This window comes from Aliikangiella aequoris (assembly GCF_053709105.1).
This window is the reverse complement of the sequence record NZ_CM132298.1, coordinates 2908375-3139060: the sequence shown is the minus strand read 5'-3', so window position 1 is coordinate 3139060 and position 230686 is coordinate 2908375. Positions and strand designations below refer to the sequence as shown.

Genomic DNA, 230686 nt, shown 5'->3' with positions numbered 1-230686 from the left:
AAAACGGCAGTGGATATCCAGTGCGATGGCCGTTTCTTTATGTGCGCAAATAATCAGAATTTTTTTTCCATGATGCGCCTTAAAGAATTCTTTTAACCAACTCACTCTAGGGTCAAATTGAGTCCAAGAGTCGTCAGTGTATTGCGTTTCAGGGTGTAATAAAAATTCTACCGTTTCTTGTTCGCTTTCACCTATATCACTAAAATACTGATCGCAGTTGTTAAGTGGATGGGCGGTAACTATGCGCTTTGGGAAGCCTTTAATGTTTTTACGTGTGTTGCGATAAAGCACTCTGCCAGTACCGTTTCGATCAAGTAGCTCTTTGAGAATAGCTTGTTGATTCGACTCGACAATTTCAATATCGTCAATATAGGTGGCGGCTTGGGCTTTTAACTCAGCACTCCAAACCGGCTCATCTATCAAAGCCGTTACCAAATTGGCTATGGGAAGAAAGTCTGCTTGCTCTTGCTTAAACGCTTCTAAACTATGAAAGCGATCAGGATCGAGTAGTCTTAAACGAGCAAAGTGACTTTCTTGGCCGAGCTGTTCTGGGGTTGCAGAAAGCAATAATAACCCTGCCGTATTTTGGGCAATTTGTTCAACTCGTTGGTATAAATTACTCGGTTTTTCTGGCTGCCATTCTAGGTGATGAGCTTCATCAACTACCATAAGGTCCCACTCGCCGTTAACTAATGGCTCAATCGGCGTTTGTGCTAAAAACTCTGTACTACACAAAATAAGTTGTTCAGAAAGAAATGGGTTTTCCATTTCTATTTGGCTTAAATCAATGGCTTCATCAATTGCTAGGTCGTCAACGCTGGTTAAAGAGTCAACGCGCTCTTGATCGAAAATACTAAAGTGTAAATTAAAGCGTCTTACCATCTCTATAAACCATTGATTAACTAATGGTTGAGGCACAACAATTAATACTCGATTAGCGCGGTGATTAAACAGCTGTTGGTGAATGATCATACCAGCTTCAATAGTCTTCCCTAATCCAACCTCGTCGGCTAATAATACGCGTGGTGCGTGGCGATTACCTACTTGTGAAGCGATATGTAGTTGGTGTCCGATTAAATCCACTCTAGGACCTTGTAGGCCATTGACTTGGCAGCGCTGCTGCTCTGCTTTGGCTTGCATTGCGGCATGGCGCAGTTCAAACCATCGTAATGAGTCAATTTGGCCAGAAAACAAACGATCGGAAGCCTTATTAAGTTGTAAGTGATGGCTTATTTGAGTTTCTGGCAATGGTGTTAACTGTTGGTCTTGCGCGGAAGTCTTTACCATATAGACAAGAATATCGTTTAAGGGTTCTATCTTTTCAACCAGCAAAATATCACCGTTAACGGTTTCTATTGGTTCGCCAGGTTGAAATGTCATACGCGTTAATGGCGCGTTGTTTTTAGCGTAAGTTCTTACTTCTTCGGTCGCCGGAAAATACACGCTAACGAGCCGGTAATCGACTTCTTGGATTATGCCTAAGCCTAGTTCAGTTTCGTTCTCGCTAAGCCAGCGCTGGCCAATTGCAAATTCTGTGGTCATAAATTTGGTAGATATTCTGAGTTGGTATACTTTATATTTATTGGCAAACCCGTATTAATTAACTTGCTTTTAGCTAAACTGAAGCCTTGCTAATCTTTGATATTTGCAGACAAATAATAAAGTAGTGGTGAATTTTGAAAGGCGCGGATTATAGCACCTCGTTTGGTGTTAAATAAGTCTAAACTCACCCAAAAAGCATAAAACTAGCGAAAATATTGAGCCAGGTTAATATGCCTAGCAAACGAGCAAGGTAATTTTTGTAGCGATTAATCAATTTATGGATTATTTATGATGCAACATGAAAAGGTTGCCTGTTCAAAGCGACTAAAAATTAGCAAGTTAAACCTTGCCTATGCTCAGTTTATTTATACCTTGGTTAATCAGCCAGAATGGCTTCAATATATTGGCGATAAAGGCGTCTTAAGCATTCAGGATGCTCACAACTATCTGCAAAACGGTCCTATTCAAAGTTACTATGAGCATGGCTTTGGACTATATAAAGTGACAGCGGTTGGTTCTGATTTGCCAGTTGGTGTTTGCGGACTTATTAAGCGTAACGGTCTAGCCTACCCTGATCTTGGATTTGCATTAATAACGCAATACACTGGTCAAGGCATTACCACAGAAGCTGCTCAATTAGTGATAACCCATGTGCGAGAAAATCTGCATTTAACAAAACTAATGGCAATCACGAGTCTTGATAATTTAGCGTCGCAGCGAGTTTTAGCTAAATTAAAATTTAATTACCTTGAACAGCGGGTATTGCCTGGAGTCGATGATTTGGTAAAACTGTATGTGCGTAAACTTTAATTGGTTAGCGTCAAGCAAAAGCAGGGTAACAAATGGTTAGTTGATTTAAAATGATTCGTTGGTATTGCTGGCTAGGCCTTGTGGTTTAGTTGTTAGCGGTAGTAGTAAGCCAGGCAAGTGATTACCACTAGGATTAAGCTAATAGTCAGCCACACTAAAAAGCGGCTTTTTCTTGGTGCTGGTTGCTGGTTGGGATCGTCTTCGCTCAATTGGGCTCCGCAGCCGCCGCAAAATTGAGTTTGCCGGCTAATAAACTGGCATTCGGGGCACTCGATTAGCTCGCCGCTGGCAAATTTTTGTTGCAGTTCTGCATAAGAGGTTTTTTCTTCACCTTCGGGAACCAGTTGGAAGTTTTTCTCGGGCTCAACTTGCTTTATTCGCTCGATACTCGCTTCTATTCCAATATTTAGAAGCTTTTCTTGGTATGCATAAGCTTTGGCGTGCGGAATGTCGCGTTTTAAGTATTGCTTGTGCCCGTTTAGCATGGCATCTATATTGGCTTCGCCACTACCAAATAGCGCTTGAGCTGCTTGTTTTACCTGGGTTAGCTCAAACCCGCGGACTATATTGCCGCTAATAATAAGGTTGTAATGATCAAACTCAGAAGAATTCATTGCTTTGCCTAAATCTACTTGCCTACCTATGTTCAATAACTTAGAGTAGAGATAAAGTTTTGTTTATAGACGAATTTACACTAATGCTTCAATTTTATCCCTTAATCAAGCCTTTTCAACTCACTAGTGTTGATTTATAACAGTCTACAACTAAACTTAAAGATAGCAAATGAGTTTATAGGAGAGTTTGATGAGAGCTTTATTAGTGCTTAAAAGTTGTTTAGCTGGATTAAGCATAGCTGTGCTATTTTCTTGTAGCAGTACTCCTAAAGTCAGCACCCCTTTGACCCAGGAAAAAACGGCGCCAATCGTTTTTTTAACGGAATTTGGTGAGCGCCAAGTTGAATTGACGGCAGATGACATCTTCCAATTATCTGAACCGCAAATTACCGCATTTTATAAATACCTAAAGAGCCCTCAAAATAAGAATGTTCCTCGTAACAAATTAGTTTCTAATTACCTACAACAACGTATTAAAGGATTTAATTACTATAGCGAGACTTATACCGCTAAGTTAGCCGCACAAAATAACGCTGGAAACTGCATGTCATTAGCGGTACTCACCACGGCTTATGCTAAGTTGGCTGGCGTTCCTGTTGGTTATCAATTAATGCGTACCCCACCGGTTTTCCAAAAGAAAGGGAGCATCATTTTTAACTCCCAGCATGTGAGAAGCCTGTTATTTGAAGATAAAACCAGTAATCAAGACGGTGTTATGTCGTTTTTTAGGGCGGTAATTAAAATTGACTATTTTCCAACTGATGGCGCGACCGTAAAAAAGACAGTTTCAGAAAGCGAATTTATTTCGATGTTTTATCGTAATTTGGCAGCTGAAGCAATGGTGACTGAAAACTACACCAAGGCATTTTGGTTATTAAATGAGTCGTTAATCTATGCCAAAAACCACTCTCATGCTATTAATATGTTGGCATTGATTTATGAAAACCTCGGCTATTCTAATATTGCAGATAATCTATATCAGTTTGGTACTGAGCAAAATAGCAAAGATGCGGAGCTACTAAGCAATTACTTAGTGTTTTTAAAAAAGCAGGGCCGGATAGCGGAAGCTAATGATATTGAAAAGCGGCTTCTATCGCTAGACATTAAAAATCCGTTTGAAAGGATTGATTTGGGTAATGAAGCTTTGGCGAAGCAAAACTTAAAACTTGCAGCAGTGCACTTTAAAAAAGCCATTGAAATTGCACCTTATTTAGACGAAGGCTATTTAGGCTTGGCGAAAGTTCATTTTCAGCTTGGCAATATGACCAAGGCTGAGCGCGCTTTTAAGCAGGCCAAAGAAAAGGCCTTAGGTAAAAAGCGTAAAGCTTTAGTTGAAGCTAAGTTATTTGCTTTGCAAAGCTATGATAATTAGCTTTGTTAGCTCTAGCTTGGTGAGCTGCCCACCTAAAGGTTTTTTATAAGGCGTTGTAGGGCAGCCTTTTATTCGTTTCCTCGCACATTTAAACCCTTGTAATTTCAAAGACTTAGTTTCGCCACATGAGCCCGTTGCCTGGTGATTGAAATTTAATCAGTATTAAAGTTGTAATCTAAGACGCTTTTCTTTATAATCGCGCTCCCAATTTGGATAAGACCAAACGGGTACTTGTTATTAGGTAATTAATTACTCGGTAGCATATATCAATAGTTTCTATTTTATTGATATGACAACCGGCCAGATTTTGGTCGAAAAGAATTTATACCGCACTCCAGCGAAATGGCAGGAGGGGCGGATTTTATATGTTTAATTTTTAACTTTGGAGATTCTTTGCATGGCTAAGCAGCGAATCCGAATACGCTTAAAGTCGTTTGATCACAAGTTGATAGATTTATCAACTGCTGAGATCGTAAATACTGCTAAGCGCACCGGTGCACAAGTTCGTGGTCCAATTCCATTACCGACACGCAAAGAGCGTTATACGGTTTTGGTCTCTCCGCATGTCAATAAAGATGCGCGAGATCAATATGAAATTAGAACTCACAAGCGAATGGTTGATATTGAAGAGCCGACAGAAAAGACAGTTGACGCATTAATGAAACTGGATTTGGCTGCAGGTGTAGACGTTCAAATTAGCCTTTCTTAAGGTTTTTTGAAGTTCAATTTTAGGTTAGTTTTTGAGGTTAACTCGAAAGCAACAAAGGTTTGTTACATAACTTTGTTAAGTAACGTATTTAGAGGGTTTTAATAATGGCAATCGGAATCGTTGGTCGCAAATGCGGCATGACCCGAGTGTTCGACGAAAACGGTGTTTCTACACCTGTTACCGTGATTGAAGTGTCACCGAATCGGATCACTCAGGTTAAAACTCAAGAAAACGATGGATACCAAGCTGTTCAGGTTACTGCTGGTGAGCGTAAAGCAAATCGAGTTAACGCACCTGCAGCTGGTCATTTCAAAAAAGCCGCTGTTGAAGCTGGTCGAGGACTCTGGGAGTTTACGACAGATTCATTAGAAGGTTTTGAAGCTGGTGGTGAAATCAAGGTTGATATCTTCGAAGAAGGTCAAATCGTTGATGTCACTGGTACATCTAAAGGTAAAGGTTTTGCTGGCGCAATTAAGCGTTGGAATTTCCATATGCAAGATGCTACCCACGGTAACTCTGTATCTCACAGAGCGCCGGGTTCGATTGGTCAAAACCAATCGCCAGGTAAAGTTTTCAAAGGCAAAAAAATGTCTGGTCACATGGGTGCTGAGCGCGTTACTACACAGAACTTATCAGTCGTTCGTGTAGACGCTGAGCGCAATATTCTTCTAATTAAAGGCGCCGTACCTGGGGCTACTGGTGGCGACGTAATCGTCCGTCCAGCAGTTAAGGTTTAGGGGAGATTAGAGAATGGAAATTAATTTAGCAGTAACTGGCGACGCAAAAGCGTCAGCTTTGCAAGTTTCTGAAGTGACCTTTGGTCGTGAATTTAACGAAGCATTAGTACACCAGGTAGTTGTTGCATATATGGCTGGCTCTAGAGCTGGTACACGTTCACAAAAAACTCGCAGTGATGTGAGTGGTGGCGGTGCAAAACCTTGGCGTCAAAAAGGAACTGGCCGTGCACGTGCTGGTACTATTAGAAGCCCAATCTGGCGTACTGGTGGGGTAACATTTGCGGCGCGTCCTCAAGACCACTCGCAAAAAGTTAACCGCAAAATGTACCGTGGTGCTATGCAGTGCATTTTATCAGAGCTTATTCGTCAAGAGCGTTTAATCGTTGTTGAGTCTTTCTCTGTTGAAACGCCTAAAACTAAAGGTTTGTTGGCTAAACTTGCAGAGTTTGGTACATCAGAAGCTTTGATTGTTTCAAACAACATTGATGAAAACCTTTACTTAGCAGCTCGCAACTTACATAAAGTTGATGTCCGCGACGTTCACGCGAGTGACCCAGTTAGCTTAATAGCTTTTGACAAAGTCATTATGACTGTTGACGCGGTTAAGAAATTTGAGGAGATGTGGGGATGAACCAAGAAAGAATCATGAGCATCTTGTTGGCTCCACATGTATCTGAAAAAGCAAGTGTTGCTGCAGAGCGCGGTGAGTTTGTTTTTAAAGTGGCGATCAACGCAACTAAGTTAGAAATCAAAAAAGCAGTAGAGCTTTTATTTGAAGTAAAAGTTGAAAATGTAAGAACTACTGTAATGAAGGGTAAGACGAAACGTACTGGTGCTGTATCAGGTCGTCGTTCTAATTGGAAAAAAGCCTACGTGTCTCTACAAGAAGGTCAGGACATCGACTTTGTAGGCGCCGAGTAAGCGAAGGGGTAATAAGATGGCTCTAATGAAAGCTAAACCAACATCGCCAGGTCGTCGCTTTGTAGTCAAAGTGGTAAATCCAGACCTGCATAAAGGTGCTCCACATGCGCCTTTGTTGGATAAAAAATCGAAAAGCGGTGGTCGTAACAACAATGGTCGAATTACAGTTCGTCACATTGGTGGTGGTCACAAGCAGCATTATCGTATAGTCGACTTTAAACGTAACAAAGATAGCATTCCTGCTACCGTTGAGCGTTTAGAATACGATCCAAATCGAAGTGCAAACATTGCCTTAGTCTTGTACGCAGACGGCGAGCGCCGATATATCATCGCGCCTAAGTCTTTACAAGCTGGCGATCAAATTCAATCTGGTGAAGATGCAGCTATTAAAGTTGGAAACACTTTACCAATGAGAAATATTCCAGTAGGTACAACGGTACACTGTGTTGAATTGAAGCCTGGTAAAGGCGCTCAAATCGCACGTAGTGCTGGTGCTTACGTCCAATTAGTTGCACGTGATGGTGCTTACGTTACGCTACGTTTACGTAGTGGTGAAATGCGTAAAGTATTGTCTGAATGTCGCGCAACTATTGGGGAAGTTGGTAACGCTGAACATATGCTACGTTCACTCGGTAAAGCGGGTGCAACAAGATGGCGTGGTGTACGACCTACTGTTCGAGGCGTTGCTATGAACCCAGTCGACCATCCACATGGTGGTGGTGAGGGACGTACCTCAGGTGGTAGACACCCAGTAACTCCATGGGGTGTACCAACTAAGGGCAAGAAGACTCGTAGTAACAAGCGCACTGACAAACTAATTGTCCGTCGCCGTAATCGTAAATAGAGGAATCAATCGTGCCACGTTCACTTAAAAAAGGCCCATTTATTGACCTTCATTTATTGAAGAAGGTTGAAGATGCTGTAGCCTCAAACAACAGAAAGCCGATTAAAACCTGGTCGCGTCGTTCAACTGTCTATCCTGAGATGGTCGGTTTAACGATTGCTGTTCATAATGGTCGTCAACATGTACCTGTCCTCGTAAACGAAGACATGGTAGGTCACAAGTTAGGAGAATTTGCTCCAACTCGTACTTACAAAGGTCATGTTGCTGACAAGAAAGCTAAACGATAGGAGATAATGATGGAAACTCAAGCTGTTTTACGTCACGCCCGTATCTCTCCGCAAAAAGCGCGTTTAGTTGCAGATCAGGTTCGCGGTATGCCGGTAGAGAAAGCTTTAAATGTGCTGAAATTTAGCAATAAAAAAGCTGCCGACATGATTAAAAAAGTTCTAGATTCTGCAATCGCTAATGCTGAGCATAACGATGGCGCAGATATCGACGAATTAAAAGTATCTACAATTTTTGTAGATGAAGGCCCTACTTTAAAGCGTATTAAAACACGTGCAAAGGGTCGAGCGGATCGCATCTTTAAGCGTTCTTGTCATATCACCGTTAAAGTTTCGGATAACTAGGAGATAGATCCATGGGTCAAAAAGTACATCCAAATGGTATCCGTCTTGGCATCGTAAAAAAGCATAGCTCTATTTGGTATGCAGAGCGCGGTGATTATGCGGATTTCTTATCAAGCGACATTAAAATTCGTGAATGGTTAATGAAAGAACTATCTCGCGCATCTGTTTCTCGCATTGATATCGAGCGTCCGACTAAGGCGTTACGCGTTACTATTCACACTGCACGTCCAGGTATTGTGATTGGTAAAAAAGGCGAAGACATTGAGAAGTTACGTAAGAAAGTAACTCAAATGACAGGCGTACAAACTCAAATCAATATTGAGCAAGTTCGTAAGCCTGAATTAGATGCACAACTGGTTGCTGATGGAATTGCACAGCAATTAGAGCGTCGTGTTATGTTCCGTCGTGCAATGAAGCGCGCTGTTCAAAACACCATGCGAGTTGGTGCTGAAGGTATCAAGGTTCAAGTAGGTGGTCGTTTAGGCGGAGCGGATATCGCTCGTGCTGAATGGTATCGTGAAGGTCGTGTGCCTCTACATACTTTACGCGCGGATATCGATTACGCAACGGCAGAAGCTAGCACTACTTACGGAATTATTGGTGTTAAGGTCTGGATTTTTAAAGGTGAGGTATTTGGTGACCAGCCACAAGCTGTGGTTGAAGAAAAGCCAAAAAAGAAGCCTACCCGAGCTAAGAAAAAGTAGGGGAATAGACCATGTTACAACCAAAAAGAACGAAGTTTCGTAAACAACACACGGGTCGTAACCGTGGCGTTGTTCATCATAGCGTAAGCTTTGGTGAGTATGGTTTGAAAGCAGCGGCTCGTGGCCGATTAACTGCTCGTCAAATCGAAGCGGCTCGACGTGCAATGACTCGTCATATGCGTCGACAAGGTAAAGTCTATATAAGAGTATTTCCTGACAAGCCTATTACTAAAAAGCCTTTAGAAGTACGTATGGGTAAAGGTAAAGGTAGTGTGGAATACTGGGTGGCGCAAATTCAACCAGGACGTATGTTGTTCGAAGTTGAAGGTGTAGCTGAAGATTTAGCCCGTGCAGCATTTGCATTAGCTGCCGCTAAACTTCCTTTTAAAACAACTTTTGTTAAGCGGACGGTACTGTAATGAATGCTTCAGAGTTGAAAGACAAAAGTGTAGAAGAGCTACAGAGCGAGTTAATCGAGCTACGTAAAGAGCAATTTAATTTACGTATGCAAAGAGCAACTGGTCAGTCTGAGCAATCTCACACTCTCAAGAATGTACGCCGCAACATTGCACGCGTAAAAACTGTATTAAATCAGAAGGCGAGTTCTTCTACCGGAGAGCAAAACTAATGAGTGAGCAGAAAGAAACAAAGCGTACTCTGACAGGTAAAGTCATCAGCGACAAAATGGACAAGTCCATTACTGTCAAAGTTGAGCGTCAAGTTAAGCATCCTATCTACGGTAAGTTCATCAAACGTTCTACCAAGGTACATGCTCACGACGAAACTAATGAGTGCAAAATAGGCGATACTGTCACTGTTGTTGAGAGCCGACCGCTTTCAAAAACTAAGTCATGGCAGTTAGTTGAGGTAGTTGAAAAAGCTAAATAATAAACTTTTGTAGATTTACTTAAGTTTTAATTAGCTGAATCAATTGAATAATGGTATACTCCCGCTCCTTTTTCGCGGCACGTGTCTGTATGTGTCTTAAAAATAGAGCGGGAATGATTGGAGAAAACCAATGATCCAGATGCAAACTACGCTTGATGTTGCTGACAATAGCGGAGCACGTCGAGTTCAATGTATTAAGGTTCTTGGAGGCTCACACCGCCGCTACGCAAGGATCGGTGATGTGATAAAAGTCAGTGTTAAAGAAGCTATTCCTCGTGGTAAAGCGAAGAAAGGTGACGTACTTAACGCTGTCGTCGTAAGAACTAGAAAAGGCGTTCGTCGCCCAGATGGGTCTTTGATCCGTTTTGACGGTAACGCAGCGGTTCTTTTGAACACAAACTTACAGCCTATTGGTACACGTATTTTTGGACCTGTAACTCGCGAGCTTCGCGGTGACAAGTTTATGAAAATTGTATCTTTGGCCCCAGAAGTACTGTAGGAGAAGCTGACATGCAAAAGCTAAAAACTGGCGATGAAGTTATCGTTCTTACAGGTAAGAGCAATGGACAACGCGGTAAGATCAGTAAAATTATTACTGAAAAAAACCGAGTTGTAGTGGAAGGACTGAATATGATGAAAAAACATGTTCGCCCTAATCCACAAGCGGGTATTCAAGGTGGCATCGTAGAAAAAGAAGCGCCTATGGATATCTCCAATGTTGCTATTTTCAATTCTAAAACTGGAAAGGCCGACAAAGTTGGTGTTCGAGTTGAAGAAGACGGCAAACGTGTTCGATTTTATAAATCGAATAACGAATTGATCGATTAATTTTTTTTTAATTGGTGTTAAAAATGGCGAAACTGCAAGACCACTATAAAGAAAATGTAGTCAATGCTTTAACTGAGAAGTTTGGCTACAAGTCAGTCATGCAAGTCCCTAAACTTACCAAGATCACTCTTAATATGGGTCTGGGTGAAGCGGTTGGGGATAAAAAAGTTCTAGAGAACGCTTGTAATGACCTGGCAGCAATCTCGGGCCAAAAGCCTGTTATCACAAAAGCTCGCAAATCTATTGCTGGTTTTAAAATCCGTGATGACTACCCTATTGGCGCTAAAGTCACTTTACGCGGCGAGCGTATGTGGGAATTCCTTGAGCGTTTAGTCGCTATTGCAATTCCACGTATTCGTGATTTCCGTGGTTTAAACCCTAAGTCTTTTGACGGACGTGGTAATTATTCAATGGGTGTGAAAGAACAAATCATATTCCCAGAAATTGATTACGATAAAGTTGATAAGATCCGTGGTTTAGATATCACAATCACTACGACTGCGACAACCGATGAAGAAGGACGTGAATTATTAAATGCGTTCAACTTCCCGATTAAGAGCTAAGGGGTAAGTCATGGCTAAAGTATCTATGGTACAACGAGAAGCAAAACGTGCTCGTATGGTTGCCAAGTATGCTGCAAAGCGTGCTGAGCTAAAGGCAATTATTGCTGACCTCAACAAAAGCGACGAAGAACGTTGGGAAGCACAGGTGGCATTTCAAAAATTGCCGCGTGATGCAAGCCCTACTAGACAGCGTAACCGTTGTCGCGTCACTGGTCGTCCGCACGCTTATTTACGTAAATTCGGCCTTAGCCGTATTAAATTACGTGAGCAAGCGATGAAAGGTAATGTTCCTGGCCTAGTTAAAGCTAGCTGGTAATTGTTGGGAGAATCATAATGAGCATGCAAGATCCTATTGCTGATATGCTGACTCGAATCCGTAATGGACAATCAGCAGGCAAGAAAGTTGTTTCCATGCCTTCTTCAAAATTGAAAATTTCAATTGCCGAAGTGCTAAAACAAGAAGGTTACATCAGCAGTCACAACAAGACTGAAGATGGTGGAAAAACAGAATTATCTATCGAATTAAAATACCATCAAGGTCGTCCCGTTATTGATCATATCAAGCGCGTGAGTCGTCCTGGATTACGTATTTATAAAAAGTCTACTGAGCTACCTCGTGTACTAGACGGTTTAGGTGTTGCTATCGTGTCTACCTCTAAAGGTGTTATGACAGATCGCGCTGCACGTAAATCTGGTCACGGCGGCGAAGTTCTCTGCATCGTATCTTAAGGGAGAGCTGAAAATGTCTAGAGTAGCAAAGAATCCAATAGTTATCCCATCAGGTGTAACTGTAGACCTTAAAGGCCAAACTTTGGCGGTTAAAGGCTCCAAAGGTGAATTGACACAAGATATTCATCCTGCGGTAGATATTAACGTTGAAGATAACCAGCTTGTATTTAAAGCGCGTGAAGGCGTTGCAGGTTCAAATGCATTGTCTGGAACCATGCGTTCTATTGCAAACAACATGGTTATTGGCGTATCACAAGGTTTTGAAAAAAAGCTGTTATTGGTTGGTGTTGGTTACCGTGCTAAAGCGCAAGGTAAAGTATTAGACCTAACCCTTGGTTTTTCGCATCCAGTAAATTACGAATTACCAGAAGGAATCACTGTAGAGACTCCTTCTAACACTGAAATCGTGGTCAAGGGGATCGACAAGCAAACTGTCGGTCAGGTTGCAGCTAACATCAGAGCTTATCGTCCACCAGAGCCTTATAAAGGTAAAGGTGTGAAATACGCGGACGAAGTTATCCGTCGTAAAGAAGCTAAGAAAAAGTAGGGCAGCGTCATGAATAAGAAACAAGCTAGAATTCGTCGTTCGACTAAAAGTCGAATGAAAATGAAAGAGCTAGGTGCCAATCGTTTAGTCGTTAATCGTACACCTCGCCATATTTATGCTCAGGTTATTTCTGCCGATGGCGGAAAAGTTCTGGCATCTGCTTCAAGTGTTGAAAAAGACATGAAAGCAGCCGGAAAAGCGACTGGTAATGTTGACACTGCTAAGGCAGTTGGCGCATTAGTCGCTCAAAGAGCAACTGAGGCTGGCGTATCGAATGTTGCATTCGATCGCTCTGGGTTTAAATACCATGGTCGTGTGAAAGCATTAGCAGATGCTGCACGCGAAAATGGTCTCCAGTTTTAAGGGTTGAAAAATGGCTAGACAAGAAGCAAATAACACCGAAGGGTTAGTGGAAAAGTTAGTCAACGTTAACCGTGTATCTAAAGTGGTTAAGGGTGGACGAATCTTTTCATTCACTGCTTTAACGGTAGTTGGCGACGGCAACGGCAAAGTTGGTTTTGGACGCGGTAAAGCACGTGAAGTGCCTGCAGCAATCCAAAAAGCAATGGAGCAAGCGCGTCGAAACATGATCCAGATTGATCTAAAAGACGGTCACACATTGCAGCATCCTATTACTGCAAACCATGGTGCATCTAAAGTTTATATGCAACCAGCATCTCCTGGTACAGGAATTATCGCTGGTGGCGCAATGCGCTCTGTGTTTGAAGTAGTTGGCGTTGAAAATGTTTTGGCTAAAAGCATTGGTTCGACTAATCCAATCAATATCGTTCGCGCGACTATCCGCGGTTTAGGCGACATGTTCTCTCCAGAGTCTGTTGCGTCAAAACGTGGTTTGTCTGTTGCAGAGATTATGGAGTAAACCATGGCTGCTAAAAAAATGATGAAAGTAACACAGGTTAAATCTTCAAACGGTCGCTTAAAGAATCATAAAGCATGTTTGATGGGCCTAGGGTTGCGTCGAATTGGCCATACTGTTGAAGTTGAAGACACACCTTCAACTCGCGGAATGGTGAATACTGTTAACTATATGATCCGAGTGGAGGACTAATCATGCGTTTAAATACTCTTAGTCCAGCTGAAGGTTCGAGAAAGCCTGCGAAGCGTGTTGGTCGTGGTATTGGCTCAACTTTAGGCAAAACTTGTGGCCGTGGCCACAAGGGTTTGAAATCTCGTTCAGGTGGTAAAGTTAAGCCTGGTTTTGAAGGTGGTCAAATGCCTTTGAAACAGCGTTTACCGAAGTTTGGTTTTACTTCAAGAAAATCTTTGGTTTCTGCTGAAGTTCGTCTTGGTGAACTAAATAAAGTTGAAGGTGATGCGGTTGATTTATTATCGCTGCGCGCTGCAGGACTTATCAATAAAAACATTCAGCAAGTTAAAGTTATGTTGTCTGGTTCTATTGACCGTGCTGTCAACGTTGGTGACGGTGTTCGAGTAACCAAAGGTGCACAAGCGGCTATCGAAGCAGCTGGTGGAAAGGTTCAAGCGTAACAAGGTTTGTATAAATAATGGCTAAAGCTCCAGTAGAAAAGAAATCAAGCGGTGGTTTATCAGAGCTCAAACAGCGTTTGCTGTTTGTGCTTACTGCAATTGTTATTTTTCGTTTAGGCTCTTTTGTGCCTGTTCCTGGTATCGACCCCGCTATTTTAGCGCAGTTGATGGACCAGCAATCGGGTACGATTTTAGCGCTTTTTAACGTTTTTTCTGGTGGAGCACTAGAGCGAGCCAGTGTGTTCGCTTTAGGTATTATGCCTTATATTACTGCATCTATTATTTTGCAAGTAATGAGCTTTGTAGAGCCTAAGTTACAAGAAATTAAAAAAGAAGGTGAAGCAGGTAGACGCAAAATAAACCAATACACTCGTTACTTAACGTTTGTTCTTGCTTGTTTACAAGCAGTAGGTATTGCGACTAATTTTCCAAACTTGATGCCAAATTTGGTGCCAAACCCTGACTTCTCTTTTTACTTTGGTGCAATTGTCAGCTTAGTGACCGGTACAATGTTCTTAATGTGGCTTGGTGAGCAAATTAATGAACGTGGTATAGGTAACGGAATTTCAGTACTAATATTTATTGGTATTGTTGCAGGGTTACCTACAGCAATTGGACAAACTTTTGAGCAAGCTAAAACTGGGGATATCCAATTCTTAGCATTATTGCTTATTTTCGCTGTTGTCCTTTTGGTTACCGCTTTCGTTGTGTTTATGGAGCGCGGTCAAAGACGTATCGTTGTTAATTATGCACAAAAGCAACAAGGTCGAAGAATGTATCAAGCGCAGTCTTCGCATTTGCCGCTAAAAGTAAACATGGCGGGGGTTATTCCTGCGATATTTGCTTCTAGTATCATTCTGTTCCCTGGCACTATTGCTCAATGGGTAGGCGCAAGTGCTGGCGATGACATGCTGTGGTTACAAAATGTTGCTCAACAAATGCAACCAGGTAATCCGCTATATATCTTAGTTTATGGCGCTGGCATTATGTTCTTCTGTTTTTTCTATACTGCATTAGTTTACAATCCTCGCGATACAGCTGATCAGTTAAAGAAATCTGGTGCGTTTATTCCTGGGATTCGTCCTGGAGAGCAAACCTCCAAATATATTGATAAAGTTATGACTCGTTTAACTTTGGTCGGTGCGGTTTATATTACTGCAGTGTGTCTATTACCTGAGTTTATGATTTTATTTTGGCAAGTGCCTTTCTACTTCGGTGGAACTTCGTTACTGATTATTGTGGTTGTAATTATGGACTTTATGTCTCAAGTACAAGCGCACTTAATTTCTAGAAATTATGAGTCAGTATTGAAAAAGGCCAATTTTAAAAACTACGGAACATCAGGTGTTAAGTAGCCGCAAGGCCTTAGTTCTGAGCGTTCTCTAGAATTTGGAGTACGACAATGAAAGTTCGAGCTTCTGTTAAAAAAATCTGCCGTGAATGTAAAGTTATTCGCAGAAACGGTAGTGTAAGAGTGATTTGTACTGACCCTCGCCATAAACAGCGTCAGGGTTAATTAAAGGACTTCCTTAGCATATCTTTTAGTTAGAGATTACAAATTACGTTAACAGGTTGATTTTTAATCGTTTCAAGGCTATTATGTCGCGCCTTTTTGCAAGGTAATGTAATTTTACTAGGCAAAAGTTTTTGAAACTGAAATTTGGGAGTTAGTTAGATGGCCCGTATCGCTGGTATTAACATTCCAGTTAATAAGCATTCGGTGATTGCTTTAACTGCAATTTACGGCATCGGACGTACACGCGCACAACAAATTTGTGCAAACGCGGGTATTGAAGAAAGCCGCAAGGTCAAAGACCTTGCTGAATCGGAAATAGAGTCACTTCGTACAGAAGTCGCTAAATTCACTGTTGAAGGTGATTTACGTCGTGAAGTGTCAATGAATATTAAACGCTTAATGGACTTAGGTTGCTTCCGTGGGATCCGCCACAGAAGAAGTCTACCAGTTCGTGGGCAGCGCACCAAAACCAATGCACGGACCCGTAAAGGCCCGCGTAAACCAATTAAGAGATAGTAACTATGGCAAAAACACCTCGTTCTCGTAAAAAGGTCAAAAAGCACGTAGTTGATGGAATGGCTCATATCCATGCGTCATTCAATAACACTATCGTGACCGTTACTGACCGTCAAGGTAACGCGCTTGCTTGGGCTACTGCTGGTGGTTCTGGTTTTAGAGGTTCGCGTAAAAGTACTCCATTTGCAGCCCAGGTTGCTGCTGACCGCGTTGCGGAAATGGTTAAAGAGATGGGCATGAAGAATATGGAAGTATTCGTGAAGGGCCCTGGACCTGGTCGTGAATCAGCAGTACGTGCATTAAATGCAGCTGGCTTCAAGATCACTAACATCACTGATGTTACGCCGATCCCACACAATGGTTGTCGTCCGCCTAAAAAGCGACGCGTGTAACTTTAGGCATTGCTGGAGAATTAACAGATGGCAAGATATATTGGACCTAAACTCAAGTTAGCACGTCGCGAAGGCGTAGATTTAATGCTGAAAAGCGGCGTTCGTGCTATTGAGGATAAATGTAAAATTGATCAACCTCCGGGGTTTCATGGCGCGCGTAGAACTCGCCTCTCGGACTATGGTCTTCAATTACGTGAAAAGCAAAAAGTAAGACGTATTTATGGCGTTTTAGAGAAGCAATTCCGTAACTATTATAAAGAAGCTGCGCGCCTTAAAGGTGCTACAGGTGAAAACTTGCTTCAGCTTTTAGAATCACGTTTGGATAATGTTGTATACCGTATGGGTTTTGCTTCGACACGTTCTGAAGCTCGCCAACTTGTAAGCCATAAAGCTATTTTAGTTAATGGTCAAACGGTAAATATTCCTTCTTACAAGGTTGCTGCAACAGACGTTATTTCAATTCGAGAAAAGTCTAAGACTCAAGCTCGTATTGTAGCTGCGTTAGAATTAGCTTCACAGAAAGAGCGTCCAGTATGGGTCGAAGTTGATGAGAAGAAGATGGAAGGGACTTTTAAGAATGCGCCTGAGCGTTCTGATTTACCATCTGATATCAATGAAAATCTAATAGTGGAATTATACTCCAAGTAACACTTGAAGAGGATTATTTATGGGCAATGTCACTGAGCTTCTGACGCCGCGTCAGATCAAAGTGGAAAATCTGGGTGAGCGTAAAGCTAAAGTTGTTTTAGAGCCTTTCGAAAGAGGCTTTGGGCATACTTTAGGTAACTCACTACGTAGAATTTTACTTTCATCAATGCCAGGTTGTGCAGTTGTTGAAGTGGAAATCGACGGCGTACTTCACGAATACACTACGATTGAGAGTGTTAAAGAAGACGTTATTGATATATTGCTAAACCTTAAAGGTTTAGCAATAAAGTTAGAAGACAAAGACGAGGCAACATTGATTCTTCAGAAAACTGGCGAAGGTCCTGTGACCGCAGCGGATATTGAAGAGCAAGCAGGCGTTGAAATTGTTAATCCACAACACCACATTGCGACATTGACTAAGAAAGGTTCTCTGAGCATGCGCCTTATCGTTAAGAAAGGCCGTGGTTATGAGCCAGCAGCATTACGTAAGAAGAATGAAGACGAAGATATGAGCATTGGAAGACTGCAATTAGATGCATCTTTCAGTCCTATTCAACGAGTTTCTTACGTAGTTGACTCTGCTCGAGTAGAACAACGCACTAATTTAGATAAATTAGTTATCGACTTAGAGACTAATGGCACTATTGAGCCAGAAGAAGCGATTCGTCGATGTGCGACTATCTTGCAGCAGCAGTTAGCAGCATTTGTTGACTTAAAAGATGAAAAACAAGCAGAGCCAGAGAAGGAAGAGCCAGAGGTTGATCCTATCTTATTACGTCCAGTTGACGATTTAGAGTTAACCGTACGTAGTGCTAACTGCTTAAAAACTGAAAATATTCACTATATCGGTGACTTAATCCAACGTACCGAAGTTGAGTTATTGAAAACGCCTAATCTTGGTAAGAAATCACTTACTGAAATTAAAGACGTTTTGGCTTCACGCGGATTGTCTCTAGGTATGCGTTTAGAAAACTGGCCTCCGTCAAGCATTTTAGACGAAGCTTAAGTTTCAGTTTTGTAAAGTATCAGCATGGCCCTGTTCTTTAAAGAACGGGGTTTTGTTGTTTTAAATAGCGGTTAAACCGCCAATAACATAAACCAAAGAATACCAGTACTATTGCAGGCTGGTAATAAAGAAAGGTAATTTACCATGCGTCATCGTCAAAGTGGTCGTCAATTAAATAGAAATTCTAGTCATCGTCAGGCAATGTTTCGCAACATGTCTGTTTCTCTTATTGAGCATGAGCTTATCAAAACAACTGTAGCTAAAGCTAAAGAGCTACGTCGTGTTGTTGAGCCACTAATTACGTTAGCAAAGGAAGATTCTGTTGCTAACCGTCGTTTAGCTTTCTCACGTACTCGCAGCAAAGCTGCTGTAGGAAAGTTATTTGATGAGCTTGGTCCGCGTTTCCAAGAGCGTCCAGGTGGTTATGTGCGTATCATTAAAGCTGGCTTTAGAGCTGGTGATAAAGCGCCGGTAGCTTATGTAGAGTTAGTCGATAGACCAGTAATTGACGAAGAAGATGAAGTAGAAGCAGTTGAAGAATAAGCTTCAAAGAGTTTAAAAATTTTTAGCCGGATTTTATCCGGCTTTTTTTTGCCTGTTATTTATCGATGGCAAGCCTTGTTTGAAAAAATAGATTAGCGCGGCTATTAACATCAAACAGGCGCCAAGCTGTGAGCCTGTCATTCCCCATAGCTTGACTGGGTTGCTACTAACAAATTCGACCAAAAAGCGACATAACCCCCATAGCCCTAACAAGCTAAAAAACACCGAGTATGGCGGCGTTGATTTAGTCTCAATAACATTAAGTATTTTTAAAATGCCAATAGAATAAATAAATTCGTAAAGAGGAACTGGGTGAACGGGATGGTAAGTCGGTTCAATACCTTGGCTAAAAGCCATGCCCCATATTAAGTCGGTTTGTTTGCCAAAACAGTCGTCGCCTGCCAAAAAGCATCCAACTCGGGCAATGGCGTAAGCTGCAATTGCTGGTACCGAAGCACTGTCTAAAAGTTTGGCAAAAGAAATTTTGTTAATGGTGGCAAACACAAATGTTACGATAAGTGCAGCAATCAAAGCGCCTTGGCTAGAAAAACCGGTACTGCTAAATAGATTTATTAAGTCGCTACTATCAACACGATCAGGATTTTTTAAAATAAATAATAGTTTAGCGCCTAATACGCCAAACACTAACAAACCTATGATATACAACTCTGTATTCAGTGACTGGCTAAAGTTCTTTTGTATTCTGTTTAAAAATAGTGCTCGACCAACCAAGTAAGCAATTGCCAACATTAACCCATAACTACCTAGAGTAAAACTGTTGGTTTGAATAATATATGGATACATTGTGATAGGGCTCGTTGGTTTGTAAAAAATCATTCGACTAGTTTAACTTTAACCTAATTTAAAGTTGCTTTGTACTTAAGCGTTAGCCAAGTCACAAATTTTAACGCGTTATAGGACTATAATTAACCGTATCATTAGTTTTTAGTGGTTATAATACAGACGTAGTATAGAATTTTATTACATATAGGAACTTTGGACGTCATTTGTTAACTATTCAATTTATACTAGATAAGCGTAAACGCTAATTGTTATAAAGAGTGGTAAAACCAAAGGCCAAAACACAATCTACTGAGTTTTAATAAGAAGGAATTTAAATGCAAGTTGTTGCAATGAACAAAGTTAGAGATGCACAAGAAAAATACCCCAGTGCCGACGGTCATCTTAACGGTTGGCTACAAATTCTTTCTAATGGAGAGTTTTTTAACGAGTCATCGTTAAAAGAGACCTTTGGGAATATTCAAAACTATAAAAACGAATATCGATTTCCATTGCCCGAAACCACTCTGATGGTCCACACTTTAATTAACTTTGAAGCACAAGTCGCACTAATTAAATCTATTCAACCAGGGAAGAGCTAGGAGAGTACTATGCATGAAGCATTACAAAAAGCCGTTCAGCATTGGAGTGCCGTAGCGCCAGTGGTGGAAACTCCGACTAATCCAAATGATTATGAAACCTTATTGAAAAATCTCGAAGATGCCATTCGGCTAGTCGAGAATCGCCCTAAAAGTCCTTTGGCTTCACTGATAAAGGCAATGGGGACCGCGGCTAAAGAATACGAAGATCGTTATATTATAACCCGTCAAGAAAATGCATTATACGCGTTACGGTATTTGATTAAGCTCCATGGATTGAAGCAGTCGGAATTAAAAGAAGTAGGAAGCCAAGGCGTTGTATCGGAAATTTTAAATGGGAAGCGTTCGTTGACCATTAGGCACGTTAAAGAGCTAGCAAGGCGCTTTAAAGTATCTCCAAACGTATTTATTGATGCGTGACATTAAAAACTCCAGCTTAAAAGTAATTCAATTAAAAGTTAATCCTTATTAATTTCAGTGTTAATATTCTTTTTTGTTGCCAAAAATAAGAAAGTTAATTGGATACTCTGCTTAATTTCATTCAAGAAAATGCTGCGTGGGCACCGTTTATTATATTTTTAATAGCGTTTTTAGAGTCTGTCGCAGTGATAGGTGTATTAGTTCCAGGTTGGGCATTGTTAGTTGGAGTTGGCGCATTAATCGGAGCCGATGTGATAAGTTTCCAACCCATCGTTATTGCTGCTTATCTTGGTGCTGTTATCGGAGAGTGGGGCAGCTTTCTGCTTGGCCGGAATTATCAGGCGCAAATATTGTCTACAAAGTGGTTTCAGTCTCATAAAATTTGGGTTGAGCGTTCTACTCGATTTTTTGATCGTTATGGCATTTATGGCGTATTTTTAGGGCGTTTTTTTGGCCCTACTCGAGCGGTTATTCCTTTAGTCGCGGGCATTGCTAAAATGAATAGCCAGCAATTCTTTTGGGTCAATGTGATCTCTGGTTTATTTTGGGCGCCTTTATATCTTGTGCCGGGAATGCTGGTGGGTGCTGCAGTGACTATTGAAAGTGAGGTTGTGGCGGTTTTAGGACTGTTTATCATAGCAATTGCAGGCTTTGGTGTTGCTGCAATTAGGTGTTTAATAAAAGCTTTTGCTCAGCCTAATATAGATAAGACCAAACTGCTCAATGCGTTTCTGTCAATGAGTGTCGCTTTAACGGTATCAATTATTCTAGTCCGATCATCTTATTTAGAGACCTTAAACCAAGTACTCACACTCGTTTGGAGTAAAATTATCGCTTAAAGTACAGAGCGCTTTTTAGTTGAATTAGTGCTTTTCGTTTGCCAAGAGTCAATATTCTGTTCAGCGATACTTTGCATAAGAGACACGGGGTTGGCCCCTAGAATAGTATTTAAAGGGCTCTTTAAGCCGGCGCGTTTTTCCATAAAATGTTTAATACTATGCTCTAAAAAGCGGCTCATCATGGCCTGCATAGAGTCACCATAAAAACGCACAAATTCTTGCAGAATCTCGGTTGTTAACAAAGGTTGCCCATTAGATTCTGACTCGGCAATAATCTGCATGAGAGTGCAACGGGTTAAGTCTTCACCAGTTTTAGCGTCTACAACTTTAAATTCGCTATATGACATAACCAGTTTTTTAATATCAGTTAGAGTTATATAGCTGCTTTTAGTGGTGTCGTACAAGCGGCGGTTGGGGTACTTCTTGATAACTCTAATATCTGACATACTGATTAGATCCTTTATTTTAGGCCCGATTTAGTCCGCTTGGCATGCTCCCCAGCGTTAGGCATTATAGTTATTTGAAATCTGCTGCAATCGAGTGTACCAAGATATCGTGTTAAAAAACAACCAAAAGCGTATCCATATTTAAGATTATTTGATGCTTTTTTGACCAGGATAGTTAACTTAAATCTTATTGTTGTCGAGTATAATAAGTGAGTATTTACTTTAATAGCTTAGGAATAAGTAACTTAATGCTGTCTAAAGTTCAGCACTAGAAACTAATCATGAGGTTTGTGTATGGGGTTTCGAATAACGCTGATGGATCAATTGAACGCTTTTTATCGCTGTGTATTGAATCTTTAAATTGCAAGAATTGCGATTGAGTTCACGCTATTACAGTTTTATTGAGCGGGTGATTAAGATAACATTCGCTGCATATTTAATGCGACAACCAATGTGTCACCAGTCTGAAAAACGAGATATTCAGTGCTTTAAATAGCTAAATCAGGGATTTTTTTGAAATAGGATTTTCACTATGCCAACCAAGCCAGCTTACATTCCAAACTTGATTTTTTTTATTTTTACTTGTGCCATTACTCTCGCGAGTACACCTGTCATTGCATTTAACGCTGAAAGTATTGCCGAAATGCAAAAAAAGCTCAATGCAGAAGTTATGGAGAAAGTTTTCTCTGTAGAAGATGAAAAGAAAATAAAAGCTTATATTCAAGAATCGCTTAAAAAGCAACAACAGCCGCAAACAAAACCACCCAAGTATTGGCGCAAAGGATATACCTGTGCCGATATCTATCAATACGGCTGGAACCAGTATCAGTCTTGTCGTTACCATCGTCATTATTACGGACGCTATTGGTAGTTAGTATTTACCCATTTAAATTATTTTGAAATTCGCACTCATTAAACGGTGCACTAAGGAGAGTTACATGAAGCAGAACCTTTTAATTTTAGTAAAAACCACCCTAGTGGCTATTATATTTAGCGTGCTTGCTGGATGTGCGGCTACACATACAATGTTATCTAAAAAAGATCTGGACGTTCAAACCAAAACAAGCACTGCGGTATTTGTTGATCCTGTCGCGAGAGATAAAAGGACTATATACGTTGATATTAGAAGTGGTGTGATGGAGTTTGATAGAAATAAGTTTAAACAATTTGTAGTTAACCAGTTTACTCAATCTAATGGCTCAGGCTATCGGATCACCGACGACCCAGAGCAAGCTCAGTTTCAAATGTTAGTGTATGTTTTAAATTTAGAAAAAGCTTCACCTTCAGCTGCGCAAAGAGCGTTAGGTAGAGGTTACGTTGGTTCAGTTGCCGCGGGTGCAGCAGTAGGTGCAGTAGCAAATGATAGTAACCGATTTAACGGTGCGGTTGCCGGAGGTCTCGTTGGCGGTGCCGCAGACTTAATTTCTGGCGCGTTAGTTAAAGATGTAACCTATATGCTAGTTGCCGATGTTCAAATTAAAGAAAAAGCAGCCAATGGCGTTATTGTAAGAACTGACAGTCAAGTTGATAGCCAAATTTCTGATAATGGCACAAGCCGACAAACTTATTCTGAAGCCGGCAATAAGAAAGAATACAGAACTCGCATTGTGACTACGGCAAACCAAGCAAATCTTGACTTAGTTGACGCGGTAGACTTAATGTTTAAGAAAACCGCTTACGCTATGGCAGGTTTTTTCTAGTTTATTCGGGTTATCAGTCGCTAAGCGAACCGATGCTTAAAGGAATGTTTGATTGATTAATAAATCACTTCAAGCTAAAAAATGCTCAACCTAGTTGGGCATTTTTTATTGAGACAATAGTCATATTTTTTGATGACAAGTTTAGGATAAAGAGACTTCAATATTATCAATAAGTCGAGGCGTTCCTAACCAAGCCGCTGCTGCAATCAGTAATTGTTTATCATCATTACTCGCCGGTTCGAAATTGTCACGACAAACTACTTCGAAGTAGTCTATTTTAAAACCCGCTTGGCTTAACTGCTCACAAGATATTGCCACCACCTCATGGATACCTTTGCCTCTCATTAATTCTTGTTTTGCAGTTAATAAGGTTTTTCTAAGTAACGGGGCAACTTTTCTTTGGCTTTCACTTAAAAATGAATTACGTGAACTTAATGCTAAGCCATCTGCTTCTCTACTAATTTCTGCCCCAAGGATTTTTATGGGAATCAGTAAATCTTGGCACATCGCCTCTATGACTTTCAGTTGTTGGTAATCTTTTTTTCCAAAAATGGCGACATCTGGCTGAACAATATTAAATAAAATGTTAACAATTGTAGTTACGCCCTCAAAATGAGTAGGGCGGCTTGCACCGCATAAATGCTGTGTCAGTCGAGGGGTGGTGACGCGAGTATGTGCTTGTTCACCAAGTGGGTAGATGGCTTGAATACTTGGAGTGAATAAAATGTCGCAGCCTTGCTTAGTTAACAATTCAATGTCGCGTTCTAAAGTACGCGGATAACTATCGAAGTCTTCATTGGGGCCAAATTGTTTGGGGTTAACAAAAATACTTGAGACCACAATATCTGCATGGCTTTTAGCTATTTCAATTAAAGATAAATGGCCCGCATGCAAGTTACCCATAGTCGGCGCAAAAGCGATAGTTTTGCCTTGTTTTTTAAGAGAAATAAGCGTCGCTTGTAACTCGCGTGGCGATTGGTAAATTTTCATCGTTAGTTAAAACTATGTTGGGTAGTTGGAAATTGTCGCGACTTCACTTCTTGAACGTACCTTTTTATGGCATCTTCAACTGACTGAATATCTGGCTCTAGCATAAAGTTTTTAACAAATTTGGGCTGAAAACTCGGGTTAAGTCCTAACATATCCTGCAAAACTAAAACCTGACCGTCGGTTTGGTTTCCTGCACCTATGCCAATGGTTGGAATCGTTAATTTTTGAGTAATTTTACTCGCAAGCTCCTGCGGCACACATTCTAACACTAGCATACTAGCTCCCGCGTTTTCTAAGGCTAAGGCGTCTTTCAATATTTGCTTGGCTTGTGCACTATTACGACCCTGGACTTTATATCCGCCTAGCGCATCAACTGACTGTGGCGTAAGTCCTAGGTGAGCGCAAACAGGAATTCCCCGTTGAGAAAGCTGGGTTACACTAGACAAGAGCCATTCGCCTCCCTCTAACTTAACCATATTAGCTCCGGCTTGCATTAGCGCTGCAGCATTACTTAAAGTCGTATCGACATTTGCGTAGCTCATATAAGGTAAGTCACTGACAATCAGCGCATTTTTATTGCCGCGTGCGACCGCTTGAGTATGATAAACCATATCTTGCATGGTGACTGGAACCGTCGAAGCGTGGCCTTGAATTACCATGCCGAGTGAGTCACCGACCAAAATAACTTCGATTCCTGCATTATCGATTAACTGGGCAAAGGTTGCGTCATAGGCGGTGAGTACCGCGATGGGGTCTTGGCTTTTTTTTAGCTCAAATAAACTGTGTAAAGTTTGTTTTGACATAGCATTGGCCGTCCTGAGTAAATAAAAAGTTAGCTAACTTTCTGGCTAAATAGCGCTAGGGTTAAAGTAATGTCTGCCGCTGGTGGTATTTTCAATGCGTTCGAGAAGCTGGTTATAGTGTTGCTCATTATTAACCAGATCAATGCCGCTTGCATTCACTATTAAAAGCGGTGAACTGTCATAATAATGGAAAAAGTCAGTATAAGCCTCGCTTAATTTATCTAAATATTCCTGGGAAATAGAAAACTCCATATTGACACCGCGCTGCCGAATACGCTTGAGCAAAACATCGACTGGAGCTTGTAAATAAATAACCAAGTCAGGTTTTGGTGCATCGATAGTTAAGTTTTGATAAACCTGCTCGTAAAGGTTTAACTCATCTTGATTTAAAGTTACTCGTGCAAAGAGTCGATCTTTTTCCATTAAGTAGTCGGCGACTCTGTGTTGGATAAACATATCCGTTTGAATCAGCTCTTTTAGCTGCTGAGTTCTTTGAAATAGAAAAAACAGTTGCGCGGGAAGGGCGCCTGCTTTGGGATCTTGATAAAACTTTTCTAAAAAAGGGTTTTCGGTCGCGCTTTCTAAAACCAGCTCACCTTGCAGCGACTGAGCCAGTTTATTAGCCAAAGTTGTTTTGCCAACACCTATAGGGCCTTCTATAGCGATAAATGATTTGTTACTCGATTCGGTACTCAAAGTTTTTGTAACCCCTGCTTGTCAATTTGGTTTACTCGATCGCTTAGGCTTTGCTGATTAGGTAATATAAGCAATGGTTCAATCTCATGCAATGGTATTAGTACAAATGGTCGTTCGTATAAGCCGTAATGCGGTACGGTTAAACGCTCAGTGTTTATGTCGAGCTGTTCAAATATTAATATATCTAAATCTAAAGTGCGCGGCCCCCAGCGATCTTTTTTACGAACGCGACCTTGAGTCTGCTCAATAGACTGTAAACTGTCTAACAAGTCTAATGGTGTTAGTTGCGTTTCTATTAAAGCGACAGCATTGACAAAGTCGGGCTGGTTTTGTGGCCCCATGGGGTCGCTTTGAAAAAAGCTTGAGGTTTTAATTAGGCGAGTTTTAGGGATGGCTTGTATCGCTATTAGCGCCTGCTGGAGCTGTTTTTTTGGGTGATTTAGATTTGCGCCAAGGCCAATATAAGCGCGCTTCCAATGCTCATCTTTTGAACTAGTTGATGCTAAATCTTGAAGGCTCATTAGGCGACTATTGATCACTTTGGTTGGTTTTTTTTCTAGGGCGATACGCCTTTTTGCGTTTATTTTTTTTGCTGCTTTTGGGCTGTGCTGATTGTAACTGTTTTATCATTTTATGTTTTTTTTCTGGTGACGCAGTTTGAATTTCTGTCCACCAATCAGCCATTGCTTTTAAATGCGCTTCGTCGCCGGCTCGCAAGCACAAGAAGTCGTAAGCGGCTCTAAACCTTGGGTTTTGTAAAATACCTTCTACTGCGCGTTTTTTGGGAAATTCTAAGCGATTCTGCATGGCCCAAATTTCTTTGGCAACAAGCGAAAACCGTTTTGGGATCGCTATCGATTGTCGCTGAATATCGACTACTCTAACGGCGGCTTTTTGGGCAGCTTCGTAAGGTAATAAGCCTTTGTGAATTAATTGTTTGGTAAGGTTTTGTAACGGTTGCCATAAAAATACGGCGAATAAAAATGCCGGAGTAACTGGCTTAGATTGAGCGATTCTATTATCGGTGCTGTTTAACGCTGCATCGATAAAGTGCTTAAAACTCGTCGCTGCTAATTGCGATTGTGGTGACTTATTCGCTGTGTCATTCAGGGCAGAAATAGTTTGCGCAAATAAATGTTTCGCAATACCAAGCTTGACTAGTTGTGTCCAAGTTGACTGAGCATATCCAGCTAATAAAAGTTTAGAAGACTCATCCCAAAGTCTTGCCGGTGATACGTGACCGAGCATTTCGGCAAGATCTTTAATTGGCGCTAGAGTCGTTTTTTCAATGGTTAACCCTAGCTTACACGACAGCCTTATGGCGCGTAAAATTCTTACCGGATCTTCTTGATAACGCTTGATTGGATCGCCAATAAGTCGTAGTTGACGCTTTTCAAGATCAGCTAACCCACCAGTAAAATCGTGAATGGTAAAATCTTTAGCGCAATAATACAGCGCGTTTACAGTAAAGTCGCGTCGGTAGGCATCTTGCTCTAGGTTGCCATAAACGTTGTCTCTTACTAACATACCTTGCGCGCTAGTTTTGGCATGAATACTAGAAGACTCTTCATGCGAAGCTCTAAAGGTCGCAACTTCAATTACTTCTCTTCCAAAAAGTATGTGTGCCAACTTAAAGCGTCGCCCTATTAAGCGACTGTTACGGAATATTTTTGCAACTTGTTCTGGGGTTGCGTCGGTTGCAATATCAAAGTCTTTAGGTGAAAGACCTAATAATAAATCTCTCACTCCTCCGCCAACTAAATAGGCTTGAAAGCCTTCGCCATTTAATCGGTGTAGTACTTTTAGGGCGTTCCGACTAATGTTCTTACGAGAAACACAGTGCTGCTCTCGGCTGAGCACTTTAGGTGGAGTTGAACTCACCGAATGTTTCGGTGAGTTAAAGACTTTGTTCCATATTTTTTTTATCATTATTATTTGGCTTGTTTTTATAGTTGCTTTAATAGCTCTGCAATACTGCGAACGCCACGTCCAGTTGCACCAGCAGACCACATTGAATCTTCTGAGTCGCGATAGCAAGCGGCTAAGTCAAGGTGTAGCCAACCACTTTCAGGGTTGCTTAAAAAGCGAGACAAAAAGCCTGCCGCATTAGATGCGCCACCCGCGCCTCCACCAGGAACAGGTTTACTGTTTGCTGTATCAGCGTAGGCTGAAGGGCAATTATCTTTGTGCTGAAGCGTTAGCGGTAAGCGCCATGCAGGATCTAGCTCTGTTTCGGCAGTGGCTATGTACTTATCGGCTAAAGCGTTATCTAAACTAAATACGGCGTTGTAGGATTGACCAACAGCGACCACGGCTGCTCCAGTCAGTGTTGCCGCGTCAATGATGTATTCTGCACCACTTTGCGAAGCATCAATTAATCCGTCAGCAAGTACGAGTCGACCTTCAGCGTCGGTATTAACTACCTCAACACTAGTACCGTTGCGGTATTTTAAAATATCTGAGAGCTTGTACGCATGTCCGCTGACTAAATTTTCAGCACAACACAAGTAAAGTTTTACCCGCTTATTTAGTCCGCCTAAAATCGCGAGTCCTAAAGCGCCCGCAACAGTCGCTGCACCGCCCATGTCAGACTTCATGTTGAGCATGCCAAGACTCGATTTCATGCTATAGCCACCGCTGTCAAAAGTTATTCCTTTACCGACTAAAGCAGCTATTGGCGCATTTTCTGAGCAATTTTGTGGGCAAAAATCTAGCTCAAGTAGTGCGGGTGGGCGAACACTGCCTCTACCGACTTCATAAATGCCCACATAACCTAATTCGTTTAACTCTTCTCCGCTAATTATTTTATAGCTAATTTCGTCTGCGGCTAATTGGCTTAAAAACTCACCCGTTTGGGTGGCTAAGTTAAGCGGCGAAAGAACTTCTGGGGTTTGGTTAATCAGATTTTTTACCCAAGTATAAATTTTGATACGGTCTTTTAATTGTTTTTCTTGTTCTGCGGGCAGTGGCGCAAATTGAATTTCTGGCATTGATTTTGGCGAAGATAGACCTTGCCAAAAATGCCACTGGGCTTCTAAAGGCCAATCGCCCGTTAGGTCAATCGCTGGTACTTTTAGTTTGGCTATTTTTCTAGCACTTTGCTGAACTTTATCTAAGCAAGGAGCAGAGTCGGTTAAGCTAGTGACATGTATTGTGGCGCCTGTCTCATTAAAGGACAATGCAGAACTTTCTCCCCACAGCTCATTCACTTTTGCGGTAGATAGCAATACTTGAAAGGCATTATTCATTCTGTCGGTTCCTTATTATTCTTAATTAAAAATTATTATCAGCAAACTCATTAAATTGGCCGCTGAGATAAATTAGTCAAGCAAATGACCGAGTTTGCCATGCTTAGTTGAAAGGTAGTCTTCATTATGTGGGTTTCGCCCAAATTTTAAAGGGACTCTTTCAATTACATTAATATTAGCTGCTTGCAGCGCGGCAACTTTGCGTGGATTATTCGTCATTAATTTAACTTGATTGATATTTAATGCACTTAAAATGTCAGCTGCTGCTTCAAAAGTCCTTTGGTCTGCTTTAAAGCCTAAGTTTAAATTCGCTTCAACAGTATCTTGGCCTTGGTCTTGTAAAGCATAGGCTTTTATTTTATTGACCAGCCCAATTCCGCGGCCTTCTTGGCGTAAGTAAATGATTAGCCCGCGCCCATGTTCGGCTATTTTTTGCATGGCCGCCTCTAATTGAGGTCCGCAATCACAGCGTAAAGAGGCAAAAGCATCACCGGTTAAACATTCGGAGTGAACCCGCATTAGAATAGGTTCTGCGGTGCTAATGTCGCCCATAGAAAAAGCGGCATGTTCTTTATTGTCAGCGGTTTCTTCAAGCACATGGATAGTAAAATTTCCCCATTTAGTGGGTAGCTTGGCTTGAATAATATTTGTTTTGGGCATAGCTTACTACTTTAATAGTGAGGTTAAGTATTGATGAAGTTGAGTCTAATCGCCTAAATTTAAAGCCATTTTAGCTTAACTTTGGTTTGATTAACATGGATTAATTCAGCCAGTTAAGTAACAAAAAACTATTTTTGCTTGTCACTTTACGGGTTTTTCTCCTTTTGGATAGCAAGATTTACAGAAAACAGCGTTTAAATTACTTTCTTTTCCACTCGTGACAAGTAAAATGGATGGTTAAAATAGGCTTTTGTTACAAGTATTTATGCAAATTATTCGGGTTATTGGGGGGCTTTTATTTATCGCACTTAGCGGCTGTAGTTTAATGCCAGAAAAAACCACACCTGAAGATTCATCGAACCAAACCCAAGCTATCCCCATTAGTGCTGACACTTTAGTTAGTCATCACTTACTACAAGAAGAGCTAAAGTTAATTAAAGAGTCTATCCAGCAAATCCACCCAGAGCCTTTTGTTAGAGTTGACCGAGCTAAATTTGAAACTGATTACGTTCAGGTGCTGCAAGGCATTAATCGACCGATGAAAAGGGCTGAATTTTATCGCCGAGTAGCGCCTTTAATTGCCAGTTTAAAAGATGTGCATAGCTACTTATCAATTAGTCGAGACCAGTTTGGCTATGTTTCACATCGTCAGGAAAGGCTTTTTCCATTGGCGGTGGTTTTATTGCAAGAAGGTGTTTTTGTGACTGCCGACTTGTCGCCTAACCCTTTGATTCCTCCGGGGGCGCGCTTACTTAAAATCAACCAGGTTGCAACTGAGTCGTTAGTTCAGCAAATGCGAAACATGACCCCGAAAGAGACTGAAACGGGTCAAACTCGGCAGGTGCAGTTGAACTTTGCTTGGTTGCTGGCCACTTTGGGTTACTCGCAACCGGTGTACTCAGTAGAGTATGAATACGAAGATCAAACTTATACTCGGGCGTTAAGCGGCTTAGTTCAGGCGAAAAAAACACAGCCCAAAACGATTCAGTCTTATTATGGGTACACCGAGCTTACGCCTTCAACATCCTTGATATGGCTTAATGATTTTAACGAAGAACCGGAAGTATTTGATCGTTTTTTAGACAAACATTTTGCCCAAATGCACGCTCAAGGCACTAAAAGTTTGATCATTGACTTACGTTATAACCATGGCGGGTTGTCTCATAACCTCACTAATTTATTGTCCCGTATGACGGATAAACCCATCGACTGGGCTTCTCATGGTTCATTGAAGGTAAGTGAGTACTTGCGATCAATGCATCGAACTGCGACCAAGCAGCGTCGAATGAGTAAATACAGCTGGGGGCTGCAATGGTTGCCGCTAGAGTGGACTGATCAATTGCAACACGCCATCCATTGGTCGCAGCAAGGCAGTTTAATCAACCTCGATTTAGAGCCGGTGGTGCCTAGATATCAACAGAAAAGTTTAAATTTCTGGGTATTAACCAACGGATTTTGTTATTCCGCATGTAGTTTCTTAGTTGCCAATGTCAATCGATATGGTTTAGCTCACACTATTGGAGAGCAAGCAGGTAGTGATAGTCGAGTGCAGTTTGCCTATCCGGTGGAGCAAACCTTGCCCCACACACAATTAAAATTAACCCTTCCGACTACCCGCTTTGTGCTAGAAGATGATAGTGAAGCATTTTCGAGCATGAAATTTAATATTCCCAAGCAAATCATAGCAAGAAGTCCACAAGATATAGCCAAGCGTAGCGATCCGTTAATTGCAGCGGCGTTACTCCAAGCAGAATTACAGTAAAATAATAATTGTTGGTTAAAATTAGAACTATTTCTGGAAATAGGTTTATACTATCAATAAGATAGAAGCTAATTTTAATCTAACTTATAACTTTGAGCCGGTTGCGACTGTAGGTAAAAGCTGAATGAAGCATTTATTCCAGCTTTTGACTGAAGTGATTAGTCGGTTTAATAGTAAAGCCTGTTGCGTCGGGAGGGCAAAACAATGAAAGCCAATTGGGTCAGTGCGCAGCTGAGAGAGCTGCTGCTTGAGATTAATGAAGTGCCTTTTACCGATGACAGAGAAAAAAAACAGCTAGCTATTCTTATTAAAGGCTTTTCTGAGTTAAATAGCCGCGCTTTAGATAAAGCCGCTACTAAAACCCGCAAACAGTTGAAAACCTGGAATTTAGAAGAGGCCGCAACGAGAGCGCAATCTAAATCCTCTGATGATGATGACGATGGCTTAACTCGTCTGCGTCCTGTTTAATCCTAGCGGTTAGTAAGCATTTGCCTGCTTGCAGGCCAACGCATTCAATTAAAAATTTCTAAATAATTACCCTTCTTACCGTATTTTTCGGGAATTAAGTAAAACTCGCATTGCTAGCGCATATTAATAGGCTTTATTCTGCCAAAATCTGGTGTTTACCTTTTAACCGGTGGTATAATTCGCGCCCTAAATTTATCGCCTATTTAGAGTGTTGCTGCCTCTCTGTGTAAACCGGGTTATTTGGATTGCTTAGTGAAGTTGTCAATTAAACCAAACACTTATAATACAGGTGAAATTGCTCGTTTTAATATAGAAGTAAATTTATGACCAAAAAGCTATTTATAAAAACCTGGGGATGCCAAATGAACGAGTATGACTCGTCTCGCATGGCGGACTTGTTGAATAAAACTCATGACTTGGAAATGACTACAGAAGCTACGGAAGCTGATGTTTTAGTCCTAAATACATGTTCTATTCGTGAAAAAGCACAAGAGAAAGTTTTTTCTCAACTTGGTCAGTGGAAAAATTTTAAAAAAGATAAGCCGGATCTTTTAATTGCGGTTGGCGGTTGTGTCGCGAGCCAAGAAGGTAAAGAAATCAGGCGCCGAGCACCCTATGTCGATATGGTTTTTGGTCCTCAAACTTTGCATCGCTTACCAGCAATGATTAATGAGGTTCGTGCAGATAAGTCTCCTGTTGTCGATATTTCTTTTCCAGAGATTGAAAAGTTTGACGTATTACCAGAACAACAAGTTGAAGGCGTGACTGCTTTTGTTTCTATTATGGAAGGCTGCAGCAAGTACTGCTCTTTTTGCGTTGTACCTTATACTCGCGGCGAAGAAGTCAGCCGGCCCTTTGACGATGTAATCGCTGAAATTGTTGGGCTAGCAGAAAAAGGCGTAAGAGAAGTCAACCTTTTAGGTCAAAACGTAAACGCTTATCGAGGTCAAACTCATGATGGGCGAGAAGCTGACTTGGCCGAGCTTATTGAGTTGGTTGCAGCGATTGAAGGGATCGACAGAATTCGATTTACAACATCGCACCCAGTTGAGTTTTCACAGAGTTTGATTGATGTTTATGCAAGAGTTCCCGAGTTAGTTAGTCACTTGCATTTACCTGTTCAAAGTGGGGCCGACCGAATATTAAATATGATGAAGCGTGGACATACCGTTTTAGAATATAAGTCGAAAATTAGAAAGTTAAAAAAGATTCGTCCAAATTTAAGTATGTCGTCTGATTTTATCATTGGGTTTCCTGGTGAGACGGATAAAGACTTTCAAGACACAATGGACCTAATTGCTGAAATTGATTTTGATATGAGCTTTAGCTTTATATATAGCGCTAGGCCCGGCACGCCAGCGTCAGATATTGTCGATGATACGCCAATGCCGGTTAAAAAAGAGCGCCTTGCATTACTTCAGCAGCGTCTTAATCAGCAGGCGCAAAATCATGCACGCAGAATGTTACATACTAAACAGCGCATTTTAGTTGAAGGCCCATCGAAAAAAGATCCGATGCAATTGTCAGGTAGAACTGAAAACAACCGAATCGTTAACTTCGACGGTCAGCCACAAATGATTGGTCAGTTTGTTGATGTGATGATTACAGAAGTGTTGCCTAATTCTATGCGAGCAACTTTAGTCAACTAATGTCAGTAGGCCAGACTGAGTTTCTGGCCTATTGGTTTTGTTATCCGCTTAAAAATATTGATACTCGCCTTTGCTAAAGAGATCCTATGGCTGCTATAGAAATAATCCTCGAGCTAGAAAATAATCAAGAACTTGCGTTAATCAACGGCCATTTAGATGAGAATTTGCGTTTAATAGAAAAGCGTTTTGGGGTCGAAATTAATAATCGAGCAAACGTTTACAAAATTATTGGTGAACCAGAACACTTATCGGCCGTCTCTGATGTTATGGAAGCCATGCACAGAGAAGTTGCTGAAAATCATCAATTAACCAATGAACTATTGCATGTGATTGTTCAATCTGGCTGCCAAGCTTTAGCACAAGAAAATAAACAGCGTAATAAAGACGATATTGTCATCTCTACCAAGCGTGGCCAAATTAGACCGCGAGGTTTAAATCAAAAACGATATGTAGAAAACATTATTGCTAGCGATGTCACTTTTGGAATTGGCCCAGCCGGTACAGGTAAAACTTACCTGGCGGTTGCCGCGGCGGTAGATGCGTTAGAACGCCAAGAGGTTCGGCGCATTTTGCTTACAAGGCCGGCTGTTGAGGCGGGAGAGAAGTTAGGCTTTTTGCCCGGAGATCTTAACCAGAAAGTAGATCCTTATTTACGACCTTTATACGACGCATTATATGAAATGTTAGGCTTTGAAAAGGTGGCTAAGTTAATTGAAAAAAATGTCATTGAAATTGCCCCTTTGGCTTATATGCGCGGACGCACTTTAAATGAGGCGTTTATTATTATGGATGAAAGCCAAAACACGACGGTTGAACAAATGAAAATGTTTTTGACCCGAATTGGCTTTAACTCTAGAGCGGTTATTACTGGCGATATTACTCAGGTTGATTTGCCACGTGGCAAAACTTCGGGATTAAGACAAGCGATTGATATTTTAGATAATGTTGCCGGTGTTAAGTTTTCATTTTTTCAGGCCGCAGATGTGGTGCGCCATCCTGTTGTGCAGCGCATAGTTAAAGCGTATGAAAAAATTGAAAATAATGATGGCAGTGACCGAGAAAATCGAGCTGCGCCTCCGCTTGCTAAAAAAGAATTAGACTAACCGGTAACGCTTGTTGTATGAAAGTCATATTAGATTTACAAAACGCATTGCAAAATCATTCGGATGATATTGTGCTACCCAGTGCTTCTCAAGTAGAGATGTGGATTCAGCGAGCACTATTACTAGCCGGCTACCAACAGCAAACCGCAGAGCTCACGGTTCGGTTTGTCGATCCCCAAGAAATGATTCAGCTCAATCACGAGTATCGAGGAAAAAATAAAACCACTAACGTTCTAACTTTCCCTTTTGAGGTGCCAGAGCCGATTGAAAGTGATTTGCTTGGCGATATTGTCATTTGCCCCACAGTGATAGCGGCGGAAGCTTTAGCGCAACAAAAAACTGTTATTCACCACTGGGCGCACATGGTCGTTCATGGCTGTTTACACTTGCTTGGCTTTGATCACTTAGATGATGCCGAAGCAGAAGAAATGGAAGCGCTTGAAGCTTCTATTCTTAAAGAGTTTGCTATTTCCAATCCTTATTTTTCATAAAAAAATTCCGTCAATTTAATTTTGATGCGGCGCAGCAGGGATTTTTCGGCGTGCTTTGCGCCGCATTTCTGCCTACTCGCTCGTAATTAATTTTTATATCAGTGTTTACATTTTAAGGCATTCTGTTTATAACAGGGTATCTCGCGAATTTTGAAGTATCCGAGAAAATAAAATTTATTATTAATAATAAAGGATAAAAAATATGGCTAACAACTTCAAAAAATCTAGCTTGTGTCTTGCAATGGGCCTAGTTCTTGGCTCGCAAGCGCTCTACGCAGAAGAGGCGGCATCGGAAGAAGAGGCAACTTCTCAAGTCGTTGTCATTGTAGGTTCGCGTGCGGCACCTCGCTCTGTAGGTGACTCTCCTGTTCCTGTTGATGTAATTTCTGCAGAAGAAATATCTAAAACCGGTTCTATTGATACTTTAGATATGCTTGCAAGTTCAGTACCTTCTTTCAATGTTCGCGCTCAACCAATTAGTGATGCGGCTACTCTGATTCGCCCGGTTAATTTGCGTGGCTTGCCTTCTGATAGTACGTTAATTTTAGTTAATGGTAAGCGTCGCCATAGAGCCGCAGTAATTGCTTTCCAAGGTGGCGGTGTTAATGACGGCGCGCAAGGTCCCGATATTTCAGTTATCCCGAGTGTAGCGTTAAAACAAGTAGAAGTACTTCGTGACGGCGCAGCAGCCCAATATGGTTCGGATGCCATCGCAGGGGTAATGAACTTTGTGTTAAAAGATAATGCCGATGGTGGTTCGCTTTCGGTTAAACAAGGCCAATACTACGAGGGAGACGGCACTTCAACAATAGTTGACGGTAATATTGGTTTACCTTTAACTGATAGAGGCTTCGCCAACTTCAGTTTTCAATTGAAAAATGCAGATGCCACTAGCCGCAGTGTTCAGCGTCCAGATGCACAAGCTTTGTTTGATGCCGGAAACACTGAAATTAAAAACCCTGCTCAAATTTGGGGTAATCCTGAAATAAAAGATGATATTACTCTGTTTGCTAATATTGGCTTAGACTTAGGCAATAATAGTGAAGCCTATCTTTTTGGTAACTACTCAGAAAGAGATGTAACCGGTGGCTTTTACTACAGAAACCCGCATAACCGTGGAAATGTTTACTCTATTGATGATGGCGCAACACTCCTTGTAGGTGATGTTGGTCTTGCTACTACTGGCACTGCAAGCTGTTCATGGTCAAATGGTGCTGGTCAGCCTTCAAACGTGCCTGCTAATGTTGATAATGTGTTGCTAACACCTGAATACCAAGCGATGGCCGCAGATCCTAACTGTTTTTCTATGAATATGGTACCTGGCTACGCCGGTGGTTATACACCTCAGTTTGGTGGAAACGTAACTGATGCCTCTATGACTATGGGTGTTAAGGGCGATATCGAGTCTGGGTTCTTGAAAGATTGGGGCTACGACTTAAGCGGTTCTGTAGGGCGCAATGAAGCAAGATTTAATCTTAAAAACACTTTAAATCCTTCGTTGGGATTAGACACGCCGTCTGACTTTGATACGGGTGCTTATATCCAGTTAGAGAAAACGTTTAACTTTGATATTGTGAGAGAGTTTGATGTTTCTTGGGCAGATATGATTAATGTTGCTACTGGTATCGAGTGGCGTGAAGAAAGCTTTGAGATTGTGTCGGGTGAAGAAGCATCTTGGAAAGCTGGTCCATACGCTGACCAAGGATTTAATATTGGCTCGCATGGCTTCAAAGGTTTTGGTCCTGAGTCGCAAGGTGTAAGTACTCGTCGCAATATCGGCGCATACTTAGATTTAGAAGCTTACATGACTGAAGATTTACTTATGGGAGCGGCTTTGCGTTATGAAGATTTCTCTTCTTTTGGTGATACTTTAGATTATAAGTTAACCGCGCAATATACATTGACAGATAGCGTTTCACTCCGTGCATCTCATAGTACTGGTTTTAGAGCGCCAACAGTTGGTCAGGCGAACGTGGTGAACACTCAAACCTCAATTGTTAATGGTAATCTAATCCAAACATTTATCGCGCCACCGACTAATCCATTAGCTTCGTTCTATGGTGGTCAAGAGTTAACTCCTGAAGAGTCAGTTAGTTTTGCAACCGGTATTGTTTATGAAGATGGTGACTTCTTTATGACGGCAGATTACTACACGATTGAAGTAAGTGATCGGATTGCACAATCTAGCCAAATCTCTGTAGATCCTGCTGACTACGCTGAACTAGAGGCGCGTGGGGTTTCAAATCCTGAGCTGATATCTGCGGTGACTTATTACGCTAATGACTTTGATACAACTACTCAAGGTATTGATATAGTTGCAAACTATTCAATGAATCTGTTTGAGGGAGATACTAAGTTAAGTATGGCGTACAACTGGAATGAAACGACAGTTGACAGTTTCAACCCAGACACCACTAATGAAGGTAAAGTAAGACGCTTAGAAGAAGGTATGCCTCAGCATAGAGCGACTTTTACTATGGCTCAGTCTTGGGATAAGTTGAACATGTTTGCTCGCTTAAATTATTTTGGTGAGTATTATGCGACTCATGCGGATGACACCAGTGACTGGGGATCTGAAATGGCAGACTCGGCATTTACCATAGATTTAGATGTTAGTTATGTGATAAATGATTCGTTCACTGTTTCTGGCGGTGCAAATAACTTGTTTGACCAAGAGGCGCAAAAACTAAAACCTGGCACATTAGGTGTTTTAGGTGCTATCTACTATGAAAGTGGACCGTTTGATTATAACGGCGGCTACTATTATGTGAAAGCCACCTACAACTTCTAACCTTACTAGCGTTAGTTGTAGATAATGCCATTCAGTGTTAACTGGATGGCATTTTTTTTACTGGCAGTAAAAAGCGATAATAAGTATATTTATATTTTGTGATTTCTGGCGCATTTGTTAGACTGAGCAGTGTCCTTTAAATGAGAGTAAAATTACAGGTATGAGTGACGATAAACCTCCCTCGAAAAACTGGTTCGAGAAACTAACCCAGATTTTTCAAGATACACCCCAAGATAGAACCGAGCTTGTAGAAATCCTAAAAACAGCGGAAGAAAACACGCTGATTAATCCAGAGCTACTTTCCATGATGGTTGGCGTAATGCATATATCCGAGTTGCAGGCGCGCGATATTATGATCCCTCGACCTGAAATGACGGTAATCGATGAGAGTATGGATTTTGCAACCATGTTACCGACAATTGTTGACTCTAGGCATTCACGTTTTCCGGTTATAGGCGATAATCGTGACGATATTGAAGGAATTATTTTAGCCAAAGATCTTTTACACTTCATTTGTGAACGCGAAGCCGATCCTGATTGTAAATTTACCCTGAAAGATTATTTGCGACCGGCGGTGATTATTCCAGAAAGCAAGCGTTTAGATGTACTTTTAAAAGAGTTTAGAGCCAATCGCAACCACATGGCGATTGTGGTTGATGAGTACGGTGGTGTTGCTGGTTTAATTACCATTGAAGATGTGTTGGAGCAAATTGTTGGTGAAATAGAAGATGAATTTGATATTGATGAAGATGACGATAACATCCACCAAATTTCAGAAAAAATCTTTAATGTAAAATCACGCACTCCGATAGAAGAGTTTAATCAATGTTTTGAAACCCAAATGAGAAATGATGAATACGACACTATTGGCGGTATTCTCATGCAAGCATTTGGCCATATGCCTGCACGAGGCGAATCAATTAAAATTGATGACTTAAAGTTTGATATTGTGTCTGCAGACACGCGCCGAATAAAACTGCTAAGAGTGACCCGACTTGCTACTTCACGACTAGAAGAAAGCTAGTGAGCCAAACATAACACCGCTAAGGAAATTTATCGTGTTTGAACATTTGTGTTTGGGATGCCAACGGCTACTTCAAGTCGGTTGGCAGGCGCGAATTAGTATGGCTTTAATTGGGGCGCTTTATCCCTTGGGATTTGCACCGTTTGAAGCTTGGCCAGCGGCGTTAGCATCTATCACTTTATTATTGCTTGCATTACAAGTTAAGTCCGTTTTAAGCGCTTATAAAATAGCTTTTTATTGGGGCGTCGGCATGTTTAGTGTGGGTGCTAGCTGGGTGTACGTTAGCATACATGAATTTGGACATGTGCCGGTAATTGGTGCTATCGCACTAACGATTGTGTTTGTTTTATATCTTGCTTGTTTTAAAGGCCTTTTCGGTTATTTATTGGCACGCTTCACAGCAACCCAGCCAGCTTATCTATGGATAATTTTAGCGCCAATGTTGTGGGTGGTTTGCGAATATTTACAAGCTATTTTCTTTAATGGTTTTCCGTGGTTGCTATTAGGATATAGCTTAATTGATAGTCCGCTAAGCTCTGCAGCCACTATAGGTGGTGTGTATTTCGTTAGTTGGTTAGGTGTTGCAATAGGTAGTCTAGTTGTGTGGATTATTAGGTTTGGTCTCACTCGACAAAGACTGCAGCTATTCATTGGCCTGTGTGCTCTTATTTTAGCTAGCAACTTAATTGAACGCTTTGCTTCATCGCCAGAGTTTACACAAGAGTCTCTCGACGTTGGGCTTGTGCAGCCTAATGTTGCTCAGCAAATAAAGTGGGACAGACGGCACTTCACGCAAATTGTAAATGATTTATACCAAGAAACTGAATCGCTTTGGGGGGCTGATCTGATTGTGTGGCCTGAAGGCGCAATACCTGCATACGCCCACCAAGTTACCGATATCTTGCAAGATTTAGAAGCTAAAGCGAAACAGCATAAAAGCCAAATTATTTTAGGCATTCCCGAATATCACGGGGCAACTGAGAAAAGTTTTGTAAGCTTGCTAGCACTAGGAAACCAGAACAAAAACTATCATAAACAAGTGTTAGTTCCCTTTGGTGAATATGTTCCCTTAGAAGATTGGTTGCGTGGTGCGATTCGCTTTTTAAATTTACCTATGTCGAGGTTTTCACCGGCGGTTGAAAAACAGTCTCCCATGCAGTTTGACTCTTTTACTGCTATTCCGGCTATTTGTTATGAAATTGTCTATCCGTGGATAGTGCATGATTTATTTTCTCAAGTTGAGCTTAATAAACCTCAATTAATCGTCACGGTAAGCAACGATGCTTGGTTTGGTGATTCATTGGGACCATATCAACATATGCAAATGGCACGCATGCGAGCCTTAGAACTAGGTATTCCGCTGGTAAGAGCAACTAATGACGGTGTTACAGGATTTGTTAACGCTAGCGGTGAGCTGCATCGTTATTTGCCTAGGTATCAACAAAATAGTTTACGCAAAACGATAAGCTTGGCATCGCGGGATACGCTTTATCGCAAATTAGGATATTGGCCGATTCTTATTGTGCTGATATTTAGCGCTATTTTTTTCAGCATTGCGCGAGTTCGCAGTGATTTAAAATCTTGATCTTGCAGTGCAATATAAATCAAATTAAGCGGCTAAACATGGCATCATGGTGACCATGAGCACGCGGACTATGTGGGGCCTTCAAAGTTTTGGCTAAACACTATGTCACTAGCGTTTTACCTTTTAAAAATCAGTCACTTCCGTAAAAAATTAAAGCAAAATACTGGGTTAACCAATGGAATCGCACCTATACTTTGGTTAAAAGTGTTACTTGGCTTGCTATTTTGAATAAAGTCTTTTAAAAAGAGTAAGTGAGTCAATCATTCTAGGATAGGGGTATGCTAGAGAATTATCTACCTATATTGGTCTTTGTAGTGGTCGGATTGGGTTTTGGGGTTATCCTTGAGCTTGTCGGTTATTTTGCAGCACCAAGAAAAGAAGTGAAAGACAAGCTTTTGCCGTTTGAGTGTGGCTTTGATGCATTTGACGACGCTCGCCATAAATTTGATGTCCGTTTCTACCTAGTCGCTATTCTATTTATTATTTTTGACCTTGAAGTTGCCTTTTTATTTCCTTGGGCGGTAGTGTTTCAAGAACTCAGCTGGTTCGCTATTGGTGCAATGGGTGTTTTCCTGGGGTTACTGGTAGTCGGTTTTATTTACGAATGGAAAAAAGGAGCGCTGGAATGGGAGTAAATCGAGTAACACTTCCTAACGAGCCTCGCCCGGAAATAAAGCAAGAAGGCAAAGGCTATATGGTTACAGGTATTGACACCCTAGTGAATTGGGCTCGTACTGGATCTATGTGGCCAATGACTTTTGGACTTGCGTGCTGTGCGGTAGAAATGATGCAAGCAGGCGCAGCACGTTATGATTTTGATCGCTTTGGGGTTGTGTTTAGGCCCAGCCCTAGACAGTCTGACGTAATGATTGTTGCCGGCACCTTAACCAATAAAATGGCACCAGCACTGCGCCGTGTTTACGACCAGATGCCAGAGCCTAAATGGGTTATTTCAATGGGATCTTGTGCTAATGGTGGCGGTTATTATCATTACTCCTATGCGGTTGTGCGAGGGTGTGATCGAATTGTTCCGGTTGATATTTATGTTCCTGGTTGTCCGCCAACAGCTGAAGCTTTAATTTATGGTGTGATTCAGCTCCAGAAAAAAATCAAGCGAACGAATGTTATTTCGCGAAAGGTGTAAGGCTTAATTATGTCACAACAGTTAATGCAGCTGCTTGAATCTCACTTACAAGATAAACTCGAATCAACCGAACGACGTTTAGACGAAATTTCAATCACTTTAAGCAAAGACAATTTACTCGATGTAAGCAAAATATTAAGAGATCACGACGATTTTCAGTTTGAACAATTAATCGACTTATGCGGTGTAGATTATTTAACTTATGGCGAAGATGAGTGGGTTACTCATGAAGCAACAAGTTCTGGCTTTGAGCGAGGTCGACACACTCAGCCGATACCGCGTGACGATAACAAACCGCGTTTTGCGGTGGTTTACCATTTGTTATCAGTGACTTTAAATCAACGCTTAAGAGTCAAAGTGTTTGTTGATAACGATACCTTAAAAATACCAAGCGTTACTGATATTTGGAATTCTGCAAACTGGTATGAAAGAGAAGCATTTGATTTATACGGGCTACTTTTTGAAGGCCACCCAGACTTACGTCGCATCTTAACCGATTACGGTTTTATTGGGCATCCGTTTCGCAAAGATTTTCCAGTTATTGGCAATTTAGAAATGCGTTTTGATGAAGAAAAAGCCCAATGTGTTTATGAAAAAGTTTCAATTGAAGAAAGAATATTGGTACCTAAAGTAATTAGAAAAGAGAAAAGCATTTAATCAAGCTAAAACATTGTCATCATCAATTGTAAAAAAGGCGGCTGCTAAGAGTCTGTCATAAAGGATAATAGTAAACAATAATTATGGCTGAAATTGAACACTACACTTTAAATTTTGGACCCCAGCATCCGGCTGCGCATGGCGTTTTGCGAATGATTTTGGAAATGGATGGCGAGATTATTGAGCGCGCCGATCCGCATATTGGTTTACTGCATAGAGCAACCGAAAAACTAGCCGAAATTAAGCCTTATAATCAAAGCATTGGCTATATGGATCGGCTCGACTATGTTTCTATGATGTGTAATGAGCATGCTTATGTGCTAGCAATCGAAAAATTACTTGGCCTAGAAGTGCCGCTACGTGCCCAATATATTCGAGTGATGTTTGCAGAGGTTACACGCATACTTAATCATCTGATGTGGTTAGGGGCTCACGGGCTAGACGTTGGCGCAATGACTATGTTTTTATATTGTTTTAGAGATCGTGAGCCATTAATGGATGCCTACGAAGCGGTTTCTGGAACTCGAATGCATGCAACTTACTTTAGGCCGGGTGGTGTATACCGTGACTTACCCGACAGCATGCCTCAATACGAACCTTCTAAATGGCGAAACGCTAAAACCCTAACTGAGCTAAACGCTAACCGGCAAGGCTCATTACTTGATTTTTTGGCAGACTATTGTGAAAAATTTGATGCCAATGTTGATGAGTATGAATCTTTATTAACCGAGAATAGAATTTGGAAGCAACGCTTAGTTGGAATTGGCGTGGTGTCTCCCGAGCGAGCTTTTCAACTTGGTTTTACAGGACCTATGTTGCGGGGCTCTGGCGTTGCATGGGATCTACGTAAAATGCAACCTTATGATGTCTATGCCGATTTAGATTTTGATATTCCTGTGGGGCGTAATGGTGATAGTTACGACCGTTATTTAGTTCGAGTTGAAGAAATGCGCCAGTCGAATCGCATTATTAAACAGTGTATTGAATGGTTAAGGCAAAACCCAGGACCTGTGATTTGTGATAACCACAAAGTTGTTCCGCCCAAGCGGGCCGAAGCAAAAAATGATATGGAATCGTTAATTCATCATTTTAAGTTGTTTACTGAGGGCTACTGCGTTCCTGCGGGTGAAGCCTATGCTGCGGTAGAGCACCCGAAAGGAGAGTTTGGTATTTATATGATATCTGATGGTGCCAACAAACCTTACAGAGTAAAAATACGCGCGCCCGGTTTTGCTCACATTGCTGCGATGGATGAATTAACTAAGGGCCATATGCTGGCCGATGTAGTCGCAATTATTGGCACCATGGATATTGTGTTTGGGGAGATAGATCGCTAATGACCGATTTAAATTATGATCAAACCCAACACTTAAAAGCTTTACTACCAGCAACGGCCATTGCAGAAATAAATCATTGGATTGCCAAATACCCCGCTGATCGAAAAAGGCCGCCTATAATTGCGGCGCTAAAAGTCGTTCAAGAACATAATGGTAATTATTTAACAGAAGAATTAATGCAAGCGGTAGCGGAGTATTTAGATGTGCCGCATGTTGCGGTTTACGAAGTCGCAACTTTTTATACGATGTTTCATATAAACCCTGTTGGGAAATATGTTTTATCGGTTTGTAATAATATTTCTTGTTCATTACGAGGCGCTAATCAAGTGCTAGCTCACCTTCAAAATCGGCTTAACATAAAAGCAGGGGAAACCACCGAAGATGGTTTATATACTATCAAAACGGTGGAATGTATGGCCGCTTGTGGCGGCGCTCCAATGCTTGAAGTGAATAAAACTTATTTTGAAAACTTAACCGAAGAAAAAGTTGATCAAATTCTTTCTGATTTAGCAGCACTTGAATTAAGTCAAGATTCTAATGGGGAGGCTTCAGAGTAAATTATGGCGAATGAAGTCTGTTTTAGAACCTTACATTTAGAAACTCCATGGTCACTAGAGGCCTACGAAAGTGTCGGCGGGTATCGCTCACTAAAACGTATTGCTGCAGGCGAGCTGTGTTACGACACAATCATTGATGAATTAAAATTATCCGCACTACGAGGGCGCGGAGGTGCGGGCTTTCCTACCGGCTTAAAATGGAGCTTTATGCCGCGGAATATGCCTGGTCAAAAATATGTGGTGTGTAACTCCGATGAAGGTGAGCCTGGAACGTTTAAAGACAGAGATATTCTTCGCTATAACCCACATCAACTTATCGAAGGAATGATAATTGCCGGCTATGTAATGAATGCAACCGTGGGTTACAACTATATGCGGGGGGAGTTTTATGAACCTTTTGAACGTATGGAAGCGGCATTAGCGGAAGCGCGCGCAAAAAATTATTTAGGCGATAATATTTTAGGCTCTGATCTTTGTTTTGAACTTCACAATCACATGGGGGCGGGGGCTTATATTTGTGGCGAAGAAACCGCATTAATAGAGTCTTTAGAAGGCAAGAAAGGGCAGCCAAGGTTTAAGCCGCCGTTTCCTGCTAACTACGGAGTATTTGGTCGCCCAACTAACGTAAATAATACAGAAAGCTATGCATCAGTACCGGTGATTTTAGAAAATAGCGGGCAGTGGTTTCTTGACTTGGGTAAACCCAATAATGGCGGCACTAAAATTTTCTCAGTGTCTGGACATGTTGTTAACCCGGGTAATTTTGAAATTGGCCTTGGCACATCGTTTAACGACTTGCTTGCAATGGCCGGTGGAATGCTTGGCGGGAGAGCCTTAAAAGCGGTGATACCTGGCGGTTCGTCATCGCCTATTTTACCGGCTGAAGTAATGCAAAAAATAACCATGGATTATGATGCTATAGGCAAAGCGGGTTCTATGTTGGGATCGGGTGCGGTTATTGTTTTAGATGAAACCACCTGCATGGTGAATTTAGCCGCGATAACAGCCCACTTTTATTATGAAGAGTCTTGCGGGCAGTGTACGCCTTGCCGTGAAGGTACCGGGTGGATGTCGCGAGTTATTCATCGAATTCTTAAGGGCGAAGGGAGAGCGGAAGATATAGAAAACTTAGAGCGTGTTGCCAGCAATATAATGGGGCGAACTATTTGTGCTTTAGGTGATGCCGCTGCCATGCCAATTAAGGGATTTTTACAACACTATCGGCATGAGTTTGAATATATGATTGAACATAAACGCAGTTTAGTTTCGGAATAGAAGCAGAATTATGGGTAAAGTGCACTTAGATATCGATGGCAAAGCATTAGAGGCGGAAGTCGGCTCTATGATTATTGAAGTTGCAGATGCAGCTGGCATTTATATACCTCGCTTTTGTTATCATAAAAAACTTTCTGTTGCTGCTAATTGTCGGATGTGTATGGTCGATGTTGGGAACTTACCTAAAGCAGTGCCTGCCTGTGCCACCCCGGTTGCTGAAGGTATGTCGATTAAAACCCAAAGTGAAAAAGCGGTTGCAGCACAAAAGTCGGTCATGGAATTTTTATTAATAAACCACCCATTAGATTGCCCTATTTGCGACCAAGGTGGTGAGTGCGAATTGCAAGACTTATCACTGGAGTATGGCGAAGATATTAGCCGTTTTACAGAAGGTAAGCGCGTCGTTAAAGATAAAGATCTCGGGCCGCTAATTGAAACAGATATGACTCGCTGTATTCATTGCACCCGGTGTGTCAGGTTTGGGCAAGAAGTGGTTGGTATTCGAGAACTTGGCGCCACAGGCAGAGGCGAGCATGTAGAAATTGGCACTTATATTGAAGCCTCAATTGAGTCAGAAGTCTCTGCCAATATTATCGATTTATGCCCAGTAGGCGCTCTTACCGCAAAGCCATCAAAATACAAAGCAAGAGCTTGGGAGTTACGTCAGTCGCCCAGTATTGCTGCTCACGACTGTTTGGGTTCGAACGTTTGGGTTCATCATCGACGAGGTGAAATTATTCGCGTTGTGCCACGAGAAAATGAAGCGATTAATGAGGTTTGGCTGTCGGATCGAGATCGCTTTTCTTATCAAGCTTTAACCGAAGGTGAGCGCCTTTTAAAACCAAGAATAAAGAAAAATGGAGAGTGGCAAGATACTGACTGGCAAACTGCACTGGAACGGGTTGCGAATGAAATGAAGCGTATAATTGGTGCTTCTAATGGGGATAACTTCGGCTGTTTGGTAGGCAACTCTGTGACGACCGAAGAGGCCTATTTAGCCCAAAAATTATTACGTGGTATAGGTTGTAATAATATTGATTTTAGAACTAGACGTCGCGATTTTAGTGGCGACGGACGGGGCAGTTTTAGAAGTGGCTTAAACTTTCCTATGGCAGATTTAGAGCAAATGGACTCTACATTGTTGGTTGCAGCTGATTTACGTCATGAACAACCGTTAACGGCATTAAGAGTTCGTAAGTCAACGGGTTATGGGCAAGTGATGGCTATTAATCCTTTTGACGGAGAGTATAACTTTAGGCTGCAACATGAAATTCAACCACAGCCTCATATGCTTGCGCAGGAGTTTGCTCAAGTTATCGTGGCGGCCGATCGACTTAATCCTGACGTGTTACACGCTGAAGCAAAAGAGTGGCTTGAAGGGATTGAGCCAGCTGAAAAACATCAACAAATTGCCAAACAGTTATTAAATTCTGAACGTTCGTGTATTTTGTTAGGCGTTTATGTTCAAGAGCACCCACAGGCTCAAACCATTAACTGGTTAGCCGAATCATTAGCCAGTATTACCAGTAGCCAATGGGGTTATATGACTCAAGGCTGTAACGCAGCAGGCAATAAAATAGCCGGCGCCGTCCCTATGCAAGCCGCTGTAGGAGGTAAGTCGGAAGCAGGTAAAAATGCCAAACAGATGCTAGAACAAAAATTAAAAGGGTATTTGCTTTTAAATTGTGAGCCTGATGTAGAAAGTGTATGGCCAGAAGCCGCGTTAGAGAGCTTACAGCAAGCAGAGTGTGTCATAGTGGCAACACCTTTTAAAGATGGTCGAGCCGCCGAGTATGCAAATATTATGTTACCCATTGCAGGGTGTTATGAAACCTCAGGTACATACATTAATGTTGAGGGATTATGGCAGTCTTTCGCTGCTGCAGTTAAAGCGCCAGGAGAGGCAAAGCCAGGCTGGAAGGTGTTACGTGTATTAGCCAACTTATTTGAACTAGCTGGGTTTGACTTTGATTCTTCGCAAGCGGTGATTAACGAGCTTAAAGAAAAGTTTGAGACGGTTGGTGAGTCTAAAGTTGCGCGAAAAATACCACCTCCACTTATGCAGGTGAGTGAAACTGAAGTGACTCGAGAATCCTTAGGGCTTTATATGGTTGACCCCATGGTTCGTCGCGCTAAAGCATTACAGCAAACACCCAAAGCTTCAACTCATCCTATTAGTATATCGAGGGTGAAAACATGAACCAAATTGATCTTTTAGCTTGGGGCGAGACGCTGTTTTTCATTCTTTTAAAAATCGTCGCTATCATTTTACCTTTGGTACTAGCGGTCGCTTACACGACTTATGCAGAACGCAAAGTGATTGGTTATATGCAATTACGGCTTGGGCCAAACCGAGTAGGGCCGAAAGGTTGGTTACAGCCAATTGCCGATGTTATTAAGTTAATAATGAAAGAAATCATTGTGCCAACGGGTGCGAGTAAAACACTGTTCGTTATTGCGCCAATTTTATTTATTGGACCGTCCTTTGCGGCATGGGCGGTGATTCCTTTTGATGCTGGGGTTGTGCTAGCAGATATTAATGCTGGACTGCTGTATGTGTTAGCAATGACCTCGATTGGTGTGTACGGAGTGATTATTGCAGGATGGGCCTCTAACTCTAAATACGCTTTTCTAGGCGCAATGCGATCGGCTGCACAAATTGTGTCTTATGAGCTCGCTATGGGCTTTGCGCTGGTTGGGGTGCTTATGTGCGCTCAAAGTATGAACTTGGGCGAGATCGTTGTCGCGCAAAGCGGTGGTTTTTTTCAGTGGTATTGGTTGCCGTTATTTCCCTTGCTTGTGGTTTATTGGATTTCTGGTGTGGCAGAAACGAATCGAGCGCCGTTTGATATGGCTGAAGGTGAGTCTGAAATTGTAGCGGGATTTCACGTGGAATATGCTGGAATGGCATTTTCATTATTTTTCTTGGCTGAATATGCCAATATGATTTTAATTTCAGTATTAACCGCACTGCTATTTTTTGGCGGTTGGTTATCTCCCTTTGAAAGTTACCCCTGGATAGATCAAGCAACCCAGTGGATTCCAGGTACCGTTTGGCTGTTGTTAAAGGCCGGATTTTTCTTATTTGGTTTAATTTGGATCCGCGCCACTTTCCCACGTTTCCGTTACGACCAAATTATGCGCTTAGGCTGGAAAATTTTTATCCCAGTTACTTTAGTTTGGATTGTGGTAGTGGCAATTTGGATAAAATCTAGTGTTTGGCCGTTTAACTAATCGATAATAGGCGATGTCATTATGAGTCAGTTAAAGAAAAACATTGATAGCTTCTTACTAAAAGAACTGCTCAAGGGGTTGAGCGTTACTTGGAAGAATATGTTTCGCAAAAAAGTAACGGTGCAATATCCAGAAGAAAAAACCCCTCAATCACCACGCTTTAGAGGACTGCACGCGCTGCGAACTTACCCTAATGGAGAAGAGCGTTGTATTGCATGTAAATTGTGCGAAGCGGTGTGCCCTGCTGCGGCTATTACGATTGAAGCAGGTCCACGCGAAAGTGATGGAACGAGACGCACGACTAAATATGAAATCGATTTATTTAAGTGTATTTATTGTGGCTTTTGTGAAGAGTCTTGTCCGGTTGACTCGATTGTAGAAACGCGAGTGTTTGATTATCACTTTGAAAACCGAGGCGAGAATATTATGACCAAAGAAATGTTATTAGAGATGGGCAGCAAATACGAAGATGAAATTGCTGCAGACAGGGCGATAGATGCTAAATATCGCTAATAGTAAAAATTTGCTTTCAATAGAATAATGAATAGAGAACATTAAATGAGTTTTCAAGTATTGGTTTTTTATGGTTTTGCCGCGCTGCTAATCTTTTCTGCGCTTATGGTAATCACCAGTAAGCACTCTGTTAAAGCGGCGCTTTTTTTAGTGCTAACTTTTGTTGCCGCTTCCGGCATTTGGTTGCTTTTAGAAGCTGAGTTTTTGGCGATAAGTTTAATTGTGGTTTACGTTGGCGCCGTCATGGTTTTATTACTGTTTGTGGTGATGATGCTAGATGTTGATTACGCGGCACTTCGACAGGGTTTTGTGCGCAAGTTGCCGCTCGCCCTTGTTGTTGCGATAGCTTTTCTAGGTTTAATGTATGCATTTATTACTCAAGGCCTAGTTTCTTCTGAGCTAGCCAAAGCTCCGCCGCCAAAACCAGCCGATTATTCAAATATTAAAGAGTTAGGCAGAATACTTTATACAGAATATGTGATTGCATTTGAGTTGGCTGCGGTAATTTTACTGGTGGCAATTATTGCTGCGATTGCTTTAACTTTTAGAGGAAGAAGAAATCGTAAAACACAGAATATTCAAAAGCAGCTTGCTGCGAATAAACAAAATAGGCTTAAGTTAGTTAGCGTAAAAGCGGTGACTAAAGAGTCAAAGTCTGAAACGGCAGCAGAGGATAAAGCATGATAGGGTTAAGTGATTATCTATTATTAAGTGCCATCCTTTTTGCAATTAGTGTTGCTGGAATAATAATTAATCGCAAAAATGTGATTACATTATTAATGTGCATTGAGCTTATGCTTTTAGCGGTAAATACTAACTTCATTGCATTCTCGCACTTTTTAGAAAACACTACTGGGCAAATATTTGTGTTTTTTATCCTGACCGTAGCGGCTGCCGAAGCTGCCATTGGCTTGGCGATTATTGTCGTATTGTTTAGAAATAGAGCCACCATAGACGTTGAACAACTCAACCAATTAAAAGGGTAGCGGGGCGCTAGTTTATGATTAATCAACTACTGATAATTCTATTAGCACCATTGCTTAGTGCACTTATAACCGGTTTTTTTGGTGGCTTAATAGGCAGAGTTTGGTCGCATCGGATGGCTATTTTGGGCGTGGCATTCGCTTTTGCTTTATCGGCAAACTTAGCATTAGGCTTTGCTGCAGGTCAGCTCTCTGCACAAGAGTACACGCTTTACCATTGGGCGCAGCTTGGAGACTTAACTTTACAAGTTGGTCTACTGGTTGATAGCTTAACTGTCACCATGATGGTCGTAGTAACATTTGTCTCTTTAATGGTCCACATTTATACCATAGGGTATATGAAAGACGATCAAGGTTATCAGCGATTTTTTTCCTATATCTCTTTATTCACTTTCGCCATGCTTACCTTGGTGATGTCAAATAATTTTTTACAGCTATTTTTTGGTTGGGAAGCCGTAGGGCTGGTGAGTTATTTATTGATCGGCTTTTGGTATAAAAAGCCAACGGCTATTGCGGCTAATTTAAAAGCGTTTTTGGTCAACCGTGTCGGCGATTTAGGTTTTTTGTTAGGGATTGCTGGCGTCTATTTAGTGTTTGGCAGTTTAGATTATCGAGAGGTTTTTGAACAAATCAATAATGGATTCACCGATGTTTCGATTAATGTCACAGAAAATATTGTGTGGTCGGCAACGACCTTTATTGGCATTGGTTTATTTATTGGCGCAATGGGTAAGTCAGCCCAAGTGCCTTTGCATGTATGGTTACCAGACTCTATGGAAGGGCCTACGCCCATCTCTGCGTTAATTCACGCAGCCACTATGGTAACAGCAGGCGTCTTTATGGTCGCAAGAATGTCGCCACTATTTGAGCTTTCTGATTTGGTACTTAATTTTGTATTGGTTATTGGTGCGACAACTGCGCTTTTTATGGGCTTTATAGGAGTTGTTCAAAACGATATAAAAAGAGTGGTAGCATACTCTACTTTGTCGCAACTAGGCTATATGGTAGTGGCTTTAGGAGCTTCTGCTTATTCGGTGGCCATTTTTCATTTGCTCACCCACGCATTTTTTAAAGCCCTGTTATTTTTAGCAGCGGGCTCAGTGATTATTGCGATGCATCACGAGCAAGATATTCGCAAAATGGGCAACCTGAAAAAATATATGCCAATTACCTATATTACATGCTTACTTGGTTCACTTGCCTTAATAGGCACTCCATTTTTCTCGGGATTCTATTCTAAAGAAGCAATTATTCTAGCAGTCAGCCATTCTACTTTAAGCGCAGCGAGTTACGCTTATTGGTGTGTACTGATTGGGGTGTTTGTTACTGCGCTCTATTCTTTTCGAATGTTCTTTTTAGTTTTTCATACGGAAGAGCGTATGGACGAAACAACTCGCTCGCATTTAAAAGAAAATGGATTGGTTATATGGGGGCCACTGGTCGCCTTAGCTATCCCGTCGGTGATGGTCGCTTGGTTTATTGCGCCGGCTATTTTATCCGGTGAGTTCTTTGGCAGCGCAATTCAAGTATTAGAGTCGCACAATAATTTGGCTGCTTTTGCGCATGATTATCAAAAACCATTTGCATTAGGATTACATGGTTTTATGACGCTTCCTTTTTGGCTAGCTTTTGGCGGGGTATTAGTTGCTTACTTATTTACAGTTTTGAAACCCAGTTGGCGAAAAGAGCTAAACTTGCGCCTCAATTATGTTAATGCCATTTTGAGAAATAATTACTTTTTCGACAAACTATATATTGACGGTTTTTCTCGAGGAGGGGTATCGCTTGGAAATGCTTTTTGGCGTTGGATAGACCGAGGTTTAATTGATGGCGTTATGGTTAATGGCAGTGGAAAGTTAGTGAGTTTTATTTCTTCACAATTAAGAAAGGTCCAAAGTGGTTATCTTTATCATTATGTGTTGGTGATGGTTTTAGGTTTGTTGATCTTTTTAGCATGGATATATTGGAAAACATTGCAGTTTTAAAAAGCGTGCAAGCGCACATTTGAATTGAATATTATAGCGAATAAAAAATAATGATTGAAAAGCTACCGTTATTAAGTTTATTAATTTGGCTGCCAGTTATCGCCGGCGTAATGCTGGCGATATTCTCTAGCGAACGCCACCAAAAAGTGGTCCAAATCGCTGCGCTGGGTATTGCTTCAGTAACTTTTATTTTGAGTTTGTTCGCATTGAACCAATTCGACTCACAAAGTTATTACCTACAGTTAGTTGAAGAGTCAGTTTGGATAAAAAGTTTAGATATTCACTATGCCTTAGGCGTTGATGGCTTTTCACTTCCGTTGATTGTTTTAACTTCTCTTATGACACTTATCGTGATAATCACAAGCATTAATAATATCGAATACCGCCGCGCGCATTATTTAGCAGGATTTTTAGTCATGTGCGGATTAATGAATGGTGTCTTTGCGGCAACTGACGCGATCTTGTTTTATGTTTTTTGGGAAGCCATGTTGGTTCCTATGTTTTTGATTATTGGAATTTGGGGGGGCGCTAACCGGGTTTACGCAACTTTAAAGTTTTTCATTTATACATTTTTCGGCTCGGTATTTTTGCTTATAGCGCTCATTTACTTAGGTAAATCAGCGAACAGTTTTGATATTCTTAATATTCAAAAGATTGTTATTCCTTTAGACGTACAAAAGTATTTGTTTTTTGCTTTTCTTATTGCTTTTGCGGTCAAGGTACCTATGTGGCCCGTACATACTTGGCTACCCGATGCTCATGTTGAAGCGCCTACTGGTGGCTCGGTTATTTTAGCTGCCATTATGTTAAAAATGGGAACTTACGGAATTATTCGCTTTTTAATTCCTATTGTTCCAGACGCTTCAATGTTGTACGCAGACTTAATGATTACACTTTCATTAATTGCTATTGCTTATATTGGACTAGTCGCGCTGGCGCAAACAGATATGAAAAAGCTAGTCGCTTATTCCTCTATTGCTCATATGGGATTTGTTACGTTAGGACTTTTCATAAGCTTTCAATTGCTCGCTGCGGGTAGTAAAGATGCGGCGATTATGGGAATTCAGGGGGCTCTGGTACAAACTGTTTCTCATGGTTTTATTTCTGGAGCACTTTTTCTTTGTATTGGCGTTTTATACGACCGAGTGCATAGCCGAGAAATCGCTGCTTACGGTGGAGTGGTAAACACGATGCCTCGGCTAGCGATGTTTTTTATGTTGTTTGCTATGGCCAATGCGGGTCTGCCAGGAACTTCAGGTTTTGTTGGCGAGTTTTTGGTTATTATTGCAAGCTTCCAAGTCAGTGGTTGGATCGCTTTAATTGCAGGGCTTACCTTGCTGTTAGCTGCAGGCTATTCTTTATGGATGTACAAGCGAGTCATCTTTGGTGACGTAGCTAATGAGCAAGTGGCTTCATTGCAAGACTTAAACTTTAGAGAGTACATAAGCTTGTTAGTATTAGCCATTCTTGTGCTTGCTTTTGGGCTTTACCCAGCACCGTTACTTGAAATAATGCAACCTACCGTAGAACACTTTATAGATTGTAATTTGGTCTCAAAAATTTCGCCAGAAGGGATGTGCTCCTAATGAATGCGTCGATTAACTTTGAATTAATGATTTCGGAAATATTCCTATTAACAGCCATCTGCTGCATTATGCTGGTTGACTTATTTCAGCGTGATAAAGAGCGAAAGCTCACTTTTACCTTAACGCAATCAAGCCTAGTTGTTTTAGTTATTATTGGTTTTAACCAAATCGGTCAAGCGGCTCAAACGGGATTTTATGATCACTGGATTAGTGACGGATTGAGCCACGTGCTTAAAATTGCTATTTATATTATTAGCTTTATTGCCTTGCTTTACGCTAGGCCTTTTATTAGCCACCGAAACTTAATGCGAGGCGAATACTACTTACTCACTTTGTTTTCTATTTTGGGTATGATGGTCATGCTATCCGCGAATAGTTTTTTATTGATATACATGGGGCTTGAACTGTTATCGTTATCTTTATATGCCCTAGTGGCACTGCAAAGAGATTCTAAGCTTGCAGCAGAGTCTGCGGTAAAGTACTTCGTAATGGGGGGGCTTGCTTCAGGGTTCTTGTTGTATGGAATTTCGCTTATTTATGGCGCAACCGGCAGTATCGTGATACCAGAAGTGGCTAGTTATTATCAAACTACGCCGATTAATCTTTTATCGCAGTTTGGCATTGTCTTTATTGTTATCGGTATTGCCTTTAAATTTGGTGCCGTACCGTTTCATATGTGGCTTCCCGATATTTATCATGGTTCGCCTAGCTCGATTACCGCATATATCGCGAGCGTTCCTAAAATTGCCGCCTTTGGAATCTCTGTTAGAATTTTTATGGAAGCTTTTGCCGGTGCAACACCAGACTGGAGTAGTTTACTGCTTATTTTAGCGATTGGCTCAATTATTGTTGGAAACCTAGTTGCTGTCGTACAAGAGAACTTAAAGCGACTACTGGCTTACTCAGCGATAGCGCATATCGGTTATTTTTTATTGGGTTTGGTGCCTGCTACCCCTGCAAGTTTTAGTGCTTCTATGTTTTACATTATTGTCTATGCATTAATGACCCTTACTGGATTTGGTATAGTCATTTTTATGAGTTTCCAAGAAAAGGATTATCAAAACCTATCAGACCTGCGAGGTTTAGGACGTTTCCACCCGTGGTATGGTTTTATGTTTACCATTGTGATGGTTTCTATGGCAGGTATTCCACCATTTATTGGCTTTTGGCCCAAACTAGAAATATTTCGTCAGCTAATTTTAACGGGATATCTTTACGAAGCGATCATTGCAATTGTGTTTTCTGTAGTTGGACTGTTTTATTACTTAAAGGTAGTCAAAGAAATATTTTTCACCGATACTGCCGAGGCACCTCAAATTACGACTAGCCGCTCGATGAAAGTAGCTATGAGTATTAACTGCTTATTGTTAATTGTGTTTGGAATTTTACCTGATGCGATTTATGATTATTGCTTACAGGCATTTAATTTAAACACTTAAACTTCCAACAACATTCGCTTGTTCAGTTGTTAATAAAAATTATTTTAAGGAATTCTATATGGATTGGGTACGAGACCAAATTCTAATCTATTTGCCGTTGTTTTCTGATAATAGAGCCGTTCAAGCCTCTTTGATCTTTTTGGTTGCTGCTATTGCTTCTAAACTAGCACGCTGGTTAATACAAAAAATGCAAGTTCACGCGGCTGGAAGAACATCTAGTCCATTAGACGATTACATGGTCGGTATTTTGCTTAAGCCGGTAAGCGTAAGTATTTTGCTTATTGGTGTGTTTCTTTCATTAACTCACTCTCAATACTTTGAAAAACAAATGCCGTTTATTGAGTCAGTATTATTGACCATCGGCGTGTTCTTTTGGTTGCGGTGTATTATCAACGGTGCAAAATTTACTTTACGTCATTTTAGTGGTGATAGTTCTAGAGTGAAAGTTGTGCAACAGCATACTTTACCGTTATTTGAAAACCTAGCAGTTATACTATTTTATGGCGCTGCCATTTACTTTATTTTTATTGCTTGGGATATTGACGTTTCAGCTTGGATTGCATCGGCAGGTATATTAGGTTTGGCGCTAAGTTTTGCGGCCAAAGATACCTTGGCTAATTTATTTGCTGGAGTATTTATTTTAGCCGATACACCTTATAAAATAGGTGACTTTATCGTTTTAGATAGTGGCGAGCGCGGCAAGGTTACCCATATTGGGATTCGTAGTACTCGAATTTTAACTCGCGCTGACGTTGAAATTACTGTCCCTAATGCCATCATGGGAAACACGAAAATAATAAATGAAACCGCTGGACCGTCAAGCAAGTACCGTATTCGTATTCCTATTGGTGTTGCCTATGGCAGTGATGTACCAAAAGTAAGAGAAGCACTCTTGCAAGCTGTAAGTAAGGTCGAGAATATAGAAGCCGATCCAGAACCTCGGGTTAGGTTTAGAACCTTTGCTGATTCAAGTTTAAACTTTGAACTTTTGTGCTGGGTTGCTGAACCAGTATTGAGAGGTTCGGTTAGCGATAAGTTAAATGAGTCGGTTTATAATGAATTGAACCATGCTGAGATTGAAATTCCATTTCCGCAGCGAGTAGTCACACTTAAAAACCAGCCTGAAAGCAGTGCATGATCGAGCCTGACTATTATAAAAACAAACAATGGATGAATGGTCTTTGCAATTCCACTTAGAATAAGCAATAACTAATCACTCAGGCTTTTCATTTCGCTAAATGCTTTTAGATTTAGCTAGGCCGATTAACGAGCCTAGCTAATTTTTTACGATAGTAAGAAAATCTCGCTTTAAAAATTTAACCGCCAATTTAAACTTTATTATTCAGCGCTAGGTGTAAAGCTTTTTCTTCGCTCAGTGGATCTGAAAAGTAATAGCCTTGACCAAACTGACAACCATATTGCTTTAAAAAGCTCAATTGAGACTCGTATTCAATCCCTTTGGCCGCCGTTGACTTGCCCAAATCATTCATTAATTGAAGGATAGATTTTAATAAAAGATCATTGTTAACATCTTTACCAATATTTCTTATAAAGTTTCGCTCTAATTTAATGCTGCTCACATTAATTTGTTTTAAATGGTTTAAAGGCGTATTGCCGGTGCCAAAGTCATCGAGGGTGACATTCAGGCCACCATTTTTCAAGCGTTGGATTAACTCTAAATTTTGCGTTAAGTCTTGTGAAAACTCTTTCTCATTCAGCTCTATTTGTAAGCATAACGGAGCGATGTTATGTTTTTTTAGTTTGCTTAAAATTAGCTCAGAAAATTCCGGCTTGTGACAATATTTTGGATTAACGTTTATCGAGAAAGTCGAAGTCACGCCTTGAGCTTTCCAGTTAGCTAAAGTTTTAATCGCGCTTTCAATAAGCCATTCGGTTAGTCTGTCGATAATGCCAATTTCTTCAGCAAGCTTTATAAATTGTGAAGGGTAAACAATATTGCCTTGCTCGGTTTTCCAGCGAACGAAGACTTCGAATCCACCGAGTAGCTGGTTATTTAATTCAAACTTTGGTTGAAAAACTAAATAAAGCTGTTGTCCATCTAATGCTCTTTCCAGCGAATCTCTCATGGCTAAACGGTCAAGCGCTCTTTGATTAATTTCTCTATGGAAAAAATTAATTCGATTAGTGCCGCCAGCCCGAGCGGTTTTCATTGCCTCATAGGCGCATTTAACAAGCTTGGTTGAATTTTTTGCATCGTGTGGGTAGTAGGCTATACCAACGCTTGCAGTAAGATTAACGTTAGTATTGGCTACTTTTTGTGTTCTAGATATCTCACTTAAAATTTGACTCGCCTGATAAGCAAGCTGCTCTATTTGTTCGACATTTTCAAAAATAATATGAAATTTATCGCCTTCGATTCTGGCTAAGGTATCGTCTTTATTGAGTGTGCTTCTTATCCGCTTGCTTGTGGTCACTAATATTTCTCTTGCTGCGCTTTTACCTAAAGTTTGATTAAGAAAATTAAACTTATCTAAATCTAAGTAGAGTAAGCCCACTTGAGTTTGATGCAGCCTGGCGTGCGCTATAGCATGAGAGAGTCGGTCACTAGCCAATACTTGGTTAGGTAGTCCTGTTACATCGTCATAGTAGGAATTTTGAACCTCGCTTTCGAACCGCTTGTTTAACGAGCTAATGTCAGTGATTAAAACAATATACTTGGCATTATAAGTTGCGTTTTCAATGGCATCTATTCTTATATCAGCCGCATAGCTTGCACCACCGCTAATTGGCATGCTAGCCTCATCTTGCCACTGTTTTTTATAAACCAGCTGTTCTTCTAGCTCTGCTAGCTGGGTGCTGTTGAGGCGGCGATTAGCGAGCTCGATAAAGCTTCTATTTATTATTTTTTCGGCCGGGTAGCCGGTAAGTTTTTGGTATGCTTCATTAACCGATACGATAGTGAACTTTTCATCTAATATAAAAACAATATCTCTTGTTGAATTTATTGCTTGCTGATAAATACTTAGTTGGTTAAGTACTTCTTTGTCGGCAGAATTATCAAACCAAGTGCCAGAAACTCGACAAGGCTTACCGGTATTTAGGCGTTCAGAAATTTTTCCAAAAACTTTGCACCAACGCCACTGTTCAAATAAATAAATTTTAAACTCAAGATTAAATTCGCTCTCCTTTCCTTTCAATAGCGCTTCCCAAGCAGCTTTAACTTTGGCGCGGTCGTTTTCAAAAATATAAGCTTTAAATTGAGATAAGGTTAACACTAAACTTTCATTATTTGGCCGCAATAAAGTGATTGTTGAATTGTCTATTGAATGACTTTGCAGTTGCCACTCCCAAACGCCTCTAAAGTTGTCTATCGAGGCTGTTTTTATGCGTTGTTCGCTTAAGCTTAACTTTTTGTTTTCTTTCGCTAAGCGCTGGTTGAATTTTATTCGTTGAATAAGATAAAAACTTAAGATAAGTATAATGATCGCAAAACCTAAATACAGCAAAGGTTGTTTGGATACTTTATTATTTACCACTTCAATATTAACCTGAGTCACAGATGGGTAGACTTTATAGTTTGGAATAATGGGCCTAATATTGAGTTGATATTGTCCTACAGGAATATTAGCGATGGTTATTTTGTTGCTTTTTTGGGTGCGTGGGTCAGTCTGTCGATCTCCGCTTAACCAGTATTCATAATGCCACCTTTCGGGTGTCATATAGTCTAGTACCGAAACATTCACAAAGAGTAGATCTGAATCTGACTTCATTTTTACGTTACTTAAATGCCAGTCTTCTAAATTTTGTTCGCTTCTTTCATTGCCGACAATTAAACTATTAATGATGACTTTAGGTGACTCTAATGAGAGCTTGAGATGTTGCGGATTAAATTCAATAAATCCGTTTGCCAAACCAAAAAGCAGCTCGCCATTGTTTCCTTTTAAGCTTGCGCCTTCATTAAATTCGTTGGAAGGTAACCCGTCGAATAATCCAAACTGGACCCATTGATGAGTTGTAGTATTTAGTTCGATTAATCCCACATGCGTACTTACTAATAACCGGTCTGGAAAACTTGTATGGGGTTGGATTGCATGCACTACATTGTCTGGGAAGCCACTTTTACGATTAAAGTGTTTAACAACTTTGCTACCCGAGGCGCCATTTTGAAGTAAATATAGGCCTTGCGAATTGTGTGAGACCCAAATGAAGTTGTCCTGTAAGTAGATATCTGTAAGTGCAGATTCTTCATCAATATTAGGGTGATCGAATTTTGCAATGGTTTCGATAGTATTGGTTGCAAAGTCATATCTTTCAAGCTTATCTGGGTGGCCAATCCAAAGTTTGCCTTGTAGAAATTTTACTAAGGTAATTGTTTCTGAGCGGTTTTTGTTAATGCCGTGAATCGGTTGACTAAACTTCTTAGTCGTGGGGTTAAATCGGTAAAGCCCTAAGTCACTAGCAATCCAAAGATTACCTTGAGGTCCTTTTGCCATTGAGTAAATAAAAAACACTTGCTCGCTATTGGGTTTAAAAAGCTCGCTTTTTTCGGTTGATTTATTAAATTGAATAATCCCGTTTTCGCTACCTATCCAAAGGTTGTTAAGGTCATTAAGAATAAAAAGTAATCGAGAAGGAAGTTGACTACCTTCAACTTGCTTTGCGGTTAAAAAGTGCTCTACTGTACCCTGAGCGCGATTGATTTTATTGAGCCCATTGTCACTTGCAAGCCAAAGTACATTGGGCGGATCTTCAGCAAAATTCCAAACCGTGTTGTTACTTAATTTAGTGTAAATATTTTGAGTTAAATTAATAAGGGATTTAAAGTGGAGGCTTTGGGGATTCCATAAAAACGCCCCAAAGCTATCGGTTCCTATCCAAAGCAGCCCCTGATTATCGACAAATAAGGATTCAATTTTGTAATTAGTATACCTAGGTAGAATTTCAGATAGCGCGAATAGTAGTACGATTTTTTTGGTGGTCAAGTTATACCAAAATACTTTATCTCCACTGCTAATATAAATATGCTTAGTGTTAAAGCTGACGGTATTAATTGAGTCATCGGAAAGTAAGGTTTGCTTTAGCGTTAAACGACCCGCTAAATCATCACTGACTTGGTAAAAGCCGCTGTTAGTCGTTAGGTACATCTCTTGGCGAGAAATCTCAATTACATCGTAAAGCGTATCTTGGGTTAGCTCTTGTGGCAGGGAAATTTTGCTTATTGTGGCACGCTGCTTATTAAACTGATACAACCCAAGGTTGGTTCCTAGCCAAATATGTTGGTTAGCGTTGGCTGCAAACCTAATTTTTAGTCCTTTTTTAAGTAAACTATTCAGTGTATCAAAGCGCGTTACTTCTTTATTCTCACCATCCAGTTTATAAATTCCGAGTTTCTCGATAATCCAAATGTTGCCTTGGTTGTCGGGAAGCAGTTTCACTATATAGTTTGCTTGGTTAGCACTGAACCGCGGGGTTGGAAGTGAAAATCTTTCTACATTTTGTAAGTTAGGAGAAACTTTAAAGACTTCTTTAAAAGTTGAAAACCACAGTTGGTTTTGCTTATCCGAGGTTATCTGGCTGATGCTGACGCTACTTATACTATTTTCAGGCCCCTGAAAAAGTGTCACTTGCCGCCCGGTTATTTTATTTAGCCCAGAGTCTGTGCCTACCCACATGACGCCTTGATGATCTTGATAAAAACTATTAACGGTATCTTGGCTAAGCCCGTTTAAGGTTGAAAAATGGCGTAGTCCGGTTTGTGAAAGAATACCACTGCCGTAATTTTCATTAATTAAAGGTGGGCTACTAGCAACCTTAAAGGATAAGCAGGAAAGCAAAACAAAAACGAAGGTAAGATTGATTAAAGTGTTATTTCGCTGCATAGTTTTTAATTTGACGGCAGTTAGCATGAATGGATTAAAGCATACTGTCATAAAGGTTGCCAGAATAGCTGATTTTTCCTCTAGATCGTTCATAAACTAGGCAATAAAGCCGAAAGTACTGTTTATTTCAAAATGAATTGATAATAGTACTTGTTATTGTGAAAAGCTTCCGATAGAATGCCGTCCACATTGATGCGGGGTGGAGCAGTCTGGTAGCTCGTCGGGCTCATAACCCGAAGGTCGTTGGTTCAAATCCGGCCCCCGCTACCAATTTTATATTAAAAAGCCCCTTTATGGGGCTTTTTAATAGGTTGTTAAAAAGTACTAAAACTGGTACAAAGTAGCTTGTTTTAGGTAAAACTTATGATAACCCTAATTAATAAGGTGTCTTTCTGGTTATTGGCTTGTAATTTGATCATCCAAACATTGCATGTTTTGGGCGTTTTAACCTAAGGTTTAAACTTGATCAAGCTGTAAACAAGTGATTAGATAGTCTCGTGCAGTATTCAAGAATGGGCCTTATGTGCCCATTTTTTGTTTGTGGAATTTGAAAAACACCCAATGAAAGTTAAGTTTAGGTAGATTAAATATGGCAAAAGTAGATAAATTGGCTGAAATGTTAAGGCCCGCTGCCGAAGCTTTAGGTTATGAGTTTATTGGTGTTGAATATATTGGGCAAGGTAAGCACTCAATTTTAAGAGTTTATATTGATCATGTTAACGGCATCAATGTTGATGATTGTGCTAGTGTAAGCCACCAAGCGAGCGGCATTTTGGAAGTTGAAGATCCAATTGCAAGCCAATATACGTTAGAGGTATCTTCTCCTGGTATGGAAAGGCCTTTATTCACTATGGCTCACTTTGAGCAGTTTGTTGGACATCAAATTCAGGTACGTTGTCACGTAGGCGTTAATGGCAGACGAAAATTTAAAGGTCCATTAATTTCTGCAAAAGACGAGCAACTAGTCATAAGTGTAGACAACGAAGAATACACTTTAGAGTTTGGTGATGTCGATAAAGCTAACGTGGTTCCTGATTTTAGTTAGTACTAGAAGAGTTATTTTTAAAACAAGCGCTTAATTCTTTTATTTATAGATAATATTAGTAGTGCTTCAGTTACCGAAAGTTTCGGTTGTGAAGTCCATTAAGTTGAAAGTTTTCGGTTTTTATTGAGGCTGATAGAGTTATGAACAATAAAGAGATTTTGTTAGTTGTAGATGCGGTGTCGAATGAAAAAGACGTCGACAGAGAAATTATATTTCAGGCTATTGAGGCTGCAATTGCGACCGCAACTAAAAAGAAGCATGGTACTGATATTGATGTTCGTGTCGAAATTGACCGTGCCACAGGTCATTATGATACCTATCGCCGTTGGCTCGTGATTGAACCTGAGTCTGGTATTTTAGAAAATCCGCTAGCGGAAATAACATTAGATGCTGCGCAATACGAAGATGCGACGGTTCAAGCGGGCGATTACGTTGAAGAGCAAATTGAATCTATCGCTTTTGGCCGTATTGCGGCACAAACTGCAAAACAGGTTATTGTTCAGAAAGTACGCGAAGCTGAGCGCGCAAAAGTGATTGAAGCTTTTGAGTCGAGAGTTGGTGAGCTAGTCACTGGAGTCATTAAAAAGACGAACCGAGATTCTATTATTTTAGACTTAGGTAGTAATGCTGAAGCCATTATTCCAAAAGAAGAAATGATGCCGAGAGAGGCAGTAAGAGCGGGTGATCGTTTACGCGGCCTGTTGTATGCAATTAACTCAGAAGTTCGTGGGCCTCAGCTATTTATTAGCCGAGCAAAGCCTGAAATGTTGATTGAGTTATTTCGTATCGAAGTGCCAGAAATCGCAGAAGAAGTCATTGAACTTAAAGGGGCTGCTCGCGATCCGGGGTCACGTGCTAAAATAGCAGTTAAAACGAATGACAAACGAATAGACCCAGTTGGGGCGTGCGTTGGTATGCGTGGCTCTAGAGTACAGGCAGTGTCTGGCGAACTTGCTGGTGAGCGAATCGATATCGTTTTATATGACGATAATCCCGCTCAGTATGTTATTAACGCTATGGCGCCAGCAGAAGTTGCTTCTATTATTGTTGATGAAGATAAACATACTATGGATATCGCTGTAGCTGAAGATCAACTGGCCCAAGCTATTGGGAGAAGCGGTCAAAATGTACGTTTAGCAAGTCAGCTAACAGGTTGGACATTAAACGTAATGACCATTGAAGAAGCGAGCAATAAAACCAAAGAAGAAAGCCAAGGCATTATCGAGTTGTTCGTTAAAGAGCTTGATGTTGATGAAGAGCTTTCAGAAGTCCTTGTTCAAGAAGGATTTACTACGGTCGAAGAAGTGGCTTACGTACCACATTCTGAAATGCTAGATATTGAAGGCTTTGATGATGATTTAATTGATGCACTTAAAGCGAGAGCAAAAGATGCATTGTTAACCAAAGCTATTGCATCAGAAGAAAAACTAGAAGATAACGAGCCTGCGGAAGACTTGTTATCAATGGAAGGCATGGACCGACATTTAGCGTTCGTGTTAGCAAGTAAAGGCATTATTACCATGGAAGATTTAGCTGAGCAATCGGTGGATGATTTAGTGGATATTAAAGAATTGGATGAAACTCGTGCTGCGGAGCTAATTATGACCGCTAGAGCACCTTGGTTTGCCGAATAATCGTCATGGTTCTGGGGGGATTTTATGTCACAAGTGACAGTTGAAAAATTGGCAGGAATCGTCGGTACGCCGGTCGATAAACTGCTAGAACAAATGAAAAGTGCCGGTGTTGATTTGACCGGTCCAGACGATGTCGTATCTGAAGAGCAAAAGAAACTTTTGCTCTCGCATCTTAAAAAGAGCCACGGTGAAACTGATGGCTCGCAATCTGCACCCAGTAAAATTACTTTAAAGCGTACCACCAAAAGCTCGCTTAAAATGTCGGGCGCAGGCGGAAAGTCAAAAACAGTTAATGTTGAAGTTCGTAAAAAGCGCACTTATGTTAAACGTCCAGATTCAGATGAACCTGTGGTTGAGCCAGAAGTTGTTGCTACAGCACCGCAAGCTCCAGTAGAGCCGGCTGAAAAGCCAGTAGTGGAAGCTGCGCCAGAGCCTAAAGCTGAAAAAGTAACTAAAGATGAAGCGCCAGTTGAAGAAGTTTCTAAAGAAGAAGCAGAATTAGCAGCTAAACAAGCGGCTCAAGAAGAAGCTGCACGAGTTGCGATTGCTGCCGCTGAAGCAGAAGCTAAAGCCGCTGCCGAGGCGCATTTAAAAGCGGCTATGGAAGAAGCTGAAGCGAAAGTTCGACGTGAAGCACAAGAACAATTTGTCATTGAAGAAAAGGCAGAACCTAAAGCTGATACCACCGAGAAAAAAGTTCATCGCAAGCCTGGGTATACAGCAGCGCCGCCTGTTGACGCTCCTCTGCCAGAAAAAGAACGACGTAAAAAGCGCAAAAAGAAGAAAAAGTCACGTGACTCAGATTCGGCCGGCGCAGATATGTTGTCAGAATTTAAACGACCCACTCATCGTCAGTTCCAAGAGGATAAACGCCTCGCTGATGAAAGGAGACCAATGGTAGCCCCAAAATCTATGAAACACGGCTTTAAAAAGCCAACCTCAGCAGTAGCTAAGCAAACTGTCATCATTCCCGAAGCAATTAGCGTAGGCGAATTAGCACAGCGAATGTCAATTAAAGCGACTGAAATTATTAAAACGATGATGGGGATGGGGACTATGGCCACCATCAATCAAACCATCGATCAAGAGACTGCTCAATTGATAGCTGAAGAGATGGGTTATCAGGTAGAGTTGCTGGCTGATAACGCAGCAGAAATTGAGTTGTTAGAGTCTAGTGTTCAAGAAGGTACTGCAGTAGCTCGCGCACCGGTTGTAACTATTATGGGTCATGTTGATCATGGTAAAACATCGTTACTTGACTATATTCGTAAGTCAACGGTAGCCGACGGAGAAGCTGGTGGTATTACTCAGCACATCGGTGCTTACCATGTTGATACAGACCGTGGAATGATTACCTTTTTAGATACTCCTGGTCATGCCGCGTTTACCGCAATGCGTGCCCGCGGTGCTAATGCAACTGATATTGTTGTATTAGTTGTGGCTGCAGATGATGGCGTTATGCCTCAGACAGTTGAAGCCATTAAGCATGCGAAAGCGGCTGGTGTGCAATTAATTGTTGCGGTCAATAAAATTGATAAAGAAAACGCCGATCCTGATCGTGTGAAAAATGAGTTGTCTCAACACGACGTTCTTCCAGAAGACTGGGGTGGCGAAGTACCGTTTATGCATGTTTCTGCTAAAACTGGTGAAGGCGTGCCTGACTTATTGGAAAATATTTCTATTGTGGCAGAGCTGCAAGAGCTTAAGTCGATTGCAACGGGGCCTGCTAAAGGTATTGTTATTGAAGCGCGCTTAGACAAAGGACGCGGTACGGTTGCATCAGTATTAGTTCAGTCAGGTAGCTTAAAAGTTGGTGATATTTTATTAGCCGGTTTCCATTATGGACGAGTAAGAGCGTTATATGATGAAAATGGCAAGTCGGTAAAATCCGCTGGACCTTCTATTCCGGTCGAAGTACTCGGTTTATCTGGGGTACCAGAAGCAGGTGATGAAATATCAGTTGTGCCAGATGAAAGAAAAGCCCGTGAAGTTGCTAACTTCCGCCAAGGTAAGTACAAAGATATTCAAATGGCTAAGCAACAAAAAGCGAAGCTTGAAAATATGTTTGCTAATATGGGTAGCGAAGACACCTTATCAATCAACGTTGTTGTTAAAGCTGATGTACAAGGTTCAGCGGAAGCGATTCAAAACTCTTTACTTGAGTTAGCTACGGAAGAAGTACAAGTTAATGTGTTGACTGCTGCGGTCGGAGCTATTACTGAAACTGATGTTTCATTAGCTGCGGCTTCAAACGCGATAGTGATTGGCTTTAATGTTCGAGCCGATGCGAGTGCACGAAAAGCGGTTGAAAAGGACGGGGTCGATTTACGTTATTACAGCGTTATTTATGATTTAATCGACGAAGTTAGAGCGGCAATGTCTGGTATGCTTTCGCCAGAGAAGAAACAACAAATTATCGGTTTAGCAGAAGTTCGCGATGTATTTAAGTCGCCTAAATTAGGAGCCATAGCGGGTTGTATGGTAACTGAAGGTGTCGTAAAACGAAGTAATCCAATCCGCGTACTTCGTGATAATGTGGTTATCTATGAAGGTGAATTAGAGTCACTAAGAAGATTTAAAGAAGATGCCAACGAAGTCAGAAATGGCATGGAGTGTGGTATTGGAGTTAAAAACTACAATGATGTTAAGGTCGGCGATCAAATCGAAGTCTTTGAAATTATTGAAGTTGCTAGAACGCTTTAAGCAAATTTTTTAACTTTCCAAAATAAGGGGTGGTTATTCATAGCCACGCCAACTTCAAAGACAGGCATTTTGCCTGTCTTTGCCGTTATAGCTTTTAAATTAGGTAAGTATCATTATGGCTAGAGAATTCAAACGTACTGATCGAGTTGCAGAGCAACTTCAACGCGAAGTGGCGCAAATTGTTCAACTTGAGGTCAAAGATCCAAGAGTTGGCATGGTAACTGTGTCTGGGGTAGAGATTTCGAGAGATTTATATTACGCCACGGCATTTGTGACCTTTTTAGGTATAGAAGAGTCGCCAAAGTCAATTGAGCAAGCGCTAGAAATATTGAACCAAGCAGCTGGCTTTGTTCGAGCGCAAATTGGCAAGCGAATGAAAATGCGAGTAGTACCCAATATCAAATTTGAGTTTGATGCGTCTATTGCACGAGGAAGCGAGCTCTCAGCTTTGATTAAACAGGCTCGAGATAAAGACGAAACCGAAAATAGTGAAGGCTCGTAGCCGTTTGATAAGCAAGTTTAGCCCTATCCACTAAGCGCTATTTAATAAGTATTTAGAGAGAATTTATGCCTCGTCGTAAGAAAGGTCGCAGTATTCACGGTGTTTTATTGTTGGATAAGCCGAAAGATATCAGTTCGAATAAGGCGCTACAAAAAGTAAAACACTTATTTTTCGCACAAAAAGCGGGGCATACTGGAGCACTCGATCCTCTTGCAACAGGCATGCTGCCAATTTGTTTAGGCGAAGCAACCAAATTTTCGCAGTTTTTGTTAGATTCAGATAAAGGATACCGAGTTGTTGGTAAGCTGGGAGAAAGAACCGACACGAGTGATTCAACCGGTGAAATTGTTGAAACTCATCCTGTCAATGTCACTAAAAAGCAGCTATTAAAAGCCATAGAAACTTTTCGCGGCGACATTAAACAAGTTCCGTCGATGTTTTCTGCACTTAAATTTCAAGGCCAACCGCTATATAAATATGCCCGGCAAGGGATAGAAATTGAGCGCGAAGCGCGAGATATTACGGTCTATGAAATTGACCTACTTCGGTTTGAAAACGACGAGGTTGAACTACAAATTGAGTGCAGTAAAGGTACTTATATAAGAACCATTATTGATGATTTGGGCCAGCTTCTTGGTTGTGGTGCTCACGTAACATTGTTACATCGTAGTTTTGTTGCTGACTACCCAGTAGAGGCAATGGTCTCGTTACAGCAATTAGAGCAAGAAAGAGAGCAAGGTCTTTCGCTCGACAGTCACTTACTGCCTATGGATAGTCCAGTCTCTCATTTACCCTCAGCTATTCTTGATGCCGATAGTACGCATTACTTTTGCCATGGTCACTCTGTGGTTTATCCAGACTTAGAGCAAGGTGATTATATTCGAGTGTACGATGAGGATGAGCAATTTTTAGGTTTAGCAGAAGTCGATACCGAGTTAATGCTTGCGCCTAAGCGGTTAGTGGTAAGGTAATTATTTTAACCAACCAAGGGCAAAGTGATGCGAGCAGTATTTTTAGACAGAGCAACCATAGATTCAAGTATTAGTCTGCAAAGTTTAGCCGACGAAGTCAGAGAGCTCACTTGCTATCCAACAACCGCCCCAGCAGATGTAGTCGAAAGAGCACTAGATGCAGAGATAATTATCACTAACAAGGTGCAACTTAATCAAGCTACTTTAGCTGCACTACCGAAGCTCAAACTCATTTGCATAACCGCGACTGGTACTAATAATGTTGACCTAGACTCCGCTAAGCGTTTAGGAATCCGCGTTATGAATGTGGTTGGTTATTCTACTGCATCAGTGGCTCAATATATTTTTGCTTTTTTACTTAATCATTTACATCGGGTCGATAGTTACCTAGAAAACGCACAACAAAAGCCTTGGGAGCAAAGCTCAACTTTTTGCCAAATTGACTTTCCTATTCATGAGCTTGCAGGCAAAACACTAGGCATTTATGGCTACGGCACACTAGGCAAAGCGGTAGCAAAAATCGGGCTCGCTTTTGGCATGACAGTGATTGTTGCAGAGCGCGCTAACTGCTTAACCTTGCGCTGTGGAAGAGTCAGTTTGGACGACTGCTTAGCTCAGTCTGATATTTTTACTATTCATTGCCCACTGACAGAAGAGACGAATAATTTATTTGATCGCGACCGCTTATTAAGTTTACCCAAAGGCGCTATTTTAATTAATACAGCGAGGGGACCTATCGTAAATTCAAGTGATCTTGCTGAAGTGTTGAAATCTGGACATTTACAGCATGCGATTGTCGATGTGTTAGAACAAGAGCCACCAGAAAAGTCACACCCCTTGTTGCAGCCACTAGAAAACTTAACCCTTACACACCACATTGCATGGGGCAGTATTCAAGCCCAGCAGCGATTGATTCAAGCCGTTGCAGAAAATATCCAGCACTTGAAGCATGCCACATAGAATCTGGCAGGCAACAAAGCATTAAATTTGAGTTATTTGGCGCTAACTTCTACACTTAATTGTGTTGTAACTAAACAAAATAATAAAAGCCTATGATAACTTTAGTTGTTGGAAGTCTATGATTTTTAAAAAAATATTACTGATGCTTATGTGCTGGGGGGTCGCTAGCTGTTATGCATTAGATGCAGATAAACCATTTAATCAATACGTTTTAGATGCTTGGTCTATTGAGCAAGGGCTTCCGCAAATTAGTGTACATAGTTTAGCGCAGGACGATCAAGGCTATATTTGGGTTGGTACCCAGGCAGGATTAGCCAAGTTTGACGGCGTTAATTTTAAAACTTACAGCATCGAAGACACGCCTGAGCTCACCGGAAACTTCATTCAGTCGCTTTACAATGACTCCCAATCTCGACTATGGATAGGTACTTATAAAGGCTTAGTCAAATACGCAAAAGGGCAGTTTAAAGCCATTCAATATTTTCCGGGCCCTAATCAAGAGCCTATGTCTTTGAATATTTATCAAGTAATTGAAAATAATCGAGGTGATGTTTGGGTTGCTGCTGTTCAAGGGTTGTTTCGATTTGACGCGCGCAACCAAGTACTAATTCGAGAAAATACTCAGCCAACATATAGTCTTTTCGCTGCTAACCAATCGCTATTGTTAGGTGAGGTGGGGCAATTTAGTTTTTTAGAAAAAAAGCGAACCACAACTGTCAAGCTACCCGAAGTTTTTAGTGACGCGCGAATTACTCGAATGATAAAAGTTGGTGAAGTTATATTGGCTGGTACTACTCAGGGGTTGTTAGAAATTGATATTAATCAATTATCGGTAAAAGTAGTGTTTAAGAACACGCCGATTTATAAACACCCGGTAGACTCCCTATATCAGGATTCTGATAAAAACGTTTGGGTCGGCACAATTAAAGGATTGTTCCGAATACGAGAAGGTCAAGTTGTTGAGCATGTCGGCAATGACAATAATCACAACTTTCAGCAAATTCAAACCATTATTGAAGACCATGAGAAAAATCTTTGGGTTGGAAGTTATCGCGATGGCGTGGCAAGAATTTGGAGTGGCCGTATTAGCCGCTATAGTGTTGATGTTGGCTTAAACGAACCGCTCGTTTGGTCTATTTTACCCGATACTAATAATGATAATATTTTTGTTGGCACAAATCAGGGACTATCTATCTTTAATGGACAAGCCATTATCCCCATTGCTTCATCAGATGAACTAACTCACCCTACGGCTTATACCCTTTTTCAAGAAGGTGAATATTTATGGGTAGGTAGTAGAGCGGGCGTTTCGCTTTTAAAACAAGGAAAAGTTGTCCCAGTAAAGTTTTCTGAAACTCTGTCAACGCTACAAGTGAATAGTATTTATCGAATTAAGCAGTCTGGCCGATTGTTAATGGGTACTACAAATGGACTATACGAATATAACGAGGCTGAGCTTAAGCCACTATTAACAACTAAAGGCCAAAAGTTATTTGTTCGACCTATTGCAGAATTAATGGATGGTAAGGTTTTAGTCGGCACTCAAAATGGTCTTTATCAATTAATAGCGGATGAGTTGATTCCCTATGGTCTATCTACAGGGCTTCCGGCAGGTATTGATGTGACCGGTATTCTAGAATTAAATGATAACCAAATAGTGATTTCAACCATCGCGAATGGCCTTTTTATATTGGTTAACCAGCGATGGGTCAACATTACAGAGCGAGACGGCCTGCCGGTAAATGAAAGTTTTACTGTGCTTAGAGATGACTTAGGTTATCTATGGGTGAGTGGATTTAAAGGGCTTTATCGCATTAGTATAAAAAATATGCTCAGCTACATTAATGGAAATTCAGATACCATTTCAAGCTATATGTTTTTAAGTGAAAGTGGAGGCTTACTGGGCAGTCAAAAGGCTTATTGTTGTAACGGTGCTGGCAACGCAAAAGGGTTTATAAAAAATGGTATGCTTTGGTATCCAACCCGAGATGGCATTGTTAAGCTAAATACGAATCAAATTAAACTCAACTCGGTATTACCTAATGTTATTATTGAAAGAGTGAAAAAGTATAACCGGTGGGTTAGTGTTGATGAAAATTTTAATTCAACATTTTCGCCAGATGAGCGTGACTTGAGTTTTGATTTTACCGCGTTAAGCTTTAGAGATCCTAAAAGCGTACTGTTTAAATACCGTTTGCTTGGGTACCATGATGATTGGCGTACCCCGGAAGACAGACTCCAACGTCGGGTTAATTATACTAACTTATCACCGGGTAAATATGTGCTGCAAGTGATGGCAGCCAATAACGCAGGAAAGTGGAATCCGCAAATTGCTGAATTGAACTTTGAAATCTTGCCTAATTTTTATGAAACTTATTGGTTTTATAGTTCTGCATTTATTCTTATGATCTTTATGGTTTACGCTTGGCATCAACAACGTACCAGAAGTTTAAAACTAAAAAAAATAGAGCTTGAAAATGAAATCAAACGTCATACTCAGCAGCTTGAAGTTTCAAATCAAAAATTGCACCAGGCTGTTCAAGCTTTAGAAGAAATTAGCCAAACCGATCAACTTACTGGACTTAAAAACCGTCGTTATTTAGCAAGTCAAATGCCAGCTGACTTAGCCCACTTTCAACGTCAGCTAACAGCAGAACAGCCCGGTGAAAAAATGGTTTTTGCGATTGCAGATATCGATCACTTTAAAAACATTAACGATACCTACGGACATAAAGCGGGTGATGATGTACTGCATAAATTCGCAGCGGTTATAAAAGGCCAAATTAGAGAAGGCGACTATGCCGTACGCTGGGGTGGCGAAGAATTTATTATCGTGTTTAGGCCAATGCCAAGTAAAATGACGACAGTTATTATTGAGCGAATACGAGCGGCTATCGAAGCAACAGAGTTTGCAATTGATGGAGGCAAAGTTATTTCTTTAACTTGCTCAATTGGTTTTGTGTCTTACCCCTTCTTTAGCGATGATATCAGCAAACTAAGCTGGGAGCATACGGTTGAACTTGCTGATCACGCACTTTATTTAACTAAAGAAAACGGCCGTAATGGATGGGCGTGTTTTAGAGCTACAGAGACAACGCCGCATAGCAAAGATTTACTGTTTAAAGTGAAGGATAATCTTGCCGACGAATTAGCCCATGGGCGGCTACAACAAATTACCAGCTGGGGCGAGTCAAACTAGTTAAAGCCAAATGCTTTAACTAGCGGTGATTAAGGTAAGGTGAAATGAGTAAGGTATTGGAATAGAATTTGTTAAGCCTAAACTACCCCAACGCGCTCGAAAAACCAAAAAAGCCCAATGCCAAGAGTTAATGTCGCACACGCATTAACGGCATAGTTACGTAATATCGAAACCTTTCGAGCTACAATAAACACTGGCATTAATGCAAGTATAAATAATATTTGCCCGGTTTCTACGCCCAGATTAAACAAGAGTATGCTGATTAGTTGTTGCTCTTGATTAATACCTAAATTGCCAAGTGCACTGGCGAATCCTAAGCCGTGTAATAAACCAAAGACGAAGGTAATCCAAAAAATATTTTTAACCCAGTTAAAAACCACATTTAATGCCGTTAGTACAACGGAAAACGCAATGCCCGCTTCGACCCAATTAATAGGTAAACTACTCCAGCCAAATGCACTGATACATAAGGTGATAGAATGTGCGACCGTGAAGCCTGTGATTAGCTTTAGGCTAGGTATTAAAAGCGGCAGGAGCGCTCTAGGTGAATCAACCATTGGCTTGAGTGTGAAAAGAGTTTTAGCCAATGGAAGCATCAACAGCAATACAAAAATCAAATGGTCAAACCCGAGCCAGATATGCAAAATTCCTTGCCAAAAATAAAATTTGGCGGTAGATAACGCAGAGTCATTGTTTAGCTTTAATTTAAATGAATGACTATTTTTATCTAGTAATGCTTGTTGTTGATTGGTTGCTTTCCAGGAAAGCAATAATTTATGATGATTTAAAGTGTCAATAAATGCGTAGTAGTCTAATTGAATCGCTGACGCTTTAGCATGGCTCGCAGGGCACACTACGTTTAACGGAATAGATAGTAATGTTTCGGTGTACTTTTGAGTAAGACTAAACGCGTGATTAAAACTAATGCTGCACAGTTTGGCGGCACCTTGCGCGACAATGATTTGAACTTTAGTATTTGACTCAATATAGGAAATAATTTTTTGCCGGGCTGCATTGGTTTCTTCCCAAGTCACTTTGCCATCAAAGTTATTATCTATGCCAATAAACTTTTCTAAATCTGCGAAAGAAACGCTGAGTCTACCCGAGTGTTGTCCTGCTGAGTTTTGAACTAAGTCTAAATGAGCAGTACTTAACTGGTGTGCATAACTAAGCGGTGACAGCAATAGGAGTAGTAATATTGCTCCTATAGATATAAATTTATTGTTATCCATTAGACGCTGCTCCTTGAATCATTTGTGCAATATCTAACAGCTGTTTATCCATAGGCTCTTTAGCTGACGCCCAATTTAACTCTGCCCACATTAATGCTTTAACTGGGTTTGGGTTTAAATAGATGTAAAAATAAGCTAAATCAGCCGCGTGGTCTTTGTCTTTTCGCTTCTCCCTTAGCAGCATCTTTTGAGTAATTTTATTTTGCCAAAATACGGCATTATTTTTAGTGTATTTTTCGGCTCTTGCCAGTCGTAATAATAGGCTGTCCTCTAATTGAGGTTTACTCTCGGCTAAATTTTCAAGCTTATTGTATATATTAATAAAGTCTTGGTTTGCTTCAGCTTGGTTAGTCCAAAGTAGCCACTGGCTCACCGGAGCACTCCCTAGTTCAAATGCATAATAATCTTGAGACTGCTGACTTTTATTAAGCAAGGCGCTAGCGTCCCCAAGCAAAGTGTGAACCCAGCGTTGGGTATTAATATTCCAGTTAGTTGATTGTTGCTTTATTTTTACAAGACCTTGATAGCTCTGCGTTACTTCGCCTTTGATTAATTTTGCCTCAAGCATACAAATATGCGCGAAACTGAGTTGGCTGATACCAATTAACTCTTTGCAGGCATTTAATGCTGCTTCAGGCTCTCCTTGGATGAGCTTTATGCGCGAGTAAATAAGTTGAGACTGAGGGTAGCTTGGTGAGCTTTTTGAAATTTTTGCTAACCAGTTGAGCGCAGAGTCAAACTGATGCTTCTGTTGCAGTAGGTTAGCGTAACTAAGATTTAATCGCTCGACCTGCTGGGCACTGATTAACTCAGGCTGAAGTTTAAGCTTTTTGATAAGTGGCAATAAAATGGACTCAGCATAGTCGTAAAAAATGCTATTGCCAGGCAGTTGTGCAAAATCAAAATAGGACTCTACCAAATTTAATCCGGAGACTATATTTTCAGCGCCTTTGCTATTTGCTGTTTGATGATAATGTTGTAGTTGCATCTGTAGCTCCTTGGGCAATTCGCGTTGGCTTGAGACTGAGGCAACAACGGCGCTATTAGAAGAGGGGCTCCAGTATTTGCCGCTTTCTTCAGCGAGCAGCAAACTCGAGTGGCCCAAGCAAGCTAGCAGCGCAAATTGCGCGACTAGCTTTGAGATTGTAAAATTTAAAATATTATTGTTCGCCATTGTCGACTAAGTCCTGAAATTCGTCTGTTGAAATGACATCTTGAGTAAAGTCACGTCCGTTGACTCCGCTAGGCTGACTATTAGAAGCTTGTTGAAAGCTTGCCCGGCTATAAGCGCTGAACACTTCTTGTTTGCGTTCAATAGTGACATTAATCGTCGCGTTTTTTGAGTAGGTTGTGCCGTCAAATGCGCGAAAAGTAAATTGATCTTCACCAGTAAATTCTTGCTTGGGCGTATAGGTGTAGTTGCCTTGCTCAGTTACCACCAAAAACCCGTTGATAGGCTGTGTTGCAACAATAAAGGTTAGCGCATCACCGTCTGCATCTTCAGCAACAAATTGACTAGAAACTGCGGTATCGGTAAACGTTAAAATATTATCGCTTTGTGCTACCGGTTGAGTGTTGATTTTTATGTCGGGCGTTTTACTGTTATTACAGCCTACCAAAAATAGACTGACCAAAGTGAGGGACGTTAAAGCTTGCGTTTTCATTAGTGGCTCCAAATTGTTTATCCAAAAAGTAAGTTTGACGTAGCCAATGCACGGCTACGCCTTTTTGACCCGAAAGTTAGTTGGGTGAACCCGCAAGCGGCGTTAACAAGTAAGGGAACTCACTATCGATTTGAGCTGCAGATAAAGGTGCACCGTCGGTGAATGGGGCATTACCAACATTTGCATCGGATGGTTCACAGTAACCTAAATTAGTAGCTGTACCGGCAACTGGAATATCGTGGCAAAGTCTTCCCATGACTACTCTAAGAGCAATATCGACAACATCATCTCCAGGTCTTCTGCCATTGGGAAAGCCTGCTAAATCGTCGCCAATAACCCCTAAAGGCGATTGAGCTGCACTCGGCGTTGCGGCAATAGCAGTATTTAAGCGCAACATTTCAGCCGCAGTTACCGTCGCTTGTTGATTAACACCAGGAAAGCCAGTTAAAAAAGCCGCGACTAGGTCAGTTCGCGGAAAATTGGTTGGTGCGATTGTTTCAAAGCTAGTACCTAAAGTGGCATTGACTGCATCTTTAAACAATATATTAAGTAATTCAGGTAAGCTTGGGTGAGTAACATAATCGGCAAATTGTCCATCCATTACTGGCTTTGAAGTTGAGAACTTATCTTTGTCTGGTAAACCAATAACTAACTCATTAACTAAGGGATTACTCAGCCGAGAAATTTGCACCATTGCACCACCGTTAACCTCTGGCTTAGCAAAAGTTGCATTCGGGTTTTGAATGCGCGCTTGTGGAATACTCGCGGTTGTCCATGCGCCAATCACTCCGTTGCCATCTCCGATAACGCAGCTCGTTGGTAGTTCTAGCGCGAGTGTGGTGACATTTTTACCGCGTAAGTCGTCATTTTGTTCATCTTGAGTGATGCCGCCAGGAAACCCATTGCCATCTCCAGCACCTGGAGCGCTATCGCCTTCTACCGGTACATAGTTAACTAAATCAAACGTTTCCCCTAAATTGACGCTAAATGGGTCTTTTCTTTGTCCCACAAAAACTTTGGCTGCTGAATTACACCCAGGGATACTAAGTGCATATTCATACTGATCGGCATAGGCTTGATAGGCTGTGGCAGAACTAAAAGTCTTGCTACCAATGAAGTCCCAAGGTTTGGTAAAACGGGTCGCACCCTCTGTTGACGACAGTGGCGTTGCATTCCCACTAGCGCTAGGGCCTTCTACTAAAGTTAATGTGTAGCTTTCGTGAAAGTTAAGTAAGCTTGTATTGGTTGCACTTAAACCGCCAGCATTTTTAAGTGGAATAGCAATATCTCGCTGATTTCCTGCTGAACCAACGGTTAGTTTAATCCCTTTTCCATTGTCTGCTAGCGCTTGTGAAAACTTAAATTGAAAGGATAGATCTTCGATAGCATCTCCGTCGTTATCAATATGAATAGCATAAATTGCGGCAGGGTCCATCGCAAAATAGTTAGGGCCGCCTTGCGGATCTTGAAGCGGAATATAGTTTGCAAGCAAAGTGACATAGCCGGTTCGACCTTCTTCATAGCTATTAAATAAGTAAAAGTCACTTGAGTCTAAAGTTGGGTAGCGCGTGATATTTGGCGCTTCACGATGGCTCGATGCTTGTGTATTATTAACAGTCAATCCGCTTAAAAAGGATGCCAATACGGCACCTGCGAGTAGGGAAGTTTTCATTTTTGTTCCTTGCTATTGGGTGAATGTATAAGAGATACGCTTAACTCTGTAACTTGGATGCAATTTAATTTAATAAATTGCCCTGCGCCTTTTCATTGGCAACTTGGGTATAATGCCAACCGGCTTATCAACAATTAGGACTAAACATAATGGCTACTCTTGGAACTCCATTTTCTGCGTCAGCAACGCGCGTACTTTTGTGCGGTGCCGGTGAACTAGGCAAAGAAGTTATTATTGAATTACAGCGACTTGGGGGAGAAGTCATTGCAATTGACCGTTACGCCAATGCACCTGGAATGCAGGTTGCTGATCGCTCGCATGTTGTTGATATGCTTAATGGGGATGAGTTAAGGCGGGTTATTGAACTTGAAAAGCCAGACTATGTAGTTCCTGAAATTGAAGCGATAGCGACTCAAACCCTTGCTGAGTTAGAAGCTGAGGGCGTAAATGTTGTCCCTACCGCACGCGCGACGCAATTAACTATGAATAGAGAAGGCATTCGCACACTAGCTGCAGAAACACTCGGAATTCCAACTTCGCCCTACGCATTTGCACAAACCAAACAAGAATTTATGAGCGCGCTAGAAAAAATTGGCTTGCCTTGCGTGGTTAAACCCATAATGAGTTCTTCTGGAAAAGGGCAAAGTCTTGTGAGAGAGGCGAATGATATTGAGCAAGCTTGGCAGTATGCCCAAGAAGGTGGCCGCGCGGGTAAGGGAAAAGTTATTATTGAAGGCTTTGTCGACTTTGATTATGAAATTACACTTTTAACAATCAAGCATATTGATGGAATTAGTTTTTGTGATCCAATTGGGCATGTCCAAAAAGATGGTGACTATCGCCAATCTTGGCAACCCTGTGCGATGAGCGAGCAAGCTTTAGCTAAATCTAAGTCGATAGCAGAACAAATTACCCGATCCTTATGCGGTGAGAATGGGCGCGGATTATTTGGGGTAGAGCTTTTTATAAAGGGTGATCAAGTCTACTTTAGTGAAGTGTCACCTAGACCACATGACACCGGGATGGTGACATTAATCTCGCAAGATTTGTCGCAGTTTGCATTACACGTGCGTGCAATATTGGGTTTGCCTATTCCAAACATAAAGCAGCATGGTGCATCGGCGTCTAGCGTAATTTTACCTAGCGGAAAATCAACTCAAACCCGTTTTAGCCAATTAGATAAGGCGCTCAGAGAGCCTGATACGCAAATTCGACTGTTTGGAAAACCAGAAATTGATGGTCGCCGTAGAATGGGAGTCGCAATAGCGCGCGATGAGTCGATTGAAAAAGCCATTGAAAAAGCTAAACGTGTTTCTGCGGCAATTAAAGTCGAGTTTTAAACATTGCTATGCGCTTTAATTTAGGGCCATCATTTATTCGTTAAAATTGAGTAAGTGATGCTCAATTGAGAAAACATGCGCATCGTAAAAGTTTAAGCTTCGTAATGCGCTGGCCAATTGAGTCACATATTCTCTATTTGGGCCACTAGGGCCGTGGCTAGTTTGGATTTGTGCGGCAATTTCTATTTCTGGTGCGTAGCCTAAGTAAGCTTCATTGTCTGGTGACGCAATATACACAATGCCCTGTTTTTGCTTCCCGGTATGAAAGTTGAGTTCAATAGAGTGGCGCAAATAGCCATTTTTTTCGCGATGATCAAGGTGCTCAAAAACATCATGAGAAACTTGAAAAGCCATGCCATCGCACTTTGTGTTAGCTGACTTAACTAGCGTAAGCACTCTACCTGGCTGTTGAGGCGTGCCTCTATGGTCATGGCTGCCTTGCCAAAAGCGTCGCTCCCAATTGACAATGTATGCGGGCTTTTTTTGGATATATGGAAAGTCAATTTTATGGATTAACGAGCCATAACCAAATAACCAAATTTCTTCGCCGGGTAAAAATGTTTGGCGATTTTTATTTAAACTAACCGTGTTATGGCTCATCAGTGGGGTCGTTAAAAATAATGGTTAAAAGAGTTAATTTGAATGGTTCACTTTGACTAGCCTCTTACTTTTCTAAAGTTAGTTGCTGTTAGGGCTTTGTCAATGAGTTCGGCACAATGGGTGAGGTATTTTAGCTCTTCAGAGGTGGCTTTGCTAGACTGAATGATTTGCTGGATGTAGCCACTGACTTGGTCGACTTGCCACGACATTTCGTCAAACATAGAGCCGATTAACTCCATTTCGGTATAAGATTCTACTAACTCTTCGTTGGCAACATGCTCAATCCAACTGGCATACTCACGACTAGGGACGCCAGCTTTTATGCGCATGTCGGTTAACCTGGCGATAAAATTTTTAAGTATCGACTTAGACTTGTCTTTACTGGCGTCTTTAAGGTTTGCTTCTAGTTTTTCTAAACTTGAACATACGGTGAAAAATATTTTATTGGTTTGCAATAGGCGCTGATTAAACTGCTTGAATTCACTTTCTGGTCGAGTCAGTTTAGCTTCACTCGCGGAACGCTTCACTAGCTGAAGAAAGCCGTTATAAGCTTCTTTACCGAATGTTGTGGTGTTTAGGGTTAAAAAGCCTTCTAGGTGCGCCATTCCTTTTCCCTGCTTTTTATAACGATTAACGATTTCCTGCATGGTATCTGACATGGCTAAAATTTGCCCTTGCAAACAAAGCTGTGAACCCTGTTTGCCATGAGGATAGCCGGCTCCATCGTCTCTTTCATGGTGCTCTAAAATTGCTTTTGTAATTAATCGAGGTAGCTGTGGAACATCGTTTAAAACCAGTTCACTAATTAAGACATGACTCTTAATGATTTTCTGCATAATGGATTTGTTTTGTTTAGCCGATTCAAAAAGATCGGGTGCAATGTGCATCATGCCCACATCTCTTACTAATGCCGCTATTACAATATTAATCACTTCACGTAAATCTAACTCTAACTGATCGGCAATAGCCAATGAAAACCAAGCCCCAGCAACCGCCTTTTGGAATAATTCAGGCATATTGCTTTTCATTACTGTGAGTTTTTGACGGAGGATTGAGTGTTGGTTAAGCGTGCTACAGCACTCGTCCAAACGCCCATTGAGGCGTAGCACTTTATGCAGGTACTTTAGCTCTGGAAACTCGGTGAGAAAAACAATAAAGGCTTTGTTTAGTTCGAGCTTATCAATCATTTTCTCAAGTGAGACTGAAGTTGGTAAAGCTTGCTTTAACTTGTGCTTTACTAACCTTTCAGCTGCGGAGCGGTTGATTTCAGCCCCTTTTTTTATCAGCAAGACGCCTTGCTCATTAAATAGGTCGTCTGCCGCTATCACCTTATTGCTATCATTGAGCTTAGCGAGGTGTTCCGCATAAACGTTGTGATTTGAGTCACTTTCCAAAAAACTAGGCCTAAATGATTGATTTAGCTTAAGTGTAGCTAATTTAAGCGGTCTAATGCAAAAAATCATCGCCTTGTCGATTGGACGTTAGTTTACCGGAGGGGTAAAAGTAAATCGGAAGGGTAAAATTAAGATAGCGCAGTTGGAGCTTAACCAAGCTGCGCTTTGTAGATTAAATTATGACCCACTGCGCAGTAAGAATAACTGGACCTGTTGGCTGGCCTGTCGGTGAACCACCTAGCGGCTCTTGGCTAACCGCTAAGCCAGATTCCAGTAAGCTCGCAATGCGTTTTAAATCTACCAGTCGTTTTTCACCTTGCTTAGGAAGCAAACCTAATGAAATTGGTGCTGTACCGTCTTTAGGTAGCATCCAAAGTTCAAAATCAATTTCTGTTTCAGTCTTAGGCGGGTTTTGAGCAATGACGAGAATTGCTTCGTTCTGGCGTTTTGCAACCCATGCGACTTTGGGGGCTTCAATTTGTAGGCTTGCTATCGCTGTTACAGCTGTCGCCTGATTAAACTGAAATAGCACCAGCCATGCAAATAATATACTGGCAAACGCTGGCACACCCAAGCCAAAAAAGCGCTTGAGTGAGAAGCGAGTTGGTTCTTTAGTCCAGCCCAGTTGAGCGGTGATTTTTAACCACATTTGAGACGGCAGTTGCGCGGGTGGAAGCTGCTGGCTCAATGGGTTCAATAGTTGCTCCCAATGCCAAACTGCTTGTTGCAAGCTATTATATTTCATCATTAGTTGGCTGAAACGAGTTCTTGCTCGACCACTCATGATGCCTAGAACATATCGTTTTGCGAGCTGTTCGGCGAGCTCTGTATTATGGTAGTTCATGCTGAAAGACAACTTTTAAGTGATTGTAAACCGCGCTTAATCCAGCTTTTAATGGTTCCTAGTGGGGCTTCTATATGTTTTGTTATTTCTTGTTGAGTCAGCCCGTAAAAATAGGCTAGCTGGATTGATTGGCGTTGGCCGCTGTCTAATTGTTCAACGCAATGTTTTAATTTCACGTTGTCGGATAGCGTGCTTTGGCTCTCCATATTTGGGTTAATATCGGTGGGAAGTGGTAAACGGGCTTGATGTTTTTGGTTAACCTTATTATGCCGTAGTTCATCAATACAGCGGTTTCGCACCATGCTGACTAACCAAGTCATGACACTACCTCGGTTTGCATGATAGTTGTCAGCGTTATGCCATATTTTAACAAAGGTTTCTTGAATTACTTCTTCCGCGAGATCTTTGCGGCCCAGCAAGTTGATAGCCACAGCGAGTAGTTGTCCTCCGCAGTTTAAGTACAGCTGCTCAAAGGCGCTGCGATTACCCTGGGTAATCGCATAAAGCCACTGAAGTTGGCGCTGATTGGCCTCGATTTTTGTTGTTGACATAAATACCCCCTAATTTAGCTCGTAATATCTAGTTACGTGTAAAGTTCAGTTTTGGATTATAAAAACTAAATTAAACTGATTGTTTTAGGGGAATATGATTAATCTACCTTAGGTAACACCACTAATTTTACTAAGCTATGTGCCACCGCAATATAAATGAGCAACCCGGTACAAAGCGATTCTACACTGACATTTTGATCAAATAGCCAACCAAATAAGACTGGCGAAATAGCGGTGGATACAACCATGATTGCAGTGACCATAGAGCGAATCGCGGCGATATGTTTCTTACCGTAAACTTCGACCCACAATGAGCCAACAATAGGGCCACCTGCGCCAATGGTAATACCAAATAAAAACATAAATAACATGGCAACCCAAGGGCTAAATAAAGGCTGAGCAAGCAACACTAAGCCTAAAAACATAGGAACTAAATAAAATTGAATTAGAGTTTTGCCGCTATATTTATCAACCAGCGAGCCAACAATTAATGCAGACTTTAAGTGAGAAATAGCATAAACCACAAAGCTTGTCGCGAACCAAGCGACACTCCATTGTTTACTTTGCAGTAAGATGTTTTGCTGAATAAAAATGCCGGTGACAATAAAGGCCGGTGCCATTACCATAGGAATTAATACCCAAAAGCGGATATCAGCAAGAACCTGTTTTCTATTCCATTGTAAACTTGTTGACTCTGGTTGTGCTATGAGGTCTTTATCAACTTGATTGATTCTATCCTGCGAGCGATTGAGTAGGTAAAGCATGTAAGGTATAAATAAAGCTAATAAACTAAACCCCAGTATGAGCCAGGTTGTGCGCCAACCTAAAGCTGCAATCAGGCTAACTGCAAGTAAGGGTAATATCGCTTCGCCAATAGGCATACCAAAACCAACTAAGCCAATCGCTTTGCCTCTATTCGCGTCAAAGTAGCGAGACATTGAGGTGTAGGCAATATGAAACATTAAACCTTGCCCACAAAACCTTAACAGTAATAATGCGACAACTAGGTGCCAAAGCTGCACTGAAAAGTAAAGTAAAAAGCAGGCGAAGGCCAATCCTAAAGTGGTAAAAAAAGTAAATGTTTTGAGTGCTGTTTTATCTAATAAACCGCCCACATAAATAATGATAAAACCGGAAACTAATGTGGCGCTAGAATAAACTAGTCCGTACTCTGCATTGGTCAAACTAAAGGCGGACTGAAACTCGTTACCAAACCAGGCAATAAAAAAAGTTTGTCCATAGTTACCAAAAAAAGCGGTTAGAAGACCAAATAATAAAAAGTGAAAATTACTTTTTGCGAATAAGAAGTAGTCTTTAAGCATACATGAGCCATTAAAAAGAAATAAAAAAGCCGCTGCAAAGAGCGGCCTCTATAAAAAATATAAATTGCGAGTTAGTTTTTACCCGAATGGCCAAAACCGCCTTCGCCACGTTGAGTTTGTTCAAACTCAGAAACCAAGTTAAATTCCACTTGAACGACAGGTAGTATCACCAATTGAGCAATGCGATCGCCTGGCTCTATTTTAAAGGAGGTTTGGCCTCTATTCCAGCAAGAAATAAACAGTTGTCCTTGATAGTCTGAGTCAATTAGTCCAACTAAATTACCTAAGACTATGCCATGCTTATGCCCTAAGCCAGAGCGCGGTAAAATGGTGGCGGCTAAACTGGGATCGGCTATATGAATGGCAATGCCGGTTGGAATCAGTTGGGTTTGGCCTGGCTCTAAGGTTAAGCTGCTGTCTAAACATGCACGCAAGTCAACCCCAGCAGAACCTTCGGTTGCGTAACTCGGCAGGGGAATTTGATTGCCGATTTTTGAATCTAGTATTTTTATTTCAATATTCTTCATTTGAAACTTTCCTGTAGCAGTTTTTACTATTATTAAAAGCGATAATGCCAGTCTAAAGTGAGCGTGTCCAAACCGTAGTTTGGGCGCTTTAAGTAGGCGTTTGAATAGTGGTTGTAACGTAAAGTTAACCGATGTTTTTGCTGTTTGTCTAAGGTTGTTCCCAGCCCTACAACCGTCGCAAATTGAGGCTTACTCGAAAGTTCTATAGGGTGTAAGTGGCGTTGATTAAAATAACTTAAACCAACCCCAAGTTGCCAATACCAAGCTTGAGACTTTTCAGGGCTTTGCCAAAAACTTAATACTGGCCGTACTGCAATCACTTGCATAGACTCATCTTGTTTTTCAATTTTTGACCAGTAACTTTCTATTTCTAGTTCCGAATAGCCAAACAATGCGTGTTGAAAAGTGGTTTCAGTTTCCCAAAACATGCCTAAGCTAAATTGTTTAGCGCTTTGAATATTTTTATACTGAATAAGGCTATCATTCATTCCGCTACCAATATTAAGAAGAAAGCCGTCAATCGCATTTGAGTTAGCATTGATCGCTATGACGCCTAAAATAACCGCAATAAAGTTTTTAAAAATAAACGCACGCACAGTTTAAAATCCTTTTTGATTTTTAATCATGTCGTATGCGGCTTGAATCTCTTGCGATTTTTCGGTCGCCACTTTCACCATTTCTTGCGGCATGCCTTTAGCAACCAGCTTGTCTGGATGATGTTGCGACATTAATTTGCGGTAGGCTTTTTTTATGCTCGCTTTATCTGCGTCTGCGCTAATACCTAAAACAGCATAGGCTTGCTCAATAGAGGGGCGGTGACTATTTTTGGTTTGTCCTTGGCCTTGATTTTGTTGATGAAATGACTGTTGTGCAATCACCATGTTAATTAGTCGATTAATATGTGCATTCGGCAAATTAAAAGCACTGCCTATTTGGTAGAGGATTTGCCGTTCAGCATCAGAAATTTCTCCATCTGCTGCCGCACTAACAATCTGAATTTCGAGAAACATTTGAATTAGCGAGGGCTTTCTAAAGCAATTCGTTATGAGGCCCTTTAATTGCTCATCTAAATTGAACGTACTGGATTTTCCGCGGTTAAAGGCGTCGATCGCTTGCTGGCGCTTTTCATTAACGAGACCCAAAGTTCGCATCACTTGTTCTGCGGCGGCTATTTCTATGGGAGAAACGACTCCGTCAGCTTTTGCAATATGACCCATGACCGCAAAAGTTGAGTCAAAAAATGCTTGTTGAGTTTGAAACGCATTGGCAGAGCTAGTGTAACTACCGAATTCTTGGTTGAGACCTTTGTCAAAAGAGTGTCCAAGCCATACACCTATCACCAGTCCTATGGGGCCGCCAAGTAGTGCGCCTAAAATGCCGCAAATTAGTTTTCCGTATATTTTCATAGTTTGCTTGAGTGCGTAAGCGGTTGGTTTCGCTCGAGCTACTCCTTTTAATTTATAGTTGCTGTTTGAGCTCTTCGAGCCTGTGTGGCGTACCGATATCATGCCACATTCCGTGGTAAATTTCTCCAGAGAGCATGTTTTTATCTGCCGCAGCTCGTAAAAATGGCGCTAAGCTTTGCGCTTGATTAGGCGGGCATTGTGAAAGTAGCGCAGGGTGATAAAGGGCTATGCCAGAAAATGTCCAAGTAGATGCTTGGGTAGAGTTACTCACGAGATCGTTTTCTAAACCAAAGTCCCCTTTAAGGTTGTGCGCTGGGTTTTTCACCAACACTAAATGGGCGTGACAACTCGACTCGCTTAAGGGCTTGGTTTGTTGATGTTTGATTAAGTGTTCGAGCGGTAAATCGCACCAGATATCACTGTTAATTGAAATAAAGGCTTCATCGCCTAAATAAGCTAATGCTTGTTTTATCCCGCCAGCGGTTTCCAGTGCTTGAGTTTCTCTAGACCAAGTGATATTGACTCCCCAATTGCTACCGTCGCCAAAATAGTTTTCAATTTGTTCGCCTAAATAGCAATGATTAATCACGATATCTTGAATGCCTGCTTGGGCTAATTTAATGATTTGGTGCTCTAATAAAGGCTTGCCCGCAACGGCCAACATGGGCTTGGGGGTATCTTTAGTTAATGGCATCATACGTTGTCCGCGTCCTGCGGCTAATATCATCGCTTTCATTTTAGTTGGTCCATCGCAGGCTTTATGGTTTGGTTTAAAAATAAACTAAACTTTTCAAACTCGGGGTAAACTGCCGCCGTTTCTAATAGGTAATTGAGGGTTAATGGCAAATCATTAAGATAATTAGGCTTGTTGTCGCGATAGTTTAGGCGACTAAATATGCCTAGAACTTTTAAATGCCGCTGCATCCCCATCCAGTCAAAATATTTTACCAGTTGAGGCCAGCTTATTTGGTATTGCTTTATGATTACTGAGTTTTGATAAAAGCTTTTCAGCCAGTCGAGTTGTTGCTGTCTTGGCCACGCAATGTAGCAGTCTTTTAGTAGTGATACAGGATCGTAGCTAACGGGTCCCAATACCGCATCTTGAAAGTCAATTAGGGCGATTTTTCCTGTCTTTGTTAACATTAAATTACGCGAGTGAAAGTCTCTATGAACTAAACATTGGGGTTGAGCAAGTGCGCTGGCAATTAACCGCGACTTAACCTGAACGATTAGACTGATTTCGGTTTGACTGAGGCTTAACCCTAAGTGTTGTTGAACAAACCAGTGGTCAAACAAATCGAGCTCAGTTTGTAGTAGCTCTCGATCGTAGTGAGGGATATCATCAATGGTATTTGTTGGTATTGACTGAAATTTTGCTAATGTTTGCAGCGCCGCGGCATAAAGTTGCGGGGCCGAGTCAAGGTTTAACTGATTAGAGAAAAGCTGGTCGCCCAAGTCTTCAATAATCAAAAAGCCTTGTTCATAGTCTACCGCATGGCAGCTTGGAGCAATTAATTGGTTGGCCGCTAGCAGCTCGCACATGTTAACAAAAGCGTGGTTTTTTTCTGTTGCTGGGGGGGCATCAACTGCTATCAATGACAAATCTTGGTGTCTGAACCTAAAGTAGCGTCTAAAGCTTGCGTCACCTGCCACATTAATTAATGTAGGAGGAGCTATGTTTAGTTGCGTACCTACCCAAGTGGATAGCTGTTGGGTGCGACTTTGTGACATAAGTTAAGTTATCTTAGGGTTGGAAATTACGTATTTTCGATTGGCATAATGCCTGCAATCATTCTTCAGTACAAGCCAACAAGGCTTATGGGGTAAACCGAGCCTCTTTTTGGTTTCAGCATAAGCGCTTTTAGCGTATGATAACGGCTCTTCAATTACCCCTTGGTTAATTTTAAGCTAAATTACGTTAGCCCTTAAGAACTTTATGAATTTTGTTCGTGCCTTTAAATTTAACGCTCAATTAACAACGTATTTGGTTTTGCTACTGGCTTTGGCGGTTTTGGCGCTAGTCCCCGCTGTGGCCCAAGAATCTAACCTCGAACCCGCGCAACAAGCTGCATCACCTTACTATTCAGCACAAATTAAAGCAGATCAGTCGGCAACTGATTATATTAATCAACTTTCACAGTGCGGCCAAAATAAATCCTGGCAGTCAGACATTAACCCCTTAATGCCCAAGGCTCAAGCTTATACATTAGAGCGCAGCTTATCGGCCGATGCTATGCCGGTCAACAATGAGACTCGTATACAATTGACCGGTAATGTAGAGGCTAAAGATTCCGAGTCGTGGTTGCGCGCAGATAAACTTACCCTAGAGAAAGCGACTCAAGTATCTCAAGTTTCTGGAAACGTGCGCTATGAATCTGCAGAACTCTTTTTCAGTAGCCAACAAATTATTATGGACGAAGCGCAAGATACTTTGACCGTCGACTCGGCATTGTTCTACCTTTTTCAAAGCCAAGCCAATGGCACCGCGCAACAATTAAAAGTTACTAATCGCGATCATCTTGCATTACGCGAGTTATCTTTTTCTACTTGCCCTGTAGAAGAACCTGCTTGGCAATTGACAGCCGAGCGCATGGAGATAGACCAACAAAATGGTGTAGGCGAAGCCTGGGGTAGCGTTTTAAGGGTCAAAGATGTTCCTGTTATTTATTTACCTTATATTAGTTTTCCAACCGATGATAGGCGTAAAACTGGTTTACTAACTCCCTCTTTTAACTCTGACGATAGAGACGGTGTCGATTTTAGTTTACCTTTTTATTGGAACTTAGCACCCCATGCCGATCTGACAATAGCGCCTCGCTATATTGAGAAACGTGGCAGTGGGTTAGAAGCTGAATTGCGCTACATGACGACAAATAGTTACACCGAATATGAACTCGCAGCGCTAGCATCAGACAGGCGCTATTTAAACCAGCTTCAACAAAATAGCACCGCGCAAGTTGCTAAAAGTGAGGCGAATCGTTGGTTTAGCCACTTTAGTAATAAAACCAATCTAGGTGAACACTGGTCTTTAAACATTGATACTCAGCGAGTAAGTGATATTGACTATTTTAGAGATTTCTCTAGTGGTATTGAAAGCGCCAACGAAACTCAGTTAGCCAGTGAACTGCGCTTAAATTATCAGGATGACATTTGGCAATTAGATTTTTTCACTTTGAGCCACCAATCATTAATCGGAAGAAACTCGTATCAATATTTACCGAGCTTTAGAGGCGTGGGGCAAGTGCAAACTAAGCAAGGGCTTGAGTTTCACTTAAGTTCAGAGGCAACACGTTTTCATCACCGCGATCCTGCTAAAACGGTTGGACAAAGGTATCATATAGCGCCTAGCGTGAGCTTACCAAAGCGCCAAAGTTGGGGCTTCATTATTCCAAAACTAAGCTATTGGGCCACCCAGTATCAACAAGAAGTTTCAGCAACAAGCACAACATCTAGCGCTCAACGCAGCTTGCCTTTATTAAGCGTAGATAGCGGGTTATATTTTGAGCGAGGCCTCAAGTGGGGGGCAGAGCAGTTTACTCAGACTCTAGAACCGCGGTTATTTTATGCTTATGTGCCTTATCGAGAACAGACTGACATTAATGTGTTTGATACCACACTTAATGAGTTTAGTTTTGCCCGCTTATGGCAAGTAAACCGTTTTAATGGAATTGATCGGGTCGGCGACACCAATCAAATTAGCTTATCAGTGACTAATCGAATTTTAAGTGACCGCTCAGGTGATGAACTCGCTAGCTTTACAATTGGAAGGCAATATCAATTAAATGAGCCCAGAGTGCAGCTAAGTAATGAGGAAAACCTAGCTCGCCAATCACCCTGGCTCGCGCAAGCGAAAGTGAATGTTGCTAATGGATTATCGGTAGCGGGCTTAATTGACTGGGATCCGGACCTTAACCAAACCAATCGAGCGCAAATTCAGTTAAATTTTGAACCCAAGACCAATCATATTGTCAATCTATCTCACAGATATCGTGATCTAGCGGGTCAAATGCATGAAGAGTTAGACTTTGCCTTTGCTTTACCTGTAAATGAAAGGTGGCGCTTGCTCGGAAGATGGTATAATGATTTAAACCGAGGCCAACTCATAGAAGCCCTTGCAGGGGTAGAATATGAGTCTTGCTGTTGGGTGGTGCGAATAGTGGCACAAAAGTTTTTAAACTCTCAACTTGATGGGCTGGGTCTGCCGCTGGAGTTTGGCGATGACCGCTATCAAAATGGAGTTAGCCTTCAGTTTATATTTAAGGGCTTAGGCAGTGCGGGTAAATCGGGCTTAAAAAATGTTTTACAATCTAGCATTGTTGGATATCAAGACATCTTTAAAGAAGAAAAGCGAAATAATTAATTAATTGCCAGTGATCTTGTTGGCAGAAATAGGTAAATGAAAAAACTATGAAAACATTGGTTAAAATAAGTTGTGTCACTCTCCTGTGTCTTTATCAAACTGTTAGTGCGGCAAATACTGAAATACTCGATCGAGTGGTTGCTTTGGTAGATAGCGATGTCATTTTAGCAAGTGAATTAGTTCGCCGAACAAACACCGTGGTAGAACAAATTAAACAGCGTAAGCAAACAGTGCCACCAATCAATAAGTTAAAAGATCAAGTACTTGAGCGCTTAATTTCTGAGTCGCTTCAAATGCAAATGGCTAAACGAGCTGGAGTAAGAATTGGTGATGCGGAGCTAGACGCTACGCTTCAAAAAATAGCTGAAGACAGCCAGCTAAGCTTAGCAAGTTTTAAGCAAAAAGTAGAAAGTGAAGGCACACCTTGGGGCATTTTTAGAGAAGATATTCGTGCTGAAATTATGATTTCAAGAGCCAGAACCGGGTTTGTTTCGCGAAGAATTAAAGTGAGCGACAAAGAAGTCGAGAACCTCGTTGAGCAAATTAATAAACAGGGTGAAAGTCAAACGCAATACTCTATTGGACATATACTATTGCCAATTGCTGAGAATGCAACGCAGCCAACTATCGACAAAACGCGAGAGAATGCGCAAAAGCTTGTTAATGAGCTTCGTAATGGCGCAAGCTTTGAAGAGTTAGCCGTAACTTATTCTAGTGGGCAAAATGCGCTTTCGGGTGGAGACCTAGGTTGGAGAACGCTGACTCAGTTACCTAGTTTGTTTGCTGATAGTATAAAGAATTTAAATAAAGGCGATATTTCTGAGCCCTTAAGAAGTGGAAGTGGTTTACATATATTAAAGTTAAAAGAGATAAAAGGTGGCTTCGGTTCTCACGAAGTTTTACAAACTAAAGCGCGCCATATTTTGGTGACACCTAATGCGATTTTATCTGATCAAGCCGCTAAAGAAAAAGCCGAATTAATTCGCCAAAGAGTGCTCAGTGGTGAAGACTTTGCCGAGTTAGCGATTGAGTTGTCTGACGATAAAGGCTCTGGATCTTTAGGTGGTGATTTAGGTTGGGCAGTACCCAGTGATTTTGTACCTGAATTTGGTGAAGCAATGAATAAACTTGCCGTTGACGAAATAAGTGAAGTGGTAAAGTCAGAGTATGGTTATCATGTAATTCAGGTGTTAGGGCGCAGAAACCAAGATCAAACCCAAGAAAAGAAGCGTGAAAGAGCCTATCAAATTTTGCATCAGCGTAAATTCGAAGAAGAATCTCAGCTTTGGTTGAGAGAGCTTCGCGACCAAGCTTATATAAAGATTGTTGATGAGTCTTAAAGCAAATAAAATTCCGCGGCTCGCTATTACCCTAGGCGAGCCCGCTGGAATTGGCCCCGAGCTAGTTGTAAAAATTGCCCAGTTAAGTTTTAGTGCAGAGCTTACCGTTATTGGTGACGCTGAAGTGTTGATCGCAACCGCAAAGCAATTAGGTTTGCCCCTTGCTTTAACCGCACAAACTTGGCAGGATAATTATTCAGTTCATACGCCAGGGCACTTAAAGCTGATTGAGGTAAAGTGTCCTGTAAAGCCAATTGCGGGTGAGTTGAACTCCCAAAATGCCGCCGCTACTTTACGCACATTAACGCTAGCCAGTGAACTAGGCTTGCAGGGACAAGTCGACGCGATAGTAACTGCACCAGTTCATAAAGCGGTTTTAAATCAAGTTGATCGAGCGTTTTTAGGACATACAGAGTTTTTCGCACAACATGCTCAAGTAGAAAAAGTTGTAATGATGCTAGCCACAAATCAACTGAGAGTGACGCTGGCAACAACCCATATTCCACTCAGTCAAGTTCCGTCTCATATTACTCGCGAATCGCTAACTGAAAGTCTCGAAGTTATTTGCACCGCGTTTGAAGGTTTTGGCATAGATAAAGTACGCATCGCAGTGTGTGGGTTAAACCCTCATGCAGGAGAAGATGGCTTGTTGGGCAACGAAGACATTAAAGTTATTGCACCAGTTATAAAAGACTTCCAAAGCAAAGGGAAGTCTGTCTTTGGACCGTTTCCTGCCGATACCCTTTTTACACCATCTAAACGAGCCGCTTTTGATGTTTTCTTAGCCATGTACCACGATCAAGGTTTACCGGTGATAAAAGCGTCTGGCTTTGGCGAATGCGCCAATATAACTTTGGGCTTGCCTTACATTCGAACGTCAGTTGATCATGGTACTGCACTTGATATTGCCGCTAAATATCAAGCCAATGCTGACAGTCTCGCTTATGCTATAAATTACGCTATAGAACTTTACTCTGGGAAGTTACCGTCATGAAAGTTTTTAACCCTAATCAACATCAGGCGAAAAAGCGCTTTGGTCAAAATTTTTTACAAGATGCCGGTATTATCGAACGTATTGTAAAAAGTATGCGGCCGCAAAGGTCGCAAAATATCATCGAAATAGGCCCTGGCTTAGGAGCACTTACAAGACAGATTTTAGCCGAAACTAAATCAATATCCGTGATTGAGTTAGATAGAGATGTCATTCCAAAATTAAAATTTAATTGTGATGGTTTAGGCGAGTTAAACATTTTTGAACAAGATGCGTTGAAAACTGATTTTGCGTTATTTGCGGAAAATGGGCCGCTAAGGGTCGTAGGTAACCTACCTTATAATATTTCGACCCCAATTATGTTTCACCTGTATGACTACCTAAGCAATATTCAAGACATGCACTTTATGTTGCAAAAAGAAGTCGTTCAAAGAATGGTAGCGCAACCGGGTAGTAAAGCCTATGGTCGGTTGAGTGTAATGACGCAATACGCTTGTGATGCTCAAATGTTGTTTATAGTACCGCCAGAAGCATTTACGCCAGCGCCAAAAGTAGATTCAGCTATTGTCCGGCTTACGCCAAAGCAACAAACCTTAACGTTAACTGATAAGTCAATTTTTGCCAGTGTCGTTGCCGAAGCTTTTAACCAGCGAAGAAAAACCGTGCGTAATGTGTGGAAAAAATATTTAGCCGTTGGTGACTTTGCCGAGCTTAAGATAGACCCTCAGTTAAGGCCTGAAAATTTGACATTGGCAGACTTTGTTAATGCTGCTAACTATATTGCTAAGCTGCCTTCTAAGCCAGAATAATTAAGTTGAGTTAGGCCTATTCAGTTTAGGTTAATAATCTTTTGTTATTTTAGATGACACGATTGAAATCGGTTTGAATAAATTGGCTGAGGTTATGATGAAACGAAATTATTCTTTACTGCTACTTCCAGTACTACTTTTGCTGACTGCATGCTCTAGTCACTATAGGGCGTCTTCTCATCACCATCATCGACATCACAGCCACCTTTCAGTGGGAGTTCATGGGCATTCTAATGCTGGTAAAGTGTTAGGGGCATTACTTATTGGCGGTTTAATTGGGCATGCAATTAGTGAAGCGGGGCATGAGCACGATGAACCCGATCCAGTTAAAAGCATTACTCAAAAGGTTACCACAACTACAACGACGACTAGCGAAGATGAGCTAACTAACGGTTACACTCTGCCTAGCCGATCACAAAGTACTAAATTATCACCAGAGCAAAAAAAATGGTATCAACAGGGTGACGATGGAAATTGTTATTTAATGCAAACCGATACCAATTCTCGCGCTGACGCTCAGGTAGTCTCTGCGGTTCCTAAATCAATGTGTTAAAGCTTTGGTTTTTTCCAGGTAATAAAAAAGAGCCGAAAGGCTCTTTTTTATTTAATAGCTTGAGCGCTAACTCATCGCTTACTCGTCTAAAAAGCTACGTAGTTGATCAGAACGAGTCGGATGGCGAAGCTTACGTAGTGCTTTAGCTTCAATTTGACGAATTCGTTCACGAGTAACATCAAATTGCTTACCAACCTCTTCTAGTGTGTGATCGGTGTTCATATCGATACCAAACCGCATTCTAAGAACTTTTGCTTCTCTTGCCGTAAGCCCTGACAGTACCGTTTTGGTTGCTTCTCTTAGACTTTCTGATGTGGCAGAATCAATCGGTGAGTCTTGGTTGCCATCTTCAATAAAGTCGCCTAAGTGCGAATCTTCATCATCGCCAATTGGAGTCTCCATTGAAATAGGCTCTTTAGCAATTTTAAGTACTTTGCGAATTTTATCTTCTGGCATTTCCATACGCTCTGCTAATTCTTCAGGCTGCGGTTCGCGTCCCATTTCTTGAAGCATTTGGCGAGAAATACGGTTTAGTTTATTAATTGTTTCAATCATATGAACCGGGATTCTAATAGTTCTAGCTTGGTCTGCGATAGAACGCGTTATTGCCTGGCGAATCCACCAAGTTGCATAGGTTGAAAATTTGTAACCGCGACGATATTCAAATTTGTCTACAGCTTTCATCAGGCCAATATTGCCTTCTTGGATTAAGTCGAGGAACTGAAGGCCGCGATTGGTATACTTTTTAGCGATCGAAATAACTAATCGTAAGTTAGCTTCTACCATTTCTTTTTTGGCTCTACGGGCTTTAGCTTCGCCAATAGACATTCGACGGTTGGTTTCTTTAACTTCTGAAATAGTTAAATTACTGTCGACTTCCACTTTAAGCATTTTGTTTTGGGCGCGAATGATATCTTCGGCAACTTCTTCTAAACGCTCTTTATAATCACTGTCTTTGGCTAAAATTGAGTCAACCCATTTGGTATTGGTTTCATTGCCTGGAAAGCTGCGAATAAACTCTTTACGTGGCATTTTTGCGGTTTCAGTAGCCAACTTCATGATGAGTCTTTCTTGAGTTCTTAAAGTTGCCATACGTGAACGCATGCGCTCAGATAAGCGATCAAACATTTTGGGTAATAGTCTGAACTTTAAGAAAGACTCACGCATTGATTCAATATGTTTTACAGCGGTTTTATGTTTGCGACCATATTTAGCAATGGCTGCAATTGATTTCTCGAAATGTTGACGTAACTCGCCAAAAAACTCTGCGGCTATCTCTGGATCTGGGCCTTGAGCTGCTTCGTCATCATCGCTATCGTCATCGATATCATCGTCTTCATCGTCGATTTCATCCTGCGGGACCTCAGAACCAACGTGAGTTGCAGCACTTGCAGCATCTTCTTCGCCATCGGCATATCCGGTGATGATATCGGTTAAGCGAATTTCACCTGCTTGATAACGATCATATTCGTCCAATAAAGTTGAAATGGTTTCTGGGTATTCTGCAATTGAAGCGAGAACTTGGCGGATGCCGTCTTCTATGCGACGCGCAATTTCAATTTCGCCTTCACGGGTCAATAGTTCAACTGTGCCCATTTCACGCATATACATGCGCACTGGGTCGGTTGTTCTTCCAAATTCACTGTCAACACTCGCGAGTGCCGCCGCAGCTTCTTCTGCTGCGTCTTCATCGGTTGCAGAAGTTTCATTCATCAGTAAAGCGTCGGCCTCTGGCGCTGCTTCGTAAACCTGAATACCCATGTCATTTATCATACTGATAATGTCTTCTACCTGATCCGGATCAACAATATCCGGTGGCAGGTGATCATTAACTTCAGCATAAGTGAGGTAACCTTGTTCTTTACCACGGGTAATCAATAACTTCAGCTGAGACTGCTGTGATTTGATGTTATCTGCCATTCAAATTTAACCTTAGATCGGGTGTAATAAAATTATACAATCATCGAATTTACTGAAATCAACTCAGTGAACACGAAACCGCCAATTATACACAGTCTAGTAGTTAATCAGCAAGATTACTAACCACCAAGAGAGTATAAATGACAAAATAAGTGTCGATTTGGACTGAAATTATCTCAATATGTGAGCTAAAGCATAGAATCCGCCGTTAATGCGATTTCATTGCTTGTTGTAATTGCTTTAATAGGGTCTTTTCTTCGTCATTTAAAGGCTCTTCGCGAGATTTAGCAATTAAATTATCCCACTGTTCAATCACGTAAGTTTTTTCTAAGCGTTTAAAGATTTCGCAAAGCTCTATTGGTGCTCTTTCTGAGTCGCTAAACAAAGGCATTGTTGCGAGTTTTTGCAAGTGCTTCATTTCTGGGCGATCACGCCAGTTTTCCACTAACATTGCCGTGGTCATGCTCTCATTGTCACGCAGCAACTGGATTATCTCACATAGAATAGAAGCGCCGGGCTCTTGAATATCTTTTAACCAAGCTAGCTCGGCTGCCGGAATAGCCTCTGGAAACTGGAGTAACAGTGCAATCGCGCGTCTAAAAGGAGGTGCTTTAGGCGCTTGCGAGCGATTAGTTTGCGCGCTTGAAGGCGTTTTTGGGCTCGTTTTGTCATGACTTTCTGACGTTGATTGTGTTGCTTGGTGCGTGCTACTTGGCGGCTGCGAATCTTGCTTAAGTACTTGTTCGAGTTGCTCATTATTTAAACCAGAAAGCTCGCACAAGCGTTGGCTAAAACGAGCACTTAAAATCGGATCGACAATTGATGAAAAGTAGGGCTTCGCAATATGGATTAAGCGGGCGGGACCTTCAAAAGTGTTCATATCAACTTGAGATTTTAAGTAGTCGATTAAGTGATCGAAGAGTGTCATTGATTCTTCAACACGTTGTTGAAAAGCATTGGTACCAATTTTTCTTACTAGGCTATCAGGATCTTCGCCGTCGGGTAAAAACATTAAGCGGATTTCACGAGTATTGCGAACCAGTGGTAAGGCATGTTTTAGCGCCCGCAACGCTGCCGCTTTACCTGCGTTATCTCCGTCGAAACAAAATACCACTTTAGGACAAATTCTAAATAAAGATTGTAAGTGCTCACTAGATGTCGCAGTGCCTAGAGTAGCTGCCGCATTATAAATTCCAAATTGAGCAAGCGCTACCACGTCCATATAGCCTTCTACAATGATAATACTTTCAATATTACGTAACTGGCGACGCATTTCGAATAAACCGTACAGCTCTTGGCCTTTATGAAACAAGACGGTTTCGGGAGAGTTAAGGTATTTGGGCTCGCCCTTATCAATAACTCGGCCACCAAAGCCTAAAACTTGGCCTCGTCGATTGCGAATGGGAAACATGATTCTGTCTCGAAACCTATCGTATGCATGACCGTTTTCTTTTTCTATCATCATGCCTGTTTCAACTAGGTTTTCTTGAAGCTTTTTAGCTTCCTTATCCAAATGACTTAAGTTCTGCCATTCTGGCGGTGCATAACCGATACCGTATTGCTTGGCTATTTCACCGCTTAAGCCGCGGTTTTTAAGGTATTCAACCGCTTTCTTAGCCTCTGGGTGAGACTTTAGCTGTTGTTGATAATATTGAGCGACTTTTTCCATTAATGGAAACAGTTCACTGTGTTGATTGTTTTGCTCGCCGGAATAGGCTTCTCGCGGGACTTCCATTGCTAAACTACTGGCTAAATCTTCAATCGCAGTAACAAACTCTTGGCCTTCATATTCCATTATAAAGGTCAGCGCATTACCGCTCGCACCGCACCCAAAGCAGTAGTAAAACTGTTTATCTGGATTGACTGAAAAAGAGGGGGTTTTTTCATTATGAAATGGACAACAGGCTGAATAGTTACGCCCAGTCTTTTTTAAACTAACACGCCGATCAATTACTTCAACAAGATCAACTCTTGCTAGTAGTTCGTTTATAAAAGATTGAGGAATTCGGCCGGCCATAGTGAAAACTAATACTTACCTTTCTTAAAATACGTGCTGGTTACTAAAATAATTAGCAGAGATATTACCTGATGGATCTGTGTTGTGCCATTAATGATTGAGTGATATTTGAAACTAAAACTATTTTAAAACAACAATATTGAACGTAAATATACGGTTTAAGAGTTAAATATAAAATACCTTTAACTCATTGATATAAAAAGATTTACTGAATTGAAAAGAGCTTTGGCGCTAGTTTATGCAGCACTCAGGCATTGTGGCTCTCTGGATGCGAAAAGCGGCTTAGCCAAGTTGCTTTTTTACTTGTCCACTGACGGCACCAGCATCGGCTCGGCCTTGAATCTGTGGTTTGAGAATCGCCATGACTTTGCCCATATCGCGCATTGACTCAGCGCCACTTTCTGCGATAGCAGATTCTATCATTTGCGCGATTTCATCTTCGCTTAAAGCTTGCGGTAAAAATGTTTGCAGCGCTTCTATTTCAAGTTTTTCAATATCTGCGAGTTCTTGTCGACCCGCAGACTCAAATTGACTGATAGAGTCTTTGCGCTGCTTAATCATTTTATCGAGAATGGCGAGTATGTCCGCATCGGTAACTTCTTTTCGTTCGTCTACTTCGACTTGCTTAACCTGAGCAAGTAGCATTCTGATCGCAGTAAGGCGCTCTTTTTGTTTAGCGCGCATTGCGTCTTTCATACCGTCTTTAATTTGCGATAGCAAAGCTGACATAGGAAGTGCCTACTAAAAAGTTAAAGTATGGATAACTTCTAATTCTCGAAGAGCTTTCGCTCTTAGTATAAACGCTTACGCTTTAATTGGTCGCGAGAAGCTTTTTTAAGTGCACGTTTTACCGCTGCAGCTTTTTTGCGTTTACGTACAGAAGTTGGCTTTTCATAGTGCTCACGACGACGTACTTCAGAAAGGATTCCTGCTTTTTCACAAGAGCGCTTGAAGCGACGTAAAGCAATATCAAAAGGTTCGTTCTCTTTCAGTTTAACTGCTGGCATTTAAATAATCCTGGCATTTTGCTAATGGGCCTAGCCATTAAGCGATTAGTTACTGTTAAAAATAAAATTCGGTTAAAATTTCGTCAAAAACAACGAGGGCGCAGATTCTACTGCTTTTTTTACCTGAATGCAAAGCTAAACGAATATTTTTTGGTAGTATTCGAATTGATCTGTATGATCGATGGCTCTAAGGCTGCGCAGACTTTAGCATTTTCATTGTTAAAGCGTTAGTTTAAAATAAAGGTATTCAACTTACATAGGCAATATTTGTGGATTCAGTCCGTATTTTAGGTATCGAAAGCTCCTGTGACGAAACCGGGATAGCTATCTATGATAGCGAGCAAGGTGTTATTGCTCATCAGCTCTACTCGCAGATTAAGTTACACCAAGAATTTGGTGGAGTAGTACCTGAGTTGGCGTCACGAGATCATGTGAGAAAAACCATTCCGTTAATTCGCTCAGCATTGGCGCAAGCTAATTGTGCGCCAGGTGACATAGCGGCAATTGCTTATACTCAGGGGCCCGGGTTGATTGGCGCATTATTAGTTGGTGCGAGTATTGGTAAGAGTTTGGCTTACGCATGGAAAAAGCCTGCCATTGGAGTTCATCATTTAGAAGGTCATTTATTGGCACCCATGCTAGAAGATAATCCTCCTGAGTTTCCATTTTTGGCGCTTTTAGTTTCTGGCGGACACACCATGCTTGTTGACGTAAAAGGGTTAGGAGACTATGCCATTATTGGAGAGTCTATTGACGATGCCGCCGGCGAAGCATTTGATAAAACCGCAAAAATTATGGGGCTAGATTACCCAGGCGGGCCGCTACTTGCCAAACTGGCAGAGCAAGGGCAAGGCACTGAAGTGCGTTTTCCGCGCCCAATGACCGACAGGCCTGGGCTCGATTTTAGTTTTAGTGGGCTAAAAACATTTGCAGCGAATCGAATTGCCGCTTCGGATGGCTGTGAGCAATCTAAAGCAAACATAGCAGAGGCTTTTCAGGCCGCTGTAGTGGACACTTTAGTGATCAAATGTAAACGCGCTTTAAAGCAAACTGGGCGAAACAAATTAGTGGTTGCCGGGGGGGTAAGCGCTAACTTATTTTTGCGTGAGCAGTTACAATCTGTAATGCAAAGCCTTAATGGTGAAGTTTATTATCCACGACATGAATACTGTACAGACAACGGGGCAATGATTGCTTACGCTGGGTATTGTCACTATTTAAAGCGTCAAGATCCAGACTGGGGAATTCAAGTCATGCCGCGTTGGCCAATGGGCCAAGCCGGGTAAAGCGGGCCAAACTTAGGCTGCTTTACCGGCAGTTTATTTAAGACTGATTTGTCGGTTATCCACGAGCGCATTGGCGCGCTGCGAGTTGTTTAGACTATAGCTGGGTGACTTGAAAGCCTTGGTTTTTTAGCATGGCTAATATGCTGTCTTCGCCAGCAAGATGCGCCGCTCCGACTAAAATAAATTCAACTTCTGGTGTCGTAAAAAAGGCTTTCAGCTTTGGCATCCAGTTTTTATTTCGCTTGACCAAAAGGTCTTGGTACATTTGTGGGAATGTACTTTTCATCAACTGGTTCATTTCTTTGTCTAGTGCAGTGATATCGCCCGCGCGCCAATAGGCAATAATGGCTTTAATTTGTTCTTGCATGTTATCCAGATCAAGCAATAGCTTTTGGTAAAAATCTTCTTCATGTCCCTTTCCAAGCCCTGCTAGAAAGGCTAATTGTTCTTCGATAGTTTCTAACTGTAGGCGTTCTTTGTGGTCGTTTTGGGCTAAATTAGTAAAGTGTAAGTCAACACCTGGCGAGGTGAATCCCGCACGTTGCATTTCCATCACAACTAAAGTTGACATTACCATGCCAGGTTTGGCTTTGCGTAAATAATTGATTGGAAATCCGATACTCTCAGTATAATTAACTAATTTTTGATAAGTTTCATTTGAAATAGTCGACTGCAGCGTGGTTTGGTCTGCATAACTTAGTGCTTTCACCATAGTGACCGCTAGCTGAGGATCTTGCATCTTTAGCATATCGGTTTCAAAAACAAGTTTGTCGGCTGCTTTATAAGCTTGATTAAACTCAGCTGGCAGCGGGTAATCTTGCGCTCTTAAAATATGTACCGTACCGCCAATATATACGCTATTGTTGCCTTTAGTGACTTTCCAAACACTGGATTTCGCCAGTATGAGGCTGCTCCAATTGCAACAAATGACAAGAAGACTCAGGCTGATCAATCGTTTTTTCAAAATAATTTCCTTATTTATCGAGTTAAAAATAGTTTTTGCCGCTATAAGCATGGCGAGTTTAATGAGAGCGGTTATGTAACTCCTCTGTCGAGCTTTGGCTCAAACTGTCGCCAATTAAAGGCTCTTTTCTCAAAATTAAATTCTTTATATTACTCAAATGGCGAAGTAGCACAATCAATGTTAAGCAAAGCACCTCCCAAAATACATCGGCTTGAAAGTGGTAGCTAAAAGTTGCCAAGGTACAACATGCAATTAATGAAGCTAAAGAAGAGCGTTTAAAAGTGAGTGCGGTAATAAACCAAGCGCCCAGTGAGATAACGCCGAGTTGGGGTAGCAATAATAGGGTAATTGCGAAAATACTAGCGACTCCTTTGCCGCCTTTAAATTGATAAAATAGGGGAAAACAGTGACCTAAAAGCGCACTCGCACCTATCCAAATAAGTTGATTGAGCTGCAAGTTAAAGTTAAGTGCAATTAACAGTGGCAAACCGGTTTTCAAAATGTCGCCAATTAATGTTGCAATCGCCGCTTTTTTACCACCAATTCGTAACACGTTGGTCGCGCCGGGGTTGTGAGAGCCAATGATTCTTGGATCGGGAAGGGTTAATATTTTGCACACTAATATCGCAGTGGAAATTGAGCCACTGAGATAGGCAAAAACCAAGAATCCAGCAAAAGTAAAGTCCATTATTTTAAAATCAGATTATTTTAAACAGTTAAGAGCTTTGATTGTAAATGAAACCATATCCAAATAGAATCGCATAAAATGACCAATTTACTGAAAAGAGACCTAATGGACATCGTATTTATTCGAGATTTAGAAGTAAGAACCGTGATCGGCGTGTTTGACTGGGAAAGAGAAATTAAGCAAAAGCTGGTATTTAACTTTGAACTAGGGACTGATATTGCGAAAGCAGCCGCTAGTGACGCACTTGTAGATACTTTAGATTATAAAGCGATTTCGCACGCGGTTCATGACATGGTAGAAGCAAGCGAGTATCAACTTGTAGAAACTGTCGCTGAAAAAGTAGCAACAATGATCCTAGAGAAGTTTCCTGTAAAATGGTTGTCGCTGACTTTAGATAAACCGGGGGCGGTAAGCGTCGCAAAAAGTGTGGGCGTTAAAATTCAGCGAGGCTCTCCAGATTGAAAGCTTTTTTAGGATTAGGTAGTAACATTAGTCCACAGCAGCATATTGCTTTGGCGAAGCAAGCCTTAACTAACCAATACTCGCAAGTGCGTTTCTCCAGAAGCTTTAAAAGCAAAGCCGTTGGCTTTGAGGGTGATGATTTTATTAATTTAGTGGCCGAGATTGAGACAAAGTCGACTTTAGTCGAGTTAATTGAAGAAATTAAATTACTCGAAGATCAGTTAGGCAGAGTACGTGAAGGTGACAAGTTTTCTTCGCGCCATATCGATATTGATATTTTATTGTACGCCGATCATGTTTGCCAGCAACCAATTGTGTTACCGCGTCCTGAAATCCGCGAAAGCGCTTATGTTCTGTGGCCCTTAGCAGAGTTAGCTCCAGACTTAGTTGAACCCGGTGGAAGCAAAAACTATGCTCAATTATGGCAAGCTTTTGATGCCGCATCACAACCGATTGTGCCACTTGATTAGCTGTGATTTAGTGGTAAAAATCAAGCCCTTCTTTTAGCCTCAATATCAAGCCATTAATAACAAACCATTGGCTAGCATTAATCGTATCGATTAAATATAGTCTTTGCGTCCACCATCGACGCTAATGGTTTGCCCGGTAATGTAATGACCTTGCAGTAATAAAAATTCGATGGTGGCGGCTATGTGTTGTGGCGTGCCTAATTGCTTTACGGCGGAATGAGCCAAAATTTGGTTTTGCTGGGTTTGTTCAATCTGGCTGGTGGAATTTTGTTCTGGCCATAAGATAGCACCAGGAGCAACCCCGTTAACTCTTATTTTAGGTGCTAGCTGCAAAGCCAAGCTACGCGTACTCGCTTTTAGTGCGGCTTTAGATGCGACGTAAATGGTATGTTGGGTTAAACCAGCTTGCGCATAAATATCGACCAAATTAACGATGGCTCCCGTCTCTTGAGTGATGCTTTGGCTGGTTAAATAGGCCAAATTAGTTGGTGCGCGCCAGTTTAAGCGAAGCTGTTGCAATAAGTCTGCGGGTTCTGGGACCACCTCTGCTTGCTCATGGTTGAGATTAACTAAAGGCGTAGGGTAAAACAGCGATGCATTGTTGACCAATCCGTCTAATCGCCCAAAATGCTGCAAGGCGCATTGAATTATTTCTGGATGGGTTGCGAAATCGTTAAGATCGGCTTTGATTAGCGCGCAGCTATTAGCAGAAATAAGATTGAGTTGTTCTTTTACTTCAACCGCAGCCTGTGCAGAGTGGTGGTAGTGAAGCACAATATTACAGCCAGCTTTAACTAGTTGAATTGCGGTGGCTTTACCAATTCGCTTGGCAGCTCCACTAATGATAAAACAAGGTCTCATCTTAATGGTGCAGTTGATTTTGCTTGGCTGGCGTTAAATGATATTGGCATAGGCTAGTCTTTTATAGTTATACACTTTAGTATTGGTGAATCGCACTAACATCTTAATCGAGCTCACTTAGCGAATGCAATTAAACTCTGGGTTAAATCAAGTGGAACTCTCAGCTCAAGCAGAAGAGGTACATCTAGGATTAAAACAGTTGATCCTAGATAAAATTAGGCGTCGAAATGGCCGCATAAGTTTTGCAGAGTTTATGCAAATGTCTTTGTATGCGCCAGAGCTAGGTTATTATCAAAACGCCTTACATAAGCTTGGAGAGCAAGGTGATTTTGTTACTGCCCCAGAAATTAGCCAACTGTTTGGGCAAGCAATTGCGGGTAGCTTGCAAGACTTTTTTGATGTATTTGCGCAGCAATACCCACAACGTTCGAGCGCCATTTTAGAGCTTGGTGCAGGAAACGGCAGCATGGCCGCGGCTATCATTAAGGCTTTAGCAAACGAGAGCGCGCTGCCTAGCAAATATTTTATTTTAGAGCCGTCAGCGAGTTTGCAAAGCCAACAGTTTCAATTGTTAACCAAAGAAGTGCCCGAACTTATTGATCGTGTCGAGTGGCTAGCCTCGCTTCCAACGGATTTTAACGGCGTTATTTTAGCTAATGAAGTAGTTGATGCCATTCCATGCGAAAGAATTATTAGAACCTCGCAAGGGTGGCAACAAATGGATGTTGTTGAGCTGGAGGATGAAGCGCTAGGCTTGGCTAAAGGCGCGGTTATATTAGCGCAAAATTTACCGCCATTACTCAATCAATTAGAGCTGTTTACGCTAGGCTACCAAACAGAGTTTCGTCCTCAGGTAAGCCCTTGGTTAGATGCAATATACGAATCTATGCAAGCTGGTAGTGTCTTGTTATTTGATTATGGTTACCCACAGCGTGAGTATTATCATCCGCAGCGTGACGTGGGAACGTTAAAATGCTTTAGTCGTCATCAAGCTAATCATGAGCCTTTGCAACGAGTAGGGCTACAAGATATTAGCGCGCATGTTGACTTTACCGAACTGGCAGAGTCTGCTAGTTGTGCCGGGTTCGATGTTATGGGGTTTACCACTCAAGCAGGGTTTCTCTTAGAAAACGATATCCTTAACTTGGCTGCAATTAAAGCGGCAGAAAAGGCAGACACCCAGTCTAATTACGCTTTAAGTCAGCAATTGCAAAAACTAATGACTCCAGGACAAATGGGCGAGCTAGTGAAGGCAATTAGTTTAAACAAGGCCTGTGCAGCTTGTCTTAAAGGATTTCAAATGCAAGATCATTTATATCGATTGTAGTTTAGAATTTCTATACAATAGCGCCAGTTTTATGCGTTGAATCAAGTTTACCTCACGTATAAATGCAAATAATTGACAAATAGATGATAGAGAGACTCAATGTCATACAATCCTTTCTCATTAATTAAACCCTATCTGCAGTCGCTTATTTTTATGCTGGCGCTTTGGGGATTTAGTCCGTTTGCCGCAGCGGCAAATGAACTTCCGTGGAAGCTTTATTTACTTACCGTTATGGGTATTTCGGTGATGTGCGCCACTTTTTTAAGTATTCGCAATAAAAGAGCTGAAGGCTTTATACCTAAACTGCTATTAGCCGGTTTATATTTTTGGGTATTCACTTTTGCACAATTGATGGTTTTATCACTAATTTACTATTTAAATAAATAACACTAGCCGTTGCTGCAATAGGCAAGCGCAATAGGTAATAAAGGTTTCATACAAGGAAAATTAAATGGATTGGCTACAAGCGGTTTTACTGGCTATTTTGCAAGGGCTCACAGAGTTTTTGCCTATTTCGAGTTCGGCGCATCTTATTTTGCCTTCTCAGCTACTTGGCTGGGCTGAGCAAGGACTCGCTTTTGATGTGGCAGTGCATGTCGGCTCACTCACTGCAGTGCTTATTTATTTTAGGCAAGAAGTAGTTAATATGACTTCGGCTTGGTTTAGTTGGGTGTTTAAAGGCCACAAATCGGCTGATGGCCGGTTAGCTTGGGCGGTTATTTGGGGAACATTTCCAGTAGGAATTGTGGGGGTTATTTTTAGTTTATTCGATATTGTTGACAATTACTTAAGGGCAACCCAAGTGATAGCAGCAACAACCATTATTTTTGCTTTAGTATTGTGGTGGGCTGACGCCAAAGCACGTGAAAACAGAGATGAGTACAGCTTATCGGCAAAAGATATTTTATTTGTTGGCTGTGCTCAAGCTATTGCGTTAATTCCTGGAACATCACGTTCTGGTATTACCATGACTGCGGCGCTAATGTTAGGTTTAACCCGACAAGCGGCGGCTCGCTTTTCGTTTCTATTATCAATCCCCGCCATTATTCTGCCGGGCGGATTAAAATCATACGAACTAGTGAGTGCAAGCGAGCCAGTTAACTGGGAACTTATTGGGTTAGGTGCGGTGGTATCGGCGCTTGCTGCATTAGCCTGCATTCATTATTTTCTTATTTTATTAGATAAAATTGGCTTTAAGCCGTTTATATTTTATCGCTTAGCGCTAGGTCTTGTGCTGGTCACAATGATGATTTAAACTTTTAATATTAAATTTAGAATAAATCGACGAGATTAAACTTAGCTTGAATTAATTTATTGCCTTTTTATTTTATTTTGAATACTAAAACCTAATGGTTAGTTCTAATCATGTTGCAGCGTGTAGCCATTGCTTTATTTTATTGACCCTTTCAGAGTGCATTGCTTGGCCAATTTGAGGTCCCTCCAAGCCTTTTTCAATAAAAGGTTTGGCGGTTACTTGAGCGCAAAGCGCTAAAGCTTGTCGCATTTTATTCGCTTGTGGATAGGGTCTATTTTCAAAGCCTGTGCGGCCTTTAAAGTCAGCTTCACAAACTTGTAAAAAAGCTTCAAATCGCTCTTTTTTTCTAAGCGCGTCTGTCTGCTCAATTACTTTGACAATGGTTTGCGGTTTTAACTCGTCTAGCTTATGTAAGTGCAAATGAAATTCGCTCGCTATTTGGGCTAGCTGTTTAAACTCATTCGGCGCTTTTAAACGTTGACATAATTTAGCGATTAACGGAATGCCACTTTTCTCATGACCATAGTGGCTCGGAAGCTTATCACTTGGGGTAATGCCTTTACCTAAATCGTGGCATACCGCGGCAAATCGCGTTGTTGCAGAACTTGATAGCAGGGCAGCTTGCTCTAATACCATCATGGTGTGAACGCCGGTATCAATTTCAGGGTGCCATTTAGGCGGATTGGGAACGCCCCACAAAACGTCCAACTCCGTAAACCAGTATGTAAGCGCATGACTCGCTCTTAGGGTAGTAAAAAAGACTTGCGGGTTGCGCTCAGTAAGCGCTCTACTGGTTTCTTTCCAAACTCGCTCTGCTGCTAGATGGTTAAGCTCACCACTTTCACCAAGCTGTCGCATGAGAGCAAGGGTTTCTGGTGCTAAAGTAAAGCCTAAGTGGTGATAGCGAGCTGCGAACCTAGCGACTCGTAAAACTCTTAGTGGATCTTCACTAAAGGCAGGAGAAATATGCCTGAGTACTCTATTTTTAATATCTGACAAACCATTATAAGGGTCAATAATTTGCCCGTCAGAGTCCATCGCAATGGCATTAATGGTAAGGTCACGGCGAATTAAATCTTGCTCTAAAGTAATTTCTGGTGATGTGTGTATTTCGAAGCCATGGTAGCCCATACCGCTTTTTCTTTCTGTTCTAGCTAGAGCGTACTCTTCATGGGTTTGTGGGTGTAAAAATACAGGAAAGTCTTTGCCAACTTGCTGATAGCCTTGGTCAAGCATTTGTTGCGGTGTTGCGCCCACTACGACCCAGTCCTGCTCTATAACAGGATAATCAAGGAGCTTGTCTCTTACCGCACCACCAACTAAATATATTTGCATAACGACTATAAACTTAACGACTATGAACTTAACAATGAATTAGACCCAGATTATTTTTTGCAAATAAAACTAAGTCACTATAAGGTTTAAAAATTGCTGCTTATCATACCAATAAAAGGCTAAAAGTATCTAGCAAAGAACCGCTTCTGCGGCATCTCTAGCTTGTTTGTCCTTGACTTGCTGTAGGGTTGTCACTCATCATGTTTTGCTAAATATTGCGATCTGCTCGTTCTTTGTTACTGCGCATTGGTAATATAATCGATTTTAGCTTTTATACTGACTTTACTAACTAGAAGGAAACATTATCTAATTAATTCTGCAGCACATAACAGACAGTGAGTTTGTTTTGATTGTAGCTGGTTTTAAAAAGATTTGGCGACTATGTATTTAGATTATTTTTCATTGAAGGAAAAGCCATTTTCCATTTCACCTGATCCCCGATTTCTGTTTATGAGCAATCGGTATCGCGAGGCTTTGTCACATTTAACTTACGGCGTGAATGAAGGTGGCGGCTTTGTTTTGCTCACCGGAGAGGTAGGCACCGGCAAAACCACAGTTTGTCGCTGTTTGCTTCAACAATTGCCAGATAGTACTCGGTTGGCTTTTGTACTAAACCCCAAGTTGAATAGTTTAGAGTTATTGGCAACCATTTGCGATGAGCTAAAAATTGATTATCCAGATAACTGCCAAAGCTTAAAAATACTAACGGACCGACTTAGCGAATACTTATTGCTCTGCTATCAACAAGACTTAAATGTGGTTGTGATGATAGATGAAGCACAAAATTTACAAACCGAAGTGCTCGAACAAATTCGTTTATTAACTAACTTAGAAACCAATCAAGAAAAGCTATTACAAATTATTCTTGTAGGACAGCCTGAATTGCAAGAAAAGCTCGCGCAACGAGACTTAAGGCAGTTAGCGCAACGTATTACCGCGCGTTATCATTTAAGACCGCTACAACTAAAAGAAACCGTCGCCTATATTTTGCATAGAACGCGTATTGCTGGGAGTTCGAAAGCTTTATTCTCTCGCCAAGCAATCGAATACTTACATTTGAAAACTCAGGGGATTCCTCGGTTAATTAATACTATTTGCGATCGCGCTTTATACGCCGCAGCTGCAAGGCATCAGGACAGAGTGGGTAAATCGGTAATGGTAGAAGCAGTTAAAGAGGTTATGGGAGAGCCATTATCTCGCGAAGTGTTAACTGAGCCGAAAAACTTAAGTGCCTTGTTAAAGCCCTCGTTAATTGCTGCCGGTGTCGTGGTTTTAGTTCTGCTCGCATTTTGGTTTGGGCAAAGTAAACAGCAGTTGGTGGTTGCTGACACCCAAGCGAGCTCGAGTCAATCGCAGCAAAGCAACACACCAGTAAATTCAAAACTTAAGCAGGCCAAATTAGAACCAATTAATAGCGGCGTTATTCAATATAAAAAAGTTAGCCAAGAGGATATGTTAAGTAAAATATTGGGCGATCAACGGTGGGATAGTAACGGCACTTTTTCAATGATCAATTTGTTGGCACTTTGGCAATTGGACTATCGACCTTTACGCGACGGAGAAGCCTGCAACTTTGCTGCCGAGTACGGGCTGCGTTGTTATCAATCGAAGGGTCAGTGGCAAATATTAAGGGAGCTCAATAGACCTAGTCTGTTAAAGTTTTCGGCCGGATTACAAGGAGAGTTTTGGGGAGTACTAAAAAACTTAAACGGATTAGAGGCAACGCTTTTATTTGGTGAACGTGAAAGTCAAATGCGCATTGAAGAACTTTCTGCAATTTGGACCGGTGAATTTGTTACTTTGTGGCAAGCACCTCAGGGATTTAATGAAGATTTAAAGCAGGGCGATAAAGGTGAAGCAGTAACCTGGTTGTCGCAAAGATTAAACTTAATTTTAAATAGTCAGCAGCCCATCACTAATTTATTTAATGCTGATTTACGGTTTTTGCTAGTTGAGTATCAGGCTATGCGTGAACTCAATACCGACGGTATTGCGGGAATGCAAACAATATTGAAAATTAATCAGGAAACCCTAAGTGGGATCCCTTTATTAGTTACTGATTGAGGTGAAGTCAATGTCCATCTTATTAGAGTCGTTAAGTGGCAAAAATAATAGTGAACCAGCGCGCCAGCAAGATTTAGAAGTGCCTGATATTTCGGTGACTCATTATGATGATGAGCTGCTTGGCGATGAGTGGCTAATTCGCAAAGTACAATTTTGGCAACGAGCGTGTATTTTTTTAGTGGTTATTACATTGCTTAGTTGGGGATATTTAGGATTTTATATGGCAACAAATGATGCAACGCCTGTTAGCTCTCAATTGGCTCAGCCAGATCTACAAAAGGCGACAGTGCAAGCTGAGTCAAAAGTGAATTTAACGGCCACTACAGTGCCGTCAAATGGGTCCCAAACGTTTTCCAGTAAGCCTCAAGTAGAAGTGAAAAGTAATCTGCAATCGCCATTGAAAGTTGCCAATGAAGAGCCTAGCAAACTGTCATATACGCCTCAAAAACAAGTTGTTAGTAAGCCACAAAAGACGAGCGACGCTACTACTCCAGTAAAAAAACTAGCAGCTAAGCCAAGCCGCAATAACGCCGCTGATGTTGCGTTATCTATTCAGGCATTGCCCGCAGAACTGCAAGCGCAATTGCCGGATTTGAAAGTTGACTCTTTTGTTGTTGCAGACAATCAAAAAGATAGCTTTGTGATTCTTGATGGTGCTTTTTATACCGTTAATCAAGTTATCGCTCCGGAATTAATTTTAAGAGAAATAAAAGCGCAGCATTTAATTGTTGAGTTTAAGTCGCAACGCGTCAAAATCCCCTACCAGTAATGAGTAACTTAACCTGTTTTTAAAAGTCGAACTAAAAATTTTATGAGTGATATAACTGCATGGCAAAAGTGTAAGCGTTTTGTTTGGCGTTTAACTTTAATTGGATTAGTCTTTTTTATTTTTTTAGTGATTTACTTAGACTCGGTTGTAAGAGACGAGTTTAAACAGCAAGCGTGGAGTATTCCTGCCAAAGTTTATGCGCGGCCGCTTGCTTTCGCTTTGGGCCAAAAACTTGCGCTTAATGACTTATTGCGAGAATTACGTCTGCTTGGTTATCGGCAAAAAATTAAAGCGGTTAATCAAGGTGAGTTTGAGCAGTATGATAATACTTTAGTTATTCATACTAGACGCTTCGAGTTTTGGGATGGCGTGCAGCCTGCACAAGTATTGGAAGTCACTATCGCCAATAGTCAGGTTACTCAATTAAAAGATTTCGAGTCTGGTAAAAAAGTTGATTTTTTAAGACTCGATCCTTTAAGTCTAGGCAGTATTCAAGCAGGCAATCACGAAGATCGCCAATTGATTACTTTAAAGCAGCTACCAGAAAGTTTTATTGCCGCTTTACTCACGGTAGAAGATCGCGAGTTTTACCAACATTGGGGACTGTCGATAAAAGGCATTGCTCGAGCCTTGTGGAGTAATATTGCACAAGGCGGAATACGCCAAGGTGGCAGTACCCTGACCCAGCAATTAATGAAGAATCACTTTTTAACGAATGAAAGAACCTTGTGGCGAAAAATGCGCGAAGCCATAATGGCTGTTCTCACTGAAGTGCACTACGATAAAGACGTTATTTTAGAAGCTTATATCAACGAAGTTTATCTTGGCCAAGCGCATGCCTCTGGAATATATGGTTTTGCTCGTGCGAGTGAATTCTATTTTGATAAACCAATTCATCAGCTGCATTTAAGTCAAATTGCATTATTAGTCGGCTTAGTTAAAGGTCCGTCTTATTATAATCCAAGAAAAAATCCACAAGCAGCAAAGCAACGCAGAGATTTGGTATTAAGCTTAATGCATACGCAAGGGCTAATTACTGATGAAGCCTACAATGACGCTAAGTCTCGCGCATTGATGGTGGTTGAAAAAGCGCAAGAGCGAACGAGTAAAGTTCCTGCTTTTATGGACTTTATTAAGCGTGAGCTGCAGCAAGAGTACAGCTTAACTCAACTTCATCAAGCCGGATTAAAACTTTTTACAAGCCTTGACCCATTGATTCAAGCGAAAGCCGAAAGAGCTCTCAAGCAAAGGTTAGCCGCGCTCGATTCGGGCCAAGCAGATTTGCAAGGAGCAGTTATCGTTAGTGATATAAAAAGCGGAGATATATTAGCCATGGTTGGCGACAAAAATCCCAATTATGTCGGATTTAATCGTGCGCTAGACGCTTATCGCCAAACTGGCTCGGTGATTAAACCTTTTGTGTATTTAACTGCGCTGCAGCGAGCAGAAGCGTTTAATTTATTATCGCCACTAGAAGACACGTCATTTACTTTAAAAGGCAGCGATGAGTCTCTATGGACGCCAGAGAATTACGATAAGCAAGAGTACGGGACAATCCCACTAAAGGATGGATTAGTTCACTCGCTTAATATTGCGACCGCGCGCTTAGCTTTAAGTGTGGGAGTTGAGCAGGTAGTTGATACGCTTTATGAGGCGGGCTTTAATCGAGAGCTGCCTGCGTACCCTTCGATTGCATTGGGAGCCAAAGAGATGTCTCCACTTGAAGTGCTAAGGTTATATCAGGTGATTGCTAATAACGGTAAAGGCATAAAAAGTGGCGGTCTTTTAGCAGTTCAAGATCATCAAAGTCAGTTATTGCAGCGATATCCTCGCAAAGTAGACGCACAGTTAGATGCTGATAGTGTTTTTATACTTAAGTATTTGCTTACTCAAGTGGTGCAAGAAGGGACCGCGAAAGCCATAGGGCAGGCGTTTCCACGACTTAAATTAGCCGGAAAAACGGGCACAACCAATGACCTTAGAGATAGTTGGTATGCCGGTTTTGGTGGCACAAAATTAGCCGTAGTGTGGGTTGGCCGAGATGATAATCAAAGCACCAAACTAACCGGCGCGAGCGGCGCTTTAACGGTATGGCGAGATCTGTTTCAACACTTATCTGAAAGCTCGGTTAGCCTTAACTTACCCGAAGGTATGGTGTGGGGCTTTAAAGATGAAGGTTTTTTTAGTAATTTAGGGGCATGCAAAAAGAAACCGCTCATGCCGTTTTATAAAGACCAAGTGCCCGAAGGAATAAAAATTTGTGATTGATAATAACTTCCAGCTTCATTTTCAGCTTAAAGCCGATAGTCATATTCTCGGGCATTTTCCTTTATCATTACTGCTATTAATGAATGATAAGCAGTTTCCTTGGTTTGTACTTGTGCCTCAAGTGAATCAAGTTAAAGAAATTTACCAATTAACAGCAAAGCAGCAACAGCAATTTTTGCAAGAGTCGAATCAGTTGTCGAGTGTTATCATGCAACAATGGCAAGGTGACAAATTAAATTTAGCGGCATTAGGTAATATGGTATCTCAATTACATATTCATCATATTGTGAGATTTAAGGGAGATTTAGCCTGGCCAGCACCGGTTTGGGGAAAGGCTAAAATGGTTCCTTATGAACCCTCTCAGGTAGTCAATATCCAAGCTAAAATAAGCCCATTATTGAGCGAATTTACCCCTAACCAACTATAATTAATTGTTTAAAATAAGAAAATTTAATTGTTCTAGCCTAGGGGATGTGATATATATCCGCGCCTGAATAAAAAGTTGCCTACCTAAATAAACAGTAGAATGCTTTTTAATAAGTTTGAGTTTTGGGAAAACTCTAAGGTTTTCAAGTAGTTAATCTTCGGAGAAGCGAATGCCAACGAAAAAATCGGCAAGTACAGCAACTGCAACCACTCTTGGTGCACTCGGAATAGCTCCCTATAAGGAGAAACGAGGCGAAGAGTACATGAATGAAAATCAAGTCGCGCATTTTAAAGCGATTTTGGCCGCATGGAAAAAGCAACTGATGGAAGAAGTTGACCGAACCGTGTCACATATGAAAGATGAAGCCGCTAACTTTCCAGATCCGGTTGATCGCGCTAGCCAAGAAGAAGAGTTTAGTCTTGAGCTACGTACTCGCGATAGAGAGCGTAAACTGCTTAAGAAAATCACTAAGTCGATTAACTCAATTGACGAAGAAGATTATGGTTATTGCGAATCTTGCGGTGTAGAAATTGGTATTCGCCGTTTAGAAGCTAGACCTACGGCAACACTTTGCATTGACTGCAAAACACTTGATGAGATTAAAGAGAAGCATCTTAACCGTTAGTTCCTGTCGGTTAGCTAAGCTCAGTGCGCAAGTGCTATTAAGTGCTTGTGCCTTTCTCGATCTGCAACGCACTCCATGAATAATAGACCTAATTCTGAGAGAACTCCTTGGATTGGTCGGTTTGCGCCTTCGCCTTCTGGACCACTTCACTTTGGGTCTTTAGTGGCGGCGTTGGGTAGTTATTTAATAGCCAAACAAAAAGCAGGGCTTTGGTTACTCAGAATTGAAGATATTGATCCTCCTCGCGTTGTTCAAGGCGCTACTCATTCGATTTTAACCACCCTAGAAAAGTTCGCTCTATATTGGGATGGAGAAGTCTTTTATCAAAGCCAGCGGCAGCATGCTTATCAACAAGCGCTAGAACAACTCAAGCAAGCGCACTTTATTTATCCCTGTCAATGTAGTCGACGCCAAATCCAACAGCGAAGTGCGGGTGTATACGATGGAAAGTGTCGCCAAAATCCTCCTCTCAATAAGACAAGTGTCGCTTGGCGAGTTAAATTTGAGCAAAGTAAAAACCACTTTGACGATAAAGTGCTCGGCAAGTGCTTGCTAGATTCTGCTGCTGATCGGCAAGACTTCATTGTCAAGCGACGTGATAATATCTATGCATACCAACTTGCGGTAGTGGTAGATGATATTGAGCAAAAAGTTAATCATGTTGTAAGAGGGGCTGATATTTTAGACTCGACACCGCGCCAAATATTTTTATATGACTGTTTGCAGCAGCCCATTCCTGAATATTACCACCTGCCGTTAGCGCTCGATGAAAAATTGAATAAGTTAAGTAAAAGTCAGTTTTCAGCAGCCTTGTCTGCACAAGATGCGAGTGCCAACCTATTATTGGCTTTACACTTTTTAGGGGTTCCTTTAGCTCAACTTAAACCATTAGCGGGGTGTGGTTGCGAAGAAATATTAAAGTTCGCGCTGCAGCAATGGAAACCTGCTTTAATACCTAATAAAAATCAAGTTTATACAGCAGCCCAATTAGCCACTTTTATTAAGCCTTAATAATAAAAGCGAGTGAGATGGCGTAGTTTTAAATTCTAGTTAGTGTAAGATAAAGTCAATATTTTACCTAAAGCCGCTGAGTTAAAAGTATGACAAACATTAAATTTTGCGTTTTTATCGCTTGTTCGCTAGACGGTTATATCGCACGCCAAAATGGCAAACTAGATTGGTTAGAAAAAGCGGCGCTACAAGGAGATAGCGAAGATTACGGCTATCAAAATTTTTTACGCTCTGTTGAGTGCATCACAATGGGGCGAAATACATTTGAGAAAGTCGCAGCTTTTAGTCAATGGCCTTACCTCAAGCAGCGAGTCATTGTTGTTAGCCGCAGTATGCAAAAAGTGCCACCGGCATTCGAAGATAAAATAGAGCTTTTCGGCGGTAAAATAGAGATTCTAGCAGTGGACTTACAGCACCAAGGAGTGAAGCAAGTTTATGTTGATGGCGGTACTCTCATTCAGTCTATGTTAAAAGCACACTTAATTAACGAATTAACCATTACTCAAGTTCCTGTACTACTCGGTAAAGGCATTCCATTGTTTGGGCTGCTTAACCAAGACCAACCACTTAAACTAGTTCACAGTAAAACATTTCCGAGCGGGTTTGTGCAGTCTCATTATTTAGTTGATTGAGCAGACAAAGCCGTGTCAGCAAATAGCACGCTTTGAATGATACTATCCACCGCCGCGCTAAAAAATTCAGGGTCTATATTGGCAAAAGTATCGTTTGGTTTATGGTAGTGGCGATGAGTATCTACGCCAAAGTAAATATAGGGAATGCCAGCTTCCCAGAAAGCTTTATGATCACTGGCTTGGTTCCAGTTAATGCGAGTATTATTTTTTCTGCTAACACCAGAGATCCCTTCATGTCCTCTCACTAAACAGACTTTTGCTTGGCTCAGTGACTGCTTAAATATGCTAGCTAACTGTGGAGATTTTTTTAGCCCAGCCATATAAAGTCTATTGCGTTTACCCGGCTGAGCGAGCATATCGAGGTTCACATTAAGTTGTATTTTCTGCAATGGCACTGGTGCATTGTCAATAAAAGCTTTAGCGCCATGTAGCCCCGCTTCCTCAGCGTCTGTTGCGACAAATATGAGTGAGTGTTGAGTTGGAAATTGTTTAAAATAGTTAGCAATCGATAGCATGGCTGCTACGCCAGAGGCATTATCGTCGGCACCATTGTAAATTTGCTGTCCTTTTTTACCTAAGTGATCATAATGCGCGGTGACAACAATATATTTTTGTGGAAAGCGACGTCCTGACTGGTAGCCAATAAGGTTTACCGCTGGCGTTTGTGCCGCGCCAAAATTAAACGACTGCCGGTAGTTAGGCAAAAACGACTTTAGCTGCAATTGTTGGAATCGTTGCTGAATAAAGTTTTGTGCTCGCTGGCTTCCTTGAGTGTTCACTTTGCGACCCTGCATGTGATCACTAGAAAGCTGTTTAAGATCGGCGAGTAATAGGGGCTTATTAACGTAATCAAGAGCTTGTGTTTGCGTGGCACAATACTGGGAACTGACACAGGCGCTTAGTAATAAGACTAAAGCTGCCAAGAGTAATATTTTTAGTTCACCAATCCTTCGCATTGTATAAGCTCTTTAATGCTTGTTGTTATTATTTTTGCCGAGCAGTTGTTGCTTGACGCTCAAACTTCCTAGCCGCCAAGATTGCACTGACTGGTAACGGTTGGCGGGTTGCTGCGGGTTAGACAGCATAAGATCGACTTCATTGATTTGAACGCTGGTAGCCAACTCGTTAAACAATTGAGGCTCACTGCTAAGTTGTCTAAATAAGGTAATATGAGGAATAAATGGTTTTTTATCAAATTGATAAATTCCGCAGCAAGTCAGCGTTTTTTCTATTTGCGCTTTTAACTGGCTTAATAAGCCAGCGTGATCCTCTATTGAGAGATATATCAGCTTCGAACTTGCCCAATAGCACACTGTGTTAGCAGCAATTGCTGAAGGCATAACGTCAAAGGTTGGGTTGCAATCGAGTAATAATTCAAGTTCGGAGTCGCTAATCTTGCCAACAAAACACAATGTAATATGCAAATTTTCAGTGGCAACTTTAGAAAATTGAATTCCTTGAGCGGCAAGGCTTTCGCTGACTTGATTTTGCAGCTCAAGTAATTTGATTTTTTCTTGCGGAGAAAGGTCAATGGCGAAAAAAGCTCGGTTTAAAGAGCTATTAGTGTGTTTCGTTGATTTCTTACTGAGTTTCTTGCCCATAACAACCTGCTCGTTAGTTTATGATTAAAACGTATTTTTCATAACTATTTGGGGTTATTTACTCCAGTAGGGGTTAGATTTAAATGCCGTTTTTCGAATAGCATGTATGTTGTCTAATATTGGCTGGTTGCGTTTTTCTAGCCAAGCCAAAGTTTCTGCTTCGTCGTGCGTTTCTAGTTGCAGCTCATAAATATAAGCATTCATTTGTAATTCTCGAATGCCATCTAATATTTCTACCCAAGGTTTGCGAAAATCAAGACGCTTTTTAGTTTCAAACAAACCGCCAAAGAAAAGTCCGGTATCAAGTGCTCGTCTTATGCGAGCGATCAATTTAAAGTACTCATCAGCGTTTAAATTAACTTTGGGACCTAAGTCTCGCTTTAGCTCTTTTAGCATATGGTCTAATTGACTGCGCGCAAAATCAATTATTGGCGTGCTTAACGAAGATTTTTCTTTTTCTGGAATGTAGTTTCGCCACTCTTTAAAATACAACCACTGCGACATATTTAACATCATTAAGTTGTATCTTTGGGTGGCAAGTAGTTGTTTAAAGTCTTCAATTACCGCTCGAGCTTCTTGGCGAATCTTCTTTTGTTGAGTTTCAACTAAATCCCAATCGGCTTTTTGTTGTAAATAACGCACTAAATAACGCTGATGTTTTGCCGCGTCTACAATAGGGCGCATGGCTTCTGCTAGCCAATTCCAATTATTGCGTAAGTCGTTGGTCGCCTTTCGAGGAATTAGGCCGCCAAAAACCATATACATATGGTGTAAATAAATAAGCGCGCGGTACATTTCTAGCACGGCAGAATGTGCATTCTTTTTATTTAAATAAAGTTCGTAAAACTGCCAGTGCTTAAGTCCGGTATAACAAATTTTTTCAAATGCATGCTCTGCTTCAATACCTTGGCTTAACTCAACAGCCTGCATTTTAAATTTTTCGGTAGTAAAGTTTTTACATAAGCTATAGCCACGACGAGCTTTGCTAGCATTATATAAAGTGAGCTCATGATCTTTAATTAAATAGCGACCCAGCGCAAATATATACTCGGCGCTACCCTGGACTAGTTCAAGCTCTACTTCACAAATGGTTTGTTCTCCACCATCGGCAATTATTTTACCTTGGTCAAGCGCAACTTCTATTTTGGTGTCGTCGGAAAATGTCAAAATGCAGCTAGTGCGGCTGAAGTTAGTTGTGAAGCAGGGAACAAATGCGCCATCTTCCTCTTGGGCTTCTTCAACTAATATTTGTAAGTAAGGATCGGTAATTTGGCTAATGTCGAGACTGTCATTTTTAAGCGTAACTTCATCTTCATTGCGTTGATGTAGCCCTCCAACAGATTTGCCAGCTGACTTTACCGTTTGAATATGCTGCTCACCGTCGTGACGTACTCGCATGCCAATAGACATTTCTCGAAGCTTAAAGTGTTGCGTATCAAAATAAGTATTGTCTAATTGAGTCGTCTTCCAAGGGCTTTGGTTTGCCACCCCAGGGAACTCTAACTTACTGATTTTTATTATTTTTTCTGGGTCGGCAGCTAGTTTTAACTCAAGTTCGTTAGCCATAAATAAAGCCTTTAATGTTTTGATGTTGCTATTTAACCATTCCTTTATAGCTTTGTCATTAGCCCTTTCTAGGCAATTTTACGCTTAATTCTAAAAGCAATTTGTGAAAACGTGAGATTAGTTGGTTTTATTGATGTTAAGTATTCCGTACAATAGGCGGGTTGTATGCAAATTTTGCGTGTTTTTATTCGAGGTGGTGAGGACAGTAAAACGCTACTTTTACAATCGATAAGGCCCGATTTATGGATTAAGTCCGGCTATTAAAATCAAAAACAAAGAACTGAGCCATGAAAAAAATTCTATTAAGCTTATTTATTGCTTGTTTCCTACCCATGGGCGCCGCTGCGGAGTCTGCTTATATTTCCGACCAAATTGAAATTATTTGGACTCGTACCGGCCCAACCAAAGAATACCGCTTTAGCTTTCAGCTAGCTCCAGGAGCGAAGTTTGAAATTTTGCAAGAAAATCAAGACACGGGTTATGTCGAGATTAAAGATGAGCGCGGCCGTGTTGGTTGGCTAGAGAGTAAATACATAACCAAAAAGCCTACCGCAAATCGATTACTGTCGGCGGCAAAGAACGAAATTGTTGAATTAAAAAAGAACTACCAAGAAAGCTTAAGCTCGCTAGAAAAGCGGATTAAAGTTTTAGAGCCTTTAGAGCAAACCAATGATGCTCTGCAAAACGAATTAGCCAAGTTAGAAACTAACTATGAGGTGATTTCACAAGAAAACCAAGCTCATAAAAACCGCTTTTTGCGTGAAGTGTTTTTTGCTGGAGCGGTGGTATTTTTTGCTGGGTTTATCTTCGGTTGGATTGTTAGCCGAGTGAGCGGCAACAAGCGTGGCAGCGGTTGGAGTTAGTTGTTCTATTATGTCAACTCCTGCTGTGAAAATTGCGCCTGAGTTTATTCAACATGCGCGGTCTAGTTTTTTAAATGAAAGCGAGCTTTGTGCTTTTATCAAAGCTTGCCAAACGCCATTAAGAACTAGTGTAAGAGTCAATACGCTAAAGATGTCGATACAAGATTTTAGTCGTTTTGCCGAGTCTCAAGCATGGCAGTTAACGCCTATTCCTTGGTGTCAGCAAGGATTTTGGCTGAGTTCTGATAATCCTGAGAATTTGGCGAATCTGGGCAATAGTTTGGCTCATCTACAAGGTTTGTTCTACATTCAAGAAGCAAGCTCAATGTTACCTCCCATCGCGCTATGTAGCGAGTTAACACTTGATAGTACAGTTCATAGTGAGCCTTTTGTGTTAGATATGGCCGCCGCGCCAGGCTCTAAAACAACTCAAATAGCAGCCCAGCTTAATAATCAAGGTTTAATTGTAGCCAATGAGCTGTCTGCCAGCCGCTTAAAAAGCCTCAATGCGAATTTGGTTCGTTGTGGTGTCAGTAATACGATTTTAACCCATTTGGATGGACGTAAGCTGGGGCAATGGCTACCCAATCAGTTTGATTTTGTATTGCTCGACGCACCTTGTGGTGGAGAAGGTACGGTTCGCAAAGATATTAAAGCGTTGGCGCAATGGGAGTTAGCTAAAGTTAAAGAAATCGCAAAGTTACAATATCAAATGTTGGAATCTGCCTATCAGGCGCTTAAACCTGGCGGAAAGTTAGTGTATTCCACTTGTACACTTTCTAAAGAAGAAAACCATGACGTGGTTAATCAGTTAGTCGCAGATTCTGATGCAGAAATTTTCCATCTTGGTAGTCTTTTCCCCGGAGCCGAGCGAGTTGTGAGCGAAGAAGGTTACCTCCATGTACTCCCGCATTGTTTTGATAGTGAAGGCTTCTTTGTCGCAAGTGTTACCAAGCCGCCGCAGGCTAAAATATTTGCTAGTCCCGTCGCCCAATATGACACGCCATTTAGTGCGGTAAATAAAAAAATAATGCAACAAGCACGTCAATACTTTGAGCAACATTTTGGATTCGAGTTAGCATCAATGAACATGGATTTTGCGCAACGCGATAAAGAGCTCTGGTGTTTTCCGAAACGCTTAGGAGAGTTAAATCGCTTTATTAAAGTGAATCGCGCGGGCATGCCTGTGGCGCAAATTTTCCCAAATAAAATAAGAGCCAGTCATCAATGGGCGCAGTGCTTTGGTGACCGAGCCCAATATCAAAGTGTCGAATTAACCTCGCAACAAGCATCAGATTTTATCCAAGGTAAAAATCTAAGCATAAATAGTCTAACCTTAAATAACGGAGAAGTGATATTAAAAGCACAAGGCCGAGTTATAGGGCTAGGGCTTAATCAAAAAGGCAAAATTAAAAACGCATTGCCCCGCGACTTAGTAAAAGACAATTTGAATTTTAGTTTTTAGGTTAACGTATGGCCTAATCACTTACTAAGCCATACATTAAGTGGATTTTGAGAGTCACTCATCCGCAACCACCAAATTGTATCTATTACTGTATTAGATTAATGTGGCGCTGAGGCCGAACCTTGGTTAGGCAACATTTCTGGGTATCGCTCAACCACTCTACTTGAAGTAGATTGACTTAGCACCATGTTTTCTAACGTTAACTGGTAAGGCTCGTCGGCTGTTTTTAGATGAACTGATAATTCAATTAAGAGCTGTGAAGCTAGGTCTTTATCTATAGGTTGACATGCCCGCTCTGTGCCATGCAGAGCATGGTGAATAATCAACATAAGATCGTTGACGCTAGTTGTTACTAATACTGGGTTGAATGAACTTTTGCTCTGAATTTTTTTACGTGGTTTAAACTCTAGTATTGTCGCCATTAGTCTCTCTCCATAGTAAATAACAAATCTAACAATTTATTAGTGTCTTACTGAACTGTTTGGATAACTAAAAAATACTGAATGTAAAATAATGTTGGAACTTTTGATGCTAATATTCTAGCTGTCGTATAGCTGGTCTTAATATTGGTCTTTATTTTGGTCTTAAAATTGAGAGAGTTAACACAAGAACCGCTTGTTGAAGCTGTGTATCTCTCAAAGAGTTGAATTTAAAGCTTATACCCAATATTGCTGTAGTGCAATAATTTTTTTATGCAGCAGTGTTAAGCGCCTGTGATTCTCGTTGTTGTGACTTAGCATCGTACTTTTATTGTTTGCAAATAGGCTAGTGTACTTTAGCCAAAGAATAGCTCGGGTTAAGGAAGGTTTTAGTCAAACTAGGCAATTATTTCTCCATAAGTGAGGTGTTTGGCTATACTTGTGATCAAGTTTGTTTATCACCGGGGTGAGCGTTTGATTAGCCGCATTCTAAAATTTAAGCTTTTTGCGGTATACCTTTTGATTATACTTGCCGGCAGTAGTGTCTCATATTCCGTATGGCGCAGTAGCGACTCGATTGATCGTGTAAGCCAGCAGTTAATTGATTCACAGCTACCTGCATTATACCAACTTTCTGATCTACAACATCAAGTCACTGAATATGAGCGTTTGTTATATGAGTTTTATGCGACTTTTGACCGGCCTGTATTGAATCCGAAAATTGACGCTGCTAAAAGTAAAATTACGTCGCTGTTAAATGAGTTAACAATTCATTTTGAACATAGTAGCCAATTAACAAAAGTTGCCCAAAGTTTAGCTATTGTTAATCAACAGCAAGTGTTGCTGGATCAAGTTCTACCACCTAAAGGCAATGACTGGGACGCAGCTAGAGGTTCGCTAGTTGAAATCTCACGCCAAGGCCGAAATGTTACTCCTGCATTAACAGCTTTGCGGGTATCCATAGATAATCAGTTAACGCAAACTAAAGTAGAAACACAAAGGTCGTTAACTCAAATGTCATTTTGGGTTTTTTCATTTAGTTTGCTGATGCTAATACTGGCCATAATTGTTGGCTATTATATGTACACTAATGTGCGCCAAGCATTAGAAAATAAGCGCTTAGCTAAATTTATAGAAAATAACCCTAACCCCGTTGCATGCATTGATTCGTCGGGGCTTTTTGAATTTGAAAATAATGCTTGGAGAAACGCCTTTGACAAAGCTGCTAGTGAGCAACTCATTGAATTAGCGCTAGCCGACATGCAAAGCGCTGCGAATCAAGCACACTTTAAAGTTGTGCAGTGTAACTTGAACAATAAAATCTATGAGCTATCCGTCCAGCAGTTGAATCAACTCAACCAGTTAATGCTGTATGTTGAAAATATTTCGGAGCGCGAGCAAGCTCGAAAAGAGCTGGAGTTTTTGGCGTTTTTTGATCCTCTAACACAACTACCTAATATTAAACAGTTACAGCGAGATCTAGCTCAGTTAGAACCATCGAATGTCGATGTGTTTTTAGTTGCTGTCGGCGCGAAACAGCTAGCGTCGATTGCGACAACTATGGGAATGAATACGAGCGACAATATTAAGGCGGTACTTGGCAATCGAATTGTATCAACTTTAAAGTCGGTCGACTTAGCGTGTGAATCTAAAAGTTTATATCGAATCGCAGATGAGCAGTTTGCGGTGTTAATAGTACAGCAAACATCTGCTGGCCTAACGCGGGAAAACATAGAGCGATTTTTTAAACAGCTGAGAGATTGTTGCAAACAGCCGGTAAGTATTGAGCAAGGTCAATATTTTATCGATCTGCAGGCGGGATGTGCTATTTATCCTGAGCACGCTGATAGTTTTACTCACTTGATCAAAAATGCCAGTGCAGCGCTTAAGGAAGCGCAGTTAAAAGGATCCAGACGAGTGGGCTTTTTTAATCTACAACAGCAAGAGCGCGAGCAAGCTTGGTTAAAAATGGAAAACGAGCTAACCAAAGCCGATTATAATCGCGAGTTTTATTTAACCTATCAGCCTAAAGTAGACGTAAGAGATGGTAAAGTTGTCGGCATGGAAGCTTTAATTCGCTGGCAACACCCCAAGCAAGGACTGATTTCGCCGCAAGATTTTATTCCCGTGGCAGAGCGTAGCGGGGCGATTAATGCACTCGGCGATTGGGTGATGAACAAGGCGATGAGTTTCGCTAGAGAAGTGGCATTAAGCGGTAGCGATAATTGTCAAGTGGCAGTTAATGTGTCTCCTACACAGCTACTAACCGATGGCTTTTTAGAGCGAGTGATGAACGCACTTAAACGACATCATTTAGCCCCTCGATTGTTAGAAATAGAAATTACTGAAGAAGTGTTGGTAGAAGATGCGAGCCGCTGTTTAGAGGTTATTGAAGGTCTCCAGAAAAATGGTGTTTCTGTAGCCATTGATGACTTTGGCACTGGTTATTCTTCTTTAGCTTACTTAAACCTTTTGCCCATTTCCAAAATTAAAATTGATAGAGCGTTTATCACCGACATTGACTCTAATCCAAATAACTATGCAATAGTCAATGCCATAATTGCAATGTCTAAAAAGTTAGACTTAAAAGTCGTTGCAGAGGGAATTGAGACTCAGCAAGAGCTAGCTGTTTTAAAAGAGCTTAATTGTGATCAAGCGCAAGGCTACTTTTTTTCAAAGCCACTAACGGAAAAGCAGTTTAGCGAAAAATACTTAGGCTCAAGCCATGGTAACTAAGCGCTTGCCAACAAGCACAATACCAGCACCTATAAAAAACATGAGTTAATCAATTAGGTCAGCTCAACTTGTGTAATGCATATGGGCACAGGACATCCAAGAAAAAGCCCAATAATACGCAGCAGTTCAAACTCTTCAATGTTTATTTGGTTATCTTTTTCTATAACATCAATGCAAACTTCAAAAAGTACTTTTTTAAGCAGATTGTTAAGTTCACTTAGACGACTTAGGCTAAGTGCGAGCTGCTTTAAATTATGGCTATTGCTTTCAATTGGTGAGCTATTGTTTATGCCTAGGCGTTTTAAATAGTGCTTTAATTGATTTTTTTGCTCAACTGGTGGAATTGAGCAGTGTGACAATAGCAGGCTTAAAAGCAGCGTTATTTCGGTTTTGACAGAACTAAATTTAGCTAAGGTTTTTATATTGCTGCGTTGTTGTTTTTGGCTGCTTTTAAATTGTTCGGTTTTGGTGATTAATGCATAAACTAAAAAACTTTTAATTGTTAACTGCTGAGTTTGGCTAGCGAGTGCAGTAATATTGTCATAACAATTTACTTTTAGCGGTCGCGCCTGACGACTAAAACTAGCTAGCGCTACGTCTAATAAGCAATGAAAGTGTCTAAAGCTTAACTGTTTAAGCTGGCTAGTTAACTGTTCAATTTCAACGCTAAAAGCTTGATAGCGTTGAGGCAAAGTGTTTTTTTTGAATCCAGAAATATCTACCGAATAAAAAAAGGCAATTAATAACTTCTCTAGTGAAGATATGCTTTGTTTGTTTGAATGCTTCTCTCCGCGCGCAATAGCAAGCAGAGGCTGAGGTATAGACTGTAGGATTGATTGCGCTAGTAAAATTTGATCTTGGTGGAGCTGGCCTATGGAGTTTACTATTGAATTAGTTTCAATATTAAGTGGGCGTTTTGAGTTTTCTTCATCTTTAATATCCGTAGCCGAAGGGGGCGCGTCGCTTTGCATTGTAAACTGAGAGGTTGCTTGTGTTATTGCTGAGTCTAAGTTTAGTGATTCGCTGCTAGGCTTAGTTTTAGCGCGCTTTATTGTTAAAGCTAAACCAACGTCGATGGCTTTAATTCGCTCTTCAATTGGAGGGTGAGTTGCAAACCAAGCATTGAAGTTGTAGTGAATGGCTTTAGCAAAACACATATGGCTCATTTCTTCAGCTTTGTCGTTAATTAAAATGGAGCTTGTTTTGTGTTGTGAAATTTTCGCTAAGGCGCTACTTAAGGCGCGGTTGTTTCTGGTGTATTGAACGGCTGAGGCGTCGGCTAAAAACTCTCTTTGTCGAGAAATAGCTGCTTTAATTAAGCGTCCAAAAAACAGTCCTATATAGCCAATAATAAACAGGCCTAGTCCAAACAGCATGACCGCGCCTGCATTGCCATTAGACTTTGCTCGACTTGAACCTCTATTACGGCTTCTCAGTAAGACTTGACCAATTTCGCCAATAACTAGAATTCCGGCAAGTATGCCAATGAGTCTTACGTTAAACTGCATATCGCCATGAAATATATGGCTATATTCATGAGCAATCACAGCCTGAATTTGCTCGCGGTTAAGATTATCTAATAATCCTTGGGTGACAACTAAAGTTACTGCATCGAGACGCGTTCCTGCGACAAACGCGTTTATCCCTTGCTCTTGTGACATTACGTAGACTTTAGGGATCGCAGTGCCTGAAGCGATTGACATTTCTTCGACAATATTTTTCAGTTGAGTATGCTGGACATTTTGGGAGTCATATTCAAGCGGGGTAGCTTTTACTAAACGAGCGATTGCATCTGGGGATTGATTTAACTGCCAGCTACGCCACATAGATGTTATTAAAATAATCGCAACGACACTAATGCTTAAGTAAATCCAATAAGGCTGTTGGAGCCAAAGAGTTAGCGCTTGAGCTTGTAGTTCTTTTCCAATCGCCACATAAAAAATACCATTAATGGCCAATAAAATTAATATTACCGCAATGCAAAATAGAGCGACTAAAGCCCGAGTTTGTCGCTTAGCTTTATCTTGCAGAGTGAAAAAGTCTACCATTGTAATCTGCTAGTTAAAGTTAACCTTAACTGCTTGGCGAGCTGCAGGATCTGGCATTTCAAGTAGCTTAGCCGCTTGAAAGTTAAATAGGTTAGCTACAAGGTTGCTGGGAAATTGCTCTCTTAGTGTGTTGTATTGCATCACACTGTCGTTAAACGCTTGGCGTGCAAAAGCGACTTTGTTTTCGGTAGATGTGAGTTCTTCCATTAAACTGCTCATAGTTTGGTTTGCTTTAAGGTCGGGGTAGTTTTCAGATAACGCAAAAAATCGGCCTAATGTCCCTGTAAGCATTTCTTCAGCTGCAGCGAGCTGCTGAATATTATCTGGGTTGGATGGATTATTAGCAGCATTTTTAGTCGCCTGTTGAGCGCTATTGCGAGCATTAATAACCGCTTGAAGCGTCTCTTTTTCGTGTGACATATAGGTTTTGGCGGTTTCAACTAAATTGGGGATTAGTTCGTAGCGGCGAGTTAGCTGAACGTCGATTTGAGCAAAGGCGTTTTTAAATCGGTTACGCTGGCTAATGAGTCGATTAAATAAGCTGATAAGGTATAGCGCAGCTAATACTAATAATATGACGGTTATCCAAAATTCCATTGCCATTGCTCCTATTGGTTTAATTAAAGTGCTTTACACTAAAGTCAATACTTTATTAAAGGTTATCTATTTTTGATTTTAAGTCGTAGCCTTTGTCGGTTACAATGGCCTCTAAAGTTTCAACTCTTTTTTGTAGTTTTTCCAGTTTATCAAGGCGAGCTTCAACCCCGCTTAAATCTGTTGGTTTTACTTCTCTCGCGCGAATCCAGTCTTTAATTAAGTTGGCGATAATTCCTGCAATAGCGATTACTGCTATCCACTTAAAAAGTTCCATAAATACTCCTTAATTTAAAATCATTGCGTGTATTGCTTATTATTACGATTGACTGCGGCTCAGTTGTCAGTATGATTTCAACTATACTATATGTGCTTAAATACACAATGTGTTTAAATAGCCAATTTGTTTAAATGGTCATGTGTTTGAATGCTCATGTGTTTGAATGCTCATATGTTCAAATAAGTATCATGTTGACATACCTAACAATTAGCAATTGAATTATACGCAAGTTGTTGAGAAACTAACTATAGCTAAACCTGCCTAGCGACAACCACCTTGCTAGTTCGCTGCGTTAGCTTGATTAAAATTTCTTTCACCCAAATAGATGCCAAACCTATATGTCGCAATCAAATAAAGGCCCACAATTAACCGGAAATCAGGTGCTTAATGAGTGGTCACTTGTGCGCCCTAAGTTAGCAACGATACTGCCAGAGGATTTATTCCTTTTAAGTGTTAAAGCGGTAGAGTTAAGCCCGTTTGTAAAGAGCGTGGTGTGTAAGGAATATGCTGCTTTTGCTCAAACTTTAGTTTGGCACGTTAATCAATCATCGCGAAATATTGAGTTGCAATTAAAAGGTCATTTAGCAACTGAGTTCAAAGCATTTACCCATGCTCCAGATCAGCTGGCCAGTGAGCCAATATTAATGCAAAAGCTTCGTCAAGTGCGACGCTTGCACTCTGCGGCAATCGCGACGTTAGAGTTAACTCAAGCCATTCATGTAGAGTCTTCGAGCTTAAGAATTTCGGTACTCGCAGACAGCCTTGTGAGCATTGCCTATCAATGGTGTTATACAAGTCTCTCGCAGCTCTATGGTGTTCCCTGCTCAAGCGTTACTAATGCAAGCCAAGCATCAAGTTCTCGCGAATTAGAATTGCTGATTTTAGCCATGGGAAAGCTAGGTGGAAAAGAGCTTAATTTCTCTTCGGATATTGATTTAATCTTTTTTTACCCCGATGACGGCAATACCCAAGGGGGAAAGCGCTCAATTGATAATGCGCGCTTTTTCCGCAGGCTAAGCACGCAGCTGATAAAAGTATTAGACGAACCAACTGCTGACGGATTTGTTTTTCGAGTCGATATGCGACTGCGACCTTATGGCGACTCGGGTGCACTGGTGATGTCCTTAGGCCAAGCGGAAGAGTACTATCAAGAACAAGGAAGAGAGTGGGAGCGATTCGCCATGCTAAGAGCTCGTGCTATTACCGGTTGCAAGCAAGACATAAAAACACTAGAAACCATTATTCAACCTTTTTCATTTAGGCGCTATATTGATTATGGTGTAATCGATTCAATCCGCAATATGAAGCAAATGATTCAACGCGAAGTTAAGCGTAAGGGGTTGGTTGATAATATTAAACTAGGCGCTGGCGGAATACGAGAAGTTGAGTTTATCATTCAGTCATTACAGTTAATTCAAGGTGGCCGAGATATTCGGTTGCGCGAGCCGAATACATTTAAAGTGGTACCTTATTTAGTCGATGCCAAATTATTACCCCAACAAACCGCTGACGAGCTGTTACAAGCCTATCGCTTTTTACGTCGCTTAGAGCATTGGATTCAATCGCTTTATGAAAAACAAACTCAACAGCTTCCGCAAGATAGCCAGTCTCAAGCAGCATTGGTAGAGGCATTGCAATGCGGCAGTTGGGAAAATCTAATCGAGCAATTAGCTGCGCATCAAAAAAAAGTAAACTTACATTTTAGTGAGCTACTTGGCGAAGAGCGACAGCAAGGTTTGGCTCGCGATGACTTTTATCAATCATTGGCTGATGGCCATATTGAAGCAGAGCAATTAGTTGAAAAACTAAAAGACTCTCAAGCTGAACCACTTTCATTAGATGATTGTCAGTTATTTATTAATACGGTAGACAAGTTTCTTAGTGACAGCAATGTAAATAATTTGTCTTCGCGCGGAGCTAAACGACTTAAAAAGTTTTTTCCAGCATTGCTGTCAACTTGTCTTTCCAGTGATGCACCTAATCAAACCTTAACTCGTTTGTTAAAGCTGATTTATTCAATTTTAAAACGGACAGCTTATTTAGAGCTGCTTAGTGAAAACCCGCCGATTCTGCAACATCTTGTTGATCTTGCTGGGCAAAGCGATTGGGTGGTTAAACGTTTATCCGAGTTTCCGGTACTCATCGACGAGCTTTTATATCCCAATAGTTTATACGAGCCATTGCAAGGCACTGACTTAAAAGCTGAGCTGCGTCAGGCCTTGCTAAGAATTGACAGCCAAGATGAAGAATTACTCCTTGATACTTTAAGAAGCTTTAAACAAATTAATGAGTTAAGGGTTGCCGCAGCTTTACTTTCTCAGCGTTTAAGTATTTCTCAAGTTAGTCGATATTTAACTCAGCTTGCAGAGGTGATTTTACAAGTTTCTGTAGAGCAGTGCTGGCGACTTCTAAGTGAACAGTACGGAGTGCCAGAAGGTTTAAATGATGATGCTGGCGGTATGGGGTTTGCGGTTATTGGTTATGGCAAATTAGGTGGGGTTGAGCTGGGCTTTGGTTCAGATTTAGATTTGGTTTTTTTGTTTGACCAGCCTGTAGAAGAAAAAACAAGTGGTAAAAGGTCGATTCAAAATAGCCGCTTTTATACTCGGCTCGCGCAAAAATTAATCCACTTTTTGTCTATTACTACAAATCAAGGGCAGCTGTATGAAGTCGATATGCGGTTACGTCCTTCGGGGGCTTCTGGTTTGTTGGTTAGTCATATAGAGGCTTATTGTGACTATCAAAAGGAGTCAGCTTGGACATGGGAGCATCAGGCGCTAGTGAGGGCAAGGTATGTTGCAGGTGATCCTAAAATTATTGATGCTTTTGCAAAAATTCGTCAGCAAACTTTGGCTACTAAACGAGACACTAAAACTTTGGCCGCCGATGTTGCCAAAATGCGCGATAAAATGCGGTCTCAGCTTGAGCGTAAGAAAACAGGTTTTATCGATTTAAAGCAAAGTGTTGGGGGGCTAGTTGATATTGAGTTTCTTGCGCAATATTTTGTGCTTAGTTTATATTCGCAAAGCGCCATTGCGCAAAAAGATCAAGTTGCAATTCCTTATAACATGGTTGACTGCCTGCAAGTTTCACAAGCTTACGATTTGCTGAGTCTTGAAGATGCCAGCTTTTTAGTAAAAACTTATCGTCAGTTTAGGAATCGGCTTAATGAAAATGCCTTGTTAGATAAAGGTAGTTTAGTAGCTAACGAAAAATACGCAACAACTGCTAAAAAAGTTGAGCTAATTTGGAAGACGTATTTATCAAATTAGCTCACAATTTTTCATTTAATTATTGTCAGCCACTCACCGAATAAGGACAGCGCTAATTAACGATTAAACTGCATTATTAGTAGTTGGACTGCTTAAAAATTCTGGGTAGGCTTCTAAGCCGCACTCTGCAATATCTGCACCTATGTTTTCTGATTCTTCATTAATTCTTATACCCATTAATTTTTTTAACGTAAACCATGCGACACTACTGGTAAAGAAACACCAACCAAAAATTACTGAGGCACCAACTAATTGAGTGATTAATGTGACGTCTTTGGTTAGCGGCACAAGCATTAATCCTACTAAGCCTGCAGTGCCGTGAACAGAAATTGCGCCGACAGGATCATCAATTCGAATTTTGTCTAAATATTTAATTGAGAAAAAAGCTGCACTTGCGCCCACACAGCCGAAAAATACTGCCTGTAATGGCGTGGGAGAGTCTGGCGCTGCGGTAATGGTGACAAGACCTGCAAGTGCGCCATTGACGATTAAAGTAAAGTCGGCTTTAGCATAAATAACCAAGCTTAATAAGTAGGTCATTAATGCGCCAGCGGCGGCAGCTGCATTAGTATTAACAAAAATATCGGCGACCGTATTGGCATCGCTAAAACTACTAAAGCTAAGCTGTGAGCCTGCATTAAAGCCTAACCAGCCAAACCATAAAATAAAGGTTCCTAAAGCGACTAGCGGCATATTACCGCCGGGGATAGGTTTAATGCCTTTATCGCTGTAACGACCTAAGCGCGGCCCTAAAAAAATGACCCCAGATAACGCCGCACTGGCACCAGCCATATGGACAATGCCAGAACCGGCAAAGTCGCTAAAGCCCAGCCCTCCCTCACTTGTTGGCGCACCTAAAAAGCCACCGCCCCAAGTCCAATAGCCTTCTATAGGGTAAATTAAAGCGGTAAGCACTATAGTAAACAGTAAAAATGCTGAAAGCTTCATGCGCTCTGCCACTGCGCCCGAGACGATTGACATTGCGGTGGCCACAAAAACAACTTGAAAGAAAAAGTCTACTTTTCGAGACTGAGTTGCATCTGCTGTGGTCGCTTCTATGCCAAAGCCTAAAGTAGGAAGCCAGCTTGCAGCAGGATTGTTTTGATACATTAAGTCATACCCTACTGTTTGAAATGCAATGCAAGCAATAGAATAAAGTAAAAGGTTTTTAGTTAAAATCTCAGTCGTATTTTTGCGACGAACAAGACCGGCTTCTAGCATGGCAAAACCAGCTGCCATCCACATAACTAGAGCACCGGAAAAAAGCAAGAAAAGGGTATTAAATAAGTAGTCAGTTTGACTAATCAAGGAAGCTTGCATGATAGTTATCTCTCTAAAGTTTGTCTAATTGTTTTATAATGTGAGGCTTTCTATAAACCACCACTAGATTGCTTTTAAATCGATTTCACGAGTTCTAATGCGGAGCGAATGGGCTAGCTCCCAAACAAAAATCTTACCGTCACCTGGGCTTCCCGTGTGACTGACATCGACAATACTTTGTATTACTCTGTTTAAGTCTGCTTTAGTCACTGCCATTTCTATTTTTACTTTAGGCACAAAGCGGCTGGTGAAAGTATTACCTCTATATATTTCTGGAACAGCTTTGTGGTTACCAAAGCCTTTAACTTCAGTAATTGTCATACCATTAATTCCATCTTGGATGAGCTTGTCGTATACATCGCTTAGTTTGAAAGGGCGTATGATAGTGGTCAGCCAATACATAAAGTTCTCCTAAAGTTAGTTGTTGTAATCTGCTTAGTTAATAAAAATAATCCTTAGTCCTAAATTGATTTTTGCTGGTACTAAGCTTTAGGTATTTCAATTGTCGTGCCAGAAATTCATTGGGTTTTTATGGAAAAATGACTAGAATTGAATTGCCTTAGTTTACTTTTGGTGCAAACAAGCCCATTGGCTAAGTCAGAGTGTTCTATTTTGGGGCGTTTGGTTGGTGTTATCTTTTAAAAAATGGCCAACTACAACTAGGTATAAGCTATAAAAATCTATCAGCTAAATAAGCTATCAATTATAGGGCGAGTAAAAACTACTCGAGGAGTCGCGCATGGAAAACGATACGAAAAAAACGGCGAGCAATACAATTCAAGTAAAACCCAGCGAGCTGCCAGTATGCTGCCCCCCTAAAAGCCAAGCATTATGGAACCAGCATCCACGAGTCTATATTGAACTTAATAGTCAGCAGCAAGGTGAGTGCCCATATTGTGGTAACGAGTTTGTCCTTAAAGCAGAGTAAATTGAGATGCAGCAATTTTCCATCAAAGGATAACAGGGTTAAATGTTTCAAGAAGCTGCATAATTTTACATTAATCAAGATTAGTTACATTTATTTGCGCTTCGAAGCGCTCTTATTCTGGCAAAATAGCGTTAACTATAGTGCCTTTCGATTGACGTTGTTTAGCAAATTAGCATCACTGGCGTTTGTCAAAGTAACGAGCAATTTCAAATAAAGATAAAAATTGGGGAAAATATGAGTTTAGCTAAGTCCATTTTGCTAGGTTGTGGCATATTTATATTAGCCATAGTTGGCTTTGTGATTATGCTTGCCAACAAGCCTTTACCACCTAAAAAGCCAGAAAAACCAACCGCGCCTTTAGTGCAAGTTTATGCGCCTCAACCCGAAACCGTTGACTTTACAGTCGAAGCTCACGGAGTGGTAACTCCGCGTACCTCCACAATGATTATTTCGGAAGTTTCTGGCGTGGTCCAAACCGTTGCCGATAAGTTTGTTGCCGGCGGTTATTTTGAAGCAGGTGAAGTCATGCTGCAAATCGACCCTACAGATTATCAAGTAAGTTATGAGCAAGCAAAAGCCAAACTAGCTGGGCAGCAAGCCAAGTATCAACAAGAGGTCGCCTTAGCAGAGCAAGCAAAAAAAGAATGGGACCTCACCGGGCGCGCACGAAATAATGCACCAGTATTAGCTTTAAGAGAGCCCTTTTTGAAAGAAGCAAAAGCTAATGTTGATTCAGCACTAGCTGATTTAAAACGCGCTGAGCAAAAACTTGCACGAACTACCATCATCGCGCCTTATACCGGAATGATTAAAAGCAAGCATGTAGATGTAGGTCAATATGTTAGTGTTGGGTCACAATTGGCAGAAACCTTCGCCATTGATTATGCTGAAATTCGATTACCCTTAACCGATCAAGAACTCGCCTTTATTAATGTCCCTAACTGGAATGATATAGACTCTAAAGAGGTGCAAGTAGCGCTTCAAGCTCAATATCAAGGTAAGCTAAATACTTGGCATGCAAGCTTAGTCCGTATGGAAGGCGTAGTAGATGAGCAAAGCCGAGTGCATTATGCGGTAGCTAAAATTAACGACCCTTATGGAGTACTGAGTAGTGCCAATAAAAGTAATAAGCTGCCTCCTTTAAAGATTGGAACTTTCGTCACCGCGGTTATTGCCGGTAAAACTCAAGCAGGCTTAATATCAGTACCCCGTGAAGCGTTTCGAAATTTAAATACAGTATTAGTGGTTGATAAAGACAATAAGCTGCATCTAAGAACTGTCAATGTGGTTCGCACCGAAAGCAGCGTAACCTATATTGATGAAGGGCTAAAAGAGTTTGATCGGATTGTAATGACGCCTTTAGAGTCGCCTGTTGAAGGCAGCAGCGTACGTGTTGACGGTGATGCAACACCACCAAATGTCACTAAAGAAACCGACATAGTCGCTCAAGATTAAGTTGCGGTTTACAAGACCGCCGTGGCCTTGCTTTTTTAAACGCTAAACACGAATTTTAAATGGATAACCCATGACCCCAACATCAAAAAACGCAAGTGGATTAATTGCATGGTTTGCTAATAACGCCGTTGCAGCAAATTTGCTCATGATCTTTATTATTCTTGGCGGCTTAGTTTCTTATCAAATGATGACTAAGCGAATGATGCCTGATATTCAACCAAATTTGGTGCGTATTAGCGTACCTTATTTAGGTGCTGCCCCTGAAGAAGTAGAACAAGGTGTGGTAATTAAAATTGAAGAAGCAGTGCAAGATGTTAAAGGCATTAAAACGATTTCTTCTACGGCAAGTGAGGGGGCCGGTACTGTGGTTGTTGAATTAACCAACAGCACTGACTTAGACGATGCCGTAAACGAAATTAAAATGAAAGTCGACTCTATTGCAACTTTTCCTGGTGAAACAGAAAAGCCCGTCATTTCGAAAGTAGAGTTTACCGCCGAAGTGATGTGGTTAAGTGTTTACGGCAATATGGATCGTCGAACTCGGCAAAATATTGCGCAAGAAGTGCGTGACGAAATTATGGCATTACCGGATGTGAATAAGGCGGAAATTTTAGGTAATCGCCCCTACGAAATTGCAATAGAAATTCCGGAAGCGGTATTACGATCTTACGACCTTTCACTGTCTGAAGTTGCGGCAAATATTCGCAAGTTTTCTATTGATCTTCCCGGTGGTTCTATAAAAACCGATGGTGGTGATATCCGCTTGCGTACTATAGGGCAAGCCTATACAGGAGCCGAATACTCGCAACTGGTTTTACGCACTAATGCCGACGGCACACGGCTGCTGTTGGGCGACATTGCGAACATTAATGACGGTTTTGTAGAGTCTGACGGATACGCGAGATTTAATGGAGAAAAAGCAACTGTCATTCGAGTTAAATCAGTAGGCGAACAGAACGATTTAGAAATTGCCGCTGCAGTTAAAAACTATGTTGCCAACAAAATGAATACCTTACCACAAGGTGCAAAGATAGAGGTGTGGGCTGACGGCTCTTATTACCTACAGCAACGCCTTGATATGATGTTTGACAATATGCTGATGGGGATCATATTGGTGTTTATTTTGTTAACCCTATTCTTGCGTCCTAAAGTGGCATTTTGGGTATTAGTCGGTATTCCAATTTGCTTTTTTGGTGCGTTTTTATTTATGGATAAAGTGGGCGTTGTATCGACTAATATTAACTTTCTATCATTGTTTGGTTTGATCTTAGTTTTAGGTATTGTCGTTGATGATGCGATTATAATTGGAGAAAGCATTTATAGTGAAATTAAAGAAAGAGGCCACTCGGTTGAAAATGTGATTAGCGGCGCCAAGCGAGTTGCGGTACCTGCTACTTTTGGGGTACTCACTACCATCGCAGCGTTTTTACCAATGCTTACTTTAGACGTTATGGTGGCGCCTTTTTTTGAAGCTATTGCTGTGGTAGTCATACTTTGTTTAATTTTTTCTTTAGTTGAATCCAAGCTCATTTTGCCGTCGCATTTAGCTCATATGAAATTTGAGCCTTATGATGAAAAAACTGCGTCACGGTTTAGCAAACTGCAACACGCAATTCGTGAAGGCATGGAAAATTTTGCTAAATATAAATATCAACCAGTGTTAAAGCGACTTATTCAGCATCGCTACCTTACCATGGTAACTTTTCTGGCAGTATTTATATTATCGATCGGCGCAGTCGCTAGTGGCATTTTAAAGTGGGAAATATTTCCTTCAATTCCAAATGATATTATTCAAGCTCGGTTTACTTTGAATGAAGGCGCACCCATAACTGCAAGAGACAAGCTAATTGATAAAATGGAAAACGCCATCCGCCAAGTCGATCAACGTTTAGCGGAACAAGAAAATATGGGTGAGCGAAGTGTTCAACATGTTTTAGCCTGGACCTCGGGTGACTACGGCGGCGGAATGCTGGTAGAGCTTACTAAAGGAGAAAACCGGCTAGTTGACTCTTGGACAATTGAGAGAGAATGGCGTAAACAAGTTGGTGAAGTAGCAGGAGTGAAAGAGTTACGCTTTATTTCCTCTGCGGGTGTTGGGGGTGATTCAGGGATTAGCTTTAGGCTGGTTGGTAGCAACTATCAAAACTTAGAAAAAGCATCTAACGAACTCCAAGCTTGGTTAGCTGAGTTTGACGGCGTGTACGATATTCGCACTTCCTATAGTACTGGCAGCCAAGAAATAAAATTAAGTTTAAAGCCTGGGGCTGAAGCTTTGGGCATTAGCTTGACAGATTTGGGTAGGCAAGTCCGGCAGGCATTTTATGGTGAAGAAGCACAAAGAATTCAACGTGGCAAAGATGAAATAAAAGTAATGGTACGCTTTCCAAAAGATGAGCGGCGTTCAATTGCAAATTTAGAGAATATGCGCATTCGCACGCCACAGGGGCAGTGGGTACCATTTTCTGCAGTTGCTAACTTTGATTTAGGATCAAGCTATTCGACAATTCAACGAGAAGATCGTAAACGCGCGGTCTCGGTCATGGCAGATATTAACCCAGATAAAATTCAGTCCAATCAAGTTGTGAGTGATGCGAATAAAGTTTTTATTCCTAAACTCGTTTCTAAGTACCCAGGGGTAAGAAGTGAATTAAGCGGTCAAAGCAAAGAGAATCAAGCTTTTATGACCGAGCTTGCGATTTCATTTATTGCTGCTATTGGATTAATTTATGTATTAATTGCTGTGCCGTTAAAATCTTATTCACAACCATTGATAGTCATGGCGGTGATTCCGTTTGGTTTTATTGGCGCGGTAATAGGGCACTTACTGTTCGATAAAAGTATTTCGATGATGTCATTATTTGGATTAGTCGCATTAGCCGGGGTAGTGGTCAATGACAGTCTGTTAATGGTTGAGTTTGTGAATAGAGCGAGGCGTGAAGGGTTGCGCCTATATGACGCAGTTGCGCAAGCGGGGGTACAACGTTTTAGGGCAATTATGCTAACTTCTTTAACAACATTCTTTGGGCTTTTTCCAATTATGTTTGAAAAAAGTTTACAGGCGCAAATCATTATTCCTATGGCTATATCGTTAGCGTTTGGAATTATGTTTGCTACTTTTATCACTTTAATTTTGATCCCGTCGCTGTATCTGGTATTAGAAGATATAAAACGGTTAGGCTCACGATTTAAGCAGTTCGTTTATAAAACAGTGACAAGTTAAAGGTATGTTTGCGAAACAAGCTTAGCTATTTTTTAGAAAGTGAAGCTTGTTTTTGCTTGAGTAAATTAATCTGTTTTAACCCTTTATTAAAGGTTGCTAACAACTTGCGTGTATATACTTGACGGTTATCGTCAAACAGGCGCTGCAATGGTGAATCTAAATATATAATGGCGCGCACTTTTTTTCCCGGCTGAAGAGAGCATAAGATAAATTGGGTAACTCGTTGCTGCTGTACTGCAGTTGGTAATTGGTGCCAAACTTTTTCATGTTTAACCATATCAAATTTCATATAGGTTGCTTTTTCTTTAAATGCTGACAAGGTCAGCGCTTGGTTAAAATTAAGCTCGGGTCTAATTTTTTTCACATCTTTAGCAGCTAAAGCGATTTTAGTTTCGGCAATACCTGTTTGATGGTTTAACATTAAAAAGCTTGCTCTTGAGTAGCCAATGGTTAGGATAAACTGTTGCATACATTGTTGGATAAACGCGCCAGATTCAGTTGCTTTGCTACTCATCTCGAGTAACCGTTTAAGTAAAAGCTTAAAGTTTTCAGGGTTTAGTTGCTGCATTTCCTGGGATTTTTGTTGAACAATTTTAGCTTGTTTAACGGTTTGTTGGCGTTTAAGCTTTTTAGGATCAATCACTGGATGTACTAACCAACCGGGAAAATGAGGACGACTCCGTTTAAGTAGAAGGGTATAGCCTGGGTTAGGTAGTTGCGAATAAAATAAGTTTTCGCTAACGGTTCGTATAGCAGTGTAAACCTCGTGTTTTATTTTCTTTTCATCTAAATTGGCTATTTGAGTTAGCAAATTTATAGCGTGCTGCATGGCTCGAGGGTGCCATGGCACAATCACCGATCGAGCTAAACGGTTACTGGCGACGAGCAAGCCACCTTCGTAACCATGCCATGACTTTAGCGAAGGTGTTTTATCGCTTAAACCATTTTTAGAGTATTCAAAAATTTCTTTTTTACTCGCCGGAAGCTGGGTCTTGTAGAGCCTTTGCAAAGCATCGCAAACTAAATGTTTTGCCGACACTTGTTGACGCCACTGGGCAAGATTAAAACCAAGCTGGGCTTCTTCAAAGGTTTTCGTTCGTTTAGGGATTGTGAGGTGACGGTAATAAATTCGCCACATTTGTTTAGGTTTTAAATGCCATAACATAATATCTGGCAATTGATACTGTAAACTAGTCCAATATATTTGTGGACCGGCGCCTATGTGCTGACCGATTCGTTTAGCAATTTCCGCTGCCAGCAAGCTGCTAGAGAGTAAGCTTTTTACTTCATCACTGAGCGGAGCTGGGGTAAGCTTAGTTAGAGGCAAAAATACCTTTTTAGCCTGATTTAAACCGATGGTACTCATGGCATGATCTGCCGCGATTGGATGATTAGCTTTATCTTTAGTCGCGCGCCAACCTGCTTGAATTAAATACCAACAAAATGCAGGATCACGTTGGTAAATGCGTTTAAATGAGTCGTTTGAACTACTAGAGTCGCGTAACTTCCTCGCAATGGCAGATAGTTCTAGCGGTAATATCGGCATGCTACTGTAGTCTTTAAGTGCTTTGTCGATGATTACTTTAGAATTACCCATTATACTCTTTGCTACCTCGCTGAAATCTTGTAACAATTATAGTAGATATTTATTGTTGGATTGATTTATCTTGGAAACTTGCCCACTTTGTTTGTCTCAAGAAACGCAGTTGTATGCCAAAGATCGCAGGCGCTTATACCTGCAGTGTCAGCAATGTCAATTGGTCTATGTGCCTGCGCAATATAGACTAACTGCGCAGGCTGAAAAAGCCGAATATGACAAGCATCAAAATAATGAACAGGATAATGGCTATAGGCGCTTTTTAGCGCGAACCACCACACCGCTGTTTGCACAGCTTGCCGCGAAACCCCATGATAATCGCCGGCCACAAGGCTTAGACTTTGGTTGTGGTCCTGGCCCTGCCATTAAATCTATGGCTGCAGAAGCCGGTTATTTAGTAGAAAACTATGACCTTTATTATTATAACCAGCCAGAACTGCTTCAAAAGCGCTACGACTTTATTACCATGACAGAAGTCATTGAACATATCGCAAAACCGGCTATTTTATTGAAACAATTAAATGGTTTACTTCACCATCAGGGAATTTTAGCGGTAATGACCAAGCGGCGGACTGATTTACCAGCGTTTAAAAATTGGCATTATAAGAATGACCCAACCCATATTTGCTTCTATTCTATTGCCTGCTTGGAGTGGGTTGCACGCAAAATGGGCTGGCGATTAGAAGTAATTGACAAAGATGTAGTGTTTTTTCACAAGGAATAGCTATTTGCTATTGATTGGTAAGGGTAATTTACGTAGAATCCGACTCCGTTTAAATGATTCGGTCCGCAAGCGAAACATTTAAGCAAAAAAAATGAAGGGCCCTTAGCTCAGTTGGTTAGAGCATCCGACTCATAATCGGCAGGTCCCCCGTTCAAGTCGGGGAGGGCCCACCATTTTAACTATTTTATATCAATAAGTTATCACTCGATAGCAACTAAAAAACATTCAAAAATATACTGTAGGGCACCTATAGGGCACTTTTACTCCTAAGCAACTAAAAACTCCATAAACAATTCAAAACTAAAGCATCTAAATCTAATAGGATAACTTTTGAGTTGATTTTGTTTGCGTATAAGGCGCAATAGCGGATGTAAGTTTTTGAGATTGTTTGTTATTATAATTCTAAAAAAAGGGAGTTTATAAAGTGGCATTAATAAAATGTAAAGAGTGTGGGGAAGAAGTTAGCTCTAAAGCAAAAGCCTTTACTTAATGTGGGGTAGCGGTACCTAAAGGAACGTCTTTATTTACTTGGTTTGTTGTAATAGTGATGGCTTATTCTGTTAATTTAATATCTCAAAAAAGTGATGTTGATTCAGTTATTGTTAACCAAGAAAGTATTTCAGCCAGCAGCATACCAGAAAAGTAACTAGAGAAAAAAGCGAAGCCTCCGAAACATTCTTGGGGAATCTCTTCTTCGAAAGATGAAATGACTGGAAAAGTTTCTTCGTATGCCTGCTCCCCAATTACAGTGCCAACAAAAAAAATGGGTTTTCCATATAGCGATGTTAGTGCGTGGCTCGGCATTGGCTGTAACTCTGAAAGCGAGTTTGTATATATTGGCTTTAATAAAGCCCCCAATTTAGCTAACACTGAAACTAAGGACGGTTATAATCCCATTAACAAGAATAAAGTGGAATGACTCTGTAGATGATGTTCGGCAAACTCAAAAATGGGCGGGAAAATTTTTATATTTTCAAGATGATTTATCAGCAATGTCAAATATATCAGCATCAACTACAGCATTGCTAGAGCTTCAGTGGCATGGTCAACAGTCTGTCTATTTCCAATTTTCACTAAATGGTTCCTCAAAAGCCCTTAGTGAGATCAGGGCAAAATGTAAGCAGTAAATATAGTTTTCTGAGCCACAATTTGATTAAAAGTTGTTGGCGCAGCATTGTCTTTTATGACATTACTGATTAAATATCGGGAAAAAACTTAATGCTAAAATTCTTTGCGTTTTTCCTAATACTACTTTTTTCATCAACCACCTCTGCTTTTAAAAATATTTGCCCTTCCAAAGAATGTAATGGAATTTATATAGCCCTAGCAGTACTTAATAAAAAACCTAAGATTAGAAAAGGATTATCAAAAAGCTAGTTGTATAGGTCAAATTGAATCTACTTTACCAGATAAAACTCGCGTGGATCGCTTAACCAACACCACGCTATTGAATATGACTTTGCCAGTAAATGGGCTGAAGCGGCTGGTCAGTCACTCTAGTATGCTTTTCAGACTAATAAGAAAGCGGGTATGGTCCTTATCTTTAAAAAGCCAGAAGATGTTAGATACTACCATCGTATAGTGTCGGCTATTGAGCATAACAAGCTTTATATTGATGTTTGGGTAATAAACAGCTTCTTAGAGTGATTGTGTTGAAAGTCCGCTTGTTATTTCACCCTAAAAAGCTTGGTATTGAGGATTCGGATATAGCAAGTTTTCAGTGGTTGTAGTCTTTTACCGCACATGTTCGTTTTATCAATGTTAAAAATATAGCTAATTAATACATAAATGAAAGTCTGCGGCCCAGATACTACCTTTTTCATCAAAGTCAGCATACGAGACACTTTGAATCTTAAGTCTTTTACTGCCGATAATAAAAAGGGTCATTCTTCTAGTTAAATAGTCATTGGACATAACCATTCTATATTTAAATTCGGCATTTAAAAGTGTAAAGAATTCTAATTCTCTTTTTGATGTAACTTTCAACTCCCAATTCTTTCTGAGGCCGCCACCCTCATCTTTAAATAGGATTTTGTCACCATTTAGTACAGCTGTTTTGGCATATTTGCCTGTTTCAATTGTACAAACTGACACTAGCCTATTAATATTGGCACTAAGCCCTAGACTAATGCTAAATAAAATCATTGCGATTGACAAAAGAATGACTCTTTTTAGGTGGGGCATTTAATTCTCCTAATATTAAAATCTATAATATCCATTATTGTAATACCCGAAAAGAAACTTGTTTCTTTAAGTTAGGGAAATTAATATAGCAAAGTATTTACTAAATTGTAAGAGGCCGTTTATTTGAAGCGCGACTTGTTAACGTGTACTTATTTAGAATATAGAATCACTTTCCCCACTATAAAGAAAACAAGTCAACTAAAAAACTATCATTCTTAGTTTCTTGTTGTTTAAGGTCCGGCAGATATTTATTAAGTATTCTAAATCTTTGATCATTAGCCGCTTTAAATTTAGCTAGATTAAAAGGGGACGATTCTGAGTGCTCCAGCCCTTCCATTTTCTCAATGTTTTCAATGATTAACTGAACATGCCTCTGAGCTGACAATTGATCTCTTTGTGCGTTCTGTCTTATAGTTCGATTTTCCTGGGCTCTTGTTTTTGCCATTATTTAACACGCCTTTTTATAATGTAAGAAAACGACTCTTGAAGTTAATTGCTTTCAGACCGAATTCATCTTCTTTATATTGAGTAAACCTTTATCGAAATTAATTTCACCATCTGGATAGCTTATTTTACTAGATGAAAAGCTTTTAACATAATCGGCACAATAACTCTTTGTTCTGGTCTTAGCTAAATAGCTTAAATGCTCAATAGCTATCTGTTGTTTTTCGTGGGATTTCCTAGAAACATTATGATAACCCCCTTTATGAGTTGTGCCGTTTAATTCATTCCATACCTTTTCAACAATATCGTTTATAGGAAACCCAGACCTTACTTTTTTACCGTCAACCATTAGCGCCCAGTGATAATGCTGACCTTTGCCTTTTTCGTATTCACGACACCAAAAATAGGCAATGTCATTAAGTGAATATTTTGCCTTGATACGTTTAAATAATCTGCGTTTAAATATCACCATTAATTTATTGTCATCGGTATAAGCTGGCATGTGTAAATCAAAACGGACGATTAATAGCTTTGAATAAATCGTCAACATAACATCGGTTTGACTGAATATTCTTTCAAGGTGTCTTTTGTTTATTCCGCCATGTGACGATTGAATAGGCCACTTCAACCCATTAAAAATGAAATGGCGCTTTTTTATTGTATGTTGTTTTACCCATTCTCTTGGCTTTTTGGACATGCTGGGATTCCAAGTTAATAGGGGAGTTATTATTAACACCACCTAATTGCGCTAAGCTAGAAACCTGACCAAGCCGCTAGCTATAAGGGCCAAGCAAAATCAGGTTAAACCAAAACGGGGGTAATAATGTGTTTTAAGTCTACCGGTTAATTAATAACCATCACTAGGAAAATCAAATAGTTACTTGTAGAAGGTAGGTAAACCTAAGCGTATTGTTACCCCTAAAAATGATAGAAAAGGGCGCGATACGCCCTTTAAATATCATTATTAATTGCTAGTCGTCATTAGCGGCCCGCCTGCGGTATATTTCTTTGATTTTTATTTCCATGGTGGACTGATTACAATAGTCGCACATACGCTCAAGATTTTTGTTAAGCTTTGCCCGCAGCTTTGCTATCCGTTTGCTTTGCTGGTCGCGCTTTATTTTCTCTCTCTCGCTTTTCCCTGACAGAAAGGCTTTAATTACATCAGGCTCAATGTAGTATCGCTTTATAGGCCTCAAGTAATGCTTTTTAGGGTGTGGCCTTTTTATATCTAATCGCCCAACTGGAATGGACTTTTCTATGCTGGAAATAATACTGTGTAAGTGCTTTATTCCGTATTTTTCATAGGCTAAATCACAATCAATTGGACTTTTTTTCATTAGATGGTTAAATACTAAGGATTGTTCCATTTGAGCTAATTGTGTATGATTGGCCTTGCGAGTGGCTGGTGCTCTTTTGGGGGTGCTGGCTATTTTTTTATCTTTCATTCTTTCACCCTTACCCTATAGTATTTTTATTAATAAAAGCTTCGATGTCTGCTAGTTTGTATCTAACGGCTTTGCCTAGCTTGACATAAGGGATGCGCATATCTCCACGCCATCGCATTTGGGATAAAGTTGCTGGTCTTAGCTTCAGAATTTTTGCAGCCTCATCACTACTTACAAGTATTGTGTTCGTTATAGTGCTTAATTCACTCATTTTGACTTACCTCTATGTATTTTGTTTAAACCAACCTCACTATAATCTACACATATTCGTAAGTAATGCTGAAAAGGCTAGCTTTTTTAAGAAGGCTGGCCTTTTAGTGGAGCTATTTTAGTTTCTTAAGTGATTCACTTACTTTTGCTCTGATAGTTGTTTGCGGAAAGCTAATCGGTTCTCCTTTGTCATTTTTAATTTGCCCTAAATGTTCCGCCTCCAAACACTTTTGAGTCACTCTTTTTGTTAAGCTCGTTTCATCCAGATTTGGGAATTTTGACATTTCTTCGTTTACGCACTTATCTATGAATTCTTGCCAGATTTGCTTCTTTCTCTGTTGAGCTTTCCCTCCTGCTTTCGGAATCTCTAGTTTCTCTTTCTCTAATTGCTCAATGCGGGCAGACTTTTCTTTATGGGCTTTTTTAAAGTGCTCCATCACACCTACACTTTCATTGTAAATACCCCATTCTTAGCACAACTCACTCATAGAATTTAAATAGCTAATTTATATTCCACAGGCGTCATATCATTCAATGAATCATGAGGCCTTTCTGTATTATAAAGCGTTATCCAGTTTTCGGTTATATCCATCACTTCTTGTAAATTCGTAAAAATATACAAATCTAAAACTTCATGTCGATAGGTACGATTAAACCGTTCGATATAAGCATTTTGATAAGGGCAACCTGGCTTGATGTAATCAATCGTGATCTTGTGCCGCTTTGCCCATTGCATAAACTCAAACGAGGTAAACTCTGGACCATTATCAACTCGTACTTTTTTAGGGTAACCATGCCAAGCTGCCAATCTATCAAGATAACGAGTAACCTTTGACGCTGGCATGCCTGTACCAATATCAATGCCTAACACTTCACGGTTATAATCATCGATGACATTAAACGTTCTAAAACGCACTTTATTGTGTAAAGTGTCACTCATAAAATCCATCGACCAAACTTGGCCAAGTTTGTTAGGAACGGCTAATGGCTCAGGTTGACGAGGTGGAAGTCGTTTCTTATTTTTTCTCCTTAGGTTTAACTTCATTGCCGTGTAAATACGGTAAACACGTTTGTGATTCCAACGATACCCTTTAGCTCTGAGGCGCTTATAACATTTAGGAAAGCCCCAGCGTTGATGCTTTTCAACCAGCTGATTGAGTGCGTCAATAATCTCACCATCGTTTGATAATTGGGGTTTGTAATAATAAGCGGTACGACTCATGCCTGTTATTTGACAGCTGAGGGCAATACTAATGGTGTAAGTGGATTGCAACTCTTTTGCCCAAACTTTGCGCTCAACAACAGGCACTACAGCTTTTTTATAATTTCTTCCTGTAACTGTGACTTCAAGCTAAGGTCGGCATACATTTGTTTTAGACGACGATTTTCTTCTTCTAACTCTTTTAAACGCCTTACATCCGACGCTTCCATGCCACCATATTTTTCACGCCATTTATAAAAGGTTGAATTGCCGATGTTGTACTTTCGGCAAATATCTTTTACTAACATGCCTGCTTCTGCTTCTTTTAAAATCGCCACAATTTGGCTTTCATTCATTCGTTTGCTCATGTGTAAAACCTCTTAGGTTAGTTTAAAGAAAATTCTACGGTTAAGCTGTATTATTTTAAGGGATAGTTACATCATGAATTAACGTTTCCAATTGCTCAATTTCTTCTAAAGCAGTTATATCTTTAACATTCACTTGATGTAAATGTTTAGAAGTGAGCTGAAAGTATCTTTTAAGCAACTCGCCATGCTCAATATGCGTTGTTTGAAGGCTTAATAGTTCATGATTAGTAAGCTGTAGAGTGTCAAAAATGTCGAGATAAGCCCTACGTAACTCTTTAAATAAATGATGGCCTCTAATGGTTAATTCTAATAGGCATTCTTTTATCCTTAATAACTCTAACTCACTAACTTTACTTTCTGTGCTCTTTACAATATCGGATGCTAATTCTGTTTGATCATAATAGCTGTCTATTATTTCTTCTATTTTCATTTTGTTTGCTCCATGCTCTGGGACAACTGAAAGATTAAAGCGCGCTTCTCCGCTTCACTAGCATTTTCTAGCAAGCTTCGAAGTTTAGCGTCAACTCCTTGGCTCCTTTTACTAAGACCTGCGTGTTCAAGTATCGTCTGCTCAATCAGTTTGGCTGGCTCTTTTAATTCATCAGCTGAAAGCACGATGTAACCTGCGGTAACGTCATTTGAGCGGCCAGTACGATGATTTAAAAGCCGCTTAAGTGTATAGCCACCAATGCCAATCGACTCGGCTATAGTTGCGTAGGTACGCCTTAAATCGTGCCAGTGGCTAACTAAAGTCGATTGACCTTCATCTTGAATAGTTGCTTTATTGATTTTCTCTAACACATACTTGGGCTCTTTTATTGCTTGGCCCTTGCTTTTCCCCACAAATACATACTTTTCAGACTGATCACGGTCCGCCCAACTTCTTAATAAAAGCTTCCTTAAAGTGTCTGTAATGGGCAGCTCAAGTGGGTCGCCATTCTTAGTCTCAGCAATCCAAAAGTAACCGTCTTTTAAATTGACTCTATCCCACTCAAGACCTAAAACTTCACCTTTTCTAAGGCCTGTAAAGAGAGCGAACTCAACTGCGCCACAAACGGATCGAGTAAACTGGTCATACTTTGGGTTAGTCCTTACAATCTCTATCGCTGATAAGTATCGTTTTAATTCATTAGGGCGAATTCGGGTGTTTTTTCTGGGTACGTTATTCCATTGCCTTTTATGTGAGAGAATTTTTACCGGATTTTCAGAAAAAATAAACGTTCCATTTTTGCCTTTAAACTCATATTTAGCAAAATTGAAAATAGCTCTTAGCACTCTGGCCATTAGGTCTGCTTGGGCTCTACTCCTTGCTGAAACTTGCTTATGGATATTTGTTATTTCATCTTCATTTAAGCTTTTCAGCGGTCTTTCTTTCCATTCTGGAAGGTAGCAGTTAACTGCCTGCGTGTAGCCTAATATCGTTTTATCTTTTAGTTGCTTCTCTGATAGGTAAGCTTCAAAAGCTTTTTGTAAGGTTACGCTTTCACTTTCGTGTTCTTTGCGCTGTTCATTTGGATTAATACCATTTTCAATATCTCTAAGGGCTTTTAAAGCAAGTGCTTTAGCTTGCTTGTAGTTCATTTTTGAGTAATCCCCAATTTTCACTCGAATATGTTTTCCTTTTCTATTACGCCTAACATAAAAAACTTTTTTAGTTTTTGTTACTCGAATAATAAGTCCTGATAACGAGGAGTCGCTGAAGTCTACTTGGCCGGTATCCACGGAAAGGGCTTTTAAGCGCTGCTCATTAAACGAAAATGAATTGGAAGCTTTCATATTACTCTCTAATTAAACCCATAATGAGGGTGATTCTAGGGCGCTTATAGGGCACACTCTATTCTATAGGGCACTCATAGGGCACCGGTTCTATAGATGCTGTTATCGTCAGGTCGATTAGTTTAGCCCTTTAAATACGGAGGGTGTATGCTTGGATAGATGATAATAGGTTTTGATAGGAAAGGCAAAAAAAGAACTCATAATCGGCAGGTCCCCCGTTCAAGTCGGGGAGGGCCCACCATTTTCACTAAACACGCGGCTTCTAGCGATGTCGAAGTTCTAGTTGACAGCGTTTTACCGAAAAAGTCTCCTGTTCGAACCATGGTCACCTAGGACCACATGATTTTCTCCAGTTTTCGAAAGAGCAAAGCCTCACTAGTTATAGCGGATATGACCTCGTAACGAATTTCGTGTAAAAAGCATTAAGATTGATACTGTTTAAACCTTGCTGTCATACTCAATCACGCCTTTCAGAGTAGTTAACATCAAACGTATTGTGCCTTCTGATACGCCATCCAGACGACGCAATGAAACCAACCGTGTCAAATGACCGCCATTTAGTCCATGTAAATCGTTATGTACCGGATATACCCGACATACCTGAGTATTTAACACTCTTATTTGTGCATCAAGATTGCGTTGATTTACTGAGCCTTGTTTTGTTTTCGAGTATTCAAGTATGGCATCAGCGATTTTTATTGTTGGTTTCTCACCCAATACTTGCTGGCGATACAGGGTTTCACGTAATTGGCTTTCAAATCGTAAGGCTAAAGATTTCTTGGTAGTTTTAGTGCTACGAATAACTGTATTACCGTTGATAGTGATTTCACAGTAGTAAAACTTGGAATTCTTACGCTTGTAGACTGACATCGAAAAGACCTTTACCAACCATAGAGGGCTACTATCCGGTCAAATAGTGAGCTAGACAACAAAGTATGGTCGTTTATAATTCTGATTAACACCTTTTAACCTATTGATACATATTGCATTCATGCAAACAAATGGAATTGAGAAATGACAAGATATGAAAAAGTAGATAAAGCTTACGAGTTTTTAACAGAAAATGAACAGTCTGGTGATTCATTTACAATCGCAGAGCTAGCAATTGCAACTGAATGGTCGCAAGGAAGCTGTCGCACATACGTGTCTAAACGATGGCATCAGTATATTCATAGAGATAAATCTGAATACACACCGTCTGGAATAATATTTCTAAGTAAAGAAGAATTTCGAGCAGTTCACAGTCAGAAACTCCAGCAAGTAAAAGATTTATCTGAAAAAGGACGGTTAGTTAAAAAAGCTAAAGAGTTTGCACTATTAGCGGTCTCTACATATAACAATCCTTTTACTGAGTTTAAAACACATGGCTACATTGTAAATATAGTAATTGCTTATACTGCGCTATTTCATGCGATATTTGAAAAACGTGGAATTGATTATTTTTACAAAGATAGAGATGGTAGTCCTAAATTAATTGATGGAGAGCCGAAAGCTTGGGAGCTATCAACTTGTTGCAAAAAGTATTGGATCGGAACCAATCACCCTGAAAAGTACAATATAGATTTTCTGATTGGACTTAGAAATAGAATCGAGCATCGGAGTCTTCCGCTTATAGATATGGCTGTTTCTGGGTACTGCCAGTCAGCGCTTACAAATTTTGAATCTATGTTGATTGATGAATTTGGTGAAGAGCACACTTTAATGGCAAGTTTAGCTGTATCAATGCAATTAACGCGAACTTCAACTCAACAGCAAGCTGACGCACTGAAAGAATTCCAGAAGGAAAATTACAAAGTCGTACGAGAGTTTATGGAAACTTTCAATAATGATTTATCTGATGAAATTGCTGATAGTCATCGTTATAGGCTAAGAGCATTCTTAATCCCTAAAATTGGCGGCAGCAAGAGCTCGGCGGATTTGGCTATTGAGTTTATTAACGCAACATCGCTTAATGATGAGCAAAAAGAGAACTATGAACATGCTATTGCACTGATAAAGGGGGTGGATTCGCCTTATAAATTAAGGCCCGGCCAAGTAGAAAAGCTAGTAAAAGAAAAAATATCTGACTTCAATATGTCACTACATACAAAATGTTGGAAACGCTATGAAGCTCGGCCACAAGATATCCAATTAAACTTCAAAGGTGAATATTCTGGGTATGTAGAAGGGTTTGATGGTTACTTGTATTCTAAAAAATGGGCTGATTTTCTCATTTCAGAGTTAAAGAACTCGGCTAAAAAACGAGCAGCTAGAAACTATAGAGGATAAGCAAAGATAAGCGGTTTTCGAGGAATACTTATCTTTTATAAGTATGCCATCTCTCTGAAGGCTACGAATTCTGCTTGCTGCACCATATAAAATCTCGAGCTGTTAGGGATAATGACAGGTGGTAAGCGATTTTTGGTCTACTAGTCTGATATTAAATCCAGTGGTTAGGGATTTTTAAGTCATAATTATTCACAACAAAACGAAGAGTTGAAATTATTTCCTTATGCTTTTCTTCATCATATTTTTGGTTATTTTTCTTTAACTCAATAATTTCTTGGAGGGCAGGTAAATTAAACATTCCGAGCTTGTAGAAGTTTTTCCAGTTAGCGTCGCCGAAGAGGTTGTATATTGTTTCTGTTCCATCACGCTCACTTGCAAGTCGTCTCTTTCCATCAATTAATTGTTCGGCTTTTTCCGCTTTGTCGCGGTCATCATATGAGTTAAGTAGTTGCATTGAATCACTAAAGTTGATGTTTATGAGTTAATTAACAAGATTGTACTGTACTCAATGACTATTCCCCAAATGTTATATGACGAGTTGAGAGGTTTAGCTGCATAAAGTGCTTAATATTTGAACAATGCGTTCAGTTCGAACACAAAATACCACTGAATACATATTGACGTACGATGTAATATAGGTAACATATGTTACATTGTGAACGGTGAGGATTAAACTGTATGAGCATTGGTAAAAGTGGTCGTATCGTGATTGAAATAGACCCAGATTTAAAGAAACAGCTATATAGCGAATTGACTTCAAAAGGGTTATCGCTTAAAGACTGGTTCGTAGAGTCAGCATGTCAATATCTGGAAATTAAACCCACTAACCTAGTACCAGAAACAATTCGAGAAGAATCAAACAATGACTAAAATTAAATCAGATTCTGGCAAGCCTAAAAAGACAGCTGTAAAGAAAGCAAGTACCGAAAAGGCTGCAACAACCGTCAAAGCCAAGAAAACAATAGCTAAGAAAACAACAGCCAAAAAAAAAGCAGTAACTGCCAAAGAAAAAAAGCCCAGCAAGAAAGTTAAAGAAAAGACAGAAGCGACTGTCGAAGCTGAAACAAAAGTTAGTAAGAAAGGAAAATATGATCCAAGAAATAAACTTAATGATCTAATTTCTACGGAATGGATTCCCGAAACTATTTCTGTTTGGAATCAGAAAGGACTTGGTGCTAAGCATCCTGATGTGAAGATTGAGAAACAACATCCAGCTCCATTTTCGTTCACGGATGTTGCTCGCTTAATTCGATTTTTTACCAAAAAGAAGCAGACTGTTTTAGATCCTTTCGTTGGAATTGGTTCAACATTAAAAGCCTGTGCACTGGAAAAAAGAAAGGGAATTGGGATCGAACTAAATCCTAAATATGCAGATTTAGCGCTAGAACGAATAGAAAGCGAAGTCTCAGAGATTAAAGAGGAAATTGAAGAGCAGCTGATTCTTGAAGGAGACTCAAGAGAAGTATTAGATACTCTTGACGAAAATAGTGTAGATTTTGTAGTAACTAGCCCACCCTATTGGAATATTCTCCATAAAAAAGATCATAAGGTAAAACAAGAAAGAGAGAAGCACTCGCTAGATACGAAATACAGTGATCATGAATCGGATTTGGGAAATATACACGATTATCCAGAATTCTTGGATGATCTAACTGGTATATTAGGAAAGTGTGCGAGAATATTAAAACCAGAAAAATATATGGCTGTAATTGTTAGTGATTTTAGAGATAAGTCCAAGTACATTATGTTTCACGCCGATCTAGCAAGAAGTTTAGAGCCTTTTGGCTTAGAAATGAGAGGATTGAAAGTTCTTTATCAAAGACATAAAAGAATTTTTCCATATGGCTATCCATATGCTTACGTACCTAATATTCATAATCAATACATACTGATACTACAAAATGCTAAAAAATAAATTAAATACTATTGTCAATCTCGATTGTATTGAAGGGATGAAACAAATTTCTGACGAATCAGTAGATTTAATCGTTGCAGACCCACCTTATAATCTAAATAAAAATTTTGGAAAGTGGGATGAGAGTAAGAAAAAAGACATATGGCTTCCTTGGTCAAAAGAATGGCTAGATGAATGTAAAAGAATACTTAAAGATGATGGTAGTATCTTTGTTTACGGTATTCATCATCATTTATGCTGGTTACAGTGCTATATGATTGATATTGGCCTTGAGTATCGTAGGCAAATAATTTGGTATTATGAAAACGGATTTTCTGGTTATAAAAATACATTACAAGCACACTATGAACCGCTTCTTTGGTTTTCAAAAAGCGATAAATACACTTACCACATAATTAGAGAACCCTATAAAAGCACTGAGCGACTTAAGAATAAGATAACAAAAAATGGTAAAGTTTGGACGCCGCATCCGGATGGTCGAATGGCTGGTGATGTCTGGAGCTTTCCCACGTTAGCGGGCAAACGCTTTAAAGATGAGAAGGTTGATCACCCAACGCAAAAGCCGCTATCTATCTCCGAAAGAATAATAAGACATTTTTCTAACGAGAATGATATTGTGGTAATTCCTTTTTCGGGTAGTGGTTCGGAGTGTGTAGCTGCGAAAAAATTGAATCGCAATTTTATTGGTTTCGAGTTAAATCAAGAGTATATAGAAATTGCAAATCGTAGACTGAATGATGTCAAACAGATCGAAGCGGCTCTTATTTAGCTGCTTCGATTAAGTTGCTAGGTTCGCTTATGTTTGGTTTACGCCCTATAACCTTTGTCAGCTTTTCACGTGCAGACATCAGATTCTTATCCAGATAGAAGTCATTCAATGCTAGCTTTTTCCTATTCCAAACTATCATCAATAAAACGGACAGGGGGATAACTGAAATATTAACATCAACTACGCTTTTAATATCGGTTAGCAGTTCCCAAAATTCAGTTCTTTTATTAGGAAGTTCTGGTAAAACGATAGCTCCAATTGTATTTTCTTTTTTAATATTATAGCGCGAACAAAAAACAGCTACATCATCCAAAATATCTCTAGGTGAGTCTAGATTGGCAGTAAGTTCAGCTTCAATAAGAACAAATTTTTTGTCAACTAGTCCAATACCGTCCATACGAATATTTATGTCACCTTGTCTCGTAAAATAAGTTTCTACTCCTGCTAATTGCAATGACTTACAGACTAATCGATTAATAGTATTTGTTTTGGATATTAATGATGAGATAGAAGATATAATATTTGAGAAAATTTTGTCGTTTTCAATAATAGCTGGATTTTTGTACGTGAAGATATCTTCCGTTAAAGTAACTGCTGATTTAGTAATTGAAATATTCGAGAGATTATAATTTACTACCGCCTTGAATTTTGAATCTAGATATATAGCACCAATGGGACATGCGGAAATACAGAGACCACATCCAATACAAAGTTCACGGTCAACTCTCACTTCACCCGAGTCGGTCATTCCAATAGCGTCTGTGGGGCATATCTTATCTGACTGACTGCTTTGCAACTCTTCAAATACGATTACAGTATTCTCTCGTTTTATACAATTCATATCTTTACAGTTCAAGCATGAACTTTCAATTTCACTGCTATCCGACATTGTGAGTTTAGCTACTGACTTGTCGTTATATGTTACAACAACCGGTATTAGACCATTAGGGTATTCATAGTGAGCGATATTTAACTTACTTTGTTTGAGAATATTAACCATTGATAATTCCCCGTTTATTCGATAGTTCCTTAAACTCTAGAGCCTGATTTTCACGAATAGCTCTAATTGATATTTTTAGCAAGTAATCTATGCCTAGCACCGCTATATCAATATCGTAAATGTTCTTAATATCTCTTATTAGGCTAGCTACGTCTGCTCTTTCTTTTGGTAGTTCAAAGCCAATAGCTAGAGATGTAGTTTTCTTTAAGTTTTTTTCTGCTTGTCTTGCTTGAAGGATTATCTTATTTTCAAGTGCTTGCCTGATCGCTTTAACCGAAATGTGTAACTCTTCTGTTGGAGATTTGATCTCTATCGGAATTGAATCCTCATCATTTAATATTATTGCATCCCATCTTCGAGAGTTAACTCCGTGAGGTGGAATATCACAACGTAATCCTATAGTTTGAAAAATATCACCAATTAAGGGATAAAATTGGTCCTTCGTATGTGCAATATATTCTTTTTTTAGAATTGTTGATATTTCTAGGTCTGTGTGCTGATCGATAAGATTTTCAACCGATTTTCTAAATGCATTGCTCTTGGTATCTAAGTTTGAAGTATTCTCGATTATTGTGGTTTTTAGTTCTGATTGCAGATCTTGAATTTGGCCGCTATTAACTTCTTCCAGCCGCTTCGGTGAATATATAGATTCTCTTTTATCTGTGGGCAATTCTATATTAAATATTGAAGCCAATTTGGCTCTATCAAGAACTTGAAATGGTGAAAATATTACATTTTTAGGAATCCCATTGTTAGTCAGTTCTTGTTCTGCATTGTTCTTTATTATTTGAACAGGTGAAATATCAAATCCTGACTCTTCCAGCATAGAATAGAAGCTAGATTCGGCAAGTGATTTAATTGGATAGTCTTTATTTCTTGTTGCAGATAATCTTATATCAGGCTTTTTGATTATAGAGTCAACTAACTGAATACCATGAGCGGTGATTTTGTAAGTTCTCTGAGCTCTAGAGTAGTTTATCTTGTCTCTGATTGGGTGCGCCCAATCCAACCACTTTAATGCACCCAATGGGAATCGCGTGTAATTTCGCGCTGTCACTTGGGTGATCCCTCTGACCTTTAAGCGTTTTTGCAGCTCGGCATCAAACTCTTTTGGATTAGTTCGATAATATATCAATTCTTTATTCATCGCATCGAGGGTGGAACTATCTGTGTCATTATCAAGTGAAAGTGGGCCGAAAATAATTTCATCTCTTGATAAAACGCCACCGAGCGCTCTCATCGTTTTCAAAATTGTTACAAAAGGGCGAATTACATAGTTTCCATTAACATCTATTACATCATTTGGAAACTCCATTCCAATGAAGCATTGTTCGACCAAGGAAAGTCGTTCTACGGAAGCTGTTGCAATATGGTCGCCTAGCAAGGTGAAATTATACCAAAGAGCTTTCTCTCCGCTCTGAATCCATCCTAATACTCTGTATAATTCAGCATACATCTTGCATTGGTTGTAAGATTTATCCCTAGAAAGATCTTTACTCGCCCCCTTTAATAAAGCTTCAACACCCATAGTTCCTGAAGAGCTAATCAACCCATTCGAAACAAGTAACTCCTGCATATCGTGGAGATCGAATACCTGCTCTCTACTAATATTTTGATAGAGAAATGTGAAGCAGTTTATGAGATTGTCTAATGCCGAACCAGGATTTGGAAAACGATGCATAAAAAATCCATTTAATATTAATTTTTTTAATATTAACAAGCTGGAAGTGAATGCGATAGTACAAACTGGTCACGGTTTAATGTTTCATGTCAAAGAATCATGTTTAAATCAACTAAAGGCTCGAATTTGGATGGTATTTGTACTAATCAAGCACTCATTGGTAACGAAATCGGTAAGGTTTTGGTCGTGGCTACCTTAGAGAGTGCAAATTAAGTGGAAGTTAGTGCTTGCTAACCGGGTCTCATAATCGGCAGGTCCCCCGTTCAAGTCGGGGAGGGCCCACCATTTTTCTTCAAGGCATAATCTGTTCTTCAAGGCATCGTTGTAGCAGTCAAAATTATTAACTTCCCAAACGAAAATCGCGTGAGTGTTATCTATAACAGTATTGCGACTTTGTTATTGGCTAGCGCCAACAAATTTTTGCTTTATCTTAGTGTCTTTTCCCATTCCTCGGCCCAGTTTCTTAAAGGGTTTAGTGTATCCATTAAGGAGTAGCCTAGTTCGGTTAGTTTATAGCCTTCAGTTGAGGTATAAATTAATTTAGCCTCGGTAAGTTGTTTAATTCTGGTATTAAGAACTGAAGGTGACATATTGTCACAATGCTCTTGCAGCGCTCTAAAACTGAGGGCCGTTGAGCTGAGTTCCCACATAATTCTCATGTTCCATTTTCGTCCTAGAAGATCAAAAACAGCCATAATAGCTATGCCTGAACTTGAACCTCTTACAGGTTTATTGGGTAAAGGTGTTGTCATTACTCTTGCGCTTCTAAAATAGTAGCGGTATTATTCGCTACGAAATAAGTAGCGATTTTATATTAATTTAACAGAAAAGCGAGAGAATTATGTTTCTAGTTGATATGAGCTTTACCAATATGGAAAAAATCACACCTGAATTAACTAATCTGCATAAGCGTTATTTAGAGCAAGAATATTCATCGAACAAACTAATGTTTGGTGGCAGGAAAGTGCCAAGAACAGGAGGCATACTAATCTCAATGCACGCCAATAAGAATGAGTTAGTTGAAGTATTAGATTCAGCCCCATTTATCAAAAATGGGGCTGCCAGTTATTCTATCACTGAATTTACGCCTATTATGGCTTGCAAAGACTATATCCATATTGTGGCCTAAATAGCCACTTCAAAGGGGCTTCATTGGTTTCCGAGGTTGGTTTTGCTCCATATGTGAGAAAACCATTAAGCGCCATTTAATAGGATGTTGAATGGCTGCTTTTAGAAAAAGTTAGCGATAGAATTTTAACTTTGCGATCTAAACTTTAAGTCTAATTTCGCAATGTTAGTGCTGCATCATTGGATGACTAGTCGACATAGACCATAAAATACAATATAAGCAGCCTTACTAGTCGCTCTCGGTTTTAAACTACTTTACCCACCGCTTAATCTTTTAGATAATAGGCGCCACAAACCATTTAAAAATCGAGTGCTAGTTAAAAGTGCTAGTTAAAAGTAGTATATTTATCAGTTGGTTAAGCCTGTTTGCGGTTATTAACGCGAGTTTTCGCTTTGCCAAGTCTATGTCAACTAACTAAAGATAAACAAAATTATGATGAAAAATGTAGCAATTATTGGGTCTGGCACCATGGGTAATGGCATTGCACATGTTTTTGCACAAAGCGGGTTTCAAGTTAATTTAATTGATATATCTCAGCCGGCATTAGACAAAGGCTTGGCAACGATAACCAAAAACTTAGATCGACAATTAGCCAAAGAAAAAATATCGGCAGCAGACAAACAAGCCACACTAGACAAGATTACTACTTTTACCGATTTAGAAAAAGGCGTAAATAATGTTGATTTAGTCGTAGAAGCGGCAACAGAGAACGAAGCGATTAAATTAGATATTTTTAAAAAGTTAAGTGAATTTTGCGATGCCAATACGATTTTAGCTTCAAACACCTCATCTATATCCATTACCAAAATTGCTAGCGTAACCAGCACGCCAGAGAAAGTTATTGGTATGCACTTTATGAACCCCGTACCCGTCATGAAACTTGTAGAAGTTATTAATGGTTACTTAACTTCAAGTGAGACCACTCAACAAATTTTAGATGCCTGTCAACGCTTAAATAAAATTGCGGTGCCAGCAAATGATTACCCTGGCTTTGTGGCTAACCGAATTTTAATGCCAATGATTAATGAAGCCATTTTATCGTTGCAAAATGGTGTGGCTGGCGTGAGCGAAATTGACCAAATAATGAAGCTTGGAATGGCTCATCCAATGGGGCCGTTACAATTAGCTGACTTTATTGGACTCGATGTTTGCTTGTCTATTATGCGGGTTTTGCAAGACGGATTAGGTGATGATAAATATGCTCCTGCGCCGCTGTTAGTTAATATGGTGACTGCTGGGCATTTAGGGCATAAGTCTGGACGTGGCTTTTATGATTGGACTAATGGTGGCAAAGAACTGACAGTTTCGGCGCAGTTTAAATAAATTATTGAGTCGGTTTTTCTATCCAATAAAAAAGGCCATTTAAGGCCTTTTTTATTGGCTGATGTTTATAAATTATTTCGCTTGGTGTGCGAGTAATTGAAACGCCATTTCTTCGGCTCTATCTCTTAAGCGACCGTAGCGCCCACTATTAGCAAAGTGTCCTGCACCCATATTAATACGCATCACCAATAAATTGTCATCTGTTTTAGTGGCTCGCATTTTGGCTGTCCATTTGGCCGGCTCCCAGTAAGTTACCCTAGGGTCATTCAGTCCGCCAGTAACCATCATGGGCGGGTAATCACGCTTTTCTATGTTGTCATAGGGCGAGTAAGAACGGATTAAATCAAAATATTTTTTGCTTTCAATCGGGTTACCCCATTCAACCCACTCAGGAGGCGTAAGCGGTAAACTTTCGTCTAACATAGTGTTAAGTACATCAACAAAAGGAACCATTAGCGTAACCGAGCGCCATAGTTCGGGCGCTTGTAGAATGACGGCTCCCATCATTTCACCACCTGCGCTGCCACCAGCAATAGATATATTTCCAGCATCGGTATATTTTTCTTTTATTAGGTAGTGGGCAACGTCAACGAAATCATTGAATGCATTAACTCGGTTGTCCATTTTTCCGTCTAAGTACCAGTTATAGCCCATTTCGTCACCACCGCGAGTGTGCGCAATAGCAAATGAAAAACCACGATCTAACAAGCTTAAACGTGAGCTCGAGAAGCTAGGAGACATGCCCATTCCATAAGCGCCATAAGCATAAAGTGACATTGGGTGAGTGCCGTCTTGCTTAAAGCCTTTTTTATATACTATGGAAACCGGGATTAGCTTACCATCTCTTGCTGGTGCCATTAGGCGTTTGGTTTCATATTGAGTTTTATCGTAGCCCGAGGGTATTTTCTTTTGCTTACGTAACTGCAGTTGTTTTTTGGAAAAATCAAAGTCGTAAATGGTACTCGGAGTGATCATTGACTGGTAGCTTAGGCGAACGTGAGCTTGGTCAAAGTTAGGATTCGTTGATAGGCTCGCCGCAAAAACTGACTCTGGAAACTCTACATCGTAAGCTTCACCGGTATAAGGTAAAACTCGAATGGCATCAAGTCCGTCATGACGCAGTTTGACTACAAGCTGATTTGCAAATGCTTTAAAGCTTCTTAAATAAATTTTATCATCGCCTTCTAAAATAGAGTTCCACTGAGCATTGGCTGGTTGATCGTCGGCTACTTCGGCTAAGCGAAAGTTAACATGCTTATCGTTGGTTAATAAGTAAAATTTGCCATTCGCATGATCGATATTGGCCTTTATACCCGCATCTCTTGAAAGTAGCTTTTTAGCCGGTTGGTCTAAGTCTTTAGCGTTAAAAACCAGAATTTCATTCACGTCTTTATGACCGGTTGAAATGGCTAGCCATTCTTCGCTAGAAGTTAAAAAGGCTGATAAGAAAAAGCCTTTATCTGACTCTGTAAATAGCACTTGGTCGGCTTTATTGGCACCTATTCGATGAATATTAACACTCTCTCCGCGCCAAACTTTTTCGTCTAATCGAACATAGGCAAGAGTTTTACTGTCTCCTACAAACTCAACTTGGCCAGAGGAGTCAGATATTGTTACATCGAGCAACTCGCCGGTGGCAATGTTTCTAACAAAAATATCGTAACGTTCGTCGCCTGCGGTGTCTAAGCTGTAAGCGACAAGCTGGTTATCTGGACTAATATCAATATCGCCAATAACAAAATATTCATGTCCTTTAGACAGTGCTTGCTCATCTAAATAGATTTCTGATTTATTATTCGCTAAATTTTTGCGGTACTGTAAAGGGTAATCTGCATCAGCTTGATACTCTTCCCAATACTCGTAGCCATTGTAAATATAAGGGACCGAGGCATCTTTTTCATCAACACGCCCCTTAAACTCTTCAAATAACTCATCAACGAGCGCTTTTTGCGGCTCTAAAAAAGCTTGAAAGTATTCATTTTCTTTATTTAAGTAGTCGAGCACTGCTTTGTCGTCTGTATTTGGGTAGCTTGGGTCTTTTAACCAATGAAAAGGATCGCTAACCTCTACGCCATGGTAGCTATAGGTATAGGGAATTTGCATAGCTTTAGGCGCGGGTTGGGGGAGTGATTTTAGTCTCGGGTAGGTTTTAGGCATGTTTTTTTCTACTAATTGATTATCTGTGGGTTTAGGGTCTGACTGACCACATCCTGTAATAATTAATGCTGCGAGAGATACCGCAATAAGCTTGTTAAGGTGCATGGGTGTTGCCCTATTGTTGTTTATTTTGTGCTGAATATAAAAGGTCTTTAATCAGGATACCAGCACTAAATTGTTTCAGAGCGTATCAATGCGATGAATAGTCGCGCATGATGGCAACTTCTGATTTAATAATTAAACTTTTATACCAGCAAATGCAGAGTTTAATTGGGATTGAGTTCTATCAAAAATAGCTTGGAGAAGTGCATTAGCTTGTAATGTTAAAAACGTAAATATTAACACTACAAGCTAATTGGATCTAAAAAAATACTTTATAATTGCTAAACGTCGAGTTCAGGCAAATTAATGTTCTTATTATTTTTGATCTCCGCTGGAGTACAGCCAATGAGTTCGTGAGGAAATACTAACCAATCATCGGTTTCTTTCAGGTAGTAATCTGGGGTTAGTTCTGTCACGTTTCGACGAGGTTTATAATAAACTGTTGCGGTGCGAATAATGCTCGGCGTATTTCTGCGACATTTGTGTTGAATTTCTTTAATTAACGCCTCTATTGAACGACCACTATCAAAAACGTCATCAACAATTAATAGACTATCTTCTACATTAATATTATTAACAATATATTCTAAGCCATGAACATTAACTTCTTTTTGCTGCTGCATGCCAACGTAACTACTGGTACGAATTGAAATGTGATCGGTTTTTACGCCATAGTAATCCATGATTTCTTGAACCGCGATACCCACAGGTGTACCACCACGCCAAACAGCAATAATAAACTTGGGGCGAAATCCGCTTTGTAAAATTTTAATGCCAAGCTCGAACGACATGTCGAGTAACTCTTGCGCGGTAATAAATGTTTTTTCCATAATAAAATGCCTAATCAACTACTTATATTAATCGGTTATTATATCGCTTTTGTGCAGATAATGGCTACTGCGTTTTGCTTAAATGTGAATATAAATTGGCCTAAAAAACAGGTATAATTAGCACTTAACTTTAAATCGAAAAGGTAATCTAGTGGCCAAAGCAATTATTCTTGTGCTTGACAGTTTAGGTATTGGGGCAACGCCTGATGCTGAAAAATTTGGTGATCAAGGCGCCAATACTTTGGGCCATATTGCGCACTGGTGTGCGCAAGGTAATCAGTGTGAAGAGCGAGCTACCGGGCCACTAAAAATTCCGAACTTAGTCAAGTTAGGTTTAGCTAAAGCAAATCAACTGGGCTCTGGAAAACTGCCAATCACTGCAGTAGAAAATCACCACCCGATATTCGAAAGCAATAATGCTCATGCTGGCAAACAAGATGACATTGTAGCGTTATATTCTGCTTGCGAAGAACTTTCAACAGGAAAAGACACGCCTTCTGGACATTGGGAAATGGCAGGAGTAGCGGTTGAATTTGATTGGGGATTTTTTCCGAAGCAAGAAAACTGTTTTCCGCTTGGCTTAGTTGAAGAAATAAAAAAGCAAACTGGAGTGAAAGACATTTTGGGTAATTGTCATGCGTCTGGAACTGAAATTTTAAATCGACTCGGGCAAGCGCATATCGATAGTGGAGCACCTATTTGTTATACCTCGGCCGACTCAGTTTTTCAGGTTGCAGCGCATGAAGATTACTTTGGACTAGATAATTTATATGCGTTTTGTGAATCAGTAAGAAAAATATTAAATGAATATAATATTGGGCGGGTGATTGCGCGCCCATTTATAGGCGAGGCGGGCGCATTTACGCGCACCGGAAATCGTAAAGACTATACTACGCCACCACACAAAAATACTTTACTTGACTTGCTCGTTAAAAATGGCCGCGAAGTTCATTCGGTTGGTAAAATCGCGGATATTTTTGCGCATCGCGGAATTACTCATAAGACCAAAGCTACTGGCCATGATGCTCTTTTTAATGCCACCATCGAGGCAATAAATATTGCCGAGCCTGGCAGCTTAATATTTACAAACTTTGTTGAGTTTGATCAGTCGTTTGGCCATAGAAGAAATATCGGCGGATATGCTGCGGCATTAGAACATTTTGATCAACGCTTGCCAGAAGTCGTAAGCGCCATGCAGCAAGATGACTTATTAGTATTAACGGCCGATCATGGTTGCGATCCAACTTGGCCTGGTAGTGATCATACAAGAGAGCATGTTCCGTTTATTGCCTATCGACCTAATAATGCCCTTGAAATAAATAAAGGCATTCGCTCTAGTTTTTGTGATATTGGTCAATCAATCGCTGACTTTTTAGAAATAGAGCCACTAGCGCAAGGTACCAGTGTTTTTAAGTAAAAATTGAGATAATGACTCATTAGCTAGTGGTATTTAATATTCGCTAATGAGTCCGACCTGCTGTTTATTTAGTACCAAATATTTTATCGCCAGCATCACCTAGACCAGGGATAATATAACCTTTCTCATTTAAATGATCGTCGATAGAGGCGGTAAAAATATTCACGTCTGGATGCGATTTTGCCAGGCGCTCTATGCCTTCAGGTGCGGCAGTTAAAACTAAAGCTCTAATGTCTTTACAACCTGCTTTCTTGAGTAAGTCAATGGTCGCTTCCATTGAACCACCGGTTGCTAACATAGGATCAATAATTAAAGCCATACGCTTTTCGATGTCGCTGGTAAGCTTTTCAAAATAACTGACCGGTTCTAATGTTTCTTCGTCGCGATAAAAACCTACAACACTAATTTTAGCGCTTGGCATTAATTCTAAAACGCCATCTAACATTCCAATACCTGCACGTAAAATTGGTACTACCGTTGCTTTTTTGCCCTTTAGTCTTTGCCCTGTAATTGGGCCCGCCCATCCTTCAAACTGATAACTTTCTAAGGCTAAATCTTTGGTTGCTTCGTAAGTTAATAAGCTGCCAATTTCTGAGGCCAAGCGACGAAAGCTAGAGGTGCTTCGTTTCGCTTGTCGCATAAGGTCTAGTTTGTGTTGAATAAGAGGGTGCTTTATTTCATATACGGCCATAATATTTCTCGACTAATTTAAATTGGTTTAAATGGAACTAAGTGCAAGATCCCATTCGCGGTTATTATTTTACTGACACTGATTCTGTTTGAATGCTTTGTATTGTTTAGGAAAAGCAGTTTCTAAAAAACTATCTAAATGAAGTTTCGCTTGGTTTGATTGCTTAACTTCATTTTCGCTAATAGTTTGATCAACTTTTGTGTAATGAAAAATACTTAGCTGTGTGCTATCGGTTTTCCAGGCTGCCGCCATGTCGTCAATATTTCTGCGGCTGTCATCAATAAAGTAGATGTGTTGATAATTTTTGTCTGCTTGCTCAAGTATTTCTTTTAATACCAGTCCTTTATTTAAACCAGACGCCATCACAATACCATTACGATAAGTCACTTCTGCAGTACGACGTCCATCATTAAAATTAAAAATAAGTGTTTGATTATTTTCAAGCAAGTGCTTACTGCTAAAGTCGATATGATGCTTACTTAACTCACGTTCGGTTGGCGCTCTAAATTTAGTGGTTCGAGCCGTTAAAATCAAATTATCAAACTGGCTAACCGAATCTAGCACTTGTGGAATATCTGACTGGGTCAATTCCGTTGAGCCAAACTCAAACAGTGATCCTAAAGTGCGAAAAATACAATAGAACCTTTCACTAGGCTGACTAGTAAAAGTTTGACCATCAGGGCTAGTTACTTCACGACCGCGCTGCCAGTTATACCATTTACCACTGCCAACAAAATCTTTAGCTTCTAGTAAAGTGTCATCTATATCAAAAATGACTAAAGTTGTTTCCGGCTTAGCATTATCCTGAACGATGGCTTGCTGCATTTTCTTTAAGTCTTTTACATTATTGTAAATGGTTGGTTTAGCAACACAGCCGCCACAGGCTAAAAATAAAAAAAGCAACGTATAAAAATTATGTTTCATTACAGAGCCTATGCTTAAATTATTGCTTCATTAGTTCGTTTAATACCGCAGCAATACGAACGCCAGCTTGCTTCATTCGCATTTTAAGTACTGGTAAAAACTTAAATTGATATTCGTAGTGCACTTTACCATCTTCGGGATACATTTCCATGCGAATAGCTTGGCTTTCTCTTACCCAAACAAGTGGGTTGGTAACACTCCATAAGGCTACTTCTTGTGGGCTAATTTGTTTATGTAACCAGTTAGTCCATTCGGTATAGCTAAGCTCTTGGTTTTTTATCATGCCACTATCCCACACGTAGTGAAGGTTACTGTCACGCCCAAAAAATTTAACTTTTGCGTGATTGCCGCCTCGATCTTTACCATTGCCTACATGAAGCGGCTGGTGTAAGTCGCCAATAATATGCACAATAAGGCGCACTGCAGTTTGTTTTTCTTGCTTTGTGGATTCTGGAGCGCGCAAAATTTTTGAGTATTTTTCTAATGCGAACAGCGCATCACCTTCTGGCGGAGCGCCAACATCTTGATAATCTTTGCCGTCTGGTATGGTGACAAAGTGATACGGATAAGCTGTTTTTTTCCAAAATTTAGAGTTGGAGCCACGTAATTCGTCGGCATAAGTGGATACTTCTGCGAGGCTTTCATTGCCAAACAATTGTTGCAAAGCTAGTTTGGTTTCTGGAGTCAGGTATTTTTCAGCGATTTCCCCCGTGACTCTATGACCGGTTTGGCCTAGAGCCAAAACATTGCATGTCGCAAACATTAAAATCAGTACAAGAGCGATTCTGTTCATTTTAAATTATTCTCCTAGTTTAGCGACCAGTTGTTGCTGACCGTTAATATCGTAAATACTAGCTGTGACTTCAAGATGACCGGTTTTAGCTGTGGTGATTTCTAAAAGGCCATAGTTAACTTGATTATAAGCATTGCCAACGCGGTGTTGGTTAATTCCTACCGGATAGGTTTTTGATGCAAGTGGACTACCGGTTACTTCGATAAACTGTTTCTGTTTAAATTCATACTTAGAAATTTCTGAGCGATGCATATCGCCGCTTAATAAAAGAATGTTCTGTTTATCAAACTGATGTAGCAGGTTAAGCAGTCGCTCACGCTCATGTGGTAAGTTTGCCCACGATTCCCAACCGGAAAACTCGTTGAGAACTTGAATACTTGAAACAATAATTCGCAAATCGGCTGGCTGTTTCAATTGCTGCTGTAGCCATGCCCATTGCTGTTGGCCTAATAAGGTGGCATTGGTGTTGCTACTGGGTTGATAAGGACCGAGCTTTAAACTCTTCTTTTGTTGGGCATTGAGGTAAGAGCGAGTCAGGTCATCACGATACCAGCGCGTATCTAACAGAATAATCTGAATGGACTTTTGTTCAAATTTAATGGTCCGCGCATGATAAATGCCAATATCTTGGTCTTTCAGCGCGTTTAATTCCGGATAATTAAAAAAGTTGATGAGCGCTTTTTTCGCTTTAAATTTAGCTGGGTTAGCCTTACCACCATCAGTTTTAGCGTAATCATTGTCGTCCCAGGTAGCCAGCAAAGGGGTTTTTCTTTTCAGTTTTGCAAAATGTGGCTGCTCGGCGAGTTGCTGATAACTTTGGGTTAATGTGGTGAAGTCATTATTGGTCGGGTAAATATTATCACCCATAAAAATGAATAAGTCTGGCTGGTGTTGATTAATCGCTTTCCAAATGGGCTGAGGAGATTTTTGATCGGCGCAGGAGCCAAAACCAATCTTCAACACTGAGTGAGAGTTGTTATGGTTTGGATTGTTAACTTCGCTTTTTAAACTGCAAGAAAGGAATAAAAAAACGCAGTACAAAGCAATTCGAGCATAAGCCGAGATTGCTGTAAATAGTTTCATAAACTGATTCCTGTCATGATAAAAAGCGCTCTTTTCGCTACGAATTGACAGGGCCAAGGGAGCAGCGCAAAAAATGTGAATTATTAACAGGGTATTTAGTAGGATTCAATCAGCGCGATTTTTCTTTATATATCAATAACTCTAGGCCAAATGAGTCGATCTACAAGCTTCCCCAAGCGAAGAGATTGTACTTGACTAAATAGTCAAGATTCAATAGTGTACTGGAAATTTTATTTAATAGATCTACCAAACCGTCTATTTTCTTCGATTTTAGACAATTTTAGACTCTATTTTCTGAAATAGTTCAAATGTCATGAAATTGACAAAAAAGCTAATTAGGCTTCGCGCTCGTTGTTAGCGGAATTAAAAAAAACTAGCAGATATCGCATTTTTTATTACAGGGGAATTAAACTGATGAAAAAGAAAATACTCGCGTCAATGGTTGCTTTAGCCTTGAGCGGTGGTGTCATGGCGAACGAAACTTCGTCATCAATTCGAGGTAAAGTTGTAGGGCCGGAAGGTAATGCTGCGGCCAATACTCGTGTTGTTATTATCCATACACCTTCAGGTACTCGTAAAGTTGTAAACACAGACCAAACTGGCGCATTTAACGCAAGTGGTTTACGTGTTGGTGGTCCTTACACTGTACTTGTAGACTCTGACGAGTTTCAAGATACTGAGTATTCAGACGTTTATCTTCAGTTAGGCGCAGTTGAAAAAATTAACACTCAATTAAAAGCGCAATCAAACACTGATAACAAAGTAGTTGTTACTGGCATTCGTATTCCTAGCGCGATCAATCGCGGTTCTGAAAGTACTTTTGGAAGTGAAGCAATTGCGGCACAAGCTGGTGTGACTCGTGATATTAAAGATGTTATCCGCTCTAACCCATTAGTTTCTATTCTTCCAGGTTCAGATGCACAAATGACTATTGGTGGTCTTAACCCACGTTTTAACAGTTTTACTGTTGACGGCATTAGCCAAAATGATGACTTTGGTCTAAATAGTGGTGGTTATCCTACTCAGCGCTCACCGTTTCCTTTAGACGCGCTTGACCAAATTACGGTTTCTGCTGCACCATTTGACACTAAAGTGTCTGGTTTTAGCGGTGGTAACGTAAACGCAGTTTTCCGCTCTGGCTCAAACGATTTCCGTGGAAGCTTTTTCTATGAGAAATTTGATGACAGTTATGCTGGTACGCCAAGAGATACTCGTCAAGAAGATCCAGATGATAGAGATATCCCAGTAGAATTTAGTGACACTACCTATGGATTGTTTCTTTCTGGTCCATTAATAAAAGACAAGTTGTTTTTTATGGTGGCATACGAAAATTACGACTCACCACAGTCTCTAGAGTTTGGTGCTGGCGGTTCAAACGCTGCAAATAAAACTGATGCGACCCTCGCTGATGTGGCAGAAGTACAACGAATCGCTAGAGAAGTCTACGGATTAACTGATGAGCAAATTGGTAGCCCAACTGGCAGCCCTGTAGAGCAAGATGAAAAGTACATCGTTAAGCTTGATTGGAATGTTAACGACGATCATCGTGCCTCTTTCTCATATCAGTTTAATGATGGAAATCGTACAAGAAACTTAACTAACAATAAAGGTAACTTAAGGCTTTCGACGAATTGGTATGACATTGCAGAGACGTTAGATAATTACTCAGTAAAGCTCTATTCGGATTGGAATAGCGATTTTTCAACTAAAATGAGTTATACCAGTAAGGAAGTTGCAAACCGCCAAGTTTCTTTTGGTAATGTTGCTGAAGTTAGAATAAGTGATTTAACTAACGGTGGTTCAATTTCGTTTGGCTCTGACTCTAATCGGCATGCAAATTTGCTTGACTCAGCGACTCAAATTTTTAAATTTGATGCCGAGTATTTAATGGGCGACCATACTATTGAGTTTGGTTTCGAACATGAAAATATTTCAATTCAAAACCTCTATGTACCGAACTCTAAAGGTACACTCGATTTTGAAGGGTTAGCAAATTTTGAAAATAGATTTGTAACTGAGTACCTTTACGAAAATGGTTCAGGTAATGACCCGTTTAATGTTGGTGCGGATTTTGACCGACAGAAAATATCATTCTACGCACAAGACTTTTGGGCGTTCAATGATAAGTTAGATATTAACTTTGGATTACGTTTCGAAACTCTAACCTCTAACGATAAACCTCCATTTAATGAAAATTCTTTGGCTCGTACAGGATATGATAATACTGAAAACTTAGATGGTATTAGTATCATTTTACCGCGAGTTGGTTTTAAGTATTATGTTAATGACCAGTTAACCATTAATGGTGGTATTGGTCGTTATTCTGGTGGCCAACCTAATGTATGGATTTCAAATGCATACTCTCAAAACGGTGTTAATAGTGGTTCCTATAGTGAAGGCGATTTCACTATTACTCCAGACTCAATAGCCAATATATATGGCCCAGCATATGACGCAATCGAAAATGCGCAAAGCGATGGTAATGTTTCATTCACTGATCCTAACTTTAAATTGCCTTCTGATTGGCGTATAAAAATTGGTGCAGACTATGAGTTTGACATTGCTGGTATAGTCGAAGGTGTTAATTGGTCGAGTGAAGCGCTTTATGTGAAAAAAGTTGACCAAGCCTTTTGGGTAGATGCTTCTTTGCATGATGCAGATATTAGTTACACAGCAGATGGCCGACGTATTATTTACACTGATAATGAACGTCTTTATGACATTATGTTAACTAACTCAGATGTTGATAGCCGTTCAATGATCTTAACTACAGCATTGGATAAAAACTGGGATAATGGCTTTTCAGCAAGCATATCTTACACCAACCAAGATATTACTGAAGTTAACCCTGGCACCAGCTCAACGGGCCGAAGTAACTACCGTTATTCTGACGGTATAAACAAAAACATTCCTGCAGATCAGCTAGGTCGAGCAGCGTTTGAAGTAGAGCACCGTTTTGTTGCTAACTTAGGGTTCAATGCTGACATTTTTGAAGGCTATGGAACTAACATAAACTTATTTATGGAACGTCGTTCTGGTAACCCATTTACTTATACTACTAATTTCGACTGGCATATATTGTCTCGCAATAGTGGTGCTCAAGTTATTGGACTGAGTCCTGAGTTCACCCGTGGTGATTATACTTCATACATTCCAACAGCGGGTGATCCAAATGTTGTTTACTCTGGCGTAACTGAAGCTGAAGTGTTAGCTGCGATTGAAAAAGCTGGGTTGTCTGGCTATGCTGGCGGTTATGCGCCAAAAGGCTCTCATACAACGCCTTGGGTAACTAGCATTGACTTAAGCATTAACCAAGAAATTCCTGGTTTTGCTGATGGCCATAAGGGTTCTTTCTACTTTATTATTGATAACTTAGCTAACTTAATTGATAGTTCTGCTGGTAAAGTGATTGATAACCGCTTTGGAAGCAAGCGTCTTTATGATGTAGATGACATAGATGCACAAGGTCGTTATGTTATCGACCGCGTAAGAAATGATTCGCATCGTTTCCAAGCAGAGTACTCTACTTGGAGAATCAAAATGGGTGTTCGTTACACCTTCTAAAGTTAATTTTTACGGTTAACTTAGAAAGCGCTAACTTGAAAAAGTTGGCGCTTTTTTTTTGCTTTCAAAATTGACTATATTCTGCCCTTAAGAAGTATCGCCTCTGTTTTTTCTTCTACTTGTTAACACCTCTGCTGAACGGCTGTAGTAGCGTTAAATACTTATAGCGTTTTACCCCTGTCGCATTGTTGGCTCGAGCTTAAAAGTTAAAACTTGCCTAACCACGTGAGGTAAGTAAAAGCTGTTAAGTCGAAGTTGTTAGTTGAAGTTGTTTAATGAACTCAGGCGCTTAAAAGTCCGATAGAGTAAAGTGGAATAGAGTAATGCTGATTTACATCCCAAATTATGAGCAAACGCAAGCCAATAGAAAAGGAGCTTGCGCTCCTTTTCTATGTTGGCAGATCAAGCATTTCACTTGATTTTTTCTACAGCATTTATCCTATGAATAACGACTTAGTCGCCGTATGGGATCCAAATGTTTTTAACTTGGCAAGCGGCACGTAAATAGGCTTTGCCTTCGCCGTTGTTAAGCCAGTCAGTTGGGTTGCTGCTAACCCAAGTTCGTTTTAAATTATCCGCAGAAGCCAACTCAACCATACTGCATCCTTCTTGGCTGCCGTGATACCAAATGCTATCAACGTTATAGTGCTCTGCTACGGTTTTTGCTAAGACTTCTCGCTCACCAGTAACTATATTAACTACGCCAGCCGGTAAGTCTGATGTTTCCATTACTTGGTAAAGGTCGGTGGCTAATAACGGATATTTAGGAGAAGGTGTAATTACTACTCGATTTCCCATGGCAATTGCAGGAGCAAGTAATGACACAAAGGCTAATAAGGGCGCTTCATCTGGACAATGAATACCAATCACACCCATCGGCTCGTTCATCGCTAAAGCGACGCCATTTATTGGTGGCTGATGAACTTTGCCATCGTATTTGTCAGCCCAAGCAGCATAACTAAATAGGCGCTCTATTGTAGCGTCAAACTCTTGCTCAGCTTGCTCTGTTGATTGGTTCGTTAGGTTGACTAAACGTTCGCAAAATTCATTGCGGCGGTAATTTAGGTTTTCTGCTAAAAAGTATAATATTTGAGCGCGAGCATGACCGCTGGTTTTACTCCAACTTTCGGCTTTAGCTGCTGCTTCTACTGCGTTTCTAATATCTTTACGGCTACCATCACCCACTCGTCCACAAAGCTCTCGAGCGGCATTATAAACGGGTAGGGTGTTTCCATTATCGGGGCGTGCTTGTTTGCCGTTGATGTAAAACTTAGCGGTTTGGTCAATCGTACCCATCACGCCTAAAGTGCCTGGTGCTTTCTTCGCTTTAGCGGATTTAGCTGCGGCTTTTTTTGATGGCACTGGGGCTTTGTCTATTTGCACAAGCTTTAAGTATTCATGCATACCTTCTGCGCCACCTTCACGGCCCATTCCAGACTCTCGGTAACCACCAAAGCCACAAGCTGCGTCAAATTGATTGGTTGTATTTACCCAAACCACACCGGCTTTTATTTGAGGTGCAACATCTAATGCGCGGTTTATGTTTTCTGACCAAACGCTGGCTGCTAATCCATATTTGGTATTATTGGCAAGTTGAATTGCTTCTGGTTGATGTCTGAAGGTAAGAACCGTTAAAACTGGGCCAAAAATTTCCACATTGGCAGCCACATTCGTTGTTTCTACATCGCACAGTAAAGTTGCTGGATAGTAGCAGCCTGATTTGGGCAGCGGCGTTGACGGTTGCCACAAGGTTGCACCTTGTTGAACGCTTTGTTCTACTAGCGAGCTAATTCTTTCACGTTGGCTCGGATCAACAATAGCGCCAATATCAGTGCATTTATCCAGTGGATCGCCAATACTCAGTTTTTCGACGCGCGCTTTTATTTTGGCTACAACTTTGTCTGCTATGCCTTCTTGCACTAGCAGTCTTGAGCCAGCACAACAAACTTGACCCTGGTTAAACCAAATCGCATCAACAAGTCCTTCAACTGCGCTATCAATATCTGCGTCGTCAAAAATAATATAGGGTGATTTACCGCCAAGTTCTAAAGTTAGTTTTTTACCGGTACCAGCGGTTTTCGCTCTAATTAGCTTGCCTACATTGGTAGAGCCGGTAAATGCAATTTTATTAACTTCTGGGTGCACAACAATCTGTTCACCAACTGCGCCGTCGCCTGTGACTATATTTACAACACCTTTGGGTAAGTTGGCTTCTTGTAGTATTTCGGCAAATAATAAAGCAGTTAAACTGGTATATTCGGCGGGTTTAATTACAACCGTGTTGCCCGCAGCAATCGCAGGTGCAATTTTCCAAGCTAACATTAATAAGGGAAAGTTCCACGGAATAATTTGGCCGACTACGCCAAGCGCTTCAAAGTCGGCAAACTCTGAGTCCATTAACTGAGCCCATCCTGCATGGTGATAAAAATGTCTAATTGCTAAAGGAATATCAATGTCGCGAGTTTCTCTAATCGCTTTGCCGTTGTCCATTGTTTCTAGCACAGCAAACTGGCGCGACCGCTTTTGAAGAATACGTGCAATAGCGTACAGATATTTAGCTCTAGCTTTGCCACCCATAGCTTGCCATTCTGGTTGTGCTTTTTTGGCTGCTTTTACTGCAGCATCTACTTGCTTAGCACCTGCATAGGCAATTTTAGCCAAGTGTTCGCCGGTGGCAGGGTTATGGCTATCAAAAGTCTTACCGCCAGCAGGCGCTTTCCATTCGCCATTAATAAATAGCTTAAAGCCGTCTTTATTTTGTTTTAACCAAGACGTTACTTTGTCATTGGCTTCAGGAGCTGGGCCGTAATTCATGGTATTTACAATCTCTACTATGTCCATAATGTTTCCGTATGGTTGACTCGCGGTTAATACGAGACGTTAAATCGTTGTTATTTTCAATTTAGTTAAAGCTTAACTCATTGCATGTCGATAGTTGGCTGAGTATCTGCCTGTGACATAATGCTCTAGCTGGCGTTCTATATCGCCTAATAAGCTAGAAGCGCCAAATCGGAACATTTCTGGGTTGAGCCAAGAGTCACCTAGCTCTTCTTTAATTAGCACTAAGTAGTTGATGGCGTCTTTTGCGGTTGCAATGCCGCCTGCTGGTTTAAAACCTACTCTAAAACCGGTAAGTTCTTGATATTCTCGTATCATGCGAATCATGACTAAAGATACAGGTAATGTTGCGTTGGTGGATTCCATACCCGTTGAGGTTTTAATGAAGTCACTACCTGCCATCATAGAAATCATTGAAGCTCGAGCAACATTATTTAAAGTGCTAAGCTCGCCAACAGAAATAATGGTTTTCATGTGCGCACTGCCGCAGGCTTGTTTAAATGTTTTTACTTCATCATAAAGCGCTTTCCAATTACCGTTAAGAACGTGCGCACGGGTAATCACAATATCAATTTCCGTAGCACCGGCGGCAACCGAGGCTTTTATTTCTGCCACTCTTGTTTCCATAGGTGCTAAACCTGCTGGAAACCCAGTAGAAACTGCTGCGACAGGAATGTTACTTCCTTTAAGTGCTTCAACCGCGGTTTCTACCATTTGATGATAAACACAAACAGCGCCAGTGGTTAAGTTAAGCGATTCAATTTTTAACGCTTGTTGCAATTCTGTGCTTAATGGCGAGCGCGCTTTAGCACAAAGGCGTTTTACTTTTCCCGGAGTATCTTGGCCAGACAAAGTTGTTAAATCAATGCAAGAAATTGCTTTAATCAGCCAAGCTGCTTGATATGCTTTTTTAACTGTTCTGCGATTGGTCAAGCTACTGGTGCGGCGCTTTACTGCGCTTAAATTAATTCGAATATTATCAATCCACTCGGTCTGAAAATCCACGCCAGGGTTGTGAACCGTATTTTCTTGTTGCATCAGTTGTTCCTTGTTAGGCGCGATTGAATGAACATTACTATCTGATTGTTTGTTTTTCATGGTTAAATAATCCTGTGCTAAGACTTAGCAATACTGCTGACACGTTCTAAAATAACATCGACTTGAGCGGTCGGCTTTTCAGAATAAACAATGGTTTGTTGAATTTTTGCTATGGCTTGTTGCGCGTCTTGCTGGTTTTTAGCATGAACAAACATAAGAGGCTCGTCTTTAGCAACGCTATCACCAATACCTTTAATTGCGCTTAGCCCAACGGAATGGTCAACAGCATCTTGGGCGCGTCGTCTGCCACCACCTAACTCGACAACAACATTGCCGATAGCTCGTCCATCCATTTGGCTAATATAAAGGTTTTCAGAGTGTCCGCTAAAAACAGGCTCTATATGGTTTGCAGCCGCTAAATATTGTTGGCTGTTATCCATTAAATCATTGGGGCCACCTAAGGCTGAAACCATTTTGGCAAAATACTCTGTCGCTTCACCCGAATCTAAACTTTGATTGAGTTGAGATAGAGCTTGGTCTCGGGTTGAACAAACGCCACTTGAAAGAAGTAAATCTGCGCCTAATTCAATCACCACTTGGTGAAGTCGTGGGTCGCGGTTATCGCCTTTTAAATAGTCGATAGTTTCTTGAATTTCAATCGCATTACCTGCGGTATGACCTAATACTTGCGACATATCGGTAATAATTGCGGTGGTTGGACAATCTAGCCCACAGCCCACTTCTACAATGCTTTGAGCAAGTTGTTGCGCCATTGTGTAGTCGGCAGCAAATGCACCACTGCCGGTTTTAACGTCTAGTACTAAAGCATCAAGCCCAGATGCGAGCTTCTTAGATAAAATTGAGGCCGTAATTAACGGAATAGATTCGACAGTTGAGGTGACATCGCGAATACCGTAAAGGCGTTTATCTGCGGGCGCGAGCTCTGCGGTTTGACCGACGATTGCGCAGCCTACTTGAGCAACAACTTTTTGAAACTCTGTAATTGAAGGGGCTGCATTATAGCCTTGAATACTTTCCATTTTGTCTAGCGTACCACCGGTGTGCCCTAAACCACGGCCCGAAATCATTGGTACGTGAACGCCACACGCAGCCAACATAGGCGCAAGCATGATGCTGACTTTATCTCCTACACCACCGGTAGAATGTTTATCAACCACGGGGCCATTTAAGCTAAGCCCTGACCAGTTTAAAGTTTCTCCAGAGTGCTGTAGGTTGCGAGTAAGCTCTACACACTCTTGACGAGACATGCCATTAAAAAAAACCGCCATTGCCAGCGCCGCCACTTGGCCTTCGCTTATTGACTGATCAACAATGCCATCAACAAAAAAGCTAATTTCTTGTGGCGTTAGGGGTTTGCCATCTCGTTTAGAACGGATGATTTCTTGCGCTAGCATGTAGTGATTACCTTATTATTGTAACTTTGATAAATGTATCAGCGGGTAGGGGCTAATTAGTAAAGTGTATATTACCGTAATGATAATGCAAAGTTGACCATCTGGTCAACTTTGCAGCAAGGTTTGCTTAATTAATCACTAAAAGCGCTCTATGGTGCGTGGTTATTGGCGTTGACCGTCTGGTCAATTCATGTTAATTTGCTTTGATTTTGTGTAAATCTTTACATTAAAAGCAGTAAATCGTTGGCTTGCTAAAAGTATCATAGGTCAATGTAAGGGACTGCAAAAAAACGAAAAATCGATGGAACTGAGCTAATGAATAGTAAAACACCTTAAATTCGAACTCACTTCTCTAATTTTAAGACGATTTCTTAACAAAAATTATAATTAACCAAACCTGAAGGCACATTCATGAGCATTATTGGCATTATTGCACTCATTGCAATCGCGATTTTATTTTCTGATAACCGTAAAGCAATTAATTTACGAACCGTGAGTGTGGCTTTTGCCATTCAAGCGCTTTTTGCCGCATTGGTTTTATATGTTCCTTTTGGAAAGGAAGCCTTAGCTTCGGTATCGAGTGGGGTTCAGTTAGTCATTAACTATGCCGATAGTGGTATTCACTTTTTGTTTGGTGATTTAGGCCGACAAAAACTAGGGTTTATATTTGCGTTTAATGTTCTACCGGTAATTGTCTTTTTCTCAGCGCTCGTTTCCATCCTTTATTATTTAGGTATTATGCAGAAAATCATTAGCGTTATTGGTGGCTTTTTTAAACATGCCATGGGAACGGGACATGCCGAGTCCTTATCTGCGACGGCCAATATTTTTGTTAGCCAAACCGAAGCTCCGCTTTTAATTAGACCTTATATTTTGGGCATGACTCGCTCTGAACTCTTTGCGGTTATGGTTGGTGGAATGGCTTCAATTGCTGGTTCCTTGTTGGTTGGCTATGCCAATATGGGAGTAGAGCTCAAATATTTAATTGCTTCAAGTTTTATGGCTGCACCGGGCGGCTTGTTGATGGCAAAGTTAATTATTCCAGAAACAGAGCAGCAACAAAAAGCTGATGAGCAGGTTTCATTTGATGAAGGCGAAAAACCGGCCAACGTGATCGATGCTGCCGCAGGCGGCGCTTTAAGCGGTATGAAATTAGCGGTGAATATTGGGGCAATGTTGATTGCATTTATCGCTTTAATCGCGCTACTAAATGGCGCCTTTGGTGGAATAAGTTCTTTGTTCGGCCTACCAGAATTTACCTTACAAAAATTACTCGGCTATATTTTTGCGCCGGTCGCATTTTTAATTGGTATTCCTTGGAATGAGGCAATTACAGCGGGGAGCTTAATTGGGCAAAAATTAGTGCTTAATGAGTTTGTTGCTTATGTAGAATTTGTTGCAATTAAAGAAACCTTAATTCCTCACTCTCAAGTTGTTATTACGTTTGCTTTGTGTGGCTTTGCTAACTTATCGTCAATTGCTATTTTACTAGGCGGCCTAGGCAGTATTGCTCCAACGCGACGCTCTGAAATCGCAAAACTTGGCCTTAAAGCCGTTTTAGCTGCTTCATTGGCTAATTTAATGAGTGCAGCATTAGCCAGTCTATTTGTCGCTTAAGCGTTTTTATAATGAAATCAAATAATATGAATCAATTAGTTTTAGCTTTTCCCGAGTCGGTAAGAGCCGATATCAATCATTTGTTTAGCCACGGTGGTGTACTCGCTGCCAGTCAGTGTGAAACTATTTGCCAGCAATTAAATATTAGCTTTGAACAGTTGATGGTGGCGCTTTTGCCAATTGCTGCAAGTTTTGCCAAGCCTCCGGTTTCTGAATTTAAAGTGGGCGCGATAGCAAGTGGAAGTCAATTGAATGATAAAGGTTTTGCGAATTTATATTTGGGTGCGAATTTTGAATATGTTGGACAGGCTTTATGTCATTCGCTGCATGCCGAGCAGGCGGCAGTTTCTAATGCTTGGTTGCATGGAGAAGACTCGGTCGGTCATGTAGCAACATCCGCCGCACCTTGTGGCCATTGCCGGCAGTTTCTTTATGAAGTAAGTGGCGGAAAATCACTACTGATCCTTATGCCACAAAATGGCGAAACCATAACTCAGCGCAGTTATTCGTCTGCAATTGCGCAGGTTGAGCTTACCGCGCTGTTACCAGATGCTTTTGGACCGCTCGACTTAGGTTGCCAGCAGCTATTAATGCAGTCTTTAAAGCAATCAGTAATTACTCCACTTGAGACTCAAGACTCACTAATTTTAAATGCTTGGGAGGCGGCTAATGAGTCTTATGCTCCCTACACTAAAAATTACTCGGGCGTGGCTTTGCAGTCTAAAGACGGCGCAGTTTTTTGTGGGCGTTATGCTGAAAATGTAGCCCATAACCCGAGCTTGGTGGCGCTTACTGCGGCGCTTAGTCAAGCTATATTAAGTTGCCCTAGCTTTAACCTTAATTCGCTGCAGCGAGTTGTATTGGTAGAAAGTGAGAGTCTTTCAAGCCAGAAAAATATAAGTGAAATTCTTACGTCAGCGATATCTCCAAACCTGTCGTTAGAATACTTTAAAGTCGAAGTTTTAAGTTAGCCATGTTAACTCTTGTATATGTTTAACATGAGCATGCTGTAAAGGATATAAAAGCATAATGAAAGATCAAAAAGAAATTGTTAGAGAGCTAAACCAAGAAAAAATTATTAGGGCGGCGGAAACTATTTTTGCGCAATATGGGTTTAAAGGGGCAACCACCGAAAAAATTTCTAAACAAGCTCAATTACCTAAGGCAAATATTCATTATTACTTTAAAACCAAAGAAAATTTATATCATGCGGTGTTAGAAAACATTCTAAACGAGTGGATGGATGCGGCTAAGGCGTTTGATAATTTTGAAGCGCCGCGACCGGCATTAACAAAATACGTTGAGTCTAAAATGGCTTACTCGCGAACTAACCCTAATGCGTCTAAAGTGTGGGCCAACGAAATTATTCATGGCGCGCCCGCGGTAGGTACTTTTTTAGATACTACCTTAAAGCAGTGGTTAGACGATAGGGTGAAAGTTATTCAAGGTTGGATTGATTCTGGCGCGATTAAACCGGTTGATCCTCGCGCATTTATTTATATGATTTGGTCTACCACACAGCATTACGCAGATTTTGAAAGACAAATCGTTTTATTAAATGAAGGTCGGCCTTTAAGTGACGACGAGTTCGAGCAAAAAACTCAGCAAGTTGTGACCTTTGTTTTAGCCTGCGTTGGTTTGTAGAGATAAAAAAAGCAACTCAATGAGTTGCTTTTTATTTTATCGCTTTACTTTAAATTGGCTGGATTTAGTTAAGTTTTAAATCTCTTGCAAGTAGCTTTAGCACATCTTCTGGGTTGTCTACGTGAACAAAAAGCGCTTCTACTTCGTGGCGTTTAATTGTACCGCGTTTAACCATGTCATCTAAGCGTGCGTATAAACTATTCCAATGCATTGCTTTGTCGCCAACGATATACATAGGAACCCAATCTAGCTGACCGCTTTTCATTTGTTCGATGGTTTGAAAAATTTCCCACTCAGTTCCGGTTCCACCTGGTGCAAATACCATCGCAGCAGAATGATTAATCATTAAGCTTTCTCTAATGGCAACGCTGGTAAAAATCACACCGTCAGAAATGATAGTTTTCGATTTTTTTGAAGACGGACGATATTGCCAAAATGCTTTGCTAGCGTCACCGTCTTTAGCATTTCTTGATGGACCGTAGTAAGTCGTATAACCAATGCTTGGGCCGCCTGCATCAGTTGCTCCTCGAGCACCAGCTTCCATTATGCCTGGGCCCGCGCCTGTTAGTACTGGATAATCTTTGGCGTACTTTTTAGTCCAGTTGTAAGCTAAGTTATAAATCTGCTTATACAAGCGGTCGTTTGCTAAGTTGACTTCAGGATCATCGAGGTTATTTTTTTCACTAATTCTTGAGCTGCCAAAAATAGTAACAAACCCTTGTGGATATTTATTGGCTTTAAAAGCTTCTGCACAAAATAAATCTTGATGAAATTGTGCTACGGTTAACTTGTTTTCTACGCCTTTATAAGCGCCAGTGTAAGAGGCGTTTTTAATGCTTGACTCACACTGAATGTTGTCACTGGCATAGGCTACATTTAATGTCGTAGAAAATAATATGAGGCTTAATAATTTTGTCATTTTCATGTTGGTGTTATCTCTCATTCCGTTAAAATTTTAGGTGTTAAAATAGTTATTAGTCGTTACAGTCAGCTTAGTGGGTTCCTAAGAAAATATATTTAGAGACAAACATGAGCGCCATTATCATTACTGGGATATTGGCTTTGGTGGCTTGTCCGGTTAAAAGCTTGAGGGCTGCATAAGTAATAATGCCAAAACCTATTCCATCGGTAATAGAAAAAGAGAAAGGCATAACAATGACTGTAACCAAGGCTGGTACATATTCAGTAATATCGTCCCAGTCAAGGTTAACCAAGTTTTTGATCATAAATGTAGCAACAAATAATAGTACCGGAAAAGTTGCATAACTTGGTATAGAGCTGACTAATGGTGACAAGAATAAACTAGCTAAAAATAAAACTGCTACTACGACAGCAGTAAGTCCAGTTCGACCACCGGCTTTAACGCCAGCCGTGCTTTCTATATAACTCGTGGTTGGTGATGTTCCTATCACTGCACCGGCTGCCATGGTGGTACTATCGGCAAGTAATACTTTGTTAAGTCTTGGAAGGTTGCCGTCTTTATCGAGCAAGTTAGCTGAGTTAGCAACGGTCACTAAAGTTCCAGCGGTATCAAACATATGCACAAATAAGAAGGCCATAATAATACCGATCATGCCCACTTCAAATGCACCAGCAATATCGAGCTCTGCCCAAGTTGGAGCTAGGCTCGGCGGGGCAGAAACAACTCCTTGAAACTCAGTAATACCAAACAGCACACCTAAAATGGTGGTTGCAATAATGCCAATAATGATAGAGCCGGGAATATTTTTTACTTCTAAAGTTAAGATAAACAAAAAGCAGAAAATTGAAAGTAATACCGTGGGTTGGGTGATGTCGCCAAGAGTCACTAGTGTAACAGGGTGGTCAACCACGATAGCCATGTTTTGTAATGCAATAATTGCTAAAAATAGCCCGATGCCTGCTGCAATAGCCATTTTTTGCGAGTTAGGGATTGCGTTGATTATCCACTCTCGTATAGGAAGCACACTGAGAATTAAAAACAAAATACCCGCTAAAAATACTGCACCCAAAGCCACTTGCCAAGAGTAACCTTCTCCCAATACAACGGTATAGGTAAAAAAAGCATTAACTCCCATGCCAGGGGCTAATGCGATAGGGTAGTTGGTAAACATGCCCATTGCGAAAGTTGCTAGGGCTGCGGCAACGCAAGTTGCGACAAATGCAGCGCCGCGGTCTATTCCTGCTTGAGCCAAAATATCGGGATTGACAAAAATAATATAGCCCATTGTAAGAAAGGTTGTGATACCGGCAATAATTTCTGTGCGCACAGTGGTATTGTGAGCCGACAGTTTAAAAAATGATTCAAGCATATGATTTTCTCTTTCGAATAAAAGTGTAATTTATTTATTGTGCAGTTTGTCTAAAATTGGCGAGCGACTATTCCAAGTAAATAGTAATAGAAATGTGCCAATTGCCGCAGAAGCTAGGTAGAAATAAATAACATAATCCCACCCCCATAATTCAGAAATAACGCCGGTTCCATAGTTCGCCACAAAGGCGCCAATATAACCAAATAAACCGGTAAGTCCTACCGCAGTCGCTGCGGCTTTTTTGGTTGCAAAATCTGCAGCGGCAACCGCTACCAGTAGCATAGGGCCATGCACGAAAAAGCCAACCGCAAAAAGTGTAATTGACATTAACACTGCGCTATTAAAAGGAACATAAAGGATCGCAAGTACCGAGAACACCAGTAGCAGCATAAATATTACCGAGACGCGGCCACGGCGTCCTTGAAATAAACTGTCTGACAACCAACCTGCGGCAATAGCGCCTACAATACCAGCGATCTCAAAGGCCGACGTGGTAATTGCTGACTCCATAATAGAAAGGCCGCGGCTCTCTTTTAAAAAGCTAGGTGCCCAATCTAAAATGCCGATGCGAACAATATAAATAAATAAGTTCACCAGACTTACTAGCCAAATCATCTTATTTTTTAAAATATGTGTGGTAAATAATTCTAGCGGAGTTTCTTTTCGGTTTGCTTCCGCAACTATCGCTTCATCTAATACGGGTGAATGAGACTGGTTGGTCTCTTTGTCTAAATGAGACTGCTGATAAACTTCGATAGGCGGTAAGTTAACTTCTTCGGGTTTATCTCTTAATCGATTAAAGAGGAAAAAACCATAAATTAGTGCAAACATGGCCGGAGCAAAAAAGACGGCTCGCCAGGTTTCAAAGTAAACAATTAAATAACCACCTGCGGTGAGAATAAAAGCTGCCCCAATATGATGCGACATATTCCAAATACCCCATTGCTTACCGATTTCTGAGGTGGTAAACCAATGAGTAATTAAACGGCTACAAGGCGGCTGCCCCATGCCCTGAAAAATATTATTTAAAATCCAAAACAATGCAAAAAAGCTGGTTACCGACATGCCGAGAAAAGCACTGGTTGTTTCGGTAGTAAAGCCAATAATAAAGCTCACACCAGCGGAAAGAATGAGTCCAGCACTCATTACATAGCGTGCACTATAGCTATCGACTAATAGTCCACTTAAAAACTTAGACAGCCCGTAAGCGATTGACGCGAAAGCCAAGGATGCGCCAAACTCATCTTTGCCAATGTTAAACTCTTCTCTAATGTAAGGGTTAGCGACAGAGAGGTTTTTGCGAATAAAGTAAAATACAGCATACCCCGTAAGAATCGAAAACATAATTCGATTCCGCCAGTAAGGGTAATGTCCGTAATCTGCTTGCTCACCAACTTCTTGAGTGGTTACTTTGTGATTATTACTCAACGCTATTTCCTTTATTATTGTTATTTGAGTGACTAGTTAAGCGCAGCTTGAATAGCAGACAAATGTTGCTGTTTTTCTTGCTCTGATAAAAAAGAGCCAATAAAACTATTTTTAGCTAGTTGAATGATCTGTTGTTGATTTAAGTCTAGCGCCGCGGCAATCGCTTTGTAGTTATCGTTAATATAACCACCAAAATAAGAAGGATCGTCAGAGTTAATGGTAATTAAAAGCCCCGCATTGAGCATTGCTGGCAACGGGTGATTTTTTAAGTCGTCTACGACACATAGTTTTAAATTAGAAAGCGGACACACCGTAAGCGCCATTTGGTTTTCTCTGAGCTTTTTAATCAACTCAGGAGACTCCATGGAACGGTTGCCGTGATCTAAGCGATCAATTTGTAACAGTTCTAACGCTTCTTCTACGTACTCTGGTGGGCCTTCTTCACCAGCATGGGCAACGAGCTTTAAGCCGAGCGCTTTGGCTTGCGCAAATACATTTTTAAACTTTGATGGCGGGTTGCCCACTTCTGATGAGTCTAAGCCAACACCGTCAATAATATCGATAAAAGCTTTGGCTTCATTTAATGTTTCTAAAGCACTCTCTTCACTAAGATGGCGTAGAAAACACATGATTAGCTTATAACTAATATTATAATGCTCAAGTCCATATTCTAGGCCGCGCTTTATGCCAGAAATAACGGTTTCAAAAGCGATCCCGCGTTCGGTGTGGCCTTGCGGATCAAAAAAGATTTCAACATGCTTAACATTATCTTGCTGACTGCGCGCTAAATAGGCCACCGTTAAATCAAAAAAATCTTGCTCTGTTACCAATACACTCATACCGGCATAGTAAATATCAAGAAAATCTTGTAATTGGGTAAAGTTATAGGCTTCTCTTATTTCCTCAACACTTGCATAGGGGAGTTTTAATTGGTTGCGTTTAGCTAGCTCAAACATAAGCTCTGGCTCGAGTGAGCCTTCGATATGTAAATGCAGTTCCGCTTTTGGAAGCTTTTCTATTAAGGAGTATAAATCTGTCATCATAATTCAAAAAATGCCTGTTGTTTCAGTGGTTAAGCTCACGGTTTGACTCAATAAGAGCCTCACTGGCTTAACATCCTGACAAAATGGTCAACATAATCGGCCATTGTAACTAAAATGAAAGTGTATTTCCTGTGAAAAATGAAAGAAAGCGCTATATCTAAGTATTTCGTTTAACCTAAAATCATAGAAATACCGGCGAATTTCATGGCTTGCTTAATTTGGGAAAGTTTCGATGTGCTAATGAATAGGTCATAGCCTAAAACAGTGCAATCTAACTGACTGTATTTAAAGGCTTTAATTAGTTACGAGGTTTAAGGCTGTCGGGCAGAGTTAGTGTTTTGCAAAATAAGCCTGTATTTCTTTAAGTAATGCGACTAAATGAGGCAACAATGTTTCTAATGGTCTTTCTGTCGCTGCTTGTTCGCTAGCGTAGGATTTCTCTAATAACTCGCAATGTTGGCTTAACTTGATTGCTCCAATGGTCGCACTTAAACCTTTTAAGGTGTGTAGAAATGCTTTTTCGTCGCCTTCTTGCAGTGCTGCCTGCTGTAGTTTCACTGCGTTATCAATGGCTTGATATTTATCAACAAACATTTGCAGAATCTCATGAAACAGTTGTTCGTCGTGATCCATTGAGGCCAAACCTGCGGCATAGTCAAACTCGAGAGGTTCAACAAGCTCACCTTGTTCTAATGGCGTGGCATTTAACGACTTTGAATCTAGCTTTAATGGCTTTTCGGTAAAGCGTTTGGCTAGCGAGTCAATTTTGATCATCTGTCTGGTATTTTCAGGTAGTAACCAGCGCTGAATACAGGCGTATAGAACTTTGGGCTGAATAGGTTTAGAAATGTAGTCATCCATGCCGGCCTTTAAGCACTTTTCACGGTCACCCACCATGGCATGAGCGGTCATAGCAACGATTGGCTGAGTGCTGAGCAGTTTTTCAGTCCGAATAATTTGAGTGGTTTCTACACCATCGAGAATTGGCATTTGCATATCCATAAATACCATATCGAAGCTTTGCTCTTTAAGGAGTGTAATCGCTTCTTGGCCATTGTTGGCACACATAACATTGACGCCAATTGAGCTAATTAACTCTTGGGCAACTTGTTGATTGATAGCATTGTCTTCAACTAGCAAAACGGTTTTTTCCGACAGCTTTTGATAAAGTGTCGCCTTCTGAGTTTCTGTGAGCTCGGCATCTTCGATATTAGGTAACTTGATATCTAAAGATTCAAGCAGGCCATTATATAGCTGTGAGGGGGTGAGCGGCTTTTCAATAATGCTGTCAAAAATTAAGCGATGACTTGCCTCGACCTGAGTCGATACGCTACACATTAATAGAATTGAAACGCGCTCGCTGAAAATTCGCTTTCTCAAAAACTCACCAATTTGCGCAAAGTCGGCACCGGGTAAAGACGCATCCAATAATATTAAATCGTATTGATTAAAGTCTATAGCGCATTGCTCAAGCTGTTCACTACTGATATTAGTGGCAAGATAGGGCAGGGCGGTAATACCAAAGGATTCCAGCATGCGAACTAAAGTCACCAAGGTGTCGCCATTATCGTCTATGACTAATACTTGGAGCTGCTCTAGTTGAGGCTTACGGTTAAGAAATTGAGGCAGGTTACTTTTATCAATACCAAATTTTGCATTAAAGAAAAATTCAGTTCCCACGCCGACTTCACTTTGCAGCTGAATATCGCCCCCCATAAGATGGACCAAACGTCTACTTAAAGAAAGTCCAAGTCCCGTGCCACCGTAACGACGTGTTGTGGACATATCCGCTTGAGTGAAAGGCGAAAAAATACGTTCCATTTGCTGCGCTGAAAGGCCTATGCCGGTATCAATAATTGATACGCCTAGCTCAATTTCATCTTTGGATTGAGAGATTTTCTTAAAGTCAATTTCTATATTGCCGTACTCGGTAAATTTAATTGCATTGTTGGCTAAGTTAATAATCACTTGACGTAATCTTAGTTCGTCACCAATTAAATGGGTGTCGATATCTTCAAGGTGAGAAACGATCAGTTCAAGACCTTTTTCGCTTGCCTTAGGAGAAATAACATTGATTACTTCATTGACCACATCTTCTAAAGAGAATGGGCGGTATTCTAATTCGAGTTTGTCAGCTTCTATTTTGGAGTAGTCTAAAATGTCGTCAATAATTCGCAACAAAGAGCTAGATGAAGATTGTATTTTAGTTAAATAATCAAACAGTTTGTCGTGCATTGGTATACGTAAAGCTAATCCACTGAGTCCAATAATCGCGTTCATTGGAGTGCGAATTTCATGACTCATATTAGCTAAGAACTTCGACTTAAGCTCATTTGATTTTATTGCATACTCTTTTTCAATCTGGGCGATTTTATTCTCTTTGTCTAAACGGTCGGCTAAACTCTTTTCTCTGTAAATGTAATAAAGTACGACCGACACGATTAAAATATAAAATGTATAAGCCCACCAAGTTTTCCAAGGAGCCGCTTCGACGTTTATAACGAGTTGGCTATAATCATTGCTCCACACGCCGTCTTTATTACTGCCTTTTACCTTAAATATATAGCGTCCTGAGTCTAGGTTGGTATAGGTTGCTCGGCGGTTTTTGGCATCAGTGTATAGCCAGTCACTATCAAAGCCTTCTAGTTTATAGGCGTATTGATTCAACTCACTCGCAGCGAAATGTAACGCAGAAAATTCAATAGAGAAAACATTTTGTAAATAACTAAGGTTTATTGACTCGGTTGTTTCTATGGTTTGAGTGAGTGGAGAGTGATCTTTTCCACTTGATATTTTAACATTTTGGTTGAACAGCATAAATTCAGTTAAAACTAAATTGGGTGGGGTAGTATCAAGTTGTATTTTTTCTGGAGTAAAAACTGTTAAGCCGCTAACTGCGCCAAAAAAAACTCTGCCACTGGAGTCTTTGTATCTTCCCCTTATATAATAGCCGTCGACGATAACACCATGCTGTTCGCCAAAGTAGTTTGACTGCATAGTTTGCGGATTAATTTTAAATATGCCACTAATGGTACTCAGCCATAAATTTTGATGACGATCTTCGACAATCGAACCTATCGCCCCTAGCGGTTTCGCTTCGTCTTTAAAACGCTCAAATGTGATATTGATTGCTCTTTCTGGTCCATAATTTGGAACTGCTTTGCAAAGGCCTTGAGCAGTGGCGATCCAAATACTGCCGTTAGAAGTTTTAAAAATTTCGTTAATATTGTTGTTGCAAACTGAGTTGCTGGCTTGCTCTTGGGTATAATGCCTGACAACTTTTTTAGTGGTTAAATCTAAAATATCAATTCCATAGCCCTCTGTGCCTATCCATAAAAATTCATTGTCGTCAAAAAATAAATAGCTCACTTCGTTACTTGAAATCGAATGAGGATCAGATTTATTGGTTTGGAAATTCGTAAATTGAAAACTATTTGGGTCTAGTCGACTTATGCCTCCGCCTCGGGTTCCAACCCAAATATATTTGTTTTTGTCCTCAGCGATATGTAATACCTGGTTGTGCCCTAATGATTCGGGGTCGTTAGATAAATTCTGAAAATACTTTACAGATTTCGTCACTTGGTCAAACCTAATTAGGCCATTAGAGCTTGAGCCAAGCCACAGTATATTATTGCTATCTTTAAATATATCTCTTATTTTTCCTGTTTGAGAGTAAGGCAAATAGGGAGGCGATTCAGTTTTTCCGGTTTCTAAATTAAATGTTAGAACGCCTTTTTCCCATGCTGCCAACCAATAAGTACCAAATTGATCTTGAGTTATTGCGCGTATGCTTTGTTTTGCAGAGTGAGCGTGTTGTTCGGTCTGTAAATACTTTGAAAACTGATTACTCCCATGATCAAGTTTATTAATTGCACCTGTCCAAGTACCTACCCAAAGTACGCCGGACTGATCAACAAGCAAGGATACAATTTCTTGATCGTTGATGTTAGAAGTTGCAGGCATTTCTGGAGTGAACTGTTGAATTTGCTGTTGAATTTGGTTGTACTTAAACAGGCCTAAATGCTGAGTTCCTATCCAAAGGTTATTTTCATGATCTTGAGTAAACGCTGTTGCGGTAACTTTTAAATTGAGGTTAGGATCGCTCGTTAGTCCAAATAAAGATAAAGTTTTTAGCGTGGAATCGTATCGATAAGCGCCATTTGCCATAGTGCCAAACCATAGGTTGTTTTGGTTGTCTTCAAATATTTCTTGTACGTTCTTTAGTTGAGAGGAAATATGAGATTGTTTTATGGTTTTAGTGCCTGGCATAAGTTGGCTAATTCCACCGGGAGTTGCTGAAGGAATTAATCGTGTATTTCCAGAAGCTATCCATAAAATACCATTTGAGTCGAGCAATAAGTCACTGATTAAATTGCTGGGTAGTTCTCCGCCAGTTGAGTTCACAGTAAAAATATTATAATTTTTAGAGTCGGGGTTAAGCTGAATTAAACCACCGCCAGCAGTACCAACCCAAATATTACCATCGCTTCCTTCTGCTAAAGTAGTAATGTGATTACTTGCTAAGAGCTCTAAATCTTTAGGTTGAAAATAATAGCGCTGAAAATCTTGGGTTGTTGGATTATATTGATTGAGCCCATAACGGGTTCCTATCCAAAGTCGCTGTTTAGAGTCGACCAATAAAGCTTCGACAAAACTATCAGAAAGTGAGTGAGGGACTTGGCGCTGGAATTTAAACGATTTAAATTGATAGCCATCGAAGCGGTTTAATCCTTCTTGAGTTGCAATCCAAATAAAACCTTGGTCGTCTTGCGCGATATCAAAAATAGTGACTTGAGAAAGTCCATGAGCTTTGTCAATTTTTTCAAAGTCTAGAAAGTTTTGTGCGTTGGCTTGCGGCGCAAATTGTAAGCTAACAAACAGGAGCACCCAAGCATAGATGGGTTTAGCGCCAAAAGGCCACCGCGAGAATAGGTTAGACTGCAACTTCATTGTTTACTCAACAAGTAACCAAATAAGTTGTTTTGAGAGTAAAATTGGTACAAGTGGCGCTACTCTTTATTGGTTTGAATTAATTGAAGCATTAGCTATTAGTGTAGTCTAATTTTGAGGATTTAGGAGGCTAGTTGACGCTTGTTTTAAGCCTAAAAAGCAAGTAAAAGCATGGAGTTGAGCTGTGAAGTCTTAAGCTTTATTTATTAAAAACAATGAGTTAGCAGGTTGCTTAGCTATCTCTTATGGGGATATAAGAAGAAGCCTTTAGAATAAGCAAAACTGAAGTTTAAATTAAAAATCACCAATATCTGCGAATAAGCTGATATTTTATGTGAGTATAAGTTCTAGCTTGTAATCAAAGAAAAATTGTGGCGTTAAAATAATGAGTGCCCTGGTGAAAGAGCACTAATATTAGGTTAAGTTATAGCTTGGTGGTATTAGTAGCTAATCACTTTACTGGTTAAGTTTGAAAAATCACTTTCTACCCCATCAGCGTTTATTGCCGTAACTGCAAAGTAGTAAGTATTATTATTTTCTAATCCATCGATATAAGTGCTCACTTGGCTTGCACCGTCAACACTAACTGATTGGCTTAACTCGTTCGCAGACTTGCCGTAATAAACTTTAAACCCCGTTAAGTTTTCAACAACTGAACCATCGGTATTTGCGGTTGGCGGGGTCCAGCTAACAGTTGCAAAACCTTGGTGGTTAGTGCCTTCGTTAATATACACAATAATACTTTGCGAGTGCGACGCATTCCTAGAATCAACACTAGTCGCAGTTATCGTATGGGTACCGACTGAAAGCGCTAAGCTAACATTTGCACCAGAATTAAAGTGACCATCGATATTTGAATGCCATTGAACTTGTTGGCTGATGTTGCCATCTTCTTCATCGTTAGCAGAAGCAGTAAAGTTAACTGTGGCGATGCCTTCAAATACGCTGCCATTGGCCGGTGATAAAATGGTAACAACCGGCGCGGTGTTACTCGCTTGGTTAACCTGAATGGTGATTTTTTGTTGATGGCTAGCATTTTTACTATCGTAAATAGTCGCACTAATTACATGTTCACCATCGCTTAGCACTGCGGCTACGTCAGAACCAATACCTAATAGCCCGTCGATACTTGAGCGCCATTGAATATCATTACTAATACCACCATCTTCTGGATCGCTTGCTGAACCCATAAACTCTATTCGAGTACCTGTATCAAAAACCTGCGCGTTGCTCGGCGTATCTATTTCAACATAAGGCTGTGAGTTGTTTGCGTCTTCTAGTACAACAATATTGGTTTGCGTTGTTGAGGATTCATTTTGTGCGTCACTGACTGTAGCCGTGATAGAGTGACTTCCACTAGATAAACTCGCACTAAAGTTGGCACCTGTTCCAATCGCACCGTCAATGTTAGAGTGCCAAACAATGCTAGCACTTAGGTTTCCTTGTTCGGCGTCATTGGCACTAGCGCTAAATGATATGTTTGCGCCAGACTCAAAGCTTGCACCAAGGCTTGGAGAGTGAATGTTGATTTCTGGTGCGGTATTTTGTTGCGCTTGCTCAATTGTAATGTTGATTTGGGTTGAGTTACTTAAACCTTCAGAGTCAGTTGCACGTGCGGTAATTGAGTGATTACCCTCTGCAAGAGCGGTACTGATGCTTTCACCTATGCCAATATTTCCTTGAATACTTGAACTCCACACAATGACCGAATTTAAATTACCATCTTCATGGTCAATCGCACTAGCTGAAAAGCTAATATTATTTTCAGTATTAAAACTCGCACCGCTAGTTGGCGTTAAAATGCTTACTGACGGAGGCATGTTTTGCGGAGCTGACAACACTTGAATAGAAGTTTCTTTGGTTGTTGTTTTTCCTTGTGAGTCTTCGACAAAAGCATAAATAATATGAATACCGCTCGTGAGTGTCGCAGCAATATCTGAACCAGTACCTAGCACTCCGTCGATACTTGAGCTCCAAATAATTTGATTACTTAAGTTACCATCTTCTTGGTCACTTGCTGAAGCCATAAATTCTACGTTAGCACTACTTTCAAAAGTTGAGCCATTGAGTGGCGTGTCAATTTCTAAATAGGGTGCGTTGTTACTTGGAGACGAAGCAACAATAATATTAACGAATCTATCGCTGCTCGCGCCAGATGAGTCAGTAACTTTCGCGGTAATGGTATGATTTCCTGAAGAAAGGCTAGCCGCAATATCAGAACCAACACCAAGTTGCCCGTCAATATTTGAACTCCAAGTAATATCATTACTTACATTGCCATCTTCTGGATCACTTGCAGAAGCCATAAATTCTATGACCGATTGATATTCAAAAGTTGCACCATTGTAGGGTAGATCAATCTCAATTCCTGGCAGCTGATTGCTGTTGCTTAAAATATTTAATTTAATACGCTTTTTGGTAATTTCTTGGCGCGAATTTTTTACTTTAGCGGTAATGGTATGAATACCTATAGACAATTGTTTGGTCATACTTTTTCCTTTGTGAAGTCGACCATCAATATTCGAGCGCCAAATAATTTTATGACTAATGTCGCCATCGATTTCATCCTGCGCGGTGCCAGAAAAGAAAATACTCTCTTGGTTACTATACTCATCATAATTGATAGGCGTATCAATGCTAAGTTGGGTGCTAGTTGCGGCGTTAGCGTTGGAAATAACTAAATTAAAAAGAACAAGGGTGAGAACAAAAAACTGTGAGATTAAACTTTTAGAATTTGTACCAATACTTCTACTACGGGTGGAACTAAACAAAATTTTCATAAAACGATTTACCACTTAAAATTAATATTTGCTGGAAACAGTGTCTTTATCGACCCGATTTGAAATACTTAATCGCAGTAAATTTCTAGATGAGCATTAGTTCACACTTAGCGTGTGAACCCCGCAAGCATTGTTAGCAAAGATAATGAAAAGCAGTTTTTTATAACTTTTTATTTTTCACCTCCTAAAACACCATTGGCAGGCAACTTTTGATTGCAGCTATAGAGCGAGGAGCGGTTGAGGCGCAGTGCAAAAATATTTTAACGGTTTTGTATATTGCTTTGAGATATTCGAGTGAGGCGAACTAGTTAGAATGCACTTTTAAGTGCGAAAAGTTATAAAGAGGTAAGGTTCGGCTTACTGCAGGTGTCTAGATTTCAACCTAGTTAATTAAGTTAGTTATTCAATTTATAAGAATATTTTATAGTACGTCTGGCTAGGTATTGGAAATTCTCGCGGAGTTTTGCAATCGAGACAATAGTAAGTTCCATACTTCAGTTTCTGATTTGCCGAGCTTTGCTCGGCATTTTTTATTGAGTTAGGTTACTTGTTAACTCTCTGGTTAATTTGGGATAAGGCCCATTGGGGTCAACCCAAATATTAATAAAATAGTCAGAGAAATCACTATCGTCTATTTCACCAATGAAACGTTCATTGTGATAAAAAAGTGTTTTTTTGGTGTTATCAATATAAAAAGTTAACTTATCCTGCTCGCGAATGTTGGGCCAAATACTTTCGAGCCGACTAAGCCATTGTGTTTGCTGGTTGGGCTCAATTTTAAACCGTTGCCATTGTTTAGCAGTTTCTGCAATAAGTTCCGAAGCTTTAATTTCTCTCTTATAGGTTAGGTTTACAACCACCGGAGTATCGCCCGGTTTATATTGACCAGATAGCGTACTTAAATTTATTTCATAAATATCCCAAAATAAAACAGAAAACTCTGACTTTCCGACTAACTGGTAGCGCGAAAAGTCAAAGGGCTCAATGGTGTTTTTGCTGTATAGCGAAGTAGCGAGCAGTAAGCTAATGACTGTCACTGTGACTTGTAAAATATGCATCGCGGGATCTCGTTAATCTACATGCTTTTACTTACGCAGTGGCTTTCGTTTTAGATCACTTATCGATTGCTAATTACTCAAGTTGTTGTTTTCTTGACAAAACTCTACGCAAACACTGAAATGCGACTTTGACTGCTGTAAATTAATATTCCAATTAAATTGCTTTACAATTTCTTGGCAAATTAGCAGGCCAAAGCCATATCCAAAGCTATATTGAGAAGTTAAATTAGTTGTTGTTTCACTGCTAAAGCTATTTTCAATTTTTAAGTAAGACTTGTTAGCGGTAATAAGTATGCATTTGTCAGCAGTGTATTGCATTGAATTTCTGATAAGGTTATCTAGTAAAATGTTAAATTTATCGGAAGTGACCAATACCCTCGCTTGTTCTGCTATTTCTAAATGAAATTGAAAGTTAGACAGAGGAAATAAATTTTTATTTTTCTTAATGGAGTTTTTAATTGCAGTAGCGAGATTAATATTGACCAATGAATGATCAGAGTCCTTTCTCCAAATTGCGAGTATCGTGGTTGATGTGCTGTCCAACTGTTGAACTGCATAGCGTATTTTGGCTAATTTTTTCGCTATATTTTCGTTTTTTTCAATATCGTCTAAAATGTCAAGTGCTGCGCTTGCGATCGCGATTGGCGTTTTTAGTTCATGACTAATGGATTGAATAACTTGCTGTTCTTTTTGAGTGATTTTAAAAAGCGCGTTTATCGCTGTAGCGAGGGAGTTGGAAAACGCGATAAATTCTTGAAATTTTAGTTTAGAGCGGCAGGGTATATTAATTTCCTTGGTTGGATAATCTGCCGTAGAAACGTCGCGGATCCATGCTTTTAAGTAATTAACTGGCCGCTGTAAAAAGTGATGTGATAAATAACCGAGAGTCAGTGCGATAACGATTGATATAAGGGTAAATAGCAGGGCAAGTTCATATATACTAAGGCCCGGTAAATTTTTCTCTTGTTCAAGGTTAAAGCGGTGAATAACAAATACTGTGTTGCTTTGTAAACTTGACTTTAAGTTGTTAGGTATAATGGGGTACGTGAGTAAGTACTCAAAATATTTTTCGCTTTCAAAATAACTAACGACGGGCTCGCTATCGGCTATTTTAACTTGGTCAACGTATTGTAAAGGTAAATTTTCAAACCCTAAATAAAACTTCACAAATTCATCATTGGCGGGCGCTTGTTTATTGTTGATTAGTTGTTCAATATAGTACTCTGCATCCATTACAAGGTAGTGTTCGGAAGCATCATCGAGTCCCCAGCGGTAAACTTTTTGTAGCGCAAAGGAAAATAATAAGCTAATTAACATACTTATTAGTAGCGAGTAATAAACAATATATTGTTTTATGGTTGGCTCTTGTCCAGTTAATTTTGCAATTAAAAAAGTCACTTTTCTGGCTCGTACATTGCTATTCCTACACCTCGCACAGTGTGAATAATGGGTTTGCTAATATAAGGGGTTATTGCTTTTCTTAAACGATAGATAAGCATTTTATAGGCTTCTGGTGTGACGAGTTGTTGAGGCCAGATATGCTGTTCGATTAAATGCTTCTTTACTGGGTGCGGCGAGTGCCTAGATAAATAATGGATTAGTTTAAACTCGTCGGGGGTTAACTTAATCGTCTTTGAGCCTGCGCTTACCTGATGTTGCTTTACGTCGATTAATAGGCCGCCAATTGTAAATGTTGAACAAAATTTATTTGGGACAGAAATGACTTCTAACCTTGCGACTAGCTCTGCAAGTGAAAAAGGCTTAACTAAATAGTCATTAGCGCCACTCTCAAAACCTTGGAGCTTATTTTCTAAGCTATCACGAGCAGTTAGCATAATGCACGGTGATGAAACTCCCTGTTGCCTCATTCTTTGGCAAACTTCAATGCCATTAATAATCGGTAGATTTAAATCCAATATAATCGCTTGATAGTGATTACTTAATATTAAATCTAAAGCAATCTTCCCATTAGCGGCATAATCGACTTCGTAGCCTTTAGCAGTTAAATACTCCATGACTAATTCAGCTAAATGGCTATCATCCTCTACTAGTAGTATATGCATTTCTCATTGCCCACAAATATTAACTTTGCGCAGAGAACACTTTATTTTCGCATTTTAAAGTGTTCTCACCGCATTGACTTATTACTGCTGAAATATAATCTTGCCATCGAGTATAGTTGTTAATACCTTGGTTTGTCCTATTTGTGTTGTTGGAATACTAAATAAGTTTTGGTCAAGAATGATAATATCTGCAAATTTTCCGACCTCTAATGAGCCTGTTTTTTGCTCTTGTCGCATCACGTAAGCGCCATTTATGGTGTAAGCTTTTATTGCGGTAGCTAGGTCAGGCAAGCTTTGTACACCACGATTTAGAGCGTTTTGCATACCAATAAAAGGTGAAAGTGAACTTACATCCCAGTCACTACTTAAGGTGATGTTCGCTCCACTTTCATATAGCTCACCGAGTGGCAACATCTGATAGGCTCTATTACCTATTAGAGGTTCCATCCAGTGTGCATTTTCAGGATGAGTAAACTCACCTGCAACTTGAAAGTCTGCGGTTACATTTAATGCATTAAAGCGTAATTTATCTTGCTCATCGACCATTTCTACGTGGGTGATTTTATGCCTTCCTAAAGGAGATGTTTTTTGAGAAAACTCTATGGCGTCAAGTGACTCCTTAACCCCTCGATCACCGATGGCGTGAATGTGCATATCGAACCCTGCTTGCGCTAGCTCTTGTGTGTATCGCGCTAATTTGTCCGCACTAAAATAATTTATACCATAGGCTGGTACTTCCTTTAAGTGGCTATCGTACGGATGAATGAGAGCGGCAGTAGTGTTGTGCAATATACCGTCGCTGTAAAATTTTATTTGGTTGATATTGAGCAAACTATCAGGCGAATATGAGTACATTGACTTTAATTGAGCTAGCTGCTGGTCGTCATTCATATTAGGGTAAGCCCATAAACTTAAAACCGTTCGTGCCGTTAGTTTTTCTTGCTGTAGTGCTTTTTTCCAAACATCTAGGTAGCCGCGCTTCCAATAAACACGAGCGTCAACAATTGAGGTAATGCCATTTTTAGCGACTTGACTGAGTCCATACAAAAGTCCTTCGTAATGGCTCTCAAGAAGTTCAGGCGTTGGCGTATAGGCGAGGTCGAATATTAAATCACCAGCGGCATCAAGTAATATTCCATTTGGATTGCCTTGCTCATTTTTCACGATAATTCCGCCAATGGGTTGCGGTGTTGTTGCATCAATTTTTGCCAAAGCAAGGGCTGCGCTATTCACCCAAACAGAGTGAGATGTTGCTTCCATAATCGCTATCGGCTTTTGACTCTCGATTTCATCTAAAATAGCTCTAGGTGACTGTTGGGAATCTAATAATGTTGTTAGGCTATGCCCCCAGCCTAGAAGCCAGCTGTCATTATTCTGATTGTTTACACAATCGCTAATTTTGCTTTTAAGTAGGTTGAGTGAGTCGTTATTTCCCAATATACATGTAACACGTTGCGAACCCGCCTCAAGCGGGTGTAAATGCGTATCATGAATCCCAGGCATGGCCATTTTGCCTTTAAGGTCGATAACTTGAGTGCTATCATCAATTAATGCTGTCGCTTCATCATCAGTGCCAACAAAAATAATCTTGTTGTTTTCGACCACGATGGCTTCGGCCCATGGTAAATCTGAATTGACGGTGTATATATTACCGTTTATCAGTGCCAGTTTAGATGTTGTGTTTTTATTGAGTGTTTGGCTCTGAGCCGGCTCTAGTGCTTCAAGTGATGGCGTTTTGCAGGCACTGAGGCTCACAATAGTTATTAGTGAAAGAATTAAATGGCGGGTTAATTTAGGCATAGTAAGCTCCATAATTTTTGTGTTGCATAACTATAGCGAGGCTAAGGTAACAGAAAGGTAACGGCACGGTTAAGTTCAAAATATAATGCAGAAATAAAATCATTTTTATGAGTTTAGCTACTTTATTGCGCTTTTGATTACAAATTAGGAACTGTTGGTTGATGAGAGTAAAAAGACACTGTCTACTTTTTGCCTGTTGCATTATTTTTTCACTCAGTGGTCGCACCGCAGAGTTAAAAGTTGCAGTTGCAAGTAACTTTATCAATACTGCAGAAGCTTTGGTTGAAGCCTATCACCAGCGAACAGGTCAATCCGTTGTTCTTGTACCAGGCTCTTCAGGAAAGCTTTATGCCCAGATTAGTCATGGCGCTCCCTTTGACTTATTTTTATCTGCTGACTCAGAAAAGCCAGCCGCGCTAATAAACCTTGGTCTAGCTGAGCCAAATTCATTGTTTATTTATGCGATTGGCAGGCTGGCATTATGGTCCACCGAGCCGCAATATATTCCAGTAACTGGACTTACCCTACACTCCAATTTCGAGGGTAAAATCGTTATAGCAAACCCAAACTTAGCACCCTACGGCGTGGCAGCACAGCAGGTGTTAGAGAAGCTTGGCGCTTTCACGAGCTTACAAAACGCGTTAATTAGAGTAGAAAATGTCGGGCAGGCGTTTTGGATTGTAAATACAGGTAATGCGAGTTTAGGCTTTGTGGCTTGGTCTCAGTTGTTGCAACAAGAGCAATCACCGCAACACTACTGGCTTGTGCCTGAAACTATGCATGACCCAATCAATCAACAAGCCGTTGTGATAAGCGCCAGCCGTAATAGAGCACAGGCACAAGACTTTGCGAATTTTATTCAATCAAAGTATTCTCGAGAGTTGATAATCAGTCATGGGTATGGGTTAGAATCAAACCACTAAATTAATATTCAGCAGCATATAATCAACATGATTTGTATGAGTGCACTTAGGATTAAATAAATATGTACATTGATGTTTGGCAAGCTGTATTGGTGACTTTAAAGCTAGCGACCTTAGTGACTCTTATATTGCTTGTATTATGCACGCCAGCTGCTTGGTGGCTTGCACATACTCGCGCCAAGATAAAGCCAGTGGTGCTAGCCTTAGTCGCTATGCCATTAATATTACCGCCGACCGTTCTAGGCTTTTATTTATTAATGCTGTTAGGGCCGCAAGGACCAATAGGTGAAGTCTTTCAATTTTTTGGTTGGTCGACTTTGCCTTTCTCGTTTGCTGGTTTAGTGGTAGCGTCAATCTTCTATTCTTTACCATTTGTAATGCAACCTATTTATAATGCATTTTGTCATATGGGTAGTCGCCCATTGGAAGTAGCGGCGACCTTAGGTGCTGGTCCGGTCGATCGTTTTTTTAGCGTCGCTTTACCGTTAGCTAAGCCAGGTTTTATTGCCGCTAGTATTTTAGGTTTTTCCCACACCGTTGGTGAGTTTGGTGTTGTGCTTATGATTGGCGGCAATATTCCAGGCGAAACTCAGGTTCTATCGGTTTTGTTATACGAGCAAGTAGAAAGCCTAAATTATGCCAAAGCTCATTATATTGCCGCGGGTCTAATTGGCTTTGCTTTGTTGACTTTAGTTTTACTATTTTCAGTCAATTTAAACGCTTTTAAATTGAATAAATAGCGCAAGTAGAAGGAGAGGTAAATGGGTCAATCAGTTTCTACAGCTACTGTTCAATCTAGCGGGCTAAGGTTAAATTTTGAAGTTAAACGCGAAAGCTTTCAGCTGAGTCTTAAAACTGAAATAACGCATTCCGGCATCACCGCTTTGTTTGGGCCGTCCGGTAGCGGTAAAACCACTATTTTGCGAGCAATTGCGGGGCTTGAACCTAGCGTTAAAGGTGAAGTGATTTTTAATGATGAAGTTTGGCTAAACGCCAAAGTTAACTGCCCTGTTGAGCAAAGGCGAGTTGCTTTGGTGTTTCAAGATTCTGCTTTGTTGCCACACTTAAATGTAAAAAAGAACCTTAAGTATGCGATTAAACGCGCTGATTTGAATAACCCAGTTATTGACTTTAAGAGCGCGCTCGAACTATTTAATTTAGAATCGCTTCTTAACCAATTTCCGTCGCAACTGTCCGGTGGCGAGCAACAAAGGGTCGCTATCGCAAGCGCATTATTAACCAATCCTCGCTTAATTATCATGGATGAGCCACTAGCTTCACTTGATAATAAAATTAAATGCGAAATCATCCCTTATTTAAAAAAGTTAAAAAAAAACATTCAAGTACCAATAATCTATGTAAGTCACTCAATTGATGAGGTAGCGCAATTAGCCGATCAAATTTTGTTTATTGAAAATGGCCAATTGATTAAACAAGGTGACGCGGTTGATTTGTTTTCTCAAGCGCAGTTACCTAACAGCTTTAACCTAGATAGAGTTTCTATTATAAAGGCAAAAGTTGATAAAATTGATACTAAGTGGAACCTAATTAAAGTGAGTTTTAGTAAGCAACATTTATGGTTAAAACAGAGCATGGAGCATAAGGTTGGCGATGCTATAAAAGTTATTGTGCATTCTCAAGACGTTAGTATTAGTTTAAATAAACCCGAAAATACCAGTGTCCTAAATTGCTTGCCCGCTGAAATTATTGAAATGACTTACGCGCAACAAACTGGCATGGAAAATATTAGACTCGCGATTGGTTCAACTAAAATATTAGCCACAATCAGCGCAAAATCTCGCCATGAACTAAAACTTGAGCGGCATAAAAAAGTTTGGGTTCAATTTAAAGCTGCAGCACTTATTGAGTAGCTAGACCCTATAAGTTAGTTTAAAATAGATAAAGAAATTTAAATAAAGTCGTTTTATTTAAATTGTGGGGGCTAAACTAAAACTTTTTGACTGGAGCGTTTATGTTGGCAAAGCCTTGTCCTTGGTGCACCCAAAGCATTAAAGTAAATCAGCTGGGCTCACGTCCTATAAAAAGTGACTACCGTTGGTATCAATTCTCTCGGGTTGAGAAAGTCTGTCCCTACTGTGCAAAGCCAGTAAAATTAGCAGGCAGCTTAGCGACTCAATTTGTTGGGTTAATTATCCCTTTATTTTTAACGGTATTATCTGAGTTATTATTTGGATTCCAACCGGCTAAATACGGGTATTTAAGCGAAACAATTTGGACTCTCGCAGGTATTGGCTTGCTCGGATTTATTTGGTTTTCAAAATTTGAAAAGTGCTAGCCACACCTCTTTAAGCTGCTCGTTTTATGCAAGCTGAGGGCCGTTAATTTCTTCACAAATTTCTTGAATTAATTCGACTGTCTCTATATAAGTTCCCGGTTTCGTTTTTACCGAATGCGCGCCTAACTCTTTTGCTTCTAATGCATCTGTAGACGAGGTTGAAGTGGTGTAGACTACCACCGGTATGTCGGCATGTTTAGGATTGGATTTTAGTGACTTTAAAACCTGCATTCCGTCTAAAATAGGCATGTTTAAATCAAGTAAGATCAAACTGGGCAAATTTTCTTGGTGGTTAAATTGCTCTTCAGAAAGAAGCTCTAATAGTTCTACCCCCGAACTAAGGGTGCGAAAGTCAATATTTAGCTCAACCCGGCGAATAGCACGCTTTATTAAGTACTGATCATCAGGGTCATCATCTATAAAAAGGACTAATAGTGGCCGGTCTAACATAGCTAACTCTTCTCTAATGGTATGGTAATTTTAAATAGCGCGCCTTGGTTAACTGAACTGCTCGCGCTAATACTTCCGCCGTGCATGTTAATTATCTTTTGACATATTGAAAGCCCCATTCCGTGTCCGGGATGCGAGCGACCAACAAGTCGTTTGAAGGGCTTAAAAATCTCTTCGGCATATTCATTTTTAAACCCTAAGCCATTGTCTTGTACATAAATTAACGCCATTTCTGCTTCTTCAATTGCACCAATTTGAATCATTATTGGCTTATCCGGATGTGAGTAACGAATGCTATTAATAAACAGGTTGCTCAAAACCAGCTCAAAGCTTGGTAAATCAATGTGTAGCGGTAAATCTTGCTCAACAATAATTTTAGCTTTGCTTTCATCTAATATAGTTGAAATGTCATCTTTTGCAATTTTCGTTACTTCTGAAAGTAAATGGACGCTTTTTTTCAGCTTTTGTGACGAAAATCGCGATAACTGTAATAAACTATTGATCATTTCGCGCATTCGTTGCGCAGATTGACTAATTCTATCAAGTTCATACAGAGCGCTTTCATCATCAAGCTTGCCTTTAAGTCGCTGGGTAAGGCTGTCGGAAAATGCACTAATCTTGCGCAGCGGCTCTTGCATATCATGCGATGCGGAGTAAGCGAACCTTTCTAGCGACTCGTTAGACTCTGCTAACGAGTTTTCGATTTTTTTACGTTTGCTGATGTCTTCAACAACTGAAATGAAATGGCTGTTTTCTCCATTATTCATACGCACAATTGAAACGGTTAAATTAGCCCAAATCACTTTTCCGTCGCTTCTAATATAACGCTTTTCCATTGTGTAGTTATCACTTTCGCCTGCAATCAAGGCGTTCATTAGTTCTAGGTCGGCATTGAGATCGTCGGGGTGGGTAATTTGCTGAAATGTGGTCGCAATCATTTCTTGCTCTGTGTACAGAAGAATTTCACAGAGCTTTTTGTTTACTTTTAGCCAATTGCCTTGTAAAGAAACGTGAGCTATCCCTACGGCAGCTAATTGAAAGGTCGTTGAAAAGTCGAGCATTAAACTTCTTACTTCATCTTCTCGGTTTTTTAGCTCAGAAATATCAAAAAAAGTACCAATAATCTCTTTTACATTACCTTTACTGTCATATGAGTAAACCGAGTCTTTAGACAAACACCAAATCCAATAATTATCTTTATGTTTAAACCGATACTCAATTGCCGAACTAGCGCGCTTTTTAGGATCACTAAGGGCGCTAAGATGCGCTTCAACTTTCTCAAGATCATCTGGATGAAAAAGTGATAGCAGACTGCCATCGTTAGAGAGTGTTGTTAGCTCTTCTAAGGTAAACCCTGTGATCTCAGTGTAACGGTTGTTGATAAACACATTTTTTTGTTGGCCAATATCATAAATATAGATCCCACATAAGGACTTATCGATAACGGCCTCTAGAAACTGCGATTTACCCGCTAAAGTTTGCTCTAGCCGCTTAACTTTATCTATATCAGACAGTGTACCGGATGTTAGCAGTGGCGCTTTATTTTTGTCGCACACTGTGTCGCCACGTAAGTGCAACCAACGATAGTGGTTGGCGGAATCTTTTCCTCTGTAAATTATATCTAGCGGAATACTGTGAGAGCTATGCTCCTTAAGTTTCATTTTAATTAACTCTAAATCATCCGGGTGAATATGTTCCCACCAATATTTTAGTGCAGGCTCTACTCCCTCGGGATGGTTAGTAAGCGTTTTACAGGCTAAATTGCACCAAATTTGTTCGGTTTTGGGATTCCACTCCCATATGCCGTCGTTGGATGCATCAATCGCTCGCCTAAGCCGGTTAGAAAGTTCAAAGTGAAGCTTTTGGTCATCAAGTGTTCGGTCAACTTGTTTAATAGTCGCTACTGCGTATTGATTGTTGTTATCGACAACCGTTGCAAGCGCTATGTGCAAGTGAACTTCGTCACCATCTTGTGTTAATCCCGCGACAATTCGCTCTGTACCGGTATCTTTGTGTTGTTTTGGTTCTTTAAAAAAATTTTCCATTAATAGATCGTGGTGCGAAGCTTTGTCGCTAGCAAGCAGTATTCTGAGCGGTGAATTAACTAGTTGATCTTTAGAGTAGCCAAAAACATCACACACAACTTGATTACAAGAGACGATTTGTAAGTCTTTATCGACCACTAAAATACCACTTTCTAAAGTATCTAAAATAAGCGGTGAAAGCTCCTTGGTGGGGGCTAGATAGGGGACGTTTAGTGTTGCACTGCTATAAGCTAACTGCTGATTGGCCTGTCGCTTTACCGGCCGCAACGTTTTCCAAAGAGCAAAGCTCAGCGCTAATAATGCAGCGCCCAAGCCAAGCTTTACCAACAATGCAAGAACTTTGCTCTCACTCCAAAAGCCTAGGTAAAGGAGAACTTGTAACGATAAAGAAACAAGCACTAAAGCGCTAAAAAACTTAGCTCTAACCGGACTTATTTGTAGACTAATTGCGGTTGAAAACTTAAAACAAACCCACACTAGAAGCAAAGTAGTGAGATAGATTAAAGAGTCGACCAAGTCTTGGACCCCAATAATGTCGCTAGTCATTTATGCGTTACCTTTAGCGGTAAAATAAGCCATATTTTTTGATTAGCTCAACCCTACGATATGACAATCCATTAATCTTATGGTTTAACCGTTGATCTAATACCCAAAATTTAATTAAAACAACTTAACAGTGCGGGTGATAACAACTAAATATCGCATAGTATAGATATGGCATCGTTTTTAATTTTATTCTTTTTAGTTTAGTACAGATATTCCCATATTGCCCTAATCAACTAAAATTCAACCAGGTAAATTTTTAATACTTTGCTCTTGAAAAAATACCCGCTAATCGCTATTTAACTACTTAAGTAGCTTGCTATGCTTGCGGCTACTTGATTGAACTTAAATTATTTGTAAATTGCTTTTTTAGGAGAGTAAATTATGAACACAATTAGTTTTACACCTGTATTTAAAAGTTCAAACAACTATGAGCGATTAACTAGCCTGTTAGACACTATGCTAAGTGCTGAGCAGTCTCAGCGGCGCTTTCCAGATTATGATATTGCGGTACTAGACGAAAACCAGTATGCCATTAGCTTAGCCGTTGTAGGCTTTGAGCGTGACGAGCTAACAATTCAAGAAGAAAATGGTGTGTTGGCCATTCAAGGTAATACCCAAAAATCAGAAACCGAATCGGAATACTTACATCAAGGAATTACTAAAGGCGACTTTGAATGTAAGTTTAACTTACCTGAGTATGTTGAAGTCAAAAGCGCTAATTTACGTAATGGTATTTTAACTATTCAGCTAGTCAAAGAAGTACCAGACTCAATGCAGCCTAGAACTATTCAAATTGGTGAAACAGATAATGTGATTAAATCAATTGGGTCAGATGGCAATAAGGCAGAAGCTCAGGCAGAAAAGGAGAAAACTAAAGCAGCCTAAAAAGTTTAACAACCTTAACTCAACAGGTTGTTGCTATTATTTAACTAAGCTGCTGGCCAAAGTTTCTGGCTAGCAGCTTAGGTTTAAGCGATTAAAACATTAAACTTTACTTTCTACGCGTGTGGAAGCGGCTCCGGATGCAGTGCGTCTTGCAAAATTTCAATATGCTCAGCTACTTCATCATCGTCGTCCTTAAAGTAAGCAATATGAAACATGGCATCGCCTTCTTGAACTAGTGGGATGTTTTGTTTACCTATGATAATTCCAGCTCGGTTGGCTTTTACTACCGTTAAAACCTCTCCAAAAGGACTGCCTATTTCCGCGAGAGCTTCGCCTTTTTTTACTTGGTCGCCTAAGTGCTTTAAGTTATGAACAATACCGCTACTACTGGCTCTGCACCAAGCGCTGTTATAAGCAATAAAAGGGTTCACTAGTTTCTTTTTAGGGCGAGCTTTAGTTAAGCCTAAGTGAGCCAACACATTCACTATGCCTTTTAAACCAACTCGAATAGATAGCTCGTTAAACCTAAGCGCTTCGCCTGCTTCATAAAGAAGAATTTTTGTTCCTGACTCTACTGCTTCCTGCCGGAGGGAGCCATCCCTTAAATTAGAATTAACTAAAACTGGAACCCCAAAAGCTTCGGCCATTGCTAAAGTTTCTGGATCATCTAAGTCTGCTCTTATTTGAGGCAAGTTAGAACGATGTACGGCTCCTGTATGCAAATCGATGCCGTACTGGCATTGCTTAACAATTTCATTTAAAAACTTAAACGCAACTCGACCGGCCAAAGAACCCTTTTCAGAACCAGGAAAGCAGCGGTTTAAATCTCTTCTGTCTGGCATATAGCGAGATTGATTGAGCACTCCATAAACATTAACCATGGGAACTAAAATTAAGGTACCGTAACTGATACGTAAGCTTTTTTTCCGGATCAAGCGGCGAATAATTTCAATGCCATTTAGTTCGTCTCCATGCACCGCGGCACTAACAAAAACGGTAGGTCCGTCCTTTCGGCCGCGAATGACATGTACTGGCATTGAAATGTCAGTGTCGGTATAAAGTTTAGCAACCGGAACTTCAAGCTCTAGTGTTTCGCCACGTGCAATTTTGTGACCACCAATGGTAATCGTATCCATTATGTTTTAGCCCTGACCTTTAGTTTTCGTTTTGTTGGGTTTTGCATTTTTTTCAATAAACTCACAAATCATACCTGCGACATCTTTACCGGTTGATTTTTCAATTCCTTCAAGCCCTGGAGAGGAGTTAACTTCCATTACTACAGGCCCGTTGTTAGATTGTAAAATATCAACTCCACAGACATTTAGCCCCATAATTTTTGCCGCATTAACTGCGGTTGCTCGCTCTTCTTTGGTAAGCTTTATTAGTGTCGCTGAGCCGCCTCGGTGTAAGTTTGAGCGGAATTCGCCTTCTGCGCCTTTGCGTTTCATTGCTGCGACCACTTTACCGCCAACCACTAAGCATCGAATATCAGCTCCGTCGGCTTCTTCAATAAACTCTTGTACTAAAATATTGGTTTGCAGCCCCATAAAAGCTTCTATAATGCTTTCTGCCGCCCGGTCAGTATCGGCCAAAACCACGCCAATACCCTGGGTTCCTTCAAGTAGCTTTATAACTAGGGGTGCGCCACCCACATTTTTAATTAAATCTTTTACATCGTCCGGCTTATTGGCAAAGCCTGTGCGTGGTAAGCCGACTCCTTTACGTGACAGTAACTGTAAAGATCGTAACTTATCTCGAGAGCGACTGATGGCAACAGATTCGTTGACACAAAAAGTTCCCATCATTTCAAACTGTCGAACAATTGCCGTGCCGTAAAAGGTCACTGATGCACCGATTCTTGGAATAACCGCGTCGTATTTTGGTAAGCGCTCGCCTTTATAACGAACGTTAGGGTTGCTGCGGGTGATATCCATATAGCAGTGCAGCGTGTCGATAATGTCAACTGTGTGGCCGCGAGCCTCGCAAGCTTCTTTAAGCCTTTTAGTTGAATAAAGCTTTTTATTTCGAGAAAGAATTGCAATTCTCATTAGATATCCTTGGTTAAAGTGAGTTGAACTTTCATTGGGGAATTATGGCAGCTAATTTAGCAGACTGCTATTTTACTTTATTAAAAACGGCTTTTTTATATAAGTGGTCGGTTTAGAGTGCGCAAAGATTAAAAGTGATGTTTTAATCATGAGTCTGTTTTACGCCCTTTAGGCTCGCTACGGCGTCAATTTTAGCTAAAAATGCTTGCTGAGAAACCGCTGAGGTTGCATTCAGTTTATAGTGGTTGTGGAAAAATATTTGTAAATTCGCATAGTCATCAAAAATACAAATATCATAGCCATCAAAGCTGTGTGCCGCGATAAGACCTTTGTAATGAAAACCGTCAGACTGTTTATCACCACAATCGACAATGGTTTGATAAGCTCTAAGCGATTGTTTTATATCAACATTTGCGTCCACAAAGAGCCTCCTATTTAATTTGAATTCTGAGTATCCACTCTAGCACTAAAAAGTAGCCATTCACAACGACTTGTACTAAATCAATTAGCGAAGCTCAGACGGTAACAATTTCTTACTTTTAATTCGAACAACTAACGTCCACAAGCAGGCTTTTAGGCTAGTTGCGGCTTTCGAAGGTTCATTGATATTTGTTATAGTTGCGGCCTAAAAATAATGATCGTTCAGCGACCAACCGGCTTATGCGCGTTGGTGCGTGCTCTTTGGGGAAGTAAATGAAAAGAATTAACAGTCTAAGTTGGCTGCTTTTAGCGGCAGTAAGTACTTGCTTTAGTGTCGCAAATGCGAGTGTGGTTAAGCAGTCAAAAGGGGATTTCGAAGACAAATTTCGTCAAATCGAAGAAATTTTACCCACGCCAAACGACTATCGAAATGCGGCCGGCGAACCAGGTAAAGACTACTGGCAACAGCAAGTTGACTATCAAATAGCGGTTAAATTAGACGAAAAAAAGCGTCGTTTACAAGGTAGTCAAACGGTTACTTACAAGAATAATTCGCCTTATCGTTTAAAGTATTTGTGGATTCAGCTGGAGCAAAATCGGTTTGCATCTGACTCGGTGGCGGAACGCTCATCGACATTTGGTGGATTAGGTCGTCGCGGCGCAACTACAAAACTAGGCAATGGTGATTCTCCAGCGGGTATTAGCCTTTTTCAACTAAGACGTCAGCAATTTATGCAAGATGTAGAACTTGGCTATAAAGTGGGAGGGATAACTACAATATCCGGTGAAAAGTTAAACTACGTTATAAACGGCGCGCAAATGCGGATTGACCTGCCTACGCCATTAGTTTCGGGAGAGACTTTCCAGTTTAAAATGGATTTTGGGTTTAACTTACTCGAAGAAGATGCTGTTTCGGCACGTTCGGGATATGAGCATTTTCCCGATGATGCGCGCAAGGGCGGTAACGACATTTATCTACTTGCCCAATGGTTTCCAAGAGTTGCTGCTTATTCTGACTATGAAGCATGGCACAACAAGGAATTTTTAGGTCGCGGCGAATTTACCCTAGAATTTGGTGACTACGACGTAAAAATGACTGTTCCTGCCGATCATATTGTCGCTTCTACAGGAGAGTTACAAAACCCAAAGGCGGTGTTATCGTCAACCCAGCTAAAGCGTTTAGAAACAGCCAAAAAAGCAAAGCGACCTATTTATATTGTGACGCCTGAAGAAGCGCTTAAAGCTGAAAAATCGGCCTCTAAGAAAACTAAAACCTGGCATTTTAAAGCTGAAAATGTACGTGATTTCGCGTGGTCGTCTTCGCGTAAATTTATTTGGGATGCCAAAGGCTATAAACAAAACAGCCAGTCGATGCCGTTTGTTATGGCAATGTCATTTTACCCAAAAGAAGGTGGTGAACTTTGGGAAAAATATTCTACTGAGTCGGTTATTCACACGCTAGATGTCTATTCAAGATTTACCTTTGATTATCCTTACCCAACTGCGATCAGCGTCAACGGACCCGTTGGTGGAATGGAATATCCCATGATTACGTTCAATGGCCCGCGCACTATTTGGCATGAAGACGGTACACGAACCTATACCTTGGCTGAAAAACGTTTTTTAATTGGCGTTGTTATTCACGAAATTGGGCATAACTATTTTCCAATGATAGTTAACTCAGATGAGAGACAATGGACCTGGATGGATGAAGGTTTAAATAGCTTTTTAGATGGTATCGCCGGACGAGAGTGGGATCCTAAAATTCCTTGGGGGGTTGAGCCGAGCGATATTATTGAGTATATGAAATCGAATGTTCAAGTGCCGGTAATGACTCAATCTGATAGTGTTTTAAAATTAGGTCCTAATGCTTATACCAAGCCTGCGGTTGCTTTAAATATCTTGAGAGAAACTATTTTAGGGCGAGAGCTGTTTGATTTTGCATTTAAAGAATATTCAGTCCGCTGGAAAAATAAACGTCCAACGCCTTCCGACTTTTTTAGAACCATGGAAGAAGCCTCTGGCGTAGACTTAGACTGGTTTTGGTATGGTTGGTTTTACACCACCGATCATGTCGATATTTCTATTGATAAAGTTTACCAATTACGTTTAGACACTTTTGATCCAGATATCGATTTTGAGCGCCGCAGAAATGAAGAAAACGAAAAACCAGATTCTATTTTTGTAAAAAGAAACCAACAAGAAGGTCGAAAAACTTGGGTTGAACTTAATCCTGACGTTAAAGACTTTCATGATGAAAATGATCGCTTTACAGTGACTAATAAAGACCGCAATGCATACCTAACTAAAATTGCTAACTTTAAACCTTGGGAAAAAGAAGTATTAGCGCGCGCTTTAAAAGAAGATAAAAATTATTATGTATTAAACTTTTCTAACCTTGGTGGCTTAGTGATGCCGATTATCCTTAAACTCACTTATGAGAATGGACAATCTGAAAAAATGGTATTGCCGGCAGAAACGTGGCGCCGATCGCCGCGTAAAGTGAGTAAGTTAATTGTCACTAAAAAGTCTCAAAAATTGGTTTCTATAGAAGTTGATCCTGATTGGGAAACGGCTGATGTTGATGTCGAGAACAACCATTATCCTCGAAAGATTATTCCTTCTAGAATTGAAGCTTTTAAAGCCAAAAAGAGCAAAGCTTGGGAAAGAAAAGATATTATGCATGAAATTAAAACCGAGCTAAAAAAGCCAGAAGTTAAAAAGCAACGTAAATGATGAGAGCATTTATACTTAGCTTGCTTATCGCATGTGCCGGGCTAGCACCAAACCTGCTAGCGCACCAACAAAAAGAAAGTTATAGCAGCATTTTGTTTAACCCAAGAAGCGGGCTAATAGAAGTAGCCCATCGCTTCTACTTACACGATGCGGAGCATGCGATTAAGCGCGGTGGTATCATCGCGCCTAACTCGATCAGTAAAAGCGCTGATTTAGCTAAAAGTGAGTCAATGCAAGCCGCTTTTGCTCAGTATATAGTTGCTTCGTTTGCAATAAGAGCTTTAGATCAAGAGCCTGAAGCGCTTGAGCTAGTCGGTTATGAAGTGGAAGGAAAGTACTTATGGGTATATCAGCAAACCAAGCTTGCATTTAACATAAGCGAAATTTGGGTAAAAATGACCGCACTCCAAGGAATATGGAGCGGTCAGACTAATCACGTTAATGTAGAGATAAACAAGAACACTTATTCTGTTCGATTAAAGCGCGGCGATGAATGGCAAAAAATATTGTTGAGTGAGCAAGCCGCAAACGAATAAAAAACGACTTCATTAATGCATAAAGTCCGCCAACTCACTTAAAGACAGACCTACTATTAAAACCATGCGCTAATTAACACGCTTTTCCTTTTGTGAAAACTTGTTTTTATACATTCTTTTATCTGCGATGTGGAGCAGCTCTTGTCTGTTTTCAGAATCGATAGGGTATATAGACCAACCGACACTAGCGCTTATTTTTAATTGATACTTGTTAAAAACAAATGGTGCTTTAGATAGGTTGTCGTGAACTTTTTGGATTACTCGTCTAATTTGAATTTCGTCAGAGGTTTCTGGCAATAAAATAATGAACTCGTCACCTCCAGAGCGGGCTACAGTATCACTACCTCTAGTAGAGTCTTTAAGCCTTTGCGCTACAGCCATTAAAACGGCGTCGCCAGCTTCATGGCCAATTTTATCATTGATGGGTTTAAAGCCATTTAAGTCGATATTAATTAAGCTAAAACCTAATTTTTTACGCTTGTGATAATGCATCGCATGTTCAATACGATCGTTTAATAAACGCCGATTAGCTAAATCGGTTAAAGGGTCGCGCATCGCATCAATTTTATTTTTTGAATAGCGCCCAGAAACAATTGAAATAATCACTAAAGCAATCAATAAAATAGGGTAAGCCACAATGCGGATCATGTTTTGGCTAATAACAGAAGCTTGCTGTTGACTCGGTGTACCACTGAGTACCCATTCGCCAAAAGGAAATTTAACCGTTTCTTTTACGATTCCTTGCTGGAAAGTTGCGAGGTCGCCATAAATTAACTCGCCTTGGGTGCCTTTTCCGTCTTTACCTTTAATGGCGATGCTAAAATCTTGACTAAAGCTGTCTAATTCTACCCCCTTGTAAAGTGAGTCTATATCCATAACCACGGCAAGCATTCCCCACAGCTCATTATTTAGTGGTGGGTCGGTAAAAATAGGGGTTCGGATAATCATTCCCTGGCCACCTTGAGCTAAAGTGAGTGGACCGGCGACAAGCGATTTTTGCGCTTTAATAGCGGCTTCTACTGCGGGCCATTGAGAGGGGGTAGTGCGGTAGTTTAAGCCAACCGCCTTCTCGTTTCCTTTGAGCGGGTAAACATAATTAATGATGAGATCGGGGGCAATGCCAATATTTCTAATATGGCGACCGTTTCTTACTAGTTCCTCGGATAATTTTTCCCACTCTAACTGACTGCTGTTAGGGTTTACCGTTATATAAGCGGCAAGACTGTACGACAAAAACATACCTGAGTTAATTTCGTTTTCAAATTTAACTCTAAGCTCTGTTAAGACTTCTTGTGCTTTGTCTACAGCAAGCTGTTGGTTTTGCTTGTGATGTAGGCTGTGAAAGTATTCAATACTAACTGTTGCACCAAGGGTTAAAACCACCATGATGGTTATTAATATTATTTTGTTTATGGTTCTCTCCAACTGAAAATCGTTAGCTTTCTGAAGTTATAGTGCTAGCCTAGCGGATTGACACAAGTTTTTAGATAAGCTTAGTGTTTTCGGGGTCTAATTTCCAGCTTGGCGAGCAAATACTGTGTGTTTAGACCATATTTTAGCTAATTATTCGCGCTTGAGCCTTGTTTTTGCTGGAGTTAGTGGGGTTAGGCAAGCTTTAAACGCGAAATATTTTATCCATTATGATGTCGCAGGCTGGTTTGGCAGGCCGCGCGCTAAACCTGCAGAAACTAGAATAAAAATAGCCGAAACCAGCAAACAAGCGGCTAAGCCGTAGCTTTGAAAAATCAACCCAGAAAGTAAAGTTCCAATTAAGCGCCCGGCTGCGTTAGCCATATAATAAAAGCCAACGTCTAATGAGACTGAGTCTTTGGAGGCATAGGCGACGATAAGGTAGCTGTGGATTGCAGAATTTACAGCAAATAAAAACGCAAATAATGCGAGCCCTAAAAACAGCGCTAAAAGAGGATAGTAATCAATGTAGAGTAGTACTGACATGATTGCAGGAATCAGGCAAAGCGCTAGTGCTGGGTAAAAAGCGTTAACCGGCTGGGTAAAAGAGGGGCCTAAACTAAACCGTTTATTCAGAATTTGCGGAGTTAAAGACTGAATTGCACCGTAGCCAATAATCCAAACGGCAAATAGGCCACTGACTTGAGGGTGGCTCCACCCGAGCGATTGTGACAAAAATACTGGCAAAGCAATGACAAACCAAATATCGCGCGCGCCAAATAAAAATAAGCGGGCGGCGGAAAGCAAATTGATTGCTTTTGATTTGGCAAAAATTTGAGTAAATTTGGGCTTAAAGCGGCTTGCTCCTAAATCGTCGTGGAGATAGAGGCTACTAATTAAAAGCATGATGCTTAATCCCACAGCCATGCTCAGTACAGCATATTGAAAGCCCAAGATTGCGAGTAGCGCGCCACCTAAGAAAAAGCCACAGCCCTTTAAGGTGTTTTTAGAGCCGGTAAGCATGGCAACCCAACGAAATAACTGTTGATCTCCATTTTTGACTAAAAACTTAATACTACTTTTAGCGCTCATTTTATTTAAATCTTTTGCTACGCCAGAAATTGCTTGTGCAAACATAACCCAAATAACCGTGAGTTGCTCGCTAGGAACGGCAAGTAACAAAAGGGCGGAAATTTGTAGTAGCAAACCTAAGTGCATCGTCCGGTTTAGGCCAGTTTTTGAAGCTAACCAGCCGCCGAGTAGATTAGTAATAACGCCAAATAGCTCATAGAATAAAAAAAGCGAAGCAACGGCCAAAGGTGAATAACCGAGTTGATGGAAATAGAGCACCACTAGCATGCGCAATGCGCCGTCTGTTAACGTAAAACACCAGTAGTTTGCGGTAATTAACGCATACTGCTTGATTGCTTGGCTTAGGTTTTTAACTTTCAACATGGTGTTTTACGTATTGTGTCTTAGGTTTAATCCAGACCTTGCTCACACAGCATTTTTGCAAGCTCTGCGGTTCGGTTCACATAGCCCCACTCATTGTCATACCAAGCATAAATTTTTACCTGAGTTTCATTGATTACCATTGTTGACAAGGCGTCAATAATGCTCGATCGAGGATCGGTGCGATAATCGATAGACACCAGTGGACGCTCTTCGTAGCCGAGAATTCCTTTGAGTTGGTTGTTCGCGGCATCCTTCAACAATTGATTGACTTCGGCAGCGCTAGTCGCTCGCTTAGTTTCAAAGACACAATCAGTTAAAGATGCATTTGCCAACGGAACGCGCACTGCATGACCGTTTAGTTTGCCTTTAAGTTCTGGAAAAATATGGGTAATTGCAGTGGCCGAACCGGTTGATGTTGGAATTAAACTCATGCCACAGGCTCTGGCGCGACGCAAATCTGAGTGAGGCGCATCTAAAATGGTTTGAGTATTGGTAATGTCATGAATTGTGGTCATTGAGCCATGTTGAATGCCTAGTTTTTCATGAATTACTTTGACTATAGGAGCAAGACAATTCGTTGTACATGAAGCCGCCGTTACAATTTTGTGGTTGCCGGCTTGATACAGGTGATCGTTAACGCCCATTACAATATTGAGTATGTTATCTTCTTTAACCGGCGCGGTTACCACGACTCGCTTTACACCTTGCGCTAAATACTGATTAAGTAACGCAGATGTTTTCATTTTGCCAGAGGCTTCTATTACTAAGTCGCAATTTGACCAGTTGGTTTGTTCAATTTTTATGTTTTGAGTGAAGTTTATTTTGGCGTTGTTTACTATAATATTATTCGCATCACTATTGGCTTGGTATTGCCATTTGCCGTGAACCGAGTCAAAGTTGGTTAGGTGAGCGAAAGTTTCCGCGTCACCTGCAGGGTCGTTAATTTGTACAAATTCAAACTCTGGCCAGTCGTAAGCTAGTCGAAAAATGAGCCGACCCATGCGTCCAAATCCGTTAATTCCTATTTTTACAGTCATTTTATTTTCCAGTATGTCATCAGTGAATGTTAAAGCTTATTAGCAACATTGCTGTTGGCGAATTGGGCGCTCGCCCATTGCCGCTAGTCGTTTCAAGTCAGGTTTAATCATCACCTGATTATGTTGAAGTGTGAGTAAGATTATATTTTTCGCCCAATCATTCAATTGTGAGCTTATTGAATAGAACACCCATTGGCCTTGTCGTTTTCCGGAAACTAATCCATGCTGTCTGAGTTGTGCAAGGTGCCTCGATACTTTGGGCTGGCTTAGGTTAAGCGCCGTCATTAATTCGCAAACGCAAAGCTCCGTTTGATGGCAAATGAGCAATAAACACTTTAGCCGAGTTTCATCTGCTAAGCATTTATACAACATTATTGGGTCTATTTGATTCGAGTCTATCAAAGCATTTATTTAATGGTAACGAATGACGCTGAAAGTATAAAAGGTTCTATTAAATCTGTACATATGAAATTTCATATATTAATGAGTTGGTGTTTTATTCTAGGGTTGGTGTTTAAGGGAGCTTTGGCTGAAGGCGAAAGCGGTTTAAGCGTGTTTGGCCGTTGTTATTTAGGCCAGGTAGCAAGACTGTTGAGCAGGCTTAAAAATAAAAAAGCCGCGAGTTAACGCGGCAAAATATGGCAATAAGGCGTTATTATTTTTCTAAATTTTAGTCTTGGTAAGGTGTATTTTCAGCAAAGTACTCATGGCTATCTGCGTTATTGGTTGCAGCGTTAGGATCACTGATAGCTAAGTTTTTAGCACCTGTTTGTCCATAAACTACATCGTCAGTACCAGCAACGACATTGAAGTGACTAACTTCATGAATAATTGTTCCAGCTTTTGAGTCTGTACCGGTTGTGCTTGCTGTCCAAAAAGCTCGGCATAAATAAACTTTATATGGCTGATTGGGGTAGACATAAGCAAAATAATTTTGATTGCAGCTGCAGTCAAAAGTTTTTGGCTTGTTATCCAGTGCGTCTTTTATCGCGTCAAAGTTGCTAGCGACTTTATTCCAACGAGAACTGCTATATTGGCCAAACCATGTGGTATATCGAGCCGTTGCATTCCCGTTTAAGTAAGCAACTGAGTCGTTCGCCATAGTTTTAGCTGCCGATAATGCACTCATCACGCTATTTTGCTCTGAGTTAGAGCAAGCTCCAGTAAAGCTTACATCTTCAGTTCCACCGCCGCCGTCGCAATTTTCTTTACGAGGATTACAGCGCTTTTTACCTTGGGTTCGCGCTTTGCTCATATAGACTTGAGCGCTAGATTGGCTTTTTAGCGCAAATGACGTAGTTTTCTTGCCATTATTGCTTTTAATTGGCGCAAACATCGCTAAGTTTTCAGCGTAAACCGAAACTTCATAGTATCCGGCTTCTGAAAAGTCGTATATGCCAGAAAGCTCAACTTGGTAGCTAACCTTTTGGTTTGGTTTTAAACTCAAGTAGTCGCTATCGGTCGCTGCGGGACGCTTATAGTGAGGACCAAGATAATCAACCGTTTCACCATTGTGGGTTATCTTAAATATGCCTTCTTCTAATTGACCATTGGCATCAGGTAGATACCATTTGAGCAGCTTAATGGTTTCGCCTGTTCGATTTTTGTATGAGACTTTAACGAATACATCTTGGTCATTGCTGAGTTGGTTTTTAACGGCTTTGACTTTAACTTCAATGCCAGTATGGACTTTTGCTGCGATATTGCCAGCAAATAGGAGCGTAGCTAAAAGGGAGAGTAGTATTCTTATTTTCATTTCTAGATCCTTGTTTGAAGGTGAATAGCACAACTGTAAAGCCTGCTCAGCTGCTTCAAACTTAGTTTAAGAAAATAATCACAAGGGCTGTAGTAGTGTAGCGACAAGTTTTGTTAATGAAACGACAAATAATTTTAATAACGGAAGTAAAAAATAAGCAAGGCTGCAGCGATACTCAACCGTATTGGCATTGGTATCGGTATTGATGCAAGCCTTTTTATATCACTATTGAGTAGCGCCGTACTTTTTAGACTCAGCAGCACGGACTGCAATATCTTGGTCAATAGTCCAGCCTGTGATATTGCTTAAGACTAATTGGCTAAGTGCATTAATGTGTTCTTGGTCGCTATTTAAGGCTTCAATATATTCAAAAGACTGACCGCCTTCATTTAAGAAAACATCACGATTTTCAATGGCAATCTCTTCTATAGTTTCTAAGCAGTCGGCCGAAAATCCAGGGCATACCACCTGAACAGACTTTACGCCGGATTTAGCAAGCGCCGCTAAGCTATGATCGGTGTATGGCTTTAGCCATTCTTCTTTTCCAAAGCGCGATTGAAAGGTCGTTATATATTGGTCGCTATTTAACCCTAATTTTTCTGCCACCAAACGTGAAGTTTTGTAGCATTCGCAGTGATAAGGATCACCGTTAGTTAAATAGCGTTTTGGGATCCCATGGTATGAAAATATTAACTTTTCAGATTCGCCATGCTGTCGCCTAAAACTGACAATTTTATTTGCAAGAGCTTCAATATAAGGTGGATAGTCATGGTAATGGGATACAAACCGAAAATCAGGAATGACTCTACGTTGAGTAAAGTCGCTTGCGATAGCGTCAAAAGTTGAACCGCTAGTTGAGCCTGAGTATTGTGGGTATAGCGGAACAACCAATAATTTAGTGACACCATTAGCCATCATTTTATCAATTTGATTACTAACCGAAGGTTGTCCGTAACGCATAGCAAACTCTACTTGTATTGGTTGCTCGGTTGCACTGTCTAATGACTTTTGCAATGCTTTTGCTTGCGCCTCGGTATGAAACATTAATGGAGAGCCCCGCTCACTCCAAATGGTTTGGTAGGCTTTTGCCGAGCGTTTAGGGCGAATATTTAATATCACTAAATTTAAAATAAACCACCAGATAAGGCGTGGAATTTCCACTACTCTTGGGTCAGACAAAAACTCTTTTAGGTAGCGTCTAAGCGCTCCTTTTGTTGGCGCCTCTGGGGTGCCTAGGTTCGTAATAAGAACACCAATTTTATTTTTCTGTGAATGACTAAATTGGTCAGCGTGAGTTTTATATTTCATTTTATATTGCTCGAACAAATGTTATGGCGTTATCTACGTGTTAATAAACTAATTAGACCGGTTAGTCTTTGAAATTAATTTCTTTTGGCCCTTACTATCTACGCTAACAAAGGTAATTCGTGTTTCAAATAAAATTTGCTTACTTTGTTCTCGAGTACCGGTAACACATATGGCATAAGTTAAGCTGGTTTTACCTAACTTTTCTAAATGGACTTCAAAGCAAATAATTTCACCGCACTCTATACGATGTTTAAAGGCCACATTGTCTAAAGACACGGTAACAAACCGATGCTGAGGATATTGTAAATTAGCGGTCATATAAGCGACTTCATCTATCCAGCTTAATAACTTTCCGCCAAATAAAGAACCTTGGTGGTTCATGTCTTCGGGAAGTACGAGTTTGTAGTGTTGCATAGCAGTAAATTTAACTTTTAATTTAGTGAAGTAAGCAAAGCGACGTGAATTATAGCGTGATTATAGCGAGTTTCGATACAATAATCAGTGGTTTCAATTATATAAAAGACTAAAACTCCCGAGTTTAATGCTATATTAGGCGCCGACTTGAGCTTTAGTTTCAAAAAGCGCCTGTTTAATCTATATTAAAATAAAAGCATTGGTAAAAAGCTGGGGAGGGCACTAGTGCAAGACATTGATAGTTTAGACTTGCTTAAGCTTCTAGAAAGTGCCCATTTAGGCGTCGTGGTGCATTCGTGGGACTCATCAGTGATATACGCCAACCCGCAAGCGCTTGAATTACTAAGGCTCAGTTACGATCAAGTCATAGGAGCCCACTCATTTGATCCTCAGTGGAGTTTTATTGATGAAGATTTTAAGCCTCTCGCACCGGAGCAATACCCTGTTAATCGGGTAATTCAAACCAATAAGCGTATCCAAAACGAAACGATTGGCGTAATTGATAGTACCCAGCTTGAAGTGTCGTGGTTTATGGTTAATGCCTACGCCGAAAGAAGCGACGAAAACAATGGTTTTGTTGTTGTGACGTTTAACGATATTACCGAAAGTCGCCAAGGATTTTCGTTTGAGCAAATTGTTGAACAAACACAAGATATTGTTATTGTCACCGAGGCTGATGATATTGAAGCGCCCTTAGGGCCAAAAATTATTTATGTCAATAAAGCTTTTGAAGATCTAACCGGTTATACCCTTGCCGAAGTCAAAGGAGAGACGCCACGTATTTTACAAGGAGACTTAACCGACAAAGAGTCATGTAAAAGAATTCACGATGCTTTAGCTGAAAATCGTAATGTCGCCGAGACTCTGCTTAACTATTCTAAAAGCGGCAAGCCCTATTGGCTTGAAATGAATATAATCCCTTTACGTAATCGTGCAGGAAAAGTCACACACTTCGCGGCGATAGAAAGAGATGTGACCGAGCGAAAATTTTACCTGGACCAACTAAAAAAACGCAATCAAGACTTAAAGCAATTTAAAGAAAGTTTGCAAGGCATTGTCGAAAGTAAAACTAAAGAGCTCCAACAAGCTAATGAAAAATTGTCGAGGCTCGCTTTTTACGATGTTTTAACTGAAATACCCAACCGGCGCTACTTTATCGACCAAACATCAAAATTGATTAAATTTAGTGAGCGGCGTAGCAAGGAAATGGCGGTGGGCTTAATAGACATTGACGATTTTAAACTAGTTAATGATAGCTATGGGCACGATAAAGGCGATCAAGTGTTAAAGTCTTTAGGAAGTTGCTTAAAAGATTTTTTTAGGCAAGACGATGCATACTGCCGGTTTGGTGGAGAAGAGTTCGCATTTGCAGTTGGAATTACAGATAAAGAATGCATAAGGCAAATGTGTGAGCGTTTACTAGGGTTTATTCGCGAGCTCACATTTACAATTGATAATGACGTTAAAATCAATATTACCGCCAGTATTGGGGTAACCGTCTATGCGCCAAAGCAAGATACCACCTTAGAAGATTTTACGCGGCATGCCGATATTGCGCTATACCAAGCAAAAGAAAAAGGAAAAAACAGAGTTGAATTTAGTGATTAAGGCGCTAAATTGTTTTGCTGCCGGCAGTTATCGTTAGGGCAGTAGAACTAGTGCTTTAAATAAAAAGTCGATAAACATTTGCTATCTAGCAATTCTAGATAGGCGTATAATACCCTCTAATATTGTTATCCAGTGCGGCTTAATCGAGCCGTTATTTCTTAAACTAAGTGGTAAATACCGTGAAAAAAACGTTTCAGTTAGAACATCCTAAAATTAAATTGCCTAGAATGTACGAAGCAACAAAGCATGAAGTCAAAAAATATTTGCGCCGAGAAAGAAACAAGACGTTGCCAGAAGATGCCGGATACTGGGATTTTGACTGTCAATTTGGCGCTAGTGAGCAATCTGCTCAGCCGGTTCATGTTAAAGAAATTAACCAGAAAATTGATGAAGCTGAAACGCAGGGATTAACGTCTTTTTATATTCAAATTTTGGCAAAGCCCGGCAAAAAGAAAGCTTAACGAAAACGGAGTGAGCTTGCTTGTATGCAAGCCGACTCTCTTTTAAGCGCTCACTTATTTAGTTTCGTGTTTTAAAATTCCTAAAAGCCCTAAAAATGTATGCTAATGTTTGTTTAGCTTAGTGATTTAGGCCATTTGGTTATTATTTCTGTACCATTTTTGCCATCCGAGATAATTTGAAAGCTACCCTGGTAGCGCTTTAGTGTTTTATCAACCATCGCTAAGCCCATTCCGCTACCTTCTACTTCATCTCTTGGTTTTAGTGTGTCAAACATAGCAACGGCTTTAGCCTGTAGGTTTGGTGGAATGCCTGGACCGTCATCTTTTACCCTAATAATGTGGTATTGCTCATCATTAGAGTAGCTTACACTAATACAGCCATGGTCTTTGTCATGATGCTTTACTGAGTTGCGAATTAAATTTCGAAGCACAAGCTCTAAAGGAATGCGAGGAAGTTCTATAGTCTGTTCGCAATTGGTTTTATCGACTTTAAAGTTTGTTGGAATATCGAGTAGTTTAATTATTTGGTCGATTTTTGAGTTTAAATTAACCGCTTCAATTATAAACTCTTGCTTGTTAATTCTAGAGTACATTAACAGATCTGCCAAAAGATTTTCGAGCCGTGCAATTCTTTCTTTTAGCATTTTAAAATAGTCTTTAGATGTGTCGGGTAAAATATCAAAACAATCTTCTTCTATCCAACCTGCTAGACGAGAAACTGCTTGTAGCGGAGACTTTAAATCATGCGAGGCGACATAGGCGTACTGATCTAGCTCTTTGTTACTTTGCGATAGCTCGTTAATGCTTTTATTGAGTTGCTCGTTCGTTTTGGTTAAATCGTTTTTCTTGCTTTCAAGTTCTGCGGTTCTTTGGGCAACTCTTGTTTCTAATTCTTTATTCGCTATTTGTAATTGAGCGGTAGCTTCGTCAAACCGAATAGCTAAAAGATTTAACTCGTCATCGGTGCCTGTTGGACTGACTGGATAGTGACCTTGTTCAATTTTTTCAGCTAGTGCTATTAAAGGCGCCGCCATTTTATTACCAAATCGCTTGGCAAATAAATACAGGACGGAAATACCCAATAAACCAAGCAGACAAATATTAACCACCCAGGGCACAATGTCCGCAAAGATATTGGTGTAGCTTTTAGCTAAGGTTAATTTTGTGTTGTACTCGTATAGCTTTTCGCCTGATGTACTAGCCACTGTGACCAATAGTCCAGAAAAATCTTGTTTAAAGTTCGATAGCTCCCAGTCGGAGTAGATTGTTAATTTATAGGCGTCGGTATTTTTTAATAAACTCTCTGGCACAAGGTTTTGCGGCTTAACCGATACAGCAATAGCGCCCTGCAATGTGTTGTAGTAGCGTATTGGGAAAACCATGATAAATTTTTTATCTTCAAACGTTACCCTTTCAAATCCTGTAGAAAAGCTAGTACGAATAAAACTAGCTTTAAACCATTCTGGTGGCGTGTTGCTGTTCATTCCTATGACTTGACCTTTAAAATCAAATACCATAGCTTCATGAATATTAGTGTTTCTCACTAAGTTAGCGAGAGTATGCTCTACATAACTTTTGCTGCCTGTCACATCAATTAAACTATTAATAAAAAGCGAGCTTTCTGCGGTATTTTTTATCGTCTTTTGAACAGCTTCAAATCTTTCCTCGATAATCTGTAGTGTCGATTTTCCTAAAACTTGAATTTCACTTTTACTCGATTGATGAATTCTAAATAACTCTATCGCCAGGGTGCAACTAACTAAAATGAGGAAAAATGAGCATAGCATAATAAAGATAGAGCGGCTGAACCGCTTGGCGATACTTTGTTTAACTGGTGTAGACATACAGCGGTTTACTCGAGAGGTACTAGGTTGCCATTTTTGTAATGGGCAATGGTTAAGTCTTCAATGCTAAGCGCATCGTGATTATTTGGGGTAAAGGGCGGAGAATAGGATTTAATTAACCCATTATATTTAGGGATTTTTTCAAGATGCTTTCTCACTAAATCACTATCAATCGATTTTGCAGAGCGAATTGCGGCAGCTAATAAATAAGTGAGATCATAAGCATGCGCAGTTCCGGTAGGTGCAACAATCTCGCTAGCATCTTTAATAAAGTATTTTTCTTTATAACGCTTAACCAGTTGCTTTGCTTTGTGACCATTTTGGTGAATAAACGAATAAGTTTGTAAAACCCTCAGATCAATTTTTTCTAGCGCGTCTCCTGCCAGTTTGTGAAATTCAGAGCCTGTGATTCCCCAGTGAGAGATAACTGCCGGCGGCGATTCTTGCAAGGCTAAGCTTTTCACCATGTTAGCTGCTTCATTGGGATTACCAACGTATATAATCACTTCGCTACCGCTTGCTTTCATACGTTGCAAAATTTTATCAAAATTAGATTCTCCCCAGTCAAACCATTCTAGGCTAGTAGCAGAAAGGTTTTTGGCGCTTAAAGCGTGTTGGATAGCATTTTTATTACCTCGCCCCCAAGGGTTGTTGACCAGTAATAGTCCTACATTGGAGGATATTTTAAGCGCTTCGTTAAGTAGAAACTCGCCCGCGAATTCATCTCTTACTGACACTCGAAAAATAAAATTTGGATTATGACCATTATCGACAATATTGGTTGCTGCAGCCCAGGGGTTTAAAAAAAGTAATTTATTTTGGTGAATAAAGTCTAATTCAGAAAGTACAACGGGGCTGCTTATACCGCCAAAAACCGCAGCAAGATTGGGGATTTTTTTAAACTGTTTTAAGTTATCTAATCCCTTTGCTGGGATCATTGAATTATCTCTTACCGTTAATGTTAATGACTTACCTAACACTCCGCCGCTGGTATTTATCTCTTCTATGGCTAATTCAATGCCGCGCCGAATGGCTAACCCAGATAGCGCTGAGTTGCCGCTCATATCGGCATCGAGTGCGATGATTAAGTCTTCTTTAGGAAGTGCCTCGACATTTTGGCCAATTTGAATTGCTTGCTCTACAAGTTCTGTTCCAATACTCATGCGGTATTTTTCTAGCAAATGCCTAGCCTTGCTGACTAAAGCTTTTTTAAGCTGAGGGCTAAGCGCGTGTGGTTGTAAGTTTAAAGAGTCTAAATTAGCGAGAATCTTTTGGTTAGTGCTTTGCGAGTCCTCTCTTTGTGAGGCTGTGGTCGCTATAGCCGCTTCTACAATTGCGTTTTGTTGCGGCTGCGTTAATGATTGAAATGTTTTCTCTGAAATAATCAATACTTGAGCTAAATAGCCATGGTTAGATAAAAGTAAGTGTTTTTGAGCTTGGTTTATTTGGGTTTGCTGTAGGGTTAACAATGGGTTTTCTTGCGCAGTGATGACATTGTCTTCTAGTGCTTGTTTTACGTTGCCAATATCAATGGCAATAGCTGGTGATCCCCAAAACTCAAACTGATCGATAAGTACCGCGCTTTGCATTACTCTAAATTTTTGCTGTTTAAAATCTTCAATTTGAGTAATCGGTGTTTTGCTGGTGATTTGTTTAAAGCCGCTTTCCCAAAATGAAAGCCCAATGAGTTGTTGAGGCCTAAGCTGAGCAAGCAGTGAATTACCTATTTGCCCATCAAGTGCTTGGTAGGCGGCATCATGGCTATTAAATAAAAAAGGCAGATCAAGAAGTTGAAGTTTGGGCGCTAGTGTCCCTAATAAGGCACTTGGCGCTAAAATAAAGTCGACCGTACCGGCTTGTGCTCCTGCTAGCATAGTTGCAGCGTTGCCTAAAGATTGATTAGGATAAACCTCAACCTTAATTTGGCTTTTAGTGGCTTTTTCAATTCTATTCGCAAATTTGACTGCGGCTCTATGTTGCGGACTATTCTCCCCCAAACTATGTCCAAACTTTAATACTTTATGGAGAGTCTTTTGAACACTAGATTTTGATTCTGGTGGGTTTGGCTCGCATGAGCATAAAATGCCTAAAAAGCACACAAGAAAAATTTTTTTTAACATAGTTAATATCCAGCGCCGCTTCAATGAGTTATTCAACTTGATATGTCAAATAGAATGAGCATGTTATGGGGCTTATCGTGTTGTTTTTTAAAGCGATTGTGTAACAGCTTAGTAACAAGTGTAGACGGTAATTTTTTAGTTAGTCAACTTTATGCGCTCTAAAATAAAGTTGACCTTTGGGGAAATACGCTAGGTAGTGATAATTGCAAGAAATATTAAAAGCCCAATGCTTTCTACTCGCGTCAGGCTTGCAAGCTTGTTAACTTTATCGAATGATTTTTTATCATTAAAAAGCTGCTTGCTAGGCGGCTCTAGCCACCTAAATGCTTTTTGTCTAGTAAATACGAGAAATATCTCAGATTTTTTGTGAGTTAGGTTTAGTTTTACCCTATTGTTACTTGACCAAGTGAATTCTCAACAGTTTAATAAGCCCAATACCTAATAAAAGATTAGTAGGATGAAAAACTGAAAATCATCGTTTTCTAGGCACGTTTTTAATTGGATAAAAGCGATAACTCTAGGATGATATTAATTGATAGACAATTTTAATCACTGATAATTAAAGGACTAATTAAAATGAATGAACAAGTAATGGCTTATAGTGAGAGTCACTCACTGCAAGGGATTGGGATAATTTTCGATCTTGATGGCACACTGCTAGATACAGTATGGGACATTTCTTCTACTTTAAACTGGGTATTGTCACTATACGGCCTTCCGACCCACAATATGAAACACTATGTGGAGCTTGTTGGGATGGGGAGTTTGAATACCGTTAAAAAAAGTATTCGCTGTCGCGGCTTAGACATAGACGCCCTGCACGAACAATATTTAAACCGCTACGAATCTGAGTTAACCAATGATACTCGAATTTACCCAGGTGTGAATGAATTACTAAAAAGGCTAATCCATTTAAAGGCCAAGCTATTTATTCAAAGTAATAAAATGCAATCGCAAGTTAACCGCTTGGTGTCTCATTATTTCCCCGACATATCTTTTGAGCAGGTGATTGGTGCTGGTGGCGGCTATGAACTAAAGCCGAGTGCTACGGCGACTAAACAATTGATAAAACGATTTAATTTAAATGCTGAGAAAGTTTACTTTGTAGGAGACTCTGAAGTCGATATGCAAACTGGCGTAGCGGCCAAGGTATCACCGGTTGGTGTTTCTTGGGGGTATCGTAATAGACATCAGCTGAGAGATGCCGGCGCGAAGCATATTATTACAACCCCTGAACAATTAGTCGATTTAATAATTGCGGAGCAGTTTCCATACCCTAGGAGGCCAATTAATACGCCTTTTGGTATAGCAGAAAAACTGCCTGTATAGGGTTTTAGAGTCACAAGTGGCGTAATGCAACGCTTGATTTGGCACTTAAATCAGTTCATGATCCCAGTTAATGAAAGTGTAACTTTATTAATTAGGAATAAGAGTGAATTTAACTCAGCAACATACCGCATTAGGTAACTTACTAAAATATATACCAAAAGAGTGGCTAGAGCTAACCACTCACCGACTCGATATTTACCATGAAGCTCAGGCTAAGTCAGAGTTTTTAACGGCATTAAAGGAAGTTCAACTTGAGTCGCTTGATTCATCAGAGGCGCTTAGTGAACTGCCAACAGCTTACGATTACATTCGATTAGGGCATCAGCTATCTAGCGTTTTAGAGTGGGTGCTTGCAGAAAGTAATCAACTAGCAGCCGAGCAATTGATTACTTTCGCTTCAAAAACAATGCCTATTCTCGCCGTTTTACGCACTAACAAATTACTCGGTCGGCATACTAAAATTTATTACACTACTCAGTCGCTGCCTTTAACTGACCTTGATAGGCTGTTAAGTATTTACGGATACGATTTTGAGCTGGTTGCAGTGCCGTCTGCGAGTGATGTGCCACAAAATTTAGAATCGACCAGTTTATTTGTAACCGAGTCTGATTTTAGTGAAGCTTTACCGGCAAACTCGTTTATAGATGCTTGGGTTAACCTTCACTCAAATTTTGGTAGTGCGATTGCTATTACCGGTGATCCTAACGCTGCGCCTGTTGTCGAATTAATTAAAAACGTTCAGCACGTGCGGCGTAGAGAATCAATTGCAATGACACCGGGTAATGCTTATAAGCTTTTACAAGAAATATTCACGGGCCAGCCTAGTATTGCCGATAGCCTAGAACCTAACGCACTCAAAATTGTGAACCAATGTATTCAATTAAATACTGGTGCAACTCATTCACCGTTAGTGGCTTCTAGTGGTTTGTCAATTCAGTACGCAATAATGATGGGGTTAGTTGAAGATTCGCTGGTTAATCATCCAGGTAAACCTTTAAAAATTATATTGCCACCTAACTGTTATGGTGGAACAAACGATCAAGCAAGGCGCGTTGCTGCGCTAATACCATCTGCAGAAATTATTGACCTGTTAGTTGATGGCGGTAACGAGCTTGTTTCTAGTTTAGAAAATGTACTTGAACAAGTCGCGCAGCAAGATGGGGTGCCTTTAGTGTTGGCTGAAATACCCACCAATCCAAGAGTAGAAGTACCTAACATGGAAACGTTAGGAATGGTATTAAGTAAACAGCGAACGACTTCTTCTGGCACCAATGCGGTCGCTGCCACTTTTATGGTTGACCAAACTTTTTGCCCTAACGTTAAATTATTACATCAAGAGAGTCCGTTAGCTCAGTGTAAAGTTATTTCGTTTTCTAGTGGTTCTAAATTTCCTAGCGGAGGCCGCTGTATTGCCGGTTATTGTGCCAGCAACGCTCGTGCGAGTGAAGTGCAAACATTAATCGCAAAACATTTAGCATTATCTGATAATCAAGCGGTGACTCATCAGTTAAACACACTCGCAGAAAATATGCCCTCCATGCCGCAGCGAATTGAAAGCGCCTATCAAAACACGCGCTTATTGGTAGAGCACATTCAACAGATTTTACCTACAGCAAAAATTAATTTTGTCTCTAAAGCGTTAGCAGAGCAAGGGTTCACCCCCTCAGTATTTTCGTTAGATTTACCGGCAAAAGGTGATAGCCAAGATGAGCGCGAAAACTATAAAAGAGCGTTAAACCTAAAGCTCATTAACTTTATGATTAAACGTCACCCTAACGATTGCAAATACTGTGTTAGCTATGGTCAATTAAAAGGTAGTTACTGGACTATTCCAGCAACCTCAACCCAAGGTACAACCAAAGAAACCGACAAAGATTATATTGTGCGCGTAGCTTTATCACCGCAGGTTGATATTCCGTTGCTTAAAAAATCATTTACTGATTTTTGCCAAGAATATATTGAGTCAAAGGGCGCTTAAATTAGGCGAGTACTAGTCTAGTTGGCGGTGGTGAATAGGTTTTCCCATGCTCTAAGTTGGAGGCGATTAATCAAATCTGGAGTCTGGCTATTTGTATAACCAATGCCACGCTATGTTTGATTGATATATGATGACGGTATGCAATATCTCGCTTTTTTACGTGGGAGCAGTAATGCATTAGAAATGCAGCTATGAATATAAACTCCCACGCCGAAACGTGAGAATTATAAAAGTCATTCGTTTGCTTTTAAAGATCGTACTATTGAATGCCTACCGATACTTGGTATCCCAAGACTGATCAGGGTGGCCGTCGCAGCGATATAACATCACATTATCCCCAGACTTACCGTTATAACCCTTCACATCGAGGCACAGATTATTTTTCTTGTTACGAATTTTACCATTGACATCAAAACTCCATAATTGATCATCATGGCCATCACATCGGTACAGCATAACATTTCGACCAGACTTTCCATCGTAGCCTAAGACATCCAAGCACATACCGCTTGCTTCATTTCTCAACTCAAACCAAGCGCCTTTTTTTACTGTTCTCCATTTTTGATCGGAATATCCGTTGCATCGATATAAAATAACATTGTCTCTAGAATTTCCTGCTCTACCAACAACATCTAGACAAAGGTTGTTTTTCCAATTGATAATTTCAAAGTGCTTACTTTTATTCTCAGGGGGGCTTTTGTCTGAGTTTTCTTTTTTCGATAAATTTGAAATTGGTATTACTGATAGTTGTGCCTCTTTACGCGATGCACGCATCATATCATTACCGCACGAATTTATTTTTTTAATTTTGAATGGCTTTCCGTCTTTTAAATAGGCTTTGTCAGAATTATCTACGATAGGTACAGGGCCACCTGTTATATGGTATTCGGGCATTTTATTACATCGAAAAGGCCAGTCGTAACCAGCATACTGTCCGTGTAAAGAAATAGAGCTTGAATCAGTTAAGTATCGGCCAATTTCTTCTGCTGTTAATTCAAAGACTGCTTTTGTCGTTTTTTTCAAGCTGGTTTTGATCACTTCTTTTGCCACTTGTTTTAAGCTTACCTTAGTTGCTGTGAGCGAGCCGCCACTCAAAACAGAGAGACCTATGTCACCGATTAATTCAGCTACTGGTTTTATACAATCGAAATCAGTTTGAGGGCTAACTCCATCGGGTTGAATATGCGCGCGAATGGTAAACCAGACAGCCCCAGTATCCCTTCTTAAAACTCCAGGTTTATTATTAAATTTAGCAGGTACAATACCATAATATAAACATCCCACTTGATCGAGAGAGATAGCGACAGGCCATGGTGTGTGATTAACGAATCGAAAGCCGGGGCTCTTGTCTTGTTTGGTTTTAGACTCCTTTTTCCATTCGTTTAAAGAAAAAATGCGATAACGATCGCCGTAAGCATTAATTTGAAACTGTGAATAACTAGTTCCGGATGTAGTATATGAGGTAACGACTCTGCGCTCACTTGCTGCTCTACCTGTAACTGGTTTTCCTATCAAGTTACCGGTAATTTTTGTTATTAAGCAAAGGCCCCTTGATTTTGCTTTCCACTTTTTTTTAGGCTTTACCGTATATTTGTCATTCGAGCAAGCTGCGTAGTGGACTACTCCTTTAACGGTGTATTCTGTATTGTTTTTTATTTCTGCAAGAGGATATCCTGCCTTTGCTACAAATGGAAAAGTTAACAGAAGAAATCCTAGTAAAGCTGATCCTTTCATACATTGTTCCTCGATATGTTTATCCAAATGATAATATTTTTTACCATAAAAGCAGTAGATAGTTGGCTGCCAGCATCATAGTGAATTTGCTATGCAAGGTAAAGCGAATAGCTGCACTCAGCGACTTACAGTTATTTGTAAGTTATTAGCATACTTGATGGCGTTGATGGCATATTGCTACAGCTTATATGAATAACGACTGAATCGAGAATAGTGCAAAAAATTTACTCTAAGAAAGCTAGAGTATTCGAAGCTGTGTATATCTCTCTGCTTCGCTCTAGTGTGCTAGTGCATGCTAGTGTAATAGATGGTCTACACTATACTATTAGAAAAAACCCTTTAATATCAGCGGCTTATAAGGCGAGCCGAGCTTTTTAAACTCCAGTGCGGCTGTTGCTTTTATGAATGATTTTATTCCAAGTTAAGCCTCATTTTTTATTCTATACTTAATGAAAATCAAGCGCTAACAGGAGTCTTTATGATAAAGCCCAAAATACCCGATAACGAAGCAGAGCGTTTACATGCGCTACGGACACTCGAGATACTTGATACTTCACATGAAGAACGCTTTGATCGGGTGACCCGGATGGCTAAACGTATGTTTGGCGTAGAAATTTCATTGGTTAGTCTGGTCGACAAAGATCGTCAGTGGTTTAAATCGGCGCAGGGACTAGATGCTTCAGAAACGCCTCGAGAAATATCGTTCTGTGGACACGCCATCAATCAGGAAGAGTTGTTTATTATTTCAAATGCAATAGAAGATGAGCGGTTTCACGATAACCCTTTAGTAATTGATGACCCTAATATTCGGTTTTACGCAGGTTATCCATTAAAAGTACGCCAGGGAGTGAACATTGGGACGCTGTGTTTGATTGACCCGAGTCCTAGAGAAATGGATGAAGAAGACAGGCAGTTGTTAGAAGACCTCGGGGCGATGATCGAACAAGAAATTAAGTCTATTCAAATGGCAACATTAGATGAGTTAACTCTAATTTCAAACCGTCGTGGTTTTTTGAATTTAGCTGAGCACACTTTGAAAATGAGTCGTCGAAAAAATATGCCTATCAGCATTGTTCTCTTTGACCTCAATAAGTTTAAGCCGATTAATGATGATTATGGCCATCATGAGGGAGATTTTGCCTTAAAAACATTTGCTCAAATTCTGCTGGATTCATTTCGTGAATGCGACGTTGTTGGCCGCTGGGGCGGTGACGAATTTGTGGCGCTTCTCACTGATTCAGAGCATGACAAAGTTGAGCTTGTTCTTTCAAGGTTTAAAGAAAATATGGCTAACGCCAATCAAACGATGGGTAAACCCTATAACATTGAATATAGCGCGGGAGTTGTAGAGTTTAAAACCGATTGTGAGTTGTCTTTGGAGGAGATGATTGAACAGGCAGATGCTGAAATGTATAAAGAGAAAAAGGGCCGAGAGCGATAGCTTAAATGTTTAAGCCTGGTTTGCTTTATGCCCGGCTCTTATGTAGCGTTAATATTTACCGATGTATGCAGCCGGTTGCTTGCTAATAATTAGGATTGAAGTCTTAAAAGCGCTGGTTGTGGGAAGCTATTATTAGCTTATCTATTTTGAGAGTAAAATTACCCATACTTACCAATCACTTATCGCCACACCGCTCAGTAGAGCTCAAATTATGCTTACAACCTTTCTTTGATAGCAAAGCCGGTCGCTATCACTTTATTTCTTATCTTTAGCTTAGTAAGTTGGACCGATTTTAAAAAGCCCAACCACAATGCTTGAATTAAAAGCCAATTGACTAGTTGATAGTAAGCTTTAATAACCTAAGGGATTAAGTCTTTTTTCACCATACTCCCATCACAGTTTTATGGAAGCGATAGAGTGACAAATCACGCCAACGAACGCTGCTAGCATATCAAATACTAATGCAATTGATAATGATTTGCATTTAGATTTAATTGCTGTATTATGCTCCTCAAATTTTAAAAATCTCAATTTGAGGATTCTACATTGTGAACATTTCGAAGTTACCTGCTTTTAGTCTATTAGCGCTTAAACTATCTTTACTTGGGCTTGTAAGCGCCAGTTTATGTGTAAACGCTGATGAAATTGACGCCAATCTTGAGCCAAACCTTAATACTAATCTTGTGGTGGTAACTGGGAGCCGTATCGAAGAGAGTATTGATGAAGTGCCAGCATCTGTCACTGTAATTTTACGCGAAGAAATTGAAGCACAGCTTGCGGTAAGCTCTGAGCTGCAAAGCTTGTTAGAAACATTAGTACCCGGTATGGCTCCTGCCACAGGGTCTTCTAGTAACTCGACCCATACTTTACGCGGGCGCTCACCTTTGGTCATGATTGATGGCGTGCCACAATCTACACCTTTGAGAAATGGTGCCCTTGGGATCAGGACAATTGATCCAGAAACAATAGAGCGAATTGAAGTGATCAAAGGAGCCACTTCAATTTACGGCAATGGTGCTGCTGGCGGAATTATTAATTACATTACTAAACAAGCGGCCAGCGATAGCCGTCTGGCTGGGCAGGTAAGTTTTTCTAACCGTTTTAGTGAAGTAAAATATGCTGACAGCAACAGTTATCGAGCTAATGCTTCGCTTAATGGCACATTAGACAAGTGGAGTTACGCATTAAGCACCACTTACGAAGATATTGGATTACAAAGAGATGCTAATGGTGCCATTTTAGGTAAGCAGTATGGCCTATCTGAATCAGAGTCAAAAAACATTTTTGCCAAAGTCGGTTATGAAATTGACCTAAGTAAGTATGCTCAATTGACTTACAACTATTACCAAGCGCAACAAAATGCGAACTTAATTGATGTGGTCGGCAGTGTGAATTCTGGTCAACCAACCTATGCAATTCGTCCGCCTGAAGGAGTCGAAATTTTAGGTGCGCCGCAGGGGCCACGTGGTAATCATAATTTAATGTTTAAGTATGTTGATCAAGCGATCTTTGACAAAACACAACTAACTTTTGATTATTACGCTCAGTCGATAGAAAACGTTTTCTTTTTCTCGCCAACATTGGCAAATCAACAAGATGGTTACGAGGGTGGCCAATCTATGATTAAGTCTGAAAAATCAGGTTTAAGATTGGTATTGAACAGCCAACCCATATTGGGAAATTTTGACTCACAATTTGTTTACGGAATCGACGCATTAAATGACATTACCTCGCAACCGTTATTAGATGGCCGGGTGTGGGTACCAGAAATGGATATGAATAACCTCGCTGGTTTTGTGCAATCTAAATTTATTTTTGATGCGAACTGGGTATTAAAGGCGGGTATTCGCCATGAAAAAATAGATCTTAGTGTGGATGATTATGACACCTTAAGATTATGCCGAAATCCCACTTTATGCTCGGTGCCCATTGCGGTGACAGGTGGCGAGCTCAATTATACTGCGACTACTTATAACCTAGGGCTTCGGTATAATAAACATGCAGCATTTAGCCCATTTATCAGTTATTCACAAGGCGCAGATATTTCTGATTTAGGGCGCTTGTTACGTACCGCAACCGTACCAGATATCACATTAATTCGAACCGAAGCTTCAATCATCGATCATTATGAATTAGGTGTGGTAAGTGAGTGGGAGCGTTTTAAGTGGGAGTTTGCGACTTACCAAAGTACTTCTGATCTTGGTACAACTAATTCTTATGATCCAACAACAGGGGTTTATATGCCTGTTCGTGCACCGCAGAAAATTTGGGGAGCTGAATTAAGTGTGGATTATAAATTAACTCAAGACTTGAAATTAGCTGCGTCTTACACCTGGGTTGAAGGAAAAAATGAAGATTCTGATGAGTACTTAGGAGGAAAGCAAATTGCACCACCTAAGCTTGTGGCACAACTTAATTGGAATGCAACAGAGAATATGAGTTTATCATTACGCTACCTACGGGTGTTTGATCGCAAACGTTTTGAGCAAGATGAAAATGGTGACTGGCAAGGTGATCAGGGGCCTGTTGATAGTTACCAGTTATTCCATCTGGCAGGAAGTTATCACTGGAATGAAACTGAGTTTTTCTTTGGCGTAGAAAACTTACTCAATCTTGACTACTACCCCGCTAAATCACAAGAGTACACTTACAACGCTTACAATACGAAAGGCATGGGACGTACTGTAAATGTTGGGGTTAAATATTCTTTTTAGTTTACGGTCAATTGGAAATTTAAAGTTAAACTTATTCTTTAATTAATCAAGTATACGACTCATTGGAGCGTCGCTTTTAGATGAAAAAAGCATTGAGAAAAATTCATTTTTTAGTGACGCTGGCTAGTGGCGTGTTTTTAATTAATTTGAGTTTGACTGGTGTGCTACTGGTTTACGCACAAGACATTCAGCGTTGGATCAATCCTCAGTACTGGACAGTAAAATTACCAAAGAAAGCGCCTAATAATTTTGATAACCCAGAAAAAATAGCTTCGCTTGCGGTAAACTTCCAAAAGCAAAACCGCGTATTAATAAAACGCATTTATCTTGAAGAAAACCCGACTTTCTCTTGGCGGTTTGCATTAGAAAGTGGCGATTATGTTTCCATAAACCCTTATACGGGTGAACAGTTATTGCGCTATGAATATTCTGAAACACTGTATAGCTTTGTGATGCAGTGGCATCGTTGGCTATTATTAAAAAGCGATGATGGTTCTTATCCTTTTCGCAACATTATTTCGATCGCCAGTTTACTCATGTGCATTAATCTGATTGTTGGTGTTTGGCTATGGATTAAACCGAAAAATCGTTGGCGTAACTTAAAGCCTGTTGTTAAAGGAAAATTGCAATTAATTTTGTTACGTTTCCATAACTTATTTGGCGTTGTCTTTGTTTTACCCTTGTTTTTCATTGCTCTCACAGGTATCGCATTTAACTGGTCGCAACCCATTAAGTATTTGGTTGAAGCTGTCACAATGGGCAATGTGTTGTCGGGCGAGCCGCCAAAGTTGAGCATAGAAAAAACTTTACCTTTAGATGAATTAAATTTTAGTTTGGCCATTCTTAATGCAAAACAAGCACTACCTGAAGGACAAATTCACCGCATTTATTTACCCACGAAACCCACGGATAGCATCCGCTTTAGAATCAAACTTCCCGCAGAGCCACATCCCTATAGTTGGGTTTGGGTTAACCCCGTTAACCAACAAGTACTCAATGTTTTTAATGCTGTTGATACTAACGTGGCTACCCGCGTATGGAATTTCCGTTACAGCTTTCATATTGGCCGATTTATTCATCCAGCGATGGAATGGCTCTGGTCTTTTATTGCTTTGTTACCAACTTTATTTGTTGTTAGCGGAATAACTTTGTACTTGATGCGGCGAAACAAAAAGCAGCGTTAACCTTTTTGAAAAGCAAAAAGCAAAAAGCAAAAAGCAAAAAGTACAAAGTAGAAATCAAGCACAGAAAAATTGGGATAGCCAGAGATTAAGAAGAGGGCGAAGTCCGTAAACCATGCTACACAAAGCCTGACGCGCGGGGTGCAGGCATAAAAAAGGTGACAATTATCAATATGAAAAACCGTTCGCTACTGTTCGAAGAAAAACTAAACTGCGCCATAAAAACAATTAAAAGTGGCGCGGTTATGAAAACTGCGCCATAATTGCGCCATCTATTACTTCTAAGGGCGCCAAACCGTTTATGCCTTCTAACAACGAGCTTCTTGCCAGCATTAAGACGTCTCCTCAAGGTGTCACGCTGGCTGAGCTTTTAACGCAGCACCCAAATATCGCTCGAAGAACAGCCCAGCGACAGATCGCGAAGTTCATTGATGAAGGGCTGGTGATTGCCCATGGTGAAGCTCGTGCTCGTCGGTATTTTGGTGTTGAGTCGCCAAACGATG

At 40.5% G+C, this 230686-nt stretch carries 211 protein-coding genes and 2 tRNA genes (2 of these 213 running past the window's edge); 120 read left to right on the top strand and 93 right to left on the bottom strand.

Annotation, left to right across the window (positions count from 1 at the left end):
• A protein-coding gene (rapA, locus tag ACUR5C_RS13660; RefSeq protein WP_454465729.1) for an RNA polymerase-associated protein RapA crosses the window boundary here: on the bottom strand, window positions 1-1542 show its 5' portion. The gene continues 1323 nt to the left of window position 1, outside the view; 1542 of the gene's 2865 nt are visible here — the first part of the coding sequence; it begins with the start codon at window positions 1540-1542; its stop codon lies beyond the left edge, outside the window.
• 288 nt (window positions 1543-1830) lie between these two features.
• Between rapA and ACUR5C_RS13655 the strand changes: the two genes are divergently transcribed.
• The gene (locus ACUR5C_RS13655) at window positions 1831-2352 is read left to right on the top strand and encodes a GNAT family N-acetyltransferase (RefSeq protein WP_454465728.1); all 522 of its coding nucleotides are present in this window, start codon (window positions 1831-1833) and stop codon (window positions 2350-2352) included.
• 92 nt (window positions 2353-2444) lie between these two features.
• Here ACUR5C_RS13655 and ACUR5C_RS13650 read toward each other — a convergent pair whose 3' ends face one another.
• A complete protein-coding gene (locus ACUR5C_RS13650; RefSeq protein ID WP_454465727.1) occupies window positions 2445-2966 on the bottom strand; it encodes a hypothetical protein in 522 nt (173 codons plus the stop codon).
• A 190-nt stretch (window positions 2967-3156) separates the two neighbouring features.
• Here ACUR5C_RS13650 and ACUR5C_RS13645 point away from each other — a divergent pair, with 190 nt between their 5' ends.
• The 29 genes from ACUR5C_RS13645 (at window position 3157) to rplQ (ending at window position 18567) form a co-directional block, all read left to right on the top strand.
• Entirely contained in the window at window positions 3157-4338 is a 1182-nt protein-coding gene (locus ACUR5C_RS13645; RefSeq protein WP_454465726.1) for a tetratricopeptide repeat protein, read from the top strand.
• A gap of 397 nt (window positions 4339-4735) precedes the next feature.
• Complete coding sequence (gene rpsJ / locus ACUR5C_RS13640; protein WP_454465725.1) at window positions 4736-5047, top strand: 30S ribosomal protein S10; 312 nt, start codon at window positions 4736-4738, stop codon at window positions 5045-5047.
• Window positions 5048-5151: 104 nt separating this feature from the next.
• Window positions 5152-5784 carry a 50S ribosomal protein L3 gene (rplC, locus tag ACUR5C_RS13635; protein WP_454465724.1) on the top strand — a complete coding sequence of 211 codons (633 nt, stop codon included), beginning with the start codon at window positions 5152-5154 and terminating at the stop codon, window positions 5782-5784.
• A 13-nt stretch (window positions 5785-5797) separates the two neighbouring features.
• Window positions 5798-6415, top strand: coding sequence for a 50S ribosomal protein L4 (gene rplD / locus ACUR5C_RS13630; RefSeq protein WP_454465723.1), 618 nt, complete (start codon window positions 5798-5800; stop codon window positions 6413-6415).
• Complete coding sequence (gene rplW, locus ACUR5C_RS13625; RefSeq protein WP_454465722.1) at window positions 6412-6705, top strand: 50S ribosomal protein L23; 294 nt, start codon at window positions 6412-6414, stop codon at window positions 6703-6705. Before rplD ends, rplW begins: the two co-directional genes overlap by 4 nt.
• Window positions 6706-6721: 16 nt before the next feature.
• Window positions 6722-7549, top strand: coding sequence for a 50S ribosomal protein L2 (gene rplB, locus ACUR5C_RS13620; RefSeq protein WP_454465721.1), 828 nt, complete (start codon window positions 6722-6724; stop codon window positions 7547-7549).
• Between the two features lie 11 nt (window positions 7550-7560).
• On the top strand, window positions 7561-7836 hold the full coding sequence (gene rpsS, locus ACUR5C_RS13615; RefSeq protein WP_444997073.1) for a 30S ribosomal protein S19: 276 nt from the start codon (window positions 7561-7563) through the stop codon (window positions 7834-7836).
• A gap of 9 nt (window positions 7837-7845) precedes the next feature.
• Window positions 7846-8178, top strand: coding sequence for a 50S ribosomal protein L22 (rplV, locus tag ACUR5C_RS13610; RefSeq protein WP_142942230.1), 333 nt, complete (start codon window positions 7846-7848; stop codon window positions 8176-8178).
• 11 nt (window positions 8179-8189) lie between these two features.
• Window positions 8190-8882, top strand: a complete 693-nt coding sequence (gene rpsC / locus ACUR5C_RS13605; RefSeq protein WP_454465720.1) for a 30S ribosomal protein S3 — start codon at window positions 8190-8192, stop codon at window positions 8880-8882.
• An 11-nt stretch (window positions 8883-8893) separates the two neighbouring features.
• Window positions 8894-9301 (top strand): 50S ribosomal protein L16, encoded by a 408-nt coding sequence (gene rplP / locus ACUR5C_RS13600; protein WP_454465719.1) that lies wholly within the window; start codon window positions 8894-8896, stop codon window positions 9299-9301.
• Complete coding sequence (gene rpmC / locus ACUR5C_RS13595; protein WP_454465718.1) at window positions 9301-9510, top strand: 50S ribosomal protein L29; 210 nt, start codon at window positions 9301-9303, stop codon at window positions 9508-9510. Before rplP ends, rpmC begins: the two co-directional genes overlap by 1 nt.
• Window positions 9510-9770 carry a 30S ribosomal protein S17 gene (gene rpsQ / locus ACUR5C_RS13590; protein WP_454465717.1) on the top strand — a complete coding sequence of 87 codons (261 nt, stop codon included), beginning with the start codon at window positions 9510-9512 and terminating at the stop codon, window positions 9768-9770. The genes rpmC and rpsQ overlap by 1 nt, the downstream gene beginning before the upstream one ends.
• Before the next feature lie 130 nt (window positions 9771-9900).
• The gene (rplN, locus tag ACUR5C_RS13585) at window positions 9901-10269 is read left to right on the top strand and encodes a 50S ribosomal protein L14 (RefSeq protein ID WP_142893553.1); all 369 of its coding nucleotides are present in this window, start codon (window positions 9901-9903) and stop codon (window positions 10267-10269) included.
• An 11-nt stretch (window positions 10270-10280) separates the two neighbouring features.
• Window positions 10281-10598, top strand: coding sequence for a 50S ribosomal protein L24 (gene rplX / locus ACUR5C_RS13580; protein ID WP_454465716.1), 318 nt, complete (start codon window positions 10281-10283; stop codon window positions 10596-10598).
• Window positions 10599-10621: 23 nt separating this feature from the next.
• On the top strand, window positions 10622-11161 hold the full coding sequence (gene rplE, locus ACUR5C_RS13575) for a 50S ribosomal protein L5 (protein WP_454465715.1): 540 nt from the start codon (window positions 10622-10624) through the stop codon (window positions 11159-11161).
• 10 nt (window positions 11162-11171) lie between these two features.
• Window positions 11172-11477 (top strand): 30S ribosomal protein S14, encoded by a 306-nt coding sequence (gene rpsN / locus ACUR5C_RS13570; RefSeq protein WP_454465714.1) that lies wholly within the window; start codon window positions 11172-11174, stop codon window positions 11475-11477.
• 17 nt (window positions 11478-11494) lie between these two features.
• Window positions 11495-11890: a 30S ribosomal protein S8 gene (rpsH, locus tag ACUR5C_RS13565; protein ID WP_454465713.1), complete on the top strand. Its 396-nt coding sequence runs from the start codon at window positions 11495-11497 to the stop codon at window positions 11888-11890.
• Window positions 11891-11903: 13 nt separating this feature from the next.
• On the top strand, window positions 11904-12437 hold the full coding sequence (gene rplF / locus ACUR5C_RS13560) for a 50S ribosomal protein L6 (RefSeq protein ID WP_454465712.1): 534 nt from the start codon (window positions 11904-11906) through the stop codon (window positions 12435-12437).
• Window positions 12438-12446: 9 nt separating this feature from the next.
• A complete protein-coding gene (gene rplR / locus ACUR5C_RS13555; protein ID WP_454465711.1) occupies window positions 12447-12800 on the top strand; it encodes a 50S ribosomal protein L18 in 354 nt (117 codons plus the stop codon).
• A 10-nt stretch (window positions 12801-12810) separates the two neighbouring features.
• The gene (gene rpsE / locus ACUR5C_RS13550; RefSeq protein ID WP_454465710.1) at window positions 12811-13317 is read left to right on the top strand and encodes a 30S ribosomal protein S5; all 507 of its coding nucleotides are present in this window, start codon (window positions 12811-12813) and stop codon (window positions 13315-13317) included.
• Between the two features lie 18 nt (window positions 13318-13335).
• Complete coding sequence (gene rpmD / locus ACUR5C_RS13545; protein WP_454465709.1) at window positions 13336-13506, top strand: 50S ribosomal protein L30; 171 nt, start codon at window positions 13336-13338, stop codon at window positions 13504-13506.
• 2 nt (window positions 13507-13508) lie between these two features.
• Entirely contained in the window at window positions 13509-13946 is a 438-nt protein-coding gene (gene rplO, locus ACUR5C_RS13540; protein WP_454465708.1) for a 50S ribosomal protein L15, read from the top strand.
• A 17-nt stretch (window positions 13947-13963) separates the two neighbouring features.
• The gene (gene secY, locus ACUR5C_RS13535; protein WP_454465707.1) at window positions 13964-15301 is read left to right on the top strand and encodes a preprotein translocase subunit SecY; all 1338 of its coding nucleotides are present in this window, start codon (window positions 13964-13966) and stop codon (window positions 15299-15301) included.
• A 47-nt stretch (window positions 15302-15348) separates the two neighbouring features.
• Window positions 15349-15462 (top strand): 50S ribosomal protein L36, encoded by a 114-nt coding sequence (rpmJ, locus tag ACUR5C_RS13530; protein WP_454465706.1) that lies wholly within the window; start codon window positions 15349-15351, stop codon window positions 15460-15462.
• Between the two features lie 159 nt (window positions 15463-15621).
• Entirely contained in the window at window positions 15622-15978 is a 357-nt protein-coding gene (rpsM, locus tag ACUR5C_RS13525; protein WP_454465705.1) for a 30S ribosomal protein S13, read from the top strand.
• 5 nt (window positions 15979-15983) lie between these two features.
• Window positions 15984-16370 carry a 30S ribosomal protein S11 gene (rpsK, locus tag ACUR5C_RS13520; protein WP_454465704.1) on the top strand — a complete coding sequence of 129 codons (387 nt, stop codon included), beginning with the start codon at window positions 15984-15986 and terminating at the stop codon, window positions 16368-16370.
• A gap of 27 nt (window positions 16371-16397) precedes the next feature.
• Window positions 16398-17018, top strand: coding sequence for a 30S ribosomal protein S4 (rpsD, locus tag ACUR5C_RS13515; RefSeq protein WP_454465703.1), 621 nt, complete (start codon window positions 16398-16400; stop codon window positions 17016-17018).
• A 19-nt stretch (window positions 17019-17037) separates the two neighbouring features.
• Window positions 17038-18024: a DNA-directed RNA polymerase subunit alpha gene (locus tag ACUR5C_RS13510; RefSeq protein WP_454465702.1), complete on the top strand. Its 987-nt coding sequence runs from the start codon at window positions 17038-17040 to the stop codon at window positions 18022-18024.
• 144 nt (window positions 18025-18168) lie between these two features.
• Complete coding sequence (gene rplQ, locus ACUR5C_RS13505) at window positions 18169-18567, top strand: 50S ribosomal protein L17 (RefSeq protein ID WP_454465701.1); 399 nt, start codon at window positions 18169-18171, stop codon at window positions 18565-18567.
• Window positions 18568-18600: 33 nt separating this feature from the next.
• Here the strand turns inward: rplQ and ACUR5C_RS13500 are convergent, their stop codons facing one another.
• Window positions 18601-19371, bottom strand: a complete 771-nt coding sequence (locus ACUR5C_RS13500) for a prolipoprotein diacylglyceryl transferase (protein WP_454465700.1) — start codon at window positions 19369-19371, stop codon at window positions 18601-18603.
• Between the two features lie 314 nt (window positions 19372-19685).
• Here ACUR5C_RS13500 and ACUR5C_RS13495 point away from each other — a divergent pair, with 314 nt between their 5' ends.
• The 3 genes from ACUR5C_RS13495 (at window position 19686) to ACUR5C_RS13485 (ending at window position 21205) form a co-directional block, all read left to right on the top strand.
• Entirely contained in the window at window positions 19686-19949 is a 264-nt protein-coding gene (locus tag ACUR5C_RS13495; RefSeq protein ID WP_454465699.1) for a hypothetical protein, read from the top strand.
• 9 nt (window positions 19950-19958) lie between these two features.
• Complete coding sequence (locus ACUR5C_RS13490) at window positions 19959-20366, top strand: helix-turn-helix domain-containing protein (protein ID WP_454465698.1); 408 nt, start codon at window positions 19959-19961, stop codon at window positions 20364-20366.
• A gap of 98 nt (window positions 20367-20464) precedes the next feature.
• Window positions 20465-21205, top strand: a complete 741-nt coding sequence (locus ACUR5C_RS13485; protein ID WP_454465697.1) for a DedA family protein — start codon at window positions 20465-20467, stop codon at window positions 21203-21205.
• Here ACUR5C_RS13485 and phaR read toward each other — a convergent pair.
• Window positions 21202-21651: a polyhydroxyalkanoate synthesis repressor PhaR gene (phaR, locus tag ACUR5C_RS13480; protein ID WP_454465696.1), complete on the bottom strand. Its 450-nt coding sequence runs from the start codon at window positions 21649-21651 to the stop codon at window positions 21202-21204. The genes ACUR5C_RS13485 and phaR overlap by 4 nt on opposite strands.
• Before the next feature lie 532 nt (window positions 21652-22183).
• On the opposite strand from phaR, the gene ACUR5C_RS13475 reads away from it, so the two are divergent.
• Together ACUR5C_RS13475 and ACUR5C_RS13470 are read left to right on the top strand one after the other, a co-directional pair.
• Window positions 22184-22522: a hypothetical protein gene (locus ACUR5C_RS13475; protein WP_454465695.1), complete on the top strand. Its 339-nt coding sequence runs from the start codon at window positions 22184-22186 to the stop codon at window positions 22520-22522.
• 67 nt (window positions 22523-22589) lie between these two features.
• Window positions 22590-23351, top strand: a complete 762-nt coding sequence (locus ACUR5C_RS13470; protein WP_454465694.1) for a complement resistance protein TraT — start codon at window positions 22590-22592, stop codon at window positions 23349-23351.
• Window positions 23352-23492: 141 nt separating this feature from the next.
• Here the strand turns inward: ACUR5C_RS13470 and panC are convergent, their stop codons facing one another.
• From panC to ribA, 7 genes are all read right to left on the bottom strand, one after another.
• Window positions 23493-24341: a pantoate--beta-alanine ligase gene (panC, locus tag ACUR5C_RS13465; RefSeq protein ID WP_454465693.1), complete on the bottom strand. Its 849-nt coding sequence runs from the start codon at window positions 24339-24341 to the stop codon at window positions 23493-23495.
• 2 nt (window positions 24342-24343) lie between these two features.
• Window positions 24344-25144, bottom strand: a complete 801-nt coding sequence (gene panB / locus ACUR5C_RS13460) for a 3-methyl-2-oxobutanoate hydroxymethyltransferase (RefSeq protein ID WP_454465692.1) — start codon at window positions 25142-25144, stop codon at window positions 24344-24346.
• A gap of 45 nt (window positions 25145-25189) precedes the next feature.
• On the bottom strand, window positions 25190-25840 hold the full coding sequence (locus tag ACUR5C_RS13455) for a deoxynucleoside kinase (RefSeq protein ID WP_454465691.1): 651 nt from the start codon (window positions 25838-25840) through the stop codon (window positions 25190-25192).
• Window positions 25837-26361 carry a 2-amino-4-hydroxy-6-hydroxymethyldihydropteridine diphosphokinase gene (folK, locus tag ACUR5C_RS13450; RefSeq protein WP_454465690.1) on the bottom strand — a complete coding sequence of 175 codons (525 nt, stop codon included), beginning with the start codon at window positions 26359-26361 and terminating at the stop codon, window positions 25837-25839. Before folK (ACUR5C_RS13450) ends, ACUR5C_RS13455 begins: the two co-directional genes overlap by 4 nt.
• A 7-nt stretch (window positions 26362-26368) precedes the next feature.
• Window positions 26369-27769: a polynucleotide adenylyltransferase PcnB gene (gene pcnB, locus ACUR5C_RS13445; RefSeq protein WP_454465689.1), complete on the bottom strand. Its 1401-nt coding sequence runs from the start codon at window positions 27767-27769 to the stop codon at window positions 26369-26371.
• Between the two features lie 17 nt (window positions 27770-27786).
• Window positions 27787-29088 carry an aminopeptidase PepB gene (gene pepB / locus ACUR5C_RS13440; protein WP_454465688.1) on the bottom strand — a complete coding sequence of 434 codons (1302 nt, stop codon included), beginning with the start codon at window positions 29086-29088 and terminating at the stop codon, window positions 27787-27789.
• 72 nt (window positions 29089-29160) lie between these two features.
• Window positions 29161-29748: a GTP cyclohydrolase II gene (ribA, locus tag ACUR5C_RS13435; protein ID WP_454465687.1), complete on the bottom strand. Its 588-nt coding sequence runs from the start codon at window positions 29746-29748 to the stop codon at window positions 29161-29163.
• A gap of 250 nt (window positions 29749-29998) precedes the next feature.
• Between ribA and ACUR5C_RS13430 the strand changes: the two genes are divergently transcribed.
• The 23 genes from ACUR5C_RS13430 (at window position 29999) to ACUR5C_RS13320 (ending at window position 56469) form a co-directional block, all read left to right on the top strand.
• Window positions 29999-31510: a S41 family peptidase gene (locus ACUR5C_RS13430; protein ID WP_454465686.1), complete on the top strand. Its 1512-nt coding sequence runs from the start codon at window positions 29999-30001 to the stop codon at window positions 31508-31510.
• 204 nt (window positions 31511-31714) lie between these two features.
• Window positions 31715-31978 carry a hypothetical protein gene (locus ACUR5C_RS13425; protein ID WP_454465685.1) on the top strand — a complete coding sequence of 88 codons (264 nt, stop codon included), beginning with the start codon at window positions 31715-31717 and terminating at the stop codon, window positions 31976-31978.
• Between the two features lie 323 nt (window positions 31979-32301).
• On the top strand, window positions 32302-33627 hold the full coding sequence (gene miaB, locus ACUR5C_RS13420) for a tRNA (N6-isopentenyl adenosine(37)-C2)-methylthiotransferase MiaB (RefSeq protein WP_454465684.1): 1326 nt from the start codon (window positions 32302-32304) through the stop codon (window positions 33625-33627).
• An 86-nt stretch (window positions 33628-33713) separates the two neighbouring features.
• Window positions 33714-34730 (top strand): PhoH family protein, encoded by a 1017-nt coding sequence (locus tag ACUR5C_RS13415; protein WP_454465683.1) that lies wholly within the window; start codon window positions 33714-33716, stop codon window positions 34728-34730.
• A gap of 17 nt (window positions 34731-34747) precedes the next feature.
• Window positions 34748-35221, top strand: coding sequence for an rRNA maturation RNase YbeY (gene ybeY, locus ACUR5C_RS13410; protein ID WP_454465682.1), 474 nt, complete (start codon window positions 34748-34750; stop codon window positions 35219-35221).
• A 202-nt stretch (window positions 35222-35423) separates the two neighbouring features.
• Complete coding sequence (locus ACUR5C_RS13405) at window positions 35424-38012, top strand: TonB-dependent receptor plug domain-containing protein (protein ID WP_454465681.1); 2589 nt, start codon at window positions 35424-35426, stop codon at window positions 38010-38012.
• A gap of 160 nt (window positions 38013-38172) precedes the next feature.
• Complete coding sequence (locus ACUR5C_RS13400) at window positions 38173-39036, top strand: CorC family transporter (protein WP_454465680.1); 864 nt, start codon at window positions 38173-38175, stop codon at window positions 39034-39036.
• A 34-nt stretch (window positions 39037-39070) separates the two neighbouring features.
• Window positions 39071-40621, top strand: a complete 1551-nt coding sequence (lnt, locus tag ACUR5C_RS13395) for an apolipoprotein N-acyltransferase (protein ID WP_454465679.1) — start codon at window positions 39071-39073, stop codon at window positions 40619-40621.
• A gap of 278 nt (window positions 40622-40899) precedes the next feature.
• The gene (gene ndhC, locus ACUR5C_RS13390; protein WP_454465678.1) at window positions 40900-41256 is read left to right on the top strand and encodes an NADH-quinone oxidoreductase subunit A; all 357 of its coding nucleotides are present in this window, start codon (window positions 40900-40902) and stop codon (window positions 41254-41256) included.
• Entirely contained in the window at window positions 41247-41765 is a 519-nt protein-coding gene (locus ACUR5C_RS13385) for a NuoB/complex I 20 kDa subunit family protein (RefSeq protein WP_454465677.1), read from the top strand. The genes ndhC and ACUR5C_RS13385 overlap by 10 nt, the downstream gene beginning before the upstream one ends.
• Window positions 41766-41774: 9 nt before the next feature.
• Window positions 41775-42422: an NADH-quinone oxidoreductase subunit C gene (locus tag ACUR5C_RS13380; RefSeq protein ID WP_454465676.1), complete on the top strand. Its 648-nt coding sequence runs from the start codon at window positions 41775-41777 to the stop codon at window positions 42420-42422.
• Between the two features lie 83 nt (window positions 42423-42505).
• Window positions 42506-43759, top strand: a complete 1254-nt coding sequence (locus tag ACUR5C_RS13375) for an NADH-quinone oxidoreductase subunit D (RefSeq protein ID WP_454465675.1) — start codon at window positions 42506-42508, stop codon at window positions 43757-43759.
• Complete coding sequence (gene nuoE, locus ACUR5C_RS13370; protein WP_454465674.1) at window positions 43759-44316, top strand: NADH-quinone oxidoreductase subunit NuoE; 558 nt, start codon at window positions 43759-43761, stop codon at window positions 44314-44316. The genes ACUR5C_RS13375 and nuoE overlap by 1 nt, the downstream gene beginning before the upstream one ends.
• A 3-nt stretch (window positions 44317-44319) precedes the next feature.
• Window positions 44320-45591, top strand: coding sequence for an NADH-quinone oxidoreductase subunit NuoF (nuoF, locus tag ACUR5C_RS13365; protein ID WP_454465673.1), 1272 nt, complete (start codon window positions 44320-44322; stop codon window positions 45589-45591).
• A gap of 10 nt (window positions 45592-45601) precedes the next feature.
• The gene (gene nuoG, locus ACUR5C_RS13360) at window positions 45602-47791 is read left to right on the top strand and encodes an NADH-quinone oxidoreductase subunit NuoG (protein WP_454465672.1); all 2190 of its coding nucleotides are present in this window, start codon (window positions 45602-45604) and stop codon (window positions 47789-47791) included.
• Complete coding sequence (gene nuoH / locus ACUR5C_RS13355) at window positions 47788-48825, top strand: NADH-quinone oxidoreductase subunit NuoH (RefSeq protein WP_454465671.1); 1038 nt, start codon at window positions 47788-47790, stop codon at window positions 48823-48825. The genes nuoG and nuoH overlap by 4 nt, the downstream gene beginning before the upstream one ends.
• Window positions 48826-48846: 21 nt before the next feature.
• Window positions 48847-49338, top strand: a complete 492-nt coding sequence (nuoI, locus tag ACUR5C_RS13350; RefSeq protein WP_454465670.1) for an NADH-quinone oxidoreductase subunit NuoI — start codon at window positions 48847-48849, stop codon at window positions 49336-49338.
• Between the two features lie 45 nt (window positions 49339-49383).
• Complete coding sequence (locus tag ACUR5C_RS13345) at window positions 49384-50022, top strand: NADH-quinone oxidoreductase subunit J (RefSeq protein ID WP_454465669.1); 639 nt, start codon at window positions 49384-49386, stop codon at window positions 50020-50022.
• Window positions 50019-50324 (top strand): NADH-quinone oxidoreductase subunit NuoK, encoded by a 306-nt coding sequence (gene nuoK, locus ACUR5C_RS13340; protein ID WP_454465668.1) that lies wholly within the window; start codon window positions 50019-50021, stop codon window positions 50322-50324. Before ACUR5C_RS13345 ends, nuoK begins: the two co-directional genes overlap by 4 nt.
• Window positions 50325-50338: 14 nt before the next feature.
• Complete coding sequence (gene nuoL, locus ACUR5C_RS13335) at window positions 50339-52306, top strand: NADH-quinone oxidoreductase subunit L (protein WP_454465667.1); 1968 nt, start codon at window positions 50339-50341, stop codon at window positions 52304-52306.
• Window positions 52307-52356: 50 nt separating this feature from the next.
• Complete coding sequence (locus ACUR5C_RS13330) at window positions 52357-53892, top strand: NADH-quinone oxidoreductase subunit M (protein WP_454465665.1); 1536 nt, start codon at window positions 52357-52359, stop codon at window positions 53890-53892.
• Complete coding sequence (gene nuoN, locus ACUR5C_RS13325; RefSeq protein WP_454465664.1) at window positions 53892-55331, top strand: NADH-quinone oxidoreductase subunit NuoN; 1440 nt, start codon at window positions 53892-53894, stop codon at window positions 55329-55331. The genes ACUR5C_RS13330 and nuoN overlap by 1 nt, the downstream gene beginning before the upstream one ends.
• Before the next feature lie 58 nt (window positions 55332-55389).
• Window positions 55390-56469, top strand: a complete 1080-nt coding sequence (locus ACUR5C_RS13320) for a mechanosensitive ion channel family protein (protein WP_454465663.1) — start codon at window positions 55390-55392, stop codon at window positions 56467-56469.
• A 190-nt stretch (window positions 56470-56659) separates the two neighbouring features.
• Here the strand turns inward: ACUR5C_RS13320 and ACUR5C_RS13315 are convergent, their stop codons facing one another.
• Window positions 56660-61264 (bottom strand): EAL domain-containing protein, encoded by a 4605-nt coding sequence (locus ACUR5C_RS13315; protein WP_454465662.1) that lies wholly within the window; start codon window positions 61262-61264, stop codon window positions 56660-56662.
• A gap of 100 nt (window positions 61265-61364) precedes the next feature.
• Here ACUR5C_RS13315 and ACUR5C_RS13310 point away from each other — a divergent pair.
• From ACUR5C_RS13310 to ACUR5C_RS13275, 8 genes are all read left to right on the top strand, one after another.
• A tRNA-Met gene (locus ACUR5C_RS13310) sits at window positions 61365-61441 on the top strand.
• 319 nt (window positions 61442-61760) lie between these two features.
• Window positions 61761-62216: a ribosome maturation factor RimP gene (rimP, locus tag ACUR5C_RS13305; protein WP_454465661.1), complete on the top strand. Its 456-nt coding sequence runs from the start codon at window positions 61761-61763 to the stop codon at window positions 62214-62216.
• A 140-nt stretch (window positions 62217-62356) separates the two neighbouring features.
• Window positions 62357-63850, top strand: coding sequence for a transcription termination factor NusA (gene nusA, locus ACUR5C_RS13300; protein WP_454465660.1), 1494 nt, complete (start codon window positions 62357-62359; stop codon window positions 63848-63850).
• A gap of 24 nt (window positions 63851-63874) precedes the next feature.
• Window positions 63875-66553, top strand: a complete 2679-nt coding sequence (gene infB, locus ACUR5C_RS13295; RefSeq protein WP_454465659.1) for a translation initiation factor IF-2 — start codon at window positions 63875-63877, stop codon at window positions 66551-66553.
• Between the two features lie 115 nt (window positions 66554-66668).
• Window positions 66669-67055 carry a 30S ribosome-binding factor RbfA gene (gene rbfA, locus ACUR5C_RS13290; protein WP_454465658.1) on the top strand — a complete coding sequence of 129 codons (387 nt, stop codon included), beginning with the start codon at window positions 66669-66671 and terminating at the stop codon, window positions 67053-67055.
• Between the two features lie 65 nt (window positions 67056-67120).
• Window positions 67121-68026 carry a tRNA pseudouridine(55) synthase TruB gene (truB, locus tag ACUR5C_RS13285; protein ID WP_454465657.1) on the top strand — a complete coding sequence of 302 codons (906 nt, stop codon included), beginning with the start codon at window positions 67121-67123 and terminating at the stop codon, window positions 68024-68026.
• A 27-nt stretch (window positions 68027-68053) separates the two neighbouring features.
• Window positions 68054-68986, top strand: coding sequence for a D-2-hydroxyacid dehydrogenase (locus ACUR5C_RS13280; protein WP_454465656.1), 933 nt, complete (start codon window positions 68054-68056; stop codon window positions 68984-68986).
• Between the two features lie 118 nt (window positions 68987-69104).
• Complete coding sequence (locus tag ACUR5C_RS13275; protein ID WP_454465655.1) at window positions 69105-72185, top strand: ligand-binding sensor domain-containing protein; 3081 nt, start codon at window positions 69105-69107, stop codon at window positions 72183-72185.
• 77 nt (window positions 72186-72262) lie between these two features.
• Here the strand turns inward: ACUR5C_RS13275 and ACUR5C_RS13270 are convergent, their stop codons facing one another.
• The 4 genes from ACUR5C_RS13270 to ACUR5C_RS13255 all read right to left on the bottom strand — a co-directional run bounded on the left by ACUR5C_RS13270 (window position 72263) and on the right by ACUR5C_RS13255 (window position 76753).
• The gene (locus ACUR5C_RS13270; protein WP_454465654.1) at window positions 72263-73417 is read right to left on the bottom strand and encodes a HupE/UreJ family protein; all 1155 of its coding nucleotides are present in this window, start codon (window positions 73415-73417) and stop codon (window positions 72263-72265) included.
• The gene (locus ACUR5C_RS13265) at window positions 73410-74405 is read right to left on the bottom strand and encodes a hypothetical protein (protein ID WP_454465653.1); all 996 of its coding nucleotides are present in this window, start codon (window positions 74403-74405) and stop codon (window positions 73410-73412) included. Before ACUR5C_RS13265 ends, ACUR5C_RS13270 begins: the two co-directional genes overlap by 8 nt.
• A gap of 172 nt (window positions 74406-74577) precedes the next feature.
• Complete coding sequence (locus tag ACUR5C_RS13260; protein ID WP_454465652.1) at window positions 74578-75081, bottom strand: Ig-like domain-containing protein; 504 nt, start codon at window positions 75079-75081, stop codon at window positions 74578-74580.
• A 76-nt stretch (window positions 75082-75157) separates the two neighbouring features.
• On the bottom strand, window positions 75158-76753 hold the full coding sequence (locus ACUR5C_RS13255; protein ID WP_454465651.1) for a DUF4331 domain-containing protein: 1596 nt from the start codon (window positions 76751-76753) through the stop codon (window positions 75158-75160).
• Window positions 76754-76902: 149 nt separating this feature from the next.
• Between ACUR5C_RS13255 and purT the strand changes: the two genes are divergently transcribed.
• Window positions 76903-78093: a formate-dependent phosphoribosylglycinamide formyltransferase gene (purT, locus tag ACUR5C_RS13250; RefSeq protein ID WP_454465650.1), complete on the top strand. Its 1191-nt coding sequence runs from the start codon at window positions 76903-76905 to the stop codon at window positions 78091-78093.
• Between the two features lie 33 nt (window positions 78094-78126).
• Here the strand turns inward: purT and ACUR5C_RS13245 are convergent, their stop codons facing one another.
• The 10 genes from ACUR5C_RS13245 to ACUR5C_RS13200 all read right to left on the bottom strand — a co-directional run bounded on the left by ACUR5C_RS13245 (window position 78127) and on the right by ACUR5C_RS13200 (window position 86468).
• Window positions 78127-78693 carry a gamma-glutamylcyclotransferase gene (locus ACUR5C_RS13245; protein ID WP_454465649.1) on the bottom strand — a complete coding sequence of 189 codons (567 nt, stop codon included), beginning with the start codon at window positions 78691-78693 and terminating at the stop codon, window positions 78127-78129.
• Between the two features lie 56 nt (window positions 78694-78749).
• The gene (locus ACUR5C_RS13240; RefSeq protein ID WP_454465648.1) at window positions 78750-80087 is read right to left on the bottom strand and encodes an HD-GYP domain-containing protein; all 1338 of its coding nucleotides are present in this window, start codon (window positions 80085-80087) and stop codon (window positions 78750-78752) included.
• A 172-nt stretch (window positions 80088-80259) separates the two neighbouring features.
• Window positions 80260-80931: an anti-sigma factor gene (locus tag ACUR5C_RS13235; RefSeq protein ID WP_454465647.1), complete on the bottom strand. Its 672-nt coding sequence runs from the start codon at window positions 80929-80931 to the stop codon at window positions 80260-80262.
• On the bottom strand, window positions 80928-81482 hold the full coding sequence (locus tag ACUR5C_RS13230) for an RNA polymerase sigma factor (protein ID WP_454465646.1): 555 nt from the start codon (window positions 81480-81482) through the stop codon (window positions 80928-80930). Before ACUR5C_RS13230 ends, ACUR5C_RS13235 begins: the two co-directional genes overlap by 4 nt.
• A gap of 98 nt (window positions 81483-81580) precedes the next feature.
• Window positions 81581-82804 carry an MFS transporter gene (locus tag ACUR5C_RS13225; protein WP_454465645.1) on the bottom strand — a complete coding sequence of 408 codons (1224 nt, stop codon included), beginning with the start codon at window positions 82802-82804 and terminating at the stop codon, window positions 81581-81583.
• Window positions 82805-82875: 71 nt separating this feature from the next.
• A complete protein-coding gene (gene dut / locus ACUR5C_RS13220) occupies window positions 82876-83331 on the bottom strand; it encodes a dUTP diphosphatase (protein ID WP_454465644.1) in 456 nt (151 codons plus the stop codon).
• Window positions 83332-83363: 32 nt separating this feature from the next.
• Window positions 83364-83927, bottom strand: a complete 564-nt coding sequence (locus ACUR5C_RS13215) for an acyloxyacyl hydrolase (RefSeq protein ID WP_454465643.1) — start codon at window positions 83925-83927, stop codon at window positions 83364-83366.
• 3 nt (window positions 83928-83930) lie between these two features.
• Complete coding sequence (gene djlA, locus ACUR5C_RS13210; RefSeq protein WP_454465642.1) at window positions 83931-84737, bottom strand: co-chaperone DjlA; 807 nt, start codon at window positions 84735-84737, stop codon at window positions 83931-83933.
• 52 nt (window positions 84738-84789) lie between these two features.
• Window positions 84790-85473: an N-acetylmuramate alpha-1-phosphate uridylyltransferase MurU gene (gene murU, locus ACUR5C_RS13205; RefSeq protein WP_454465641.1), complete on the bottom strand. Its 684-nt coding sequence runs from the start codon at window positions 85471-85473 to the stop codon at window positions 84790-84792.
• On the bottom strand, window positions 85470-86468 hold the full coding sequence (locus tag ACUR5C_RS13200) for an aminoglycoside phosphotransferase family protein (RefSeq protein ID WP_454465640.1): 999 nt from the start codon (window positions 86466-86468) through the stop codon (window positions 85470-85472). Before ACUR5C_RS13200 ends, murU begins: the two co-directional genes overlap by 4 nt.
• Before the next feature lie 205 nt (window positions 86469-86673).
• Between ACUR5C_RS13200 and ACUR5C_RS13195 the strand changes: the two genes are divergently transcribed.
• The 5 genes from ACUR5C_RS13195 to ACUR5C_RS13175 all read left to right on the top strand — a co-directional run bounded on the left by ACUR5C_RS13195 (window position 86674) and on the right by ACUR5C_RS13175 (window position 92790).
• Window positions 86674-89097, top strand: coding sequence for an LPS-assembly protein LptD (locus ACUR5C_RS13195; RefSeq protein WP_454465639.1), 2424 nt, complete (start codon window positions 86674-86676; stop codon window positions 89095-89097).
• A gap of 47 nt (window positions 89098-89144) precedes the next feature.
• On the top strand, window positions 89145-90437 hold the full coding sequence (gene surA / locus ACUR5C_RS13190) for a peptidylprolyl isomerase SurA (RefSeq protein ID WP_454465638.1): 1293 nt from the start codon (window positions 89145-89147) through the stop codon (window positions 90435-90437).
• On the top strand, window positions 90427-91431 hold the full coding sequence (gene pdxA / locus ACUR5C_RS13185; RefSeq protein ID WP_454465637.1) for a 4-hydroxythreonine-4-phosphate dehydrogenase PdxA: 1005 nt from the start codon (window positions 90427-90429) through the stop codon (window positions 91429-91431). Before surA ends, pdxA begins: the two co-directional genes overlap by 11 nt.
• Complete coding sequence (gene rsmA, locus ACUR5C_RS13180) at window positions 91428-92237, top strand: 16S rRNA (adenine(1518)-N(6)/adenine(1519)-N(6))-dimethyltransferase RsmA (RefSeq protein WP_454465636.1); 810 nt, start codon at window positions 91428-91430, stop codon at window positions 92235-92237. The genes pdxA and rsmA overlap by 4 nt, the downstream gene beginning before the upstream one ends.
• A 94-nt stretch (window positions 92238-92331) precedes the next feature.
• Complete coding sequence (locus ACUR5C_RS13175) at window positions 92332-92790, top strand: hypothetical protein (protein ID WP_454465635.1); 459 nt, start codon at window positions 92332-92334, stop codon at window positions 92788-92790.
• Between the two features lie 78 nt (window positions 92791-92868).
• Here ACUR5C_RS13175 and rpoD read toward each other — a convergent pair whose 3' ends face one another.
• The 4 genes from rpoD to rpsU all read right to left on the bottom strand — a co-directional run bounded on the left by rpoD (window position 92869) and on the right by rpsU (window position 97734).
• The gene (gene rpoD, locus ACUR5C_RS13170; protein WP_454465634.1) at window positions 92869-94710 is read right to left on the bottom strand and encodes an RNA polymerase sigma factor RpoD; all 1842 of its coding nucleotides are present in this window, start codon (window positions 94708-94710) and stop codon (window positions 92869-92871) included.
• A 208-nt stretch (window positions 94711-94918) separates the two neighbouring features.
• Window positions 94919-96727 carry a DNA primase gene (gene dnaG / locus ACUR5C_RS13165; protein WP_454465633.1) on the bottom strand — a complete coding sequence of 603 codons (1809 nt, stop codon included), beginning with the start codon at window positions 96725-96727 and terminating at the stop codon, window positions 94919-94921.
• Between the two features lie 282 nt (window positions 96728-97009).
• The gene (locus tag ACUR5C_RS13160) at window positions 97010-97456 is read right to left on the bottom strand and encodes a GatB/YqeY domain-containing protein (RefSeq protein WP_454465632.1); all 447 of its coding nucleotides are present in this window, start codon (window positions 97454-97456) and stop codon (window positions 97010-97012) included.
• Between the two features lie 62 nt (window positions 97457-97518).
• A complete protein-coding gene (rpsU, locus tag ACUR5C_RS13155) occupies window positions 97519-97734 on the bottom strand; it encodes a 30S ribosomal protein S21 (RefSeq protein ID WP_454465631.1) in 216 nt (71 codons plus the stop codon).
• A gap of 269 nt (window positions 97735-98003) precedes the next feature.
• Between rpsU and tsaD the strand changes: the two genes are divergently transcribed.
• A complete protein-coding gene (gene tsaD / locus ACUR5C_RS13150) occupies window positions 98004-99020 on the top strand; it encodes a tRNA (adenosine(37)-N6)-threonylcarbamoyltransferase complex transferase subunit TsaD (RefSeq protein WP_454465630.1) in 1017 nt (338 codons plus the stop codon).
• A 94-nt stretch (window positions 99021-99114) separates the two neighbouring features.
• Here the strand turns inward: tsaD and ACUR5C_RS13145 are convergent, their stop codons facing one another.
• Both ACUR5C_RS13145 and plsY read right to left on the bottom strand, forming a co-directional pair.
• Window positions 99115-99984: a TraB/GumN family protein gene (locus tag ACUR5C_RS13145; RefSeq protein WP_454465629.1), complete on the bottom strand. Its 870-nt coding sequence runs from the start codon at window positions 99982-99984 to the stop codon at window positions 99115-99117.
• A 58-nt stretch (window positions 99985-100042) separates the two neighbouring features.
• Window positions 100043-100672, bottom strand: coding sequence for a glycerol-3-phosphate 1-O-acyltransferase PlsY (gene plsY / locus ACUR5C_RS13140; protein ID WP_454465628.1), 630 nt, complete (start codon window positions 100670-100672; stop codon window positions 100043-100045).
• A 105-nt stretch (window positions 100673-100777) separates the two neighbouring features.
• Here plsY and folB point away from each other — a divergent pair, with 105 nt between their 5' ends.
• Together folB and folK (ACUR5C_RS13130) are read left to right on the top strand one after the other, a co-directional pair.
• Window positions 100778-101134 carry a dihydroneopterin aldolase gene (gene folB / locus ACUR5C_RS13135; RefSeq protein ID WP_454465627.1) on the top strand — a complete coding sequence of 119 codons (357 nt, stop codon included), beginning with the start codon at window positions 100778-100780 and terminating at the stop codon, window positions 101132-101134.
• The gene (gene folK / locus ACUR5C_RS13130) at window positions 101131-101604 is read left to right on the top strand and encodes a 2-amino-4-hydroxy-6-hydroxymethyldihydropteridine diphosphokinase (protein ID WP_454465626.1); all 474 of its coding nucleotides are present in this window, start codon (window positions 101131-101133) and stop codon (window positions 101602-101604) included. Before folB ends, folK (ACUR5C_RS13130) begins: the two co-directional genes overlap by 4 nt.
• 90 nt (window positions 101605-101694) lie before the next feature.
• Here the strand turns inward: folK (ACUR5C_RS13130) and ACUR5C_RS13125 are convergent, their stop codons facing one another.
• On the bottom strand, window positions 101695-102465 hold the full coding sequence (locus ACUR5C_RS13125; RefSeq protein WP_454465625.1) for an SDR family oxidoreductase: 771 nt from the start codon (window positions 102463-102465) through the stop codon (window positions 101695-101697).
• Between the two features lie 124 nt (window positions 102466-102589).
• Here ACUR5C_RS13125 and ACUR5C_RS13120 point away from each other — a divergent pair, with 124 nt between their 5' ends.
• The 3 genes from ACUR5C_RS13120 (at window position 102590) to ACUR5C_RS13110 (ending at window position 105047) form a co-directional block, all read left to right on the top strand.
• Window positions 102590-103792: a class I SAM-dependent methyltransferase gene (locus ACUR5C_RS13120; protein WP_454465624.1), complete on the top strand. Its 1203-nt coding sequence runs from the start codon at window positions 102590-102592 to the stop codon at window positions 103790-103792.
• Window positions 103793-103891: 99 nt separating this feature from the next.
• The gene (locus ACUR5C_RS13115; RefSeq protein WP_454465623.1) at window positions 103892-104179 is read left to right on the top strand and encodes a hypothetical protein; all 288 of its coding nucleotides are present in this window, start codon (window positions 103892-103894) and stop codon (window positions 104177-104179) included.
• A gap of 64 nt (window positions 104180-104243) precedes the next feature.
• A complete protein-coding gene (locus tag ACUR5C_RS13110) occupies window positions 104244-105047 on the top strand; it encodes an undecaprenyl-diphosphate phosphatase (RefSeq protein WP_454465622.1) in 804 nt (267 codons plus the stop codon).
• Window positions 105048-105155: 108 nt separating this feature from the next.
• Here the strand turns inward: ACUR5C_RS13110 and ACUR5C_RS13105 are convergent, their stop codons facing one another.
• Window positions 105156-106382 (bottom strand): multifunctional CCA addition/repair protein, encoded by a 1227-nt coding sequence (locus tag ACUR5C_RS13105; RefSeq protein ID WP_454465621.1) that lies wholly within the window; start codon window positions 106380-106382, stop codon window positions 105156-105158.
• Between the two features lie 381 nt (window positions 106383-106763).
• On the opposite strand from ACUR5C_RS13105, the gene ACUR5C_RS13100 reads away from it, so the two are divergent.
• The 7 genes from ACUR5C_RS13100 (at window position 106764) to ACUR5C_RS13070 (ending at window position 114178) form a co-directional block, all read left to right on the top strand.
• Entirely contained in the window at window positions 106764-108446 is a 1683-nt protein-coding gene (locus tag ACUR5C_RS13100) for an AAA family ATPase (protein WP_454465620.1), read from the top strand.
• 10 nt (window positions 108447-108456) lie between these two features.
• Window positions 108457-109215, top strand: a complete 759-nt coding sequence (locus tag ACUR5C_RS13095) for a general secretion pathway protein GspB (protein ID WP_454465619.1) — start codon at window positions 108457-108459, stop codon at window positions 109213-109215.
• Between the two features lie 42 nt (window positions 109216-109257).
• Window positions 109258-111483, top strand: coding sequence for a penicillin-binding protein 1B (mrcB, locus tag ACUR5C_RS13090; protein ID WP_454465618.1), 2226 nt, complete (start codon window positions 109258-109260; stop codon window positions 111481-111483).
• Entirely contained in the window at window positions 111476-111910 is a 435-nt protein-coding gene (locus ACUR5C_RS13085) for an HIT domain-containing protein (RefSeq protein ID WP_454465617.1), read from the top strand. The genes mrcB and ACUR5C_RS13085 overlap by 8 nt, the downstream gene beginning before the upstream one ends.
• A gap of 169 nt (window positions 111911-112079) precedes the next feature.
• The gene (gene dksA, locus ACUR5C_RS13080) at window positions 112080-112535 is read left to right on the top strand and encodes an RNA polymerase-binding protein DksA (protein WP_454465616.1); all 456 of its coding nucleotides are present in this window, start codon (window positions 112080-112082) and stop codon (window positions 112533-112535) included.
• 75 nt (window positions 112536-112610) lie between these two features.
• On the top strand, window positions 112611-113546 hold the full coding sequence (gene gluQRS / locus ACUR5C_RS13075) for a tRNA glutamyl-Q(34) synthetase GluQRS (protein WP_454465615.1): 936 nt from the start codon (window positions 112611-112613) through the stop codon (window positions 113544-113546).
• An 89-nt stretch (window positions 113547-113635) separates the two neighbouring features.
• Window positions 113636-114178: a dihydrofolate reductase family protein gene (locus tag ACUR5C_RS13070; RefSeq protein ID WP_454465614.1), complete on the top strand. Its 543-nt coding sequence runs from the start codon at window positions 113636-113638 to the stop codon at window positions 114176-114178.
• Here ACUR5C_RS13070 and ACUR5C_RS13065 read toward each other — a convergent pair.
• Genes ACUR5C_RS13065 through ACUR5C_RS13055 form a run of 3 tightly spaced genes read right to left on the bottom strand, consistent with a single transcriptional unit; the run spans window position 114163 to window position 117345 of the window.
• Entirely contained in the window at window positions 114163-115134 is a 972-nt protein-coding gene (locus tag ACUR5C_RS13065) for a M20/M25/M40 family metallo-hydrolase (protein WP_454465613.1), read from the bottom strand. The two genes, ACUR5C_RS13070 and ACUR5C_RS13065, sit on opposite strands and share 16 nt — an antisense overlap.
• Window positions 115135-115146: 12 nt before the next feature.
• Window positions 115147-115779, bottom strand: coding sequence for an RNA 2',3'-cyclic phosphodiesterase (gene thpR / locus ACUR5C_RS13060; RefSeq protein ID WP_454465612.1), 633 nt, complete (start codon window positions 115777-115779; stop codon window positions 115147-115149).
• A gap of 54 nt (window positions 115780-115833) precedes the next feature.
• Window positions 115834-117345, bottom strand: a complete 1512-nt coding sequence (locus ACUR5C_RS13055) for a CYTH and CHAD domain-containing protein (RefSeq protein WP_454465611.1) — start codon at window positions 117343-117345, stop codon at window positions 115834-115836.
• A gap of 287 nt (window positions 117346-117632) precedes the next feature.
• Here ACUR5C_RS13055 and ACUR5C_RS13050 point away from each other — a divergent pair, with 287 nt between their 5' ends.
• Entirely contained in the window at window positions 117633-118208 is a 576-nt protein-coding gene (locus ACUR5C_RS13050; protein WP_454465610.1) for a TIGR04211 family SH3 domain-containing protein, read from the top strand.
• A gap of 10 nt (window positions 118209-118218) precedes the next feature.
• The gene (locus tag ACUR5C_RS13045) at window positions 118219-119673 is read left to right on the top strand and encodes an NOL1/NOP2/sun family putative RNA methylase (RefSeq protein WP_454465609.1); all 1455 of its coding nucleotides are present in this window, start codon (window positions 118219-118221) and stop codon (window positions 119671-119673) included.
• A 98-nt stretch (window positions 119674-119771) separates the two neighbouring features.
• Here the strand turns inward: ACUR5C_RS13045 and ACUR5C_RS13040 are convergent, their stop codons facing one another.
• Entirely contained in the window at window positions 119772-120095 is a 324-nt protein-coding gene (locus ACUR5C_RS13040; protein WP_454465608.1) for a hypothetical protein, read from the bottom strand.
• Between the two features lie 516 nt (window positions 120096-120611).
• On the opposite strand from ACUR5C_RS13040, the gene ACUR5C_RS13035 reads away from it, so the two are divergent.
• A complete protein-coding gene (locus ACUR5C_RS13035) occupies window positions 120612-122828 on the top strand; it encodes a putative bifunctional diguanylate cyclase/phosphodiesterase (RefSeq protein WP_454465607.1) in 2217 nt (738 codons plus the stop codon).
• 53 nt (window positions 122829-122881) lie between these two features.
• Here the strand turns inward: ACUR5C_RS13035 and ACUR5C_RS13030 are convergent, their stop codons facing one another.
• Genes ACUR5C_RS13030 through ACUR5C_RS13020 form a run of 3 tightly spaced genes read right to left on the bottom strand, consistent with a single transcriptional unit; the run spans window position 122882 to window position 125747 of the window.
• Entirely contained in the window at window positions 122882-124876 is a 1995-nt protein-coding gene (locus ACUR5C_RS13030) for a M48 family metallopeptidase (RefSeq protein ID WP_454465606.1), read from the bottom strand.
• A gap of 9 nt (window positions 124877-124885) precedes the next feature.
• Window positions 124886-125473: a LemA family protein gene (locus tag ACUR5C_RS13025; protein ID WP_454465605.1), complete on the bottom strand. Its 588-nt coding sequence runs from the start codon at window positions 125471-125473 to the stop codon at window positions 124886-124888.
• Window positions 125474-125528: 55 nt separating this feature from the next.
• The gene (locus ACUR5C_RS13020; RefSeq protein WP_454465604.1) at window positions 125529-125747 is read right to left on the bottom strand and encodes a hypothetical protein; all 219 of its coding nucleotides are present in this window, start codon (window positions 125745-125747) and stop codon (window positions 125529-125531) included.
• A 341-nt stretch (window positions 125748-126088) separates the two neighbouring features.
• Here ACUR5C_RS13020 and glnE point away from each other — a divergent pair, with 341 nt between their 5' ends.
• Window positions 126089-129022 (top strand): bifunctional [glutamate--ammonia ligase]-adenylyl-L-tyrosine phosphorylase/[glutamate--ammonia-ligase] adenylyltransferase, encoded by a 2934-nt coding sequence (gene glnE, locus ACUR5C_RS13015; RefSeq protein ID WP_454465603.1) that lies wholly within the window; start codon window positions 126089-126091, stop codon window positions 129020-129022.
• Between the two features lie 63 nt (window positions 129023-129085).
• On the opposite strand, the gene amt is transcribed toward glnE, so the two are convergent.
• Both amt and ACUR5C_RS13005 read right to left on the bottom strand, forming a co-directional pair.
• Window positions 129086-130342: an ammonium transporter gene (gene amt, locus ACUR5C_RS13010; protein ID WP_454465602.1), complete on the bottom strand. Its 1257-nt coding sequence runs from the start codon at window positions 130340-130342 to the stop codon at window positions 129086-129088.
• Between the two features lie 63 nt (window positions 130343-130405).
• Window positions 130406-130744 (bottom strand): P-II family nitrogen regulator, encoded by a 339-nt coding sequence (locus ACUR5C_RS13005; protein WP_454465601.1) that lies wholly within the window; start codon window positions 130742-130744, stop codon window positions 130406-130408.
• Window positions 130745-131081: 337 nt separating this feature from the next.
• Here ACUR5C_RS13005 and ACUR5C_RS13000 point away from each other — a divergent pair, with 337 nt between their 5' ends.
• The 3 genes from ACUR5C_RS13000 (at window position 131082) to ACUR5C_RS12990 (ending at window position 135945) form a co-directional block, all read left to right on the top strand.
• Entirely contained in the window at window positions 131082-131270 is a 189-nt protein-coding gene (locus ACUR5C_RS13000; RefSeq protein WP_454465600.1) for a zinc-finger domain-containing protein, read from the top strand.
• 234 nt (window positions 131271-131504) lie between these two features.
• On the top strand, window positions 131505-132725 hold the full coding sequence (locus ACUR5C_RS12995) for an efflux RND transporter periplasmic adaptor subunit (RefSeq protein ID WP_454465598.1): 1221 nt from the start codon (window positions 131505-131507) through the stop codon (window positions 132723-132725).
• A gap of 70 nt (window positions 132726-132795) precedes the next feature.
• Window positions 132796-135945 (top strand): efflux RND transporter permease subunit, encoded by a 3150-nt coding sequence (locus ACUR5C_RS12990; RefSeq protein ID WP_454465597.1) that lies wholly within the window; start codon window positions 132796-132798, stop codon window positions 135943-135945.
• 25 nt (window positions 135946-135970) lie between these two features.
• Here the strand turns inward: ACUR5C_RS12990 and ACUR5C_RS12985 are convergent, their stop codons facing one another.
• Window positions 135971-137542: a hypothetical protein gene (locus tag ACUR5C_RS12985; protein ID WP_454465596.1), complete on the bottom strand. Its 1572-nt coding sequence runs from the start codon at window positions 137540-137542 to the stop codon at window positions 135971-135973.
• A gap of 91 nt (window positions 137543-137633) precedes the next feature.
• Here ACUR5C_RS12985 and ACUR5C_RS12980 point away from each other — a divergent pair, with 91 nt between their 5' ends.
• Both ACUR5C_RS12980 and ACUR5C_RS12975 read left to right on the top strand, forming a co-directional pair.
• Window positions 137634-138266, top strand: a complete 633-nt coding sequence (locus ACUR5C_RS12980; RefSeq protein ID WP_454465594.1) for a class I SAM-dependent methyltransferase — start codon at window positions 137634-137636, stop codon at window positions 138264-138266.
• A gap of 96 nt (window positions 138267-138362) precedes the next feature.
• Window positions 138363-138439, top strand: a tRNA-Ile gene (locus tag ACUR5C_RS12975).
• Between the two features lie 400 nt (window positions 138440-138839).
• Here ACUR5C_RS12975 and ACUR5C_RS12970 read toward each other — a convergent pair.
• The 11 genes from ACUR5C_RS12970 to ACUR5C_RS16330 form a co-directional block, all read right to left on the bottom strand.
• Window positions 138840-139070: a hypothetical protein gene (locus ACUR5C_RS12970; RefSeq protein WP_454465592.1), complete on the bottom strand. Its 231-nt coding sequence runs from the start codon at window positions 139068-139070 to the stop codon at window positions 138840-138842.
• 969 nt (window positions 139071-140039) lie between these two features.
• Window positions 140040-140450, bottom strand: coding sequence for a hypothetical protein (locus tag ACUR5C_RS12965; RefSeq protein WP_454465590.1), 411 nt, complete (start codon window positions 140448-140450; stop codon window positions 140040-140042).
• A gap of 178 nt (window positions 140451-140628) precedes the next feature.
• Window positions 140629-140895 (bottom strand): hypothetical protein, encoded by a 267-nt coding sequence (locus tag ACUR5C_RS12960; RefSeq protein ID WP_454465588.1) that lies wholly within the window; start codon window positions 140893-140895, stop codon window positions 140629-140631.
• A 54-nt stretch (window positions 140896-140949) separates the two neighbouring features.
• A complete protein-coding gene (locus tag ACUR5C_RS12955) occupies window positions 140950-141591 on the bottom strand; it encodes a YagK/YfjJ domain-containing protein (protein WP_454465586.1) in 642 nt (213 codons plus the stop codon).
• Between the two features lie 274 nt (window positions 141592-141865).
• Window positions 141866-142342, bottom strand: a complete 477-nt coding sequence (locus ACUR5C_RS12950; RefSeq protein ID WP_454465585.1) for a hypothetical protein — start codon at window positions 142340-142342, stop codon at window positions 141866-141868.
• 10 nt (window positions 142343-142352) lie between these two features.
• Window positions 142353-142553, bottom strand: coding sequence for a helix-turn-helix domain-containing protein (locus tag ACUR5C_RS12945; protein WP_454465583.1), 201 nt, complete (start codon window positions 142551-142553; stop codon window positions 142353-142355).
• Window positions 142554-142665: 112 nt separating this feature from the next.
• Window positions 142666-142989: a hypothetical protein gene (locus ACUR5C_RS12940; RefSeq protein WP_454465581.1), complete on the bottom strand. Its 324-nt coding sequence runs from the start codon at window positions 142987-142989 to the stop codon at window positions 142666-142668.
• A 56-nt stretch (window positions 142990-143045) separates the two neighbouring features.
• Window positions 143046-144121, bottom strand: a protein-coding gene (locus ACUR5C_RS12935; RefSeq protein ID WP_454465036.1) for an IS3 family transposase whose coding sequence is annotated in 2 segments (ribosomal slippage) — window positions 143046-143872 and window positions 143872-144121 — 1077 coding nt in all. Because the reading frame shifts where the segments join, the coding sequence is not laid out codon by codon here.
• Window positions 144122-144176: 55 nt separating this feature from the next.
• On the bottom strand, window positions 144177-144551 hold the full coding sequence (locus ACUR5C_RS12930; RefSeq protein ID WP_454465579.1) for a hypothetical protein: 375 nt from the start codon (window positions 144549-144551) through the stop codon (window positions 144177-144179).
• Window positions 144548-145897: a tyrosine-type recombinase/integrase gene (locus ACUR5C_RS12925; protein WP_454465577.1), complete on the bottom strand. Its 1350-nt coding sequence runs from the start codon at window positions 145895-145897 to the stop codon at window positions 144548-144550. Before ACUR5C_RS12925 ends, ACUR5C_RS12930 begins: the two co-directional genes overlap by 4 nt.
• A 438-nt stretch (window positions 145898-146335) precedes the next feature.
• The gene (locus ACUR5C_RS16330) at window positions 146336-146767 is read right to left on the bottom strand and encodes a hypothetical protein (protein WP_490337829.1); all 432 of its coding nucleotides are present in this window, start codon (window positions 146765-146767) and stop codon (window positions 146336-146338) included.
• A gap of 144 nt (window positions 146768-146911) precedes the next feature.
• Here ACUR5C_RS16330 and ACUR5C_RS12915 point away from each other — a divergent pair, with 144 nt between their 5' ends.
• Window positions 146912-148165 (top strand): DUF3644 domain-containing protein, encoded by a 1254-nt coding sequence (locus tag ACUR5C_RS12915; RefSeq protein WP_454465573.1) that lies wholly within the window; start codon window positions 146912-146914, stop codon window positions 148163-148165.
• A 151-nt stretch (window positions 148166-148316) separates the two neighbouring features.
• Here ACUR5C_RS12915 and ACUR5C_RS12910 read toward each other — a convergent pair whose 3' ends face one another.
• Window positions 148317-148619, bottom strand: a complete 303-nt coding sequence (locus tag ACUR5C_RS12910) for a hypothetical protein (RefSeq protein ID WP_454465571.1) — start codon at window positions 148617-148619, stop codon at window positions 148317-148319.
• A gap of 224 nt (window positions 148620-148843) precedes the next feature.
• Here ACUR5C_RS12910 and ACUR5C_RS12905 point away from each other — a divergent pair, with 224 nt between their 5' ends.
• Genes ACUR5C_RS12905 through ACUR5C_RS12895 form a run of 3 tightly spaced genes read left to right on the top strand, consistent with a single transcriptional unit; the run spans window position 148844 to window position 150849 of the window.
• Window positions 148844-149035, top strand: a complete 192-nt coding sequence (locus ACUR5C_RS12905; protein ID WP_454465569.1) for a hypothetical protein — start codon at window positions 148844-148846, stop codon at window positions 149033-149035.
• On the top strand, window positions 149028-150080 hold the full coding sequence (locus ACUR5C_RS12900) for a TRM11 family SAM-dependent methyltransferase (RefSeq protein ID WP_454465567.1): 1053 nt from the start codon (window positions 149028-149030) through the stop codon (window positions 150078-150080). Before ACUR5C_RS12905 ends, ACUR5C_RS12900 begins: the two co-directional genes overlap by 8 nt.
• Window positions 150067-150849 (top strand): DNA-methyltransferase, encoded by a 783-nt coding sequence (locus ACUR5C_RS12895; protein WP_454465565.1) that lies wholly within the window; start codon window positions 150067-150069, stop codon window positions 150847-150849. The genes ACUR5C_RS12900 and ACUR5C_RS12895 overlap by 14 nt, the downstream gene beginning before the upstream one ends.
• Here ACUR5C_RS12895 and ACUR5C_RS12890 read toward each other — a convergent pair.
• The 3 genes from ACUR5C_RS12890 to ACUR5C_RS12880 form a co-directional block, all read right to left on the bottom strand.
• Window positions 150842-151849 (bottom strand): 4Fe-4S binding protein, encoded by a 1008-nt coding sequence (locus ACUR5C_RS12890; RefSeq protein ID WP_454465563.1) that lies wholly within the window; start codon window positions 151847-151849, stop codon window positions 150842-150844. The genes ACUR5C_RS12895 and ACUR5C_RS12890 overlap by 8 nt on opposite strands.
• Complete coding sequence (locus ACUR5C_RS12885; RefSeq protein ID WP_454465562.1) at window positions 151842-153530, bottom strand: hypothetical protein; 1689 nt, start codon at window positions 153528-153530, stop codon at window positions 151842-151844. The genes ACUR5C_RS12890 and ACUR5C_RS12885 overlap by 8 nt, the downstream gene beginning before the upstream one ends.
• Before the next feature lie 425 nt (window positions 153531-153955).
• Window positions 153956-154282, bottom strand: coding sequence for a winged helix-turn-helix transcriptional regulator (locus tag ACUR5C_RS12880; RefSeq protein WP_454465560.1), 327 nt, complete (start codon window positions 154280-154282; stop codon window positions 153956-153958).
• Window positions 154283-154371: 89 nt separating this feature from the next.
• Here ACUR5C_RS12880 and ACUR5C_RS12875 point away from each other — a divergent pair, with 89 nt between their 5' ends.
• Window positions 154372-154659: a YciI family protein gene (locus ACUR5C_RS12875; RefSeq protein WP_454465559.1), complete on the top strand. Its 288-nt coding sequence runs from the start codon at window positions 154372-154374 to the stop codon at window positions 154657-154659.
• A gap of 432 nt (window positions 154660-155091) precedes the next feature.
• A complete protein-coding gene (locus ACUR5C_RS12870; protein WP_454465557.1) occupies window positions 155092-155982 on the top strand; it encodes a 3-hydroxyacyl-CoA dehydrogenase family protein in 891 nt (296 codons plus the stop codon).
• 72 nt (window positions 155983-156054) lie between these two features.
• Here ACUR5C_RS12870 and ACUR5C_RS12865 read toward each other — a convergent pair whose 3' ends face one another.
• Both ACUR5C_RS12865 and ACUR5C_RS12860 read right to left on the bottom strand, forming a co-directional pair.
• Window positions 156055-158244: a S9 family peptidase gene (locus ACUR5C_RS12865; protein WP_454465555.1), complete on the bottom strand. Its 2190-nt coding sequence runs from the start codon at window positions 158242-158244 to the stop codon at window positions 156055-156057.
• A 278-nt stretch (window positions 158245-158522) separates the two neighbouring features.
• On the bottom strand, window positions 158523-159071 hold the full coding sequence (locus ACUR5C_RS12860; protein ID WP_454465554.1) for a phosphoribosyltransferase: 549 nt from the start codon (window positions 159069-159071) through the stop codon (window positions 158523-158525).
• Window positions 159072-159222: 151 nt separating this feature from the next.
• Here ACUR5C_RS12860 and ACUR5C_RS12855 point away from each other — a divergent pair, with 151 nt between their 5' ends.
• Window positions 159223-160488: a phosphopentomutase gene (locus ACUR5C_RS12855; protein ID WP_454465552.1), complete on the top strand. Its 1266-nt coding sequence runs from the start codon at window positions 159223-159225 to the stop codon at window positions 160486-160488.
• A 64-nt stretch (window positions 160489-160552) separates the two neighbouring features.
• On the opposite strand, the gene upp is transcribed toward ACUR5C_RS12855, so the two are convergent.
• The 4 genes from upp to ACUR5C_RS12835 all read right to left on the bottom strand — a co-directional run bounded on the left by upp (window position 160553) and on the right by ACUR5C_RS12835 (window position 163979).
• A complete protein-coding gene (upp, locus tag ACUR5C_RS12850) occupies window positions 160553-161179 on the bottom strand; it encodes a uracil phosphoribosyltransferase (RefSeq protein ID WP_454465550.1) in 627 nt (208 codons plus the stop codon).
• Window positions 161180-161248: 69 nt separating this feature from the next.
• Complete coding sequence (locus ACUR5C_RS12845) at window positions 161249-162103, bottom strand: DUF2608 domain-containing protein (protein WP_454465548.1); 855 nt, start codon at window positions 162101-162103, stop codon at window positions 161249-161251.
• A 19-nt stretch (window positions 162104-162122) separates the two neighbouring features.
• Window positions 162123-162896 carry a S1/P1 nuclease gene (locus tag ACUR5C_RS12840; protein ID WP_454465547.1) on the bottom strand — a complete coding sequence of 258 codons (774 nt, stop codon included), beginning with the start codon at window positions 162894-162896 and terminating at the stop codon, window positions 162123-162125.
• Window positions 162897-162902: 6 nt separating this feature from the next.
• Window positions 162903-163979: an alkaline phosphatase D family protein gene (locus ACUR5C_RS12835; protein WP_454465545.1), complete on the bottom strand. Its 1077-nt coding sequence runs from the start codon at window positions 163977-163979 to the stop codon at window positions 162903-162905.
• A 414-nt stretch (window positions 163980-164393) separates the two neighbouring features.
• Between ACUR5C_RS12835 and ACUR5C_RS12830 the strand changes: the two genes are divergently transcribed.
• Entirely contained in the window at window positions 164394-167543 is a 3150-nt protein-coding gene (locus ACUR5C_RS12830; protein WP_454465543.1) for a TonB-dependent receptor, read from the top strand.
• A gap of 453 nt (window positions 167544-167996) precedes the next feature.
• Here ACUR5C_RS12830 and ACUR5C_RS12825 read toward each other — a convergent pair whose 3' ends face one another.
• The 3 genes from ACUR5C_RS12825 to deoA all read right to left on the bottom strand — a co-directional run bounded on the left by ACUR5C_RS12825 (window position 167997) and on the right by deoA (window position 172834).
• Window positions 167997-170384: an aldehyde dehydrogenase family protein gene (locus ACUR5C_RS12825; protein WP_454465541.1), complete on the bottom strand. Its 2388-nt coding sequence runs from the start codon at window positions 170382-170384 to the stop codon at window positions 167997-167999.
• A 72-nt stretch (window positions 170385-170456) separates the two neighbouring features.
• The gene (gene deoC, locus ACUR5C_RS12820; protein WP_454465539.1) at window positions 170457-171479 is read right to left on the bottom strand and encodes a deoxyribose-phosphate aldolase; all 1023 of its coding nucleotides are present in this window, start codon (window positions 171477-171479) and stop codon (window positions 170457-170459) included.
• Window positions 171480-171496: 17 nt separating this feature from the next.
• Complete coding sequence (deoA, locus tag ACUR5C_RS12815) at window positions 171497-172834, bottom strand: thymidine phosphorylase (RefSeq protein WP_454465537.1); 1338 nt, start codon at window positions 172832-172834, stop codon at window positions 171497-171499.
• A 411-nt stretch (window positions 172835-173245) separates the two neighbouring features.
• On the opposite strand from deoA, the gene ACUR5C_RS12810 reads away from it, so the two are divergent.
• The 3 genes from ACUR5C_RS12810 to ACUR5C_RS12800 are packed head-to-tail and all read left to right on the top strand — an operon-like array spanning window position 173246 to window position 176095.
• Window positions 173246-174451, top strand: a complete 1206-nt coding sequence (locus tag ACUR5C_RS12810) for a NupC/NupG family nucleoside CNT transporter (RefSeq protein ID WP_454465535.1) — start codon at window positions 173246-173248, stop codon at window positions 174449-174451.
• Between the two features lie 11 nt (window positions 174452-174462).
• Window positions 174463-175422, top strand: coding sequence for a cytidine deaminase (gene cdd, locus ACUR5C_RS12805; RefSeq protein WP_454465534.1), 960 nt, complete (start codon window positions 174463-174465; stop codon window positions 175420-175422).
• 58 nt (window positions 175423-175480) lie between these two features.
• Window positions 175481-176095, top strand: a complete 615-nt coding sequence (locus ACUR5C_RS12800) for a TetR/AcrR family transcriptional regulator (RefSeq protein WP_454465533.1) — start codon at window positions 175481-175483, stop codon at window positions 176093-176095.
• Between the two features lie 64 nt (window positions 176096-176159).
• Here the strand turns inward: ACUR5C_RS12800 and ACUR5C_RS12795 are convergent, their stop codons facing one another.
• The 10 genes from ACUR5C_RS12795 to ACUR5C_RS12750 all read right to left on the bottom strand — a co-directional run bounded on the left by ACUR5C_RS12795 (window position 176160) and on the right by ACUR5C_RS12750 (window position 193508).
• Window positions 176160-177020 carry an LOG family protein gene (locus ACUR5C_RS12795; protein ID WP_454465531.1) on the bottom strand — a complete coding sequence of 287 codons (861 nt, stop codon included), beginning with the start codon at window positions 177018-177020 and terminating at the stop codon, window positions 176160-176162.
• A 67-nt stretch (window positions 177021-177087) separates the two neighbouring features.
• Window positions 177088-178386, bottom strand: a complete 1299-nt coding sequence (locus ACUR5C_RS12790) for an NCS2 family permease (protein WP_454465530.1) — start codon at window positions 178384-178386, stop codon at window positions 177088-177090.
• A gap of 30 nt (window positions 178387-178416) precedes the next feature.
• Window positions 178417-179814 carry an MFS transporter gene (locus ACUR5C_RS12785; RefSeq protein WP_454465529.1) on the bottom strand — a complete coding sequence of 466 codons (1398 nt, stop codon included), beginning with the start codon at window positions 179812-179814 and terminating at the stop codon, window positions 178417-178419.
• Between the two features lie 32 nt (window positions 179815-179846).
• Complete coding sequence (locus ACUR5C_RS12780) at window positions 179847-180857, bottom strand: adenosine deaminase (protein WP_454465528.1); 1011 nt, start codon at window positions 180855-180857, stop codon at window positions 179847-179849.
• Window positions 180858-181187: 330 nt separating this feature from the next.
• Window positions 181188-185807 (bottom strand): hybrid sensor histidine kinase/response regulator, encoded by a 4620-nt coding sequence (locus ACUR5C_RS12775; protein ID WP_454465527.1) that lies wholly within the window; start codon window positions 185805-185807, stop codon window positions 181188-181190.
• A gap of 440 nt (window positions 185808-186247) precedes the next feature.
• Window positions 186248-188587: a fibronectin type III domain-containing protein gene (locus ACUR5C_RS12770; RefSeq protein WP_454465526.1), complete on the bottom strand. Its 2340-nt coding sequence runs from the start codon at window positions 188585-188587 to the stop codon at window positions 186248-186250.
• 530 nt (window positions 188588-189117) lie between these two features.
• Window positions 189118-189645, bottom strand: coding sequence for a hypothetical protein (locus tag ACUR5C_RS12765; RefSeq protein ID WP_454465525.1), 528 nt, complete (start codon window positions 189643-189645; stop codon window positions 189118-189120).
• Between the two features lie 69 nt (window positions 189646-189714).
• A complete protein-coding gene (locus tag ACUR5C_RS12760; RefSeq protein ID WP_454465524.1) occupies window positions 189715-191043 on the bottom strand; it encodes a sensor histidine kinase in 1329 nt (442 codons plus the stop codon).
• Window positions 191040-191708 (bottom strand): response regulator transcription factor, encoded by a 669-nt coding sequence (locus ACUR5C_RS12755; RefSeq protein ID WP_454465523.1) that lies wholly within the window; start codon window positions 191706-191708, stop codon window positions 191040-191042. The genes ACUR5C_RS12760 and ACUR5C_RS12755 overlap by 4 nt, the downstream gene beginning before the upstream one ends.
• 81 nt (window positions 191709-191789) lie before the next feature.
• Window positions 191790-193508 carry an amidohydrolase gene (locus tag ACUR5C_RS12750; protein ID WP_454465522.1) on the bottom strand — a complete coding sequence of 573 codons (1719 nt, stop codon included), beginning with the start codon at window positions 193506-193508 and terminating at the stop codon, window positions 191790-191792.
• Between the two features lie 161 nt (window positions 193509-193669).
• On the opposite strand from ACUR5C_RS12750, the gene modA reads away from it, so the two are divergent.
• The 4 genes from modA (at window position 193670) to ACUR5C_RS12730 (ending at window position 196727) form a co-directional block, all read left to right on the top strand.
• On the top strand, window positions 193670-194431 hold the full coding sequence (modA, locus tag ACUR5C_RS12745; RefSeq protein WP_454465521.1) for a molybdate ABC transporter substrate-binding protein: 762 nt from the start codon (window positions 193670-193672) through the stop codon (window positions 194429-194431).
• Window positions 194432-194493: 62 nt separating this feature from the next.
• A complete protein-coding gene (gene modB / locus ACUR5C_RS12740; RefSeq protein WP_454465520.1) occupies window positions 194494-195171 on the top strand; it encodes a molybdate ABC transporter permease subunit in 678 nt (225 codons plus the stop codon).
• Window positions 195172-195192: 21 nt separating this feature from the next.
• Entirely contained in the window at window positions 195193-196302 is a 1110-nt protein-coding gene (gene modC, locus ACUR5C_RS12735; protein WP_454465519.1) for a molybdenum ABC transporter ATP-binding protein, read from the top strand.
• A gap of 101 nt (window positions 196303-196403) precedes the next feature.
• The gene (locus ACUR5C_RS12730; RefSeq protein WP_454465518.1) at window positions 196404-196727 is read left to right on the top strand and encodes a hypothetical protein; all 324 of its coding nucleotides are present in this window, start codon (window positions 196404-196406) and stop codon (window positions 196725-196727) included.
• A 24-nt stretch (window positions 196728-196751) separates the two neighbouring features.
• On the opposite strand, the gene ACUR5C_RS12725 is transcribed toward ACUR5C_RS12730, so the two are convergent.
• On the bottom strand, window positions 196752-197177 hold the full coding sequence (locus ACUR5C_RS12725; RefSeq protein ID WP_454465517.1) for a response regulator: 426 nt from the start codon (window positions 197175-197177) through the stop codon (window positions 196752-196754).
• Window positions 197178-197179: 2 nt separating this feature from the next.
• Complete coding sequence (locus ACUR5C_RS12720; RefSeq protein WP_454465516.1) at window positions 197180-199768, bottom strand: PAS domain S-box protein; 2589 nt, start codon at window positions 199766-199768, stop codon at window positions 197180-197182.
• Window positions 199769-200149: 381 nt separating this feature from the next.
• Here ACUR5C_RS12720 and ACUR5C_RS12715 point away from each other — a divergent pair, with 381 nt between their 5' ends.
• Window positions 200150-200653: an Hsp20 family protein gene (locus ACUR5C_RS12715; protein WP_454465515.1), complete on the top strand. Its 504-nt coding sequence runs from the start codon at window positions 200150-200152 to the stop codon at window positions 200651-200653.
• 113 nt (window positions 200654-200766) lie between these two features.
• On the opposite strand, the gene ACUR5C_RS12710 is transcribed toward ACUR5C_RS12715, so the two are convergent.
• The 3 genes from ACUR5C_RS12710 to ACUR5C_RS12700 all read right to left on the bottom strand — a co-directional run bounded on the left by ACUR5C_RS12710 (window position 200767) and on the right by ACUR5C_RS12700 (window position 203122).
• The gene (locus tag ACUR5C_RS12710; RefSeq protein ID WP_454465514.1) at window positions 200767-201789 is read right to left on the bottom strand and encodes a succinylglutamate desuccinylase/aspartoacylase family protein; all 1023 of its coding nucleotides are present in this window, start codon (window positions 201787-201789) and stop codon (window positions 200767-200769) included.
• A gap of 6 nt (window positions 201790-201795) precedes the next feature.
• Window positions 201796-202701, bottom strand: coding sequence for a 30S ribosomal protein S6--L-glutamate ligase (gene rimK / locus ACUR5C_RS12705; protein ID WP_454465513.1), 906 nt, complete (start codon window positions 202699-202701; stop codon window positions 201796-201798).
• 142 nt (window positions 202702-202843) lie between these two features.
• Window positions 202844-203122 (bottom strand): DUF3081 family protein, encoded by a 279-nt coding sequence (locus ACUR5C_RS12700; protein ID WP_454465512.1) that lies wholly within the window; start codon window positions 203120-203122, stop codon window positions 202844-202846.
• Between the two features lie 272 nt (window positions 203123-203394).
• On the opposite strand from ACUR5C_RS12700, the gene ACUR5C_RS12695 reads away from it, so the two are divergent.
• Together ACUR5C_RS12695 and ACUR5C_RS12690 are read left to right on the top strand one after the other, a co-directional pair.
• Window positions 203395-205857 (top strand): M1 family metallopeptidase, encoded by a 2463-nt coding sequence (locus ACUR5C_RS12695; RefSeq protein ID WP_454465511.1) that lies wholly within the window; start codon window positions 203395-203397, stop codon window positions 205855-205857.
• The gene (locus ACUR5C_RS12690; protein WP_454465510.1) at window positions 205854-206393 is read left to right on the top strand and encodes a DUF6702 family protein; all 540 of its coding nucleotides are present in this window, start codon (window positions 205854-205856) and stop codon (window positions 206391-206393) included. The genes ACUR5C_RS12695 and ACUR5C_RS12690 overlap by 4 nt, the downstream gene beginning before the upstream one ends.
• Before the next feature lie 69 nt (window positions 206394-206462).
• On the opposite strand, the gene ACUR5C_RS12685 is transcribed toward ACUR5C_RS12690, so the two are convergent.
• From ACUR5C_RS12685 to ACUR5C_RS12655, 7 genes are all read right to left on the bottom strand, one after another.
• Window positions 206463-207779, bottom strand: a complete 1317-nt coding sequence (locus ACUR5C_RS12685; protein WP_454465509.1) for a diguanylate cyclase domain-containing protein — start codon at window positions 207777-207779, stop codon at window positions 206463-206465.
• Window positions 207780-208031: 252 nt separating this feature from the next.
• A complete protein-coding gene (gene arsJ / locus ACUR5C_RS12680) occupies window positions 208032-209258 on the bottom strand; it encodes an organoarsenical effux MFS transporter ArsJ (protein ID WP_454465508.1) in 1227 nt (408 codons plus the stop codon).
• A gap of 26 nt (window positions 209259-209284) precedes the next feature.
• The gene (locus tag ACUR5C_RS12675) at window positions 209285-210295 is read right to left on the bottom strand and encodes an ArsJ-associated glyceraldehyde-3-phosphate dehydrogenase (protein WP_454465507.1); all 1011 of its coding nucleotides are present in this window, start codon (window positions 210293-210295) and stop codon (window positions 209285-209287) included.
• Between the two features lie 39 nt (window positions 210296-210334).
• Window positions 210335-210697, bottom strand: coding sequence for a metalloregulator ArsR/SmtB family transcription factor (locus ACUR5C_RS12670; protein WP_454465506.1), 363 nt, complete (start codon window positions 210695-210697; stop codon window positions 210335-210337).
• Window positions 210698-210965: 268 nt separating this feature from the next.
• On the bottom strand, window positions 210966-212051 hold the full coding sequence (locus tag ACUR5C_RS12665) for a M35 family metalloendopeptidase (protein ID WP_454465505.1): 1086 nt from the start codon (window positions 212049-212051) through the stop codon (window positions 210966-210968).
• A gap of 225 nt (window positions 212052-212276) precedes the next feature.
• Window positions 212277-213359 carry a ferrochelatase gene (hemH, locus tag ACUR5C_RS12660; RefSeq protein WP_454465504.1) on the bottom strand — a complete coding sequence of 361 codons (1083 nt, stop codon included), beginning with the start codon at window positions 213357-213359 and terminating at the stop codon, window positions 212277-212279.
• A 48-nt stretch (window positions 213360-213407) separates the two neighbouring features.
• The gene (locus tag ACUR5C_RS12655) at window positions 213408-213773 is read right to left on the bottom strand and encodes an acyl-CoA thioesterase (RefSeq protein ID WP_454465503.1); all 366 of its coding nucleotides are present in this window, start codon (window positions 213771-213773) and stop codon (window positions 213408-213410) included.
• Between the two features lie 225 nt (window positions 213774-213998).
• On the opposite strand from ACUR5C_RS12655, the gene ACUR5C_RS12650 reads away from it, so the two are divergent.
• The gene (locus ACUR5C_RS12650; protein ID WP_454465502.1) at window positions 213999-215381 is read left to right on the top strand and encodes a diguanylate cyclase; all 1383 of its coding nucleotides are present in this window, start codon (window positions 213999-214001) and stop codon (window positions 215379-215381) included.
• 179 nt (window positions 215382-215560) lie between these two features.
• Window positions 215561-215842 carry a DUF6172 family protein gene (locus ACUR5C_RS12645; protein ID WP_454465501.1) on the top strand — a complete coding sequence of 94 codons (282 nt, stop codon included), beginning with the start codon at window positions 215561-215563 and terminating at the stop codon, window positions 215840-215842.
• 113 nt (window positions 215843-215955) lie between these two features.
• Here the strand turns inward: ACUR5C_RS12645 and ACUR5C_RS12640 are convergent, their stop codons facing one another.
• Both ACUR5C_RS12640 and ACUR5C_RS12635 read right to left on the bottom strand, forming a co-directional pair.
• Complete coding sequence (locus ACUR5C_RS12640) at window positions 215956-217686, bottom strand: sensor histidine kinase (protein WP_454465500.1); 1731 nt, start codon at window positions 217684-217686, stop codon at window positions 215956-215958.
• A gap of 8 nt (window positions 217687-217694) precedes the next feature.
• A complete protein-coding gene (locus tag ACUR5C_RS12635) occupies window positions 217695-219806 on the bottom strand; it encodes a DctP family TRAP transporter solute-binding subunit (protein WP_454465499.1) in 2112 nt (703 codons plus the stop codon).
• Window positions 219807-220382: 576 nt separating this feature from the next.
• Between ACUR5C_RS12635 and ACUR5C_RS12630 the strand changes: the two genes are divergently transcribed.
• Together ACUR5C_RS12630 and ACUR5C_RS12625 are read left to right on the top strand one after the other, a co-directional pair.
• Window positions 220383-221135 carry an HAD family hydrolase gene (locus ACUR5C_RS12630; RefSeq protein WP_454465498.1) on the top strand — a complete coding sequence of 251 codons (753 nt, stop codon included), beginning with the start codon at window positions 220383-220385 and terminating at the stop codon, window positions 221133-221135.
• Window positions 221136-221238: 103 nt separating this feature from the next.
• On the top strand, window positions 221239-223113 hold the full coding sequence (locus ACUR5C_RS12625; RefSeq protein ID WP_454465497.1) for a PLP-dependent aminotransferase family protein: 1875 nt from the start codon (window positions 221239-221241) through the stop codon (window positions 223111-223113).
• A 270-nt stretch (window positions 223114-223383) separates the two neighbouring features.
• Here ACUR5C_RS12625 and ACUR5C_RS12620 read toward each other — a convergent pair whose 3' ends face one another.
• Window positions 223384-224847, bottom strand: coding sequence for an RICIN domain-containing protein (locus ACUR5C_RS12620; protein WP_454465496.1), 1464 nt, complete (start codon window positions 224845-224847; stop codon window positions 223384-223386).
• A 478-nt stretch (window positions 224848-225325) separates the two neighbouring features.
• On the opposite strand from ACUR5C_RS12620, the gene ACUR5C_RS12615 reads away from it, so the two are divergent.
• The 4 genes from ACUR5C_RS12615 to ACUR5C_RS12600 all read left to right on the top strand — a co-directional run.
• Window positions 225326-226288 (top strand): sensor domain-containing diguanylate cyclase, encoded by a 963-nt coding sequence (locus ACUR5C_RS12615; RefSeq protein WP_454465495.1) that lies wholly within the window; start codon window positions 225326-225328, stop codon window positions 226286-226288.
• A 548-nt stretch (window positions 226289-226836) separates the two neighbouring features.
• On the top strand, window positions 226837-229002 hold the full coding sequence (locus tag ACUR5C_RS12610) for a TonB-dependent receptor (RefSeq protein ID WP_454465494.1): 2166 nt from the start codon (window positions 226837-226839) through the stop codon (window positions 229000-229002).
• An 80-nt stretch (window positions 229003-229082) separates the two neighbouring features.
• The gene (locus tag ACUR5C_RS12605) at window positions 229083-230186 is read left to right on the top strand and encodes a PepSY-associated TM helix domain-containing protein (RefSeq protein ID WP_454465493.1); all 1104 of its coding nucleotides are present in this window, start codon (window positions 229083-229085) and stop codon (window positions 230184-230186) included.
• A 298-nt stretch (window positions 230187-230484) separates the two neighbouring features.
• Window positions 230485-230686: the 5' end (the start) of a Fic family protein gene (locus ACUR5C_RS12600; protein ID WP_454465492.1), read on the top strand. It continues 1169 nt past the right edge of the window; only the first 202 of its 1371 coding nucleotides appear in the window; it begins with the start codon at window positions 230485-230487; its stop codon lies off the right edge, out of view.

Bases quoted from the DNA above. Each gene is read 5' to 3' on its own strand.
- ACUR5C_RS13655 (WP_454465728.1), top strand. From the start codon at position 1,831: ATGATGCAACATGAAAAGGTTGCCTGTTCAAAGCGACTAAAAATTAGC.
- ACUR5C_RS13650 (WP_454465727.1), bottom strand. From the start codon at position 2,966: ATGAATTCTTCTGAGTTTGATCATTACAACCTTATTATTAGCGGCAAT.
- ACUR5C_RS13645 (WP_454465726.1), top strand. From the start codon at position 3,157: ATGAGAGCTTTATTAGTGCTTAAAAGTTGTTTAGCTGGATTAAGCATA.
- rpsJ (WP_454465725.1), top strand. From the start codon at position 4,736: ATGGCTAAGCAGCGAATCCGAATACGCTTAAAGTCGTTTGATCACAAG.
- rplC (WP_454465724.1), top strand. From the start codon at position 5,152: ATGGCAATCGGAATCGTTGGTCGCAAATGCGGCATGACCCGAGTGTTC.
- rplD (WP_454465723.1), top strand. From the start codon at position 5,798: ATGGAAATTAATTTAGCAGTAACTGGCGACGCAAAAGCGTCAGCTTTG.
- rplW (WP_454465722.1), top strand. From the start codon at position 6,412: ATGAACCAAGAAAGAATCATGAGCATCTTGTTGGCTCCACATGTATCT.
- rplB (WP_454465721.1), top strand. From the start codon at position 6,722: ATGGCTCTAATGAAAGCTAAACCAACATCGCCAGGTCGTCGCTTTGTA.
- rplV (WP_142942230.1), top strand. From the start codon at position 7,846: ATGGAAACTCAAGCTGTTTTACGTCACGCCCGTATCTCTCCGCAAAAA.
- rpsC (WP_454465720.1), top strand. From the start codon at position 8,190: ATGGGTCAAAAAGTACATCCAAATGGTATCCGTCTTGGCATCGTAAAA.
- rplP (WP_454465719.1), top strand. From the start codon at position 8,894: ATGTTACAACCAAAAAGAACGAAGTTTCGTAAACAACACACGGGTCGT.
- rpmC (WP_454465718.1), top strand. From the start codon at position 9,301: ATGAATGCTTCAGAGTTGAAAGACAAAAGTGTAGAAGAGCTACAGAGC.
- rpsQ (WP_454465717.1), top strand. From the start codon at position 9,510: ATGAGTGAGCAGAAAGAAACAAAGCGTACTCTGACAGGTAAAGTCATC.
- rplN (WP_142893553.1), top strand. From the start codon at position 9,901: ATGATCCAGATGCAAACTACGCTTGATGTTGCTGACAATAGCGGAGCA.
- rplX (WP_454465716.1), top strand. From the start codon at position 10,281: ATGCAAAAGCTAAAAACTGGCGATGAAGTTATCGTTCTTACAGGTAAG.
- rplE (WP_454465715.1), top strand. From the start codon at position 10,622: ATGGCGAAACTGCAAGACCACTATAAAGAAAATGTAGTCAATGCTTTA.
- rpsN (WP_454465714.1), top strand. From the start codon at position 11,172: ATGGCTAAAGTATCTATGGTACAACGAGAAGCAAAACGTGCTCGTATG.
- rpsH (WP_454465713.1), top strand. From the start codon at position 11,495: ATGAGCATGCAAGATCCTATTGCTGATATGCTGACTCGAATCCGTAAT.
- rplF (WP_454465712.1), top strand. From the start codon at position 11,904: ATGTCTAGAGTAGCAAAGAATCCAATAGTTATCCCATCAGGTGTAACT.
- rplR (WP_454465711.1), top strand. From the start codon at position 12,447: ATGAATAAGAAACAAGCTAGAATTCGTCGTTCGACTAAAAGTCGAATG.
- rpsE (WP_454465710.1), top strand. From the start codon at position 12,811: ATGGCTAGACAAGAAGCAAATAACACCGAAGGGTTAGTGGAAAAGTTA.
- rpmD (WP_454465709.1), top strand. From the start codon at position 13,336: ATGATGAAAGTAACACAGGTTAAATCTTCAAACGGTCGCTTAAAGAAT.
- rplO (WP_454465708.1), top strand. From the start codon at position 13,509: ATGCGTTTAAATACTCTTAGTCCAGCTGAAGGTTCGAGAAAGCCTGCG.
- secY (WP_454465707.1), top strand. From the start codon at position 13,964: ATGGCTAAAGCTCCAGTAGAAAAGAAATCAAGCGGTGGTTTATCAGAG.
- rpmJ (WP_454465706.1), top strand. From the start codon at position 15,349: ATGAAAGTTCGAGCTTCTGTTAAAAAAATCTGCCGTGAATGTAAAGTT.
- rpsM (WP_454465705.1), top strand. From the start codon at position 15,622: ATGGCCCGTATCGCTGGTATTAACATTCCAGTTAATAAGCATTCGGTG.
- rpsK (WP_454465704.1), top strand. From the start codon at position 15,984: ATGGCAAAAACACCTCGTTCTCGTAAAAAGGTCAAAAAGCACGTAGTT.
- rpsD (WP_454465703.1), top strand. From the start codon at position 16,398: ATGGCAAGATATATTGGACCTAAACTCAAGTTAGCACGTCGCGAAGGC.
- ACUR5C_RS13510 (WP_454465702.1), top strand. From the start codon at position 17,038: ATGGGCAATGTCACTGAGCTTCTGACGCCGCGTCAGATCAAAGTGGAA.
- rplQ (WP_454465701.1), top strand. From the start codon at position 18,169: ATGCGTCATCGTCAAAGTGGTCGTCAATTAAATAGAAATTCTAGTCAT.
- ACUR5C_RS13500 (WP_454465700.1), bottom strand. From the start codon at position 19,371: ATGTATCCATATATTATTCAAACCAACAGTTTTACTCTAGGTAGTTAT.
- ACUR5C_RS13495 (WP_454465699.1), top strand. From the start codon at position 19,686: ATGCAAGTTGTTGCAATGAACAAAGTTAGAGATGCACAAGAAAAATAC.
- ACUR5C_RS13490 (WP_454465698.1), top strand. From the start codon at position 19,959: ATGCATGAAGCATTACAAAAAGCCGTTCAGCATTGGAGTGCCGTAGCG.
- phaR (WP_454465696.1), bottom strand. From the start codon at position 21,651: ATGTCAGATATTAGAGTTATCAAGAAGTACCCCAACCGCCGCTTGTAC.
- ACUR5C_RS13475 (WP_454465695.1), top strand. From the start codon at position 22,184: ATGCCAACCAAGCCAGCTTACATTCCAAACTTGATTTTTTTTATTTTT.
- ACUR5C_RS13470 (WP_454465694.1), top strand. From the start codon at position 22,590: ATGAAGCAGAACCTTTTAATTTTAGTAAAAACCACCCTAGTGGCTATT.
- panC (WP_454465693.1), bottom strand. From the start codon at position 24,341: ATGAAAATTTACCAATCGCCACGCGAGTTACAAGCGACGCTTATTTCT.
- panB (WP_454465692.1), bottom strand. From the start codon at position 25,144: ATGTCAAAACAAACTTTACACAGTTTATTTGAGCTAAAAAAAAGCCAA.
- folK (WP_454465690.1), bottom strand. From the start codon at position 26,361: ATGAGCCTTCAAGATTTAGCATCAACTAGTTCAAAAGATGAGCATTGG.
- pcnB (WP_454465689.1), bottom strand. From the start codon at position 27,769: ATGATAAAAAAAATATGGAACAAAGTCTTTAACTCACCGAAACATTCG.
- pepB (WP_454465688.1), bottom strand. From the start codon at position 29,088: ATGAATAATGCCTTTCAAGTATTGCTATCTACCGCAAAAGTGAATGAG.
- ribA (WP_454465687.1), bottom strand. From the start codon at position 29,748: ATGCCCAAAACAAATATTATTCAAGCCAAGCTACCCACTAAATGGGGA.
- ACUR5C_RS13425 (WP_454465685.1), top strand. From the start codon at position 31,715: ATGAAAGCCAATTGGGTCAGTGCGCAGCTGAGAGAGCTGCTGCTTGAG.
- miaB (WP_454465684.1), top strand. From the start codon at position 32,302: ATGACCAAAAAGCTATTTATAAAAACCTGGGGATGCCAAATGAACGAG.
- ACUR5C_RS13415 (WP_454465683.1), top strand. From the start codon at position 33,714: ATGGCTGCTATAGAAATAATCCTCGAGCTAGAAAATAATCAAGAACTT.
- ybeY (WP_454465682.1), top strand. From the start codon at position 34,748: ATGAAAGTCATATTAGATTTACAAAACGCATTGCAAAATCATTCGGAT.
- ACUR5C_RS13405 (WP_454465681.1), top strand. From the start codon at position 35,424: ATGGCTAACAACTTCAAAAAATCTAGCTTGTGTCTTGCAATGGGCCTA.
- ACUR5C_RS13400 (WP_454465680.1), top strand. From the start codon at position 38,173: ATGAGTGACGATAAACCTCCCTCGAAAAACTGGTTCGAGAAACTAACC.
- ndhC (WP_454465678.1), top strand. From the start codon at position 40,900: ATGCTAGAGAATTATCTACCTATATTGGTCTTTGTAGTGGTCGGATTG.
- ACUR5C_RS13385 (WP_454465677.1), top strand. From the start codon at position 41,247: ATGGGAGTAAATCGAGTAACACTTCCTAACGAGCCTCGCCCGGAAATA.
- ACUR5C_RS13380 (WP_454465676.1), top strand. From the start codon at position 41,775: ATGTCACAACAGTTAATGCAGCTGCTTGAATCTCACTTACAAGATAAA.
- ACUR5C_RS13375 (WP_454465675.1), top strand. From the start codon at position 42,506: ATGGCTGAAATTGAACACTACACTTTAAATTTTGGACCCCAGCATCCG.
- nuoE (WP_454465674.1), top strand. From the start codon at position 43,759: ATGACCGATTTAAATTATGATCAAACCCAACACTTAAAAGCTTTACTA.
- nuoF (WP_454465673.1), top strand. From the start codon at position 44,320: ATGGCGAATGAAGTCTGTTTTAGAACCTTACATTTAGAAACTCCATGG.
- nuoG (WP_454465672.1), top strand. From the start codon at position 45,602: ATGGGTAAAGTGCACTTAGATATCGATGGCAAAGCATTAGAGGCGGAA.
- nuoH (WP_454465671.1), top strand. From the start codon at position 47,788: ATGAACCAAATTGATCTTTTAGCTTGGGGCGAGACGCTGTTTTTCATT.
- nuoI (WP_454465670.1), top strand. From the start codon at position 48,847: ATGAGTCAGTTAAAGAAAAACATTGATAGCTTCTTACTAAAAGAACTG.
- ACUR5C_RS13345 (WP_454465669.1), top strand. From the start codon at position 49,384: ATGAGTTTTCAAGTATTGGTTTTTTATGGTTTTGCCGCGCTGCTAATC.
- nuoK (WP_454465668.1), top strand. From the start codon at position 50,019: ATGATAGGGTTAAGTGATTATCTATTATTAAGTGCCATCCTTTTTGCA.
- nuoL (WP_454465667.1), top strand. From the start codon at position 50,339: ATGATTAATCAACTACTGATAATTCTATTAGCACCATTGCTTAGTGCA.
- ACUR5C_RS13330 (WP_454465665.1), top strand. From the start codon at position 52,357: ATGATTGAAAAGCTACCGTTATTAAGTTTATTAATTTGGCTGCCAGTT.
- nuoN (WP_454465664.1), top strand. From the start codon at position 53,892: ATGAATGCGTCGATTAACTTTGAATTAATGATTTCGGAAATATTCCTA.
- ACUR5C_RS13320 (WP_454465663.1), top strand. From the start codon at position 55,390: ATGGATTGGGTACGAGACCAAATTCTAATCTATTTGCCGTTGTTTTCT.
- ACUR5C_RS13315 (WP_454465662.1), bottom strand. From the start codon at position 61,264: ATGAACGATCTAGAGGAAAAATCAGCTATTCTGGCAACCTTTATGACA.
- rimP (WP_454465661.1), top strand. From the start codon at position 61,761: ATGGCAAAAGTAGATAAATTGGCTGAAATGTTAAGGCCCGCTGCCGAA.
- nusA (WP_454465660.1), top strand. From the start codon at position 62,357: ATGAACAATAAAGAGATTTTGTTAGTTGTAGATGCGGTGTCGAATGAA.
- infB (WP_454465659.1), top strand. From the start codon at position 63,875: ATGTCACAAGTGACAGTTGAAAAATTGGCAGGAATCGTCGGTACGCCG.
- rbfA (WP_454465658.1), top strand. From the start codon at position 66,669: ATGGCTAGAGAATTCAAACGTACTGATCGAGTTGCAGAGCAACTTCAA.
- truB (WP_454465657.1), top strand. From the start codon at position 67,121: ATGCCTCGTCGTAAGAAAGGTCGCAGTATTCACGGTGTTTTATTGTTG.
- ACUR5C_RS13280 (WP_454465656.1), top strand. From the start codon at position 68,054: ATGCGAGCAGTATTTTTAGACAGAGCAACCATAGATTCAAGTATTAGT.
- ACUR5C_RS13275 (WP_454465655.1), top strand. From the start codon at position 69,105: ATGATTTTTAAAAAAATATTACTGATGCTTATGTGCTGGGGGGTCGCT.
- ACUR5C_RS13270 (WP_454465654.1), bottom strand. From the start codon at position 73,417: ATGGATAACAATAAATTTATATCTATAGGAGCAATATTACTACTCCTA.
- ACUR5C_RS13265 (WP_454465653.1), bottom strand. From the start codon at position 74,405: ATGCAACTACAACATTATCATCAAACAGCAAATAGCAAAGGCGCTGAA.
- ACUR5C_RS13260 (WP_454465652.1), bottom strand. From the start codon at position 75,081: ATGAAAACGCAAGCTTTAACGTCCCTCACTTTGGTCAGTCTATTTTTG.
- ACUR5C_RS13255 (WP_454465651.1), bottom strand. From the start codon at position 76,753: ATGAAAACTTCCCTACTCGCAGGTGCCGTATTGGCATCCTTTTTAAGC.
- purT (WP_454465650.1), top strand. From the start codon at position 76,903: ATGGCTACTCTTGGAACTCCATTTTCTGCGTCAGCAACGCGCGTACTT.
- ACUR5C_RS13245 (WP_454465649.1), bottom strand. From the start codon at position 78,693: ATGAGCCATAACACGGTTAGTTTAAATAAAAATCGCCAAACATTTTTA.
- ACUR5C_RS13235 (WP_454465647.1), bottom strand. From the start codon at position 80,931: ATGAACTACCATAATACAGAGCTCGCCGAACAGCTCGCAAAACGATAT.
- ACUR5C_RS13230 (WP_454465646.1), bottom strand. From the start codon at position 81,482: ATGTCAACAACAAAAATCGAGGCCAATCAGCGCCAACTTCAGTGGCTT.
- ACUR5C_RS13225 (WP_454465645.1), bottom strand. From the start codon at position 82,804: ATGCTTAAAGACTACTTCTTATTCGCAAAAAGTAATTTTCACTTTTTA.
- dut (WP_454465644.1), bottom strand. From the start codon at position 83,331: ATGAAGAATATTGAAATAAAAATACTAGATTCAAAAATCGGCAATCAA.
- djlA (WP_454465642.1), bottom strand. From the start codon at position 84,737: ATGAAAATATACGGAAAACTAATTTGCGGCATTTTAGGCGCACTACTT.
- murU (WP_454465641.1), bottom strand. From the start codon at position 85,473: ATGAAAGCGATGATATTAGCCGCAGGACGCGGACAACGTATGATGCCA.
- ACUR5C_RS13200 (WP_454465640.1), bottom strand. From the start codon at position 86,468: ATGTCACAAAGTCGCACCCAACAGCTATCCACTTGGGTAGGTACGCAA.
- ACUR5C_RS13195 (WP_454465639.1), top strand. From the start codon at position 86,674: ATGAATTTTGTTCGTGCCTTTAAATTTAACGCTCAATTAACAACGTAT.
- surA (WP_454465638.1), top strand. From the start codon at position 89,145: ATGAAAACATTGGTTAAAATAAGTTGTGTCACTCTCCTGTGTCTTTAT.
- pdxA (WP_454465637.1), top strand. From the start codon at position 90,427: ATGAGTCTTAAAGCAAATAAAATTCCGCGGCTCGCTATTACCCTAGGC.
- rsmA (WP_454465636.1), top strand. From the start codon at position 91,428: ATGAAAGTTTTTAACCCTAATCAACATCAGGCGAAAAAGCGCTTTGGT.
- ACUR5C_RS13175 (WP_454465635.1), top strand. From the start codon at position 92,332: ATGATGAAACGAAATTATTCTTTACTGCTACTTCCAGTACTACTTTTG.
- rpoD (WP_454465634.1), bottom strand. From the start codon at position 94,710: ATGGCAGATAACATCAAATCACAGCAGTCTCAGCTGAAGTTATTGATT.
- dnaG (WP_454465633.1), bottom strand. From the start codon at position 96,727: ATGGCCGGCCGAATTCCTCAATCTTTTATAAACGAACTACTAGCAAGA.
- ACUR5C_RS13160 (WP_454465632.1), bottom strand. From the start codon at position 97,456: ATGTCAGCTTTGCTATCGCAAATTAAAGACGGTATGAAAGACGCAATG.
- rpsU (WP_454465631.1), bottom strand. From the start codon at position 97,734: ATGCCAGCAGTTAAACTGAAAGAGAACGAACCTTTTGATATTGCTTTA.
- plsY (WP_454465628.1), bottom strand. From the start codon at position 100,672: ATGGACTTTACTTTTGCTGGATTCTTGGTTTTTGCCTATCTCAGTGGC.
- folB (WP_454465627.1), top strand. From the start codon at position 100,778: ATGGACATCGTATTTATTCGAGATTTAGAAGTAAGAACCGTGATCGGC.
- ACUR5C_RS13125 (WP_454465625.1), bottom strand. From the start codon at position 102,465: ATGAGACCTTGTTTTATCATTAGTGGAGCTGCCAAGCGAATTGGTAAA.
- ACUR5C_RS13120 (WP_454465624.1), top strand. From the start codon at position 102,590: ATGCAATTAAACTCTGGGTTAAATCAAGTGGAACTCTCAGCTCAAGCA.
- ACUR5C_RS13115 (WP_454465623.1), top strand. From the start codon at position 103,892: ATGTCATACAATCCTTTCTCATTAATTAAACCCTATCTGCAGTCGCTT.
- ACUR5C_RS13110 (WP_454465622.1), top strand. From the start codon at position 104,244: ATGGATTGGCTACAAGCGGTTTTACTGGCTATTTTGCAAGGGCTCACA.
- ACUR5C_RS13105 (WP_454465621.1), bottom strand. From the start codon at position 106,382: ATGCAAATATATTTAGTTGGTGGTGCGGTAAGAGACAAGCTCCTTGAT.
- ACUR5C_RS13100 (WP_454465620.1), top strand. From the start codon at position 106,764: ATGTATTTAGATTATTTTTCATTGAAGGAAAAGCCATTTTCCATTTCA.
- ACUR5C_RS13095 (WP_454465619.1), top strand. From the start codon at position 108,457: ATGTCCATCTTATTAGAGTCGTTAAGTGGCAAAAATAATAGTGAACCA.
- mrcB (WP_454465618.1), top strand. From the start codon at position 109,258: ATGAGTGATATAACTGCATGGCAAAAGTGTAAGCGTTTTGTTTGGCGT.
- dksA (WP_454465616.1), top strand. From the start codon at position 112,080: ATGCCAACGAAAAAATCGGCAAGTACAGCAACTGCAACCACTCTTGGT.
- gluQRS (WP_454465615.1), top strand. From the start codon at position 112,611: ATGAATAATAGACCTAATTCTGAGAGAACTCCTTGGATTGGTCGGTTT.
- ACUR5C_RS13070 (WP_454465614.1), top strand. From the start codon at position 113,636: ATGACAAACATTAAATTTTGCGTTTTTATCGCTTGTTCGCTAGACGGT.
- ACUR5C_RS13065 (WP_454465613.1), bottom strand. From the start codon at position 115,134: ATGCGAAGGATTGGTGAACTAAAAATATTACTCTTGGCAGCTTTAGTC.
- thpR (WP_454465612.1), bottom strand. From the start codon at position 115,779: ATGGGCAAGAAACTCAGTAAGAAATCAACGAAACACACTAATAGCTCT.
- ACUR5C_RS13055 (WP_454465611.1), bottom strand. From the start codon at position 117,345: ATGGCTAACGAACTTGAGTTAAAACTAGCTGCCGACCCAGAAAAAATA.
- ACUR5C_RS13050 (WP_454465610.1), top strand. From the start codon at position 117,633: ATGAAAAAAATTCTATTAAGCTTATTTATTGCTTGTTTCCTACCCATG.
- ACUR5C_RS13045 (WP_454465609.1), top strand. From the start codon at position 118,219: ATGTCAACTCCTGCTGTGAAAATTGCGCCTGAGTTTATTCAACATGCG.
- ACUR5C_RS13040 (WP_454465608.1), bottom strand. From the start codon at position 120,095: ATGGCGACAATACTAGAGTTTAAACCACGTAAAAAAATTCAGAGCAAA.
- ACUR5C_RS13030 (WP_454465606.1), bottom strand. From the start codon at position 124,876: ATGGTAGACTTTTTCACTCTGCAAGATAAAGCTAAGCGACAAACTCGG.
- ACUR5C_RS13025 (WP_454465605.1), bottom strand. From the start codon at position 125,473: ATGGAATTTTGGATAACCGTCATATTATTAGTATTAGCTGCGCTATAC.
- ACUR5C_RS13020 (WP_454465604.1), bottom strand. From the start codon at position 125,747: ATGGAACTTTTTAAGTGGATAGCAGTAATCGCTATTGCAGGAATTATC.
- glnE (WP_454465603.1), top strand. From the start codon at position 126,089: ATGTCGCAATCAAATAAAGGCCCACAATTAACCGGAAATCAGGTGCTT.
- amt (WP_454465602.1), bottom strand. From the start codon at position 130,342: ATGCAAGCTTCCTTGATTAGTCAAACTGACTACTTATTTAATACCCTT.
- ACUR5C_RS13005 (WP_454465601.1), bottom strand. From the start codon at position 130,744: ATGTATTGGCTGACCACTATCATACGCCCTTTCAAACTAAGCGATGTA.
- ACUR5C_RS13000 (WP_454465600.1), top strand. From the start codon at position 131,082: ATGGAAAACGATACGAAAAAAACGGCGAGCAATACAATTCAAGTAAAA.
- ACUR5C_RS12995 (WP_454465598.1), top strand. From the start codon at position 131,505: ATGAGTTTAGCTAAGTCCATTTTGCTAGGTTGTGGCATATTTATATTA.
- ACUR5C_RS12990 (WP_454465597.1), top strand. From the start codon at position 132,796: ATGACCCCAACATCAAAAAACGCAAGTGGATTAATTGCATGGTTTGCT.
- ACUR5C_RS12985 (WP_454465596.1), bottom strand. From the start codon at position 137,542: ATGGGTAATTCTAAAGTAATCATCGACAAAGCACTTAAAGACTACAGT.
- ACUR5C_RS12970 (WP_454465592.1), bottom strand. From the start codon at position 139,070: ATGCCGAGCCACGCACTAACATCGCTATATGGAAAACCCATTTTTTTT.
- ACUR5C_RS12965 (WP_454465590.1), bottom strand. From the start codon at position 140,450: ATGCCCCACCTAAAAAGAGTCATTCTTTTGTCAATCGCAATGATTTTA.
- ACUR5C_RS12960 (WP_454465588.1), bottom strand. From the start codon at position 140,895: ATGGCAAAAACAAGAGCCCAGGAAAATCGAACTATAAGACAGAACGCA.
- ACUR5C_RS12955 (WP_454465586.1), bottom strand. From the start codon at position 141,591: ATGTCCAAAAAGCCAAGAGAATGGGTAAAACAACATACAATAAAAAAG.
- ACUR5C_RS12950 (WP_454465585.1), bottom strand. From the start codon at position 142,342: ATGAAAGATAAAAAAATAGCCAGCACCCCCAAAAGAGCACCAGCCACT.
- ACUR5C_RS12945 (WP_454465583.1), bottom strand. From the start codon at position 142,553: ATGAGTGAATTAAGCACTATAACGAACACAATACTTGTAAGTAGTGAT.
- ACUR5C_RS12940 (WP_454465581.1), bottom strand. From the start codon at position 142,989: ATGGAGCACTTTAAAAAAGCCCATAAAGAAAAGTCTGCCCGCATTGAG.
- ACUR5C_RS12930 (WP_454465579.1), bottom strand. From the start codon at position 144,551: ATGAAAATAGAAGAAATAATAGACAGCTATTATGATCAAACAGAATTA.
- ACUR5C_RS12925 (WP_454465577.1), bottom strand. From the start codon at position 145,897: ATGAAAGCTTCCAATTCATTTTCGTTTAATGAGCAGCGCTTAAAAGCC.
- ACUR5C_RS16330 (WP_490337829.1), bottom strand. From the start codon at position 146,767: ATGTCAGTCTACAAGCGTAAGAATTCCAAGTTTTACTACTGTGAAATC.
- ACUR5C_RS12915 (WP_454465573.1), top strand. From the start codon at position 146,912: ATGACAAGATATGAAAAAGTAGATAAAGCTTACGAGTTTTTAACAGAA.
- ACUR5C_RS12910 (WP_454465571.1), bottom strand. From the start codon at position 148,619: ATGCAACTACTTAACTCATATGATGACCGCGACAAAGCGGAAAAAGCC.
- ACUR5C_RS12905 (WP_454465569.1), top strand. From the start codon at position 148,844: ATGAGCATTGGTAAAAGTGGTCGTATCGTGATTGAAATAGACCCAGAT.
- ACUR5C_RS12900 (WP_454465567.1), top strand. From the start codon at position 149,028: ATGACTAAAATTAAATCAGATTCTGGCAAGCCTAAAAAGACAGCTGTA.
- ACUR5C_RS12895 (WP_454465565.1), top strand. From the start codon at position 150,067: ATGCTAAAAAATAAATTAAATACTATTGTCAATCTCGATTGTATTGAA.
- ACUR5C_RS12890 (WP_454465563.1), bottom strand. From the start codon at position 151,849: ATGGTTAATATTCTCAAACAAAGTAAGTTAAATATCGCTCACTATGAA.
- ACUR5C_RS12885 (WP_454465562.1), bottom strand. From the start codon at position 153,530: ATGCATCGTTTTCCAAATCCTGGTTCGGCATTAGACAATCTCATAAAC.
- ACUR5C_RS12880 (WP_454465560.1), bottom strand. From the start codon at position 154,282: ATGACAACACCTTTACCCAATAAACCTGTAAGAGGTTCAAGTTCAGGC.
- ACUR5C_RS12875 (WP_454465559.1), top strand. From the start codon at position 154,372: ATGTTTCTAGTTGATATGAGCTTTACCAATATGGAAAAAATCACACCT.
- ACUR5C_RS12870 (WP_454465557.1), top strand. From the start codon at position 155,092: ATGATGAAAAATGTAGCAATTATTGGGTCTGGCACCATGGGTAATGGC.
- ACUR5C_RS12865 (WP_454465555.1), bottom strand. From the start codon at position 158,244: ATGCACCTTAACAAGCTTATTGCGGTATCTCTCGCAGCATTAATTATT.
- ACUR5C_RS12860 (WP_454465554.1), bottom strand. From the start codon at position 159,071: ATGGAAAAAACATTTATTACCGCGCAAGAGTTACTCGACATGTCGTTC.
- upp (WP_454465550.1), bottom strand. From the start codon at position 161,179: ATGGCCGTATATGAAATAAAGCACCCTCTTATTCAACACAAACTAGAC.
- ACUR5C_RS12845 (WP_454465548.1), bottom strand. From the start codon at position 162,103: ATGAAACATAATTTTTATACGTTGCTTTTTTTATTTTTAGCCTGTGGC.
- ACUR5C_RS12840 (WP_454465547.1), bottom strand. From the start codon at position 162,896: ATGAACAGAATCGCTCTTGTACTGATTTTAATGTTTGCGACATGCAAT.
- ACUR5C_RS12835 (WP_454465545.1), bottom strand. From the start codon at position 163,979: ATGAAACTATTTACAGCAATCTCGGCTTATGCTCGAATTGCTTTGTAC.
- ACUR5C_RS12830 (WP_454465543.1), top strand. From the start codon at position 164,394: ATGAAAAAGAAAATACTCGCGTCAATGGTTGCTTTAGCCTTGAGCGGT.
- ACUR5C_RS12825 (WP_454465541.1), bottom strand. From the start codon at position 170,384: ATGGACATAGTAGAGATTGTAAATACCATGAATTACGGCCCAGCTCCT.
- deoC (WP_454465539.1), bottom strand. From the start codon at position 171,479: ATGAAAAACAAACAATCAGATAGTAATGTTCATTCAATCGCGCCTAAC.
- deoA (WP_454465537.1), bottom strand. From the start codon at position 172,834: ATGCTAGCGCAAGAAATCATCCGTTCTAAACGAGATGGCAAACCCCTA.
- ACUR5C_RS12810 (WP_454465535.1), top strand. From the start codon at position 173,246: ATGAGCATTATTGGCATTATTGCACTCATTGCAATCGCGATTTTATTT.
- cdd (WP_454465534.1), top strand. From the start codon at position 174,463: ATGAAATCAAATAATATGAATCAATTAGTTTTAGCTTTTCCCGAGTCG.
- ACUR5C_RS12800 (WP_454465533.1), top strand. From the start codon at position 175,481: ATGAAAGATCAAAAAGAAATTGTTAGAGAGCTAAACCAAGAAAAAATT.
- ACUR5C_RS12795 (WP_454465531.1), bottom strand. From the start codon at position 177,020: ATGAAAATGACAAAATTATTAAGCCTCATATTATTTTCTACGACATTA.
- ACUR5C_RS12790 (WP_454465530.1), bottom strand. From the start codon at position 178,386: ATGCTTGAATCATTTTTTAAACTGTCGGCTCACAATACCACTGTGCGC.
- ACUR5C_RS12780 (WP_454465528.1), bottom strand. From the start codon at position 180,857: ATGATGACAGATTTATACTCCTTAATAGAAAAGCTTCCAAAAGCGGAA.
- ACUR5C_RS12775 (WP_454465527.1), bottom strand. From the start codon at position 185,807: ATGAAGTTGCAGTCTAACCTATTCTCGCGGTGGCCTTTTGGCGCTAAA.
- ACUR5C_RS12770 (WP_454465526.1), bottom strand. From the start codon at position 188,587: ATGAAAATTTTGTTTAGTTCCACCCGTAGTAGAAGTATTGGTACAAAT.
- ACUR5C_RS12765 (WP_454465525.1), bottom strand. From the start codon at position 189,645: ATGCATATTTTACAAGTCACAGTGACAGTCATTAGCTTACTGCTCGCT.
- ACUR5C_RS12755 (WP_454465523.1), bottom strand. From the start codon at position 191,708: ATGCATATACTACTAGTAGAGGATGATAGCCATTTAGCTGAATTAGTC.
- ACUR5C_RS12750 (WP_454465522.1), bottom strand. From the start codon at position 193,508: ATGCCTAAATTAACCCGCCATTTAATTCTTTCACTAATAACTATTGTG.
- modA (WP_454465521.1), top strand. From the start codon at position 193,670: ATGAGAGTAAAAAGACACTGTCTACTTTTTGCCTGTTGCATTATTTTT.
- modB (WP_454465520.1), top strand. From the start codon at position 194,494: ATGTACATTGATGTTTGGCAAGCTGTATTGGTGACTTTAAAGCTAGCG.
- modC (WP_454465519.1), top strand. From the start codon at position 195,193: ATGGGTCAATCAGTTTCTACAGCTACTGTTCAATCTAGCGGGCTAAGG.
- ACUR5C_RS12730 (WP_454465518.1), top strand. From the start codon at position 196,404: ATGTTGGCAAAGCCTTGTCCTTGGTGCACCCAAAGCATTAAAGTAAAT.
- ACUR5C_RS12725 (WP_454465517.1), bottom strand. From the start codon at position 197,177: ATGTTAGACCGGCCACTATTAGTCCTTTTTATAGATGATGACCCTGAT.
- ACUR5C_RS12720 (WP_454465516.1), bottom strand. From the start codon at position 199,768: ATGACTAGCGACATTATTGGGGTCCAAGACTTGGTCGACTCTTTAATC.
- ACUR5C_RS12715 (WP_454465515.1), top strand. From the start codon at position 200,150: ATGAACACAATTAGTTTTACACCTGTATTTAAAAGTTCAAACAACTAT.
- ACUR5C_RS12710 (WP_454465514.1), bottom strand. From the start codon at position 201,789: ATGGATACGATTACCATTGGTGGTCACAAAATTGCACGTGGCGAAACA.
- rimK (WP_454465513.1), bottom strand. From the start codon at position 202,701: ATGAGAATTGCAATTCTTTCTCGAAATAAAAAGCTTTATTCAACTAAA.
- ACUR5C_RS12695 (WP_454465511.1), top strand. From the start codon at position 203,395: ATGAAAAGAATTAACAGTCTAAGTTGGCTGCTTTTAGCGGCAGTAAGT.
- ACUR5C_RS12690 (WP_454465510.1), top strand. From the start codon at position 205,854: ATGATGAGAGCATTTATACTTAGCTTGCTTATCGCATGTGCCGGGCTA.
- ACUR5C_RS12685 (WP_454465509.1), bottom strand. From the start codon at position 207,779: ATGGTGGTTTTAACCCTTGGTGCAACAGTTAGTATTGAATACTTTCAC.
- arsJ (WP_454465508.1), bottom strand. From the start codon at position 209,258: ATGTTGAAAGTTAAAAACCTAAGCCAAGCAATCAAGCAGTATGCGTTA.
- ACUR5C_RS12675 (WP_454465507.1), bottom strand. From the start codon at position 210,295: ATGACTGTAAAAATAGGAATTAACGGATTTGGACGCATGGGTCGGCTC.
- ACUR5C_RS12665 (WP_454465505.1), bottom strand. From the start codon at position 212,051: ATGAAAATAAGAATACTACTCTCCCTTTTAGCTACGCTCCTATTTGCT.
- hemH (WP_454465504.1), bottom strand. From the start codon at position 213,359: ATGAAATATAAAACTCACGCTGACCAATTTAGTCATTCACAGAAAAAT.
- ACUR5C_RS12655 (WP_454465503.1), bottom strand. From the start codon at position 213,773: ATGCAACACTACAAACTCGTACTTCCCGAAGACATGAACCACCAAGGT.
- ACUR5C_RS12640 (WP_454465500.1), bottom strand. From the start codon at position 217,686: ATGTCTACACCAGTTAAACAAAGTATCGCCAAGCGGTTCAGCCGCTCT.
- ACUR5C_RS12635 (WP_454465499.1), bottom strand. From the start codon at position 219,806: ATGTTAAAAAAAATTTTTCTTGTGTGCTTTTTAGGCATTTTATGCTCA.
- ACUR5C_RS12630 (WP_454465498.1), top strand. From the start codon at position 220,383: ATGAATGAACAAGTAATGGCTTATAGTGAGAGTCACTCACTGCAAGGG.
- ACUR5C_RS12620 (WP_454465496.1), bottom strand. From the start codon at position 224,847: ATGAAAGGATCAGCTTTACTAGGATTTCTTCTGTTAACTTTTCCATTT.
- ACUR5C_RS12615 (WP_454465495.1), top strand. From the start codon at position 225,326: ATGATAAAGCCCAAAATACCCGATAACGAAGCAGAGCGTTTACATGCG.
- ACUR5C_RS12605 (WP_454465493.1), top strand. From the start codon at position 229,083: ATGAAAAAAGCATTGAGAAAAATTCATTTTTTAGTGACGCTGGCTAGT.